The sequence below is a fragment of the Plantactinospora siamensis genome, from assembly GCF_042434095.1.
Taxonomy (GTDB): Bacteria; Actinomycetota; Actinomycetes; order Mycobacteriales; family Micromonosporaceae; genus KBS50.
In genome coordinates this window covers 168557-396683 of record NZ_JBHLUE010000026.1, presented here as the reverse complement: position 1 = coordinate 396683, position 228127 = coordinate 168557, and the positions used below count along the sequence as shown (strand labels likewise).

Below are 228127 nucleotides of genomic sequence, written 5' to 3'. Positions count from 1 at the left end.
AGCACGCCGACCGCCACGGGTCTCAGCGCCGCCGAGCTCATGGCCGCGGATCTCATCGCCGGTCTCCGCGCCGCGCCGCGCACTCGTCGAACAGTTCCCGGACCCGGTCGGCCCGGCGGGACCAGGTGTTGCGCTCGGCCGCTGCCCGACGCGCAGCGGCAGCGTCGGCGTTCTCCTCCCGCAGCGCCTCGTCGATGGCTGCCGCGAAGGCGGCGGCCCCCGCGGCGAGGTGGATCGGCTCGTCGAGGTGCCGAAGCGCCGGCAGCGGGGTGGCCACCACGGGCTTGCCGAGCGCCAGATACTCGTAGAGCTTCTTTGGTTGGACGTAGTCGATCAATTCCCCGACGCGGTACGGGATCAGCAGGACGTCGCAGGCGCGCAGGATCGCGGGGACGTCGGCGAACTCCACCATGCCCCGCAGCACGACATTGGGCAGCCCGGTGAGCGCGGCCCGACCGGCGGCGGTCTGCGGACCCACCAGCAGGAAGGTCCAGTCGGGGCGGAGCCGCGCCACGGTCGCCACCAGCCCCGCGTCGAAGGCCCGGGTGTCGACCGCGCCGGCATAGCCGAGCAGCGGACGGGGCAGCTCGGCCGTCCACTCCGCGACCGGACCGGACCGGCTGAAGCGCTCCGGGTCGCAGGCGTTCGGCACCAGGACGACCGGGGCGGTCGCGGAGGGCAGCCGGTCGAGCAGCGCGGGAGACGAGGCCAGCACCAGGTCGGCCGCCCGGACCGCCCGCCGGGCGCCGCGCCGCAGGTGCCAGCGGTTCCAGGGTCGGGCGAAGGTCCAGGACAGGTCGGTGCAGTCATAGACGATCGAATCGGCCCGCAGCCGGCGGGCCGCGGCGAGCGACAGGTCGTCGTCGATCCAGGCCAACCGCTGCCCGGCATGCCGGTCGAGCCAACGACGGATCAACCTGGCGGCGAGCCAGCGGTTGACCCAGTTCGCCGGCGGCAACTGCCGGCCGCCCGGCAGGACGGCCGGCGGCGTCACCCGCCACAGCGACGGTTCGATCGGGGTGACCCGGAAACGCCAGCGAGGACGGTTGCCGGGCGGCTCGACGAACAGGACCCGCCGATCGGCTGCCAGTTCCCGGGCCAGGGCGTGCTGCCGGTGCGCCTCGGTCCGCCAGGCGACGCCACTGAACATCACCAGCCAGGGCCGCAGATCGTCGGGGAGCGCGCCGCAGTCGCCGCGCACCGCCGCGAGCAGATCCCGCGGACCGAGCCGGCCGGGCGCCCGGACCACCGCGCGCAGCGGCCGGCTGAGCAGGACCAGCAGTCGCAGCAGCCACAACCGGCGCCGGGGCTGGGTCTGGGAGACGAAGCGCACCAGACCGCCGAGGTGGTGCCGGCTGCGGGTCGCGGCGGGCAGCATCCGCCCGGACGTACCGGGGTTGTGCACCACCACGGCGTCCGGCGTCGACCACAGGGGCCGGCCCGCGGTGGACAGCTGCTGGGCCAGCCGTACGTCGTTGAAGTACAGCGGGTAGCCCTCGTCGAAGATGTGATCCGGGGGGAGGACACCCCGGCGGAGCAGCAGGCAGCTCGCCGGCGGCTGCGGCACCGGCCGGGCCGCGCCGAAATCGACATCGCGCAGCTGGTACCTGCGCCATGCGCCGCGCAGGCCGGGCATCGATCGCAGACCGACCGCCAGCCCGACGGCGGCCCGGAACCCCAGCATGCCGAGATACTGGTTGTCCGGCTCGCCGTCCTCGTCGACATAGTGTGGCGCGACGCCGGCCACCTCCGGCCGGTCGGCGAGAAAGTCGACGAGCGCGGTGAGCGCGCCGGGGCGGCATTCCACGTCGCTGTTCAGCAGGAGGATCAGGTCGCCCTGCGCCTCCCGGTACGCCTGGTTCACGGCCGCCGCGAAGCCCCGGTTCCCGGGGTTGCGCAGCAACCGCACGTCGGCGCGCTCGGCGAGCAGCTGCGCGGAGCCGTCGGTCGAGCCATTGTCGACGACGATCAGCTCGTACCGGGTCGCGCCGGTGGCGGCGGCGGCCAGCGATTCCAGGCAGCGCCGGGTCTTCTCCCGGGTGTTCCAGCTGACCAGCAGGACGGAGACGAGCGGCGTCGCCGGGCCGGCAGGTTCGACGGTGCCGACTCCGCCACCCCGGGGCCGGCGGCTGGTCAGTGGTGGGCCGCTCATGAGTGGCGCGCCCCCTCGGTCCGCCGGGCCACCAGCCGGAGATAGTCGCCGAGTCGAGGGTGGCTGGAGCGGAACGAGCCGGTGGCCCGGAACACCCGCCAGGAACCGGCGGCTCCCCACCGGGTGAGCAGCCTGCGCGGGCGGAGGTATCCGGTCGCGAAGAGGGTGTCCACCCTCGTCACGGCGAACCCGCAGCCGGCGACCAGCCGGGTCAGCGAGTCCGCGTCGAAGTGCCAGTGGTGGTAACGCGGCGCGAGGTCGACCCACGACGCGCCGGCACGCCGGGCCGCGACCGAGCCGAGATTCGGCACCTCCAGCGCCAGCCAGCCGCCGGTGACGAGCCGGTCCCGGGCAGCGTGCAGGAACGTGGCCGGGTCCTCCACGTGTTCCAGCACATGGAAGGCGCAGACGGCGTCCACCGGGGCGGGCAGCACGACCTCCTCGAAGACTCCCTGCTGGACCGGCACCCCCAACTGCTCGCGGGCGTACCGGCCGGCCACCTCGGAGACCTCGACGCCGGTGGCGTCGATGCCGGCTTGCCGGGCCGCCTCCAGGAAGAACCCGCCGGCCGGGCCGGCCTCCACCAGCGACCTCGGCCTGACCGCGCTCAGCAGCCACCGCAGCCGCCGGGTCGCCTCGTACCGCCACTGCTCGGCCCGGTCGAAGTACTGGCGGTACGACTCGGTCTCGTAGTACGACTCGTCGTACAGCGTGTCGATCCTGCCCGGCCGATCGGCGGTCCAGTGGAACGCGCACGCGGCGCAGCGCCGGAGCAGGCCGTCGAGTGCCGGCTCGTGCCGGTCGCTCCCGCAGACGATGCACTGGCAGGTGTCGATCAGACTGGTCATGCGAAGTCCCTCTCGATCTCGGATTGGCGGGCCGCCGCCGGCACGCCGGGTACGGGTCCGACGGCCGGGCGCCGAGCGCGCAGCGGACGTGGCCACGCGTGCGGCCGTACGGCCGGGTCCAGCAGCTGCGTCGCCGCCAGGACGGCCCCGCCCACCACCAGGACGACGGTGCCGCGGCAGGCGGTGGTGACACCGGCGCCCCAGCGGCCGGCGAGGTCCGGCAGGTGCGGCGCGGCCAGCCAGCCGGCAGTGGCCGCCAGTACGCTCGCCAGCGTGCCCGGCGCGGCCGCTCGCAGCAGCGGCAGCACCGGTCGGTGGGTGGCCCGGTGGAACTGGAGGAAGAAGCCGACGGTGCTGATGACGATCGCCACGAGGGTGGAGGTGGCCGCCCCGAGGGGCCCGCACAGCCGCATCATGGGATAGATCAGGGCGACGTTCACCACGAGCGCGACGATCAGCGATGCGGTCTCCCGGCCGGGCTTGCCCTCGGTCCGGGTGACCAGCGTGGCCACGCCGATGACGAGCCCCAGCGCGTACCCGGGCGCCAGGATCGCGATGGACCCGGCCGCCCAGGGCACGTCGTGCCCCATCCAGAACCTGACCAGCGGTTCGGCACAGACCACCATGGCGGCGGCAGACGGCGCCGCGAACGCCGTGACGTACCCCGTGAAGCGGTGGTAGAACTCGTCGATCCACTGCCGGCCGTGCCGGGCGAACTGAGCGACGGTCACCGGAAACAGCACGGTGAAGAGCAGGTCGGCTGGCAGTCGCAGCAGGCTGAGCAGCCGACCGGCGAGGTCGAAACCGCCGACGGCGGCCGGACCGAAGACGCCGCCGACGACGAGCGGGCTGAGCGCCACGGTGCCGGTGCCGGCGACCTTGGTCAGCTGGACGGGCAACCCGTACCCGAGGACGCTGCGGACGTCGGACCGGCGGATCCGGCGGAGGCTGGGCGTCAGGCTCCGGACCTTCCGCTGCGCGACGGCGATCAGCAGGATGGTGCGGATCGCGTTGGTGGCCGCCGTGGTGGCGCCCAGCGCGGCGAGCCCGCCGCCCAGCCGGATCACCAGCACCGCAAGCACGGCGGTCAGCACGGCGCACAGGCCGGTGACGACGGCAACCGCGGTGTAGCGCTGGGTGCCGGCGAGCATCGCCCGCCAGGGCACCGACACCTGGTCCGCGAGCACTCCGACCATCAGCCACAGCGCCGCCTCCCGCGCCTGCTGCGCAGGACCGATGATGTGGAAGAGCCGGGCCAGCAGCGGCCAGCCGGCCAGGGTGACGACGATCGCGGCTACGCCGAGGGCGACCCCGCAGAGCAGGCCCAGGCCGAGCGAGGCCCGGGCATAGCGTCGGCCAGCGGCATCGTGCGCCCGGGCCACCTCCCGGATCTGCGCCGGGCCGAGGCCCAGATCGATCAGCGTGAACAGGGTGGCCAGCACGCCGAGCAGCGCCCAGACGCCGAACTCGTGCGCGCCGAGCCCGTCGTAGACGATCGGCAGCGAGACGAGGGTGGCGACCGCCACCACCGCCCGGGAGGCCAACAGGCTTCCGGTGCTGCGGGCGACCTGCCAGCCGATGCCGACCCGGAGGCTAGCCACGGGGAAACCCGCGCAGCATGTCGAGGGCGGTCAGGACGAGCAGGTTCAGATCCAACCGCAGCGAGCGGTAGCTGAGATACAGCAGATCGAACCGGAGTTTCTCCTCCGCGCTGGCCGCGTAGCCGCCGGTGAGCTGCGCGATGCCGGTCAACCCCGGCCGGATGAGATGGCGCAGCTCGTAGTGCTGCAGCCGCTGGAATTCCGCGACGAACGCCGGCCGTTCGGGCCGGGGACCGACCAGGCTCATCTCTCCGCGCAGGACGTTCCAGACCTGGGGCAGTTCATCCAGCCGCGTCCGCCGGAGGAGGGCGCCGATCCTGGTCACCCGGAGGTCTCCCGGTACGGCGAAGCGCGGGCCGGTGTCGCGCTCGGCGTCCACCCGCATGGTCCGGAACTTCACGATCCGGAACAGCCGCCCACGTTCCCCCATCCGCTGCTGGAAATACAGCGGTGGGCCGTCCCAGCAGGTCAGTGCCGCGATGACGAGCATCACCGGCAGCAGCACCGGCAGGGCGAGCAGGACGATCCCGAGGTCAAGGGCGCGCTTGAGCCGGCCGCACGCCGGCGGCCCCGCCGGCCAGCGCACCGGGACCCACACCAGGCCACCGAGTCGGCGCAGCCGGGCCGGTCGGAGCAGACCGTAGGTCGGGCGGGCCAGCACCAACAGGTTGACCCGGGCGGCCAGACAGGACGCCAGCAGCCGGGGGTCCACATCGTCCAGTGGCAGCTTGACCAGCATCAGCTTGGGCTGACACAACCGGAGGACCGTGTCGATCCGCTCGACGGCCTGCGGCACCGAAAGCCGCATCACCACCTCGAACTCGTGGTCGAGCCGGTCCGGTGTGTGCCGCTCCGGCGAGTCGACCACCACCACCCGCGCCCGTCGGCGGGCCGGTGCGGTGGCAACCGGGTCGCGGGGGTCCCCGGTGGTCGCCGGGGACAGCGCTTCGCCGGGCGCGGCCGGGGACAGCGCCTCGCCGGGCGCGGCCGGGGACAGCGCCTCGCCGGGCGCGGCCGGGGACAGCGCCTCGCCGGGCGCGGCCGGCGGTCGCCAGGGGTCCGTGCGGGCGGGCCGGCACGGACCGCTCGCGACGGGCGGCGCCAGCGCCGCGGCGTCGGCCGGAGCCGAGCCGACCGCCCCGGCCGCCAACCGGGTCGTGCCCTCACCCGGGACGGCGGCGATCGGCAGAATACGATCGGTCGATCCACGAGTACGCAATGAGATCACCTGGGTTTCGGGGCGTCGGAACGCGTCGGTGCGGCCGTGGCGGGCCTGGGGCGCCTCAGCGGGCCGGTCCGCGCCCACGACCAGCGTCGGGGGTCGGATCCGGCGATGCCGAGCGGGCGGTTGCGGTCTCCGCTGGCGCCGTACCGTTCCGCGCCACCGGGCCGGCCTGCGGCACCGTGGCCGCGGACAGCTGGAGTGGAACGACCGCCGCGGCGGGCGGTCCGGAGCGGTAGCCGGCGTGCCGACCGGCCGCGACGTCCCACCGGCGTACGTCGTTGAGAACGCATCCGAGCACCCGGGCGCCCACGTCGCGCAGCATCTCGGCGGCGGCTCGAACCTGCTCGTCGGTGACGCGACCGGCCCGGGTCACCAACACCACGCCGTCGGCGTGGCCCGCCAGCACCGTGGCGTCGGCGACGGGCAGCACGGGTGGCGTGTCGATCAGGATCACGTCGTACCCGTTCCGCTCGCGGCGCAGCAGCTCAGCCATGGCCGGCGAGTCGAGCAGCTCGCTGGGATTGTTCGGGCTGGTCCCGGCGGCCAGCACCCACAGCGTCGAGTTCCCGAGCCGGCGTACGGCACCGGCGCTGTCGAGCCGCCCGTCGAGCACATCCGACAGGCCGGCGCCCGGTTCCAGCCCCAGATAGCGGCCGACGCGCGGGGTCCGCCAGTCGGCCTCGACCAGCAGCACCCGCTTGCCGGTCGCCGCGAAGGCCAGGGCCAGGTTGGCCGCCGTGCTGGATCGCCCGTCCCGGGGTACCGGGCTGGTGATCACGACAACCTGGTGCGGGATCGAGCCGTCGCGGTGGCTCAGTCGGGTCCGGAGCTGACGGAACGGCTCCGCCGCCGGCTGATAGCCGGCGTCGACCACCACCGGCCGGCGCGACGGCCAGCCGCGGTGCGGCACCACGGCGACCACCGGGGCCATCGCCGCCTCGACGAGCTGGTCGGGGCCCCGGACCGTGCGGTCGAAGGTTTCCCGTGCCGCCGCGGCGAGCACGCCCACCACCAGACCCAGCAACAGTCCGATGCCGAGGTTGCGCAGCGGCCGCGGAAAGACGGGGTTCGGGTTGAGCGTCGGCCCGGCCACCGGTTCCGCGCGCAGCAGCGCCGACTTGTGGCCGGCCGGCGTCTCGAGCTTCGCCACCAGCTTGCCGAACTCCTCGCTGACCGCTTCCGCCAGGCGTTCGGTACGACCCCGGTCGGTGTCGGTGACGGCCACCCGGATCAGCGCCGTGTCCTCCGTCCGCTGGGCGCTGAGCCGACCCTGGACCTGCGGACCGGTCAGGCCGATGCCGTCCCGAGCGGCGACCATGGCGGCGAGGCGCTCACCGTGGGCCAGGTCGGCGTACAGGTCGGCGCGGTCCCGCGCGTAGGCGCCACCTTGAAAGACGTCGCTCGGACCGGTCCCGGTCGACGAGAGCAGGAAGACCGTGTCGGCCTCGTACCGCGGGGGGACGGCGGCGGTCACGCCCCAGGCGACCCCGGATCCGACGACCAGTGCCACCAACACCAACCACCAACTACGGCGTACGGCGCGCATGGTCCGCCAGCCAGCCATGACATCTCCCACCAAACCTAGACAGCGAGGCGGGAACCAGTCTGGCCGGTAAATGGACATCAGGGGGCTAAACGGCCGAAAACGGAAAGACCGCGCCCCGGTCAATCACGAGGATCGACCGGGGCGCGGTATGGGTGCAGCGGGATCAGGCGACGTCGAAGCGGTCCAGCTCCATGACCTTGGTCCAGGCCCGCACGAAGTCGGCCACGAACTTCTCCCGGGCGTCCTCGCTGGCGTAGACCTCGGCGAGGGCCCGCAGCTGGGAGTTCGAGCCGAAGATGAGGTCGACCGCGGTGGCGGTGAACTTCACCTCGTCGGTGGCCAGGTCGCGGATCTCGTACACGTGCTCGTCGGACTCCGACGCCTTCCACCGGGTGCCCGGGGAGAGCAGGTTGACGAAGAAGTCGTTGCTGAGCACGCCCGGCCGGTCGGTGAGGACGCCGTGCGTCGTGCCGCCGACGTTGTTCCCGAGCGCGCGCAGGCCGCCCACCAACACGGTCATCTCGGGCGCGCTCAGGCTGAGCATGTACGCGCGGTCGACCAGCAGCACCTCCGGCTGGGTCTTTTCGCCCGGCCGCAGGTAGTTGCGGAACCCGTCGGCGCGCGGCTCCAGGACCGCGAACGACTCGACGTCGGTCTGCTCCTGGGTGGCGTCCGTACGCCCCGGGCGGAACGGCACGGTCACCTCGACTCCGGCGTCCCGGGCCGCCTTCTCGACGGCGGCCGAGCCGGCCAGCACGATCAGGTCGGCGAGCGAGATCGTGGCGCCGCCGGCGGCGTTGAACTCCCGCTGGATCCCCTCCAGCGTCTGCAGGACCGTCGCGAGCTGCTCGGGCTGGTTGGCCTCCCAGCCGCGCTGCGGCTCCAGCCGGATCCGGGCGCCGTTGGCGCCGCCGCGCTTGTCCGTCGAGCGGAAGCTGGCGGCCGACGCCCAGGCGGTGGAGACCAGTTGGGCGACGCTGAGGCCGGAGTCCAGCACCTTGGCCTTGAGGGCGGCCACGTCGGCGTCGCCGACCAGCTCGTGGTCGACCGCCGGCAGCGGGTCCTGCCACAGCTGGGCCTCCGGCACCCACGGGCCGAGGAAGCGGCTGACCGGACCCATGTCGCGGTGCAGCAGCTTGAACCAGGCCTTGGCGAAGGCCAGCGCGAACTCGTCCGGGTTCTGCAGGAAGCGGCGCGAGATCTTCTCGTACGTCGGGTCCACCCGCAGCGCCAGGTCGGTGGTGAGCATCGTCGGCCGGTGCTTCTTCGCCGGGTCGTGCGCGTCCGGGATGATCTCGTCGGCGTCCTTCGCGACCCACTGCTTGGCGCCGCCGGGGCTCGTGGTGAGTTCCCACTCGAAGCCGAAGAGGATCTCGAAGAAGCGGTTGCTCCACTGGGTCGGCCGGTCGGTCCAGGTCACCTCGAGGCCGCTGGTGATCGTGTCACCGCCCTTGCCGCTGCCGTACGTGCTCAGCCAGCCCAGGCCCTGGTTCTCCAGCGGCGCGCCCTCGGGCTCGGGGCCGACGTGGTCGTCGGCCGGGCCGGCGCCGTGGGTCTTGCCGAAGGTGTGACCGCCGGCGATGAGGGCCACGGTCTCCTCGTCGTTCATGGCCATCCGGCGGAAGGTCTCCCGGATGAAGTGCGCGGCCGCGGCCGGGTCGGCGTTGCCGCGCGGCCCCTCCGGGTTGACGTAGATGAGTCCCATCTCGGTGGCCCCGACACCCGCGGCCATCTCCGTGTCCGAGGAGTAGCGCTCGTCGCCGAGCCAGGTGTCCTCCGGACCCCAGAAGATCTCCTCGGGCTCCCAGACGTCCTCGCGGCCGAAGCCGAAGCCGAAGGTCTTGAAACCCATCGACTCCAGGGCCACGTTGCCGGCGAGCACGAGCAGATCGGCCCAGGAGACCTTCTGGCCGTACTTCTGCTTGACCGGCCACAGCAGCCGGCGGGCCTTGTCCAGGTTGGCGTTGTCGGGCCAGCTGTTGAGCGGGGCAAACCGCTGGCCGCCGTCGCCGGCGCCGCCGCGGCCATCCTCGATCCGGTAGGTGCCGGCCGCGTGCCAGCTCAGCCGGATCATCAGGCCGCCGTAGTGGCCGAAGTCGGCCGGCCACCAGTCCTGCGAGGTGGTGAGGACCTGAGTGATGTCCCGCTTCAGCGCCTCGACGTCGAGCTTGGCGAACTCCCTCGGGTAGCTGAAGTCCGCGCCCAGCGGGTTGCCCTTGGCGGAGTGGGCGTGCAGCACCGACAGGTCCAGCTGGTTGGGCCACCAGTCCCGGTTGCTCCGCGGGCGACCGCCGGTCTTCGTGGTCGGCGAGTCGATCGCCGGGTTCTCGCTCTCGCTGCCCTGCGCGGTCACGGAGTCGTGCGCGACCGGGCAGCCGGCCGCCTCCATCCGGTCCACGCCCTGCGCGCTGGCCGGTGCGTTGTCCTGGGTGTCGCTCATCTGCTTCCTTCCGAACTGGCGGATCGCTGGGACGTGCGCTCGGTCGCGCAGTCGGGGCAGCTGCCCCAGTAGACGACCTCCGCCTCGTCGACCACGTACCCGTGATCGTTGGAGGCGGTCAGACAGGGAGAGTCGCCGACGGCGCAGTCGACGTCGGCGATGGCGCCGCAGGAGCGGCACACCACGTGGTGGTGGTTGTCCCCCACCCGCAACTCGTACCGTGCCGTGGCGCGGGCCGGCTGGATGCGCCGGACCAGACCGGCGTCAGTGAGCACCCGCAGCACGTCATAGACGGCCTGGTGGGAGACCGTGGGATGATCGGCCCGGACGAGGTCGAGCACCGTGTCGGTGTCGACGTGCGGGTGGTCGCGGAGCGCCGCGAGGACGGCCAGCCGGGGCCGGGTCACCCGCAACGAGGCCGCCCGCAGCCGAGCCTCGGAGTCGGACGCCATGCCACGAACATAGTCCACTCTTTTGGAACGAATCAAGTTTGGCGCGGACGGGCCGGGCGTCGCGGGGGAAGCAGCCACCCGATCAGGTGACGACCGACACCGATCGTACCGATTCGGGGTATTTGTCCTAGTCTCAGGTAATTCGCGCCTGGCCTTCGCATTCTGACCGGCGCGGGCGAACAGCCGGCTGGGGCGTCCCGGTCCCGGAACTCAGGAGGGTGTCGATGAGCGGCAGCAGGGCGGACGGGAAGATGCGCCGGCGTAACTTCGTGAAGCTCTCCGGGGTGGCCGGCGCCACGGGAATTCTCGGCATGCTGGGCGCCGACCGGGTGCTGGCCGACGCCGGGCCGGGCGGCGGCGCACCCGCCGTCGACGCACCACCGCACGGTGGACCGCCCAACGGGTGGCCGTCGGGCGACTGGCCCTCGGACGGTTGGCCGCCGGACGACGGATGCCGGCCACCCACGCCCGAGCCCACTCCCCCACCTCCACCGGGCGGCGCGAACTGCCCGGCGGAATCGTTCGACTGCGGCTATGTCAACGACACCGGACCCAGGGTCTACCTGTGGGAGGCCGTCCAGGTCTGCGAGGGACAGAAACCAGGGCCACCGTTCCCCAGCTGCCTCTCCACGACCCTCGACTACGTGATCTTCAACGGGGGCTCCGGTTCGGACCACGACTACCTGACCGTTCCCAGTTGCCGCGTCAAGGGCATCGAGTGCCCGTGGATCGCCACGCCCGCCGCACCGAACTACTGGCTGGCCGCGTGGAACAACGCCCAGCAGGGAGCGCCCGGCTATGTGCACTATCCCCAGATCGGCCTGGGCATCAACTCGATCGGGGACCGGATGCAGGACCAGTTGCACATCCACATGGCCGGGATCCTCTCCGGGATCCAGGGTCAGCTCAACAGCGTCGACAGCACCATCACCAACAATCCGGCCAGGTGGCGCAACCAGTTCGTCCGGGTCGTCGGGCGCAATGCCGCCGGGGCCACCGATCGGCGTACGTACCGGGCGTTGCGCGTAGCGGACCTGAACACGAACCTCTTCACGCTGCTACGCGACTACATCGTGCGACCGAACAACACCACGATGGGTGAGCAGATGCTGGTGGTGACCCCCCGCCTCACGGGCAGCGGCGGGTTCTACGTCCTGAACAGCCAGGCGTTGATGCCGATCAGGCCGCCGGGTTATCCCGGCGGCACGGGCACCAGCGACCTCCTGCTCGTGTACGCGTAGCCCGAGCGCTCGCCGGGCCCGATGACCGCTCGGCCGGACGGCCCCGGGCCGTGCAGGTCCTTCTTCGACCATCGAATCGATTGACTTCACCGCGCTCGCCACCGGAGGATGAAGGCGCCGAGCGATCGAGTGCCGTGAGTCAGCCGGAGTCGGCTCGTCCGGACGGGATGGGCGCCGTCCGCGAGCCAGCGCGACCTGTCCGAGCGCCAGAAGGTGTCCCAGTGTCGGCGACGCCCCGGGTTCTGCGCGAGATGGACGTCACCAGATCCTCGTTCAGATGGAGTGCTCCATGCCTCATGAACCCCTCCGCCGCCGCCTGCGACTCGCCTTCGCGGTGGCGTCGATCGCCGCGCTCGGTCTGGCCGGCCTCGTCGCAGCGAGCCCGGACGCCTCGGCCGCGCTCCGGCCCACCGACCGTGGCTCCTTGACCGCCGCGCTGACGGCCGCCGCCGACTCCCGGGTGGCCGCCGGTTACGGCCACACCTGCGCCATCCGCGCCGACGGCGCGCTCTGGTGCTGGGGCAGCAACGGCAGCGGCCAGGTCGGCGACGGCACCACCACGGCCCGGACCACGCCGGTACGCGTCGGCACGGCCACCAACTGGGCCCGGATCGAGGCCGGCACCAGCTTCACCTGTGGAATCCGCACCGACGGAACCCGGTGGTGCTGGGGCAGCAACAGCCGGGGCCAGCTCGGCGATGGCACGTACACCAGCCGGAACACGCCGGTGCAGGTCGGTGCCGCCACCACCTGGGCCAGCGTCAGCGCCGGAGACAGCCACACCTGCGCCACCCGGACCGACGGCACCCTGTGGTGCTGGGGCTTCAACCGCCTGGCTCAGCTGGGTCAGGGCGGCACCTCCCCCTACACCGCGACCAGCCCGATCCAGGTGGGCACGGCCACCACCTGGTCGAGCGTCACGACCGGCTTCGGGCACACCTGCGCCACCCGCACCGACGGCTCGCTGTGGTGCTGGGGCGACAACTCGAGCGGGCAGCTGGGCCTCGGCACGCTTCTGCCGGCGACGACGCCGACCCGGGTGGGCACCGCCGCCACCTGGACCGGGGTGACCGCCGGCTACGCGCACACCTGCGCCGTCCGCGGCGACGGCACGCTGTGGTGCTGGGGTGAGAACGGGTACGGGCAGCTGGGCATGAGCGGCAGCTACCAGACCGCGCCGGTCCAGGTCGGCACAGCAACCAGTTGGACCCGGGTCGAGGCGACGTTCGACACCACCTGCGCGGCGCGCACCGACGGCACCCTCTGGTGCTGGGGCAACAACATGGCCGGCCAGCTGAGCGACGGCACCACCACCAACCGGTACGCCCCGGGCCAGATCGGCGCCGTCACAACCTGGACGGGCGACTTCGTCGCCAGCTACCACGTCTGCGGGTTCCGCGCCGACGCCAGCCTGTGGTGCTGGGGCTACAACGGCACCGGTCAGCTCGGCGACGGCACCACCAACCAGCGGTCGACCCCGGCCCAGGTGACCCTGCCGAGCTGACGAACATCCGGTCGTCGTCCCGATCGGGCGGCCCGGAGAGCGGTGCCGGCAGCCCGGCTGGCCGTTCTCCGGGTCGGTCGATCAAGTGGGACCGAGCGGGCATCCACTCGTCGCCCTGGGCGTCTGGTCAGCGCGACCGGACGACGGCCGCGGCGACCGTCAGGGCCCAGGATTGCGCGACCGTCCGCAGACCCGACGGGCTTCCCCCGGGACGGCGATGGCGTGGCGGACGGTGACGGCGGCTGGCACCGGCCGTCGGTCACCGAGGTTCGCGGGAAGGTCGGCCCCGCGTCGAGCAGCTGAACGGAGACGGTCACCGCGAGGCAGACCGGATGATCGCCGCCGTGGTTGGTGATCTCGAAGTAGCGGGTGTCGCCGGACCGCCCGACGTCCGTCACGGTCAGGTACGCGGCCACATTGCCCGATCGCCCGCCGCGGTTGCCCTGGTATAGGGCCTCGGTGACGTCGTACGAGCCCAGCCCGGTGACGGGCGTCCGCTCCAACTGGTAGGCGGCGTTGTCGACGGCCGTGCGGACCTGTCCCGCGTCGGGCGTGGTGGACCGGTGGTACGCGAGGCCGCCGATGACCAGGACGGCCGCGATGGCAACGGCCACCGCCCACCAGGTCGCTGGCTGGCGCCGGCTGGTCGGCATCCCTTCCGCCCTCCTCTTCCCGGACAGCCGCCGCCGTCCTTCACTACCGAGCGATGCCCCGATGGCCGGGGCCCGGGGACCGCACGACGACACAATGTACCGAGTGGTACATGTACCGCATGGCATAGCTGTTGGCAACCGCGCGACGCCCGCCCGCGACGGGACGCATTCCGGGCCGGCGGCGGCGTCGGCGCCGCCGCCCGGCCGGGGCGGATACGTTGATTTGCGTAGGACCATGGTTGCTTTCCGACGGACGACCCGGCCACGCCGCCGCGACATCATGGCGCCAGGCGATGGGAGGACCGGGTCATGCGCAGACCGACGGCGTGGCTGCTGTTGATCGTGGCAATCATTTTCGGACTGGTGCTCGCGTACCCGTATCTCAGCCTCGACATCGACCACAGCCGGATCGACGTGCGCGGCGGCCTGCGCTACGCCGTCCTCGTGACGCACATCTTCACCGCCACGGTGGCCCTGATGCTCGGCCCGCTGCAGTTCATGCCGCGAGTCCGGGCGCGCCGGCGAATCCACCGGGCCATCGGGCGGGTCTATCTGCTGGCCGGGGTGCTGCCGTCGGCGCTGGCCACCATTCCGGTCGCCATCTGGTCCGACCGGCTCCTCACGCAGGTCGGACTGAGCACGGCGGCCGTGCTGTGGCTGATCACCGGCGGCCTCGCATACCGGGCCGCCCGGCGGCGTGACTTCGCCGATCACCGAGCCTGGATGATGCGCAACTACGCGCTCACCTTCCTCGCCGTGACGGCCCGCATCCTGGTCCCGGTGCTGCTGCTGGTCCAGATCCCGTTCGGCGGGGCCGACGCCGGGTCCATCGGAGCACGCGCGCCGTCGATGATCCCGATCGGCCAGACCCTGGGCTGGATCATCAACCTGATCGTGGTCGAACGCCTCATCAGGCGCCGTCCCCGCACACCGGAGCCCCTCCGGACACGGGCCGTGGCCATGCCGGAGACCCGGTGACCGGCCGGCCGGCGTCGTCCGGGCGACCGGTCACTAGGCTGCCGGGATGCGCCTGCGCGTGCTGACCTGGAACGTCTACCACGACGCGGGGGATCCTCGGCGGACCGACCTGCTGAACCGGACGGTGCGCGCGCTCGAGCCGGATCTGGTCTGCCTCCAGGAGGTCTGCGATCCCCGGCGCGGCGGGCAACTGGTCGCGCTTCTGGCGGGCACCGGGCTGCGGCACACCACCCACCAGACCGGGGTGCTCGGTGATCCGCCGCCGGGCACCGAGCGGTACGGCGGGACCGCTGTGGCCACCCGCTGGCCGCACCGGGTGGTCGAGGTACGCGAGGAGCACCCGGCCGGCGCTCACTGGTGGACCCTCGCCGTGGCGGTCGACGTTCCGGCGGGCCGTCTGCTTCTCGTGGCGCCCACCACCCCCTGGCAGCCGGAGGCGGCAGCGGCCCGGGAGCGGCAGGCCGAGCAGATCACCGAGATCGACCAGCGGCACCGGGGCAGGTTGCCGACCATCGTGGCCGGGGACCTCAACGCCCGGCCCGGGGAGGCCGGCATCCGTCGTCTGTGCGGCTCGCCGGCGCTCGCCGGATCCGGCGCCGGCTTCCAGGACGCGTGGGCAGTGGCCGGTCGCGGCCCGGGTCACACCTGGTCGGCGAGGAACCCGACCGCGGCGGCCGAGATGCGGCAGACCATCGGGCGGCCCGTCCGGTGGCGCATCGACTATGTGCTGGTCGGTCGCCTCCCGGCCCCCCGACCGGACGGCGGGCCGCGGATCGTCGCCGCCCGCCTCGTCGGTGACCGGGCGGTCGAGGGCGTGTGGCTCAGCGACCACTTCGGGCTCCTGGCCGACCTGGACCTGACCGCCGACCCGGGCGGGTAGGCCGCCCGGCCGGGGGTCGCGTGCCCCGATCGGGGGCCTCCCGCCAGCCGGGAGTCCGGCCGCGAGGACCGGGCCCGCGGCCGGCCCACCGAGTGGTGCCGGTGACGGTCATCGCGCAGAATCGGCCCGATGGCCCCCGCGACGAGTCCCGCCACCCCCGCCACCACGCCGCGGTCCAGCACGTGGGCCGTGGTGGCCGCGCTGTGCCTGGTGCAGTTCGTCGACGTCATGGCGGTCACCGTGGTGGTGACCACGCTGCCCCGGATGCTGGCCGACGTCGGTGGCACGCCGGCCGACAGCACGCTGGTGGCGACCGGGTACGCGATGGTCTTCGGCGGCCTGCTGATGTTCGGCGCCCGGCTGGGCGACCGGCTGGGCCACCGCCGGTGCATCCTCGGCAGCCTCGCCGTGTTCGCCGCCGGCTCACTGCTGGCCGCGACGGCCACCTCGACGCTGATGTTGACCGCGGCGCGCTGTGTGCAGGGCGCCGGCGCCGCGGCGGCGGTGCCCTCGGCGCTCACCATCCTGGTCACGGTGACGGGCGCCGGCCGGGCCCGGGCGCGCGCGGTGGCGGCCTGGAGCGCCGCCGGCGCGGCGGCCGGCGCGAGCGGTTTCCTCGTCGGTGGGCTCGTCTCGGCGGTCGGCAGCTGGCGTACCGTCTTCTGGGCCCTGCTCGCCGTCAGCGCCGTGCTGGCCGCGTTGGTCGGCGCCCTGGTGCCGGCCGGCGCCACGGCGCGGGCGGCCGGCGGGTTGAACCTGGTCGGCTCGGCCCTGCTCACCGCCTCGGTCATGCTCGTGGTGGTCGGCGCCACCCTGCTCACCGAGGCGACGCACCGGTTCGCCGCGGTCCTGGTCCTGTGTACGGCGGCCCTGACCGGCGTGCTCTTCGCCCTGACCGACCGCCGATCGGCCGCGCCGCTGCTGCCCCCGCCGCTGCTGCGGCGGCCGCAGGTCCGGCACGGCACCGTCGGCGCCTTCCTGAACACCGCCACGACCAGCGGCGTCGCGGCCCTCATCACGCTCTACCTGCAGAACACCCTCGGCTACCCCCCGATCCGGGCCGCCGTGACCTTCCTGCCGCTGAGCGTGCTGGTGATCGCCGGCTCGGCCGCGGCCGCACGGCTCATGACGCGGCTGCCGCCGCAGCGGGTCACCGCCGCGGGCCTGGGTCTGATCGGTGTGGGCGTCGCCGCCCCGCTGCTGCGCCCGGCCTGGACGCCGCTGGTCGCCGCCGGCATGGGGGTGGCCGGGCTCGGCCTGGGGCTGTCCTCGGTGGCGGCCACGTCGATGGGTACGGCGGTGGCCGAGCGGTGGCGCGCCACGGCGTCCGGGGTGAACAACACCAGCGCCCAGATCGGTACGGCGATCGGCACCGCCCTCATCCTGCTGGCCGCGGCCGCCACCACCGGCATCCCCGGCCCGGCCACCGGCACCCCGTACCCGGCCTGGGCCGCCCCGGCCGCGGTGGCCGCCCTCGCCGCGGTCGCCTTCGCGCTGGTCCGCGCGCGTCCGCCGGTGGACGAGGCCGACCCGGCGGCCGGCGCCGAGACCGCCGCCGACCGCCTCGCCGACCGGCGGGCCTGATGCCGGTCCGGGTCGGACAGGGCGTGCCGGGCATCGGTCCGGCGCTACGATCCGGGGGTGGAACTGGCCCTGTTCACCGGAGCCCGGCCCGGACCGTCGTGACCCCGCGGCGGCCGTCGTTCGTCCTGCACGAGCACCGGCGACCCACGCACCACTTCGACCTCCGGCTGGAGGAGGACGGGGTGCTCCGTTCCTGGGCGCTGCCCCGGGGGCTGCCCGACGACCCGGCCCGCAACCGGCTGGCCGTCGAGGTGGCCGACCACGCCCTCGACCATCTCACCTACACCGACGCGGACAAGTCGATCGCGGACATCGGCTGGTGGGAGGAGCACGACCGCACCGAGCGCCGGCTGCTGTTCACCCTGCACGGCCAGGAGGCGCCGGGGCGGTACGCGCTGATCCGTACCGACCGTGACTGGCTGCTGCACCGCACCAAGGACCAGCCCTCCCCGGAGGGCGCTGGCGGCCAGAGACCTTGACCGGCTAGGTGGCGTCGGCCGATGCCGCGCTGAGGTCCTGCCCGGCGGCCGCGGCAAGCCGGGCACGGACGTGCGCGGCGTCCGAGTGCTCCAGCTCGGTGAGGATGACCAGCGCCCGTTGCCAGGCCCCTTGGGCCGCGTCGGTCTCGCCGGCGGCCTGGTGGGACTCGGCCAGCCGGCTCAGGGTGTCGGCCTCCCGGTAGCGGTGCCCGAGGTCCCGGCACAGCCGGACGGCATGCAGATAGTGTTCGACCGCCGCTTCGTAATGGCCGAGGTGGTGGTGGATCTGCCCGAGGCTGTCCCACGCGTCGGCCTGGCCGGGTCGGTCGTCCAGGGTCCGCAGCAGCACCAGCGCCTGACCGCAGGCCGTGAGCGCCGCGGCGTGGTCCCCGAGGCGGGTCTGGCACCAGCCCACGCCGTTGAGCGCGAGTGCCTGACCCCGCTGGTCGCCCGCCCTCCGGTACAGCTCGAGGGCCCGGCCGACGTGATGGAGGGCCTGGGAGGGCTGGCCCTGCGCGTCCCACAGCATGGCCAGGTTGTGCTGGGTCCTGGCCAGCAGGGCCAGGTCGCCGCCGCGGGTGGCGAGGTCGAGGGCGCGCCGCAGGTGCAACAGGGCCTGGTCGAAGCGCCCCATCCGGTGGTAGGCGCGGGCGAGCAGCCGTACGGCTTCCGCCTCGGCGGGCAGGTCGCCGAGGCGGTTCGCGGCTGTCGCCGCGGTGGTCTGCACCCGGACCAGCTCGGGCCAGTGTCCGAGCCGGTCGAGATAGTCCGCGACCGTCGCGCCGAGCCGGGCGGCGTGGGCATCGAGCCCGAGGGCCGCCGCGTGCCGCACGGCGGCCACCAGGATGGCACGGTGGGTGTCCAGGAAGGCCAGCGCCGCACGCTGGTCGGTGGGTGGGGAGAGCGTGACACCGGCCTCGGCCCGACCGATCGGCAGCGGTGCCCGGGCCGGGTAGAGCAGCCGGTCGGCGGCGTGCGCGGTATGCAGATAGTGGTCCAGCATCCGGCTGGTGGTCGCCGCACGGGACGACGCGTCGTCCGTCTCGACGGCCAGGTCGCCGGCGTACGCGTGCAGCAGGTCGTGCAGCGCGTACCAGCCCGGTACGGGTTCGGTCAGCAGGTTGGCACCCACGAGACGGTCCAGCAGCATCCGCACCGACGCGGCGGGCGCTCCGGCGATGCTGGCGGCGGCCGCGAGCGAGAACTCGGGACCGAGATGCAAGCCCAGCAGCCGGAACAGCCGGGCGGCCGGCGGGGTGAGGGCCCGGTACGACCAGGAGAACCGGCCCTGACGTCGAGGCTCGGGTCGGCCACGTCGGTCAGCGCGTCCAGCCGGGTGCCCCCGTCGCGCAGCGATCCCACCACCTCGGCCAGAGGCCGGTCGGGCCGGGTGGCCGCGCGCGCCGCCACGATCGCGAGCGCGAGCGGCAGCCGGCCGCAGCCGGCGACGAGTTCACGTACCGCTCGGGGCTCGGCGGCGACGCGTTGCGCGCCGAGTCGACGGCCGAGCAGTTCGGTGGCCTCGTCCGGTGGCAGCGGGTCGAGCGTGATCAAGTGACCGCCGTCCCGGGCGAGCAGGCCGGTGAGCTGGTTCCGGCTCGTGACCAGCACAAGGCTGCCCGGTGCGCCCGGCAACAGTGGCCGGACCTGCTCGGCCTCGCCGGCGTTGTCGAGCACGACGAGCATCCGCCGGCCCGCCATCGCGCTCCGGTACACGGCCGACTGCGCGTCCAGGTCACCGCCGGGTATCCGGTCCGGTGGCACGCCGAGGGCGTCGAGGAACCGGCGGATGGCCTCGGTCGGTTCCACTCCGTGCGGTTCGGGACCGAAGGCTCGCAGGTTCACGAACAGTTGGCCGTCCGGGAAGCGCTCCGCGACCCGGTGCGCCCACCGTACGGCGAGGGCGGACTTGCCGATGCCGGCGGTGCCGGACAGCACCACCAGCGCCGTCTCAGCAGATGCGGTCGGCAGCCGGCGGTCCAGCGCAGCGATCTCGCGGGTACGTCCGGCGAAAACGCCCAGGTTCAGCGGCAGCTGCGCCGGCACTGGACCGGGCCGCGCGACCGCGTCGACGTCGCGCACCGGGTTGACCTCTACGGTTGCGGCGGCGGCGGTCGCCGGCGGGCTGGTGTCTACCCCGCGGCCGACCTCGCCCCGCAGCACGGCTTGGTGGGCGTCCCGCAACTCGGTCCCGGGGTCGACACCGAGCTCGTCGGCGAGCCGGTGCCGGACCTCCTGGAACGTCCGCAGGGCCTCCGCGGTCCGGCCCAACCGGCCCAGGATCCTGATGAGCACGGCGAGCAGCGGCTCGCACCAGGGGTTTTCGCTGGCTAGGTCGGTAACCGCGCCCAGCACGGCCCGCGGATCGCCGGCCGTCAGTTCGGCCTCGGCCCAGGCCACCACGGCGGTGATCTGCTCCTGCCGCCATGCATGGCGGGTGCGCTCCACCCAGCCGCCGGACAGGCCGGCGAGCGGTTGGCCCCGCCAGAGCCCGGTCGCCTCGCGGAGCAGCTCGATCCTTCTCGGCGGAGGGCAGGACACCTCCCGTGCCATGACGACGAGGTGCCGGAACCGGTGCAGGTCGATCCGGTCCGGCTCGGCCTGAAGCTGGTATCCGCCGGCACGGCGTTCGATCCGCGCGAAGCTTCCGGGCGCCACCGGCGTGCCGGCGAGATGGCGCCGACAGCGGGCTATGTACGCCTGGAGCGTGCGGTGCGCCTCCGGCGGCGGCTCGGTGCCCCACACGCGATCCACGAGGTGCGCCACCGGCACCGGACGGCCGGCGTCGACGGCCAGCGCCGCGAGGACCAGACGCTGCCGCGGCGACCAGGCCGGCGGGTCCACCGCACCCGCCAGCTCCACCGGCCCGAGCAATTGCAGCACGCCAACCCCTCAACTGGCCGCCGCGACGCACTCCGTCAACAACGATGCAACGTATCCGTCCACAGGGTCGGCACACGCTGTCACCGTCCAGCACCCGACAGAACTGGGGGACCGAAAATGAATTCGAACCTGTCACTCGTGCTCGCCTCGCGGCTACGACGGGCCATCCGTAGCCGCCCCGGTCGCCTGATCGCCGCGACGCTGCTGGCGGGCGTGGCGGTGGCCGGCCTGGCCGTGCCGGCCGGCGCGCAGCCCGCGTCGACCGCGGCGGCGGGCGCGCGGTCGGCGGCGGCCGCACCGGTGGTGTACCTCGGCGGTTCGTTCCACGAGATCAAGAACAGCGGCAATGGGCTGTGTCTGGAGCCCTCGGGCCAGTCCACCGCGCCCGGCGTGCAGATCGTGCAGGCGCCGTGCGCGTTCACCGGCAACGAGAGCCTGGCCCAGGGGTGGCAGTTCACCAGGGTCGGCACCAACCACTACACGTTCCTCAACCAACTCAGCGGCCTCTGCCTCAACGCCACCGACCTGGTCAACGGCGGCGCAGTGATCCAGTGGCCCTGCTCCCGGATCAGCAACCAGGAGTTCAACATCGGTACCTCGTTGCCTGCCGTTGCCAAGATCGAGTCGCGGATCCACTTCAGCGACAGCGGGTTCTGCGTCGACGTGCCCGGCGCCTCCGGGCAGGCCGGCCTGGCGGTCCAGCTCTTCCGGTGCAACGGCACACCGGCGCAGATCTGGGTGAACGGCTTCTGACCCACGACGGCCGGATCCGTCCGGCGGCGCGCCCGGCGGCTCAGCACCGCCGGGCGTTCCGCCGTACCCGCCCGGTGCCTACCGGCGGCGCTGATCGGGGCGGTGCTCGGTTTCACGATCGGATCCCTTGTCCCGCCTCGTCGCCGCGCCCACGGCAACCGACAGACGGTCAGCCGGTGAGCCGCTCGACCACCTTGACCAGCGCGTCCACCCGGTCGAAGTCGCCCAGCCGGCGGGTGACGTAGCCGAAGGTGAAGGCACGGCGCGGGTCGGCGTACCCGACGTTGCCGCCGAGACCGCCCATCCCCCAGGTGCCGTCGTCCTCCACCTGCATCCCGAGCGTCCATTGGACGCGGCGGCCCAGCAGCAGGTCCGGGCCGTCGTACCGGACCCGGACGGCCTCGGCCACCGTCTCCGGCCGCAGCAGCCGCACGCCGTCCAGGACGCCGCCGGCGAGCAGGCCGGCGTAGAACCGCGCCAGCCCGGTGGCCGTGGTGTGCAGGTTCACCGCCGGGACCTCGGCACCGCGCCAGAGCGACCCGTTGAGGACGTCCAGCGCGAGGTAACCGGCCGGGTTGCCGACCATCCGCCGGCGGGGTGAGCCGGGAGCGCCGATCATCCGGCGGGGCCAGTCCGGGTCGCCGTACTCCAGCTCGGCGCAGCGCCGCTGGTCCTCGGCGTCGAGCCCGAAGCCGAGGTCCAGCCGCCACGGCCCGGCGATCTCCTCGGCCAGGAACCGGCCGACCGACCGGCCGTCCACCCGGCGGACCAGTTCGCCGACCAGGTGCCCGTACGTCAGCGCGTGCTCGGCGGCGGCCGTGCCGGGCGGCCACTCCGGGGCGGTGGCGGCCAGGTCGGCGCAGAGCACGTCCCAGTCGGCGAACGCCTCGGCGGGCCGGGGCACCGGGAAGGCGGGCAGCCCGGCGGTGTGCGACAGCAGGTGCCGGACCAGCACGTCGGCGCCGGAGAACTCCGGCCAGTGCTGCCGGACCGGGTCTTCCAGGTCGAGCCGGCCCCGGTCCACCAGCACCAGCACGCACAGCGCGGCCACCGGCTTGCCCACGGAGAAGGCGTTCACCACGGTGTCCGCGGCCCAGCCGCGGGCGCCGGCCGCGTCGGCCGAGCCGCCGTACAGCTCGACCACCGGCCGGCCGTGGTGGATGACCGACAGCGCGGCGCCGGTCTCGGCGCCGCTGGCGCACAGCTCGGCGAAGACCTCGCGGACCGGCGCGAAGGGGGGCTCGACCATTCCGGTGACGGTGGCGTTCACCCGGCCATCCTGCCGCACGCCGCCACGGCCGCCGCCGCAGGACCGACGGCAACCACCCGTAACGCCGGCGGCCGGCCGCTCGGGCGAGCGGCCGGCCGCCGGTGCGGGCGCGCGGTTCCCGATCAGAGCCGCGCGGTCAGCCGCGGATCCACTGCTGGTTGCTGCCGCCGTTGCAGGTCCAGATCTGCACGGCGCTGCCGTTGGCGGTCCCCGCGCCGTTGACGTCCAGGCAGAGCCCCGACCCGACCCCGACGATCGTGCCGTCGGAGTTGATCCGCCACTGCTGGTTGCTGCCGCCGTTGCAGCTCATGATCCGGGCGCGGCTGCCATTCGAGGTGCCGGGCACGTCCAGACACTTGTTGCCGTACACCGTGAGCTGGTTGCTGGAGGTGGCCGTCCACTGCTGGTTGGCCCCGCCGTTGCAGTCCCAGATCTGCACGACCGCGCCGTCGGCCTGGCTGGCGCCGTTGACGTCGAGGCACCGGTTGGAGCCCGCGCCCCGGATCGGGCCGGTCGGGCCCGGATCCCCGCCGGTGCCCACCGGGGTGACGGTGAGGTTGTCGAACTGGGCGGTCACGCCCTGGCCGGTCCCGTACCCGATCTGGCCGGCGACCCAGGTGGAGTCGGACGCCGAACCCACGGTGCTGCCGTCGATGGCCGCGGTGAGGGTGCTGTTGTTGAGCGTGAGGGACAGGTTGTGCCAGCGTCCGGTGCCCAGCGCCGCGACGTTGCCGCTGGCCAGGGTGCGCCAGTTGCCGCTGGTGTTGTTGCTCAGGATGGACCAGGCGCCGCCGTCGGTGACCCGGAGGTAGTAGGCGTTCTCGTTCTGCGGTCCCTGGTGGTTGTACGTGTTGCCCCGCCCGATCAGCTGCGCGTACCCGGCCTTTTCCAGCATGACGTCGGAGGAGACCGTGTAGTTGCGCCAGCTCAGGTCGCCGAGCAGCGTGTACGGGTCGGCGTGGCCGGAGGTCCAGTAGATCGGCGCCTGCTCCGACATCTGGCGTACGCAGTTGCCGGTGTGCCCGCCGCCGCAGCCGACGACCTCGAACGAGCCCTGCTGGTCCATCAGGTACTTCGCCTCGCGGCCCACGGCGTAGCCGTCGAAGTTGTCGGCGTACGGCAGCTTCAGCGTGCTCTGGGCGGGGCTGACCGCCGTGCCCTTGCCCTGCCCGGTCGTGGTGGTGATGCTGTAGACGTAGCCGGGTTGGACGGTCAGCGAGAAGCGGCCGCCGTTCGGGGTGATGTCGCTGTTGCGGACGAAGAAGTCGGCGCTGTTGTTGGAGCGGACGTTCGTCGACCAGACGTGCACGGCGCCGGTGGACAGCCCGCCGGTGACGGTGAAGTCCAGTTGTTGCGCCCCGCTGGCGTCCTGCGTCTCGATGATGGTGCTGTAGTCGCTGTTGTTCGGCGACTTGAGCGAGACGTAGCTGCCGTTGTTGCGGTTCCCGCCGATGTAGCCGCTGGAGGAGTCCAGGTAGCGCCACCCCGGCGCGGTGAACTGGGTGGTCTGGCCCATCACCCAGGCGTTCTTGCCGATGGAGTAGTTGCCGGACCACGGTTGCTGCGCCACCGCCACCCCCGTGGTGGCCCACGGGATGTTGGGGGTGATGGCGGCGATGACGGGCCAGTTGATATAGCCGGTCATCTTGCCGTCGATGTAGTCGCGGTTGATGCCCCGAGCCAGCGCCGGCGCCCCACCGTTGTAGTCGTCGGACCCGTTTTCGCTGGCCCACAGCGGCTTACCGGTCGAGATCGCGTTGCTGGAGCTGGGGCAGCTGCTCTGGGCGCTGCGGTAGCCGCAGACGTAGTGGCTGCCGAAGACCTGCACGGCGTTGGCGAACGCCGGGTCCCGCAGGGTGTCGTCCGCGGCGCCCCAGCCGAAGTCGTCGGAGGCGACGATCTTGATGGCGTTGTAGCCGTGGGAGTCCAGGGCGGACCGCAGGTTCTTGTACCAGCCGGTGTTGTAGCCCTTCTCGTTCCAGCCGCCCAGGTAGTTGATGGTCAGGTTGTGGGTGCCGGCGCAGTTCAACCAGGCCAGCAGATAGTCGATCGAGTCCTGGGACCAGAAGTTGCCGTTGCCGATCCAGCCCGGCGCGCCCCAGGCCAGGCCCACCAGGTTGATGTTGGGGTTACGCGCCTTGGCCTGCTCCATCAGCCACCACTCGTACCCGCGGTTGCAGTTGACGCTGCCCCGGACGTGCTCGTGGCTGGGCTCGGCGCCGGAGGTCGAGTTGGTGTCCCCGCCGATCTCCACCTTGAGCAGTTGCATCGCGGCGCCATAGCCCGGCTTGAACAGATAGTCCAGGATGTCGCTACGCTGCGGCTCCGGATAGTCGATCAGCAGCCGGCTGTTGCCGCCGCCCCCACTGACCGCGCCGATGCCGTCGAGCGCCCGCCCGCCGGACGTGCCGTTGATCGTGATGGCGGTCGCCGCCTGGGCCGGCGAGGCCGACACGGTGAGCACGCTCGCCGCCGCCACCGCCGAGCAGGCCGCCGCCACCGCGAGACGGTGCGGAAGCGGCGCGGTCCGCCGCCACAGCCGTCGGCGTACGCGACCGACGCCGCCGCCGCCTGGGTTTCTCCGGATGCCGAACATCTGATCTGTCCTCCCAGCCATCGCCAGCGCGAGGCGACGCCAGACGGGACCCGACGGCACTGTCCAGCGGGCGGCCCGCGAGGTCGACACCTCGTCGATGATCGTCTATGTGGGGACGTCATATGTTAGGCAGAGCCGACCTTGGCGGTCAATGTCCGGCGGGATCGGCGGAGCCGCGTGTGCCGCGCATCATGTTGCCCTCAGTGCAACGATGCACCTAGTGTCAGTTTGTGATGATCGACGCCGTGCCGCCGGACCGCCGGACGGCGCTCAAGGCACGCCACCGGCGGGCGATCCTCGACGCGGCCCGGGCGCTGATCTCCGACGGCGGCACGGCGCGGTTCAGCGTGGACGAGTTGGCGGATCGGGCGGACGTGGCCCGGCGCACGGTGTTCAACCACTTCGCCTCGGTCGACGACGTCGTGACGACCGTGTGCACCGAGGTCCTCGGCGTGGTCATCGACCGCCTGCGGGATCAGATCACCGCCGGAGCGGCCGGCTCGGGCAGCCGCTCCTCGATGTTCGAGTCGGTCGCGGCCGCCCTGCGCGCCACCGACGTACCGGGGACGATCGCGTTCCTGTGGCGGGCGCTCGGCGGCTTCAGCGCGGCCGACCCGCGCCCGAAGCAGATCTTCCAGGCGACCTTCTCGCGCACCACGGCCGCGCTGGCGCGCGAGGTGGCGGAGCGAAATCCCAACCTCGACCCGCTCGAGGCGGAGCTGCTGGTCAGCTCCCTCATGCACGGCACCGAGGTGATCGCGGAACTCTGGCTCACCGAGACCGGAGCCGCCACGGACGAGGCCGCCAGGGCCCGCTGGCACGACCTGCTCGACCGGCTCATCGACAGCACCCGCAAGGGCTACTAGCAGAAAAGAGCGACCACACCGTGGCCGAATTGCTGTACTCTGCTGGGCACCCGGATCCTCAGCCGCCGGGCCCGCGCGCGGATCGGCCACGCCGACGCCGCCAGGGTGCCGACCCGGCCGATGGGTACGGCCCGGGCGGCGCTCACCGCCGTCGCCGGACTCGCCGCGCTGACCGTCATCGCCATCCCGGCCCTGTCCATGCGACTGGGACTGCCCGACGGGTCTTCCGAGGCACAGGACTCGACCCAGTACCAGGCGTACAAGCTCGTCGAGGACAAGTTCGGCGCCGGCCTCAACGGTCCGCTGCTGGTCACCGCGCAGCTGCCCGGCGCGGTCGACGGCAACGACCTGCTCGCCGCGCAGGCCCGGGTCGGCAACGTCCTGCTCGACCAGCGCGACGTGGCGGCCGTGGCGCCCATCGGCCAGTCGGCGGACAAGACCCTGCTCGCCTACCAGGTCGTCCCCGAGGGCGGACCGAACAGCGAATCCACCGCGCAGCTCGTCCGCGACCTGCGCGGCCTCTCGCCGTTGACCGGCGGCGTGCAGCTGGGCGTGGCGGGCAGCGCCAGCGGCAACATCGACATCTCCAAGCAGCTGGCCGACGCGCTGCCCCGCTACCTGGCCGTCGTGCTGGGTCTCTCGCTGCTCATCCTGATCTTCGTGTTCCGGTCCATCCTCGTGCCGCTCACCGCGACGCTCGGCTTCGTGCTGTCGCTGTTCGCCACGTTTGGCGGCATCACCGCCATCTTCCAGTGGGGCTGGCTCGGCGCGGTCTTCGGCGTACACGATCCGGGGCCGGTCCTCAGCTTCCTGCCCACCATCCTGATCGGCATCCTGTTCGGGCTGGCGATGGACTACCAGCTGTTCCTGGTCTCCGGCATGCGGGAGGCGTACGCGCATGGCGCCCCGGCGCGGCTCGCCGTGCGGCAGGGCGTACACGCCGGCCGGATCGTGGTGGTGGCCGCGGCCATCATCATGATCTCCGTCTTCGGCGGCTTCATCTTCTCGCAGACCACGATGATCCGGTCGCTCGGCTTCGGCCTGGCCTTCGGCGTGCTGGCCGACGCGTTCCTGATCCGGATGCTGCTCATCCCGGCCGTCATGCACCTGCTCGGCCGGTCGGCTTGGTGGATCCCGCGCTGGCTGGACCGGATCCTGCCCAATGTGGACGTCGAGGGCGCCGCCCTGGAGCGCAGCCACCCGGTGCCGCACGCTTCCGCGGACCCGGCCGACCGCTCCCCCGTGACCACCGCTCCCTGACGACCACCCGGAGGCCCCGGGCGGCCGCGACCGCCGTCCGGGGTCCCGGGCGTGGCGGCGTGCCGGCGTCCGGGGTCCCCGGCGTGCCGGCGTGCCGGCGTGCCGGCTCAGTGGAGCTGCGGGCGGCTCACCGGACCGGCCGGGGAACCACTCAACTCCCGGTCGAGGGTCTGTTGGGCCTCCCGCATCGCCGCGGCGTACGCCGGCTCGGCGAGGCGCCGCATCCCCACCTCGGGGGCGACGTCCTCCACCACCGCGCTGATCCACCAGATGTTGCCGAACGGGTCGCGGACCCGGCCGCCCCGCTGGCCGAAGGCGTGGGTGGCCGGCGCGGTGACCACCCGGGCCCCGGCGGCCACCGCCCGGTCCAGCGCGGCGTCGGCATCGGGCACGAAGACCCGCAGCAGCGACGGCATGGCGGGCCAGCCCGGCCGGCGGTCGAAGGCCAGCAGTACGGTGTCGCCGACCCGGATCTCGGCGTGGCCGATGGTCCCGTCCTCCAGGGGAACCAGTCCGGCCTCGGCCCCCTCGAACACCGTGGTGATGAAGTCCAGCATCCGCCGGGTGTCCGGCGTGACGATCCACGGCGCCACGGTGGTGTATCCGTCCGGTGCGACGCTGCTCATGACCAAGCTCCCCTCGTGCGGTAGTCGAGCCGTGCCGACCATAGCGCCGGCATGCGTCAGTTCCTGACCTGATCGCGCGGCACAATGCGGAGCATGTCCGACGCCCGCGGAACCCCCGTCACGCATACCGCCTACGGGCTTGCGGCGGCGTTTCCCGACGTGCTGGCCGCCGATGTCGCCGCCGCGCTGGCTACGATGCCGGCCACACCCCGTCCATGCGCGGAGTCGTGCGTCGTCACGGTCGGGAGCGAAGACCTTCGGATCCCGTACCGGATCTACGCCGACGAACCGGCAGCCGACGCGATCCGGCGGCTGACCCCGAACCAGCGGACCGTATTGCACTGCCTGTACACCCGGCATCCTGACGGGCATGTGCGGCAGCGACACGTCCAGGCGATCCTGCCACTTGCCCTGGAATGGATCGCGCCGTTCGTCGTCCATCTCATCGGCGAGTACGTGCTGGAAATCGTGGCAGACATCCACAACGGGCTTGCCGATGTTGCGGTGTCGGGCAACGACATGAGCGCCGTGTATGGCCGCTTCGCTGCGGCCAACCCCGACTTCCTCGTCAGGACCCGTCAGCGGGCGGCCAGTTACTGGAACTGGTACCACCGCGCTCGCTACCCGCGACTGGCCGATTACCCGGCCACGCCGCTGCTCACCGCCATCCGCAACGCTGCCCATCCCGTTGGCGTCCGCCGGACGATCCGCCCCACCCGCGCCGGCGGCCCAAAGTGGGCTGCTGGTCGCCTGCCGCGTGGCTAGGGTCGCGCAGGTGACAGCAGAGCCGGAGCCGACCGGACCGTTTCGCTGGGACCTGGTCCGCCCGGACCAACTCGGCGGCCTCCTGGAATCCGTGCCCGAGCCGGACCTGTGGTTCCTACCCGACCTCGTCCGATGCGCCGGTCAGTGCCTCGCGCGCAGCGCCAACGGAGACCTGTACTTTGTGGGTCGCTCCCCCGACAGCATCTTTGACCTCCTGAGCGGCGCCCTGGCAGCCACGAGTTGGCGCGACCGCTGTCATCGGCTTCCGCTGTCCCTGTGGAGCGACCCCGATGCCCTGACCCCCGCGCAGGTCGCGCAGTTGCGCACCAACCTTGGGCAGCTGGGCATCACCCCGCACCGACTCGCCCGCCGCCGACGGCCCGTTATGTTCGTTGACCTCGTGTACGGCGGCCGCACCTATGAGAATCTCTTCCGACTGCTGCACAGCTGGGTTACCGAGGAGCGGGCGGCCTGGTCGGTGATCCGCACCAAACTCCGCTTCATCGGCATCACCCGCCAGACGAAGACCAGCCCCAACACGTGGCGTTGGCACCAAGCCGCCCCTTGGGCCGCACTGCTGCCCCGCAGCGCCCTGATCGGCGTCTCGCTGGACCGGATGGTGTGGAGTCACCTCGGCGACCACCAGCACAAGGTCACCCGCTCGTTCCCCGTCGCCTCCTGGCTGGATGAGGACACCCGGCAGCCCGCCCGGGACCCGAAGGCGTTGGCCGCCCTGGCCGAAGCACTGGCTCTGGTCGCCTATGGCCGCTCACTCGACGGCCGTTTCGCGCTGGCCGCGACGATCATCGGTGAACCCACCATGCGCGAGTCCTGGCTGCGCTCCCTGGTCGCCGAGCTGCGCCGCCCCTGACGGCACGGCCGCGCTGCGGGCGATGGCGCGAAGGTCCTTCGACGTGGCCGTCGGACCCGGCAGGCGTGGCGAAACCGGCGGTGGCGGAGCCGCCGTTCGGGGCCGCCGTCATCGGCGGTGGTGGAGTCGCCGTTCGGGGGCGGCGTGACCGGCGCCGGGCCTGCGCGCTACTCCCAGGCGGCCGTGTCCGGGTCGATGCCGTGGGCCCGCGCGCTGGCGTCGACGATCCGGCGGAACCAGCCGGCGAGGCCGACGCGGATGCCGTCGTAGTGGGCGGCGAACCCCGGGTCGGCCTCGAAGCGGCGGCCGAGGCAGACCTGCATCTGCCGGCTCAGCGGAAAGTACGCCGCGAAGACCTCACGGTGCCGCTCGACCAGGCGGTTCGCCTCGGCACTGCCGGGGGCGACGCCGGCGTCCATCGCGGCGCCGAGGGCCCGCTCGTGCTCGGCCACGGCGTCGGCCACCGCCTGCCACTCCTGCGGGCCGCGCGCGGCCGCGCGTTCGGCGTACTGCTGCCACTGGATGGTGTGGCCGTAGCGCTGCCGGGCCTGCCCGGCCCAGTCCGGGTCCCAGCCGGGGCCGAAGATCGCGGCCTGCTGCTCGGTCGTCAGCAGCGGGCCCCGCTCGTGGGCCTCGATCATCCGGTCGAGCCCGTCGCCGAGTTGCCGGAGCCGGTCGATCCGCTCGGTGACCTGGCCGCGCTGCGCGCGCAGCGCGGCGACAGCGTCGGCGGTCGGGTCGTCCAGGATGGCCCGGATCCGGTCCAGGCCAACACCGATCTCCCGGTAGACGACGATGCGGTGCAGGCGTTCCAGGTCAGCAGCCGTGTAGAGCCGGTATCCGGCGGCCGTCCGCAGGGACGGTCGGGCCAGGCCGATGTCGTCCCAGTGGTGCAGCGCGCGGACCGTCACGCCCAGCCGCGCCGAGACCTGACCCAGGGTCAGGCCATCGGCGTCGACGGGATCAGGCATGCGCCCCATTGTGGCCGGGGCCGGCGTCCGGTGGGGTGATCCCGATCGCTGCAAGGTTCCGCGCCTCCCGGCTGTCCGGATCGAGGGGCTTGCCCGCGGTGATGATCACCCGCGCGTTCTCGGGGGTGACCACGTGCACGTCACGGGTGTTCCAGGGCGTGTCCTCGGGGCCGGTGACCGAGTCCGGGCGCACCGCCCGGCAGGCCTCGGCGATGGCGTCGACCTGGCCCAGCACGCACGCGAAGCTGAGGCTCAGCGCGGGCGGCTGCTCCGGTACGCTCTCCGCCGGAACCAGCAGCACGTCCTGGAACGCCCACCGGCGCAGGTGCACGAGCCGGCCGGGGATGCTGAACAGCTCGAAGAACCCCAGCCCGCGTACCCAGAAGTCCACCGATCCGGCCAGGTCGGCCGTGGGGATCGTCGCGAACGCGGGCATCCCGTAGATGCCCCGGAACGGCTCCGGCGCGACCGCGTCAGGGCCGGGCACGGGTACGGGGCTCATCTCGAACGCGTTGTAATGGTCGCTCATGCGCCTCACCTTCCGGCCTCACGCACCGTCAGGGTCAAGCCCGCGGGCCTCCGAAGCTCCGCGAGGGCCGGCGGCCTACGACGCCTGCCGGACCGGGCAGCCTACGACGCCTGCCGGACCGGGCGGCCTACGACGCCTGCCGGACCGGCAGGTCGGCCAGCCAGACGTCGGCCAGGTCGCCGAGCGGGACGTCGAGGGCCCGGCTCAGGCATACGACGGTGCCGAACGCCGGCGCGGGAAGGCGGCCCGCCTCGATCTTGCGCAGCGTCTCCGGGGAGATGCCGGCGGCCAGCGCGACCTCGACGAGCCCCCGGCCGCCTCGCGCGGCCCGGAGGGCGGTCCCGAGGCGCTGGCCCGCGGCGATCTGTGCGGCGGTCAGTGGTTGGCGAACCATGCCGGCAGGATATCCCGTGCCGGGCGGTCCCGGGCCGGCATGGTATAAAAATACCGTCCAGCCAGAGGGAGGCCGCCGTGATCGAGCTCAAGTCCGCCGCCGAGATCGACCGGATGGCCGTGACCGGCCGGTTCGTCGGGGAGCTGCTCGCCGAACTGAGCGGCGTGGCCGCGGTCGGCGTCAACCTCATGGACCTCGAACACCACGCCCGGCGCCGGATCGCCGAACGCGGCGCCGAGTCCTGCTACTGGGACTACGCCCCGTCGTTCGGCCGCGGACCGTTCCGCAACGTGCTGTGCCTGTCGGTGAACGACGCGGTGCTGCACGGCCTGCCGCACGACTACGTCCTGCGGGACGGCGACCTGCTCAGCATCGACATGGCGGTCGGCATCGACGGCTGGGTCGCCGACTCCGCGCTGTCCGTCGTCGTCGGCACCCCCGACCCCGCCGACCTGAGACTGATCGAGGCCACCGAGGTCGCCCTGGCGGCCGGCGTCGCCGCCGCGCGGCCCGGCGGTCGTCTCGGCGACGTCTCGGCCGCGATCGGCGAGGTCGCCCACTCCTACGGATACGGCGTCAACGGCGAGTTCGGCGGGCACGGCATCGGCCGCACCATGCACGAGGCCCCACACGTGTCCAACAAGGGTCGCCCGAACCGCGGCCTCACGCTGCAACCCGGCCTCACCATCGCCATCGAGCCCTGGTTCTGCCGCTCCACCGACCGGATCCGGGTGGACGCGGACGGTTGGACGATCCGCTCCGCCGACGGCTCCCGGACGGCGCACTCCGAACACACCGTGGCCGTCACGACGGACGGCCCCCGGGTGCTGACCGGTCGCCCGGGCCACGGCACCGCCTCGGCGGGCACCGTCCAGAAGCCCGGGGCGGCCTCCTGACCGCCGTCAATCGATTTGGATTCACGGTCTTCATTGCGAGCAAGATCCGCTCTAGGCTTCATGGCGACATCCCCCACCCCCCATGGAGCGTCCATGTTCCGACGAATCGCCAGCACCCTTGGCGCACTCGTGCTCGGCGCGGCCGTGATCAGCGGTCCCGCCTCCCCCGCCACCGCCGCCGACACCCTCCAGGCGGCCAGCCTCAACGCCACCATCGCGCTGAGCAACTGCTCGGCCGCGCTGGTCCGGTATCCCACCTCAGTGGACACCGACCGAGCTCTCATGCTCACCAACGGCCACTGCTACGAGGGCGGCATGCCCGGCGCCGGCGTGGTGCTGCAGAACAAGTCCAGCACCCGGTCGGGCACCCTGCTCAACGCCTCCGGCGGCTCGCTCGGCACGGTACGCGCCGACACGCTGCTGTACGCCACGATGACCAACACCGACGTCTCGCTCTACCGCCTCACCAGCACCTTCGGGGCGATCAGGTCCAGCTACGGCGTGGACGCGCTGACCATCTCCAACACCCACCCGGTGGATGGCAGCAGCATGTTCATCCCGTCGAGCTACTGGAAGCAGATCTGGAACTGCTCCATCAACGGCTTCGTGCCCACCCTGCGCGAGGACGCCTGGACGTTCCACGACTCGATCCGGTACAGCAGCGGCTGCAACACCACGCACGGCACCTCGGGCTCGCCGATCATCGACACGAACAGCGGCAAGGTCGTCGGGATCAACAACACCGGCAACGACGACGGCGCCATGTGCACGCTGAACAACCCGTGCGAGGTCGACGCGGACGGCACCACCCACGCGTACAAGGGCCAGAGCTACGGGCAGCAGGTCTACTGGTTCACCACCTGCCTCAACTCGAGCAACACGATCGACCTGTCGATCGCCGGCTGCCTGCTGACCAAGCCCCCGGGCAGCGGCAACACGGTGACGGTGACCAACCCGGGCAACCAGAGCTCGACCACCGGGACGCCGGTCAGCCTGCAGATCCGGGCCAGCTCCTCCGGCAGCGGCCAGACCCTGACCTACAGCGCCACCGGCCTGCCCGCCGGCCTGTCGATCAACGCCAGCACCGGCCTGATCAGCGGTACGCCGACGACGGCGCAGACCACCACCACGACCGTCACCGCCCGGGACACCACCGGCGCCACCGGTACGACCAGCTTCAGCTGGACGATCGGCTCGCCCGGCGGCAGCTGCTCGGGCCAGCAGTTGGCCAACCCCGGCTTCGAGTCCGGCGCCACCTCCTGGACGGCGAGTTCCGGCGTGATCACCAACTCGTCCAGCCAGCCGGCGCACGGCGGGTCCTACAAGGCCTGGCTGGACGGGTACGGCAGCTCGCACACCGACACGCTGTCGCAGTCGGTCACCATCCCGGCCGGTTGCCGCGCCACGCTCAGCTACTGGCTGCACATCGACACCGCGGAGACCACCACCAGCACGGCGTACGACAAGCTGACCGTCCAGGCCGGCTCGACGACGGTGGCCTCCTACTCCAACCTCAACAAGGCCAGCGGCTACACCCAACGGACCGTTGACCTGTCGTCCTTCGCCGGGTCGACGGTGACCCTGAAGTTCACCGGCGTCGAGGACTCCTCGGCGCAGACCTCGTTCGTCATCGACGACACCGCCGTCACGCTGTCGTAGCAACCGTTCCGCCCCGGTGCTGTGGGTGCCGGCGTCCAGCCGCACCCACAGCACTGGTCACCTCCCCCGCGCCGCGAAGCCGGGACGCCGCCGGCGCCCGGCAGGCAGACCGGGCGGCGGCGGTCGGGCCCGGCGCCGGGCCGGCCTCTCCACCGGGTCGCCTCCGCCTCCGCCTCCGACTGCGTCGGCACGGCCCGTCAGCCGGCCGGGGTGGCCAGGGGGATCCAGATCCGCATCGGCTCGGCCGCGCGGTTGGCCCAGAGGAAGTACGGGATGGCCGCGACGGTCGCCGTCGGCGTGCTCCCTGGGCGCGCCGGCTGCGCCCCCGGGCGGCCCTGCCCGGGTTGGTGGCAGCTGGAATACAGCCCGTCCGGCGGCGCGGCGCGGGCCCGCAGCGGCACGCCGATCGTGACCGGCGCGAGTCCGTCGCTGGTCACCAGGCGCAGCGGTTCCGTGGCGTCCAGTTCGAGGTCCTCGAAGAGCGCGCCGGCCAGGGCGGCGGGCAGGTCCGCGTGTTCGACGCAGTAGACGACCGGGCCGCGGGCGAGCGCCACGCTGCCGCGTACCGCGTCCACCCGGGGATGCGCGGCGACCATCCGGGGCGGCATGGCCAGCACGAGCTCGACCTGGTCGCCGGCCTGCCAGGTGCGCGACAACCGCAGGTAGCCCTCCTCGGCGGCGACCCGGACCGGCCAGCCGTTGAGGGTGACCCGAGCGTCCCGGCACCATCCGGGCACCCGCAGCGCCAGCGTCCACGGACCGTCCGCCGCCTCGGTCAGGACGATCGCGATTCGCTCGTTCCAGGGGTAGTCGGTGCGCACCTCCACGACCCTGCCGTGGCCGGCGATCCGGCCGGCCGCGTACAGGTGCAGCTGCAGCCCGCCGGCGTCGCCGGTGGCCGCGTAGGCGTGCAGCGAGGCCATCAGCCGGGCCAGGTTCGGCGGGCAGCACGCGCAGGAGTACCAGCTCAGCCGCTGCGAGGGGGTGTCCTCGTGCGAGCCGTCGTGCCCGGTGCGCAGTTGCAGTGGGTTGGTGTAGAAGAACGCCCGGCCGTCGACCGCGGTGCTGGCGGCGATGCCGTTGTAGAGCACCCGTTCCAGCTCGTCGGCGTAGTGCGCCTTGCCGGTGGCCAGCAGCAGCCGCCAGGCGGTGTGGAAGCTGCCGATGGCCGCGCAGGTCTCGGCGTACGCCCGGTCCGGTGGCAGCTCGTACGCGTCGCCGAAGCCCTCGTCCTTGTGCCGGGAGCCCTGCCCGCCGGTCAGGTAGGTCCGGGTGGTCAGCGCCGAGCGCCACAGCCGCTCGACGGCCGCGAGCAGGTCGTTGTCCCCGGTCTCGACCGCCACGTCCACCGCGCCGGCCAGCAGGTACTGCTGCCGTACCGCGTGCCCGGTGACCTCGGTCTGGTCCCGGATCGGCGTGTCGTCCTGCCAGTAGCGCGGACCGAACCGGCCCGGGCCGAGCCGACCATACCCGCGCAGGTCGACCAGGCGCCGGGCCTGATCGAGGTACGGCCGGTGGCCGGTGAGCCGGTACAGCTCCACGAGGGCGGTCTCCACCTCCGGGTGCCCGTCGACCGCCTCCGTCCCCTCCGGACCGAACCGGCGGACGAGCAGGTCGGCGAAGCGACGCGCCACCGCCACCACCTGCTGGGACGCCAGGACCTGCGGGGCCGCCCGCGCCGCGGCGACGGCCGCCTGGATGAGGTGGCCGGCCGCGTACATCTCGTGGCTGAAGCCGAGATCGGTCCACTGCCGGTCGCGGTGGTCCACCTGGTAGTAGGAGTTGAGGTAGCCGTCCGGGTCCTGCGCCTTCTCCAGCAGGGCCGCGACGTCGGTGAGGAACTCCGCCGACCCGCCGGACCGGCCGAGCTCCCAGGCCGCCGCCTCCAGCGTCTTGTAGACGTCCGTGTCGGCGAACCACATCCCGGCGTACGGGGCGTCCGCGTCGCCGGTGACCCGGCGCAGGTTGTCCAGGTTGCCGTACGCGGCCAACTGGTCGACGCAGTGCGGCAGGGTGGCCGCGGCGTTGCGCGCCTGCCAGCCGCCGAGCAGGCCGTCCGGGTGCAGCCGGACGGCGGTCAGCGGCAGCGGGCGCAGGGCGGCGAGCGCGGACGGGGTGGGCGCGGCGGGGCCGGTCATCGGGCTCCTCAATCCTTGACGGCGCCGGCCGTGACGCCGGCGGCCACGTAGCGCTGCGCCAGGACCAGCAGCAGCGTGGCGGGCACGGAGGCGACGACGGCGGTCGCCATGATCGCGTTCCACTGCTGGTTGTTGTTGCCGATGTAGCGGTAGATGCCGAGCGTGACGGGCTGCGCGCCGCCCCCGCCGTCGAGCGTGGTGGCGAAGACGAAGTCGGACCACGCCCAGAGGAAGGCGAACAGCGACACCGTGACGATGGCGTTGCGGCTGACCGGCAGGACCACCGACCAGAACGTCCGGACCGGGCCGGCGCCGTCGACGGCCGCGGCGGCGGTGAGCTCGGCCGGGATGCCGGACATGAACGCCGTGCAGATCAGTACGCCGAACGGCACCGCGATGGTCGAGTCGGCCAGGACCAGCCCGGCCGCGCTGTTCAGCACGCCGAGGCGCAGGTAGATCGCGTAGAAGCCCATGGCCATCAGGATCCCGGGGATCATCTGAGCCATGAGCAGGACGAACGACAGCGCCGGGCCGCCGCGCGGCCGCAGCCTCGCCAGCGAGTAGCCGGCCGGCGCCGACAGCGCCACGGTGAGCAGCACCGTGCCGAGGCCGACGAGCAGACTGGTCCCCAGGTAGGGCAGCTGCTGGTCGAGCAGGGCCCGGTAGCCCTCGACCGTGCCGTGGACGGGGAACAGGTACGGCGGATCGTGCCGCAGGTCGTTGTCCCGGGTGAAGGAGACGTTGACCATCCAGTAGACCGGGAACAGCATGATCGCGGTCAGCAGCAGGCCGACCAGGGTTTTGAGCGGCCGGGTCATGACGGTTGCCTCCGCTGCATCCGGATGTGCAGCAGGCCGAAGACCATCGCCATGATGATCAGCAGGTTGCCCACCGCGGCGCCCGGGCCGAACTGCGGCAGCAGGTTGCCGAAGCTGAGCCGGTAGGACCAGGTGGCGAACGTGGTCGACGAGTCGGTCGGGCCGCCCCTGGTCATGATCCAGATGATGTCGAAGACCTTGAGCGTGTAGACCAGCCCGAGCAGCAGCACGATGGCCGAGACCGGGCGCAGCAACGGGAAGGTCACCCGCCAGAACCGCTGCCAGCCGGAGGCGCCGTCCAGCGCCGCGGCCTCGTGGATGTCGGCCGGGATGGCCTGCAGGCCGCTGTAGAGCACGGCCAGGTTGAACGGGATGCCGATCCAGATGTTCGCGATGGTCACGCTGGTCAGCGCCCAGGCCGGCGAGGTCAACCAGTTCACCCCGCCGAACCCGACCGCCCGCAGCGCGGCGTTGACCAGGCCGGATTCGCTGTTCAGCAGCCACGACCAGGTCGAGGCGCTGACGATCAACGGCAACAGCCACGGTACGAGGAACAGCGCGCGAAGCGTCGCCGCCAGCTTGAAGTGCCCGGTGAAGAAGACCGCGAGGGCCAGCCCGATGCTGAACTGGAAGATCAGCGACACGCCGGTGAAGATCACCGTGTGCAGCAGCGCCGGCCCGAAGGTCGGGTCCGACAGCACCCGCTGGTAGTTGTCCACGCCGCTGAACGGGGCTCCGCCCTGCACGAACGAGCGGACCGTGTAGTGCCGCAGGCTCAGGTCGAGGTTGCGATAGAGCGGGTAGGCGTAGCAGGCGACGAGGTAGACCACCACCGGGGCCAGGAAGGCCCAGGCCGTCCACTGCCCGGACCGTGGGCGGCGGGGCGGGCGGCGGCCGAGGTCCGCGGTCGGCGCCGGCGCGCGGTCCAGCACGTTCTGGGCCATGGTCACCTGGTGGCCGCGGCGGCCGTGGTCTGGGCGGCGGCCAGCGCGTCGTGCGGGGACTTGCTCCCGGACAGCGCCGCCTGGAAGGCCGTCCACATCGGCTCGGAGATCTTCGGGTACCGGGTGCCCAGGTTGTCGCTGGTGCGGCCCTTGGCCGCCTGGACCGCCTCGGCCCACACCCGCAGATCCGGGTTCGCCGCCACCTGCTGCTGCCGCACCGCCTGCGCGGCGGCCACGTAGGACAACGTGGTGTCCGTCGCGAGGGCGTTGTCGGCGCTGGTCAGGCAGCCGATCAGCTTCTCTGCCGTGGCGTACCGGCCGGTGTCGGACTGCACGGGAGCGGTGACGAACTCGCCGCCGGTCGGCGCCGGCGCGGTGCCGCCACCCTGCGCGGGAATCGGGAGGATCCCGTACTCGAAGCCGGCCTTCTTGGCGTTGGCCAGTTGCCAGGTGCCGTTCTCGGCGAACCCGAACGTGCCGCTGGCGAACTCCTGCCAGCTCGTGGTCTGGGTGTTGTTGAGCACCGAGTTGGGCGCGTAGCCCTGCTTGAGCCAGTCGGTCCACAGGGTCAGCGCGGCGACGCCCTGCGCGGAGTCGAGCTGGGTGAGGTTGGCGCCGGCGCCCCAGAACCAGGGCAGGAACTGGAACGAGCCCTCCTCGGTGCCGATGGCCGAGAAGGTGATCCCCTTCCTGCCGGCGGCCTTCACCTTCGCCAGCGCGGCGGTGAGCGACGCCCAGTCCTTGACCGTCGCCGGGTCGACCTTCGCCGCGGCCAGCACCCGCTTGTTGTAGTAGAGCGCGAGCGTGTTGGCGCCGATCGGGATGCCGTATGTCTTGCCGTCCAGTTGGCCGGCGGCGAGCAGGTTGGGCGCCACGGCCGAGGTGTCGATCTTCGTGTCCGCCGTGCTGGTGAGCACGCCGGCCTCGGCCAGGGTGGAGACCACCGGGTTGTCCACGATCAGCACGTCCGGAGAGTTGCCCTGCTGGGCGGCCAGCAACGTCTTGTTGGTGAGGTCCGTGGTGTCGAAGGAGGTCCGCTTGACGGTGACGCCGGCGTCGGCGCCGCACTTGCGCAGCAGCGTCACCCAGGCGGAGGAGTCGTCGAACTGCGGGTACGGGTCCCAGATCTGGTATGCCCGGCCGGCGGTGCCGGACGAGGAACCGGGATGGTCGTCGTGCGAGCAGGCGGCGGTCAGGCAGACGGCGACGGAGAGGGCGGCCACCGCGCTCAGAGTGCGGCGAGTGACGGTCATGTCGGTACCCCTTGCCAGGCGGAGGGATGGCGAACGCCGGATCAGGCAAACGATTGCCGAAGACGCTAGGTCCGCTTTTGCGGGACTGTCAAGCGGGAGTTATAGTCGGCTCTCTGGGCTCGGAAAACGGGGAGGAAACGCTGGGCACCACCGTCAGGGGCAGCGCCGGCAAGGGCGGCACGACCGGCAGGGTGGCCACCATCGTGGAGGTCGCGGCCCTCGCCGGGGTCTCCCCCGGCACCGCCTCCAAGGCGCTGAACGGCCGCGGCACGCTGCGCCCGGAGACGCGGCAGCGCGTCCGGGAGGCGGCCGAGCACCTGGGCTTCGTGGCCAATGCGGCGGCTCGCAGCCTCCAGTCGGGCCGCACCTACACGGTGGGCATGATCACCACGGACAGCATCGGCCGGTTCAGCATCCCGCTGCTGCTCGGCGCCGAGGACGCGCTGGGCGCCGGGCAGGTGTCGGTGTTCCTCTGCGACGCCCGGGACGACCCGATCCGCGAGCAGTACTACCTTCGTACGCTGCTGAGCCGGAAGGTGGACGGCATCATCGTGACCGGCCGCCGCACCCAGTCCCGGCCGCCGATCGACGCCGGCCTTCCGGTGCCGGTGGTGTACGCCTTCATCAGCTCCACCGACCCGCGCGACTGCTCGGTGGTCCCGGACGAGGCAGATGGCGCCCGGCGCGCCGTGGAACACCTGCTGACCATCGGCCGGCGCCGGATCGCCCACGTCACCGGTCCCGAGCACCATCACTCGGCGACCGTCCGGGCCGACGCCGCCGTTCGGACGCTGGCCGCGGCCGGGCTGGATCTGGCCGTGCCGGTCCAGTTCGGCGAGTGGAGCGAGGCGTGGGGCCGGCAGGCCGCCGGCATCCTCCTCTCCACCGGCGCCGAGGTGGACGCGGTGTTCTGCGGCAGCGACCAGATCGCCCGCGGCATGGCCGAGGCGCTGCAGGGCGCCGGCCGGCGCGTTCCGACCGATGTGGCGCTGGTCGGCTTCGACAACTGGGACGTCATGGTCGACGGCTGCCGGCCCGCCCTGACCAGCATCGACATGAACCTCGACGGCATCGGCCGCACCGCCGCCGAGTTGCTGCTGGCCGCCATCAACGGCGAGCCCGCGCACGGCCGGCGCGCCCTGCCCGGCCGGCTCGTGCCCCGGGCCTCCACGGCGGTCTGACCGCCCGGGCGGGACCGCCGAAAGCCTTTTCGGGCCGACCCCCGGGCCCGACGCGGCGCCACGGCGATCGACCAAGACATCGACGGTCGCCACTTGACACGCCGAAAACGCCGTCACTAAGGTCCAGGCAAACGATTTCCGGCCATTTCCTGATGGGCGTGGCCGGACGGTCACGGGGGCTGACGCAGCGGCAGGGAGGACCGGCACCATGATGCGAACCGTCCAGGCAGGCGGGCACCGAAGAGCCCGGCGTACGACCATGCTGGCCTCGATCGCGGCGCTCGCGGTCGGGCTGACGTCGGCGGCGTTCGCCCTCACCCCCGCGTCGGCGGCGGCCGCCAGCAACACCCTGGTGGTGAACGCCAACCAGACGCTGCGCCCGGTGACGCACGTGGCGACCGGCAGCCTCTACGGGCTGGCGAACGCCACCCAGCCGTCGGTGTCGCTGGCGCAGGCGATCCGGCCGAACACGTTCGTCCAGATGCCGCAGGGTGGCCGGCAGCAGCCCACCGGGGACATCTCCCAGGTCGCGCCGACCGCCGTCAGCGTCGGCGCCAAGCTGGTCAACCGGCTCTCCGACTACTACGCCGGCTGGCCCTACCAGTTCAGCTGGAGCACCTGGACACCCTTCATCAACTCGCAGATCAACGCGATGAAGTCCGCGTCCTACTACAACAGCATCGCCTCGTACGAGCTGTGGAACGAGTCGGACAATACCTGGCAGTCGGCCAACGGCACGTACGAGAACTTCTGGACCACGACGTTCCGCCAGGTCCGCTCGATCGACGCGACCAAGCCCATCCAGGGGCCAAGCTTCTCGGACAACATCAGCGACATGCGGAACTTCCTGCAGAACGCGGTCAACACGAACACCGTGCCGGACATCCTCGCCTGGCACGAGCTGTCGAGCTCCGCGAAGATCGCCGGTGACGTGGCCACCGTCCAGTCGATCGAGGACCAACTGGGCATCTCCCGCCGACCGATCGCGATCGAGGAGTACGCCGCGCCGAGCGAGGTCGGGCTGCCCGGGCCGCTCGTGGGCTACATCGCCAAGTTCGAGCGGCTCGGCATCCACGACGCCGAGCTGGCGTTCTGGAACCAGTCCGGCGCCCTCGGTGACCTGCTGACCGGGCGCGGCGGCAGCCCGAACGCGGCGTACTGGCTCTACACCTGGTACGCCGCCATGACCGGCAACATGGTCGTCACGAACCCGCCGGCGCAGACCGGCATCGACGGCTTCGCCGCGGTGCCGTCCGGCAACAACCAGGTCAGCATCGTCGCCGGACACTGCTCGGGAGCCTGCGCGGTCACGGTGAACGGGCTCACCTCGTTGAGCCTCGGCGGCACCGTGAACGTCAAGGTCGAGCAGACGGTGTCGCTGGGCCGCACGGTCGCGTCCGGCGGCCCGAGCACGATCTCGAATTCGACGTACACCCCGGCCAACGGCACCATCTCGGTGCCGATCACCATGGCCAGCAACGACGCGTACCGGATCACCATCACGCCGGGTTCCGGGACGCCGCCGCCGTCCTCGCCGCCCCCGTCGTCCCCGCCCCCGTCCGATCTGAGCGGCACGTACCGGATCGCGAACGTCAACAGCGGGCTGCGGCTGGACACCCAGAACTCCGGCACCGCCTGGGGAACCGCCGCGGTCCAGGCCACCGCCAGCGGCAGCTCATCGCAGGTCTGGTCGCTGGTCTCCGCCGGCAACGGGCAGTACAAGGTGGTCAACCAGCTCAGCAACCTGGTCCTCGGCATCCAGAACGCCTCGACCAGCCAGGGCGCCACGGGTCTGGTCTGGGGCGACACCGGCACGGCCGACCACCTCTGGACACCCGTGTCGGACGGCGCGGGCCACTACAAGCTGCGGAACGTCAACAGCGGGCTGCTGCTCGGCGTGGCCAACATGAGCACCGCCTCCGGCGCGCAGACGCTCCAATGGGGTGACAACGGCACGGCCGATCACCTGTGGATCCTTACGAAGCTGTGACCGGGCAGGGCTGATCATGGGGCTGGCGGGTGATTCGATCTCTGGATCGCCCGCCAGCCCCATGATCGACGCGGGTGACGGCGGGCCGCCCCCACCCGGCGGCCGGGCCGGCGCGGGCGGGCCTCGGTCTCGAGGATGACGGTCCTCCGTCGCGCGGCCGAGCCGGACTTCCGATCCGCGGACCGATCCGCCGCCCCACCCCGGCTCCATAGTGTCCCTCCAGGAAAGGGGGACTCCCGATGATCCGTAAGCTACTGGCCGTCCTGGCCGCCGTCCCGCTGCTGCTGGGCGGTGCGGCGAGCGCGGCCCAGCGCGGGCCCGCGCCGCGGGACTGCGCCGGGCTCGCCGGCGCGCGCGTGCCGCAGGGCACGGTCGGCTCGGCCGCCGTCGTGGACGGCTACTGCGAGGTGCACGGCGTGCTGGCGCCGGCCACCAGGTTCACCGTCAAGCTCCCGGTCTCCGGCTGGACCGGGCAGTATGTCCAGCAGGGCTGCAGCGGCCTGTGCGGCGCCACGCCGGACCTCACGTACCCGCTGTTCGGGTTCCGCTGCCCGGCCGCGCAGGCCCGGACGCTGGTGGTGGCGGGCGACGACACCGGGCACACCGGTGACCCGGAGGGCGCGCAGCCGGCCACCTGGGGGGCGGATCCGCGGGCGCGTGTCGAGTTCGGGCTGACCTCCGAGCACCGGCTGCGGCTCGCCTCCGACGCGCTGACGACCGCGTACTACGGGCACGGCCCGGCGTTCCGGTACTTCGATGGCTGCTCGACCGGCGGCCGGCAGGGGCTCAACCTGGCCCAACGGTTCCCGGCCGACTTCGACGGGATTCTCGCCGGCGCTCCGGCCAGCAACGAGGCGCCGCTGGCGCTGCTCGAGGCGTGGGTGGCCACCCGCAACACCGACGCGCACGGCCGGCAGATTCTCGGCCCGGAGAAGATCCCGGCCCTGCACGAGGCCGTCGTCGACGCATGCGGCGAGGTCATCGAGGACCCGCGGCGGTGCGGCTTCCAGCCCTCGTCGCTGCGCTGCCCGCCCGGGGTGGACCGGCCCACGTGCCTGACCCCGCAGCAGGTGGCCGCGGTGGTGTCGTTCTACCGGGGACCGCACGGCCTCTACAACGGCGGGATGCCGTACGGGTCCGAGCTGGGTTGGATCGACTTGTTCGTGGTCCGCTCCGGATCGCCGCTGGACGGCAACGCCGGGAGGATCGCGCTCAACTACCTGAGGTACCTGGGCTACCCGACGGTGCTGCCGGACCGGTTCCGGCTCACCGACGTACGGTTCGACCGGGCCACCTTCGAGCGGCTCAACCTGCTGGGCGACGCCCTGTACAACGCGAACAACCCGGACCTGTCGGCGTTCCGGGCGCACGGCGGCAAGCTGATCATGTATCACGGCTGGGCCGACCCGTTCATCCCGCCGTTCTCCACACTGGACTACTACCGCGCGGTGCAGCGGCGGGGCGGCGCCGACGCGTACACCCGGCTCTATCTGATCCCGGCGGGCTACCACTGCCTGTTCGGGCCGGAGCCGGGCGCCACGCCCTCGGAGATCGGGGTGCCGGAGTTGCTCCAGCCGCTGATGGACTGGGTGGAGCGCGGCACCGCCCCGGGAGTGATCAATGTGCCGACGGTCAACGGCGACCTCACCGAGGTGATCCGGGACCTGGACGTGGCGCCGTTCGACGCGCTCGCCCCGGTCGACGCCGCGCCGGGCAGCCTGAACGCCAACTACCACTACCTCGGGCGTTACTAGCGCAACCGAGCGACCCGGGCGGTCCCACCCGCCCGGGTCGGTCGGCCGCGCACAGCCGGGTCCGGGGATGCCGAGGGGTGCCGGCCAGCACGACGACGAGGACGCCGGGCCCGGGTCAGCCGAGCTCGGCGATCAGGCGACGGAGCGTGTGGAAGGCCGGCTTCGGCGAGTAGTCGCTGCGCAGCACGCCGAACCGGTGGAACAGGTCGTCCTTCGAGCTGTCCGCGTCGCGGAGGGTGAACAGCTGCCAGTGCGTCACGTTCAGCTCCCCGCGCAGCCGGTGCGCCGTACGGATGATGGTTTCCAGGACGGCAGCCTGCTGCTCCTCCGACCGGTCCGGACCGGTCGGCCACCCGTTCTCGCAGATCCGGATGGGCACCGTGGCCGGTATGCCGGCGGCTGCCAGGTCCCGCTCCCGGAAGTCGCGCAGCAACCGTTCCACGACGGCCGGCAGCGCGTCGATGGCCACCCGCGGCCCGAACACATCCGGGTAGATGTCGATGCCGGCATAGTCCAGCGCCGCCGCGAACGACGGCCCGCCGTGCTGCCGTACCGCCGTCCAGAACCCGCCGGCCGGGTCCCGCTCCGGCACCACCGCGAAGCCGATCGCGGCCGTCGCGCCCGTCGCGCGCTTGGCCTCGGCGGCCGCCCGCACGCCCCGGATCATCGCCTCGCGCGCGCCCGGAAAGGCGCCGTCGGCGGCGGCGCCGACCCCGGTCAGGTTCGGCTCGCCGGTGACCTGCACGGCGGCCAAGCTCCGTCCATGCCGCTCGACGACCTGGCCCACGAACGCCGCCCAGCCCGCCACGTCGCCGCCGGGATCGCGGTAGCAGAGCACCAGATCCCACGGCAGCCCACCGGCGGTGAGCGTCGCGATCTGCCCGAGCACCGCGGCGGTGGAGTCGGCGCCGGACCAGAGCACGTACATCCGCGGCAGCAGGGCTTTCCCGTCGCCCTGCAGCTCCTGTACGGCCCGCCCGATCGCCGCGAAGTCGTCCGGCGGCCCCGCGGCGACCCCGTCCGGTCCACCGGCGACGCCGAGCGGGAAGACTCCGAAGACGAGCGGTTCGGTCACGGCGCCCACCGTAGGCTCCGCGCGCAACGCGGGGATTGCCGGCGGCGGCGTTCGGCCGGCCGGGCGATGTGCCGTCCCCTCGTGCCGTGGCAGGCTCGACCGCACGGCACTCGCGCTCGACACCGCGGTCATGCCGGCCCCGGATCCGGCCGGGGTCGCCCGCGCCGCCGATCACGACCGCCGGCGCCGCCGGCAGACCCTCCCGCGACCCGAGGAGTTCCCGTGTCAGAAACGCCGCACCTCGCCGCCCCGGTCGACCAGCAGATCGAGGCGGCGAACGCCTCCGGCAAGCGGCCCGTGGTCTTCATCCACGGGCTGTGGCTGCTGCCCAGCAGCTGGGACCGGTGGGCCCAGGTGTTCGCCGAGAACGGGTATGCCCCGGTCTCCCCCGGCTGGCCCGACGACCCGGAGACCGTCGAGGAGGCCAACGCGCATCCCGAGGTCTTCGCCGGCAAGAGCGTCGGTGATGTGGCGGACCATTACGCCCAGGTCATCGGCCGGCTCGATCGCAAGCCCGCGGTGATCGGCCACTCGTTCGGCGGCCTGCTCACCATGATCGTCGCCGGTCGCGGCCTGGCGGCCGCCTCGGTGGCGATCGACTCGGCGCCCTTCCGCGGGGTGCTGCCGCTGCCGTTCTCGGCCCTCCGGGCCTCGGCGCCGGTCCTCGGCAACCCGTTGAACCGGCACCGGGCCATTCCGCTGACCTTCGACCAGTTCCGGTACGCCTTCGCCAGCGCCGTCGGCGAGGAGGAGGCGCGGCAGCTCTACGCGGAATTCGCCGTGCCGGCCCCCGGCGAGCCGCTCTTCCAGGCGGCGGCGGCCAACCTCAACCCCTGGACCGAGGCCAAGGCCAACTTCACCAACCCGGACCGTGGGCCGCTGCTGGTGATCGAGGGCGTCGGTGACAACACCTCGCCGCCGGCGATCAACCGGGCCATCTTCAAGCGTCAGTCGGAGAATCCGGGCGTCACGGAGATCGCCTCGATCGCGAACCGCGGCCACTCCCTCACCATCGACAGCGGCTGGCGCGAGGTCTGCGACGCCGCCCTCGCGTTCATCCGGAGGTTTGCCTGACCCGACCGGCCAGCGCTGGCCGCGACCCCGGTCGCGGCGGACCGGGGGCTGGCGGACCGCGCTCGGTCGACCGCGGCTGGGCGGACCGCGCCATGCGGTCCTGGCCGCCGATCCGACTGGTGAGAAATGGTGCGGTCCTGGCGACGGCACGGCCTACGCTGTCCGCCATGCTCAGCAGCAGGTCCGTCGCGCTCGCGCTCGCCGTCGCCGTGGTCGCCGCCGCCGCCGGCTGCGCACCTCAGGACGATCCGACCACCTCCGCCGCGCCGAGCGGCACCGCGAACGCCTGCACCAAGCAGTCGCTGTCGACGCGAACGGCCGGCAAGCTCACCATCGCCACCGACCAGCCGGCCTACGAGCCGTGGTTCCGGCAGGACAAGCCCGAGAACGGCGAGGGTTTCGAGTCCGCCGTCGCGTACGCGGTCGCGCGGCAGCTCGGGTACGCCCCCGAGGACGTCACCTGGGCCCGGGTCAAGTTCGACACCGCCATCGCGCCCGGTCCGAAGACCTTCGACTTTGACGTCAACCAGTTCTCCATCACCGACGAGCGCAAGAAGGCCGTCGACTTCTCCGCGCCGTATTATCTCGTGCGCCAGACGGTCATCGCACTGAAGTCGTCGAAGATCGCCGGCAAGAAGAACCTGGCCGACCTGCGCGGCGCCACCCTCGGCGCCCAGGTGGGGACCACCAGCTACCAGGCGATCACCGACGTGATCAAGCCGGGCCCCAAGCCGCGGGTCTTCAACAGCAACGACGACGCCAAGAAGGCGCTGCAGAACGGCCAGCTCGACGGCCTCGTGGTGGACCTGCCCACCGCCTTCTATATCACCAACGCCGAGCTGAAGGACGCCACGATCGTCGGCCAGGTCCCCCAGGTCGGCGTGCCCGAGGCGTTCGGGCTGCTGCTGGACAAGGGCTCGCCGCTCACCGGTTGCGTCAGCTCCGCCGTCGGCCAGCTGACCGAGGCCGGCACGCTCAAGCAGCTCGAGCAGAAGTGGCTGGCCCAGGTCGCCGGGGCGCCCGAGCTGACGTGACGCTGCTGGACCACGTTCCGTCGGCGGCGCAGCAGCGGCGGGTCGCGCACCGGCGGCGGCAGACCGTTCGCAGCGTGCTGGTCGCCGCCGCCTCCACCGCCACGCTGGGCACCCTGCTGGTCGTCGCCGTCACCGGGGCGCCCGGCTGGGAACGGGTCCGGGCGTCGTTCCTCGATCCCGCCGTCGCCCGCGACGCCCTACCGGCGGTCCTCACCGGACTGTGGCTGAACGTCCGGCTGCTGGTCTGCTGCGCCGCGGGGGCCCTGCTGCTCGGGCTGGCCGTGGCGCTGCTGCGGACCCTCCGCGGCCCGGTGTTCTTTCCGGCCCGGGCGCTCGCGACCGGCTACACGTACGCGTTCCGCGGCGTGCCGCTGATCATCGTGATCTACGCGCTCACCCTGGGCGTGCCCGGCCTGCGGCTGCGCGGCACGCCGTCGGTGCTGGTGCTCGGCGGCGCCGCGCTGGTGCTCACCTACGGCGGCTATCTGGCGGAGGTGTTCCGGGCCGGCATCGAGTCGGTCCACCCGAGCCAGCGGGCCGCCGCCCGGTCGCTCGGGCTGACCTACCGACAGACCATGCGGCACGTGGTGCTGCCCCAGGCGGTGCGGCGGGTCGCGCCGCCGCTGCTGAACGACGTGGTGGCGCTGCAGAAGGATGTCGGGCTGGTCTCGCTGGCCGGGCCGATCGACGCCGTACGGGCGGCGCAGATCGAGGTCGCGCACACCTTCAACTACACCCCGTACATCCTGGCCGGCGCGCTGTTCGTGCTGCTGGCCGCGCCGCTGATCGCGGTGACCGACTGGGTGACGCTGCGCGCGGCCCGCCGCCAGTCAGGAGCCTGAGGTGCCCGATCCGGTGCCGGTGCTGGCCTGCCGCGGGCTGCGCAAGGAGTTCGGCGGCCAGGTGGTGCTCGACGGGCTCGACCTGACCGTCGCCGAACATCAGGTGGTGGCGCTGATCGGCGCGTCCGGCTCGGGCAAGTCCACGCTGCTGCGCTGCGTCAACCTGCTGGAGGAACTGGACGACGGGGTGATCGAGCTGGACGGCACGGACGTCTCCGCGCCCGGGGTGGACCCGGACCTGGTCCGCCGCCGGATCGGGATCGTCTTCCAGTCGTACAACCTCTTCCCGCACCTCAGCGTGCTGGACAACATCACCCTCGCGCCCCGCCGGGTGCACCGGCGGCCCCGCGCCGAGGCGGAGGTCCAGGCCCGGGAACTGCTGGACCGGGTCGGGCTGGCGGCGCGGGCGGACGCCTACCCCGACCGGCTCTCGGGCGGCCAGCAGCAGCGGGTGGCGATCGTCCGGGCGCTGGCCAACTCGCCCCGGCTCATGCTGCTGGACGAGGTGACGTCCGCCCTCGACCCGGAACTGGTGGGCGAGGTGCTCACGATGATCCGCGAGCTGAAGGCCGACGGAATGACCATGGTGCTGGCCACCCACGAGATGGGCTTCGCCCGGGAGGTTGCCGACCAGGTCTGCTTCCTCGACGGCGGCCGGGTGGTGGAGGCCGGACCGCCTGCGCGGGTGTTCGGCGAGCCGACCGAAGCCCGCACCCGGCAGTTCCTGCGGCGGATCATCGACGCCGGCCGGCTCTGACCTTTCCACCCAGCCGCGGGAGGAACGAGCCGTTGCGGAAGCTGTTGGGCGACATCCCCGGCGGGCGGCCGTGGCGCCCGGCCCGGGATCCGCGGCCGGCCAGAGGAGGCAGCCCCGCTACCCGGCTGCCGGCCCGTTTCGGCGGCGCCACCACACCAGGGCGCCCGCGGCCAGAACCACCAGGACGGCCAGCGCGATCCACCAGCCGGCGTGGGAACCACCGGAGCCGGAGCCTTCCGCGGCGGCGGTCGGGGCACCTGATGCCGTGCTGTTCGGCGGCGTGGGCTCCTGCTGCGTCGGTGTCGCGGCGACGCTCGGGCTGGCGGTGGCCACCGTGGCGGCGGGCTTGAGCGTGAGGGTGGGCGCCGGGTTGTCGGGTTCCGGCTGCCCCGCCTGCGGGACCTCGATCCACCGGGAGACCGTGCCGTCGCCGTAGGTCTCCAGCGTCTTGAACGACAGTGTTTTCGCGTCGGTCGGCAGTTGCGCCACCCTGACCGAGAACTCGGCGTCCTGCCCGGTCTTCAGCGGCCGGCCGGCCACGGTGAACCCGTCGGAGCCGGCGGTGAAGATCCAGCCCCCGGGCGCCTTGACCAGACGTACGTCGGCCGGCTTGATCCCGGCCGGCAGCACCACGCGCTCGGCCTTGATGCCCGCGCTGGTGGACTCGGCCTCGCCATGGAAGGTCAGGGTGACGTCGCGGGCCCCGGCCTGGGCGTTGTCGGCTTCCACCTCGACATGCGCGGCGGCGGGGCCGCCGAGCAGAACGGCGGCCAGCAGCCCGACCGACCCGGCCACCACCGCGCGAGCCCGCAACGTCGTTGGCATGAGACCTCCTGCACGAATTCGGACGGTACGACCGGTGGCCCGTTCCCGGCCACCCGTGAGAAGTCGTCATTCGGGGCGCCGAAGTTCCCGCCCAGCCGACGAGGAACACGCCGAGCAGTCGGTTCAACGGTTCCCGCGAGGGTCGTCGCCGGTGCCGGCCGCCTCGTCGCCGCCCGGGCGCGCCGGTGCGTCCGCGAGGCCCCGGTCGAGGTGGTCGGCGTGGAAGAGCGCCTGCGCGAGGAGCCGGCCGACGTGCTCGTCGGCGGTGGAGTAGTACACGAAGGTGCCCTCGCGGCGTCCCTTCACCAGGCCGGCGAGCCGCAGCTTCGCCAGGTGCTGACTGACCGCCGTGGGGGTGGCGCCGGCGAGTTCGGCGAGGCAGGCGACGGACGATTCGCCCTGCAGCAGTGCCCACAGGACCTTGATCCTGGTCGGGTCGGCCAGCATCCGGAACGACTCGGCCGCCAGGTGCACCTGCTCCTCGTTCGGCATCTCGAAGTCCGGTAGCGAGGTGTGCATGCCCCGCAGCATAGCGCTGCTCGGCTGCTTGCGTATCTGCGTGAATGCGCATGTACGCTGGCGGCGTGACGACGAGCCTTGACGATCCGGTACGCACCGCCCGACCCGCGTCGCGCGGCCCGCGCCGGACCAGCGTCTGGTCGCTGCCGGAGGTGCGGTGGGCCGCCGTCGCCACCGGACTGTTCGCCCTCGGCCTGCTGACCCAACTCGTCGGTGGCCCCGGCTGGTTGCTGTGGGGGCTCTACCTGGCCTGCTACGCGGCCGGCGGCTGGGAACCGGGCTGGGCCGGCCTGCAGGCGCTGCGCGCCCGGCGCCTGGACGTCGACCTGCTCATGGTGGTGGCGGCCATCGGCGCCGCGTCGATCGGGCAGGTCCTGGACGGCGCCCTGCTCATCGTCATCTTCGCCACGTCGGGCGCGCTGGAGGCGGTCGCCACCAAACGCACGGAGGACTCGGTCAGCGGCCTGCTGCGGCTGGCGCCGGAGACCGCCACCCGGCTGACCGACCACGGCGAGGAGACCGTCGAGCCCGCGGACCTGCGAGTGGATGACGTCGTGCTGGTCCGCCCCGGCGAGCGGATCGGCGCCGACGGCACGGTCATCGACGGCGAGAGCGAGGTCGACCAGGCCACCATCACCGGCGAACCGCTGCCGGCGCCGACGGCGCCCGGTCACGAGGTCTTCGCCGGCACCGTCAACGGCACCGGCGCGCTGCGGGTCCGGGTCACCCGGCCGGCCGGTGACACCGTGCTGGCCCGGATCGTCGCGATGGTCGCCGAGGCCAGCGCCACCAAGGCCCGGGTCCAACTGTTCATCGAGAAGATCGAACAGCGGTACTCCATCGGCATGGTGGCCGCCACGATCGCGCTGTTCGCCATCCCGCTGGCCCTCGGCGCCGCGGTGACCCCCACGCTGCTGCGGGCGATGACCTTCATGATCGTCGCCTCGCCGTGCGCGGTGGTGCTGGCCACCATGCCGCCGCTGCTGTCCGCCATCGCCAACGCCGGCCGGCACGGTGTCCTGGTCAAGTCGGCCGTCGTGCTTGAGCACCTCGGCACCGCCACCCGGGTCGCCTTCGACAAGACCGGCACCCTCACCACCGGTACACCGCAGCTGGCCGACCTGCGCCCGCTGCCCGACGCCGCACTCAGCGAGCGCGAACTGCTGGCCCTGGCCGCCGCCGCGGAGAACCCGTCCGAGCACCCCCTGGCCCGGGCCGTGGTCACCGCGGCCCGCCGGGCCGGCATCCCGATCCGGGCCGCGGAGGGGTTCGCCTCCGCCCCCGGACGCGGCGTCACCGCCCGGGTCGACGGGCGAACCGTCGAGGTCGGCCGGCCCGCCGAGGGCACCCTGGACGGTGGGCTCCGCGGCGCCGTCCAGGAGCTCGAGGCGGCCGGACGTACCGCCGTGCTGGTCCGGGTCGACGGCGAGCCCGCCGCCGTGCTCGGCCTGGCCGACCGGCCGCGGCCGGACGCGGCCCGCGCGGTGGCCCGGCTCGCCGCCCTCACCGGGTCGGCGCCGCACCTGCTGACCGGCGACAATCCGCACGCGGCCCGGCGGCTCGCCGACGACGTCGGCATCGCCGAGGTGCACGCCGGCCTGCTGCCGTCGGACAAGGTCGATCGGGTACGCGAGCTACAGTCCCGCGGCGAGCGGGTGGCGCTGGTCGGCGACGGGGTCAACGACGCCCCGGCACTGGCCACCGCGCACGTCGGGATCGCCATGGGCCGCTCGGGTTCCGACCTGGCCCTGGACACCGCCGACGCGGTCGTCACCCGGGATGAGCTCGCCACCCTGCCCGCGGTTCTCGGCCTCGCCCGGCGGGCCCGCCGCCTGGTCATCGGAAATCTCGCCATCGCCGGCTCGTTCATCGCCATGCTGGTCGTCTGGGACCTGATCGGCACCCTGCCGCTGCCGCTGGGCGTGGCCGGCCATGAGGGCTCGACCGTCATCGTCGGACTGAACGGCCTACGCCTGCTCCGCCGCGCCGCCTGGCACCGAGCGGCGGCCGGCCGTGCTGGCGAGGTCGCCGCCGCACCGGATGTCGCGGCCCCGGGGACCGCGGTGAGGTGAGGTGGCCGGTACCGTGCGGAAGTTCCGGTGGTCCGCGGCGAGGGGCGGTGCGACATGGACGAGCGCGAACCGGCGGTGGGCGGGCTGACCCGGCCGACGCTGACCGGTCACCGGATGGCCAGCCAGGCGAGGCTGGCGAGGCCGGCGGCGGAACAGTAGATGGCGAACGGAGTCAGGGTGCGGGTCTCGAAGTAGCGGGTCAGGAAGCGGACGGCCAGATAGGCGGCGACGCCGGAGGCGAGGCTCCCGGCCAGCACCTGACCGCCGATGCCGGCGCCCAGCGGCCCGAACAGGTCCGGCAGCTTCAACAGCCCGGCGGCGAGGATGACCGGGGTGGCCAGCAGGAACGAGAAGCGGGCGGCGTCCTCGTGGGACAGCCCGTTGCGCAGCCCGGCCGCCATCGTCACCCCGGATCGGCTGATCCCGGGCAGCAGGGCGAGGATCTGCGCCGCGCCGATCAGGACCGCCCGGCCCATGCTCTGGGTCGCGATGCGACGGTCGGAGGCGACCGGGTCGGTGTGCGGCCCGGCGCCGCCGGGTCCGTCCGGCAACGAACCGCCCCGGTCCGCCGCCGGTCCGGCAACGGCCGCCCCCGCCGGTCCGGTGCGGGCGGGCTGTCCCGCCGACGCGGTACGGACGGACTGCGTCCCCGGCTCGGCGGCGGCCCGGCGGCGCAGCCGTTCGGCGGCGTAGAGCAGCACGCCGTTGAGGGTCAAGAAGATCGCGGCCGGGACCGGCCGGCCGAGCACGGTCCGGAAGGTGTGTTCCAGCAGCAGGCCGGCGATGCCGACCGGGATGGTCGCCAAAATGATCATCCAGGCGAGGCGCTCGTCGGGAGTGGCGATCCGCCGGTGCCGCAGCGACGTGCCGAAGCCGGTGAGGATGCGTACCCAGTCGCGCCAGAAGAACAGCAGCAGGGCCAGCGCGGTGGCCACGTGCAGGCCGACGATGAAGGCCAGATAGGGCGACTCGGGCGCGGAGACGTCGAGATCGCGCGCCCAGCGGCCGCCCAGCAGCGCCGGCAGCAGGACGCTGTGCCCGAGGCTGGAGACGGGGAACAGCTCGGTGATCCCCTGCAGGGCGCCGATGGTGACGGCCTCGACGTAGGTGATGTGGCTCATCTGGTGGTCTGCTCCTCAGGCGCGCGGTTGCGGCGGGCACGAAGTACCTCGACCCCGATCGGGATCAACGAGAGCAGGACGATCACCGCTACGACCGGCAGGAGGTACTTGTCGATGTTCGTGGCGCCGATCGTGTCGCGCAGCTTGCGGGCGGGGAGATAGCCGGCGAGCAGGATGGCCTCGGTCCAGGCCACTCCCCCGATCACGTTCCACAGCAGGAAGCGGCGGGCGGACATGTGCAGCATGCCGGCCACCGGGTTGAGGAACGTCCGCACGATCGGCACGAACCGGGCCAGCACGGTGGCCTTGCCCGGCCCGTACCGGGTGAAGTAGTGCTCGGCGCGCTCGACGTACTCGGCCCGGAACAGCCGGGAGTTCGGTCGGTTGAACAGCCGCCGCCCGTAGCGGGCGCCCAGCAGGTGCCCGAGCTGCGCGCCGGCGATCGCGGCCACCGGGGCGCCGATCATCAGGACCGGCAGCGAGAGCTGAACGCCGACGAGTTCGGCGGCCACCGGGGAGGCGGCGATGCCGGCGAGGAACAGCAGCGAGTCGCCGGGCAGGAAGAAGCCGATCAGCAGTCCGGTCTCGGCGAAGAGGATCACCAGCACACCGAGCAGCCCGAAGGTCTGCAACAGGGAACGGGCATCGAGGGGATTCAGGCTGAGGACGGCGTGGGACAGGGGCACGGCGGGGACTCCTACACGGTTGATGAGGGCCGGGACGGGCGGGCAGCGGGGCCGGGGCGGGCCGGAGAATGGGCCGGGCCGGGGCGGGCCGCGGGGCCGGGGCGGGCGACCACCCGGGTACGTGGTTGGCGGCCGGCACCGTGCCGTTCGGCCGGCGCCGCGGCGCCGGCCGGCCGCCGGAGTTGAGCGGCGTCGAAGATCGCGTCGGTCTGCCGCTGGACCCCGGCCGCGGCCAGCAGCGCGGCCAGCGACAGCGCCGCGAGGGCCGCGACCAGCAGCGGACGCGGGCGGGGCGCCGGGGCCAGCAGCGCCGCCACCCTGGCCGGGACGGCGCCCGAACCGGCGCCCACCGCGCCGACGGGTCCGGCGGACCGGGTCAGCAGGGCCGCCCGGGCGACCGTACGGGCGACCAGCCGCCGGTCCCCGACCTGCCGGGCCGCCTCCTCGTCCGCCCACCGCTCGACGCTCTGCGCCACGGCCGGGGCGAGCGGCGACAGCAGCGGGTTCGCGGCCACGCAGAGGTCGACCGCGAGCAGCCACCAGGTGTGCCCCCGGCGCAGGTGCGCCGTCTCGTGAGCGATGATCACCTGGCGTTCCGGCTGCGACAGGCGGCGCCACAGTCCGGTGCTGACCACGATCCGTCCGTCCGGTGGCGGCGTGCTGAATGCCACCGGACGTTCGACGTCCAGCACGAGCAGCCGGTCGGCCTCCGCCGGACCGGCGGCGTTCTCGGCCCGCACCGCCCGGACGGCTCGAAGCCGCCGAAGCGCCACGGCGGCGACGCGTCCGGTTCGCCACACCACCCAGGCCGCGCAGGCCAGCGCGCCGACCAGCGGGACGGGGGTGCCGGCCCGGAGCGCCGCGGCCGACCACGGCCCGATATCGATCACCGTGGGCAGCCGCGCGAGCCACAGGAATGCGATCATGCCGGGCACCAGGAGGCTGCAGGTCGCCACGCTGGCCGCGGCGGACACCAGCAGCGCGGTCGCGTTGCCCGGGGGCAGCCGGCGGCCGAGGCGCGGCGCGCCGAACGCCACCGCGCACCAGGCCAGCAGGCCGCATCCGACGGTCACGATCATGGACTGTCCTCGCCGCCGCCGGCATGGCGGAGCAGCTGGGTCAGCAGCTGTTCGTCGTCGGCGGACAGGGTGTCGACGAACTGCCGGAGCACCGCCGCCCGGTTCGGTCCCGCCGTCAGCAGGCGGTGCATCCGGTGCGCGGCCACCTGGGCGTCGCCGTCCAACCGCCGGTAGAGATAGGCGCGCCCGTCCCGGTGCCGGGTCAGCAGGCCCTTGCCGAACAGCCGGGCCAGCACGGTCATCACGGTGGTGTAGGCAAGGTCGTCGCCCAGTCGGGCACGCACCTCGGCCGGGCTCAACGCGCCGTCCGCCGCCGTCAAAACCGCCATCACCTGCCGCTCCAGGGCGCCCCGAGGACGGCGCGAGTCGTCCATTCCGCCTCCATCCGACCCTTTCTACTACCCCGACAGTAGTAGCACTAACATCGGAGCCTGGCGGCGGGCGGCCGGCGGCGTCCGGGCGCCGTCCGCCGACCCGGACAAGCAGCGGGCGCCACGATCGGAGTGAGATGGAGTTCCTCGCCTACCACCGGGACCGGCCTGGCTCGGCCGCCCTGCGCGACGAGCTGGTCGAGGCGCACTGGTCGTACATGGATCGCTATTCCGACCGGATGATTGCCCGTGGCCCCACCCTCACCGACGACGGCGAAACGGCCACCGGCAGCGTGCACATCGTCGATCTTCCCGACGCCGCGGCCGCGCGGGCGTTCGCCTTCGACGAGCCCAACTACCAGGCCGGGGTGTACCGCGACGTGCTGTTGCGGCGGTGGCGGAACCTGCTCGCACGGACCATGTGGCAGTTTCCCGGCGGCCGGACGGGCGGCAACCGCTACCTCGTGCTGGGCCTCGGCGCCGGGCCGGCAGCTGACCTCGAGCCGCCCGCGGACCGGGCCGGGCTCATCGCGTACGGGCCGCTGCTGGCCGACGACGGCCACACCTGGTTGGGTACGGCCGTCCTGATCCAGGCGCCGGACGCGGACGCGGCGCGGGGGGTCCTCACGCCGCACCGGTACGCGGACATCGAGGTGCATCCCTGGCAGTTCGGCGGCCGGCCGTCGGCGGAGGACCAGCAGTAGGCATGATCCACCTGGCGACTGTGGGCATTGCGCGAGAGTGGCTCGGATCACGCTCATGCCGAGCAGCGCGCCCGTCCCGTCGCGTCGGCTCCGGTCCTTAAGATCGGGTGCCCGGGACGGGCCGGCGGCAGGGCAGGGGTGTCGAGGTGCGGATTGCGAGCGTGAACGCCTGGGGTGGCGCGCTGTGCGACGAGCTTGTCGCCTGGCTGCCCGGCAGCGAGGCGCAGATCGTCTGCCTGCAGGAGGTGACGCGGACCCCGGGGCTGACCGGATGGACACGCTTCGACGACGGCGAGCGAACGCTGCCGCAACGCGCCGATCTGTTGGCCGACGTCCGGGTCGCGCTGCCGCGCCACCAGGCGTTCTTCGTGACCAGCGACTCCGGCCCGGTGTACGACGGCGCCGGCGACCGCCATCGGCAGGACTTCGGGTTGGCGACCCTGGTCGGCGAGCACCTGACCGTCTGCGGTGTCGAATCCGCGTTCGTGCACGGGCGGTTCGTCGACCACGATGAGTGGACGATCGCGGACCGACCTCGCATCGCCCTGGCCGTGCGCACCGTTGACCAGGCCACCGGCCGGTCGGTGTGGGTGGTGCAGGTGCACGGGCTGCGCGATCCGGCGGGCAAGGGCGACACCCCGGCACGGCGCCGGCAGGCCGAGCGGCTTGCGGAGCTCGTACGCCGCATCCGCGGCCCCCACGACCTGGTGGTGGTCTGCGGGGACCTCAACCTGCTGCCCGACAGCGAGACGTTCGGCGTGCTGGCCGAGGTCGGTCTCACCGACCTGGTCGGCACGGCCGACACCCGGTCCTCCCAATACCGTAAGCCGGTACGCCACGCGAGCTACCTGCTGGTCTCCGACGTGGCGGCCGTCAAGCGGTTCGAGATCCTCGCCGAGCCGGAGGTCTCGGACCACCGGGCGCTGGTTCTCGACATCTAGCGCAGACCACGGCGGGTCGGGCGCCGCCGAGCCGCCCGGACACAAGATCGCCCAGGACGGCCTTCCAAGATCCTCGGCCCCTGGACCGGACGCCCGCCACGGCCACCGGACCGACAGGCAGCGGCCGGAAGCGTCGGCGCCTCGCCGATCACCGGCGCTGGGCGACGACCGTCCCGACGAGCAGCGCCGCGAGCAGCGCGAGCGCCGCCTCGGCGGGCACCAGGCTGCCCACCGGCAGCGCCGCCAACGGCGCCACCACCGCGACGAGTTGGCCGGCCGGCGCCGTGCCGGTGGACAGCCGGACGAACAGCAGGCGGCCGGTCAGGAACAGCACGGCCCCGGCATACAGGCTGGTCGCGGTCGGCCAGCCCAGCCAGTATCCGGAGAGGCCGTCGGCGGCCGCGCGCTCCAGGGCCCGCTCGACGCCCAGGGCGAGGGAGATGATTCCGACGATCATCGGCAGGTGGGCCAGGCTGTAGGCGTCGCTCGCGATCCGGTCCCGGCGCTCGCCCGTGGCACGCAGCAGCGCCGCCCGCGCCGCGGGCGCGGCCGACTCGAAGTACAGCCACCACAGGCAGACCGTCACGGCCAGCGCGGTCAGCGCCGTGACCAGCACCGCCGGCCGCGCCACGCCGGCGCCGGCGCCGACGCCCGCGGCGATCAGCGACTCCCCCAGCGTGATGATCACGACGAGCCCGTGCCGCTCCGCGAAGTGCCCGGGGCTGTGCAGCGGCCAGCCGCCCCGGCTCGAGGAGACGAACCGCTGCCCACCCACCTCGATCACGAACGCCGCCGCCCACAACCCGGTCTGCGCCGCGCCGCCCAACAGGGCGCCCAACAGCAGCGGCAGCCAGCTGAGCGCGCTGGCGAGGCCGAAGCGTCCGATCCGGGCCCGCAGGTCCGGGTCGCCGCTCACCGACCAGACGTACAGCAGCAGGTGCACCACCCGCACGACGATGTAGGTCAGTGCCAGGATCAGCGGACCGTCGACGCCCGGCGCGGAGTGCCAGGCGTCCGGCATGACGAGCGCGGCGACGAAGAGCGCCGCCATCTCCACCAGGGCGCCCACCCGCACCCAGCCGATGTCCGTGCGGGTGCGGTTGCCCAGCCACGCGTACCCGGACCAGGAGAACCAGAGCAGCATCAGCAACAGCAGCCCCTGGCCCATCCGCACCGGGGAGGGCGCGTGGCCCAGGAACGCGATGATCCTGGTCAGCGCGAACACGAAGACCAGGTCGAAGAAGATCTCGAACGGCGTGGCGGGGTGCTCCCCGGTCACCGGCCTCGGCCCGCCCCGCCGGCTGCGTCGCACCCCGTTCCTCCACCACCGCCCGCGCCGCCGTCGGCGTACCCGCCACTTAGACCGGGTGACGGTCAGCCTAGCCAGCACCAGCGCCGTCGCGGCGGCGTTCTGGACATCCTTGCCACGTCGCGCCGGGGACGGGCGGCGACGACGCGCCGGGGCGGGCGTCCCGGCGGTACGCCGGATCGCGCGCGGGCCCGCGTCAGCGACGGGCGGGCGCCAGGCGGAGCAGCAGCACGACCGCCATCACCACGATGCCGAAGACGCCGACCGCGCGGAAGCCGGCGGTGAAGGCGGCCTGCACCTGGTGCAGCAGGGTCGGATCGGCCGCCGAGCCGGCCTGGCGGAAGCCGTCCACCCAGGAGCCCCGGGCGTGTCCGGCGCTGGACGCCAACCGGGCGCGGTAGACGACGGTGCCGATGCTGCCCAGCACGACGAGCCCGGTCGCGATGCCGATCTCGTTGGCGGTCTGCGCCAGCGAGGCCGCGGAGCCGGCACGTTCCGGCGGCGAATGCGTGATGACGTCGTTCATCAGGAACGGGAACGCCGCGCCGATGCCGGCCGTGGCCAGCACCGCGCCGCAGATGACAACGGCAATCCCCGAACGGCCCGGCGGGATCAGGGCGTACGCGACGAAGCCGGCGGCCATCACGGTCAGGCTGCCCAGGATGACGCGGGACGGGCTGATCCGGCGGCCGAGCCACGGGCCGAGGTTCGCCGCCACGATCATCGCGAGCATCGACGGCAGCAGGCACACGGCAGCCCGCAGCGGCGACAGCCCCTGCGCGGACTGCAGGTAGAAGGCGGTGAAGAGGGAGGTGCCCCCCATCACCAGCGCGGTCAGGAACAGCACCCCCATGACCCGACCGACGCCCGGCCGACGCAGCAGGGACAGGTCCACCAGCGGGTCGGTGCGGGTGTGCTGACGCCGTACGAAGAGCACGCCGAGGCCGATCCCGACAGCGGCGGTCACGGCCGGCCGCCACGACCACCCGCCGTTCACCAGCATCTTGAGCGCGGCCACGACCAGCAGGATCGAGGCGAGGCACAGCGCGGCGCCGCGCAGGTCGAGGCGCCCGGTGGCCGGCGCCCGGAACTCGGGCAGCAGCCGCGGCCCGGCGACCAGGGTCACCAGCATCACCGGCACGCCGAGCAGGAACACCGATCCCCACCACCAGTATTCGATCATCACGCCGCCGACCAGCGGCGCGATCGCCATCCCGGTCAGGAAGCAGGTCATGTAGGCGCCCATCGCGGACACGCTGCGCCGGGGGTCGGGGAACAGCCGGCCGATCAGCGCCATCGAGGCCGGCATGATCGCCGCGCCGGCCACGCCCATGACGGCCCGGGTCAGGATGATCATCCAGGGCGCGACCGAGAACGCCGCCACGGCGGATGCGACCGCGAACACGGCCGCGCAGATGATGATCAATCGCCGGCGGCCGATCCGGTCACCGATCGCGCCCATCGTGATCATCGTGCCGCCGACCATGAAGCCGTAGATGTCGTTCATCCACAGCAGTTCCGTCGGCGACGGGTGCAGGTCGGCGGCCATTCTGGGCAGCGCCACGGCGAGCACGCTGATGTCGATGGCGATCAGCAGCGACGGCAGGGACAGCAGCGCCAGCGCGAGGCGCGGATCGCGGGTCCGGCTCGGGGCCGGCCCCGTCGCCGTGGTGGCGGTGGTCATGCTCTTCTCCGTCGTGGTCGGTCTGCGGTTCAGGACGTCGGCATCCGGCGCGGTCATCGCGCGGCGGGCTGGTAGTGCGAGACCACGACCCCGTCATCGAGCGTGACCGAGTCGACCAGCCGCAGGTGGTGGCGCCGTTCCGGGGCGCCGAACAGCCGCCGGCCGCCGCCGAGCACCACCGGGTGCACGGCGATGTGGTATTCGTCGACGAGCCCCAGTTCGGTCAACGCGGCGGCCAGGGCAGCGCCGCCGGTGAGCAGCAGGTTGCCGTCCGATCGAGACTTGAGCGCCGGCACCTCCTCGGCGAGGTTGCCGCTGATGACCCGGCTGGTCCAGTCGTCACCGGCGTAATCGCGCGAGAAGACGATCTTCGGGGTGGCCCGCCAGAACGGCGCGAAGGCGGCCACGTGCGGGTCGTCCGTCATCGACTCGGCCGTCGGCCAGAAGCCGACCATCATCTGCCAGACCGGCCGTCCGAACAGCAGCGTGTCGACGTTCTTGTCCAGGCCCTCCGAGTACGCGGACAGCTGCGGCCCCATCGCCGGCCAGTCGAACTCCCCGTTGGGCCCGTCGATGAACCCGTCGGCCGACGCGTGCACCCAGTAGACGATCTTTCCCATGAGTTGTCTCCTCCTTCGGAACGCTCACCTACACGTCGGCGCCGCCCGTCGGTTCTTGACACTCCGGCCGGAAAAACTTCGTCGAGAATCCTCGGGCCGGCGATGGGACCGGGCGCGGCCCGGCGAACAGCCCGCCGGGCCGCGCCGATGACTGCCGGGCTGGGTCGCGCCGACGGCCACCAGGCCGGGTCTACGGCGGGCGGGTCGCGCGCGACGGCCGCCGGGCCGGCCCGATGGCACGGGGTCGCGCGGCCCTGCCGCCGGGCCGGGCCGTGGCCGCGGGGCCGCGCGCGGACGGCCGCCGGGCCGGCCCGATGGCACGAGGTTGCGCGGCCCGGCCGCCGGACCAGGCCGATGGCCGCGCGGGGCCGCGCGTGGATGGCCGCCGGGCCGCTGCGGGCCGGTCAGTCGCTCAACGGGTACGGCACGAAGGTGCTGCGGTTCTCGTCCAGGTCGAGCCGGCCGCTGATCGGCGGCGCGGCCCGCTGCGGGCAGGTCATCCGCTCGCAGGTCCGGCAGCCCGGGCCGATGGGGGTGGCCGCCTCCCCCGCGTGCAGGTCCACCCCGGCGGAGTAGACCAGCCGGTCGGCGTGCCGGATCTCGCAGCCGAGCCCGATGGCGTACACCTTGCCGGGCTGGTTGTAGCCGCCGTGGTGCCGGGTGATGGTGCGGGCGATCCACAGGTAGCGCTGCCCGTCCGGCATGGCGGCCACCTGGACGACCACCCGGCCGGGCGAGCTGAACGCCTCGTACACGTTCCACAGCGGGCAGGTGCCGCCGGTGTGCGAGAACGGGAAGCCGGTGGCGGACTGCCGCTTGGACATGTTGCCGGCCCGGTCGACCCGGACGAACGAGAACGGCACCCCGCGCGCCCGGGGGCGTTGCAGGGTGCTGAGCCGGTGGCACACCGTCTCCCAGCCCATCGCGAAGTGCTGGGTGAGCAGGTCGATGTCGTACCGGAAGCGTTCGGCGGCGGCCAGGAACCGCCCGTACGGCAGGATCAGCGCGGCGGCGAAGTAGTTGGCCAGGCCCACCCGGGTGAGGATCTGGGTCTGCGTGTCGTCGAACCGCTCCTGCTCGACGATCTCGTCGATCACGTCGGCGTACTCCAGCAGCGCCACCTGCGCCGCCATCCGCATGGCCTCCTGCCCGGGCCGCAGCGACGTCGAGAGGTGCAGGGTGCGGTCCTGCGGGCGGTAGCGGTGCAGCTCGGCCCCGAGCGCGCCGGCGTCGTCGCGGTGCACCCGGACGCCGTGCCGGTCGGCCAGCCGGTCCTGCAGCACCGCCCGGACCTCGCCCCGGCTCAGCCCGATGCTCGCGGCGAGCCCCTCCGCGGCCTCGTCCAGGTCCGGTACGTAGTTCTGCCGGCGGTAGAAGAACTGGGTGACCCGGTCGTGCGGGCTGCGGCCGACCGTCTCCCGATCCCCCAGCAGCTCGGCGAGCTGCTCGTCGGCCTGCCGGTAGCGCCGGTGCAGGTCGATGACGGCCTCCGCGACCTCGGGCAGCCGGGCGGCGAGCTCGGTGAGCTCGGCCACGCCCAGCCGGCCGGGAAGCGCCTCGCGCAGCCCGGCCACCAGCCTCGGGGTGTCCCGCGGGGCGAAGACGGTGGGGTCTACGGCGAACACCTCGGTGATGCGCATCAGCACCGGGACGGTGAGCGGCCGGGAGTCGTGCTCGATCTGGTTCAGGTAGCTGGGCGAGATGTTGAGCAGCCGGGCCAGGTGCGCCTGGCTGAGCGCCCGGTCCTCGCGCATCCGGCGCAGCCGGGCGCCAGCAAAGGTCTTGGCCATCGCCGCCACCTCCCCGCTCGCCGTGGGCGTCCGGGGACGCCATTCGCAGGCTGCAAATATAACCCTTAACAACTTCGCAAATTAGCGCGGGAAATTCTCAGAACTTCGCTCATTCCGTCCCTCGACCCGCCCTGGGCAGCCATGTGACCGTTGGCAACACGCCGCCCGGCACCGCATTCGCGGCGCGCGGCGGCCCACCCGCAAGGCCGGCCTCAACGAACATTCGAGGGGACCACATCATGCAGAACGCTGTTGAGCAGTTGCGCGCCGAATGGCAGACCAACCCCCGCTGGCAGGGGGTACGGCGCAGCTACGGGCCCGAGGACGTGGTCCGGCTGCGCGGCGCGATCCAGGAGGAACACACCCTCGCCCGGCACGGCGCCGAGCGGCTCTGGCAGCTGCTGCACAGCGAGGACTACATCCACGCCCTCGGCGCGCTCACCGGCAACCAGGCCGTGCAGATGGTCCGGGCCGGCCTCAAGGCGATCTACCTCTCCGGGTGGCAGGTGGCCGCGGACGCCAACCTTGCCGGGCACACCTACCCGGACCAGAGCCTCTACCCGGCCAACTCGGTGCCCGCGGTGGTCCGCCGGATCAACAACGCCCTGCTGCGCGCCGCCCAGATCACCACGGCCGAGGGCGACACCGACGGAACCCGCTGGCTCGCGCCGATCGTCGCCGACGCGGAGGCCGGGTTCGGCGGCCCGCTCAACGCGTACGAGCTGATGAGCGCGATGATCGCGGCCGGCGCGGCCGGCGTGCACTGGGAGGACCAGCTCGCGTCCGAGAAGAAGTGCGGCCACCTCGGCGGCAAGGTCCTGATCCCGACCGGCCACCACATCCGTACCCTGGAGGCGGCCCGGCTGGCCAGCGACGTGGCCGGCGTGCCCACGGTGGTGGTGGCCCGCACCGACGCGCAGGCCGCCACGCTGCTCACCACCGACGTGGACGAGCGCGACCGGCCATTTGTCACCGGCGAGCGCACCGCCGAGGGCTTCTACCGAGTGCGTAACGGCGTCGAGCCGTGCATCGCCCGGGGGCTGGCCTACGCGCCGCACGCCGACCTGTTGTGGATGGAGACCTCCAAGCCCGACCTGGAGGTCGCCCGCCGGTTCGCGGAGGCGATCAAGGACAGGTACCCGGACCAGATGCTGGCCTACAACTGCTCGCCGTCGTTCAACTGGCGCAAGCACCTCGACGAGGCCACCATCACCAAGTTCCAGCGGGAGCTGGGCCACATGGGCTACAAGTTCCAGTTCATCACGCTGGCCGGCTTCCACGCCCTCAACTACTCGATGTTCGACCTGGCCCGCGGGTACGCCGCCGACGGCATGCCCGCGTACGTGCAGCTGCAGGAGCGGGAGTTCGCGGCCGAGGCCGATGGCTACACCGCGGTCAAGCACCAGCGCGAGGTCGGCACCGGCTACTTCGACCTGATCAGCACCGTGCTCAACCCGGCCGCCGAGACCACGGCGCTACGCGGCTCCACCGAGGAGGAGCAGTTCGCATGAGGTATGAGATCATCGGCCCGCTGGCCGACCGCTTCGACGAGGTGCTCACCGCCGAGGCGCTGGAGTTCCTGGTCGCGCTGGACAGCGAGTTCGCCGCCCGCCGGGTCGCGCTGCTCGACACCCGGCGCGCCCGCCGGGACCGGTACGCCACCGGCCAGCTGCCCGACTTCCTGCCCGAGACCGCCGCCATCCGCGCCGACCCGAGCTGGCGGGTCGCCCCGCCGGCGCCGGGCCTGATGGACCGGCGGGTCGAGATCACCGGGCCCACCGACCGCAAGATGACGGTCAACGCCCTCAACTCCGGGGCCCGGGTCTGGCTGGCCGACTTCGAGGACGCCACCTCCCCCACCTGGCACAACGTCATCTCCGGGCAGCTCAACCTGATCGACGCGCTGGACCGGCGGATCGACTTCACCGACGCGCGCGGCAAGCGCTACGCGCTGGGCGAGGAGTTGGCCACCATCGTGGTGCGGCCGCGCGGTTGGCACCTGGTGGAAAAGGGCATCGTGGTGGACGGGCGGCCGATCTCGGCCAGCCTGGTCGACTTCGGCCTCTACCTGTTCCACTGCGCGCGCCGGCAGCTGGACGCCGGCGCCGGGCCCTACTTCTACCTGCCCAAGCTGGAGGGCCACCGCGAGGCGCGGCTGTGGAACGAGATCTTCGTCTTCGCCCAGCGGTACCTGGGCCTGCCGCAGGGCACCATCCGGGCCACCACGCTGATCGAGACCATCACCGCCGCCTTCGAGATGGAGGAGATCCTGTACGAGCTGCGCGAGCACTCGGCGGGCCTGAACGCCGGGCGGTGGGACTACATCTTCAGCATCATCAAGAACTTCGGCCAGTGGCCGGACTTCGTCCTGCCGGACCGGTCCGAGGTCACCATGACCGTGCCGTTCATGCGGGCGTACACCGAACTGCTGGTGGCCACCTGCCACCGGCGCGGCGCGCACGCGATCGGCGGGATGGCCGCGTTCATCCCGAGCCGGGACCCCGAGGTCAACGAGATGGCCCTGGGCCGGGTCCGCGAGGACAAGCGGCGGGAGGCCGGTGACGGGTTCGACGGCTCCTGGGTGGCCCACCCGGGGCTGGTGGCCACCTGCCGGCAGGAGTTCGACGCGGTGCTGGGCGACCGGCCCAACCAGCTCGACCGGCGCCGCGACGACGTGGCCGTCACCGCCACCGACCTGCTCGCCGTGGACAAGACCCCCGGCCAGGTCACCGCCGCGGGACTGCGGTCCAACATCGCGGTGGCGCTGCGCTACATCGACGCCTGGCTCGGCGGCACCGGCGCGGTGGCGCTGTGGAACCTCATGGAGGACGCCGCCACCGCGGAGATCGCCCGGTGCCAGGTCTGGCAGTGGCTGCGCCACGAGACGCCGGTGGCCGGCGGCGGCTGCGTCACCGAGGGACTGGTCCGGCTGATCCTCGCCGAGGAACTGGCCAAGCTGCTCGACGAGGGCGGCGACCCGGAACGGGCCGCGCGGGCGGCGCGGATCGTCGAGGACACGGCGTTGGGCGAGGACCTGCCCGCCTTCTTCACCACCGCCGCGTACGCCCGGCACCTCGGGCCCGACCGCGCGGCCGCCCCGGTGGGCTGACCCACCGAGCCCGCCGGCGGGGCCGGGAAGGTCCATCGGGCCTCCCCGGCCCCGCCTGCGGGCCTCAGGACTGGACGAAGCCCAGCTCGTTGCCATCGGGGTCGCGGATGGTGAATTTGCGGGTGCCGTAGGGCGTGTCGAAGAGCGGTTCCACCACGCTGGCGTCCGGACCGATGCGCGCCCACCACGCATCGACGTCATCCACCTCGAAGTTGAACCGCGCGCCCGCCGCGGGCACGGGCTCGTACCGCCCCAGAGCGAACTGCGCCGGCCCGAGCGTGAAGTGGACGTACGTCGGCGCGTCGGGAGGCCAGTGGCCCTCCGCCGGCACACCGAGCAGTCGCTCGTACCAGTCGATCGCCTGCCTGAGATTGCGGACGTTGACCCTGACGTGCGTGAGGCGGGGAGTGTCCATCGACCAACGGTAGAAGCTGATCCCGCGGGCCGCCGGTCGAGCGGCGCCGGCCACGGCGGTCACCACACCGCCAACCGGGCGCGGCCGGGCGCGGACCGGACCAGCGGCGCGGTTACCCGCGACCGAGCCAGGTGGCGACGCACGCCTCGTTGCCCTCGGCGTCGGCCAGGGTCCACCACTTTGGCGCGTGGGCATCGGAGACCAGCCGGCCGCCCGCGGCCAGCGCGGCGGCGATCCGCGCCTCGGCCTGGTCGTGCGGCACGGCCACATCCAGATGCAGGCGGTTGCGCTGCGGACGCGCCGCCGTCATGTGCTGCAGCCCGAAACCCGGACCGCGGCGTCGTGGGTCGAACAGGTAGTCGTCGCCGATCTGGCGGTAACCCAGCACGGCCCGCCAGAACGGCAGCACGTCCGCGCCCACGAGCGCGTCGAGCGTGAGGTTGATGACCTGTACGGCGGTCGGGTCGGCGGGGATGCCCAGCGTCCGGGCGGCGGCCGAGATCCGCCGGGCCAGCGCCACATCGCGCCGGCTCAGGCTGACGGTCACGCCCGCGCGGCGCAGGTCGACGGCCAGGTGTTCCTGCTCGGCCTCGTCGACGAGCCGGTCGATCGCGCCGACGAGCGCGGCGCCCTCGCTCAGCGAGGCGGTCCGGAAGTGGGCCGACACCAGGTGGTAGAGCGAGCGCCAGTCCTCGACGCCCTCGGCCGCGTGGAACTGCCCGGCCGTGATCTGCGCAGTCATGACGGCGAGGTTATTCGGCCCCGTCCCCTGCCGGCGGGCCCGGGCGCGCCGGTCGGCCCTCGTCGAGGGCCCGCATGGTGTGGGTAAAGCCCACCCGCTCGTGTCCGACCACCTCGACGACGGCCGACAACGCGACCAGGGCGATGGCGCCGACCAGGATCGCCAGGCTTGCGGGACGGGCCGGATCGACCGGCTCGGTGGAGTGCAGCAGCAGCGGAAGCCCGACCGCCGCGACGAGCGGAACGAGGTTGAGGACCAGCAGCGGCACGTGCGTCAGATCGTAGGAACGCATGAGCACGGTCCAGGTCGCGAAGATCGTGAGGACCAGGACCGCGACCGGGATGGCGAGCGCGAGCACCACCTCCAGCGCGGAGAGTTCCTTCTCCTCCACCGCGGTCGTGGCGACCCGGAGTCCGGCGCCCACCGCGGCGATGGCGCCGAAGATCGGCAGATGGGCGTACCGCCACCCGAAGGTCCGTTCCGGCCACCGTTCGAGGATGGGCCGGGACGGGATGAGGAAGTAGGCCCACCACATCGCCCCGGCGAGCACCAGCCCGGACGCGGCGATCGCGATCGCGGCGATGGTCCACCCCTGGGCCCTGATCAGCGCCCCCACCGCGCTGGTCGTGGCCGCCACCACCTCGCCGATGGTGATCAGCGTGAGCAGGCTGAACCGTTCGGCGATGTGTCCGGCGTTCCAGGGCGGCGCGCCCAGGTTCCGTTCCAGCACCACCGGGGCGGCCATCTCGGCCACCGCCAGCAGGACGAGGACGCCTACCGTCACGGCCACCGGCAGCGGCAGGATCGCGGACAACAGCCACCCGGTCTGCGCCACCGCGATCGCGACCGCGTACGCGACCGCGATCCGGCGATGAGCCCGGTCCTGCCGGGCGGCGCGCAACCACAGCCCGATCAGCGGTACGCGCATGATGATGTAGCCGACGACCATCAGGAGGTTGTTGGGGCTGTGCCCGTGCGCGGCGGCGTCGAAGCTGACCGGGAGCCCGAAGGTCAGAACGATGACGCCGATCATCTGGACCAGCGTGGCGATCCGGAACAGCGCGTCGTCGTTGTCGTACGACGAGGCGAACCAGGTGAAGTTCATCCACGCCCAGGTCACCGAGAAGATCGCGAACGCGTACGCGCCGAGGGCGGGCCCGACATGGCCCTCGCTGATCTGGTGCGCGAGCTGGTCGGCGGCCGCGCCGAAGGCGATGACGTAGGTGAGGTCGTACAGCAGCTCGATCGGGGTGGTCGATCGGCCCCGCTCCCGCGGGTCGCGGCCGGTCATCGGCCGCAACCGGTGGTGCAGCTGGTGCTTCAGGCTGGCGGGCAGGTCGGCCTGTTTCTCAGCCATCCGACCTCCACGGGACGGTGAACGACCGGCTGATCATACGGCAGGGGACGTGCGCTGACCGGGTGTCGTGCGGACGCCGCCGGATCGCACGGCACTCCTCAGGCCGGCTCCAGGTCATGGCGGATCCGGTAGCCGGCGCCGGCGACCGTGACGATGACGTCGGGCGGGCCGAGCCGGCGGCGCAGCCGCCCGATCGTGACCGCGACCGTCTTGGTGAACGGGTCGGCGTTCTCGTCCCAGACCTTCTCCAGGAGCTGTTCGGCGCTCAGCGGGGCGGGGGCCGCCGCCAGCAGCTCCGCCAGCACCTCGAATTCCTTGCGGGAGAGCCGGAGCGGCCGCCCGAGCCGGGTGGCGGTGCGCAGCACCGGGTCCAACTCGATGCCCGCGCCGGTGAGCACCCGCGGCCGCGCCGAGGGCCGGCGCCGGGCCAGGGACCTGATGCGCAGCACCAGCTCGGAGAAGTGGAACGGCTTGCCCAGATAGTCGTCGGCACCCAGGCGCAGGCCCGCGACACGGTCCCCCGGCGACCCCGCGGCGGTGAGCATGATGACCATCGCTGGGTCGGTCGCCCGGGTGATCTGCCGGCAGAGCACGTCGCCGTGCAGCCCGGGCAGGTCGCGGTCGAGGACCACGACGTCGTACGCGGTGACCGCCACCTTCTCGGCCGCCGTGAGCCCGTCGTACGCGACGTCCACGGCCATGCCCTGGTCCCGGAGCCCCTCGGCGATGTCGTCGGCGAGCCGGCGAACGTCCTCCACGACCAGCACCCTCACAGCTCCACCTGCGCCCACAGGCCGCCGTCGGGTCGCGCCCGCAGCACGAGCGTCCCGCCGTGCGCCGTCGCCACCGCGGCCACGATCGACAGTCCCAGCCCGGTGCCGGACCGCGAGGTCCGCGCCGCACCGATCCGCTGGAACGGTTGACCGAGCAGGTCGACGTCGGCCTGGTCGAGCACCGGGCCGCCGTTCTCGACGGTGACCCGGGTCCGGTAGCCCCGCGTACCGGTCATGACCCGCAGCCAGCCGCCCGGCGCGTTGTGCCGGACCGCGTTGTCCACCAGGTTGTCGACGAGGCTGCGCAGCAGCGAGGCGTTGCCCGGCACGACCACCGGGGCGGTCCGGCGGTCCACGGTGAGTCGCCGCTCGGCCACCGCGTCGGCGCGGGCGCCGAGCGCGGCGTCGACCAGGTCGGCCAGCCGCACCGGCTCGGTCCGCGGGGCCGGGTCGTTCTGGGCGCGCGCCAGCAGCAGCAGCCCCTCCAGCAGCCGATCCGCCGCGTCGAGGCCCTCGTTCAGCTTGCCCGCCAGCACCGTGACCTCCCTGGGCACCGGCGCCGGCTTGCTGGCCGCCACGTCCACGGAGGTCCGCATCATCGCCAGCGGCGTACGCAGTTCGTGGGAGGCGTTCGCGACGAACCGGCGCTGCGCCTCGAAGGCCCGCTCCAGCCGGGCGAGCAGTTCGTCGACGGTGTCCGCGAGCTCGGTCAGCTCGTCGCGCGGGCCGGGGACGGCCAGCCGCTGGTGCAGGGTGCGCTCGGAGATGCGGCGGGTCGTGACCGTCATGGTCCGCAGCGGGCGCAGGGCCCGGCCCGCGACCACCCAGCCCAGCGCGGTCGACACGACGGCCATCACGGCCAGCGCGATCGCCGACATGAGCAGCACCGACTGGACCGTCTGCCAGGTGGGGACGACGGCCAGGTCGGCCGGCGGCGGTGGCCGGGGCAGGTCGGGGTCGCGGAAGGGCGGCGCCGGCGCGACGGTGACCAGGACCGGTTGGCGGAACACCAGGAACGCCACGAGCGCCAGCAGCGCGACGCCGGAGGCGAGGAACAGCGAGGCGTACAGCAGCGTCAGTCGCATGCGGATCGAATACGGTGGCCAGCGGATCGACAATTTCGGCGCCCTCCGGTCGAGACCATGCCCGGCGCGGCCGAGTATCACCCTGCGGCGGTAACACGACGATAACGAGCCGTGTGGGTCCGCTGTTGCCCGTCGATGCGTAGACAGGCGGGGACACGGCATCCGGCCGTGCGGAGGAGGGTCCAGAGTGGCAACAGACGTACCCGATTGTCGGCCGCGGCGTGCGGGATCGGCCTGGCCCTCGCCGGCCTCGGCCCCGGCGCCGCCGCGGGGCCGCGCCACCGGCGTCACAGCGGGTCGCCGCGGCACCGGCGTCACAGCGGGTCGCGGCGGCGCCGGAGACGGTCACCTGGCGGGAGTGCCCGCGGTATTCCGACGCGGTCCTCGACTACCTGAGCATCCGCCCGGAGGACCGGGGGCGGTTCCGGGAGCTGTGGGCGCGCACCGACTGCGGCACGGTGAGTGTGCCGCTGAACTACCGGGAGCCCGGTGGGCGGCGCATCACCATCGCCCTCACCCGGCTGCGCGCCGTTGACCCCGCACACCGGCTGGGCAGCCTGGCGATGAACCCCGGCGGTCCGGGCGGCAGCGGCTACCTGATGCCCAGCCACCTGGTGCTGACCAGCGAGACGGACGCCCGGCTCAACGAGCGGTACGACCTCATCGGCTTCGACCCGCGGGGCGTCGGCTACAGCACCTCGTACGACTGCCCGGCCACCGGCCGCGACGAGCCGCCGGTGGGCCGGTGGACCAGGGCGGCGCTGAAGCAGGCGTACGACGCGTTCGCGAAGCAGGCGGCGGAGTGTTCGGCCGGCAACCCCGCCTTCCTGTCCCAGTTGACGACGGCGAACGCGGCCCGGGACCTGGATCGGATCCGTCGGGCGCTGGGCGAGCCGCGGATGAGCTACTTCGGCGCGTCCTGGGGCACCCAGCTCGGGGCGGTGTACCGGAGCATGTTCCCGGACACGATCGACCGGATGTGGCTGGACAGCGTGGTCTCCCCGCGCGCGTACGACCTGGCCTACCGGTTCGACGCGTCGGCGCGGGCCACCGAGCAGGTCTTCACGCTGTTCTCCGGGTGGCTCGCCGCGCGCGACGGGGCGTACGGCCTCGGGGACACTCCGGCGAAGGTCCGGGCGACCGTGCTGGCGCTGCGGGAGGGCGCGGACGCGCACCCGTGGCGGTTCTCCGACGTTCCGATCCCGCTCGACGGCAGCTTCATCTCGTACGTGGCCTCCGCCCCGAACGTGGACTGGGAACTGGCCGCGCGGATCCTCGTGGCCATGCGGACCGCGGTCGACGGCGGTCCGGCGCCACAGCCGGTCCGCGATGTCGTGGGCGGGCCGGACGGTCCGCCGCCGGCGCCGCCAGCGGGCGCCCCCGAGCGGGGCAACGACACGGCCGGCCAGGCGTACCTGTGCAACGAGGACACCAGCTCGCGGAACTTCGAGCCGCTGTGGCGGGAGTACCGGCGCAACCTCGACCGCAACCCGGTCACCGGCGACGTCACGGCGCTGCGCCCGACCTGTGCCGGGTGGACGCTGCCCGTGCAGTCGTTCCAGCTGCGCCGCGGCGGCGGTTCGCTGCAGCTGTCGGGGCACCGGTACGAGACGTCGACGCCGTACCCCTGGGTGTGGCAGATGCGGGACACCATCGGCGGACAGGTGTTCACCGTCGACGACTTCATCCACGGATCCCTGCCGTTCGTGCCGGACTGCGCGCGGCATCTGGCCGACTATTTCGACACCGGTAACCGGGACGGTGGGTCCTGCGCGGGGCTGCAACCCGAGGACCCGGCCGTCCGCGCCGGCGCCGCCGGCCAACCCGACGCCCGCGCCGGCGGTCGCGGCTTGGGGAGCCCTGACGGCCCCGGCTTCGGTGGCGCCTACCGGCTCCAGCCGGAACCGTGGGTCAGCCCGCCGCTCGGTCGATGATGCGACGGGCCCGCCCTCCCGCCCCTGGGCCGGCGGGCGGGCCTGTCCCGGCTCACCCGCCGTCGACCGTGATGGTGACCCTGGCGCGGGAGTGCTGAACGCTCCCGCACACGTACCGGCCCGGCTCGTCGATGGCGAGGAGCTGGGTCTCGCCCCTGTCCAGCCGGGAGTTGTCCCGGTTGCCGCCGGGGTCGGGCGTGCAGGTCACCGTGTGGGCGGTGCCGGACTCGTTGACCACGGCGAAGTTCTCGGCGGCGCGGATCGACAGCGTCTTCGGGGTGAAGGCGTACCCGTCGGTGATCGTCACCCTGGGCTTCGGCGCGCCGCACCCGCTCTCGCCGGCGACGGCCACCCGCAGGGTCGCCCGGTGTGTCGCGTCCGCGCTGCGCACGGTGAACGTACCCGACCTGGGGAACTGGATCACCTGCCGTTCCTTGCGATCGAGGACGCTGCTGACGATCCCGGCATCCGGGGTAGTGGTCAGCGCGTGGACCTCATCGGACCGGTTGGTGATGGCCAGGAAGCCGCCCCGCTGGATCCGCAGGCTCGGCGGGCTGAACGCGTACCGGTGTCCCTCGGCCGACGCCGTCTGGACGATGGTCGCCTTGGTGGCCCTGGTGCAGTCCGGCCCGGAGCCGGCGGCACCGGCGGGGTCACCGGCTTGGGCGCTCGCTCCGGCTCCGGCGGGCCGGGGCGCGGTGGTGCTCGGCGTTGTGGCCGGCGCGCAGGAGGTCAGGGCGAGCAGCGACGCCCCCGCCACCGCGCGGCAAGCCGCCCACCATCGACCCGTACCGGTTCGCCGCATCGGCTCTCCCCTCCCTCTCCGACGCCGCCCGGACGGTGCGCCCGGCGGCACGCGGGCGCGCGAAGGTCGGACCGCGCGAAGATCCCCGCTACGGAGAGCTACGGGCACGCCCGCGCGAAGGTTCAATCCGGGGCGTCGGTGGCGGGCAGCCGGACCTCGACGCGCAGGCCGTCCCGGCCGGTCGACGCCGCGGCGATGGTGCCGTCGTGCGCCCGGGTGATGGAACGGGCGATCGAGAGCCCGAGGCCGGCGCCGCCGCTGTGGTCGATGCGGGCGCCGGAGCGGCGGCGGAACGGTTCGAACAGTGCGGGCACGGATTCCGGCGGGATGTCCTCGCCGGTGTTCGTGACGACCAGGGCCGGCTCGTCCCCGACCCGGACGTCGATGGTGCCGTCCGGCCGGTTGTACTTCACGGCGTTCTGCACCAGGTTGGTGACCAGGCGTTCCAGCAGCACCTGCTCGCCCAGGGCGACGCGCGGGCGCAGCGTGGCGGTGATCGTGAGACCGGCGTCGGCGGCCCGGGCCCGGTGGGCGTCGAGCACCGCCGCGGTGATGAGATCGAGCCGCAACGGTGTCCGGGCCAGCAGGCCGCGGTCGCTCTCGCTGAGCACGAGCAGCCCCTCGATGAGGCGTTCGTTGCGTTCGTTGGTCTCCAGCAGTTGCGTGCTGATCAGGGCGAGTTGGTCCTCGCTGAGGGACCTTGCCAGGCCGACCTCGATCAGGGTGCGCTGGACGGCCAGCGGCGTCCGCAGCTCGTGCGACGCGTCCGCGGCGAACCGGCGCTGCGCCTCGTAGCCCACGGTGATCCGGTCCATCATCTCGTCGATCGCCCGGCCCAGCAGCGCGAGCGCGTCGCGACCCGGTCCCGGCCGCAGGCGGTGGCCGAGGTTCTGCGGGCCGACGTTCGCGATGAGCGGGGCGAGGTCCCGCACAGGTCGCACGCACCAGCGCACCGCCGGGACGCAGCCGGCCAGGACGGCCGCGAGCAGCAGCGCCCGGACCACCGCGCCGGGGAGGCTGGGTCGGCGGTAGAGCTGGACGCAGACGGCCGAGGCGTCCGGGCCCGGCGGCCCCAGGTGCGGGCCGCCACACCAGGACGGGCCGAACTCATGCCACAGCGCCAGGATCTGGTCGCTCACCCACGGTACGGCCTGGGTCGCGACGAGGAGTCCCGCGCAGAGCAGAAGCATCCGCCGCGCCGGCGAGCCCGGCGTCACGAGCCGAGGCGGTAGCCGGCCCGGGGCACGGTGTGCAGCACCGGCGGATCGCCCAGCTTGCGCCGCAGGGTCATCACGGTGGTGCGGACGGTGTTGGTGAACGGGTCCGCGTGCTCGTCCCACGCCTGCTCCAGCAGGTCCTCGGCGCTGACCACCCGGCCGCCGGCGCGCAGCAGCACGTGCAGCACCGCGAACTCCTTCGGCGACAGGGCCAGCGCCAGCCCGTCCCTGGTGACGGTGTGGCGCCCGACGTCCAGCACGATGCCGTCGCGCTCGAGCACCGGCGGCAGCGCCGGTGCCGACCGCCGGGCCAGCGCCTGCAGCCGGGCCACCAGCTCGGCGAAGGCGAACGGCTTGGTCAGGTAGTCGTCGGCGCCGAGGCCGAGGCCCTCGACCCGGTCGCGGATCCCGACGGCGGCGGTCAGCATCAGGACCCGGGTCCCGGCGCCCGAGCCGGCGATCCACCGGCACACCTCGTCGCCGGTGCTGCCCGGCATGTCCCGGTCCAGGACGGCCACGTCGTACCGGTTCACGCCAAGCCGGTCCAGGGCACTCACGCCGTCGTAGACCACGTCGACGGCCATGGACAGCCGCCGCAGACCCTCGGCCACCATGTCGGCCAGCATCCGCTCGTCGTCCGCGACCAGCACTCGCACCACCGCGCCTCCTCTTTGGGCCACCCGCCAGGCTTGCAGGGCCGCGATAAAAGTTCCGTAAGGGCGCCGCTGACGGCCGCCGGACGGCCGGTTCGGCAGCCTGGTGGGGTTCGCTCGATCGTACGGGGTGTGATTTGCGGATATTTCATCGATTCGCCGTCCTGCTGTTCGTGGCCGCCGTCCCGGGACCAGCGACCGCCCGTCCGGCGCACGCGATCGCCCACGGCCAGAACGCCGGCGACGGCGCGTACCGGTTCTCGGCGCTGCTGACCATGACCGGCCTGCCCACGGCCGAGGGCGGGAGCCGGGACAGCTCCTGCTCCGGCGCCCTCGTCGCGCCGCGCTGGGTGATCACCGCGGGCCACTGCTTCCGGGACGCGGCCGGCCGCCGGGTCAGCCGGCCGGTGGCCGACCGCACCGTGGCCACGATCGGCCGCGCCGACCTCACCGGCTCGGGTGGCCACCGGGTGGAGGTCGTCGCCGTACGCCAGGCCGGCATCGCCGACGTGGCCCTCGCCGAACTGGCGTCCGCGATCACCGACATCGAGCCGCTGCGGGTGGCCGCCGCACCGCCCGCGGTCGGCGAGGTCGTCCGGCTCACCGGGTACGGCCTGACCCTGGACGGCACCCCCGCGGACCGGCTTCAGACCGGGCAGTTCGTCGTCGAGGCCGTCGGGGACACCGTCGTGGAGACCTCCGGCCGGGCACCGCGGCGGGACACCAGCCCGTGCCCCCACGACTCCGGCGGGCCGTACTTCCGGCAGCGGTCGAACGCCGCGCCCGTGCTGGTGGCCGTGGTCAGCACCGGGCCGGGGTGCCCGCACCCCGGCCCGGAGTCGAGTGCCCGGACGGACAACCTGCACGGCTGGATCACCCGCACGGTGGCCGACGAGGGCGCCGGTCGGGGTCGCCGTGCTCTGCTGGTGGCCGGCCTGGCCGGTCTGCCGGCCCTCGCGGCCCTGCTGGCGACGCTCCTGCTCGCCCGGCGCCGCCGGGCGGCCATGCCGCGCCGGGGCGTGCGCCGCGACCTCAGCCGACGCCCGCCGGTGCGGCCGTCTCGGTGAGCTGGCCGTCGGCCAGCCGCAGCCACCGGTCCACCCCGATGGCGGCGAGGAACCGGTCGTCGTGGCTGACCACCAGCAGCGCACCCCGGTACGCGGTCAGCGCGGCCTCCAGCTGGGCGACGCTGTCCAGGTCGAGGTTGTTCGTGGGCTCGTCGAGCAGCAGCAGTTGCGGGGCCGGGTCGGCGAACAGCACGCAGGCGAGGGTGGCCCGCAGCAGTTCCCCGCCGGACAGCACCGCGACGGGCAGGTGCGCGCGGTCGCCCCGGAACAGGAACCGGGCCAGCAGGTTCATCCGCGCGGCGTCGGCCAGCGCCGGGGCGAAGGCGGCGAGGTTCTCCGCGACCGTACGGGCCGGGTCGAGCAGGTCGAGCCGCTGGGACAGGTATGCCACCCGACCGTCGGCGCGGGTGGCCGTCCCGGACACCGGCCGCTGGTCGCCGCCCACCAGGCGCAGCAGCGTGGACTTGCCGGCCCCGTTCGGCCCGGTGAGCGCGATCCGCTCCGGGCCGCGGATGCTCAGGTCGACGCCGGCGCCGGCGAACACCGGCCGGCCGTCGTACTCGGCCCGCAGGTGCTCGCCGGTGAACACGGTGCGGCCGGCCGGGACGGTGGTGTCGGGCAGGTCGATGACGATCCGGTCGTCCTGCCGGGCGGCGCGGCTGGCCTGGTCGAGCCGGGCCTGCGCGTCACCGACCCGGGCCGCGTGGGTCTCGTTGGCCTTGCCGGCGGACACCTGGGCGTCCCGCTTCAGCCCGCCGGCCACGATCCGGGCCAGGCCGGCGTCGTTCAGGTTGCGCGCGGCCGTGGAGGCGCGCCGGGCGGCGCGCTCCCGGGCCTGCTGCATTTCCCGCTTCTGCCGCTTGAGGTCCTGCTCCGCGGTGCGGACCTGCCGCTGCGCCACCTCCTGCTCGGCGCGTACGGCCTGCTCGTAGTCGGTGTAGCTGCCGCCGTACCAGCGGATCCCGCCGTGGTCGAGGGCGGCGATGCGGTCCATCTCGTCCAGCAGCGCCCGGTCGTGGCTGACCACCAGCAGGCAGCCGGGAAATCCGCGCAGCACCGCGGTGAGCCGGTCCCGCGCGTCCCGGTCGAGGTTGTTGGTCGGCTCGTCCAGCAGCAGCACGTCGGGGCGCCTGAGCAGCTGCGCGGCCAGGCCGAGGGAGACGATCTGGCCGCCGCTGAGGGTGCCCAGCCGGCGGTCCAGCGCGACGTCACCCAGCCCCAGCCGGTCCAGCTCGGCGCGGCTGCGTTCCTCCACGTCCCAGTCGTCGCCGACCGCGGTGAAGTGCTGCTCGGCGGCGTCGCCGGACTCGATGGCGTGCAGCGCGGCGATCGCCCGGTCGACGCCGAGCACCTGCGCCACGGTCTCGTCGACGGCGAACGGCAGGTGCTGGGGAAGGTAACCGAGCACGCCCTGCACCGTGACCGATCCGCCGGTCGGGCGCAGCTCGCCGGCGATCAGCCGCAGCAGCGTGGTCTTGCCGGCGCCGTTGGGCGCCACCAGCCCGGTCCGGCCGCCGGGCACGGAGAGGGACAGCTCGTCGAAGACCGGAGTCTGGTCCGGCCAGGAGAAGGACAGGGCGGAACTGACGATGTACGTGTCGGACACGATCGACCTCGAAAATGTGCGAGACCGAGCACGCGCGTCGGCATTGCTCGGCGCGGAAAGGGGACGACGAAGGGGGCCGCGGCGACGGCGCGATCACGCGCGCGTCGGCGGCCGGTCCGGGCTCTCACCCGGAGATGTCGTCGTCACCTGCCACGAGCACTCCCATCCCGAAGGAACTCGACCCACCATAGCGCGGCGATGGGCCGCCCGGGGCGAGGCCGGGCGGGCCAGGGTCCGGTCTGGTACGTCAGGACCTGCCACGGGACAGCGCGTCCACCCGGCGCAGCGCGTCGGGCAACCGGTACGGGCCGGCCATCGCCCGCACCAGCGCGGCGGCCCGCTCGACGGGCAGGCCGGCGGCGGTGACATACAGGGGCCGGGTCGCCGCGCCACGACGGACCTCGACGGCATGGGTGGCATCCCGGAACGCCGTCTTGGCCACCCCGATCACCGGCACCGCGAACTCGGCGTGCGCGTGGGCGCCCAGCCCCGGCCGCCCGTGCGGATCCAGATCCACGTACCCGTCGATGACCAGCAGGTGCAGCGGCCCGGCGGCCGCCAGCACGGCCCGCATGGCCGGCAGTTCCCGGGCGAAGAAGGCGCCGGGCCGGTACGCGGCCACCTCGGCGACGGTGGCAACGTGTTCGGCGCGGATGGCCGCGAAGGCCGGGTCGGCGGCGATCACCAACGCGGCGACGGCCCCGCCGGCCTCCGGATAGTGGACGTCGACGGCGCCGTACGCCGGCTCACGCTGCACGTCGGGCAGGCTAGCCGCCGGCCCGCGTCGCGGGCAGCCCCGCTGCCGGGTCGCCGGACGGCCGGTCGGTGCGGCCGCCAAGGCTCCGTACCAGGACGGGGATCATCACCGTCGCCGCGACGAGGTGCAGGCCGATGAGGGTCGCGCTGATGGCTGCGTCGGCCCCGACCAGGAGGGGCGGGATCAACGAGATCGCGGTCAGGGACACCGCCGTCCATCCGAACCGCTCGGTCGCACGAGCGCTCCACCGCAGCAGCGCCAGGGCGATGGCGACGCCGACGACCGAGAACAGGCCGGTCACCACGGCGAACCCGGGCAACGGGATCGCCTCGCCGCCCTCGGGGATCTGGAAGTCGACGCCGGCGGCCCGGGCCAGCGCGGCCACCCCGGTGGTGGCGGCCATCGCGGCGAGCGTGGCGAGCAGACCGGTGCCGGCGAGTCCGCGGAGCCGGCGGGTGCGGCCGCGCCGGCCCGAGACCGGGGCCGCGACGACGCCCGTGTCGTTCGCGCCGGTCATTTCGCTCCTCCGGACCGCCGCGGCCCGGCAGCCGGCAGCCGCTCCGGCAGCCCGAGCCGCGGGAACCGGTCGGCGTGGAAGGTGAAGATCTCGGTGATCGACCCGCCGGCGACGCGCAGCACGTCGATCGTCAGTGGAAGGTACGCGCCCTCCCGGTCGTGCCACTGGTAGAAGGCGGCGGCGGGCTGCCGGTTCACCGCGGTGGGCACCGCACGCAGTCCCGTCATGCCCTCGAAGCCGTCCTCGACCCAGTTGTTCACCACCGCGTCGCGGCCGACGTACAGGCCCGGCGTGGGCGGCATCGAGCACCGGACGTCGTCCCGCAGCATCGCGGCGAGCGCTGGGATATCGGTGGCCACGCTGGCGTCGGTGAAGCGGCGTACCAGCTCGCGCGTCGCGGCGTCCTCCTCGCCACCGGTCCAGTCCTGCCGCTCGGCGGGCAGGTGCTCCCGCATGCCGGCGCGGGCCCGCTGCAACGCGCTGTTCACCGAGTTGACGGAGTCCCCGAGCAGCTCCGCGACGTCCCGCGCCGGCCAGCCGAGGACGTCCCGCAGGATCAGCACGGCCCGCGGGCGCGGCGCGAGGTGCTGGACCGCCACCACGTACGCCAGCTCGATGGTCTCCCGCGCCACGGCCACGGCCTCCGGCTCGTCCGCGCCGACCCCGGGCAGTTCGTCGAGCAGCCGGTCCGGGTAGGGCTGCAACCACGGCACCTCCCCGGCGGTCGCGGGCTCCGGACGGCGCCTGGCGAGCAGGTCGAGGCAGGCGTTGGTGGCGATCCGGTACAGCCAGGCCCGGAGCGTCGACCGGCCCTGGAAGGTCTCCCGGCGCCGCCAGGCCCGCAGGAAGGTCTCCTGCACGGTGTCCTCGGCGTCCTCGAACGACCCGAGCATCCGGTAGCAGTGCACGTGCAACTCCCGCCGGTGCCGCTCCACCACCCCCGCGAACGCCGGCTCGTCGACCTCGGCCAGCCCGCCCCCGCCCGGCTCCCCCAGCCGTGTATCCGCACTCATCACGTCATCCTTCCGCCTCGGCACGTCCCGTCCTAGGTATGACGGCCGCGGGCGGAACAACTCATCACGCCGGTTGGCCCGCCCGGCGCGAGCCTTCGAGGGTAAGGAACGTCTCATGCGCGTGTGGCGGCCGGCGGATCGGGTGAAGGTCATGGGACACGACTTCGCACCCCTGGCCGCCTTTCGGTGGGGTGAAAAGCGACATTTGTGAAGGAGATACCGCATGTCCCGCTCCGCAGCCCTGTCCGCGTCCTCGGCCGGCGCTCCCCTGCAGCCCACCACGATCGAGCGCCGCGAGCTGCGCGACGACGACGTGTTGATCGACGTCAAGTTCGCCGGCATCTGCCACAGCGACATCCACCAGGTACGCGAGGAGTGGGGGGCGGCAACCTTCCCGATGGTTCCGGGGCACGAGATCGCCGGCGTCGTCTCGGCCGTCGGGGGCAAGGTCACCAGGTACCAGGTCGGCGACCGGGTCGGGGTCGGCTGCATGGTCGATTCCTGTGGTGAGTGCGAGTACTGCAAGGACGGCGAGGAGCAGTACTGCGCCAAGGGCGCCGTCATGACGTACAACGGCGAGGGCTACGACGGCGAGAAGACCATGGGCGGCTACTCCCAGCAGCTCGTGGTGTCCGAGCGGTTCGCCGTGCGCATCCCCGAGGGCATCGAGCTGGACGAGGCCGCCCCGCTGCTGTGCGCGGGCATCACCACGTACAGCCCGCTGAAGCGCTGGGGCGCCGGGCCCGGCAAGCGGGTCGCGGTGATCGGCCTGGGTGGCCTGGGTCACATGGCCGTCAAGCTGGCCGTCGCGCTCGGGGCCGAGGTGTCGGTGCTCAGCCGCACCCTGGCCAAGCAGGAGGACGGCAAGCGCCTCGGCGCCGGGCACTACTACGCCACCGGCGACGAGGGCACGATGGCCGCGCTGCGCAGCAGCTTCGACCTCATCATCAACACCGTGAGCGCGGACCTGCCGATGGACGACTACCTGGCCCTGCTGCGCCCGCTCGGCGCCCTGGTCAACGTCGGCCTGCCGACCAAGCCGTACAGCGTGCAGCCGGGCTCGGTGGTGGGTGGCAGCCGGACGCTCGCCGGGTCCACCATCGGCGGCATCCCGCAGACCCAGGAGATGCTCGACTTCTGCGCCCAGCACGGCATCGGCGCCGAGATCGAGAAGATCGGCGCCGACCAGGTCAACGAGGCGTACGACCGGGTCGTGGCCGGCGACGTCCGCTACCGCTTCGTCATCGACACGGCCACCATCAACGCCTGAGCAACCCGCGTCGGCACAGCCGAGGCCCGCGTCCCCGCAACCGGGGGACGCGGGCCTCGCGCCCTTTCCACCGGGACGCGGCAGCCCTCTCGGCGAGAGGGCCGGCGATGCGGGCGACGGCCCTCTCGCCGGAAGGCCGGCGATGCGCCGCGATGGTCGCGGAAGTGTCGGTGCCGCTGCGTAGCGTCTGCCGCATGGTGGATGACACGGCTGACACGAGGACGGTCGCTCTGGCGTACGTCGACGGCCTCGAGCACCGCGACTGGTCCCGGCTCACCGGTCTGCTCGCCGCGGACGTGGTCTACGAGATGCCCCAGACCCGCGAGCGCATCAGCGGCAGGTCCGCGTTTCTCCGGTTCAATCAGGAGTACCCCGGCGACTGGCACCTGCGGGCCCGGCGCGTCGTGGCCGACGGCCGCCATGCCGCGCTGTGGCTGGACGTTCGGGTGGGCGCCGAGCAGCAGGACGCGTGCGTCTGGCTCGATGTGGGCGAGCAGGGCCTGATCGAGCGGATCACCGACTACTGGCCCGAGCCGTACGAGCCGCCGGCCGGGCGGGAGCACCTCGCGCAGCGCTGGTGAGCGGACCCGGCGTGCGGAAAAGGCGTTGCCGCCGGCCGGGCGAGCCGGTCATGATCATTGACATGACGTACTGAGGACAGCACCCACGTTGCTCATCCGGCCCGCCACCCTGTGCGGCCGCGCCTCCGTCATGCCCGTCCGTCCCGAAGAGAGCACCCCCTTGCCTCAGCAGCTCCCCACCCAGGAGTCCGCCCCCGTCACCGTCTTCGCCTCGCCCGGCAGCTGGATCGAGTCCGACGCCGTCGTCCAGTGCCACCAGGTGGCCGCCCTCGACGGCATGAGCCGGGTGGCCGGCATGCCCGACCTGCACCCCGGCAAGGCCGCCCCGATCGGCGCGGCCATGCTCTCGAGTGTGCTCTACCCGCACCTGGTCGGCTCGGACATCGGCTGCGGCATCGCCGTGTTTCCCTTCCCGCTCAAGCGCGCCGTTCCGGAGCGGCTCGCCGGCCGGTTCCCGGACCTGGACCGGGCGCTGGACCCGGTGCGGGACGCCGACGACCCGGCGTGGGCCGTGCTGGACGGCGACATCCCGGCCGGCCACCTCGACGGGGTGGGCACGGTCGGCCGCGGCAACCACTTCGTCGAGCTGGCCCGGGTCGGGACCGTCCTCGCACCGGACCACGCCGACCGGCTCGGCCTCGCCGAGGGCGACCTCGTGCTCATCGTCCACAGCGGTTCGCGGGGGCTCGGCGAGCGGATCCTGCGCGCGCACACCGAGCGGCACGGCGCCGGCCCGGCCCCCGACCCCGCCGGCTACCTGGCCGCGCACGATGCCGCCGTCCGGTGGGGCGCGCTGAACCGGCGCCTGCTGGCGGCGCGGGTGGCGCACGCCCTCGGGTCGGCGCCGGCGGCCCCGATCGTGGACCAGTGCCACAACCTTGTCGAGGTACGCGCCGGCCGCTACCTGCACCGCAAGGGCGCCGCGCCGGGCGATGGGCGGGATGTGCTGGTGGCCGGCACCCGCGGCACCGCGTCCTACCTGGTTCACGGGCACGCCGGCGCGGCCGCCAACCATTCGGTGGCGCACGGCGCGGGCCGCAAGATGTCCCGGGCGGACGCCCTGCGCCGGGGCCGCGCCAAGCACACCGTCGAACAGCTGCGCCGCACACCGGTCGGGTCCATCGTGGTCTGCGGCGACCGTCAACTGCTCTTCGAGGAGGCGCCGGGCGCCTACAAGCGGATCGAGCAGGTGATCGCCGATCTGGTGGCGCACGGCCTGGCCACGCCGGTGGCCACCACGGTTCCGCTGGTGACGTACAAGACGCTCGACGCCGCGGCCCGGCCGGCGCGGGACCGCCGACGGGCCCGGGGTCGGCGATGAGCATCCACCGGGAGCCGGACCGGATCAGCCGCCGGGCCCGGGGCTGGTTGGCGGGGCGACGACCAGCTCTGCCTCCGGGTCGTGGTCGAGGTGCGCCGGTCCGGCGACGATCATGGTGGCCCGGGCCCACGGCTGCTCGCGCAGCAGGAACGGCAGCTCCTCCAGCATCCACCTTGCCAGGTGCTCCAGGTGCTCAGCGGAGTCACCGTCGCGGGCCAACAGCCGACGGTCCTGCTCGTCCAGGTCCCCCTGCATCCACACCGAGGCGTCCAACCACGGGGCCAGCTCGGTACGGATGATGCCGGTGCCCTCGACCCAGAGGACCGCCAAACCGGCCGGAATGCTGATCGAGCCGGGCCGGTCGTGCGCGATCCAGGCGGGCGGCCGGAAATCCACCGCCGCTCCGCGGTGGAGGGGTCGCAGGATGTGCTCGGCGAGCATGGCGCCCCAGTCGAAGCAGGCGTGGTTCCAGGCGATGTCGTCGGTGTGCAGGACCGCGGAGTCGGGCACCGCCGCCCGCAGCCGCTCGGCCAGCGTCGTCTTGCCGGCGCCACCCCGGCCGTCGATGGCGATCACCCGCGGCCGGCCGGTGACCTCGGGGGACGCCTCGCACAGCTGCCGGACGGCGGCGGGCACGTCAACCACCCGCCAGCCGACGGCCTCGGGCTCACCGGGATGTAGCCGCATCGGCCTGCCTACTGTCGCGACGAGGGACGGCTCCGGCCTGCCTCGACCGAGCCACCGGAGCGCCAACCCTACAGCGGATGGACCTCCACCGCCGTGCGGCCGCCGCGGGCGCTCATGGCGGGCGCCGGAACCCCTATCATTGAGCGATGGCGCTGCGGTCCCTTCGGTTTCGGCTCGTGGACTCCCCCGACTCGTACGGCGGCCGGCGGCGAGCCGCCCGGGCGGTCTGGTTGTCGCAGACCTTTCCGGATCTGGCCGACATGCGCGTGCTCGATCTCGGCGGTCGGGTGGAGAGCTGGGCCACGGTGCCGGTGCGACCGGCACACGTGCACCTGGTGAATCTCGAGCCGGTCCCCACGGACCTGCCGGAGTGGGCGGAGGCCGATCACGCCGACGCCTGTGACCTGCCGGCGTCGATCCGGTCGCGACGCTACGACCTGGTCTTCAGCAACAGCGTCCTGGAGCATGTGGGCGGCCACGAGCAGCGACGCAGGATGGCCGAGGCGGTCCGGGAGATGGCGCCGCGGTACTGGATCCAGACGCCCTACCGGTACTTCCCGATCGAGCCGCACTGGGTGGCGCCCGGGATGCAGTTCCTGCCGGTGGCGGCCCGGGTGGCGGTGGCCCGCAAGTGGCCGCTGGCCTACACCCCCGGCAAGTCCTGGGAACGGGCGATGCGGCAGGTCCTCACCACCGAGCTGGTCGGTCGGGCCGAGATGCGCTATCTCTTCCCCGACGCGACGATCCGGGCGGAGCGGCTGCTGGGCATGACCAAGTCGCTCATCGCCGTCCGGACCGCCGACGGCGACGCGTCGTCGTAGCCCCGCGGCGGGGCGGCAGCATGCCGGCCGAGCGGCCGGGCCGGTACTACGGCGGCCGCCGGGGCGCCACCGGCCACCCGGCCGGGGCCTGACGCCGTCCGCCGCCGACGCCGCCGGGGCGGCGGCGTCGGCCGGGCCGGACCGACGGGCGACACTCGTCCGGACCGCCGTCTTTCGCCACGGTCCCGGTCCGGTACGCGACTGTCCACGATGTACGGGCGGCACGCGCCGTTATGGTCTGCTCACCGCCACGCGGCGGCCCCTCGACACGGAGCGTGGACCATGCCCACGACTGAGCTGTCCGCCCTGGGCGGCGTCGATCCGGCCACATTGGGGATCGCGCACGAGATCAGCGTCGACCCGCGCAGCGGACGGGCCGCCGTCCGGGTGCCGCTTGACGTGGCGACCGGCCGCACCGGCTTCGGGCCGCGGCTGGCCCTGCGGTACGACTCGTCCGGCGCGGCGGGCGTGTGGGGAACCGGTTGGTCGCTGGACGGCCTGCTGTCGATCACGGTCAGCACCCGGCTGCGGGACCCCGGCTACGACTCCCGGGACGCGTACGTCGGCACGGCGACCGGCGACCTGGTGCCGGCCCTGGTCCGCGACGGCGACCGGTGGGTGCCGCGGGTGGCCCGGATCGGCGGCTGGACGGTCCGGTACTGGCGGGCGCGGCGGGAGTCCACCCGGATCCGGGTCGAGCAGTGGACGGCCGACGACACCGGCCGGGTGCACTGGCGCACCCGGGACGCGGCCGGGGTGCTCACCGTGTACGGCCTCGACGGAACGGCCCGGATCGCCGACCCGGCCGATCCGGACCGGGTGTTCTGCTGGCTGGCCGAGGCGCAGTACGACCCCGCCGGCAACGCCATCCGGTTCGAGTACGCGGCCGAGACGCTGGACGGGGTCGACCCGGGCAGCACGTACGAGCGCAGCCGGCGCGCCGCTCCGGCGCTGGCCCAGCGCTACCTGACCCGGGTCCGGTACGGCAACTCGACGCCGCTCGCGGCCGACGCGCCGGACCCGGCGGGCCTGCGCTGGCACTTCCAGCTCGCGGTCGACTACGGCGACCACCCGGCCGACCGCCCGGACCCGGACCGGCCCTGGCCGGCCCGGTCGGATCCGACCTCCAGCTACCGGCCGGGTTTCGAGGTCCGCACCTACCGGTTGGCCCGGCGGGTGCTGTCGTTCCACCACTTCGATCCGCTGGGTGCGGACCCGGTGCTGGTCGGGGCGTACCGGCTGCGCCACGACGAGCGGCCGGGCGGGGCGGTGCTGCGCGGCATCGGCTACACCGGGTACGGCGCCGGCGGTGCCAGCCGGGACCTGCCGGAGCTGCGGATGACGTACCCCGATCCGGCGCCGGACGCTGATTTCACCGCGGCGCCGGAGGAGGCCGTGGTGAACACGCCGGGCGGCCTCGGCCTCGGGCACCGGTGGATCGACCTGTACGGCGAGGGCCTGGCCGGGATTCTCACCGAGACTCCGACGGCCTGGTACTACAAGTCCAACCTCGGCGGCGGCCGGTTCGCGCCGCAGGCGCTGGTCGCCGAGCGGCCCGGGTACCGGCTGGCCGAGGTGGCGCTGGCCGACTTCGACGCCGACGGCAACCCGAACCTGGCGGTGCTGCACGGCCGGACCGGCGGCTACTACACGTTCGACCGGGACGCCGAACAATGGCGGTCCTTCCGGCCGTTCCCGGCGCTGCCGCACCTGGAGGCGGCCGGCCGGCACGCGCAGTGGCTGGACGTGAACGGCGACGGCCTCGCCGAGTTGGTGGTGGCGGACGCCGAGCGGCTGCTCTGGTATCCGTCGCTGGGCGCCGAGGGCTTCGGGGCGCCGCTGTCCGCGCGGCTGCCGGGCCCGACCGACAGCGGGAGCGCGGCCGGGTCGGCCGGACCGGACCGGCCGACCGGCACGGTCGGCGAGGACCCGGGGCTGGACCTGTTCCTGGCCGACATGACCGGGGACGGCGCCGCCGACCAGGTACGGCTGCGCAACGGCCGGGTAGAGTACTGGCCGCAGCTGGGCAACGGCCGGTTCGGCCCGCCGGTGCTGATGCAGGACTCCCCCGTGTTCGCCCCCGAGCCCGAGTTCGACGCGAGCCGGCTGCTGCTGACCGACCTGGACGGCGACGGCCGCGCCGACCTGGTCTACCTCGGCACGGACGGCATCCGCTGGTGGCGCAACCTGTCCGGCAACGGTTTCGAAGACGGCGGCGTGCTGGCCCCGGGCGTCGTGGTGGACAACCTCGGCTCGGTGTCGGTGCTGGACTTTCTCGGCGACGGCACGCCGTGCCTGGTCTGGTCGTCGCCGCTGCCGGGCGCCGCCGACGAGCTGCGGTACGCGCGGCTCACCGGCGGGGTACGGCCGCACCTGCTGGTACGGCTGGACACCGGCGCCGGGGTGGCGCACGAGCTGACGTACGCCAGTTCGGCCGCCGGCTACCTGGCGGACCGGGCCGCCGGCCGGCCGTGGCGGACCCGGCTGCCGGCGCACCACACCGTGGTGGTCCGGCACCTGACCACCGACCTGATCGGCGGCACCAGCAGCGGCGTCCGGTACGCCTACCACGACGGGCGGTACGACGCGGCGGAACGGTTGACCCTGTTCGGCGCCGTGGACACCTACGACGCGGACCTGTCCGGGCCGGCCGATCCGGTGGCCGAGACCGCGGCCGGCTGCCTGCGCACCTGGTACCACACCGGGGTGGACCGGCCGTCGCTGTCCGGGGCGTACGACCGGGACCCGGACGCCCCGGACGTGCCGGCGCACGCGGTGGCCGACCTGGCCGCGCTCGGGCCCGGCGACTACGAGCAGGCCGTCGCCGCGCCGGCCGGCAGCGTGCTGCGGGAGGAGTTCTTCGCGGTCGCCGCCGACGGCGCCCTCGCGGCCGACCCGGTCCGGGTGGTCCGCTACGGCTACCTGGTGAGCCGGCTGCAACCGGCCGCCGACGGCCGCGACCCGGCGTTCCAGGTGGCCCTGCGGGAGCGGCTGACCTGCCACTACGAGCAGGACCCGGCCGATCCCCGGCTGGAGCACGACCTGATCGTCGACTTCGACGCGGCCGGGTTGCCCAGCCGGAGCGTCGCGGTGGCGTATCCGCGCCGGCCGGGCCGGCCGGGCGCGGTGCCCGAACAGCTCGGGCTGCTGGCCGACCTCACCGTGGCCACCCACGCCCACGTCGATGAGACCGACCGGTACGAGCTGTCCATCCCGGTGGAGCGCCGCGACTACGAGCTCCTCGGCGTCGCCCCGGCCGCCGGGGTGTTCACCGTGGCGGAACTGGCGGCCCTGGCGTCCACCGCGCTGGCCGCGGCCACGCCGCCCGGCGTGGACCCGCCGGCCGGACCGGCCGCCCGGCTCACCGCGTGGCGGCGGCAGCGGTACTGGAACGCCGATCGGACCGCCGCGCTGCCGGTGGGCGAGGTGGGACCGCACACCCTGCTGCACCACGAGGAGTCGGCGGTGTTCACCCCGGCCATGCTGGCGGCGGCCTTCGGCGAGGATCCCGCCGGGCCAGGCGGGCCGGGCGCTCCGGGGGCGCCCGGTGACGCGGCGCTGGCCGACGCCGGTTACGTGGCCGGGGACGGCCTCTGGTGGCAACCGGACCCGGTCTGCTTCTACCGCGACGCGGCCGGGTTCCACCTGCCGGACCGCACCGAGCGCGGCGACGGCGCCACCGTGCGGCTGGGCTACGACCCGGCCGACCTGGCGCCGGTCCGGGTGACCGACGCGATCGGCGCGGTCACGGTGTCCGAACTGGACTACCGGCACCTGCAACCGTTCCGGGTCACCGATCCCAACGGCGCGGTCGAGGAGGCGCTGCTGGACCCGCTCGGGGTGGCGGTGCTGACCACCGCGTACGGCAGCGTGGCCGGCCAACCCTACGGGCAGGAGCCGCTGGCCGGGTACGCCCCGACGCCCGGCTCGGTGGACGACGTGCTGGCCGATCCGGCCCGGTACGTGCAGCGGGCCGCCGCGTTCGTGGGCTACGAGCTGGGCTGGGCGCCCGGCGCGGCGCCGCCCCGGACGGTGCAGGTGGACCGGGAGGAGCTGATGCACGACGGCACCGGCGCGGTGCGGGCCGCCTCCCGCTGCGGGGTGCGGGTGACCCACCGGGACGGCTTCGGCCGGCCGTTGCAGGTGGCCGAGCTGACCGAGCCGGGACCGGCGATCGCCCGCGACGCCGCCGGCGCCCTCGTGCTGGGTCCGGACGGCGTCCCGACCGAGGCGCCCGCCGACCCGCGCTGGCGGGTGGCCGGGCACGTGCGGTTCAACCGCAAGCAGCAGCCGGTCCGCGAGTACGAGCCGTTCTACAGCCCGGGCCCGGCCTACCAGCCGGAGCCGGAGCTGGCCGAGTTCGGCGCGGTGCTCGTCACCCGCTACGACGCGTCCGGCCGGATCGTCCGGCGGGAATATCCGGACGGCACCCACGAGGCCGCCGGGTACGGGGCGTGGCAGACCACCGCGGCCGACCGCAACGACACGGTGCTCGACTCGGGCTACCGGCTGCTGCGCGAGGGGCTGCCGGCCGGCGACCCGGAGCGCCGGGCGTACGAGCTGGCCGCCCGGCACGCGAACACGCCGATCGTGTCCCTGCTCGGCCCGGACGGCCGGCCGGTCCGGGAGGTCCACGTGGCGGCCGCGGGCGGCGCCGACCAGGTCATCCGGGTACGCCGGGATCCGCGCGGCGAGGAGCTGGAGCTGGTCGACGCGCGCGGGGTGCCCACCCACCGGTTCCTCCGGGACCTCACCGGGCGGCCGCTGCGGGACGAGTCGGCCGACGCGGGCGTCAGCTGGTCGCTGCCGGACGCGTACGACCGGCTGGTCGAGGGCTGGAACCAGCGCGGCGTACACATCCGGCAGCGGTACGACCGGGCGGACCGGCTGGTCGCGGTGGACGTGACCGGGCCCGGCCCGGGGCCGGAGCGCCGGGTGGAGGAGATCGTCTACGGTGACGATCCGTCGGCGCCGGACGGCGCGGCCCGCAACGCGATCGGCCGGCCGGTGCTGCACCGGGACCAGGCCGGGACGCTGGCGGTCGAGCGGTACACCCCGGCCGGGGTGGCGCTGCGTACCGTGCGGCGGGTGTGCGCCGGGGACGAGCCGGACTGGTCCCAGCCGGTCCCGCTGGACCCGGACTCGTGGGTGAGCGAGCACGAGGTGGACGCGCACGGCCGGATCCGGGTGCAGCGGCTGCCGGACGGCAGCGTGCGGACCTCGTCCTACCTGACCGGCGGCGCGCTGGCGGCCGTGACGATCTCCACGACGGACGGCAAGGTCACCGACCGCACAGTGTTCGACGGCGTCGACCTCACCGCCCGCGGCCAGCGCCGCCGGATCCGGCTGGGCAACGGCGTGGAGCTGGTCCACACGTTCGCCGCGGACACCGCCCGCACCTCGGCGATCACCGCGACCCGCGGCGGCGTGGCGGTGCAGGACCTGCGCTACACGTACGACCCGGTGGGCAACGTCGTGCGGGCCGAGGACCTCGCGCAGCGCCCCGGCGGCCCGGTGCTGCCCGGCGTGACGGTCGGCCCGGAGCAGCTGTACGAGTACGACGAGTTCTACCGGCTCACCGGCGCGAGCGGGCGGGTGCACCAGGCGCTGCTGGAGCACGACTACCGGCCCGGCACGGCGGGACCGGACGCGCTCAAGGGCACCCGGCACCTGTCCATCAACAACGCGGCCGCCGTCGAGCGGTACCAGCGCAGCTTCCGGTACGACGCCTCGGGGAACCTGCTGTCCATCAAGCACACCGGCACGAGTCGGCAGTGGACCACCGAGCTGTGGGTGGCGGCCGACAGCAACCGCGGCGGCCCGGCCACCGACCCGGCCGGCAACCCGGTGCCGAACCCGGCCGGAGACTTCGACGCGGCCGGCAACTGCGTGTCGCTCGCGCACCTGCGGGCCATCGAGTGGACGTACCGCAACGCGATCTCCCGGGCCGTGGTGATCGACCGGTCCGGCGTCGGGCAGCCCGACGACGACGAACGCTACCTGTACGACTTCGCCGGTCAGCGGGTCCGCAAGCTGGCCCGGCGGCTGGTCAGCGGGGCGGTCGAGGAGACCGAGAAGCTCTACCTGGACGGCTGCGAGATCGTCCGGGTCCGGGCGGCCGGCACGCTGGTGCTGGAACGGATCACCTCACACGTCTCCGACGAGACGGCCGTGCTGGCGTACCTGCACCGGTGGGGCACCGACACGACCGGCCGGGAGACCGACGACACGGGCCTGGCCCGGCTGCTGTTCCCGCTGGCCGACCACCTGGGCAGCGCCCGGTTGGAACTCGACGAGACCGCCGCGCTGGTCTCGTACGAGGAGTACTTCCCGTACGGCGGCACGGCGTTCCTGGCCGGCGACACGGTCCGGGAGGTGCGGATCCGCGACTACCGGTTCGCCGGCAAGGAGCGCGACGACGCGACCGGGCTGTACGCGTTCGGCCACCGCTACTACGCGCCCTGGCTGGGCCGGTGGCTGTCGCCCGACCCGGCCGGCCCGGACGAGGACCTGAACCGCTACCGGTACGTGCGCGGCAACCCGGTCAACCTGGTGGACCCGGACGGGTTGCAGGCCAGCGGCACCGTGCACAACTACGTGACGCCGACCTTCCCGCCCGGCTGGGACGTGACCCTGACCCCGGCGGAGATCGCCCGGTTCAACCGCGGCGACCTGATCCTGGTGCGCCCGCGCGGCGGTGGCCCGATCCTGAAGCTGAGCCGGCGGGAGGCGGAGGCGATGATGCGCCGCGAGACCCAGTCCGGTCACGACGTGACGTTCGGCCACGTCGGCGGGCGGCGGCGGGCGCCCCGGCCGAATCCGCCGGCCCCGCCGGCGGCGCCGCCGCCGGTCGCGGTGGGCGGCGAGGACGGCGACAATCCGGCCGGCGGGGGCGGCGGCGACGACCCCGGGGCCGGCGACGGCGGGCTCGGCGGCCCGGGCACGGTCGGTACGCCGGGCGGCGCGGAGAACGGCGCGGACGGCACCGGCACCGGTGCGACGGGGCCGGGTGGCACCGGGACCGGCGAGGGCGGGACCTCCGACGCGCACGACAACGGCGGCACCGGCGCGCAGGCCGGGGACGGCGGTTCGGGACCGGCGGGTTCGCCGACCGGCGCGGGCGGCGGCAACGCCGGCCCGGGCACCGGAACGGGAACCGGAACGGGAACCGGAACGGGAACCGGGACCGGGACCGGCACCGGCACCGGCGGCAACGGGGTGGCCGGCGCGGGCCCCGGTGCCGGGACGACCGGCAACGGCGCGGGCACGGGAACCGGAGCCGGAACGGGAACCGGAGCCGGAACGGGGACCGGAGCCGGTACGGGGACCGGAGCCGGTACGGGGACCGGAGCCGGAACGGGGACCGGCAGCGGAACCGGCGGCCGGCCCGGTGGCACCGGCAGCGGGACCGGCGCCGGCGGCCGGCCGGGCGGCACCGGCACCTCGCCGGATCCGAGCGACGGCAACGGCTCGCCGCAGGGCACCCCGGACGGGGTGGCCGGCGGCGAGGTCGGGGGCGTGACCGGCGGCATCGTCGGCGGTTCGGTCGGCGGCGATCCGCGCGGCAACCTCGCCGGCTCGCCCGACGGGACGCTCACCGGGCGGGCCACCGGCGGCAACGGCGCTCCCGGCGACCACGCCGTCGCCCCGCCGCCCGGGCAGACCGGCAACGCCCCCCGCCGGCCCGGCGGGACCGGCAGTGCCAGCGGCGAGTCGCCGAACCCGGGCGACGGGCACGGCCGGGGCGCCGGTCAGCATCCCGGCGGCGGCCAGGGCCAGCGGGGCGAGCACCCGGGGGCCACCGGCGCGGGCACCTCGACCGGCGGCGCACCCGGCCAGTCCGGCGCGGCCGGCGCCCCGTCCGGCGGCGACGCGGCCGGCGGGTCCGCCGGCAGCGGCTCCGGCCGCGGCGGCGGCACCCCGCCGACCGCCTGGGACCGGGCCGCCAGGATCGCCGGCTATCTCGACCTCAACTTCGGCGACGACGAGGGCGGCGCCTCCGGCGGGATTCCCGGCGGCGCGGGCTGGCTCAAGGGCCGGTTCTGGCAGGCCCTCTACATCGCCACCGTGGTGGTCGGGCTGATCGCCGGTGCGGTCAAGGCGTTCGCCAAGGCCGGCGTGCAGGGCGTGCTGGCCGGCGCCCGCCGGCTGGCCTCGATGGTGGCCGCGCCGTTCACCCGGCGGTTCTGGGTACGGCTGGCCGAGCACGAGGCGTTCATCTTCACCCGCCAGTTCTGGCGTACCTTCCCGACCCGGCTGCGCCGGTTCTTCTGGGATCCGCGCAGCTTCAACACCATCAGCCGCGAATACTGGGCGGCCCGCGGCGGCGCCACCCGGTACGGCCAGCAGCTGCACCACTGGCTGCTGCCGAACAAGTGGCAGTGGGTGCCGCAGGGGCTGCGCAACGCCGGCTTCAACCTGTTCGCCACCTCCCGCTGGCTCAACAACTACGTCGACCGGCGGTTCGCCCGCTGGTCCGCGTCCTGGTTCGCCGCCCGCACCACGAAGTACGTGCTCATCCCCCGGTTCCTCGTCGGCGCCGGCCAACTGTCCTGGGGCGTCGGCACCCGGATCGGCCGGTGGATCACCGGCCAGCCGTCCAGCGCGCCGCCCAACCCGCGCACCCCGCAGAGCCAACCCACCAACCCGTAGCCGACCGATCCTGCGTCCACCACCGTTCCGCGGCCGTCACGGCGGCCGCGGAACCTCCCGCAGCCGCATGCCCGAAAGCACCGTCCGTGACCCGGAGGCCGCGATGCCCGCGTTGGAACCCACCGATCTGCTCACCCTGCACCGGCTGTCCGGCGCCACCCTGCCCGAGATCCAGCGCCAGGACGAGCGGCTGTACGGCCAGCTCGCCGAGGCCGCCGGGCAGGAGCGGCGGTCGACGGTGCTCACCCAGTTCAGCGGCGCCTCCGAGGGGCTGCGGGACCGGCTGGGCCGGCTCGACTACACCCCGCAGGGCGACGGCGGTGACCTGGCCGAACTGGTGCTGCGCGGCCTGCGGGACCAGCAGGCCGACCGGGACGCCGGCCGGGAGGCGGCCGAGCGGCTGGTCGAGCTGAACCGCTCCGGCACCCTCGACGACCCGGCCGCGCTGGACACCCCGATCAGCGACCACCCGCTGTTCCAGGCCGAACTGGGCCAGGCCACCGTGGTCCGGCTGGCGGTCAGCGCGCGGGTGCCGGTGGAGTCGGCCGGCCGGGTGCTCGGGGTGGCCAACACGGCCGGCGAGCTGAACGACGCGGCCGTGCGGACGCTGGTGGACAAGCAGGTGTTGCCGGCCGACCAGGCCGACTCGCTGGGTCGGGTGGTCACCCTGTACCACCTGACCGGCGACACCGACCGGGCCGAGGCGCTGCATCGCGGCCTGGCCGCGGACGTCCTGCCGGACAAGGCGGGCCCGGCCGCCATGGCGGGGCTCGGCCCGGAGGGCTGGTCGGCGGTCATCGCCCGCGGCAAGGTCGCGGTGCCGGAGGGGCTGACCGAGCGCGAGTACGCCGACCACCTCGACCACGCGATCAGCGGCCTGTTCCCCACCGACGCGCTGCTGTCCCGGGCCACCGCCGAGCAGGGTCCGCTGCGCGGCACCCCGGCCGAGACGGTGTACCGGCGCAACCCGGGCGTCGAGCTGCTCACCCTCGACTACGGGCCGGACAGCGCCGACCTGGACCGGCTGGACTTCGGGGACCTGGACCCCGACCGGCGCGGCGAGGCGGTGGCCGATCTCAAGGCGTACCAGCGGATGTTCGCGCTGACCGACCGGACGGATCACGCGTACACGCTGCTGCGCGGCGACTTCCGGGACGCCACCTCGATCGCCGCCCTGCGGCCGGAGAAGTTCGCCGCGATCAGCGGGCTGGCCGAGAAGGTGGCGCTGGACTACCACGCCGCCGCCCGGGGCACGCTGGCGAACGTCACCACGGCGGTCGCCTCGATCATCGACGTCATCCGCGGCGGCTTCGACGACCTGAAGGTCAGCAACCTGCTGCCGTCGGTGCAGGACTACCTGAAGCGGCTCGACGGCTACTCCGACCTGTTCGGCAGCCAGGACTTCTGCGACTGCAGCCACTGCCAGTCGATCCTCGGCCCGGCGGCGTACTTCGTGGACCTGATGACGTTCGTCTCGGAGCACGTGTCCGAGCCGTACTTCTCGGGGGCGAAGGCGAACGACCCGCTGCACCTGCGGGTGCGCCGGCCGGACCTGTGGACGCTGCCGCTGACCTGCGAGAACACCAACACGTTGGTGCCCTGGCTGGACATCATCAACACGATCTGTGAGAACTTCCTGGCCAACCGGACCGGCTTCGGCGGCGACCTGACCGACCGCGGCGCCGTCGAGGAGCACGTCTACCACCAGCGGCTGGCCGTGGCCACCGGCTCGTTCCAGCAGCCGTTCACGCTGCCGCTGGCGCGGCTGTCGGCGTACCTCGGGCACTTCGAGCTGAGCCGGGTGGCGGTGGCCCGGGCGTACGGCGCACCCGCCCGCGCCGTCGCGGCGGCAGCGCTGGGCGTCTCGTCGACCGAGTACGACCTGCTGGTCACGCCGCACGCCGACACGGCGTTCCTGTCCCGGGTGTACGGGGTGGCCTTCAGCGTCGACGGCGCCGGCGCGGTGGCCCCGCTGGACGTGCAGCCGCTGCTGGCCGCCACCGGCCTGGACCGGGACACCTTCGGCGCGCTGGTCGGCACCGCGTTCGTGACCGCCGGCGGGACCGAGCCGGTCCAGCTGGTCACCGCGAAGAGCACCCCGGACGCCGTGCAGAACGACGTGGAGCGGGCGCAGGGGCTGCGACTGACCTCGCTGGACCGGCTGCACCGGCTGGCCCGGCTGGTGCGCCGGCTGCCGTGGAGCGTGGCCGAGACCGACCTGCTGCTGGCGCAGCTGCGCCCGGGCGATCCGGGCCGGCTCGACGCGGCCGTGCTGACCGACCTGCTGGACGTGCTGGACGTGCACGCCCGGTTCGCGCTGCCGGCCGAGCAGAACAGCGCGCTGTGGGCCCCGGTGCCCACGGTGGCGCTGCCCGGCGCGTCCGGCTCGCTGTTCGACCGGCTGTTCAACCTGCCCACCTACGTACGCCTGGACGGCACGCTGCCCAAGCCGGGGGTCAGCTTCGTGCACCCGTCGCTGCGCTCCGAGGGCGTTCCCAACCCGGCCGACAACACCCTGCACCGGCTGCTGGCCGCGGTCGGGTTGCCGGACGACCAGTTCGCCGCGCTGATCCTGGCGCTGTCCCCCGCGCTGGGCGCCGACCCGGCGGCGGCCGACGAGGACGACCGCGGCTTCGCGCTCACCGCCGCCAACCTCACGCTGCTCTACCGGCACGCCCGGCTGGCGAAGCTGCTGCGGGTCGACGCCGCCGACCTGGCCGCGCTGATCGGGGTGGCCGGCCTGGCCGGCGGGGCGGTCACCGACCGGGCCGACCTGGGCGCCCTGCTGGCGGCCGTCGACTGGTGGCGGGCCAGCGGCTACCGGCTGGACGACCTGGCGGTGGCCACCGGCGGCACCCCGCGGCAGCCGGCCCGCTACCCGGCGCCGGCCGAGGTGGCCACGGCCGTGGCCACCTCGATCGCGGCCGACAACGCGCTGCGGTTCGCCGACACGGTCTTCGCGTTCGTGCCGGGGGTCACCGAGGACCAGTCCCGAGCCATCATCGCGGCCAACGCGGCGGCCGTGCGGCCCAGCGCCGACGGCGCCGCGCTGCGGCTGGCCGCCGACTTCGACCCGGCCGCGCCGCTGACCGTGCCGGCCGGGGTGACCGCGGCCGAGCCGGATCTGCGGGCCGCGCTGCTGGCCCACCACGCCGGCCGGGTGCTGCCGCCCCGGCTGGCCACCGCGCTGCACCTGGCCGCCGACCGGGTGAGCGCGCTCGCCGCGCTGGCCGGTGCCGACCTGGGCGCCGCCGCGCTGGTCGAGGCCGTGCAGGGTGGCCCGATCGGGCCGCTGGTGGACCTGGTGGCGACCCTGGTGCCGCTGTCCGTGGCGTTCGCCGGCCCCGCGTACGACCCGGCCGCGCTGGCGTTCCTGGCCGCCCACCCGGACGTCTTCGGGGTGAGCGACTACACCGCGCTGACCGTGCCGGCGCTGCGCCGGCTCGGCGCGTACGCCCGGTTCGACGCCGCCATCCGGGCCGCGGTGGCGGTCACCGGCGCGACCGACGACGCCGCCGCGGCGGCCGTCGAGGCCGGCCGGGTGGCGCTGCGGCAGGTGCTCGGCGGCTTCGTCCCGGGCACCGGCTTCCCGGCGAACGCCACCGGACCGCTCGGCGTGGTGCTGGGCGCCCAGCCGGCGCTGGTGGCCACCGTCCTGCCGCACCTGAGCCTGCCCGCCGCGGCGCCGGCGGCGCTGGAGGTGCTGGCCCGGGCCGTGGATCTGGCGTCCCGGCTCGGCGTCGGCGGGGACGTGCTGGCGCTGATCGTCTCGGACGACTACGGCCAGCAGACCCGGGCCGGCGAGGCGCTGCTGTCGGCCGCCCGGGCGCGCTATCCCGACGAGCGGGAGTTCGCCGACCGGCTCGCCCCGGCCGAGAACCAGCTCCGCGGGCAGCGCCGGGACGCGCTGTGCGACTACCTCGTCCGGTCGCTGTCCGGGGAGTTCGGCACGGTCGACGACATCTACGAGTACCTGCTCGTGGACGTCCGGCTGGAGGGCTGCGCCCAGACGTCGTGGCTGGTGGCGGCCATCTCCAGCGTCCAGCTCTACCTGCACCGCGTGCTGGCCGGGCTCGAACAGGACCGCCGGGACCCGGGCGACCCGGCCCGCACCGCCGTGCCGGCCGACGCGGTGCCGGCCGACGAGTGGCAGTGGCGGAAGAACTACCGGGTCTGGGAGGCCAACCGGAAGGTGTTCCTGTGGCCGGAGAACTACCTGGAGCCGGAACTGCGGGACGACAAGACGCCGCTGTTCGCCGATCTGGAGTCGGCGCTCATGCAGCAGCAGATCACCCCGCAGAACGTGCTCGACGCGTACGCCGGCTATCTCGACGGCTTCGACGAGCTGGCCGGGCTGCGGGTGGCCGGCGTCTACCACGACAAGGACGCGGCGGCCCGCACCGACGTGCTGCACCTGTTCGGGGTCACCCCGGCCGATCCGCCGGTCTACTACTACCGCACGGTGGAGAACGCGTACTACGGCGAGCTGTCCGCCGACCGGCAGGTCAGCTACGGCCCGTGGCGCAAGATCAGCGTGCAGATCCCGGTCCGGCACGTGTCCCCGATCGTCTACCTCAACCGGTTGTTCGTGTTCTGGACCGAGGTCACCACCACGACGAAGAACGAAGTGAAGGACGGGGCGTCCACGTTCGTCGGATATCGGCACCGGTTGACGCTGAAGTACACGACGCTGCGCCTGGACGGCCGGTGGAGCCCGCCGCAGGGCATCGCGCTGATCGGCGCCGGGTTCCCCAACGGCGACGGCGTGGTCGACGACCCGCTGGGCGAGCGGATCGAGTACGACCGGCTGGCCCAGGCCGTCTCCTCGCTCGACTTCGTCGGCATCTACCAGCAGACGCTGGCGCTGGCCACCCCGCGCTACGACACGAAGGTGCACTCGGAGCCGATCGACGGCTACACCCTCAAGGGCCTGCAGTGGGACCGGGTCTACCCGATCGTCGACCCGTACGGCCGGTTGAAGCTGACGATGCGCAACTTCACCCTGTCCACCGGGGTCGACTTCTACACCCGGCGGATCGCGACGCTGCCGCCGGCGCTGTTCGGGATCGACCTGGCGTCGCTGTTCTTCGGCGCACCGGACCGGACCGCCGTGAGCACCCGGCCCGAGGGCACCGGCTGGGGGTTGTACCTCAGCCATCCGGCGTACCGGCTGCTCGACGCGTACCCCCAGGCCAGCGTGGTGGCCGACGCCCGCTACCTGGACGCGCTCGCGGCCGTGTACGAGACCGCCGGGCTGGCCGGGCAGCTCGCCGCCGGGCTGTACACCACCCGGCTCGGCACCCTCACCGCCACGCCCGAGGTGACGGCGGTGAACGGCTCCCCCACGGACGCGATCGTCGACCTGACCGCCGACCAGCTGTACGTGCAGACCACCACCCGGCCCGGCCCGCTGGCCGTGGTCAAGCGGCTGTCCACCACGCTCGGGCCGCGAATGTCCCGCACCCTGTTCGCGGGCGGCGTGTCCAGCCTGCTGGCCACCCCCAACCAGCTCGCCCTCGGCGAGGCCAACCCGCCGCTGTCGGCCGCGCCGGGCCTGGCCGACGAGGTGGTGCGCGGCCGGATCGACTGGACCGGCCCGTACGGCACGTACTACCGGGAGATCTTCTTCCACATCCCGTTCCTGCTGGCCAACCACCTCAACGGCCAGGGCGACTTCCAGGCCGCGCAGGGCTGGTACCGGTACATCTTCGACCCGGCCGCCGCCGAGACCATCGCCGTGCCGCCCGGCACGCCGCCCGCCGAGGCCGCCCGCCGGCAGCGGGACCGGGTCTGGCGGTACGCGGAGTTCCGCGGGTTGGACGCGCCCACGCTACGCGAGGTGCTCACCGACCCGGCCGCCATCGAGGCGTACCGCAAGGACCCGTTCAACCCGCACGCCATCGCCCGGCAGCGGCTGTCGGCGTACCAGAAATCCATCGTGATGAAGTACGTCGACAACCTGCTGGACTGGGGCGACAGCCTGTTCACGGCGTTCACCACCGAGTCGGTGAACGAGGCCACGATGCTGTACGTGGAGGCCGCCGACATCCTGGGCCGGCGGCCGGCCCGGCTGGGCAGCTGCGGCGAGGGCGCGGTGCAGCCCCGCACCTACGAGAAGATCGCCCCGCTGGTGAAGGCCGGCTCGCCGTTCCTGGTGGAGCTGGAGCACGTGCTGTGGTTCGGCACCCGGGTGCCGGCGGTGTACGGCACGCGCAAGCGGTCGGTGCAGCGCGTGATCGACCCCGACGAGCTGCGCTTCTTTACCGAGCGGGCCACCCCGGCGCTCCGGCTGAAGCAGGCGACCGTGGCCGTGGCCGCGGGCGTGCGGGACCGGCTGGACGCCGGGGCGGCGGGGCTGGCCGAGGCGCCGGAGCTGCGCCGGGTGGTGGGCCGGGCCGCCGTGCGGGCCGGAGCCACCGCCGGCGCCGGCGCGGCCGAGGCGGGGGCCCGGGCGGACGTACCGGCCGAGGGGCCGCGCCGGCCCGTGGAGCTGGCCGGCGCGGGGCTGCTGGCCGCGGCCGGCGCGGTCGCGGCGGCCCGGCAGGACGCCGCGCAGGCCGTGCTGACCGCGCAGACGCCCGGGCTGTCCCGGTTCACCGACTGGCGGGAGGCGGGCATCGGGTCCTGGGCGATCGACCAGCGCCGGGCCGGCGGCGAGCGGACCGTGGTGGCCCCCACCGTCGACGGCGGCCGGTGGCGGACCCTGCTGCCCCCGCTGCCGTTCGGCTGGCACATCGTGCGCCAGTTCACCCCGGTATTCTGCGTGCCGGCCAACGCCGACCTGCTGGCCTACTGGGACCGGGTGGACGACCGGCTCTACAAGCTGCGGCACTGCCTCGACATCACCGGCACGCCCCGGCAGCTCGCGCTGTTCGCCCCGGAGATCGACCCGCGGCTGCTGGTCCGGGCCCGGGCCGCGGGGCTGTCCATCGACGAGGCGCTGGGCGCGGGCACCGGAGACCTGCCGCCGTACCGGTTCAGCTATCTCATCGAGCGGGCCCGCCAGCACGCGGCCGTCGTGCAGGGCTTCGGCGCGGCCCTGCAGTCGGCGCTGGAACGCAAGGACGCCGAGGAGCTCAACCGGCTGTACGCGACCAACCAGCAGAACCTGCTGGCCATGAGCACCCGGCTGCGCGAGTGGGAGATCGAGCTGGCCACCTCGGCGGTGGACACGTTGAACAGCCAGATCGACTCGGTGAGCTTCCGCCGCAACTACTACGCGAGCCTGCTCGACGACGACCTCAACGCTGGCGAGACGATCCAGTCGGTGGCCAAGAACGTGGCCGCGGTCTCGTTCGTGGCCGGTTCCCTGTTGCAGGGCACGGCCGGCGTGCTGAGCCTGATCCCCGAGCTGGGCTCGCCGTTCGCGATGAAGTACGGCGGCGTGGCGCTGGGCAGCAGCCTGAAGGGGTGGGGCGCGATGGCGTCGGACACCGCCAAGCTCGCCGAGGTGGTGTCGGCCGCGGCGGGCCTGGCCGGCGGCTTCGCGCGGCGACGCGAGGGGTGGCAGTTCCAGCGCGACCTGGCCGACAACGAGCTCAAGCAGCTGGCCAAGCAGGCGCAGGCCGCGGCCGTCCGGCAGAAGGTGGCCAACCGGTCGCTGGAGGTGCACAACCGGCAGGTCGAGCAGCAGCAGGAGGTGCTGGACCTGATGGGGTCCCGGTTCACCGGGCTGGGCCTCTACACCTGGCTGGCGAGCACCCTGCAACGGCTGTTCCGGGAGGCGTTCAACAACGCGTACGCCACCGCCCGGCTCGCCGAGCAGGCGTACCGGTTCGAGCGGGGCGACGAGACCACCCCGCTGCTGCGCGGCGGCTACTTCGACCCGACCCGGGCCGGCCTGCTGGCCGGGGAGCAGCTGATGATGGATCTGGAGGCGATGGAACGCCGGTTCATCGAGACCAACTACCGCACCCCGGAGGTCGACCAGGCGTTCTCGCTGGCCCAGATCGACCCGGCCGCGCTGGTGCGGCTGCGGCAGACCGGCGAGTGCGCCTTCGACCTGCCGGAGGTCTTCTTCGACCTGTTCTACCCCGGCCAGTACCGGCGCCGGACCAAGGCCGTCCGGCTCACCATCCCGAGCGTCACCGGCCCGTACACCAACGTGGGCGCCACCCTCGAGCTGACCGGCAGCAAGATCCGGAAGGATCCGGTGCCGGGCGCGGCCGGGCTGCAGGTGGTGCCGCTGCGGCGCAGCGTCGCCATCGCCACCAGCACGGCCCAGCACGACACCGGGGTGTTCGAGTTCAGCTTCCGGGACGAGCGGTACATGCCGTTCGAGGGCGCCGGGGCGGTCAGCTCCTGGCGGCTCACCCTGCCCAAGACGTTCCGGCCGTTCGACTACGAGACCATCACCGACGTGATCATCCACCTGTCGTACACGGCCGAACAGGACGGGGTGCTGCGCGGGACCGTCGAGCAGGCCAACGCGGCGCTGGACGGCACGATCATGAACCACCTCGCCACCGAGGGCCTGGCCCGGGTGTACGGCCTGCGCCAGGACTTCTCCACGGCGTTCAACCGGCTGCTGCACAGCCCGGCCAACACCCCGGTCCGGATCGCGCTGACCGACCGGCACCTGCCGATCTTCCTGCGCGGCCGCGAGTTGACCGTGACGACGGCGAAGCTGGTGCTGCGGACGCCGCCCGGTCAGACCGTATCCGGCGTGAGCGTCGGGATCGACGCCACCGTGGCCGGTGGCTTCACCCGGGACCCTGCGCTGGCGGACCTCTACACCGCCGACGTGACGGCCGCCTTCGCCGCCGGCCTGCTCGGCGAGCGGACCCTGACGGTACGCGCCGCCGGCGACCTGGCGCCCAGCCCGCAGCCGCCCGGCGACCCGTCCGCGGTGGACGACGGCAAGCTGCTCGACGTGCTGCTCTACCTGGAGGTGACGCTGGCCTGAGCGATCCGCCTCCGCCACGGCGGGCGGGCCGCCACGGCGGGCGGCCGGCGGCCGCTATGGTGTGCCGATGGCGTCGGTAAGGCAGGTCCAGGTCACCTTCGACTGCGCGGATCCCGAGCGCGTCGCCCGGTTCTGGTGTGAGGTGCTGGGCTACGTCGTACCGCCGCCACCGGAGGGGTACGCGTCCTGGGCCGATCACGACCGCTCCCTGCCGGCCGAGCGCCAAGGCGCGTCGTTCGCCTGCGTCGATCCGACCGGCGTGGGACCGCGGCTGTACTTCCAGCGGGTCCCGGAGGGCAAGGTCGTCAAGAATCGCGTCCATCTCGACGTACGGGTCGGCACCGGGCTGGTGGGTGCGGAGCGGTTGGCCGCGCTGGAGGCCGAGTGCGCCCGGCTGGAGGCGCTCGGCGCGGTCCGCGGCCGACTGCTGCGGGCCGACGGCGTCGACGAGTCCTGCCAGCCGATGCAGGACGTCGAGGGCAACGAGTTCTGCCTCGACTGACCGGACGCGACCAGCCCGGGCGGGCCACTATCGTTCTGGCGTGCACATCCGTTTTGAGGTCCCGGCCGATCCCGCCTACCCGGGCCGGGTGGCCGCGGTGCTCAGCAGCGTCCGGCTGCGCCGGTTCGGCTACATCGGCGCGGCGCTGGCGGCGGCCGGAGCGGCGGGTCTGGCCGCTTCCCGGGGGTTGGCCCGGGGCGACCGGATCGCGCCGCTGTTCACGGCCATGGTCGTGGGCGGCGTGCTGTCGATGCTGTACCCGCCCTGGGTGCGGTGGCGCGCCCGCCGCCGCTCCGGCCGGTACGCGGTGGAGGGCGGCTACGACATCACCGAGGACAACATCATGATGCGCAGCGGCTCGGAGTCCGGCGGCATCGCCTGGGACGGAGTCGCCCGGGTGCAGGACACCCCGGACTTCTGGATCGTGTACGTCGGCAAGATGCCGGCCACCGTGATCCCGCGCTGGTTGATGTCACCTCAGGACGCCGAGACCCTCCGCTCCTTCATGACCGACCGCGGCCTGCTCCGCCCCCGCTGACCGCGAACCCGCTCCCCTGACCGCCCCGCCCTGTCCCGTCCCGTCCCGTCCCGTCCCGTTGACGATCATGGGATTCACTGCGAGATTTCGCCGCGTCCGAACCAATGGGTCAGGGCGGAGTTGAGAATCTGCTGGTCGGCGCCGACCCAGGCGACGTGCCCGTCCGGCCGCAGCAGCGCCGCGGGCACGTCCAGCTCGTCGCCGGGGTCGGTGACGTGGTCGACCCGACCGGCCCAGCCGGCGACGGACAGCCCGCCCGTCCGATCGAGCAGCAGCCCGGCGCCGGTGCGCATCCGTTCGAACAGGCGCCCCCGGCCGAGCCGGATGTCGCGCAGCCGCCGCCCGAGCAGGGAGTGGCCCGGGCCGAAGTCGTACCGGACGCCGATCGCGGTGATCTTCTCGATCAGCAACCGGTTGACGGCGTCGAGGTCCATCAGCTCCGACAGCAACCGCCGGACCGCCCGCGGGCCGGGCTCGTCGGTGGTCAGCAGCATCTGGGCCCGGGTGTTGGTCAGCACGTCGGCGGCCACCGGGCGCCGCTCGGCCTGGTAGCTGTCCAGCAGGTGGTCCGGCGCCCAGCCGCCGACGGCCGCCGCCAGCTTCCACCCCAGGTTGAACGAGTCCTGGATGCCGAGGTTGAGCCCCTGCCCGCCCATCGGCGGGTGGACGTGCGCGGCGTCCCCGGCCAGGAACACCCGCCCGACCCGGTAGCGCTCGGCCAGCCGGGTCGCGTCTCCGAAGCGCGAAAGCCAGCGCGGCGAGTGCACGCCGAAGTCGGTGCCGGCGTACCGGCGCAGCTGCCGGGCGAACTCCTCGAGCGTCGGCGGCGTCGAGCGGTCCTCGGCCACGCCCTCGGCCGGCACGACCACCCGGAACACGCCGGGCCGGCCCGAGGGCCCGATCCCGAACCGCTTCTCGGTCCGGCGTACCTCGGTCATCGCCTCGGTGATCACCTCCGGGGGTGCCGTCACCGCCATCTCCCCCAGCAGCGTGTCGACGGTCGACGGCTCGCCGGGGAAGCCGACCCCGAGCAGGTTGCGTACCGTGCTGCGGCCACCGTCGCAGCCGACCACGAACCGCGCCCGCGGCGGCGCGGTGTCGTCGCCGAGCCGGACGGTCACGCCCTCGTCGTCCGGTTCCAGCGCCACCACCGGACAACCGCGCCGGATTTCCGCGCCGACCTCGGCCGCATGCTCGGCGAGCAGCCGGTCGGTGCGGGTCTGCGGAATGCCGAGCACATATCCGTGCGCGGTGTCCAGCCCGGCGGGAGCGGGCTTTTCGATGCCCGCGAAGAATCCCCGCACGGCGCCCGGCTCGATCGGGTGCGCCTTGCCGTTCTCGAGAAACCGCTCCAACAGTCCTCGTTGGTCCAGCACCTCGATGCTGCGTACGTGCAGGCCGAGCGACCGTACGAATGGCGGCGGCTCGGTATCCCTTTCCAGCACGAGCACACCGACGCCACGCAGTCGCAATTCGATCGCCAGCATCATGCCGGTCGGCCCGCCACCGACGATGATCACATCGAACACGCACATCCCCCACCGTTAGCCGATTCCTGCGCCCGGCCGACGATTCTGCGCCACGAGAGGGGTCTTGCCGCAAGCCCTGGGGTGCGGTATACGTTAATAGTGGCAAGGAGTTCTCCTCCTTGCCCTTGGTGTTTCCGGTGACGAGTTGTTTCCGGGAACGAGCCTTTGTCGTTTTCCGGGAACGGGCCTCTCACCCGCCACCGGGCCGGATTATCGAACCGGTTGCGCGGCGGCGCCGAGAAGCACCTCGTACCGCTGGTTGTCGCCGTTGCCGGCCACCCGCCGGAACCCGGCACGTTCGAGGGTGCGCCGGGAGGCGACGTTGTCCGCGGTGGTGTCGGCCACGACCCGGGCGAGCCCGTGCGCGGCCGCGAGCGTCAGCAGCGCCGCGAGGGCCTCGGCCGCATAGCCGTGACCGCGGGCCGACGGGGAGAGGCCGTAGCCGACCTCCACGCACCCGCCGTCCGGCCGACCCTTGAAGCCGATCCCACCGATGGCCCTCCCGTCGGCGGTCCGGGTGATCCGGTAGTGCCCGAAGGGTCGCTGGTCACCGTGGGCGACCGTGGCTTCGAGAAAGGCCGTGACGCCGATGACGTCGCCGTCGAAGGGAAAGTCCTCGGCCCAGACATCCCCGGCGCCGGCGCGCCGCCGCACGATGCGCTCGCCCTCCGCCGGGTCGATCGCGTGCAGGCGCAGGCGGGGCGTGCGAAGATCCGTCACGGACCACAGCCAAGCAGCCCGTGTGGCCGCGCACAAGGCGATTAGCCGCGACCGGAGGCATCGTGAAACTCTTGCTCACATCCGGCGGCGTCACGAATCCGAGCATCTACTCGGCGCTCGTACAGCTGCTCGGCAAGCCGGTGTCCGAGTGCCACGCCCTCCTCGTCCCCACGGCACAGTGGGGCCATCCGATGTGCGGTCCGGAATCGGTACGGGGCCTCGTGGCCGCCGAGCCGCGCTTCCGGCACCTGTCCGGCCTGGGCTGGGCATCGCTCGGCGTCCTCGAACTCACCGCCCTGCCCACCATCGGCATGCAGCGATGGGTCCCCTGGGTCCGGCAGGCCGACGTGCTTCTGGTCGACGGCGGGGACGCGACGTACCTGGGCCACTGGATGCGCGAGTCGGGGCTGGCCGAGCTGCTGCCGTCGCTGCCCGACACGGTCTGGGTGGGAGTGAGCGCCGGGAGCATGGTGATGACGCCCCGGATCGGAACCGACTTCGTCGAGTGGCCGTCCGCGCCGGACGACCGAACTCTGGGCCTCGTCGATTTCTCGATCTTCCCGCATCTGGACGCCTTTCCCGACAACACCCTGGCCCACGCGCAGCGGTGGGCCGCCGATATCGGCGGCCCGGCCTACGCCATCGACGAGCAGACGGCGATCACGGTTGTCGACGGATCCGTCGAGGTGGTCTCCGAGGGACAGTGGAAGAAGTTCGAGTAATAGCCGCCTGATCCTCCGGGCCGACCGTCCGACCTGCACGCTCCAATGTGGCATCCGATGACCGGACTGGCGTTGGCCTGATCGAAGTGCCACAATCCGGGATCTGTGATCGTCGACACACCGGGTGTTGCGGGACTACCGGGAGGTGTGCAGGTGTCCGATGACGGGGTGGCCGGGGAACCGGCCGATGACGTACCCCCACGGCCCGGGCCGGCGTGGTCGGAGCTGACGCCGGGCCGGTGGCCGAGCGAGCCGCAACCCTGGCAGTTCAAGGTGCTCGCGAGCGTGCTCGGCATGGTGCTCATGGTCATCATCGGGATGGCGATCGGCCAGTGGCGGGGCGCCGCGCCCTTCGCCGGAGCGCCGTCGCCGGCCGCCACCGGCGAGCCACCCGCGCCGGTCGGGGTGAGCGACGTCCGGGCCGGGCTCGGCAGCTCCCCGTCCACGGACCCGACCGTCCCGGCCCGGCTGGCCGGGCGCCCCCAGCCGCGGCAGCCCGGCGTCGTCGAACCCACCCGGTCCTCGCGGGGCGAGACCGGCGGCCGGGGCGAGCCCGCCCGGCCCGCGCCGCCCGTGGAAACCCGGCTGACCGCGGGCGCCCGGATCGGCCTGTCACCGGCGGCTCGGCTCGGCGACCGGGTGCGGCAGCGCGACTTCGTGGCCCGGGCCGATCCCATCGGCCCGTCCAGCGGCGCTGTCGACCGGGCCGACTCGACCTTCACCGCCCGGCCCGGCCTGGCCGACTCCCGGTGCGTGTCCTTCGAGGCGGTCAACCTTCCCGGCTTCTTCCTGCGGCACCAGTATTTCCGGCTGTTCCTGCAGCAGCGCCGGGAGGGCTCGTGGTTGTTCGACGCGGACGCGACGTTCTGTCCCGTGCCGGGGCTGGCCGGTGCGCACACCTCCCTGCAGTCGATCAACTTTCCCGACCGCTACCTGCGGCTGCGCGACGACGGCGTCTTCCTCGACCCCTGCGACGGCTCACCCGCCACCCGGTCGGCCATGACCTTCGTGGTGCGGCCCGGCCTCGGCTGAGTGCGGCCCGGTCTCGGCTGGGGCCGGGAATGGGCCGGATCAGCGTGGCGGCTGGAGGTAGCCGTGCTCGGCGAGGGCGCCGGCGTGCCGCTCGTAGTCGCCCGAATCCTGCGGCGTGAGCGTGTTCAGCCCGTCGACGTAACGGTTGAACATGCTGAACGCCGCGGCGATCAGCACGGTGTCGTGAATGGCGCGGTCGTCGGCGCCGGCCGCGCGCGCCCGGTCGATGTCCTCGGTGGTCACCGAGCGGCCGTCCAGCCGGACCTTCTCGGCGATGGCCAGCAGGGCGCCCATCAGCCGGTCCGCGTCGGCCGGCCCGGCCGTGGACCGGTCATCGTGGCCCAGCTTCCGGGCCACCGCTCCGTGCGTCTCGGCACAGAAGGCGCACTCGTTGCGCCGGGACACGTACGCGGCGATGCTCTCCCGCTGGGCCGGGGTGAGCGGGGACGGCCCCCGCAGCAGGGCCTCGGCGAGGCTGTTGAGCGGGCCGGCGGTCAGGGGGTAGCCGGCCAGCAGCCCGGCGATCCCGGGCAGCGGCGGCAGGTCGATGTGCGGCACACCCCACATGATCACGTCCCACAGCCGGTGTCCACAGCCGATCGGCCGACCCCTGGCCTCGGACCGGCAACGATTTCGGGCCGCAGCTAGCATGCACCGGATGGGCCCCGCGGGGCCGGACCGCACGGGGTCCGCCGCCGCACGCCACGGACGACAGGAGAGTCGCGGTGAGTACCGACAGCTCGGACCTCTCGGCGCGGATCGACACGACCAGGCCGCACTCGGCGCGCCGGTACGACTACTGGCTCGGCGGCAAGGACAACTTCCAGGCCGACCGGGAGGCGGCCGAGGCGATCGCCGCGGTCTTCCCGCACATCCGGACGGCCGCCCGGGAGAACCGGGCGTTCATGCAGCGGGCGGTGCGGCACCTCGCCGCCGAGGCGGGTGTCCGGCAGTTCCTGGACATCGGCACCGGGCTGCCAACCGCCGACAACGTGCACGAGGTGGCGCAGCGGATCGCCCCCGAGTCGCGGATCGTGTACGTGGACAACGACCCGCTGGTCCTCGCGCACGCCCGAGCTTTGCTGACCAGTTCCCCGCAGGGCGCCACCGCCTACATCGACGCCGACGCCCGGCGCCCGCAGACGATCCTCGCCGACCCGGTGCTACGGTCCACCCTGGACTTCTCCCGGCCGGTGGCGCTGCTGCTGGTGGCGCTGCTGCACTTCGTCGAGGACCAGGAGGACCCGTACGAGATCGTGCGGCAGCTGGTCGCGGCCCTGCCGGCCGGCAGTTACCTGGTCCTGTCGCACGCCACGTTCGACCCGCTGGACGCCGAGACCATCGCCGCGATGAACGCGATCAACGAGGGCATCAAGCCGACCTTCACGCCCCGCCCGCTGGCGGAGGTCTCCCGCTTCTTCGCCGGCCTGGACCTGCTGGAGCCGGGAATCGTCTCGGTCTCCGACTGGCGGCCGGGGCCGGGGCCACGCCCCGGCGCCGGCGAGGCCACCGGCTACGGAGCGGTCGCCCGGATCCCGGACCGGTGACCCGGGCGCGGCCGCGCTGCCACGTGCCGTGTGCCTATGCTCGGGCATGCCGCATCCCATCAGGTTCGACGACGCGGACCCGGTCCTGGGCCGCGTGCGGGCGCTCGCCCTGGCCTTCCCCGACGCGGCGGAGAAGATCTCGCACGGTCATCCCGCCTTTTACACCACCAAGGTCTTCGCCTACTACGGCGGATCGGTGAAGGTCGACGGCGTCTACCGGCAGCACGAGCATTCGGTGCTCGTGCTGGTCGACCCCGACGAGCGGGCGGCGCTGCTGGCGGAGCAGCGCTGCTACGTGCCGGCCTACCTGGGGGCGTCCGGGTGGGTCGGGGTGGACCTGACCGGCGACACCGACTGGGACGAGGTCCGCGAGCTGCTCGACGCCAGCTACCGGCGTACCGCCGGGCCTCGCCGGGTCGCCCGGCTGGACTCCCGGCGGCCCTGAGCCGACGGTCCTGAGCCGATGGCCCTGAGCCGGCAAGCGGACCGGCGGGGTAACCGGATCGACAGGCCCGGCCACCGTCTGACACGCTCCCCTCATGATCGGTGACGTGGCAGCGGCAACCCGGTCCCTACGGGGCGTGGCCCTGGGCGACGCATTCGGCGAGACCTGGTTCTTCCGGCCCGCCGAGCAGCTGCGGTGGCAGCTCGACGAGCGGCTGGTGCCGCAGGGGCCGTGGCAGTGGACCGACGACACCGCCATGGCCGTCTCGCTCTACCGGGCGCTGCGCGAGCACGGGCGGGTGGTCCAGGACGACCTGGCCGACCGGTTCGCCGCCGCCTACACCGCCGACCCGTACCGCAACTACGGCCCGTCGATGCACGGCGTCCTGAAGGCCATCGGCGAGGGCGAGCCGTGGGAGTCCGTCACCGCCGCCCAGTTCGACGGCCAGGGTTCGTGGGGAAACGGCGCCGCCATGCGGGTCGCCCCGCTTGGCGCCTGGTTCGCCGCGGACCTCGATCGGGTCGTCACGGAGGCGTCCCGGTCCGCGGTGGTCACGCACGCCCACCCCGAGGCGACCGCCGGCGCCGTCGCCGTCGCGGTGGCGGCCGCGCTGGCGGTACGGGGTGCGCCCGCCGAGGAGCTGCTGCCGCAGGTGGCCGCTCGTACGCCGGACGGCGAGGTGGCAGCCCGGCTGCGCCTGCTCACCCAGCGGCCGTTCGCCCGAGATCCGCGATGGATCGCCGGCGAGGTCGGATCCGGGGCGCTGATCTCCGCCCCCGACACCGTCCCGTACGCGGTCTGGTGCGCCGCCCGGCACCTGGACGATCTCACCGAGGCGCTGTGGGCGACGGTGAGCGCCGGCGGCGACATGGACACCACCTGCGCCATCGCCGGCGGCATCGTCGCGGCCCGCACCGGCCTGGACGCCGTACCCGACGAGTGGCTCAAGGCCTGCGAGCCGCTTCCGGCGTTGTAGGCCGGCGGCCAGCGCCGGCGGCCAGCGCCGGCGGCCAGCGCCGGCGGCCAGCGCCCGACGGCCGGCGGCTCGGTCCGCCCATCGAGTTGCCGCCCCCGAGCGGCCGCGCACCGACGACGCGGAGCGGGAGCGGACTCGCCGTACGATGTGGCCATGCCGATGATCACTGTGCAGATGATGCCGGGACGGACCCACGCGCAGAAGGCCGAACTGGTGTCGCGGCTCACCGACGTGTTCCTGGAGACCTGCGGGAGCCCGGGACAGCGCCGGGAGGGCGTGTGGGTCGTCATCGACGAGGTGCCCGGCGAGCACTGGGCCATCGGCGGCGAGCTGCTCGGGACGCCGGCGGGCACGGACTGATCCATCCGCCGGTCAGAACCGATGGCGCAACAGTCAGCAGCTGTTCTTCCAGCCCGGCACCAGACCGATCACGGCCAGCAGCCGGTACGACGGCGGCGCGTGCCGCAGCAGGGTGGGATCGGGACCGGCCGGCCTGCGACGGGCGCTCAGCGGTATCCCGGAACGGTCCGGAGGTCCCGCTCGTACCAGGTGCCCGGCTTGCCGCCGAGGTGTGCCGGGTCGGCCGGGCCGACCGGCACGAATTCGGCCCTCGTCAGCACCTTCTGGGAGGCGACGTTGCGGTGGGACGTCGCCGCCCGCAGGGTTCGCAGCCCGTGCCGGCTCGCCGCCACCTGGCACAGCCGGCGGACGGTCGCGGTCGCCACGCCGCGGCCGGCCGCCTGCTGCGCGACTCGGTAGCCGAGTTCGGCGGCGTGGTCGGCGATGTCGACCAGGTTGAACCGGCCGAGCACCGCGCCGTCGTCGGCCAACAGCAGGTAGAAGGCGCACGTGCCGGTCTCCTGCTCGGCCAGCAGGGCGGCGTGCCGGTCGGCGAACCGGGCGAAGTAGTCGTCGCCGCGGTCGGAGATCGAGGCCGCGAAGTAGGCCCGGTTCGTCAGCTCGAAGGCCAGCACCGCCGGGGCGTGGTCGGCGCTCAACCGCGTCAGCTCGGGCATCGCCCGACCCTATCCAGGAGATAGGTCACGGCCACCTGCATTTCTGCCGGGGTGGCCCGGGCGCCGGCGGTCCCCGGCGTACCGGATCAGTCGGCCGTGCGGGCCCGGGCCCGGTGGGCGCGGACCCGGGCGCGGACGCCGCAGCGTTCGTCCGAGCACCAGCGCCGGCGGCCCGTGTGGTCGACGAAGATCCCGGAGCAGGTGTCGTCACCGCAGGCGTGCAGCCGCTCCCGGGTCGGGCCCGCGAGGTCGACGGCGGCCTGGCGGGCCAGCCAGGCCAGCGCGACGGACGCGTCGGCGGGCCGGGTCAGCTGGAGCGTCGTGCCGGCGCGGCGGATCCCCGGCGGCCGGTCCGCGGCCAGCGCGCCCTGGATCGCCCGTACGTCCTCGCGGGCGGGTGGCTGGCCGTGCACCGTGGCGGCGGCCGCGCGGTGCAGCGCCTCCCGCAACAGCCGCGCCGCGTCGACGTCGGCGCTCGTCACGGCCGAGACCGGCGCCATCCCGTGCTCGCCAAGCCAGCCGCGCAGCGCGGCCGGGTCGGCCAGCATCTCGACCTGCGCGGGCCGGTAACGGCCCAGCAGCGTCGCCAGAAAGTCCAGCCAGTCCGCGCCGTTCCCGGTCCGGAACTCACTCATGTGACCAGTGTAACGACTTGACGCGTTACCTGCGAACAGTAGGGTGTAACGCATGAAGTCGTTACATGTGGATCGGGACGGCATCCTCTTCATCGGGGTGTGGAGCAGCGGCTATCTCGGCGGATCGATCGCGACGTCATCGATCTCCCCCCTGGCCGCCAACCTCTGGCGGTTCGTCATCGGCGGCCTCCTGCTGGCCGGGATCGCCGTCCACCGCCGCGAGGCCTGGCCGCGGGGGCGCGGCCTGCTCGCCGCCGCGGCGGTCGGAGTGCTGCTGTTCACCGTGCAGTTCGGCGGCCTCTACATCGGCATGGCCAGCGGCACGCCGGCCGCCACCACCGCGCTGATCGCCTGCTCCTCCCCGCTGCTCGTCGCCGCCGCGGGCGCCGCGCTGGGCTGGGACCGGCTGTCGGGGCGGCACTGGCTCGGCGTGGCGCTGGGCGTCCTCGGGGTCGTCATCACCCTGGCCGACCGGCTCGGCCGGCCCCCGACGCTGGCGGCCCTCGGATGGACGCTGTTCGGACTGGCCGGGCTCGCCGCCGGAACCCTGCTGCAGGGCCGGCTGCGGACCGGCGCGGGACCGGCCGCCCTCGCCGCCACCGAGATCGCCGCCGCCACGGTGGTGATGGCCGTGTGGGCGCCCCTGGACGGCTCCCTCGCGGTTCCCGGGACGGTCCGCGCGGTCGGAGCCCTGCTGTGGATCGCCCTGATCCCCGGCGTGGTCGGCCCGCTGCTCTTCTTCGCCCTCATCCGGCAGCGCGGCGCCGCCCGGGCCAGCAGCCTGCTGTTCGTCGTCCCCGCCGTCACCGCCATCGCCGCCTGGCCGATCCTCGGCGCGCCGCTCGCGGCCACGACCGTGCTGGGCCTGGCCGTCGCCGCGGCGGGGCTCCGGCTGACCCTCAACCGGTCGACGCGTCGGCACGGCGCGGTCGAGCCGGTCCGCGAGGCGTCCTCCTACCCGGGCGCGGACGCCGGCGACCACATGCCGAACCACTGCTCGGCATCCCACTTCTCGAACCGCTCCACCTCGACGAATCCCAGCTTGGCCGCCAGGCGCATCGAACGGTCGTTGGCGGTCTGCGTGCAGAGCACCACCGGCTCACCGGGAAACGCGCCGGCGAACCAGTCGAGCGCGGCCGCGCACGCCTCGGCGGCGTACCCGGATCCCCAGGCACTGGGCAGGAAGAGGTAGCCCAGATCGACCACGCCGGCGGCCGGACGGATCCAGCCCGGCGGCCCCAGGTTGCGCCGCTCCAGCATGACCGTGCCGATCATCGCTCCGCCGAGTTCGACGACGAAGAGCCCGGGACGCCGCCCCGGAACCTCCGGCAGGCGGTCGAGCTCGGCGGGCGGCTGAGGACCGCCGACGTAGGCGCCGACCTCCGGCGAGGCGTACAGCTCGATGAACGCCGGACGATCCCGGGCCTCGGACTCCCGCAGCACCAGCCGCCCGGTCCTGATCGGAGCCGGCGGCCACGCTGCGGTTCCCGGGTCTGCCATCCGCGCAGATTAGCTCACGGCCGGTTGACCGACGGCCGGCTCGCCCCGGGCGACGGTGGCCAGCGGTCGGCCGGTTCAGGGGGCGGCCGGCACGCGGGGAGCGGCGACGACCTCCCGGGTGAGCTCCCCGAGCAGGGCCAGCCCGGCCCGAAGATCCGCCTCGGGCGAGGTGACGGTCAGCCGGAGCAGCAACTCCTCCTGGGGGTAGCCGAACGCGGATCCGGGCACCAGCGCCACCCCCCGATCGTGCAGGTCGGCCGCGATCTGGGCATCGCTGTGGTAGGCCGTCGCGGCGTCCGGCCCGGTCCGGCCCCGGAACCCGGTCAACCGGAGCAGCGCGAAGGAGCCGGCGGCCGAGGGGACCACCTGCACGGCTTCGACGCCGACGGCCCGGTTGATCCGGTCCACCTCGGCCCGTACCAGCCGGAACAGCCGCCGATACGCGCGCACGGTGCTCCGGTGGTAGGACTCCGGCGTTCGGTCGAGCACGGCGGCCGCGACCAGCTGGTCGATCTCGCTGGGAGCGGCCGTGTTGAACCAGACGAAGCTGCGCAGCGAGAACCGGTCCAGCAGTTCCTCGGCGGCGGCGGCCACACCGATGCGCAGCTTCGCCAGCCCGTAACACTTGGCCAGCCCGCGCAGGGTGATCGTCCGGGCGTACATGGCGCGGCCCGCGTCCGACACCGCCGCGGCGGCCGTGAACGGGGAGCCGTCCAGGATCATCTCGCGGTAGATCTCGTCCGCGATCACCACGAGATCCGGATGGTCGAGCACCAGCCGGGCGAGGCCGCGCAGGAACTCGGCGCTGAGCACCTCGCCGCTCGGGTTGCCCGGGTTCACCAGGAAGATCGCCCCGATGTCCGGCCAGGTCTCGACCGCCCGCCGGATCCGTTCCAGATCCCACCGGTGCCCCGCGTGGGCGCCGGTGGGGCGCAGCAGCCGGACCGGGTGCCCCGCCTGCGGCGCCGCCAGCAGCGGGTAGGTGTAGGTGGGCAGCGGAAACAGCACGGTCCGCCCGGCCCGCGCGAACTCGTGCAGCAGGGCCACCGTCAGCTGGGTCACCCCGACCCCGACGATCACCTCCCGGGTCTCGTTGACCACCGGTATCCCGTCCCGGCGCAGCCAGCCGGCGGTCGCGGTGGCCAACGCCGGCGCCACCAGGTGCGGCGAGCGGTAGCGGTGCAGCTCCAGGTCGTCGGGGCCGCCGCGGCCGGGCGCGGCCGCCCGGTCGGCCAGCTCGCGGAGGGCCGCGGCCGCCGCGGGCGGCGGCGGCACCAGCACGTCGCCGTGGAACAGGTCGATGCGCGGGCGTTGATCGGCGTACAGGGCCACCCACCGCTCGTGCAGCAGGCGCTGCATCGCATCGGGGGCGATCAGCAGGTCATCGGGCATTCGCGGGCACCTCCACCGGGCCGAAGTTGAGCTGGGCGGTCCGTGGCGGCGGTGGACACCCGGGCGGGGCGTCCGGTCCCGGCGGGCCGACCGGCGCCGGTCCGGGCGGGCCGGCTGCCACAGCGTCCAATCCGGACCGTTCGCTCGGCGAGGCGCCCAGCTCGGGCGACCCGGCGGTCGGACGGCCCAGCGCCCGGTCGGCCGCGGCCAAGCCGCGCCGGTCGAGCGTCACCCGCCAGTCACCCGGCCCGAACATCCGCTCGTCGAGGTCGCGCGCCCGCTCCAGCAGTTTGCGGGCCCGCGCCGGGCGGCCGGACCGGAGGTCACCGGCGGCCAGTTCCCGCAGCACCTCCGAGAACTGCACGCGGCCGGTTCCGCCACCGGCCTCCAGCGTGGCCAGCGCCGCCTCCGCGTACCGGCGGCCGCGTCGAGGTCGGCCACTGAGCCGGTACGCACGGGCCAGCTCGCACCGCACGTCCGCCACCCGCCAGTCCTGGTCGCCGAGGGTGTCCCGCAACTCGGCGAGCGCCGCCCTCAGCTCGCGCCGGGCCGCCCACCGCCGCCCCTGGGCGAAGCCGACCTGCGCCAGCTCGGCACGCAGCCAGGCCCGGATCCACCGGTTGTCGTGCACCCCGTCGAGCAGCTCCGCCGCGCGCCGCAGGTGCCGCTCGGCGGCCGCCAGGTCGAGCGCCTCCAACCCGACCCGGCCCAGCTCGTGATGGATCACCGCGAGGCCCCAGTGGTCGGCGCCGAAGCTCCGCTCGTCGGCGGCCAGCGCCGTCGTGAGCTCATCCCGAGCCGCGTCGAGGGCGCCCTGTTTCCGCAGTACGCGGCCGAGCTCCCGCCGGGTCCACGCCACCCGCCAGTCGGCCGCCCCGAAGGCCGCCACCCGCAGCTGCAGCGCCTGCCGGTACCGCGCGTCCGCCTCGGCCAGGTCACCGCGCTCGACCAGCGCGGTGGCCAGCTCGTGCAGGTTGGCGGCCACCTGCGGGTCCCGCGGTCCGTGCGCACGGATGCCGATGACCAACGCCTCCCGCAGATCCGCGACGGCCCGGTCCAGATCGCCGAGGTCGACCCGCACCCGCGCGCGAGCCCGCAGCAGCACCGCGGCGTCCGCGCCGTCCGGGAGCGCCGCGCCGGCCTCATCCAGCAGCGCCGCGGCCTCGGGCAGCCGGGCCATGTTCCGCAGGTACGTGGTGGTCCGCTCCACCAGCCGGGCGCGCGGACCGCTCGGGGTACCGGCGCGCGCGGCGTGCCCGACGGCCTCCAGCACGTGCGGCAGCAGCTGCCGGCAGCGCGGCCAGTCCGCGGACCGGTGCGGTGAGGCCGGGAAGGCGCGGTCCAGCGCCTCGACCGCGACGGCGCACCAGTGCCGCCGCTGCGTTGCGGTCAGCCCGTCGCGGACCAGCGCCTGGGTGAGCCGGTGCACGGCCAGCTCTGAGCCGTCCGGCTGGCCGGGGATCGGCCGGACCGACACCAGCGCGGCTCGGGCCAGCACGGCGACCGCGTCGCCGTGCCGCAGCTCCGGCGGATCCGCCGGGTCGGCGGCGACCGACGCGGGCTCCGAAGAACCGGCGGGGTCCGCCGGCCCGGAGATGTCGGTGGGCACGGTGAGGTCCAGCGGGATGGCGTCGGGGGCCAGAAAGGCGGACATCCGCAGCAGGTCCAGCGCGGCCGGCTGGTCGCGGGCCATCCGCTCCACGGCCAGGTCGTGCACCGCGACAAGGCTGCGCGGGTAGAAGCCCGGGCTGCCCCGGTCGAGCGTGGCCCGCGGCCGGTCCCGAAGCAGGCGCAGGTAGCTGTCCAGGGCCAACCCGCTGCTGCGCAGGTAGGCCGTGCCCTGCTCCAGCGCCAGCGGCAGATCGCCCACCTCCGCCGCGAGGTCCGCCGCCAGCTGCCGGTCCCGGCTACCGGTACGGGCGCAGACCAGCTCGACCGCGTCCGGCCGGGCCAGCCCGCCCAGCGTGCTGACCGCGTTGGCCCGCTGCGTCCACGCCGGGTCCCGGGTGGTGACCAGGATGTGCCCGGCGCCGCCGGCGGGCAGCAGGGCGCCCAGCACGGCCGGGTCGGGCGGATCATCGAAGATGAGCAGCCAGCGGTCGAAGCCGCGCAGCGCCGCGGCGGCGGCGGCCACCGCTCCCCGGTCGGCGGCCGAGGCGACGGCCCCAAGCCGAACCGCGAGGGCGCTCATCCGGTCCGCGACCACCGGCAGCCGCTCGGCCGGTATCCACCACAGCACGTCGTAGCGGCGGCGGTAGGTGTGGGCGTACTCCAGAGCCAGCTGGGTCTTGCCGGCGCCACCCGGACCCTGGACCACCACCAGCGTCGGCTCCCGCCGCCGGCCGGCCGCGGTGAGCTGGGCGCGGAGCCGCGCCAGCTCGGCGCGCCGGCCGACGAACCCGGGATGGCGCAGCGGCACGTTGGACACCTGCCCCTCGCGTGCCGACACCATCCGGCGCCACCACAGCAGGCCGCTGCCCAGCAACACCAGCGCGCCGGCCACCCCCACCACCACTCGCAGCGCGGTGTTCCCGGCCAGCGCGACCTCGACGTTGAAGATGGTGACCGGCTGGCCGGCGATCGCCGCGCCGACCAGCAACAGGCCGAGCGCCGCCGCGGAGGCCAGCGCGGTGGCATCCATCGGCGGTGTGCCGCGGCGGCGACGTCGATCCACGCGATGGATTGTTGCGCCTCGATGCCACATTCGGCACCGGTGATCCGGAGGGGACGAAGCGGGGGCGCCGATCCGCCGGACGCCCGTTCGCCTCAGCGTTGCCGCGCGCGCAGCGTGAGCACGTACGTCGCGGTCAGCGCGACGGCACGGTCGTCGTCCCGGCTCAACTCGGTGAGGGCGCGCGCCGCCGTGTCCCCCGGGATGTCGGCGAGCGCCTGGGTCAGCCGCTGTCGCGCCGCCGGGCCGGTGGTGTCGCGGGCCAGCTGGTCGACGAGGCCGGCGGCGATCAGCTCCGCCATCGGGGGGTCGTCCGCCAGCGCGCTCAGCGCGTCGGCCGCGTCGGCGTCGCTCGTCTCCCGGACGATCATGTCGATGAGCGTCGGCACGGCCTCGGCCACGCCGCGCGGCGCGAGGGCCAGCGCCGCGTACCTGCGCAGCACCTCGTCGGGATCGGTGAGGGCGCCGCGCAGCAGTACGGTTGCCTCGGCGGTCCTGATCTCGGCGAGGGCCTGGACGGCACGTTTCCGCACCTCGGCGGCCGGAGCGCGGAGCCCCTCGGCCAGCAGCGCCACTCCCCCGTCGCCCGCCTGCGCCAGGGCCCACCGCAGGGTTCCGGCCACGACCGGGTCCGTCTCGGTCAACGCGGCCTCGACGAGCGCCTCCACCGGCGCCGGACCGGCCCGGACCGCGGACAGCGCCGCGCGCTGGCGTTTCCCGGCGCTATCCGACCCCAGCGCCTGCAGCAGCGCGACGGCCTGCAGCACGTCCGTCCAGTCGAGGGGCTCGGCGGCGTCGATGCGCCGCAGCTGCGTGAGCAACTCCGTCTCCCGGGCGATGCGCGCTCGGGTCTGCTCGATGAGGTCCGCGACGAGGTCGGCCGGGGTGAAGGCCGGATCGTCCAGCGCCCGCTTGACGTCGCGCAACGACAGCCCCAGGGAGCGCAGGCTCTCGATGTGAAAGATCCGCCGGATGTCCTCGCCGGAGTATTCCCGGTAGCCGCCCACGGTGCGGCCCGTCGGCCGGACCAGGCCGAGCGAGTCGTAGTGCCGGAGCATGCGGGCGCTGACCCCGGACCGCCGAGCCACCTCGCCGATCAACACCGCACGTTCACCCCTCCGCGGTCATCGTACCCAGGGCCACCGCGCGCTTCGCCTGCTCGATCGCGTACTCGAAGCCGGCGTCCGGATCTCGCCGCAGCCGTTCCGTGGCGATGGCGTGCTGACGCCGCCCGAGGTCGCGAGCCGACCCGGCGGCCGTCAGGACCGGCGTGCTCGCCTCGTCGAGCGCGATCAACGCCCGGCTCAGGCTCAACTGCGTCTCCCGGCCGCCGCGCCCGAGCTGCGTCGCCAGCACCGCGGCCAGTTCCGGCTTCTGATCTTCGGGTACGAGGACGACGGCCGCTCGCCACGCGCTGCGGGCCACCTCGTCGTCGGCGTCGGTGAGCAGCGCCGGGCCGATCGCCGGCCACGCCCGCCGATCCCCGATCTTCGACAGCGTGTGCAACGCCTGGCTGCGGGCCTGCGCCCGCGTCGAGCGCAGCTGCTCGACGAGCCGCGGGACCGTCACCGCCGGGGGAAGTCGGGTGAGCGCCCAGGTGAGCATGTCGCGTACGTAGCCGTCGGGCTCCACCGCGCACCGCTCGACGAGGCTGTCCACCAGCCCCGCGTCCGGGCTCGTGCCGACCGCCAGTGCCGCCCGTAGCCGCACAGACGCATTGCCGCTCTCCAGCCCGCGGCGGACCGCGGTCGTCGTCGGATCCTCTGCTCCCATGGCCACAGCCAAAACCTTGGCACCGTGTGAAGGTCAAGCCCGGCCGGCGAGATCGCTGATCATCGCCACTCGCCGTACGGCATCCTAGGATCCTGGCTTTCATGGGGCGGCCTGTGCGGGGCGGCCGTGACGATGGTGATGGGTTATGACCATGGAGTGGCTGTCGGCGGGGACCTGGAGGGAGGTCAGTTCAGCTGACCGGCGATCATGGCGACCGCGACGAACAGCCCGAATCCGACGCCTGCCAGGAGCAGACTGCGACGCCAGAGCCGACTCTGACGGGCCGGATCCGACGTCCGGTGCAGCTGGATCGCGGCGACAACCGCGGGTGCGAACGCGACGCTGGGCAGCGGCACCAGCACCCACTCCAGCAATGGCAGGGTCTCGTGCGTGCCGACGGCGACCGCCAGCGCCACGAACATCAGGCAGTAGATGCCGGCGAGGAGCAGCGCCACCTTCCCGGCCAGGAGCCGCATCTCGACCCTCGGGTTGATCACGGTCCCACCTCCCGACTCATTCGAGCGTCCACCGGGTGGTCGTGGTCGTGCGCGAGTCGGTGGTCGACGGAGTACCCGGCTCCGCCCGTACAGTATGGACGTCGGCGGCACTGCCGGTGATGGCCGAACGCCCGAGCGGCGCCGAGCCGGTCGGGACGGCTGACCGGCGTCAGCTCGCCGCCGCGATGCGGTCGCCCTGTTCGGTACGCCCGTAGCGCACGACCGCCCCGTCGCGGGCCCGGGCGATCAGGCCGGTCTTGCGCAGGATGCCGAGATGGTGGGAAACCGTCGACTTGGCCACGGTGTGCCGCCGGCTGAGCTCGGTGGTGGTCCGGGGCACGTCGAGGTCGCGCAGGATCGCGGCCCGGGTGGATCCGACCAGATCGGGCAGCCCGCGGACGGGCCGCCGATCCTGCGCGGCGTTGAGGCCGCGGGCGGGGTAGGCGATGTACACCCGTCCGGAGTCGTCGAGTTGCACCGCGATGTCGCGATGCAGGATCGACGGCACCAGCACCAGGTCCGCGCCGGCGAGGTCGGCGTCCACGTCGTAGGGCAGCGCGAGGTGCAGCTCGGCGCCCGTCCAACGCAGGCCGGGGTGCAGGGTGCCCAGCACGTGTTCGAGGCCGTGGCCGGCGAAGACCTGGCCACGGTAGGCGAGGTCGGCCGCGGTGACCCCGCTGAGATACTCGTGCCGCGGCGAGATGACCATGTCGTAGAACCGGCGGAGCCCGTCGGCCGCCCGGCGGCCGAAGCTCCCCTCGTCGACGGTGCGGCGCAGGTCGGTCGGCATCGGTGTGCCGGCGGCCCGGTGGCCGGCGAGGTGCCAGGCGGCAAGCTCGGCGCCCGCCTGGCCGACCTGTTCGAGCTGCTCGGCCCAGGCCCGGGTCCAGGCGGCCCCGGTTGGCGCGGGAGTCAGCAGGTCCGGGATGTAGCCGGCGCCGCCGATCGCGCGCGCGACCAGGGCCACGTCCCGGTCCCGCAGGGCGAATCGTGCGGCGGCGCCGAGGTCGCCGAAGAAGGGGTGCCGACCGCCGCGGGCCGTCTGCCGGATCCACCACGCCACCTCGTACGCCGGGGACGGCGCCAGCCGCATCCGGCCCAGCGTGCCCGCGTCCGGCCGCAGGACAATCACGGATCAACCCTAGCAACGCCGTCGTTCGACGGACATCGAATTCGTTGCCGCCGCCGGACCGACCCGGTGGACTGGTCATAGCAGCGCCCGCGCCGGATTGCCACAGGCATCCGCTGCGGGCGGCCTCACCCAGGTCGACGGGTGCGGGGCGCCACCGGCAGGGCGGCGGCGCGGACCGGGCCGGGGCCACGGGGGTGGTGAGGCCGCCGAGTGGGCAGGTGGCGGTGGCCCCGAGGCGGCACCCGCCACCCGCCCACTCGGGCGTCGTCGGCCGGGGAGAGCGGACGGCTTACGTACCCTTGTTGTTACGTACCCGATCGGTTACGCTCTTGGCCATCATGGACGCGGTACTCCAGGCGCTGGCCGACCCGAGCCGGCGCACGATGCTCGAGATGCTTCGCGGCCGGCCGGCGACGGCGGGCGAGCTGGCGGAGGCCCTTCCGATCGCCCGTCCCGGGGTGTCCCGACACCTGCGCGTGCTGCGGGAGGTCGGTCTGGTGGAGGTCCGCCAGGACGCGCAGCGCCGCATCTACTCCCTCCGGCCGGAGGCGCTCGTCGAGGTCGACGAGTGGCTGGCGCCGTACCGCGCGCTCTGGCGGAACCGGCTCGATGCCCTGCACACGGAGATCGCCCGAGGAAAGAAGGCCCGCAAGTGAAGATCATCGGAACCATGCGGTCGCTCGACCAGGACCGCGGCGCGGTACGGGTCGAGGACGTCTACGCCACCGGCATCGACGACCTGTGGGACGCCTGCACGAATCCCGACCGGCTCGCCCGCTGGATCGCCAAGGTGTCCGGCGATCTGCGGCCCGGTGGCACATTCCATGCCGTCTTCACCAGCACCTGGTCGGGTCCCGGGCGCGTCGACGTGTGCGAGCGGCCCCACCACCTGTTGCTCACCACGCAGCCGGGCACCGACGAGGAGGCCCAGCTCGAGGCGTGGCTGACCGAGGAGGGCGCCGGGACGCGCCTCGTCGTCGAGGAGCGCGGGCTGCCGCTGAAGAGCCTGCACTTCTACGGCGCCGGCTGGCAGGCCCACCTCGAGGACCTGGGGCGGTCGCTCGGGGCCACGGCCGGTCCGGGGACCTGGACCGCGGAGTCGCCGGAGCCGAGCTGGCGCGAGCGCTGGACCGCGCTGACCCCGGCGTACGAGGAGAGGGGGGTCGCCTGATGTCCGACACGATCAGGCTCAGCGGCGTGACAGTCAACGCGGCCGACGCGATCGCCCTGGCCCGGTTCTACGCCCAAATCACCGGTGGCACGCCGAAGGGTGACGCGCGGTGGGCGACCGTCACCGGGCCCAACGGGGACATCGGCTTTCAGCAGGTGGCGGACTTTCGCCCACCGGCGTGGCCGACCGGCGCCGTGCCGATGCAGATGCACCTCGACTTCTTCGTCGACGACCTCGCGGCCACCGAGGCGCGGGTCCTCACCGCCGGAGCGACCCGCTTCGACCACCAGCCGAACTCCGACCACTGCTTCGTGTACGCCGATCCGGCCGGCCATCCCTTCTGCCTGTCCACCTGGGACATCCCGCAGCTGATGTGATCCGGTGCGGCGGGGCGCGCCGTGGTCTGCCAGGACGGCCGGGATGGAGTCGTACGTCGAGCGTCCGCCGGTGCCGGCGCTGGCGCGCGAGGCCCGCAACCTGCCTCGCGAGCCTCGGCTGGCGCTGTCGGTCGCGCCCGCCGACAACCCGTTCACGCCGGTCGTCGTCCCCGGCCGGGTCGTGGAATGGATCGGCGGCGACCCGGCGTGGGAGATCATCGACCGGCTGGTCGCCAAGTTGGCAGCCGCCCACCGGCGGCGACGAGACGCTGGGGCTGGTCGACTTCTCGATCTTCCCGCACGTGGACCATCCGGACCTGACGGAGAACACCATGGCCGAGGCGGAGAGGTGGGCGGCCGGCATGCCGTCGCCGGCGTACGCGATCGATGACGACACCGCCATCAAGGTGACCGACGGCAACGTCGAGGTCGTCACCGAGGGACACTGGCGGCTGCTGCACCCCGAACGTCAGCCGGTCCGCTCCTGAGCCCTCTCCCCCGCAGCGCCGAGGCATTCCGCGGCGCCGGCGAACTCGTCGGCGAACTGGAGAACAGATCGCCACCGCTCCGGGATGGCGCTGGCGCCGTCCCGGACCCCCAGCAGGCCGCCGGCGATGGCCGCGTTGGTGTCGGTGTCGTTGCCGATTCGCACGATGTCGACCAGGACGTCGGGCAATGGCCGCGGGTCCAGCACGGCGGCAACGGCCAGGGTCAGCGAGTCCAGCACGTACCCTGCCGCGTCGTCCGCCAGGCCCGCCGGCCCGGTCAGCGCCAGCGCCCGGGGACGCAACCGCCGGCCGTGCGCGACGGCCCCGGCCACATCGACGCCGTCCAGGTGCCGGGCCAGGAGGTGTCCCCGGTCGACGGCCCGGTCCGGAGGCTCGCCCGCCAGGAGCGCCGCGGCGATCTCGTTGTACGCCGCACAGGCGACGGTGCAGCGCGGGTCGTCGTGGGTGATCGCGGATATCCGCATCGACTCCTCGGCGCGACGCTGCGGGTCGGTGACCGCCAGCGCGGTGGGTAGGGCACGCATCAGCGATCCGTTGCCGGCGTGGCCCTGCCCGGCACCGGACCCGCGGGGATCGCCGGTCTGCTGGTAGCGGCGCAGCCCGGCGCCGGTGGCGCCGCCCATGTCCCGGGGCGGCGTGCCGGGCGTCCGGCCGGGCCAGTCGCCCAGCATCCAGGCCAGCATGTGGTCGGCGGCCGACCGCACCACGTCGACACCGGGGTGCAGGTGGGCAAGCAGAACGGCGCGGGTCAGATCCGTGTCGTCGGTGGCGTGCCCGGGCGGCCAGTCGAAGGGTCCGCCGCCGATGATCTCGGTCAACCCCTCCGGATAGCGCTGCCGGATGGTCGCCCACGGCGAGAACTCCACGGCCGCGCCGAGGGCGTCGCCGGCGTGAACGCCCAAGAGCCCACCGAGAACCCGGTCCAGGCGCCCGAGGCGCTCCGCATCCGCATTCACCCCACCAGCATCCCGCACTCCCGGACAGCGGCGGACACCGCCCGCCGACCCGCGCGTTGCCAGCCAGGGCCGGACTTGGGCTAGATCGGGAAGCGGCCGCGGTGCCAGCGCCAGTGCCGACCCGCCGCCAGGTGGTCGACGACCGCGCGCTGCAACGCGGTACGGCGGGGCAGCCGGTCCAGGGGCGTGGTCAGGCTCCGGAACACGAACCGTCGCACCTCGACGTCGGCGTCGATCCCCTCCGGCTCCTCGTCGGGCTCCAGCTCGAACCGGCGCTGGAACCGGATGATGTTGGAGTCCTCGGGCAGATACTCCCGCAGCTGCGGGTCGAGCAGCCACGAGCCGCACGAGAACGCCGAGTAGCGCTCGTCGGGGAAGTGGCGCGGGAAGAACGCGCGCGCCCGGTCCAGCGACGCGTCGATCGCGGCCGGGGTCAGCGGGCCCGACTCGGGGATGTGCAGCCCGATGTCGCCGTCACCGCGCTGGTGCTGCAGCCGACCCAGCTCGTAGAGGCCGCCGCGCGCGTGCAGCGTCAGCCAGCTCTGCATCACCGGCCAGCCCTCGCCGTCCATCCGCCGGTCGACCGCCAGGTTGCGGCCCAGGTCCGCGAGGGTCACCCACGAGTCGGCGTCGGCGACGCCGTGCTCGCGGTGGTATCCCCGGACGATGTCGACCATGGCCAGGTACGCGTAGACGTACAGATGCCGCCAGGCGGGTCCCCGGTCGCGCGGCAGCGCCGGACCGGGCGGCAGCCAGTCATGGCCGCCGAGGTCGGCGCGGACCAGCGCGATCGAGCGGTCGAGCAGCCAGCGCAGCTCCGGGGTCCACAGTGGGGAGTCCGCCTCGGGCCAGCCGGCCATGATCTCGGCGGCGTCGTCCGCCCGCACCGCGAGCAGGTCGAGCAGCGCCGGCGCGTCGGCCCGGGCGGGCAGCGGCGCCGACGGCCCGTCGCCGGCCAGCCGGCGCACCCGGTCGACCTCCTCGACGGCCACCCCGAGCCGGTCCGCGGTGTCGTGCAGATCCACGCGGAGCACCCTACCGATGTCGTGCCACGCGGTCGCGCCCGTGTCGGGTCAGCCGGCGATGTGCGCGGCCACCACCTCCAGCACGGGGGCGAGGTCGGCGGCCTCGATCGCCACGTCGGGCCGGAACGGCAGCCGGGCGAGCCGTTCCACGCCGCCGGCCCAGATGGTGCGCTCGGCGGGGGCGGGCGCGTGGAGGTCGGTCTCGACGCCGCAGCAGGGACAGCGGAAGTACGCCATGTTCTCCACGCCGCCCAGCACCGGCGTCCGGACCTCGCGCAGCGTGCCGAGCGCGCGGCCGGTGTCCAGGTGGGAGACCTCGGCCGGGGTCACCACCAGGATCGTTCCCACCCTTCCGGCGCCAGCCAGCACCCCCTGCTGGGTGAAGTTGACGCCCGGCGGAAGGTCCACGACGAGGGCCTCGATGTCGCCCCAGTCCGTATCCTTGATCAGCCGGCCGAGCATGAGATCGGCCAGATCCGAGCCGAGCGCGAGCCCCTGGGCGCCGGCCAGGAGGAAACCCGCGGATGCGACCTTGAGCCCGGCCACGTCCATCGCCTCCAGCCCGGAATCGCCCCGGCCGCCGCGCCCCCACCGGGCCAGGGTCACCGTCCTGGCCGGCGCGTCGCGCCGCAGGCCAAGCATCCGCGGTACGTCGGGACCGGCGATGTCGGCGTCGACCAATCCGACCCGGCGACCGGCCCGGGCCAGCTCGCGACCGATCGCGACGGCGACGCTGGTCTTGCCCACCCCGCCCTTGCCGCTGGCCACGGCGACGATCGGCAGGTGCGCCGCCGACCGCCGGGCGGCCCCGGGGATGCCCATGCAGCCGACCGTACTGGACACTCGGCACACTGGCCACGACCAACGCCGCGGCAGCGCCGCCACGGTCGCCCCGACCTGGCGGAACGCGTGCTGTCGGCCGGACCGGGGAAAAATGGCGGAGCCGGTCGGGCGACCGTTCGGTAGCGTGCCGGCCGTGATCGAGCTTGTCCAGCGGCATACCGCCCTGGCCGTGGTGGTCGGTTCGCGGGCGTACGGGCTGCACGGCCCGGCTTCCGACCACGACCGGCGCGGCGTGTACGTGGCGCCGACGCGCGCCTTCTGGCGGCTGGACAAGCCGCCCACCCACCTCGACGGTCCGGCCGCCGAGCAGTTTTCCTGGGAGTTCGAGCGGTTCTGCGCGCTGGCCCTGCAGGGCAACCCCACGGTCCTGGAGGTGCTCTGGTCGCCCCTGGTCGAGTCAATCACCGCGGACGGGGAGCTGCTGCTGTCCGCGCGGCATGCGTTCCTGTCCCGGCGGGTGGCCGGCACGTACGGCAACTACGCCCGGGATCAGCTGGACCGGGTGGCCGCCCGCCGCGCCCGGACCGGCGAGACAAACCACAAGCAGGCCATGCACATGATCCGGCTGCTCATCGCCGGGGTGCATGTGCTGCGCACCGGCGAGGTGCTGGTGCAGGTCGGCCGGCAGCGCGACCGGTTGCTCGCCGTGCGGCAGGGCGAGCTGCCCTGGGAGGCGGTCGCCGCCTGGGCCGCGGATCTGCTGGGCCAACTGAACGAGGCAGCCGCCACCACCGCACTGCCGGAACGTCCCGATCGCGACGCCGTGGACGGGCTGCTGACCGCCGTACGGGAAAGGAATCTGCGGTGACCGTCGAGGTGCCGGAGTGGGCCGCGGAGGCCGCCCGCGCTCTCCCCCACCCGCTGCTGTTCGCCACCGTCAGCGGCGCGCACCTGTACGGGTTCGCGTCCGTCGACTCCGACCTGGACCTGCGGGCCGCGCACCTGCTGCCGGCGGTCGAGGTGGTGGGCCTGCGCACCGGCCCGGAGACGTTGCAGCACATGGGCGTGCGGGACGGCGTCGAACTGGACGTGGTCAGCCATGACCTGTTGAAGTTCGCCAGGCTGCTGAGCAGCCGCAACGGCTACGTCCTGGAGCAGCTGTTGTCGCCGCTGGTGGTGGTGACCACGCCGGTGCACGCCGATCTCATCGCGCTGGCCCCGCGGCTGATCACCCGGCACCACGCACACCACTACCTCGGCTTCGCGGCCACCCAGGAACGGCTGGCCGCCCGGACCGGGCAGCTCAAGCCCGTGCTGTACACGCTGCGGGTGCTGCTCACCGGAATCCACCTGATGCGCACGGGTCGGCTGGAGACCGACCTCGGCGTGCTCGGCGCGGACCTGCCGTACGTACCGGATCTCATCGCCGCCAAGCGGGAGGCCGAGCACGGCCCGCTGCCCGCCGGTACCGCCGAGCGACTGGGCATCGACGTGCCGCGGTTGCGGGCCGAGCTGGAAGACTCGCGGGACTCGTCCGCGCTGCCCGACCGGCCGGATCCGGCGGCCATGGACGCCCTGCACGACCTGGTCGTGCGTACCCGCCTGGGCTGAGCGGGCCGGTCGCGGACGGCGACCGGCCCGCGGCCGGGCGGGGTGCGGCGTTTCTGGTCCGTCGCACGCCCGCCCGGGATCGGTCAGGGCAGGTCGACCGGGCGCAGGACGCGGTCGATGCCGTGGGCGATCTGCCGGTTGCCCTTGTTGATGTCGAACCTGATCACCCGCGGGTCGCGGTCGTTGCGGTCGGCGTCGATCAGCCGGACGCCCCGGAAGCACCACCAGCCGTACACGTCGACCGTGATCGACGATCCGGCGGCGGTCGTCAGGCTGGCGCCGTCGGCCCGCAGCGCCGCCTTGCGGTCGATGGTGGCGCCCGGAACCACGTGGTAGAGCAGCACCGTCTCGACGGTGTCGATGCCGAGGCCGGCCACCGCGGTGAAGGCCTGGCTCTCGCCCGGGAGCCGCCTGGTGTGCTGGATGTCGGCGACCAGCGTCTCGAACGCGCGGTCGTTGGGCAGGAAGGCCGTGAGCGCCGTGGTGCCGTCGGTGAGCACACCGACGGGGCTGGCGGGCTTGGCCTTCAGCACGGCCAGCACGGCCGCGGTCAGGATGTCGTAGTCGTTGCCGTTGCGGTCGAAGCCGCTCTTGTCGGCGGTGAGGACCGCGGCGAGCGACCTGGTGCCCAGGGAGTTGCTCTTGCCGCTCGCGGTGGCGGGCACGGCGGTCAGGGCGGAGGCGACGAGGGCGGCGGTCGCCACGGCGGCGGCTCGCTGACCCAGGCGGGTGAACCTCATCTTCGGGCGTCCTTTCCGGTACGAAGTGGTGGCTGACCAGCCACCACCTGAACTTCGCCGACGGACGCCCCGGCGGATGCAGGCGGTTGTCGATCCGCCGGCTTCTTGTCATGCCGGTCTACTGGTGTTCTACTTAACCAACACAATCACCACGGACGGCGAGGTCTCATTGATCAACTTTCATGTCGACCGGTCCAGCAGCGTTCCCGCGTACGCCCAACTGGTCCGGCAGGTGCGCGAGGGGCTGCGGATCGGGACGTTGCGGCCCGGGGACCAGCTCCCCACCGTGCGCAGCGTGGTGACCTCCTGCACGGTCAACCCGACCACGGTGCTGAAGGCATACCGCGAGCTGGAACTCTCCGGGTTGGTGGAGGCGCGCCAGGGGGCCGGCACCTTCGTCAGCGGAACGCTCGGTCACGCGGATCCGCACGTCATGGCGCGCCTGCGGGGCGGCCTGGCCCGGTGGCTCGGGCAGGCCCGCGAGGCCGGCCTGGAGGACGAGGACGTCCAGGCGCTGCTCGCCTCGGTGATCGTGGACAGCTCGGCGCGTACGACTCGGTCGGACGGTGAGCGGCCGCGGTCGGGACCGGCGGCGGGCGCCCTGCGACGGAAGGACGGTGCGGCATGAGCGAGCAATCCATCGCCGTGGAGGCCCGCGATCTGAGCCGGCGGTACGGCGCCGTGTGGGCGCTGCGGAATTGCAGCTTCGAACTGCCCGCCAACCGCATCATCGCGCTGGTCGGCGCGAACGGCGCGGGCAAGTCGACGCTGCTGAGCATCATCGCCGGCATGCTCCCGGCCACCAGCGGCGCGCTGCTGGTCCGCGGCCGACCGGTGCCCGGGGGCGGATCCACCGCCCGGGGTGATTCGGCCGGGAGCCGGGTCGCCATCCTGGCTCAGGACAAGCCGCTGTACCGCGACTTCAGCGTGGCCGACATGCTCCGGTTCGGCCGGTCCATGAACCGGGTCTGGGACCAGCGGCGGGCGCTGTCCTGGCTTCAGCGCTTCGACATCCCGCTGGACCGCCGCTGCGCCAAGCTGTCCGGCGGGCAGCGGGCCCAGGTCGCGCTCGCGGTCGCCCTGGGCTCCCGCCCGGCGGTGCTGCTGCTGGACGAGCCCCTCGCGAACCTGGACCCGGTGGCCCGGACCGAGGTGACCGGCGAGCTCATGGCCGAGGCGGCCGACGGCGAGATGACCGTCATGCTGTCCACCCACATCATCGCCGAGCTCAGCGGCGTAGGCGACCACCTGCTGCTGCTGGACGCCGGCCGGCCGGTCCTCACCGGGGACGTCGAGGACCTGCTCGACAGCCATGTCCGGCTCACCGGCCCCCGCGCGGACCAGCCCCCCGGCCCGGGCGCGATCGTCCAGGCCCAGCACACCGACCGGCAGTCCACATTCATCCTCCGGCAGCCGGTCCCGCCGGCGACTTACGCCGTCGTCGCGCCCGGCTGGACCGCTCAACCCGTCACGCTGGACGAGCTGATCCTCACCTACCTCAAGGCAGCGGCCAGGCCCTTCCGCGACATGGAGACAGCAGCATGAGCACGGTCACCGAAGCGCCCGCCACCACCAACCGCCAGGACGGTCCCGAGCCTTCCGGGGGCGTCCGCGGTCTGCTGTGGGTGACCTGGCGCCAGCACCGCTGGGCCCTGGTCAGCACGCTCGTCCTGGCCGCGGTGCTGGTGGGCTGGATGGCGTACCTGTCGATGGAGCTGACCGACCTGTGGCACCAGTGCCACGAGACCTTCTGCCCCGACGACTCCCCGCAGAGCGCGCGACTGGCCGGGACCTCGCCGCTGGTCCTCACCTTCGGCGTCCTGTCCCGACTGGTGCAGTACATGCCGCTGCTGATCGGCGTGTTCCTCGGCGTGCCGGTGCTGGCCCGGGAACACGAGCAGCGGACCCTGCTGCTGGCCTGGAGCCAGGACGTCTCCCCGACCCGCTGGCTGTGGACCAGGCTCGGGGCCCTCGGCCTGTTCGTGGCCGCGGTGACCGGAGCCGTCGCCGGCGTCAGCGACCACCTGCAGCACGCGGCGAACCTGCCCGCCCCGGGAAATCTGTTCGACTACCTGCCGTTCCTCACCACCGCAGGGCTGCCGGCCGTGATCAGCGTCTGCTGGTTCGCGATCGGTGTGGCGCTCGGCGCCGCCGTCAGACGCACGCTGCCCGCCGTGTTCGGCGTGATAGCCGGCTTCATCGGCCTGACCTACCTCGTGCAGTGGCGCTATCCCACCCTCGTGACGCCGCTGTCCGCCTGGCGGCAGGTCGGCCGGCCGGACGGCGGCCTGCTCGGCAACAACACCCTGGTCGTCAAGGGCGGCATGATCCAGTACGGCTTCGACGGGCCGTCCGCCGCGTTCGACGCCTCGGGGCGCGAGCTCAGCGGCGTCGAGCTGCAACAGCTCTGCCCGCCGACCAACAACCCCGACGGCACGCTTTCCTGCTTCGTCGACAACCACCTGCAGCAGCACCTGCAGTACCAGCCGGGCACCCGGATCCCCGAGTTCCACCTGATCGTCGCGGGCGGCTACCTCGCCCTCACCGCGGTGGCCCTGGCCACCGTCTGGTGGATCGTCCGCCGCACCAGCCTCAGCGCGGGCTGACGGCGGCGTCGGGCTAGGACTCGTCACGGTGGGCGGCGAACTCAGCCAGCGCCGCTCGCCCTCGTCGGCTTCGGCGTCCCATCGCCGGTACGCCTCCAGTGCCGCAGCCTCCAGGTACTCGGCCAGCGCGGCATTGACAGTCCCGGACGTCGTGGCCCCGGGCGTGCGCCGGACATGAGCGGTGAGCATTCGATCTATCTCAGGGCGCATGGACAGGGTGCGTTTGATCGCCTGCGTCATACCACCGGGGACTACCACCTAGAGGTGGTAGTCCCCCTGCGGCGCGCCGACGAGGATCCGGCTGCGGCGGGCAACCGGCCCGAAGCCCGGTTGCCCGCCGCCGGGTCAGTTCCGGTAGCGGAAGATGATCCGACCGCGGTTCAGGTCGTACGGGCTCAGTTCGACCAGCACCCGGTCGAACGGGAGGATCTTGATGTAGTTCTTGCGCACCTTTCCGCTGATGTGCGCCAGCATCTTGTGGCCGTTGTTCAGTTCCACCCGGAAAGTGGCGTTACGCAGGCACTCGAGGACGGTGCCCTCGAGCTCGATGCCCTTCGGTGTTCTTGCCATGATCAGTGCCTTCTCTCGTGGGTGGTCAGCGGAGGATCAGTTCGAGGTTGCTCCCGGCACGCCGGGCACCGATGCCGTCGAACAGCGCCGTGGCTGCAACGTTCGACTCGGTCACCTCGGCCGCGGCGGTGTCCTTGCCGATGCGGTGCAGCGCGCCCAGCGTGTGCGCCAGCAGCGCTCGGCCGATGCCGCGGCGCTGGTGTTCGGCCCGGACGGCGACCAGCCCGATCCGGGGTTGCCGGGTCACCATCGCCACCCGCAGCAGCCCCACGTACCGGCCGGACAGCGCCGCCACGGCGTATTTCGCCGGGTCCAGCTGCGGCCGCGCCAGGACCTCGGCCGGCATGTCCGCCCAGCCCGGGCCGGCCTCGACCTCCGCGCGGATCTGGCGGTCCAGGGCGCGCAGCGGCGCCTCCTCGGCGGCGCCGACGGGCAGGATCATGACGCCGGGCGGCGGCGCCGAGTCGAGGCCGGTGACGCGGGGATCCGTGGGTACGGCGTACTCCCACTCGCGGCGCCGGACCGCGAAGCCGGCCCGTTGCCAGCGGGCGGTGAGTTCGAGGTCGGCCTCGTCGACCACCGTGTACAGCGGCCTCGGCAGGGCCGCCAGCATGGCCTCGGCCAGCCGGTCGAAGGTCGCGTCGTGCCAGGCGTCGACGCTGACGAACGTCCGTCCGTCGGGGCGACGCGACGTCTCGGCGCGGCCGGCCACGAGGTCGTCCTCCAGCGCGTGCCACTGACCGGCCGCGACGCGCGAAATCAGCACGGCATGGCCGAATTCCACAGGGTTCATAGGTTGGTCCTTCCGGAAGTGCCTTGGGGGGCGCTCCCGGCGACACCTAGGTCAGCGGCCGGTCCGTGACGACGGGGGGAGCACCCACATCGATACAACGTTCACGGGTCTCACCTCCTCGGACAGTGTCACGGCGGGCAGGACGCTACCAGCGGGTGGTCGTGCCGTCCAACCGGTTTTGCGGCCGCCTACTCGGGGATCAGCTCACCGAGCCGATCCAACGGGTACGTCTCCGACCCCTCGGGCAGCCCGTCGGGCGCCTCGATGCCGATGAACGTGACCGGCTCGTCCGGCAGCCGGCCGGTCCAGGTCCGCACCTCGGCCCGGTCGCGCCACCGGTCGATGAGGTACGACATGGTCAGGTATCGCCGCTGCGCCAACGCCCGTGCCTGGTCGGCGATGGTGGGGGTGTGCTCCTCCACCCGGTTGAAGGACGGCCACCCCCGCAGGTGCAGATGCAGCCACAGGGCCCGCCACCCGCCCTCGTCCCTGGCGAACACCATCGGCAGCGCGACCCGGCCCCGGCCGCGCAGCTGCGAGCGCGCCCGGACCGTCCGAGCGTCGAACGGGGCGCCGCGCTGCTCCCGCGTCCGGGTCTGGTATCCGAACATGGACTCGGCGACCTCGTCGAACGACTCCCCCGCATAGATGTGCACCTGCGGGACCACGTAGTGCGCCCGGACCGTCAGCGGTACGTCGATGAACTCCGTGGCGCCGTTCGGCGCGTCGGTGATGTCGCCGGAGTGCACCACGCCGTCGTGGCGGTAGTTGGTGTAGGACACCTGGCCAGCCGGGTGGAAGTGCTCGTCGAGCAGCAGCACCGACAGGTCGTAGTCGGTGCGCCGCTCGCGCTGGCGCCAGTACATGAAGAAGCGCAGCAGCTCGCCCGGCGCCGACGCCCGCGACCCGCGCGGGAGCACCGCGAAGCCGGCCCCGGCCGCCTTGCCGGACAGCGGCAGCGCGACGTCGAGCACCTCCGGGTCCACCAGCAGCGGCCGGGACGGCTCCGGCAGCCGGGCGCCGATCTCCGCGTCGAGCAGCGCGGTCAGCTCGGCCACCAGCTCGGCCGGCAGCGGGGGCCGCTCGTCCCGCCCGATCCACGCGCGCCCGGAACGGCCCACGTACACGCGGGCGGGCGCCGGGGTCCGCCGGTTGTCGACGTGCTCGCGCAGCGAGCAGAGCACCCGGCCCGACGCCGAATCCAGCGCGCCACCGACCGCCTCGACCACGGCGGCCCGGTCCGCCGCCGGCGCCAGCCGCAGCAGCCGGTCCGCGGACCGCACCAGCAGGCCCGGCGCGGCCGACAGCACGGACGCGGCCCGACCAACGGCGCCGGCACGGATCGCCGCCTCCGCCCGCCCGGCCAGACCGGGTACGCGGCGCTCGCCCCGGGCCACCGCGAACACCTCCCGGGCGTGCGGCCACTGGGCGTACTCGTGCGGGTGCAGCCGCTCGCCCAGCCGCTTCCACCGCTCCGCGTACCGGGCGACGTCACCGAGCTTGCTCGGGCTGGCCGCGACGACCTCGTCCAACGCGCCCAGCAGGATCCGCCGCTCCCGGCGCGGGAAGGCGCGCAACCGGGTGGTCGTCACGAGCGTGGCGTCCCCGCCGGAGACGTGGCACGCCAGCCGCAGCACGTCGGTCGTGGTGTCCACGGCGACCAGCGGGCGACCGAGGACGAGCCGGATGCCGTTGAGCACCGCGCGGTTCTCCCGCACCGGGATCCGGTCCGGCTGCGCGCCATCCAGGCAGGCGACGGCCAGCTCGCCGAGGATCGCCAGGTCCGCCTCGCCGTGCGGCGTCGGGCTGCCCGCCATGGTCAGGTAGAGCCGCTCCGCCTCGACCTCGACCCGGTCGCCCAGCCGGAGCAGGGTCAGCCGGTCGCCGGCCGCCGCGATCAGCGCGTCGTGCGCGGCCAGCAGTTCGGCGTACGTGTGCTGGTAGCTGCCGTAGCCGGGCAGGTCGAGCAGGTTCACCCCGCCCGCGAGGAGCGCGTCCCGCAGCTGCGCGTCGGTGGCGGTGTCGCCACCGGCGAGCACGGCGGCCCGCAGCCGCTGCACCCAGAACTCGACGGTGTCCGGCACGTTGTCGGGGAACCCGATGAAGTAGGCGTTGTGCTGGACGTGGTCGCCGACCAGCTCGCGGACCGCGGACACGACCGTGGCGGCGAGGTCCAGCGCCGGCCCGGGGGCCAGGGCGCCGACGTGCTCCAGCAACGCCCGCGACGCCGAGAACCCGACGTCGAGCAGCGCCGCGTCCAACTGCCGGGCCACCAGCGTGCCGTCACCGGCCTCGCCAGTGCTGGCCGGGACCCGCAGGGTCTTCTGAACGATCAGCTTCTCGAGCATGCGACCCTCCCGCCGCTCGTTGTGGTCTGGACAGCAGGGCAGGCCGCGACTCGTCTCGCCAGCCGGCGGTGACGGTCGCGGATTGCCATCGGATGCGCAGTGGGTCGCCGAGGAGTCGAACCCCGAACCGCCGGGTCCGTCAAAAGGAGGAGAAGGAAGCATTTCCATGACCGCACAGGCGGAGGGCGGAGGCGCTACTTTAGCCCGGTGCTCTGCCGTTGAGCTAACGACCCGGAACGATCATCCCACGAGCCGGTCACGAGGGCCATCGAGATACGACGGCGGTCCGGGGACGCTCAGGCGCGGGCACTAGGGTGACCGCGTGACGACGGAACGGTACGGGCAGGAGCGGCGGGACGCCGACGGACAACCGCCGGACGCGCGGTTCCGGTCCGGCGTCGCCGCCGGGGCGTTCGACCTGCCGCTGCCCGGCGCCGGCAACACGGCCGAGCGGTTTGCCGCGCTGGCCCGGCTCGGCGAGGCGGACCCGGTGCTCGCCCGGCTCGCCGAGGGCCACGCCGACGCGCTGGCGATCCTCGCCGAACTCGACGGGCCACCCGCCGGGGACGGCCGGTGGGGCGTCTGGGCGGCCGTGCCGCGGTCGCTGACGGCCCGCCGCGACGGCGCGATCTGGCTGATCGACGGCGACCGGCCGTGGTGCTCCGGCGCCGGCGTCTGCACCCGGGCCCTGGTCACCGCCGCCGCCCCGGACGGGATCCGGCTGTTCGCGGTGGACAACCCGGGCACCGCGCTCGAGGGCACCTGGCCGGCCGTCGGGATGGCGGCCAGCGACAGCCGCACCGTGCGGTTCACCGGGGTGCCGGCCGTGCCGGTGGGCGGCCCCGGCGACTACACCGCGCGGCCGGGCTTCTGGCACGGCGGCATCGGCGTGGCCGCCTGCTGGTACGGCGGGGCCGTGGGGGTCGCCCGGCCGCTGCTGGCCGCCGCCCGGGCCCAGCGGGAGAAGCACCGCGCGGCGACCGGCGGCGACCGGCCGGAGGCGGCCGGCGTGGCCCCGCCCGACCCGCACCTGCTCGCCCACCTCGGCGCGGTGGACGCCCGGCTGGCCGCCGCCGGGGCGCTGCTGCGGGCCGCGGCCGCCACCGTCGACGCCGACCCGAAGGCGGACCTGCGGCGCCTCACCGGGCAGGTCCGGGCCACTGTCGAGGCCACCGCCACGGAGGTGCTGGACCGGGTCGGCCGGGCGTTGGGCGCGGGCCCGCTCTGCCGGGACGGCCGGCACGCGCGGCGGGTCGCCGATCTCACCGTCTACCTGCGGCAGAGCCACGCCGAGGCCGACCTGGCCGGGCTGGGTGAGCAGGTCGCGGCCGAGGAGGACCCGCGGTGGTGACCGAGATCGCCGGGCTCGGCACCAGCGAGGAGGCCTGGTCGGGCTGGGCCGGTCCGGCGGGCTGGCCGACGCTGGCCCCGCCGGCGCGGCCGCTGATCGTGGCGCCGCACCCGGACGACGAGGTGCTCGGCGCCGGGGGGCTGCTGTGCCTGGCCGGCGGCGGCGAGGTGGTGGCGGTGACCGACGGCGAGGCGTCCCATGCGGGCTCGACGGTGTACGCGCCGGACGAGCTGGTCGCGTTGCGCCGGGCCGAGACCGCCGCGGCGCTGTCCGTGCTCGGCCAGCCCGCCACCCCGGTACGCCACCTCGGGCACCCGGATGGCGACATCGACGAGGCCGCCCTCACCGCGACGTTGACCGGGCTGCTCTCGCCGGGGCGGTGGTGCGTGGCCACCTGGCGCGGCGACGGCCATCCCGACCACGAGACGGTCGGGCGGGCCGCGGCGGCCGCCTGCGCCGCCACCGGCGCCATCCTGGCGGAATACCCGATCTGGATGTGGCACTGGGCCGACCCGGGCGACCCGCGGGTGCCCTGGCATCGGGCTCGCCGGCTGGACCTGCCCGCGGCGGTGTGCCGGGGCAAGGCCGCGGCCGTGGCCGAGTTCCGCAGCCAGACCGAGCCGCTCGGCCCCGCGCCGGCGGACGCGCCGATCCTGCCGCCGCACGTGGTGGCCCGCTTCCTGCGCCCGTACGAGGTGTTCCTCACGTGACCCTGCCGGTCGGCTACTTCGACGCCATGTACGCCGCCAGCCCGGACCCGTGGGGCTTCACCAGCCGCTGGTACGAGCGGCGCAAGTACGCGCTCACCCTGGCCGCCCTGCCCCGCCCCCGGTACGCGGCCGCGTTCGAGCCCGGCTGCTCGATCGGGGTGCTCACCGAACAGCTCGCCGCCCGCTGCGACCGGCTGCTCAGCGTCGACCTAGCCGAGCAGGCCGTGGCCACGGCCGCGGAGCGGGTGGCCGGGTGCCCGCACGTGCGGGTGCGGCCGGGCCGGATGCCGCAGGACTGGCCCGACGAGGACTTCGACCTCATCGTGCTCTCCGAGGTGGGCTACTACCTCGGCGACGCCGACCTGGACACGCTGCTGGACCGGGCCGTGGCGTCGCTGCGGCCCGGCGGCGACCTGGTGGCCGTGCACTGGCGGCACCCGGTGGCCGACTATCCGCAGCGCGGTGACGAGGTGCACGAGCGGCTCGACCGGGTGCCCGGGCTCGCCCGGTTGGTCCGGCACGAGGAGGCGGACTTCCGGCTCGACGTGCACACCCGGACCCCTCCGCCGGCCCGCTCGGTGGCCGAGCGCGAGGGCCTGTGCTGACCGGGCCGACGCGGGTGGCGGTGGTGGTCCCCGCGCACGACGAGGAGGAGCTGCTGCCGGGCTGCCTCGCCGCGCTGTCCGTGGCGGCGGCCGCGCTGCCGGACGTACCCGTCGAGATCGTGGTGGTGCTCGATGCCTGCACCGACGGCACGGCCGCGATCTGCGCGGCCGCCGGGGTCCGCGCGGTCACGTTGCGGGCCCGCAACGTCGGGGTGGCCCGGGCCGCCGGCGCGGCGGCGGCGATCGGCGACGACCCGGCCGGGCTGTGGCTGGCCACCACCGACGCCGACTCCCGCGTCCCGGCCGACTGGCTCGTCCACCAGGCGCGGCTGGCCGCGGCCGGCGCGGACCTGGTGGCCGGGACGGTCCGGGTGGCGGACTGGGCGCCGTGGCCGGCGGAGCTGAAGCTGGCCTACGAGGCGGGGTACGCGGCCGGCGACCGGCACGTGCACGGCGCCAACCTCGGCATCTCCGCGGTCGCCTACCGGCGGGTCGGCGGCTTCCCGGCGCTCGCCCTGGCCGAGGACCGGGAGCTGGTACGGATCGCCACCGAGGCCGGCCTGCGGGTGGTGTACAGCGTGGACACGCCGACGCTCACCAGCGCCCGTGGGACGGCCCGGGCGGCGGGCGGGTTCAGCGCCCACCTGACCCGGCTGGCCGCGAACCTCTGACAGGACGGGGTCGCATCGGGGATGTGCATGGCAGCGAACCACTCTTCGGTGAACGGACCGGCCTTCAACGCCCGTCGGCCAGGATGAGGGACACCCGGTGGGCGAACCGGATCGCTCGGCACCCGGCCAGGCCGTTCACGACGTCGTCCACACCGAGCTTCGGCCGTCCTCCCCTTCCGGTGGCCTCTGCCTGTTGCACGATGATGTTCGCAACCCGCTCCGGGGCATCGGCCAACAACATGCAGAGAAAGTCATCCGGATGCACCGCTTCGATGGCGAACGGCGCGAGCGCACGCTCCGGGAAGTCACGGAGATTGGCCGTGACGATCACCTCCGCGTCGGCGGCGACGGCGGCGGCGAGTACGTGCCGATCTTTGGGATCGTTGGTCAGCCCGGGGATGAACTGCTCGTAACCCGAAGCCATCGCTTCCGGGAAGAAGTCCCGCATCACCTCGACCCTGCGCTCAGCCTTGGCTCCGAGGGCGGACGGCGGCAGATTCCGGCGAACCTCCTCGAGGATCGCAACGGTCCATATCGGTCGGTAGAGGTCTTGCTCGGCGCAACGCAGCAGCGTGTCCGCGAGCACACTTGGCACCAGGACGCAGGCGTCCAACACGGCGACGATCATCAGCGAGCGGTCACTCGGCGGGCTGACCGTCTGATGACTGGCGGCCACGGCGAATCGCTTCGTCGTAAACGCCCATGTCGACTGCGTCAGCCGTCAACTCATCCAACGCCTCGCGGCGCGCCCTCGATCGGCGTTCCTTGTAGGCCAGCACATCGTGCAACGCCACCCGGCGGCTGGAGTTGGGGCGGGTGTAGGGAAGCACGCCGTCATTCATCAACTTGACCACCGTCGGTCGGGTCACCCCCAAGATCGTGGCGGCCTCTCCGGTCGACAGCTCGACGCTTTCGGCCATCACCCGGACGGGCCGCCCCCGCCCCAGGATCGACACGACTTCCGCGAGGGCTTCGCCCACTACGGGCGGCACGTCGACCGGTTCTCCGTCATCAACGATCAGCTTCAGCCGTCGCCCGCTGAGCGACCGGCGGGCGAATCGCCTCAACTCGTCGCCGTTGGGCGTCGACCCGCCTGCGGGCACCACAGTCACAAGATCCTCCGCGCTCCTTGGCTCTATTACCACCATACCTGTAAAAACGAAAAAAACGATAGTTACAACACGGAAGATGCCCCCAAATCGGGGCTGACCCGGCAGGGCGGCCGGACCGGTGATCCAGACCTGGCGCCGGCGAGCGGTCAGCTGGCGGGACGGCCGGCTCGCGAGCCGTTGTCGTCCAGCCAGAGCTGGATGAGGCCGCGGAAGTGCGCGAGGAACTGGTCGTGCTCGTGCGGCGGGTAGGTCGCGGCCACCGTCTCCCGGAGGATGCGGTCGAAGGCGTCCGAACCGACCCATTCGTACACCTGCTCCTCGAGGTGGCCGAGGTGGGTGCCGCACCACTCCCAGTAGCGGTCGCTCTCGAAGTATTCGTCGGCCAGCCCGAGATAGGCGGCCAGCTTGTCCTCGTACGACATGTCGGGGTTGTCGGCGATGGCGAAGTACCGGTTGGTCCGCAGGTCCAGGTTGGGCCGGCGGCCGGTGACGAGACAGTACGTCGACCAGCGGACCAGCGCGGTGATCGCCCAGGGGAAGTAGTAGTGCAGCGACGTGATCGCCACGTCGGGGCAGGCGTTGGCGTAGTCGATCGGATAGACCTCGTCGCCGCTGACCAGCATCTCGGCCGAGTTGAACTCCCAGGAGAAGAAGGCGTTCACCACCCGGCTGATCGCCACGGCCTGCCAGCCGGCGGAGGCGGACAGGAAGTCGTGCGACACGGCGTACCGGTTGTGCATCGGCTGGTCCGGGCGGAAGTCCATGACCATGGTCTCCGGGCCGATGGACAGCGCCCGGGCGAAGTGCTCGTAGTCGATGGTCGCCTGCAGGTGCATGAGCATCTCGCCGGACTCGTCGTACGCCCGGTGCAGGTCGGCCGGGTCGTTGACCCGGGAGACGCCGCGCCAGCCGCCGCCGTCGAACGGCTTCATGTACAGCGGGTAGCCCAGGTCGGCGGCGAGCCGGTCCAGGTCGAACGGCTGGTTGTAGCGCTCGGCCGTGTAGGCCCAGCGGACGTTGTCGACGGGATTCTTGTACGGCACGAGGGTGGTCTCCGGCACCTTGAGCCCGAGCCGCACCATCGCGCAGTAGGCGCTGTGCTTCTCCATCGACTGGAAGGTGAACGGGCTGTTCAGCAGGTACGTCCCGTTGACCAGGGCGGCCTTCTTGAGCCACTCCCGCGGGTGGTAGTACCAGTACGCGAGCCGGTCGATCACCAGCGGTGTCCGGACCGGGTCGGTGAGCCGGAACGGCTCGATGGTCAGCCGCTCGCTGGTCAGGCGATGGACCTCACCGCCGTGGTGGATCGGCCCCACCATGCGTAGGGTCGCCTCGAAAGCCTGGGGCCAGTCCTCCTCGGCGCCGAGGAGGAGCCCGATCAGATGATCCGTCACGGGTATGAATCTAGGAGACAATGCCGCAGTCGGCATGATCAAGATTGGCGGCGATGACGGTGGAGGGTGTCGGTGTGAAGGCCAGCGAGCAGTGGTTCTCCGAGCACATGCAGCAGCCGCTCAGCATGACGCGGTGGGGCCACTACGGCACGCCGGTGCTGGTCTTCCCGACGGCCGGCGGTGACGCCGAGGAGATCGAGCGGCACCACCTCGTGGACGCCTGCGGGCACCTCCTGGCGGCCGGGCGGGTCAAGATCTACTCCTGCGACAGCGTCGCCGGCCGGGCCCTCGCCGCCAGGGACGGCACCCCGGAGCACCGCATGTGGCTGCTCAACCGGTACCAGCAGGCGGTCGCGCACGAGGTCGTACCGGCCATCCACGCCGACCTCGGCGGCCCGCAGCCGATCGTGGTAGCCGGGGCCTCGATCGGCGCGTTCAACGCCGTGTCGATGGTCTGCCGCTACCCGGAGCTGTTCGCGGCGGCCCTGGGGATGAGCGGCACGTACCGGTTGCAGCCGCTGCTGGAGGACCACTTCGGCGACGACCTGTACTTCGCCTCGGCCGTGCACTTCGTCGCCGGCCTCGACGGCCCGCAGCTGGACCTGCTGCGGCAGCGCCGGGTCATCCTGGCCTCCGGGGAGGGCGCCTGGGAAAACATCGGCGAGTCCCGGGCGGTCGCAGACGTGCTCGGCGCGAAGGGCGTGCCGAACCGGGTGGACTCGTGGGGCCCGGACGTCGAGCACGACTGGCCGACCTGGCGGCGGATGCTGCCGCAGTATCTCGAGGAGCTGTGCTAGGGCAACCGCCGGGCGTCTCAGCTGCCGAGCAGCACGTTGACGTACGTCTATTAGTGGCGGCATCGTCGACGCATGGGGGAAGATAATCAGACACCGTTGTTCCGTCGCACCTGGCTGGCGCTCGTGGCCGTCGTCACGCTACCGCTCGGGGTCCTGGGTGTGGGCCTCACCATCACTCCCGCAGCCGGCGCCGACCCCGCGTCGACGCCACCCATCGTCGACAGCCCATCGGCGTCGCCGCTGCCACCGAGACCGCCAACGAACCTCACCGTCACCTGGGTCACCGCTACCTCCGTCACCGTGACCTGGACGGCCTCCACCTCCCCCAACATCCAGGCTTACATCGTCAAGTACACCCAACCCTTCACCAACGTGGACGTGGACACGAGGACATCCGGCGAATCGGCCAGCATCCGCCTCTCGCCGGCGAGCGAATACCGCCTCAGCGTGGCCGCCATGGACTCGACGGGCAACTATTCAAACCTGTCGAACCAGGTCACCGTGATGACCCCGATCCTGGACGGCAGCGACACCGTGCCGCCAACCGCTCCGGGGAACCTCAGCGTCCGGAACGGGCGACTGTCCTGGACTTCGTCCACCGACAATGTCGGGGTGGTCGGCTATGACGTCTATCGCTACAACGGCGGGTACTTCTCCAGGCTGGCCGGCGCAACCACGACGCCCAGTTACCCGGTGACGCCACCGTCCACCCCGGCGTGGGGCGGGTCCTACTACGTACGCGCGAGGGACGCGGCGGGCAACCTGTCGATCGCGTCCAACGTGGTCACGCCACCGACCCGCGCGGGCGGCTAGTACGAGCTGTCCTGCAAGCGTCACTCCTGGCCGAGGCGGTGCAGCAGCAGCGCCTCGGCAAGACAGGCACGTTCGAAGTCGGCCAGGTGCAGGCTCTCGTTGGGCCCGTGCGCCCGGGTGTCGGGGTCCTCGACCCCCGTGATCAGCACCTCGGCCGCGGGGAACGTCTGGACGAACGGGGCCAGGAAGGCGATCGAGCCGCCGACCCCGATCTCGACCGGCGGCACGTCCCAGGCCTGACCGAAGGCCGCCCGCGCGGCGGCGTAGCCGGGACCGTCGGTACGCGCCGCGAACGGCGCCACCGGGCGGCCGGGCGTCACCCGTAACCGCACCCCCCACGGCGCGTGGGACTCCAGGTGCCGGACCAGCGCGTCGCGGGCGGCCCCGGCGTCGTCGCCCGGTCCGATCCGCAGCGCCAGCCGGGCCCGGGCGGTCGGCACCAGCACCATGCCGGCCGCGTCCACCGGCGGCGCGTCGATGCCGATCACCGACAGGGCCGGCGCCCGCCACAGCCGCGAGGTGAGCGACCCGGAGCCGATCAGCCGTACGCCGTCCAGCACCCCGGCGTCGGCGCGCAGCCGGTCCTCGGTCAGGTCGAGGGGGTCGGCAACCTGCCGGGAGAGCCCGGCCACCGCCACGTCGCCGCGCTCGTCGTGCAGCGAGGCCAGCAGCCGGGTCAGCGCGGTGAGCGCGTCCGGCACCGGACCGCCGTACACCCCGTTGTGGACGGCCTGCCGCAGCGTGGCCACCTCCACCACCACGCTCACGCCGCCGCGCAACGAGGTGGTCAGCGCCGGTACGCCCACCCGCCAGTTGGTGGAGTCGGCCAGCACCAGCACATCGGCGGCCAGCCGGTCGCGGTGTTCGGCCAGCAGGGCCGGGAGGGTGGGCGAGCCGATCTCCTCCTCGCCCTCGATGAGCACGGCCACGCCGACGCCCGGATCGTCGCCGAGGGCCCGCAGCGCGGCGCAGTGCACCGCGACGCCGGCCTTGTCGTCCGCCGCTCCCCGGCCGAACAACCGGCCGTCGCGCTCCCGTGGCTCGAACGGGTCGCCGCCCCACGCGGCCCGGTCGCCCGCCGGCTGCACGTCGTGGTGGGCGTAGAGCAGCACCGTGGGGGCGCCCGGCGGACCCGGTCGACGGCCAAGTACCGCGGGCAGGCCGTCCGGTGCCCGTACCACCTCCACCGTCGGCAGGCCGGCCGCGCCGAGCTGGCGCGCGACCTCGGCCGCCGACGCCTCGACGGCGTCGCGCGCTTGCGGGTCGGCCGACACGGACGGGATCCGGACCAGCCGTTCGAGCCCCTCCCGCACCGCGGGCAGGACGGCCCGCACGGCCGCCCGCAGGTCTCGGTCGGGCGCGCCGCCGGCGTCGGCTTCGCCGGGGCCGGCGCCGCCGTCACCGGCAGCGCCGGAGGCGGAACCGCGCGGGTATGCCCGGGCGCCGTCGGCCCGGCCGGCGTCTGCGGCCGTCATTCGGCGTACAGGTTCAGGTCCGCGGCGAAGCGCTCGGTCATCTCGATCACCCGCTGCAACTCGTGGTGCCGGACGATCACGATGCCGTCACCGATGGTGGTGGCCCGCCAGTCCCGGCGGTGCGCCCCGATCGGAAGCAGGTCGACCAGGACGATGTCCGGCCCGAACTCCGCCCGCAGCTCGTCCAGGCCGCGCACCGCGGTGATCCGCCCGGCGCCGTGGGCCCGCTTGCAGATGCTGCCCACGTTGTGCTGGCGGCGCAGCTGGCGCATCCGCCCGTGCAGCACCGCCTCGGCCCAGCCCGCGTACAGGTCGCCGTCGGTGTTGAAGTTCATCAGATCGACCACCCGCACGCCCGGCGGGCGGGCGGCGATCTCGCCGAACACCACCTCGCCGTCGGCCTTGCGGTACCACTCCAGGTGGGTGAACCCGGTCTCGAAGCCCAGCGCCGCCAGCACCTGCTCGCCCATCCGCCGGCCGCCCGCCAGGTGCGGGGCGTCGAGGTCGCGCAGCGAGATCGCCACCGGGCTGACCCACTCGTGCATGCGCATCTGCAGGGGTCGGGGCCGGTACCACAGCACGTGCTCGAAGAGGATCCGGCCGCCGGCGCACACCGTGTCATGGGTGAACTCCTCGGCCTCGATGAACTCCTCCACGCTGACCTCGGGCACGTGCCGCAGCAGCGGCAGCACCTCGGCCAACTCGGTGGCCGTCTCCACCCGGTAGGTGTCGGCCGAGCCGGCGCCGGCGATGGGCTTCACGATCAGCGGATAGCCGACCTTCTCGGCCGCCTCCCAGACCCCGGCCACCGTGCTGGCGCTGGCGTGCCACGGGGTGCGGATGCCGGCCGCGTCGAGCGTCCGCTTCATCAGCTCCTTGTCGCGGAACGGCAGCGTCTGCGCCACGGTCATCCCGGGCAGCCCGAACGCCTCCCGCACCCGCGCGGCCAGCAGCATGTACGGCTCCCACAGGCACTCGACCTGGTCGATCCGTACGTGCCGGGACAGGCCGCGCAGCGCCGCGAGGACGGCGTCCTCGTCCGCCAACGACACGTGCTCGTAGTGCGCCAACGCCTCCCGGGCCGGGGCCGGCAGCGCCTCGCGGGGCTGGTCGCCCACGCCGATCACGGTGGCGCCCACGGCGGCCAGGCCCCGGGTGAACCACGCCATCTCCTGCGGATAACCCGGGGAAATCATGACCACGTTCGTCACAACGCCTCCACCAGCTCGACCCGGATCCCGGTGATGATCCGGCGCAGCGCCTCGCGTACCGCCTCGGTCCGCTGATCGCGCACGATCACGTACCCCTGGCCGGTGTAGTCCGACCCGGCGTCCTGGCCGGGCCGGGGCAGCCGGGACTCCACCACCAGGTGGCCCACGTCCCGGTTCACCTCGGCCACCCCGTGCACGGCCCCGACCCGGCCGCGGCCCACGCCGCGCAGGTACGCCGTTCCGGCGGCGAACCGGCGCTCGGGCACGTCGAAGTCGCCCAGCACCACCAGCCGGGCCCAGGCGGCGAACAGGTCGAAGTCGTGCGCGTACCCGTGCATCGAGGTGAGCTGCGCGCCCGGTGGCCGGGCGGCCACCTCCGACACCGCCACCGACCCGTCGGGCCGGCGGAACCACTCCATGTGGGTGAGCGCGTCCGTCACCCCCAGCGCGCGCAGCGCGGCCGGCCCGACCGCGTGGATGCCGGCGTACTCGGGGCCGCCGATGTCCCGGGGCAGCACCACCGTCCACTGGATCCAGGGGTTGCGCAGCACGTCCAGCGGCGGCGGGTAGTAGTCGGCGATCGACGACCACACCGTGGCGCCGCCGAGCGTCACGCTGTCGAACGTGTGCTCCTGCCCCACCAGGAACTCCTCCAGCAGCGCCGGCGCGTCCCCGCTCGGCGGCACCGCGCCCAGCCAGGCGTCCAGCGCCGCGCCGTCGTCCAGCCGGTAGGTGGCCTGGGAGCCGGCCCCGGCCGGCGGCTTGGCGACGAGCGGGAAGCCGACCTCGCGGGCGAACGCCCGCGCCTGCGCCGGGTCGTGCACGAGGGCGTGCCGGGCGCACGGAACGCCGGCGGCCCGCAGCGTCTCCTTCATCCGGGCCTTGTCCCGGACGTTCATCGCCGTGGCCACGTCCATCCCGGCGATGCCCATCCCCTCGCGCACCTGGGCGAGCGGGACCTGAAGCTGCTCGAGCGCGCCGACGAGCCGCTCGACCCGCCCGATCTGGCCGGCGAGCCCTGCCACGCCGGCGGCGATCTGCCGCGGATCCAAGGCGTCGTCGACCCGCCAGTGCCCGGCCAGCAGGTCGCGCAGCTCGGGGGCGATCCGCTCCAGCGGATCGCTGGTCACCAGGCCGAGCCGGACGCCGGGCAGCGCGGCCACGCACCGGACGAAACGGGCCGTGGCGTCGAGCAGGTACGGGGCGACGAAGGCGACGGCGACCATGGCCGGACGGTACCCGGCACGGCGGGTTCGCACATCTCGTCGCGGGCCGCGGGCGTCCCGTCGGGGAGGGCGGCCGCTCCGGTGGCCCCCGGCGCCGGCTGGCCGTAGCATGGCAATCGATGCGGGTGATCTTCATTGAGCCGAGCTTTCCAAGCAACCAGCGCCAGTTCGTCCGGGGGCTGGCGCAGGTCGGTGCCGAGGTCATCGGCATCGGCGAGTCGCCTGCGGAGTTCCTCGACGAGGAGCTGCGCGGCTGGCTGGTCCACTACCACCAGGTGCCCAACGTGACCGACGTCGGCGTGCTGACCGACGCCGTGCGCTGGGTACAGGACCGGATGTGGGTGGACCGGCTGGAGGCCACCATCGAGTCGCACACCCTCGGGGCCGCCGAGGTGCGGGAGCGGTGCACCATCCCGGGCACCTCGCGGCGGACGGCGTGGCTGTGCCGCGACAAGCCGTCGATGAAGGAGGCGCTGCGCGCCGCCGGGGTGCCGACCGCGGCCTCCACGGCGGCGGACGACGCCGACCAGGTGTGGGCGTTCGCCGGCGAGGTCGGCTACCCACTCATCCTCAAGCCGCGCGCCGGCGCCGGCGCCCTGGACACGGTACGGATCGACGACCGGCAGCAGCTGGAGACGGCGCTGGGGTCGTTCGGCGGCAAGGGCGTCACGTCCATCGCCGTCGAGGAGTTCGTGGAGGGCCACGAGGGCTTCTACGACACCCTCTCGGTCGACGGGCAGCCGGCGCTGGACTTCGTCACGCACTACTTCCCCAACGTCCTGGAGGCGATGCGGACCCGCTGGATCTCGCCGCAGTTCGTCGCCACCAACCGGGTGGATCAGGTCGCCGACTACGGCCAGCTGCGCGAGCTCGGGCAGCGGGTGGTCGAGGCGCTCGGCATCGGCACCAGCGCCACGCACATGGAGTGGTTCTTCGGGCCCAAGGGGCTGCGGTTCTCCGAGATCGGCTGCCGGCCGCCCGGGGTGGGCGCGTGGGACCTGTACGCGGCCGGCAACGACCTCGACCTCTACCGCGAATGGGCCAACGCCATCGTCAACGGGCAGGTGGACGCCCGGCCGTCGCGCCGGTTGGCCGCCGGGATCATCGCGCTGCGGCCGGAGCGCGACGGCCACATCTCCGGCTATTCGGGCGTCGAGCAGGTGCAGGCAAAGTACGGTCAGTGGGTGCTGGACGCGCACCTGCCCGAGCCGGGCACGCCGACGCAGCCGGTCGAGGCCGGCTACATGGCGAACGCGTACGTGCGGATGCAGCATCCGGACTACGACGTGCTCCGCTCGATGCTGGACGAGGTCGGGCGGACCGTCCACGTGCACGCGGCGTGAACCGCACCGTCTGGCTCCTGGGCCCGCAGCGCCGACCGACCGTCCAGCACGTCGTCCGGGACCTCGATCCGCAGTCCCGGATCGCCTTTGTGACGGCGGGCTGGCAGGAGCGCGAGTCCGACGACGCCGAGCTGCGGGACCTGCTCGGCGGGCGCGGGGTGAACCTGACCCTGCACGCGCGCTGGCTCGACGTCCACGAGCAGGACCGGGAGTACGGCAACGCCGAGCGGGAGCACCACGCCGCCATGGCGGAGCTGCGCCAGCTCTATCTCACCCAGCTCGACCATGTCCTGCAGGCGGCCTACGCGGTGGCGCGCGGTAAGGAGGGCCGGCCGCGGTTCCGGGACGCCGCCCTGGACGACGCGCTGGAGGCCGTCCGGCTGGTGGACCGGCAACACCTGGTCCGGGTCCGCGCCGCCCACGACGCGTTCTACGCCGCGTGGCGCCCGCAGGAACGGCCGGCGGTGGCCCGGCACCGCGACGAGGTGCGAGGGCTGATGGCGGACGTCGAGGCGGTGGTCATCGCCGGCGGGCACGTCGGCGACCTGCTCACCGTGCTGCACCTGTTCCACCTCGAGCCGTACCTGCCGTCGGTGGTGCTGGCCTGGTCGGCCGGCGCCATGGCGCTGGTCGACCGGGTGGTGCTCTTCCACGATCACGTCCCGCACGGGGTGGCGCAGACCGAGGTGCTCGGCGACGGCCTCGGGGTGGTGCACGGCCTGGTGCCGTTGCCGCACGCCCGACGCCGGCTGCGGACCGACGACCCCATCCGGATGTCGGCGCTGGCCCGGCGCTTCGCGCCGGCCCGGTGCCTGGTGCTGGACGACGGGGTGCGGATCCGGCTGGAGGCCGACGGCTCGCTCCCCACCGGCGCCCGGGTGGTCACCGCGGATGGCCAGGTCACCCCCGGGGAGACCGCATGACCATGCCGAAGTTCGCCGCTCCGACCGCCAAACTGGCGATCAACCGGCTCAAGGACCGCAGGCCGCTCGACGCCGCGGCGGTCGACCGCTTCCTCGCCCGGCACGAGGTGCCGATCGTCGAGGGCCTGCGTTGCACGTTCCTCTATCGCGGCGAGGCCGACGAGGTGTTCCTGGCTCAGCGGATCGTCGGCCTCCCCGAGCTGCTGCCGCTGCGCCGCCTGTGGGGCACCGACCTGTGGTATCTGGTCCTCGAGCTGCCCACCGGTTCGCGGGTCAACTACCAGCTCGAGGTGCGCCGAGGCGGGCACAGCGAGCGGATCAACGACCCGCTGAACGAGAAGCTGTCCTACAGCCCGGTCGGCACCTCCTCGGTCTGCTTCGGCCACGGCTACTCCTCGCCGGAGTGGACCGAGCCGGATCCGGACGCCCGGCCCGGCGACCTGGTCGAGCTGACGGTGCGCAGCCGGGCCCTGCGCCGGGACTACCCGGTCACCCTCTACCTGCCCGCCCGGTTCCGGCGCACGGCCTCGTACCCGCTGCTGGTCGTGCACGACGGCCCGGACTTCCTGCAGTACGCCGCGGCGAAGACGGTGCTCGACAACCTGATCCACCGGCTCGACGTGGCGGAGACCGTCGTGGCCTTCCTGCGTCCGCAGGACCGGCTCAACGAGTACGCCGACTCCACCGCGCACTCGCGCTTCCTCGCGGCCGAGCTGCTGCCGCGGCTGGAGACCGAGCTGCCGCTGGTCGGCAGGCCGTCCGGCCGCTGCCTGCTCGGGTCGAGCTTCGGGGCGGTGGCGTCGCTGTCGGCGGCCGTCAGGTCACCGGACACCTACGGCTCGCTCATCCTGATGTCGGGGTCGTTCGTGTTCACCGACATCGGCGCCGACCACGGTGGCGGTGAGGTGTTCGACCCGGTCGTGCGGTTCGTGAACCGGTACCGCGCCCGGCCGACCCACGTGGCCGACCGGCTCTTCGTCAGCTGCGGAGTCTACGAGCCGCTGATCGTCCAGAACCGCTCGATGGTGCCGACGTTCGAGGCCGCCGGCATGACCGTCCGGTACGTCGAGGCCCGGGACGGACACAACTGGGAGAACTGGCGGGACCGGCTCCGCGACGCGCTGTCGTGGGTCTATCCCGGCCCGCAGAAGTTCTACTACGAGTGACCCCGGCCGACGAGGCCCGGCAGATCACCTCAGCTGCTGGGCCAGCCCGACGATGATCCCGCTCGGCCCGCGCAGGTAGCACAGCAGGAAGATGTCCTCGAAGCGCGACACCTCGCCGAGGACCTCGCCGCCGTGCGGCCGGAGCCGGGCCACGGTGTCCTCGATGTCGTCCACGGCGAACATGACCCGGTGCAGTCCCAGCGTGTTGGGCGGGGCGACCTTCGGCTCCGGCCTGATCAGCTCGGGGCTGTGGTACGTCGTCAGTTCGAGCTTTCCCGGGGCGTCCGGGATCCGCATCATGGCGATCTCGCTGCGCATGTCCGTGAGCCCGACGACCCGCTCCGCCCAGCTGCCCTCGATCGACATCCGACCCTCCAGCTCCATGCCGAGCTCGGTGAAGAAGGCCACGGCGGCGTCGAGGTCGTCGACCACGATGGCGACGTTGTCCATGCGCTGAATCGTCATGCCGCCGAGCATATGGGCCGGGTCGGACACGACCCGCCAAACCGGCTCCCTCTCACAGCCGTGGATCGGTCGGTTCGGACTCCAGGGCCAGGATGGCGAAGACCAGTTCGTGCACCCGCCACAGCGGTTCGCCGGCGGCCACCGCGGCCAGCGCGGCCAGCCCGAGGATGTTTTCCCGGTGGGCCAGCCCGCGCTTGCGGCCGAGCTTGCGGTCGCGCAGTCGCTCCAGGTGCGCCGGCTCGGTGTAGTCGGGGCCGTAGATGATCCGCAGGTACTCCCGGCCGCGGCACTTGATGCCCGGCTGGACCAGCTTGCCGGCCGGCCGGTGCAGCGGCCCCGCGTACGGCTTGACCACCATGCCCTCCCCGCCGGCGCCGGTCAGCTCCAGCCACCAGTCGGTGGCGGCCGCCACCGACGCCTCGTCGCCGGTGTCCACCACGATCCGCCGGGTGTTCCGGAACAGCTCCGGGTCGGCGGCGACCAGCTGATCACACCGGCCGAGGTGCCAGCCGTGGTCCCGGCCGGCGTGGCTGGCGCCCTCCGAGGCCAGCAGCATGAACGGCGCGTACCGGATCCCGGCAAGCCCGTCCACCGGCCAGCAGTACCGCCGGTACGCCGCGGTGAACGCCGCGGCGTTGTCGGCCCGGGCCGCGGTCCGGTCCCGCAGGGCGGTCAGGTCCAGGCCGCGGGCCAGCCCGGCGTCCAGGGCATCGAGTGCGTCCGGCAGCGCGGCGCGGGCCGCCGCGCCGACCCCGGCGTACTGCTCGCGGATCAGCGCGCCCGCCTTGGCCGACCAGGGCAGCAGCTCACCGTCCAGCAGCAGCCAGTCGGTGGCCAGCTCCTCGAACAGCGGCGCCGCGGCGGCGCGTACCCGGGACAGCAGCGCCGCGGTCAGGTCCGGCCGGGCGAAGAACGGCCGGCCGGTACGGGTGTACACCGTGCCGGACGACCCGTCGGAGACCCCGAACCGGGCGGCCGCGGTGGCGGCGTCCCGGCAGACCAGGACGACGGCCCGGGAGCCCATGTGCTTCTCCTGGCAGATCACCCGCTCGACACCCGCCCTGCGGTAGTCGGCGAACGCCTCCGTCGGGTACTCCAGGTAGCCCTCGCGGGTGCTGGTCGACGACGGTGACATGGTCGGCGGCAGCCACAGCAGGCGCCGCGGGTCGACCGCGAACCGGCTCATCACCTCCAGCGCGGCGGCGGCGTTCTCCGCCTCCACGGTCACCGGCCCGTAGCCGGTATCCACGTGCCGGCGGCCGGTCACGTCGGTCAGGTTCAGCGTGCTGCCGTCCCGGCTGGGCAGGATCGGGCCCAGCGGCCGGACCGGCTCGTAGTGGGTGCGTTCCGCCGGGACCGACACCAGCGCCCGCTCCGGGTAGCGCAGCGCGGTCAAATTGCCGCCGAACACGCAGCCGGTGTCCACGCAGATGGTGTTGTTGATCCACTCCGGGGTGGAGTTGGCCACGTGGCCGTAGACCACCGTGGCCGCGCCCCGGTAGTCGACCGCCCAGGGGTAGCGCACCGGCAGGCCGTACTCGTCGGTCTCGCCGGTGGTCTCCCCGTACAGGCAGAAGGAGCGCACCCGGCCGGAGGCGCGGCCGTGGTATTCCTCCTTGAGCCCGGCGTGCGCCACGACCAGCCGGCCGCCGTCCAACCGCAGGTGGCTGACCAGGCCGTCGATCCAGTCGGCCGCGGCCGCCACGAACTCCGGCGGCTCGACGGCGAGCTGGTCGAGAGTCTCGGCCAGCCCGTGGCTCACGGTCACCTTGCGGCCGCGCAGCCTGCGCAGCAGCTTCTGCTCGTGGTTGCCCGGTACGCACAGCGCGGTCCCGTCGGCGGTCATCCCCATCACCAGCCGCAGCACGCCCGGGGAGTCCGGGCCGCGGTCGACCAGGTCACCGACGAAGACGGCCTGCCGCCCGGCCGGGTGGTGCGCGCCCACGGGTCGACCACTGGCGTCCCGGCGCAGTTCCCAGCCGAGGCCGGTCAGCAGCGTCTCCAGCTCGGCGCGGCAACCGTGCACGTCGCCGATGATGTCGAACGGTCCGGTCAGCTCCCGCCGATCGTTCCAGGCCCGCTCGTTGACGATGGTGACGTCGTCCGGCTCGGTGACCACGTGCACCTTCCGGAAACCCTCCCGGCTCAGCTCGCGCAGCGCCCGGCGCAGGTTCTGCTGCTGGCCGCGCAGCACCGCCCGGCCGAACTGCCGGTCCGGCCGCGCCTCGGTACGCTGCCACGCCACCGACTCCGGGGTGTCCAGCACGATGGCCACCGGCAGCACGTCGTGCGCCCGGGCCAGTGCCACCAGCGCCTCCCGAGCGTGCTTACGCACGTTGGTGGCGTCCACGACCACGCGGCGACCGGCCCGCAACCGGATCCCGGCCACGTGGTGCAGCGCGTCGAACGCGTCCGCGGAGGCGGACTGGTCGTTCTCGTCGTCGGCGACCATGGCCCGGAACGCGTCCGAGGACAGCACCTCGGTCGGCGTGAAGTGCCGGCGGGCGAACGTCGACTTGCCGGAACCGGAGATTCCGACCAGGGCGACGAGCGACAGGTCGGGGATGTCGAGCCTCATCCGACGTCCTTTCCGGTCGCGGTGGCGGTGGCGTGCCCGGTCGCCCGGCCGGCGGCGATCGAGGGGCCCGAGCCGGCGGCGGTTGCGGGGCGCGAGCCGGCGGCGGCGATCCCGGAGCCGGGGCCGGCGGCGGCGCCGTCCGGGGCGGCGACCGACCGGAACAGGGCCAGCTGGGTCGGCGGGCCGACCTGCGGGTCCGGCTCGCCCACCGGCCGGAACTCGACCGTGTAGCCGTACGTGGCCGCCGTGCGCTCGGCCCACCCGGCGAACTGCGCCCGGGTCCACTCGAAGCGGTGGTCGGGGTGCCGCAGCCGGCCGCCGGTCAGCCCCTCGTACCGGACGTTGTACTCGACGTTCGGGGTGGTCACCACCACCGCGCCCGGCTTGGCGTGGCCGAACACGGCCCGTTCCAGGGCCGGCAGCCGCACCTCGTCGAGGTGTTCGATCACCTCCATCAGCACGGCGGCGTCGTAGCCGCGCAGCCGGTCGTCGTGGTAGGTCAGGGCCGACTGGACCAGGGTGATCCGGCCGACCTGCCGGTCCGGCAGCCGGTCCAGCCGCAGCCGCCGCTCCGCGACCCGCAGGCTGGCGGCCGAGACGTCCGCGCCGACGATCTCGGTGAAGCGACGGTCGGCCAGCAGCTCGCGCAGCAACGACCCGGGTCCGCAACCGAGGTCGAGCACCCGGGTGGCCCCGGCGGCACCCAGCGCGGCCAGCACGGCCTCGATGCGCAGCCGCACCAGCGGCCGGCGGCGCTCGGCCCGCTCGAGCGCGCCGACCACGTCGTCATCGCTCCAGTCCCCGGCCGCCGCGCCGCCCTCCTCGCCGGGCCGCGCGTGGTCCGCCGCCGCGGGCGCTGACGCCGGCACGGTGGCGGCCGGGTCGCCGTCCGCGGACCGATCCTGCTGCCCGGAAGCCGATGCCGACGGTGGCCCGGAGGCGACGTCGGTGCCGAGCGGGTCGGCGGTGGCGAACGGGTCGCCGCCGGCCACCGGCACGGCTTCGCGGTCGGCCGGCTCGGGATCCAGCGTCACGCTGTCCGGTTCGTCGGACGCGGCGCGCAGCCGGTCCAGGGCGCTGTGTGCCAGGCCGCGCTGGTTGGCCAGGTACCGCCGGGCGATCATCGTCCGGTCCGGATGCCCGGCGAGCCAGCCCGAACCGGCGAGCAGCAGCTTGTCCACCTCGTCCTCGGTGACCCAGTAGTGCTTGGCGTCGTCGAGCACGGGCAGCAGCACGTACAGGTGGTTCAACGCGTCGGCCAGCCGCTGCTCGCCCGCCAGGCGCAGCTGGACGTACCAGGAATCGCCCCAGTCCGCGAAGGCGGGGTCCAGCGGCACCGGCGTCGCGGCGACCGTCCAACCCAGCGGGACGAACAGCCGCTCCGCCACCGCCGGACCGCCCCGGCAGGGCAGCGCCGAGACGGTGATCTCCAGCGGCAGCGGCATGCCGGCCAGCTCCGCGCGATCCCGGCTGGCGCCCTTCAGGGCCGACCGGAACACCCGACCCAGGGCAACCGTCAGGAGGCTCGACGACGCGTAGGGCCGGTCGTTGACGTACCGGCCGAGGGTGATACCATCCGGGGCACGCTGTCCCTTGGCCGGCCGACCCAGCCCGAGCGGGTCCACCTCCAGCAGCAGCGCCGCGGTGCAGCGCTCCGGATCGGCCCGCGGGTACCACACGTGCGCCGTCCCGCCGGTGGTGTCGAACGACTGGACCCGGTCCGGGTGCTTGACCAGCAGATAGCCCAGGTCGGTGGCGGGCCGGTGGGTGGTGGAGATGGTCAGCAGCACAGGTAGATCATCCCAGCCACCGCGAGCGAATTTCGCCCCGTCGCGGGGCCATCCGCCGGGACGCGGCGTCGCCGCACAACGCGGCCGCGCCGGCCGGGCGAACGCCCGGCCGGCGCGGACATCGTCAGGCGGTCGTCCGGGTGCGGACCTCCCGCGACTCCGCCAGCAACGCCGAGGGGCTTCCGTCGGTACGGATGTCCACGGCGCTGCCGTCCGGCTCCTCGTCGGTCGGGCGCCGCGCCGCGGTGACGGCCGGATCGTCGCCGGCCGTGACCCGCGTGCCCTCCGGCGTCACGATCTCCTCCACCGAGTCCTCCAACGCCGGCAGCGAAGAGGCCAGTGCCGCCTCCGCCACGTCAACCGTGGCGGAACGCCCGTTCCTGGCGGCGGTGCCGGCGGTGGCGCCGCTGCCGTTGATCGGGCCGCTGCCGTTGGTCGGGCCGCTGCCGTTGGTCGCGGTGGTGCCGCTGGTCGCGCCGCTGCCGTTCATCGTGGCGGTTTCGTTGGTCCGGCCGCTGCCGTTGATCGCGGGCTCGGGCGCCGGCGGAAGTGCGCGGTCCGGACGGCCGGACGGCGCCGGCGGCAGCGCGGCCACGGCCGGCGCCCTGTCCCGAGTTGTCGGGCTGGCCTTGCGGGCGCCGCTGGCGGTCCGGGAGGTCGGCCCGGCGCTGGCACCGGCGGTGCGCCGGCTCGGCGTACCGCTGCTGCGGCCTGCGGCCTGCGGCTTGGCGGCGGCGGTGCTCGCCGGCGGTCGCTTCGCCGCGGTGGCCTTGGTCGCGGTCCGCGGCTTGGCGGCGGCCTTGTCCGCGGTCCGCGGCTTGGCGGCGGCCTTGTCCGCGGTCCGCGGCTTGGCGGCGGCCTTGGCCGCGGTCCGCGGCTTGGCGGCGGCCTTGACCGGCGCGGCGTTTCGGCCGCCCGCGGTGGCCTTGGTGGCGGTGGCCTTCCGGGCGGCGGTCCCGCTCCCGGTCGTCCTGCGGCCGTCGCGCATCGCCTTGATGAGGGCCTCGGCCAGCTCACCCTTGCGCATGCCCGCCGTGTCGGTCACACCCCGACGCCGGAGACGGTCCCGCAACTGATCCACCTTCAGGGCCCGGATCTCCGTCTCCGGAATGTCCGGCGTGTTCGGCGTCTGATTCCCGGCCCGGCTCGCCGGGGCGGCGGCGGAACGACCGCCCCGCGACCCGGAGCCGGACCGGGCCGCACCGGTCGACCGACCGGTGTCACCCGCCTTCCGACCGCCGGTCGCCCTCCGGCCCTCGGTCTTCGCGCGGCCGCCGGTCGCCTTCCGGCCCGCGGCCGTCGTGCGGCTGCCGGTCGTCCTGCGGCCGTCGCGCAGGGCCTTGATGAGGGCCTCCGCCAGCTCACCCTTGCGCATCGCCGCGGTGCCGGTCACACCGCGACGCCGCAGCCGGTCCCGCAACTGATCCACCTTCAGAGCCCGGATCTCGGTCTCGGGGATGTCCGGCGTGTTCGGCGTCTGATTCCCGCCGGCCGCTGCCGACCGGCCAAGCCGCGAGTCAGTACCGGAGCGACCACGGGCCGCACCGGTCGTGCGGCCGGTGTCACCCGTCTTCCGAACGCCGGTCGCCTTCCGGCCCTCGGTCGTCGTGCGGCTCCCGGTCGTCTTGCGGCCGTCGCGCAGGGCCTCGATGAGGGCCTCCGCCAGCTCACCCTTGCGCATCCCCGTGGTGCCGCTCACACCGCGACGCCGCAGCCGGTCGCGCAACTGATCGACCTTCAGGGCCCGGATCTCGGTCTCGGGGATGTCTGGCGTGTTCGGGGTCTGGTTACCGGTGCGGGCGGCGGAACGACCACCCCGGGAGCGGGACGTGGCCGTACCGGAGCGGGAGGTGGCGCCGCCGGAGCGGGCGCTCCGGCCCGTCGCCGGAGCGCTGCTGTCCCGCCGGTTGCGGCTGCCGGTGCCGGCGCCCTTCCGGTCGTCGCCCATGGCCTTCACGAGAGCCTTCACCAGATCGTCCTTGCGCATCTCCGCGGTGCCGGTGACCCCGCGGCGGCGAAGCCGGCCGCGGATCTGGTCGACCTTCAACGCGCGGATCTTGCTCTCGGAAATGGCGGGCGTGTTGGGAGTCTGGTTGCCCGGCCTGTTCTTTGTCGTCGTCGAGCCGCTGCCGCGTCCCGAGTCGCTTCGGGGAGCCATCAAAACACGTCCTTCCTCAAGGCTTTCCGCGTCGTGGGGGGAAACGCGTCCCTCCTCGTCACCTGCAATACCCTCAACGATCAACCGAAACCACCCGCGCCTTGAGGAATGAGGGGTTGGCCACGGTCGAATGCCGTGCGGGGCACGGGCCGGGCGCCATGACGGCCGCCCGGCCCGAGATCCCGCAACGCCGGCTCAGTGCGTCCGCGGGTCCTCGTCCGGCGTCCGGACGCCCACCTTCGACAGGCCACGACTGACCAGGTAACCGATGGTCAGCAGGGTGATGAACCACCACGCCTTATCGGCGGTGAACACGTCACCGCCGCTGCCGCCGCTGCTGCCGACGGCGTTGGACGCGATCAACACGGCCACGACGGCGGCGAGGTAGACGTACAGTTCGGTCGTCTTCCACGCCGGCTTGGTCTCTTCGCCGCGCGAGAGCCCGCGCCGGCCCGTCGTGCGCGTGTCGGCCGGGCGCATACCGGTCATTCCATCGTTCGAGGGCGTGGTAGCGGTGGTCATGTTTCCTCCCTGGGGCATGAATCGCATCCCGGTTCGTCCCGCGAGCCGGAAACCCGCCGGTCGATTATGGACAGACTCGACGAGAACATAGACGAGCTTACGAACCGGGAATGGCATCTTCACGATGCGCGCGGTGTCGACCCCATTCTTGAGTCCATTCCGCCGAGGCGGAACCGCGCCTTCGCCCCCTTTCATGCCCACCGGGTGGGTGCCAAAACCCTTCCGCACCGAATGCGCTGCGGCGGCGATATGTGAGGGTGCCGCTGCGCGGCGGAATCGACATCGGCGGCCGCAGGGGTCGAGGTGATCGAGCGGGATCTCCGGCTGGGTGACGGCTTCACCCGCGCAAAGTCCGGCCCGGAGTGGCTGCGCGGCGGGTCTGGCCCGGGCGTCCGCGCCCCGATGGGACGTGCCGCCCGACCGGGCGTCGACCGTGCTCGCCGCGACGGTCAGCGGTTGAGGTAGGCCGCCAGGCCGCCGAGTTCCTCGTTGGCGATGAACACCGATCGCACGTTGATGATGGCCTCCTCGACGTGGCTGGGGCACCCCCATGCCGCGTCGCCCCACGAGTCGGCGATCTTGATTTCGGCGGCTTCGGCGCACCCCTGGGCGCCACCGAGTTGGCAGTGCTCCGGGTGCGGGGTGGCGGACTGCGCGGCCGCGGCCGCGGCCGCGCGCATCCGGGTGGCGAGTTCCGCGGCCGTGGCGGCGCGCTGCTCGGCTTCGGCGCGCAGCTGCTGCTCCGCGCGGATCGCCGTGGTCAGCTCCTCGTGGGCCGCCCTGGCGCGCTCCTCGGCGGCCGCCTTCGCTTGTTCGATGTGGTGCCGCTCGATGGCCAGGGCCGCGGTGCCGGTGAAGACCCGGGTGAGGGCGAGGTCGTTGTCCTGCGGGACGCGCGGCGTGCGGTGGTACATGGCGAAGGTGCCCAGCAGGCTGCCGTCGCGGGCCAGGATCGGCGTCGACCAGCAGGCGGCCAGCCCGGCCCGGCCGGCCAGGTCGCGGAAGTCGGCCCAGAACGGGTCGGTGGCGATGTCGGTGACGATGACCGGTTCCCGCCGGTGGGCGGCCGTGCCGCAGGAGCCGACCCCCTCGCCGGTGGCGATCCCGTCGATGGCCCGGTTGTAGAAGTCGGGCAGGCTGGGCGCGGCGCCGTGCCGCAGGTGTCGACCGTCGGGATCGGCGAGCAGGACGGAGACGAGGACCTCCTGCGGTGCCAGCCGCTCGATCCACCGGGCCATCCCGTCGAGCACCTCGGTCAGCGGCGCCTGCCGGGCGATCTGTTCCAGCAGGGCCCGGTGCTCGGCCATCAGTCGCTGGGCGTGCTTGACCTGGGTGGTCTCCACGCCGATCAGCCGGATCCCGGCCACCGTCCCGCCGGCATCCCGGCGCGGGTCGTAGCTGAAGTCGAAGAACACGTCCCGCGCGTGCGGCCCGGTCCCGAGGGTGATCCGGACGTCACGGGTGGTCCCGGGCTCGCCCGTGCGGTAGGCCCGATCGAGGTGGTCGATCAGGTCCGAACCGACCAGCGCGGGCAGCGCCTCGGCGAGGGCGACCCCGACGGACGCCCGGTCCTGGCCCAGGACGGTGCGGAACGCCCGGTTGGCCGTCTCAACCAGGTGCGCCGGCCCGGTCAGGGACGCGAAAACCACCACGGACTCCCCGAACAGGGTCTGGAGATCCTCGTCCGCCCCCGGTCCGGCAACCGCCGGCTCCGCGGTCGCCGGCCGCTGGCCCGATACCGCCGTCATGTGCTGGTCCGCCTCTCGTCCCGCCAGCCGGCCACCCTACTCGTCAATCAGGTCGGCTTCGTGATCGGCGGGGTACCGCTCGGCGCGGCGGTCGTCGCGCTCGCCGGCATCACCGGCGGGCTGTGGCTCACCGCGGGCTGCTACCTGGCGGCCATCCTGCTGCCCGCCTTCCGTCCCGAGTGGGCGCGGCTGGCCGAAACGCAGCACGGCCGGCAGCCCCGCCCCGAGCCCACCCGGACCTGAGCGCCGCCGGCCGGCAGGGCTGCCGTTGGCCGGCGGCTCGGTGGCCGGCTTCGCAGGGCGGCTCACGGCCGGCCTCGCGATGCGGTTCGCGGCCGGGTCGGTTTCCGGGAGTGGCGCGGCCTTGTCCATCGTGGAGCGGCGGCGCAGCGCCAGCAGCGTGGCCAGGCCGGCGAGCAGGCCCCAGAACGCGGCGCCGATGCCCAGCACCGCCACGCCCGACGCGGTCACGACGAACGTCACCACCGCGGGCAGCAGGGTGGCCGGGTCGGAGACGGCGTTGCCCAGCGCCGAGCCGAGGGCGGGCAGCAGGGCCAGGCCGGCCACGGCGATCACCAGCACCGGCGGGGAGAGCAGCACCAGCGCGGTCGCCACGCCCGCGCCGAGCCCGAGCAGCACCTGCCCGCCCGCCAGGGCCACCGTGGCGATCCAGCGCCGCCGCGGGTCGGGGTGCGCCTCGGGTCCGGCGGTCAGCGCGGCGGTGATGGCCGCGAGGTTGACCTGGTGGCCGCCGAACGGCGCGCCGGCGGCGCTGACCAGGCCGGTCGTCACCAGCGCGGGCCGCAGCGGCGGCGCGTACCCGTAGCTGGACAGGACCGCGGCGCCCGGCACGTTCTGGCCGGCCATGGTGACCAGGAACAGCGGAAGCGAGATGGCCACGATGGCGCGGGGGTCGAAGGTCGGGGCGGTCCAGGCCACCGACGGGCACAGCGCGGCGCCGGCGAGGTCCGAGCCCCGGCCGGTCAGGGCGATCGCCGCCACGGCCGCGACCAGCGCGCCCGGCACCGCCCAGCCGCGGGCGAGGCGCAACAGCACGACCCAGGTCGCGATCACCGGCACGGCCAGCGCCGGGATGTCCACCAGCGCCCGGACCGGCGCCGTGCACAGCGGCACGAGGATCCCCGCGAGCATCGCCCCGGCCAGCGAGCGCGGAATGGCCGCGATGGCCCGCGCCAGCCACGGCACCACCCCGGCGACCACGGTCAGCGCCGCGCAGACCAGAAAGGCCCCGACGGCTGCGGGGAAGCCGCCCGGCACCGCGCCGGCGCCGACCAGCAGGGCCGCGCCCGGCGTGGACCAGGCGACGGCCACGGGCATCCGGTGGCGCAGGCTTAGCGTCGCGCCCGCAACCCCGATGCCGAGGCAGGTGGCGAGCAGCCCCGAGGCGGCCTGGGCCGGGCTGGCGCCCACGGCCCGCAGGCCGGCGAGCACGAGCGTGAAGGAGCTCGCATAGCCCACCACCGCGCTCAGCAGGCCGGCGACGACCGGTCGGATCCGATCCATCGGCGCTCCCCCGTCGCTTCGCGCACGCGCGCCCCTCATCGTTCCGTATACGGAACGGCCGTCGGGTGGCACCATACGCAGATGACGGGACGCGGGACAAGCCCGCCGGGCCATGGTTCGACGGTCGGGCGGCGGCTGCGCGAGCTGCGGGAGGCGCGCGCCCTGACCCTGTCCGAGCTGGCCCGCCAGGCCGGCGTCGGGAAGGCGACGCTGTCGGGGCTGGAAAACGGCACCCGCGATCCCCGACTGGAGACCCTCTACGCCATCGCCGCCGCGCTCGACGTGCCGATGAGCGCGCTGACGCTGGACCGCGGGGCGCCGGCCTCGGCCGCCGCGCCGGTACGGGGCGATGCGGTGCTCTCGACGCTGCTGGAGGTCTTCGAGGAGCCGGCCGCCACGTACGAGCTGTTCGCCCTGCGCATCGTCGGCGGTGTCGAACAGGTCTCCCCCGCCCACCCGGCCGGCGTGACCGAACACCTCACCGTCTTTCGCGGCCGGGCCCGGGTCGGTCCCGTCGGCGCGCCCCGGTCCGCCGGCCCCGGCGACCACGTCTGCTGGCCGGCCGACACCCCGCACCTGTACGCCACGGTCGGCCCGGACGACGTCGAGGCGAGCCTGCTGATCCGCACTCCCCGCGCCGGCCGGACCTGAGCCGCCGGCCCCAAGCCACACCGGGGTGATTCCTCGGTACGCGTGCCGGGCGGGCCCGGCTTGCCGCCGAGCCCGCCCGTTCCCGGCCCTGCGACGGGCCGGATCATGCTTCTAGCGTTGCAGGGTGAGCACACCCGGTCGCCACGGCAGCAGGTTGTAGTCGCCGCCGGCGTTGGGCGCCTTGCCCTGGTAGAGCAGTTGCAGGTTGCACGGGTCGATGGTCATGGTCTGGTCGGGGTTGTTGCGGACCAGGTCACCGTGGCTGATGTCGTTGGTCCAGGTGGCGCCGCTGTTGGCCTTGCCGGCGAACGGGTTGCTCTCGCTCGCCGCGTTCGGCGTCCAGGAACCGCCCAGGCTGGAGGCCGTGTACGACCGGAAGTAGCGGCCGTTCGAGCCGATCGCCTCGACGATCATGAGGTACTGGTTCTGGTTGGCCACCTTGTAGACCTGCACGGCCTCGAACAGGTTGTACTGCGAGTCGCTCATGATCGTGGTGTAGTTCGAGCCGAAGCTGCCGGGGAAGTTGCCGATCGGCATGCTGGCCCGGTAGATGTTGCCGTTGTCGCCGGCGAAGAACAGGTACATGTTCTGTCCGTCCCCGATCAGCGTCTGGTCGATCGGGCCGGTCCCGGAGCCGGAGATGCTGCCGGTGAACAGCGGCTGCGCGGCCGACCAGCCGTTGGGGTTGGTCGGGTCGCTGGAGGTCTTGTACATGAACGGGTACTGACCCCACTGGTAGGCCAGCACCCAGATGTTCTTCGGGGCGAAGTAGAACAGCGTCGGCGCCACCGTGCCCTGAGACATGCCGGTCTGCCCGGCCGAGGCCATGTCCGACCAGTTGGTGAACGGGCTGAACGCCATCGACCCGTACGAGCCGGACGAGTTGACGTTCGAGGCGTACACCAGGTGCTTGCCGTTGTAGACCACGTTGGTGAAGTCCTTCACCGACACCCACCCGTTCGCCGGGTTGGCCAGCGACCCGGTCGAGGTCCACCGGTACGACGACGGCAGCGAGCAGTTGCCGCTGGGCGGCGGGCTGGTCGGCGGCGGCGACGACGGCGGCGTGGTGGAGCCACCCCCGGTGAACTGGAACTGCTGGTTGGCCTGTCCGCTGCAGTCGTAGATCTGGACCTGCTGGCCGTTGCCGGTGCCCCAGACGTCGAGGCAGCGGCCGGACTGCACGCCGGTGATGGTGCCGTTGGAGTTGACGTTCCACTGCTGGTTGGCGCCGCCGTTGCAGTCCCAGATGATGACGGCGGTGCCGTTGGCGGTGTTCGCGCCGTTGGCGTCGAGGCACTTGTTGCCGTACACCGTGAACTGCTTGCTGGAGGTGTAGGTCCACTGCTGGTTGGACTGGCCGTTGCAGTCGTACAGCTGGACCCGGGTGCCGTTGGTCTGGGTTGCGTTGGGCACGTCGATGCACCGACCCGACTGGACGCCCTTGATCTGGCCGGCGCCGCCACTGGGCGGCGGCGTGGTCGGCCCACCGGTCGGCCCGCCGGTCGGCGAGGTCGTGGGTGAGCCGGTCGGGCCGGGGCCGGCGGCGTTGAGGGCGTTGAGCACCGAGGTGTACGCCGGCTTCTTGTTGCCACCGCCGTCGAACAGCAGCGGGCTCTCACTGGAGCGCCAGGAGTCGCTGTCGCGCACCCCCCACACGGTGATGCCGATGCAGCGCTGCACGTTCATGCACGCCTGGGTCAGCCCGGCGTACTGCGTGGTGGAGGCGTTCGTGACGTCCGCCTCGGTCAGCGCCACGTCCACGCCCAGCGCGGCGAAGCTGGACAGCGTGGTCTGGAAGTTGCTCGGCAGCGAGCTGCCGCCGGTGAAGTGCGTCTGCAGACCCACACAGTCGATCGGCACACCCCGGGACTTGAAGTCCTGGATCATCCGGTAGACGCCCTGCGTCTTGGCGTAGCTCCAGTTTTCGATGTTGTAGTCGTTGTAGCACAGCTTCACGCCCGGGTCGGCCGCCCGCGCCGTGCGGAAGGCCACCTCGATCCAGTCGTTGCCCGTGGCCTGCAGGTTGGACTGCCGGCGGCTGCCGTCCTCGTTGAACGCCTCGTTCACCACATCCCACGCGGCCAACTTGCCCTTGTAGTGGGCCATCACCCCGTTGATGTGATTGATCATCGCGTTACGCAGCGCGCTGCCGCTCAACTGCTGCATCCAGCCCGGCTGCTGCGAATGCCAGGCCAGGGTGTGACCCCGTACCCGCATCCCGTGGCTGGTGGCCCAGTTGTAGATCTGATCACCGGCGGAGAAGTTGAACTGATTCTGGTTCGGCTCCGTGGCGTCCGGCTTCATCTCGTTCTCCGGCGTCACCATGTTGAACTCGCGCGCCGCGATCGTGGTGTAGTTCGAGTCACCCAACCGACCCGCCGCGATCGCCGTACCGAAATACCGGCCGGACTGCGCCGCCGCGGCGCCCAGGGTGCTGGCCGCCTGGGCCGTACCGGGCACCACCAGCGCCGCACCGGCCACGGCCAGGGCACTGGCGGCGGCCGCCATCACCAACCGGTAGCGGCCGGGTCTGCGTGGACGTTTCATGACACTCCTCTGCGGATGCGGACGGTGACGGGGGAGTCGCGGGCGCATCCGCATGCCCGGCGGCGGATGCCACGGGGGCGGCGGTACGCGACGTCGGTGGCCCTCTCCCCGCCGTGCCTGCCCCGCCCGACCCGGAGCCGACGGGGCGCGACCGTCCGGCGCGCGGCCCGCAGGCTTCGAAATGTTTGAGAAACTTATCGGTAACCAGATCGGACGATACCTACGACTCACCGATCGGTCAATGTCGATAGCCATCCCGGGTACGCGCCCTCGGCCGCCGGCCACGGACGGGTACCGGTTTTCGAAACTTCCAGCGCGCAGCTAGGGAACATCCGCCTTCCAGGTGCAGAGCCACGCCGATTCGTCGGATCCGCAACCGATCAACATCGCGGATCGACCGGAGACCAGCAGGTCGATGAGGTTCCACGCCCGGTCGAAGCCGTTGCCGCGGGTGGGCATCCGGGTCCAGGCAGAACCGTCGACGGAGTACCAGACCAGACCGGATCTTTCCTGGCCCTCGTTGCCGAACGTGTTTCCGACGGCGATGAAGCCGGTGCCCCAGTTGTGCACCGCGACGACCCGTAGTTGCTCGGCGGGAACCACGCCGGCGTCGGGCAGGCGCCCCGGGTCCAGCGACGCTCGCCGCCACTGGCCGCCCCGGCGGTACCACGGCGCAGGCTCCTCGGGTCCCGGCCGATGGGCGAACATCACCGTGGTGTCGGCATTGCTGGCCAGGTGGTCCACGGCACCGTCGTCCACGAACCCCGCGCCGATGTTCTGCCAGTGGACGCCGTCCGCGGAGGAGAGCAGCCTGGTCTCCTTCTCCGCGGCCATGGCCAGCAGGAAGCCCTGCGGGGTCGCCGCCAACGTGGCGGTCACCGGCGCCGTGTCGACCGGGCCGGGCACCCTGGTCACGGCCGTGAAGGTGCGGCCGTCGGGTGAGGACCACACGTAGACGCCATGATGCCGAGGAGGAGCGACGCTGTCCCGGCCAACAATCATGACCCCATGGGGACCGGCCGCGATGGTCAGCTCGAGATCGCGTCTGGACAGCCGCAGATCGGCCAGCTCCAGCGGAATCGCCTCCCAGCGACTGCCGTCCTCGGTCCGCCAGACCACCAGCTCGTTTCGAGTGTTCCAGCCGAGGAGATAGGCCGCCGCACCGTTGGCAGCCACGATGCGGTCGCAGCAGCTGGACGGCTGGATACCAGCTTCGGGTGTCGCCACCCGGAAGGTATGACCGTCCTTCGAGGCGTAGACCACCTCGTCGCGACCCTCGGCGCCGCCCTCGCCGTTGACCAGCAGGAAGCCGCCGTCCCATCCGACGGCCTGTGGATCGTTTCCGATTTGTTTCGACGGGATGGGTGGCGCGGAGGTCCATCCAGGAGGCTGGAAGGACGCCCGCTCCGAACGCGCGGCGCTCGTCCTTCCCGGCTCCGAGACGCGCTGCGGGTGGTTCGTGCACCCCGATGCGAGGAGCAGCATCAGCACCGTTGCGAGCCGGATCAACACGACGGCCTCCACAGCGACTTGTCCAGATCCAGGCAGAACTGCTGGGCCGCGGTGGCAGCGGTCACCCGAAAGGGTGGCTGAGCCCGCTCCGGAAGCACCAGCTCCCCTTCGTCGGCGCCGGACGTCCACCTGATGACCAGCCGGAACTCGATGTCCTGGTCCCGTACGGTCGGAGTTATCACGAACTGTTCGGGCTCGGTCTCGGCAACCTTGTACGGGAACGAGATCGAGCCCTTCTCGGCCACGACCCTGGGATTGGCCGCGTCGAGATCCAGCAGGAACTTCCTCGGCGTCACTCCACCCTGGCAGCCCATCGGAAGGTAGGTCCCGGCCACCGCCGGTCCCCGCCGCTCAACCTGCGCCTTCATCGACTGGAGCACGACCGACCGATCCTGCAGCCCCTGGACGGTTACGGTCACCTCGCCGTCGCTGGCCAGGACCGCTTCGGCTGCGGGGCGGTCCGGAGAATAGGGGATGGCGGCCGTGCCGCGGCTCGGGACCACCCATCCGGACGATCGGCAGCTCACCGCGTGGAACGAGGAGACGGCCGCCAGCGGCGGCCCAGGTGGTCGCTCCGGAGAGGGCGATCCGCCGGTCGGCGGATTCCGAGCCGACGGCAGCCGCGGGCCCACCAGGTATGCCAGCGAGGCGATCAGGGTGATCGCGACCGCGCCGCCGACCAGCTTCGGCACCGGTGACCTCGTCGGAGCGCGCCCTGCCTCCGCCTGGAAGGCGGCCTGAAGCTCGGTCAGCCGGTTCTCAATGTTCGTGATCGACTCGCGCAGCGGGGCGGCCTCGGCCGGTGGGCGGGGGGTGAATGAATGAGCGACCTCCCGGCCGGTCTGCTCCCGGTACCACCAGGCGCCCAGGACGAAGCACGCGGCGACCATCGAAGCCGCCTTCTGCCGATCGCGGGAGCCCTCGTGCACCGCCTGGTTACCGGCCCGACGAATGACATGAAAAGTGCTCCGGATATGTTCCGGGATGACGCCAGCCCTGGCCAGCTCCTCGATTCGGCCATTTTGATCCCTGATCCTTCTGCCGTCCAGTCCCGCCCTCCTCGCCAGCATCTTTGCCAAGGTCTCGGCGAACCTGCGCGATTTCGCCATGGCGGCGTCCGGATCGGAGTCCACATACAGTTCCGCCGCCACGGCGTCCGCGGCCAGCACGAACGCGGGCTCGGCAAGGAACCGGAAGTTGTCCGAAGACTCCACGAGCAGTGTCAATTGCTCATCCATGGCTCTCCTTGGTCAGGAAATACCGAACACGACAGGATAGCGGCAGCCGTGGATAGGCAGAAGGGTTTGGTTTCAGCGTCTCGCGGCGGGTCCGGTGACGCGGACGGCCGCGCGGACGCGGCGCAGGTGCGGCGCCACCTCCTCGTCGGGCCGCTGATCGAGCACCAGATGGCCGTCGGCCGCCCAGTGGATCCGCCGCAGGGCCGCGCACCGCCCTCGGGCGGTGATGCTCGGATGGGCATGGAAGACGACGAGTTCGAGGCCGTCCTCGTCGCGGCTGAACGTGTTGTGCCCGGGCCCCCAGTGGGTGAAGGCGCTGCCGGTGCCGAGGACCGGCGCGGCCGCCTTGGTCCAGACGCCCGGGTCGAGCAGGTCGGCGCCGCTGCGTGCCTCGATCATCCCGACCGCGTAGGTCGGCCCGACCTGCGAGCCGGAGTAGGTCACCGCGAGGCGGTCGCCGTGCCGCAGCGCGAACGGCCCCTCGGCGACCGGGTGGTCCCACCCGTACTCGGCGGTGACGATGCGGACCGGGTCGCAGCTCAGCCGCCAGGGGGCGGCGGGGTCGATGGTGGCGATCCACAGCTCGGCGTCGCCGATGTGGTCGGTGACGTACCGCTGGGACCAGATGACGTAGCTGCGACCACCGTCCCGCAGATAGGTCATGTCGAGGCTGAGCCCCGGGTGCTCGGCGTCACGCTGTAGCGGCGCGCCGTCCGCCCGGAGCACCAGGCGGGGCGCCTCCCAGTCCGCGGCGACCACCGGGTCGCCGCCGGCGCGCAACCGCAGCACGTGGCAGCGCACCCGGGTCCAGTCCGCGGCGCCGACGCTGGGGGCGAAGAGGCAGCACAGGCGACCGCCGATCACGTGCAGTTCGGGCGCCCAGAAGCAGCCGGCGATGTCTGTGCCGGCTGGCGCCGTCGTGGCGGCGTTGCCCGGGCCGACCGAAAGGATGGCGTGGTCCGGCGCGGTGGCGAGTCCTGCGATGCTGTCGGCCACCCGGATCAGCAGCTGTTTCGGGGACACGCAGTCGCCGTCGGTGTCGTCCGTGGCGATGAAGTAGTACCGGCCCCGGTAGGCCAGCACGGTGGGATCGGCCCGATCGACGACGAAGGGAAACGGGTAGACCCGTTGCCGTACGGTGCCGGTCAGCACGTACTCGCCCGGCCGGTCCCAGCCGACCCCGGCGAGGCTGGCGGGGTCCCAGTCGACGGGCCGCCGCGCGGTGGAGCCGTCGTCATAGGTCAGCAGCGCCCATGGCAGCTCGCCGGGCGCCGCCCCGGCCGGGGCCTCGATCGGGGGCACCCGGACGGCGACGTTGCGGACCCGCCCGTACCGGCGCCGCAGCCGGAGGGCGGCGGGCTCGTCGAGCGGCAGGGCGCAGGTCAGGACGTGCCCGGGGCCGCCGTCCGGCACGGGCGCTCCGGGCACCATCGGCGCGCCGGCGGCCGCCGGCGCCCACGGCCCGCCCGGCGTGGTCGCCCGGGAGGACCACGCCCGGCCCTCGTCGTCGGTCCACCACAGCACGAGTGCGGCGCGGGCCCCGTCGTACACCCCGCGCGGGCGCCGCACGCCGCCGCCGGCCGCCACCCGGACGAGCCCGATCTCCCGGTACGTGACGAGGTCGGGCGAGGTGAACAGCAGCACCGCCGATGCGGCCGGCGGCTCGGGCGAACCGTCCGACAGGGCGGGCGAGGCGACCACGACGTACCCGCCGGGGACCGCGAACACCCACGGGTCGGTGAGGGTACGCACCCGGTAGGTATCGAGGCGCCCGGCGGGAACGGCCCGGGGAAACAGCACCCCGCGGTCGTCGTTGAGCCGGGTCACCGCGCCGTCCGGGGTCGCGAGCGCCAGGTGCAGGCTGAACGCGATGCGCGGCGCGTAGCTGGCCGGATCGGGGTCCGGGCGCCGGGTGCCGGCCAGCAGCACCGGCGCGCCCGCCGGCAGCACCGTGACCTCGAACGTGTCGGTCACCTCGGGCGCGGCCGGCGCCGCGGACCGGGCCGACAACGCGGGCGCCGGCGCCGCGGGCCGGGTCGACGCCCCGGGCGCGGCCGGGGCCGCGACGCGGGCCACGACCGGGGTCGTCACGCGGCTGGTGAGGACGCCGGCGGCGACCTCCACGTCGGGGTGGTCGATGCTGAGCGGGAAACCATCCGGAACGGGGGTGCCCGAGCGGAGGACCGGCGGCAGGATGAGGCGGGCCCGGGGGCCGGGATCGGCGGCCGTCACCCCTTGAACGCGCCTTCCATGATCCCCTGCACCAACCGGCGGCCCACGAAGACGAACAACACCAGCAGCGGCAGCGTGGCCAGGAAGGAGCCGGACATGGCCAGGCCGAGATCGATGGCCCGGTTGCTCTGCAGGGCCTTGATGGCGATCTGGACGGTATACCGCTCCGGGGACTTCAACACGATGAACGGCCACAGGAAATCGTTCCAGGTGTAGACGAAGCCGAACAGCCCCAGGACGAACGCCGCCGGGCGGACCAGCGGGAAGGCGATGCGCCAGAAGATCTGCCAGGTCGTCGCGCCGTCCACCCGAGCGGCGTGCATCAGCTCGTCGCCGATGGTGTTGGCGATGTGCTGGCGCATCCAGAAGATGCCGAACGCGCTCACCACTCCCGGCACGGTCACCGCCTGGAGGGTGTCCACCCAGCCGAGTTTGGACATGATCAGGTACTGCGGGATGACGGCCAGCTGGGCCGGCACGGTCATGGTCAGCACGACGATGAGGAACAGCGTGTTGCGGCCGGCGAAGGACAGCTTGGCGAAGGCGAACCCGGCCAGCGCGCAGAGCAGCGCCTGGCCCAACCCGACCGTACCGGCGACGACGAGGCTGTTGAGCAGCGCCTGCACGAAGGGCACGGTGTCGAAGACCAGGCCCGCCAGGTGCGGGAAGTTACCGCCGGGCACCAGGTGCGGCGGCAGGGTCGTTGCGGTGGCCGAGTCGGACGTGGACACCACGAACATCCAGTAGAGCGGGAACACGCTGACCAGCACCATGAGGCTGAGCAGCACGTACGCCAGGAACGGGACCCGGTTGGCGCTCCGCCTTCGTGCCGGCGCGGGGGTGGCGGTGGCGGACGTGGGGCTCATGGGCGCTCCGAGCGGATCCGGGTGACCAGCAGGTAGTTGATGGCAGCGATGATGACGACCATGACGAAGAGCGCCACGCCGATGGCGGCGCCGTAGCCGAAGTGGAACCGGCCGAAGCCCTGCTCGTAGAGGAAGAGGGTGAGGGTCTGGCACTGCCGGGCCGCCCCGCAGGTGAGCGGGGCCGACGGGTTGACCAACAGCGGCTCGGTGAAGATCTGCAGCCCCCCGATCGTCGAGGTGACGACCGTGAACACGATGATCGGCCGGAGCATGGGGATGGTGATGTGGCGGAACTGCTGCCAACCGCCCGCGCCATCCGCCGCGGCGGCCTCGAACAGCTCGCGGGGCACCGCCTGGAGTGAGGCGAGATAGAGCAGGGTGTTGTATCCGGTCCACCGCCAGGCGACCATCGCGGCGAGCATGAGGTGACTGCTCCACACGGATGCGGTGAAGTCGATGTGCTGGAAACCCAGCAGCTGCAGGAGCCAGTTGAGGATGCCGTAGTCACGGTCGAACAGCTGCGCGAAGACGATGGTCGTCGCCGCCACCGAGGTGATGTAGGGGACGAGCACCGACATCCGGAAGAAGCCGGCGGCCCGTAGGCGCGGGTGGTTGAGCAGGTGCGCGAGGCCGAGCGCCAGCAGCAGTTGTGGCACGGTCGACAACAGCCAGATGCTGAACGTGTTGCGCAGCGCGCCCCAGAACCGCGGATCGTGGAGCAGCTGGGCGAAGTTGGCCAGCCCCACGTACCGGTGCTCGCCGATCGGGTTCCAGTCGAACAGGGCGACATAGAAGGTGAACAGCAGCGGGAAGAGTCCGAAGATGACGAAGAGCACGAAGAACGGCGCCACGTACGCGTAGGGCGCCAGCCGCTCGCGCACCCCCTGCTGGATGCGGCGCGGCCGGGTGGTCCGGGCGACGGTCGCCTCGGCGCCCGGCGCCGGGCTGAGCATGATGGTCACATCGGTCACCTTCCCGACGCGTGGCGGTCGGGTCGAACCGACCGCCACGCGCCCCGTCGTCCGATCAGCCGCCGATGGCGTTCTTGACGTTGGTCAGCGCGGTGTTCCACGCGTTGGCCGGGGCGACCTTGCCCTGCTCGACGCTGGTGAGCGTGTTGAGCAGCTCGGTGCCGATGGTGCCGTCCTCCGGGCCGATGTAGAACGGCTTGAGGCCCACCACGGACTGGGTGTAGATCTTGCCGATCGGCGCGTTGGAGAAGAACGGGTCGGTCCTGCCGACGAGCTTCGGGTCGGAGTAGACCGATGGCGTCGTCGGCAGCGACCCCTGCGACAGGAAGTGCGCGAGCTCGCCTGCCGGCGACTGCATCTCGGCGATGTAGTTCCACGCCGCCTGCGGGTTCTTCGCGCGCTTGGGGATGGCCAGGAAGCTGCCACCCCAGTTCCCCGAGCCGCCGGGGATGGTGGCGATGTCCCACTTGCCGGCGGTGCCGGGGGCGTTGGTCTTCATCTGGTTGAGCATCCAGGACGGCGACGACACCACCGCGAAGTCACCCTTGGCCAGACCCGCCGTCCAGCCGGCGGCGAACGAGGACTGCTTGGCGGAGATGCCCGCCGCGAACGCCTTCAACGTCAGGTCGAACGCGGCCTTGACCTGCGGGTTCTTGTCGTACGACAGCTTGTGGTCGGCGTCGTAGTAGCGCTCGGTCCCCTGGTTGACCGCCTGGAAGAAGACGCTCGTCGGGGTGTTGTCCAGGAACGGCTTGCCGGTGGCCTGGACGTACCGCTTGCCGGTCTCGATGAACGCGTCCCAGTTCGGCCACAGCCTGGACACCGCCTCCCGGTCCGTGGGCAGACCGGCGGCCTTGAACAGGTCGGTTCGGTACGCGACCGCCAGGCCGCCGACGTCCGTCGGTATCCCGATGATCTTGCCGTCCCCGGTCGTCGGCTGCTTGATCACCCAGTCGAGGTAGTCCCCCTTGATCTTGTCGGCGCCCAGCGTGTTCAGGTCGACGAAGTTGTCCGGAGCCTGCATGAACTTCGGCAGGTCGTCGCCCTGGATCAGCACGAGGTCGGGCACCTTTCCGCCGGCCAGCGCGGTGGTGAGCGCCTGGGCCGTCTCGCTCGTGCTGCCCACCTCGGTGAGCTTGATGTGCACGTCCGGGTGGGCCTTCGTGTAGACGTCCACGTCGGCCTTCTGGTTGATCGCGGTGAACGACCAGAACTCGAACGTCTTCGGGTCCGACGAGGCGGAATTGCCGCCCGAACCCGGCGAGCAGCCCGAGGCCAGCAGTACGGCCGTGGCGAGGACAGCTACGGTGGTGATGACACGCTTCACGCGGCCCTCCATGCGGTGATGGTGCGCTGCGGCGGCTTCGGCGATCCGGATGAATGTGGCCTGGACCGGATGCGGCCGGATCAAAAGCGGTGGCGATGCGACCGCCCCAGCCGCGGCCCGGACGTGCCCGACGGCACCGGCGAGTTCGTCCCTGAGCCGCGGGACTCAAATCTGAAACATCGATCTACATCGACCGTACTCAATGCCCGGGGGTTCGTCAACGACCTGCGGCGCGGGTGATCGCCACCCACCGGGGAGACGCGACGGCGCCCGGAGCGCAGCCCGGCGGAGGGCACGGTGCCCCCGGGCGTCAGCACAGAGTCTGACTCTGTCGGCGTCGGTCGGCGCCGATGAGTGCTGCTTACTCCGCGCGCCACCGACGTGCTGGCCAAGTGTATGCGATCCGCATACACTTTGCCCGTGCAGTCGGAACTGGAAGACGCCATCCACGAATGGCATGCCAGCGTCAACGCCGGTGACCCCGCCCGCTCGGCCGCGGCGGTCGGTGACCCGGTCGTCGTCCTCGGCCCGAGGGGCGCGGGTCCGATCACACCGGATCAGTTCGCGGGTTGGGTGGATCGGTCGGGAATCCGGCTCGTGCCGCGCTCCTGGCACCCGATCAGTGAGCGGCTCATGGTGGTCGAGGAGGACGCGACCTGGCCCGGCGCCGATACTCCCACCCGGGTGGCGACGGTGTTCCGCGTCGCGGGCGCGAGGGTCACGGCCGCGCTGCGGCTACCCGATCTGACCTCGGCCCTCGAGTTGGCCTACATCTGCCGCGAGATGGCCGCCACCGAATGAGCGCGGCGGGGCCGGGGCAGCTCCTGTTCGCCTTCGTGCGGCACTGGTCCCGTCGCGCGGGCGTGGGGGACGCCGCGCTGGCCGAGCAGGGCAGGCTGGTGCTGGTGACCGAGGCGGTCGCCGCCCTGAATGGCCGGGCCGAGCCCGCCACGGTGAACGCCGTCGCCGACGAGATCGGCATCGACCAGAGCGGCGCATCCCGTCTGATCAGGAGCGCGGTCGACGCCGGCCACCTGACGATCACGACGGCGCCGTCGGACGGCCGCCGGCGCGAGGTGTCCGTCACACCGGCCGGCCGCACCGCGCTACGGCACGCTCACGCATGGCAGGAGAGGATTTTCGCCGAGTTGACCGCGGGATGGGACCAGCAACAACGGGATGATTTCCGCAACGCGATGGCCGACCTCATCACCCGGTCCGCCGCGATCGGCGGCTCGGTCGCACCAGCGCGTCGTTGACACCGGCGTGCCGCTAGCGGTGGGCGGCGACGGCGTCCACCCCGGTGAGGTCGGCGGACAGCCGCCAGAGCCGCTCGGCCTGCGCCGGATCGACGGCCCAGTCGCGGACGCCGCGGATGCTGTTGGGGTCGGTGCCGGCCGGCTCGGCGATGTCGCAGTCCTCGCAGTAGACCCCGCCCATGCCGGCCAGCCGCTCGGCGGTGGCCGCCCACACCTGGGTGGCGGCGCCCTGCTCCGGAGACTTGAAGCCGGGGTTCAACGGCCTGCCGTCCTCGTCGATCCAGCCCAGCTCGACCATCTCCTCCCGCGGCAGGTGGCGCTGGAGCGGGGTGAGGATGCCGCCCGGATTCACCGCGAACGCCCGTACCCCGACGTCCCGGCCGAGCTCGTCGAGCCGTACGGCGAAGAGCGCGTTCGCGGTCTTGGACTGCCCGTACGCGGCCCACTTGTCGTACCCGCGCTCGAACTGCACGTCGTCCCAGCGGATGCCGCTGCGCCGGTGTCCCGCGGAGGAGAGCGCGACGACCCGGGCCCCGCCCGGGGCGATCGCCGGCCACAGCCGGTTGACCAGCGCGTAGTGCCCCAGGTGGTTGGTGGCGAACTGGGCCTCCCAGCCCGGCCCAACCCGGGTCTCCGGGCAGGCCATGATGCCGGCATTGTTGATCACGATGTCGATCGCGCGGTCCGCGGCAAGGAACCGGTCGGCGAAGCCGCGGACGCTGTCCAGGTCGCCGAGGTCGAGCTCGTCCACCTCGACCCGGGGCAGGTCGCCGAGCGCCTCGCGGGCCGCCTCCGGCCGCCGGGCCGGCACCACGACCTGCGCCCCGGCGCCGGACAGCGCGCGGGTGGTCTCCAGGCCGATTCCCGAGTAGCCGCCGGTGACCACCGCGACCTTCCCGGCCAGGTCGACACCGCGCAGCACCTCGGCCGCCGTGCTGTGCTCGTCGAAGCCGGATCCGATCTTGTGTTGAGGCGTCGTCATACCGCCGACCGTACGACTTCGCGTGCGCTCGAGGTCAAGGTTCACCCGAGCCCCAGCCCGAGCCCGAGCGTGCGGTCACTCCTGTCCGGGAGGCTGTTCCAGGCGCCGCGCGATCCGTTCCAGGGCGGCGAGGTCCGCCGGGGTGAGCCGGTCGAGCAGGTGGTGGCGCACGGACTCGACGTGGGTCGGCGCGGCATCCTCCAGGGCCCGCAGGCCCTGCGCGGTCAGCACCAGCAGGCAGCCCCGGCCGTCGGTGGGATCCGGGGCGCGGCGCAGCAGGCCCCGCGCCTGCATCCGGGTCGCGTGCCGGGACAGCCGGCTGCGTGACCAGCCCATCTTGTCGGCCTGCCGGCCCAGCGTGCTGGTGTGGTCGGGGCGCTCCGACAGGGTGCTCAGCACCTCGTAGTCGGCCCAGGAGAGGCCGAGGTCGGCCAGGTCCCGTGCGGTGCCGGCGCGGACCGCGACCATGATCCGCAGGAAGGCCCGCCAGGCGCGTTCCTCCGCGGGGCTGAGCCAGCGTACGGGCGTCTTCGTTGACATGTAAACAACCTACCAGCTACCTTCGTTTCCATGTCAACGAAACGGCTCCGCGTCCTCGTCCTGACCTGCAGCACCCGACCGAAGGCCCTCGGCCCCGCCGTGGCGCGGTGGCTGCTCGACGCGGTCACCGACCGCGCTGCGGAGCTGGACGTCGACCTCGTACCGGTGGGTCTCGGGGAGCTGAACCTGCCGTTCCTCGACGAGGAGGACCATCCCTCATCCGGGCGCTACCGGCACGAACACACCCGCCGCTGGAGCGAGCTCGTCGGCGGCGCGGACGGGTTCGTCGCGGTCACGCCGGAATACAACTACGGGATGCCGGCCGCGTTGAAGAACGCGCTCGACTACCTCGGCCGGGAGTGGGCCTGGAAACCGATCGGCTTCGTCAGCTACGGCAACACCTCGGCCGGCACCCGATCGGTCCAGCACGCCAAGCAGGTGGTCACGACGCTGCGCCTGGTGCCCCTGGGCGCCACGGTGGCGATCCGGATCGGCGACGCGGCCCGGGACGGGCGGCTCCGGCCGGACCCGGTACGGGACGCCGCCGGCACCGCCCTACTGGACGAGCTGGTCCGGCTCGCCCACGCCCTGCGCCCGATGCGGGACAGCGCCGGCGCGCCGCCCGGCCCGCTGCCGGGCTCCTACCTGCGGCGACTGACCCCGGACGACGCCGCACAGGTCACGGTGCTGCAACGCTGCTGCTGGGTGGAGGAGGCCGTGGCCAACGACACGATGGCGATACCGCCGCTGCACGAGTCCGTCCCGGAGGTACGCGACTGGCTGGCCAGCTGGGACGCCACCGGCCTCTGGCTGGACGGGCGGCTGCTGGGCATGGTCCGCACCCGCCCCGACGGCGCCGACTGGCACATCGGCCGGCTCGCCGTCGTGCCCGACCAGCGCGGCCGGGGACTGGGCCGCCGGCTGCTGCGGGTCGCCGAGGAGGCCGCCGGGCCGGACGTACGCCGGATGGTGCTGTTCACCGGCGCCAAGAGCCTGCGCAACATCGAGCTGTACCGTGGCCAGGGTTACCGGCCGGTCTCCCCCGCCGGCCCGGACGGAATTCTCAGCCTGGCCAAGGACGTCGGAGTTCGGCCGGCTAGTCGAAGGTGAGTTGCTCGCTGCGCCGCGGCATCAGCGCCAGCGCGCCCAGCCCGAGCACCGCGAGCACGGCCAGCGCGATGAAGACGTGGTGGGTGGCGAGGTACAGCGACCGGCGGACGTACTCCGCCACCGCCGGCTCGGTGGACCCCCCGCGCCCGCCCAGCACCGCGCTGCTGGCGTCGGCGTGCCGGGGCAGCTGCCCGCGGACGCCGGCCGGCGGGTGGGCGAACCGGTGGGCGAGGGTGGCGTTGGCGATCGCTCCGAAGACGGCGGCGCCGACCGCGCTGCCCAGCGACCGGCTGAACATGTTGGCCCCGGTCACCACGCCCCGACGGTCCCAGCCGACCACCGACTGCACGGCCACCAGGGTCGGGCTGGCGGTCAGGCCGAGCCCCACGCCCAGCACGAACGCCGCCCCGGCGGCCGCCCACACCGTCGAGTCCGGCCCGAGCAGCGTGGTCAGCACCGCGCCGGTGATCACGAACACCCCGCCGATGAGGGCCGTGTTGCGGAAGCCGATCCGCAGGTAGATGCGCCCGGCGAGGCTGGCCGCCAGCGGCCAGCCCACCGTCATGGCCGCGAGGGCGAAGCCGGCCACCAGCGCGCTGGCGCCGAGCACCCCCTCGGCGTACGTGGGCAGGTAGGAGCTGAGGCCGATGGTGAGGGCGCCGACGCACAGCGCGGTGAGGCTGCCCCCGATCAGAACGCGGCGGCCGAACACCCACAGCGGCATGACCGGCTCGGCGGCGCGACGCTCCACCAGGAGGAACGCGGCCAGCGCCAGGACGCCGACCGCCAGGATGAGCACGCTGGGGGCGGACAGCCAGCGCCAGGCCACGCCGCCCTCCAGCAGCCCCAGGATGAGCAGCCCGAACCCGGTGGTGAGCAGGGCAGCGCCGGCGTAGTCCAGCCGATGCCGGGTACGGGTGACCCGTTCGGTGAAGTGCCGCGCGAGCGCCCACGCTGCCACCGCGCCGAGCGGCAGGTTGAGGTAGAAGATCCACCGCCAGGACAGGTATTCGGAGAAGACGCCGCCGAGCGTGGGGCCGATGACCGCGGAGATGCCCCACACGCTGGCCAGGTAGCCCTGCACCCGGGCCCGCTCCTGCACCGTGTAGAGGTCGCCGACGATCGTCATGCTCATCGGCTGCACCGCCCCGGCCCCCATGCCCTGGACGGCACGCGCGACGATCAGCGCCGGCATGCTCCAGGCGACGCCGCAGAGGATCGAGCCGACGAGGAACAACCCGATGCCGAGGAACATCAGCGGCTTGCGGCCCAGCGAGTCGGCCAGCTTCCCGTAGATCGGCACCGTCACGGCCTGGGTGAGCAGGTAGATCGAGAACAGCCAGGGGAACTGCGCGAAGCCGCCGAAGTCACCGACGATCGACGGTACGGCGGTGGCGATGATCGTGGAGTCCAGCGCGACCAGGCCCGTGCTCAGCATGACCGCCGCAAGCACCGGGCCGCGGTCGGACCGGAACCCGACCCGCCGGCCGGTGTCCCCGGTGCCCGCCGGGCCCGGACCGCCGCCGGCCGCCGATGTCGCCACCATGCACGCACTCCTCCGCTGGGCGGTTGGCCCTCGAGGTCAACTATTCGCCGGCAGGACCATTCCCGCATCGGGCCCGTCCACCCATGAGACCTGTGCCACTCGGCGGCCGGACCGGCTCAGTCCAGGAACGTCACGGTCTCCGCCAACGGCGCGCGAGGCACCCGCGGATGCGCCGCCGCCGGGTCGGCGAAGCCGATCGACATGCCGCAGAACAGCATCCGCCGCGCGGGTGGGGCGATGACCTCGCCGACGCTGCGGTGGTACTCCGCCCAGGCCTCCTGGGCGCAGCTGTGCAGACCCTCGGCCCGCAGCAGGAGCATGACGGTCTGCAGGTACATGCCGGCGTCGGACCAGCGCGGCGCCGGCATGTCCCGGTCCAGATAGCAGAACAACGCCGTGCCGGCCCCGAAGCAGTTCCAGTTCTCCGCCCGGACCCGGGCCCGCGCCCGGACATCGTCGCGGGCGATGCCGAGCGAGCCGTACCGGGCCTCCCCCAGCGCGGCCAGCCGTTCCGGGTACGGCGGGCGCAGCTCGGGCGGGTAGACGGGGAACTCGCGATCGTCGCCGGAATCGCCGACGGCGATCCGTTCGGCCACCCGGCGCTTCAGGTCGGCCAGCGGCGCTCCGGACAGCACATAGACGTGCCACGGTTGCAGGTTGCTGCCCGACGGCGCGTTGGCGGCCGCCGCCAGCACCCGGCGCAGGACCGTCCGCGGCACGGGCCGATCGGTGAACCGCCGGATCGACTGCCTCGTCCGCACGGCCTCGTAGACATCCCTCGCGACCTCATCGCGCGACATGCTGCACCTGGATCTCCGGGTGGTCCGCGCCCGGGTCGGTCAGCTGCGGCTCGTCCCGGCCGTGCAGAGTGTGGTCGAGGAAGGCCGTCAGGTAGCTGCCGACCAGGGCCAGTCCACGCCCGCCGTCGATGCTGCCGAGAGCGAGCTGGCTGCGCAGCGGCGCGGCGAGGTAGTAGGTCGCGTAGTCGGTGAAGTTGAAGTGCCGGGCGCCGGTGATCCGGTAGCACCAGGCGGGACCGGCGCCCGCGGCCAGCAACGCGCGGGCGGTGGTCTGATCAGACCGGTCGGCCGCGCTGGTGGCTCGGCAGGTGCCGGTGACGCACGAGTCGCCGCTGGCGATGGTGAGGCTCGGCCGGTCCAGTCCGGTCCGCACGACCGGCCCGTACTGGGTTCCGTCGAGGTTGGCGGCGGCGCCGCAGCGCGGGTCGTCGTGGCAGGCCTGCACGGCGGCGGCCCCACCGAACGAGTGCCCCAGGTAGCCGAGGCGATCGGGGTCGACGTGCCCGGCGAACGGGCCGGCCCGGTCGAGGGCGGCCACCCGGGCCGCGGTGAACCGGGCGTCGGCGGCCCAGACCCGCACCAGCCGGTCGCCGTCCTGTTGCGCGGCGCCCGTGTGCAGGTCCGCCGCGTCGAACGATGCCGGATTGCCGGCCGGGCTGGCCGGCACCCGCCGTCCGTGCAGGATCGTCAGGTTCGCGCTGTAGGTCGGGGTGAGGCCGGCGACCAGGTAGCCGTGGCTGGCGAGGTCCTCCGCCAGCGCGGTGTACTGCGGCGCCGCGAACCCGAGCCCCGGCGCCAGCACCGCGATCGGGAACCGCCCGGCGGCGACCGGCACGCCGTCGAAGGCGTGGTCGCGTACGGCGTCGAAGCTGGTCTCGGCCAGACCGGGCAGGCCCGGCAGGTGCAGGCCGCGCCACGGCCCGGGCGTGTACGCCGCCGGCCGGTCGGCGGCGTGCGCCGCCGGGTACCACAGCCACACCGACAGCTCGCGTGGCGTTCCGGGGTGCGGGGCCAGCGGGTCGACGCGCGCGTCGTCGGTCCAGTCCTCGAGGACCCTGCCGACCGGGTACGGACCGGTCGGCGCGGGCAGCGTGACGGGCCGGGCGTGCCGCACCGACACGTAGCCCACGTACCCGCCGATCGCGACGAACGCGGCCGACGCCAGCACGAGCAGGGCGGTCAGGATCCGGCGTGGCCGACCACGCCGGGCCCGGTCAGCACGCACCCGCGGCGCCCGCGGGCGGTCGGAACGCTTCGGCGGCCACCCGCGGGAACGACCGGACGTGCCGCTCCTGCGCCACGGCCACGAAGGAGCGGAGCAACGGCAGATCCACGCCCGGACGATACCCCGCGGGTCTGCGCCGGTCGCAGCAGGTCTTGGACGCCGGGACCCGCATCGGGTGAGGCTGGCGGCATTGGCCTCGGTCTGCGTATCGCCACCGGAGACCACGACACCACCCGGGCCCCGTCCTCACCCCCGACCTGCTCGACATGTGAAGCGCCGCGCACCCTGCCCGGCCCGGTGCCGGTCGAGCCCACGGGGACGGGTCGGGCCCGACACGGGGTAATCAGCTGTCGAGGTCCTGGACGGTCGAGCACGGATTGGATGGCCATGAGCGAGTCTGGCAGCACCGCCCGGTTGGGCGAATTCCTCCGGGCTCGGCGCGCACTCGTGCGGCCGGAGTCACATGGCATCCCGACCGGCACTCGCCGGACGCCGGGGCTGCGCCGGGAGGAGGTGGCGATGCTGGCAGGCGTCAGCATCGACTACTACGTCCGGCTGGAACAGGGCCGCGAGCGACACCCGTCTGATCACGTCCTGAACGCGCTCGCCCGAACCTTGCGGCTGGCGGACGAGGCCACCGCGTACCTGCACGGCTTGGCGGCCGCCGGGGCGTCAGGACGGCGCCGGAGTGACGGCGCCGATACGGCCGCCGATGGGCTGATCAGCCTCATGAACGCGTGGCCCGACACACCCGCGTTGCTGTACGGCAGGCGCTTGGACCTGCTCGCCGCCAACGCGCTCGGCGCGGCCCTGTTCTCCTGGATCGGAGCGGAGACCAACCTGCTCCGCGCGATCTTCCTCAGGCCGGAGGCGCGGGTGTTCTATCGAGAGTGGGCGGTGATCGCCGAAGGATGTGTGGCGGCGCTACGCGCAGAGAACCCGGACCCCGGCGACCCGCGGCTGGTCGAGCTCGTGGAGACACTCGCACCGCGGAGTCCCGACTTTGCTCGGTTGTGGGCACGTCAGGAGGTCCGCGCGAAGCGGGCAACGGTGAAGCACCTCGAGCACGCGGAGGTCGGCCGGCTGTCGATGCGGTTCGAGAACCTCACCGTCGCCGACGCTCCGGGCCAGCACCTTGTCGTCTACCACGCCGAGCGGGGCAGCCCGGAGGATCGGGCGATCGACCGGCTCCGCGCCCGACCGTAGGAAGCGGTTGGGTGGGTGTGGCACGGCCACCCAGTCCGATGCGACGGTCGCTAGCGTCGGATCCGGAAATTCCGCCACGGATCCTGGAGGCGACATGTCTGTCTGGTTCATCACCGGCGCGGCGCGCGGCTTTGGTCGTGAGCTGGTCGCGTCGGCGCTGGCCGCCGGCGATCAGGTGATCGCGACGGCCCGCAATCCGCAACACGTCATGGACGCTTTTCCCGACGCCGGTGACGCCCTGCTGGCGGTGCGGCTGGACGTCACGGCCGCGGAGCAGGCCGCCGCGGCCGTCGCGGCTGGCCTGGACCGATTCGACCGCATAGACGTGCTGGTAAACAACGCAGGTTACGGGCTGTTCGGCGCGATCGAGGAGATCACCGACGTCGAGGCGCGCGAACTGTTCGACACCAACGTGTTCGGGCTGCTCAATGTGCTTCGCGCGGCCCTTCCAGCGCTTCGCGCCCAGGGTCGCAGCCGGATCGTCAACATTTCGTCCAGCGCAGGATTCGCGTCTAGCGCCGGACGCGGCCTGTACAGCGCGTCGAAGTTCGCCGTCGAGGCGATCAGCGAGGCGCTGCGCAGCGAACTCGCCCCGCTCGGCATTCGGGTGACCGTCGTCGAACCGGGCTCGTTCCGCACCGGGTTCCTCGCTGCAGGCAGCCGACGCCGGCCCGCGGCCAGGATTCCCGCGTACGGCGACACGGTCGGTGCGCTGCAGCAGGCGGTTGAGGCCGGCGATGGGAAACAGCCCGGCGACCCAACCCGGGCGGCCATCGCGATCAGGGACGTCGTGGCCACCGCCGAACCGCCGGTACGTCTGCAGCTGGGCAGCGATTGTGTCCGCCTCGTCGAGGACAAACTGACCTCGGTCGCCAAGGAACTCGACCAGTGGCGTGAGCTGGCCCTGTCCACCGATTACTGATTCGTGCGGCGCGGTGTATCGGCGGCGTATCGGAAAACGCGTACGCCGTCGCAACAGCCCGGCGTGTTCAGTGGGGACAACCGCGGCGCCGCACCCGTGCGCGCCGGGCCGTCGAGCGGGGAAGGACGAGATCATGGATGCGGATTCGGGGCGCGGCATCGGCCGGCGTCGGCTGATCAAGGGGGCCGGGCTGGCCACCGCGGGGGTGGTCGGGGCCGGCACGTCGCTGCTGACCGCCGGGACCGGCAACGCCGATCCGGCCAGAACGGACCGGATCCCGCCGGACACCCGGCCCGGCGGGGCGTACGACCGGTACGTGGCGGGGCTGGCCGCCGCCGGCACGTTCTCCGGCGTGGTGCTGCTGGCGCACCGCGGCCGGACGGTGCTGTCCCGCAGCTACGGCATGGCCGACCGGGAGCGGGGGATCCGCAACCACGAAAGCACCGCCTTCACCCTCAGCTCGGCGGGCAAGCCGTTCCACGCCATCGCCATCCTGCAACTGGCCCAGCAGGGCCGGCTCTGGCTGAACGACCCGGTGGGCCGCCACCTGACGGGCTTCGCCCCGGACGTCGCCGAGCGGGTGACCATTCACCACCTGCTCTCCGGCGCCTCCGGGCTGAACAGCCCGGACGAGGACGTGCGACGCGTCTTCACCAGCCGGGAGGAGGTGCGCGACTACTACGGGCGGTGGGCCCGGCAGGCGACGCTGGCGGGCACCCCGGGGATTCCCGACACCGACCACGTGGGCCCCATCGTCCCGATCCTCGCGATGATCGTGGAGGCCGTGAGCGGCCGGACCTACTGGGAGTACGTCGAGGAGAACATCTTCCGGCGCGCTGGGATGACCGGCTCGGGGTTCTACACCCGACCCCGGTGGCTCGCCGACCCGCGCATCGCGCACCCCTACATGACGCTGGCCGACGGCAGTCAGGTCGACGCCCTGCGCAACCTGGACAAGGGCAGCCCGTACCCGTACGTCCTGGACCGGAACCCGGGCCGCGCCTTCATCGACGCCCCCGGGGACGGCGGCTTCGCCACCGCCGCGGACCTGGTCCGGTTCGCCCGCGCGCTGGGCGACGGCACGCTGCTGGACCGGCACTGGGCCCAGGTGTTCACCGCGGCCAAGTTCCCGCACAGTCCCGGCTCGTTCTCCACGTACGGGCCGTCGGCGCAGATCATCGGCGGACAGTGGATGTTCGAGCGCGCCGGCGGCAATCCCGGGGTGGGCGCCAACTGGAGCATCTACCCGGACACCGGCTGGGTCGGCGTGATCCTCGGCAACAGCGACGGCGTGTCGCTGGTCGACGTGATCGGGCAGGAGATTCAGGCCGTCACGGGAGTCGCGCCCGACGACGGGTCGGGGGGCTGATGTCCGCGCCGCTTGCGCGTACCCGCAGGACCGTGCTCGTCGGCCTGGTGATCCTGGGCCTGGCGGGCGCGGCCTTCGTGGTACGGCGACCGCTGCTGATGGCCGCTCCGGCATGCCGGGCCGGCCGGTGGCACGGCTGCTACGACACGGAGAACGGCCTGCTGCTCATGATGCTGGTGTGGCTGCCGGTGGCCGCACTGGTGGTGGCCGCCCTGGCGCTGTGCCGCCGGGCCACCGGTGGCGCCGGCGCGTGGCGGCGGTCGCTGGCCGAGGTGGGCATGGTGTACGGGACGGCGCCGTTCCTGTGGATGACCCTGATGCCCGGACCCGGGGCCGGCGTGGTGCCGGGCCGGGTCAGCCTGGTCCCGCTGCGCGATCTGATGGCCATGGGGCCGCTCGGGATCGGCGGCAACCTGCTGATCTTCGCGGCGCTGGGGTTCTTCGCCCCGCTGCGGTTCGCGGCCCTGGCGTCCCTGCCGCGCGTCCTGGCCCTCGGGGCGGGCTGCTCCGTCCTGGTCGAGACGGCCCAGTACGTCTGCCGGCTGGACCGGGTGTCGTCGGTGGATGACGTGCTGGTCAACGCGGCCGGCGCCGCGCTGTTCGGGCTGGCGTCGCGCCGCTGGTGGCGTACCCCGGCACGGGCGCCGAGGCCGACGGACCGGGCCCGATCCGTGCCGGCGCCGGCGGCGGAGCCGGCCGGACCGGCGGCGGAGCCGGCCGGACCGGCGGCGACAGCGGCGCCCGCGGCGGGCCCGGCGGCGAGACCGGGCTCGGCGTCGGGGCCGGGGGCGGGACCGGCGCCGGCGGCGGCAGACTGAGTGCCATGCGTGTGCTGATCGTGGAGGACGAGCCGCACCTGGCCGAGGCCGTCCGGGACGGTCTGCGGCTGGCGGCGATCGCCGCCGACATCGCCGGCGACGGCGACGCTGCGCTGGAACTGCTCGACGTCAACTCCTACGACCTCGCCGTCCTGGACCGCGACATCCCGGGTCCGTCCGGTGACGAGGTGGCCCGGCGCATCGTCGCCGCCGGCAGCGGCATCCCGATCCTCATGCTCACCGCCGCCGACCGGATCGACGACAAGGCCTCCGGGTTCGAGCTGGGCGCCGACGACTACCTCACCAAGCCGTTCGAGCTGCGGGAACTCGTGCTGCGGCTGCGCGCGCTGGATCGCCGCCGCGGGCACGCCCGGCCGCCGGTCCGCGAGTTGGCCGGGCTGCGGCTCGACCCGTTCCGCCGGGAGGTCTTCCGGGACGGGCGCTACGTGGCGCTCACCCGCAAGCAGTTCGCGGTGCTGGAGGTCCTGGTGGCGGCCGAGGGCGGCGTGGTGAGCGCGGAGGACCTGCTGGAACGCGCCTGGGACGGCAACGCCGACCCGCTCACCAACGCCGTCCGGATCACCGTCTCGGCGCTGCGCAAGCGGCTCGGCGAACCGTGGCTGATCGCCACCGTGCCGGGGGTCGGCTACCGCATCGAGGCGCCGCCGGAGGCTGACGGCGAGACCGGCGGCGAGGCCGGCGCCGGGGCGGGCGGGCGTGGATAGGGCGCCGGGGTTGAGCGTTCGGGTCAGGCTCACCCTCAGCTACGCCGGCTTCCTCATGGTCGCCGGCATTCTGCTGCTCGCGACGGTGTGGGTGTTCCTGCTGCGGTACGTCCCCGACCGGGCGCTGCTGATCCCCGCGGCCGGCGACACGCCCCTGCCCACCCCCGGGGTCTTCCCGGTCCGGTCGGCCCTGCTCCAGGTCTTCGCCCCGCGGGCCGGCGCGGTGCTGGTGTTCCTGCTGGCGTTCGGACTCGGCGGCGGCTGGATCCTCGCCGGCCGGATGCTCGCGCCGCTGGCCAGGATCACCGACGCGGCCCGGTTGGCCGGGACCGGGTCGCTGGCGCACCGGATCCGGCTGCGGGGCCGCCGCGACGAGTTCCGGGAACTGGCCGACGCGTTCGACTCGATGCTCGACCGGCTCGAGTCGCACGTGGCCGAGCAGCGGCGGTTCGCCGCGAACGCCTCGCACGAGCTGCGTACCCCGCTGGCGATCTCGCGGGCGCTGCTCGACGTCGCTAGGCAGGATCCCGGGCTGGATCGGGCCGAGCTGGTCGAACGCCTGCATGACGCCAACACCCGGGCGATCGAGCTCACCGAGGCCCTGCTGCTGCTCAGCCGCGGCGAGCGCGGCGGCTTCACGCGGGAGATCGTCGACCTGTCGCTGCTGGCCGAGGAGGCCGCCGAGACGCTGCTCCCGGTCGCCGAACACCGCCGGATCACCCTGGAGGTCACCGGCGGACCGGCCCGGACCAGCGGCTCCGCCGAGCTGCTGCTGCGGATGGTGACCAACCTCGTGCAGAACGCGGTGGTGCACAACCTGCCCGCCGACGGCACGGTGACGATCCACACCGAGGCGCGCGGCGGCGCCGGCGTGCTGCGGGTGGCCAACACGGGCCGCCGGCTTCCGCCGGACCTGGTGCCGACCCTCACCGAGCCGTTCCGGCGCGGGACCGACCGGGTACGCGTCGACGGGCACGCCGGGGTCGGCCTCGGTCTGGCCATCGTGCAGAGCATCGTGCGGGCCCACGACGGAAGCCTGGAGCTGGCGCCCGGCGCCGCCGGAGGTCTGCTGGTGACGGTCCGGCTTCCCGGTGCGCCGTAGGCGGTGCGTCACAAGGACTCGCCGGACCGCGGCGGGCCAGGACGCCGGTCCGGCGAGGCGCGGTTCTGAAACTCGGACTCGGCACCGCGGTCAGGTCGCCAGCAGCCGGTCGAGGGCGGCCTGACCGGCCGGCCCCCAGGTCCGCTTGCCGCCGGGCGCCCCCTGCTCCCACTGCTGCCCGATCTTGATCAGGACCAGGGCGCGCAGCATGGCCCAGCCGCGGGCGCGGCGGACCATCGCGTCGTCCGCCCGGCCGTAGGCGTCGAGGAACCGTACGGCCGTATCGGCCGGCAGCAGCACCCAGGCCGCCGCCAGGTCCGCGGCCGGATCCCCCGCGCACAGCTCGCCGAAGTCGATCACCCCGGTGAGCATCCCGTCCGTGCCGAGGACGTTGGCCGGATGAAGGTCGCCGTGAATCCACGTCGGCGTCCGATCCCATTCCGGCGCCGAAACGGCGTCCGCCCACACCCGCCGCGCCGCGGCGGCGCGGCCGTCGGCGGCGAGCACGGACAGCCAGTGCTCGATGCCGTCCGCGTGTGTCTTCAGGGCGCCGCCGTGAGTTGGGTTGGTCGGGGCCTCGTCCGGCGCCGGGCCGTGCAGGGCCCGCAGGAACTCCGCGAAGACCTCCGCGGCGGCCGGCCGGCCGATCGGCTCCAGATCGGCCGGTACGCCGGCCACCCACCTGGTCACCGTCCAGGTCCGCGCGAACAGCGGGGACGGCTCGCCGACCCGTACCGGGGTGGGCACCGGCAGCGGCAGCCGCTTCGCCAGGGCGGGCAGCCAGCGCTGCTCGGCCCGCAGCCCGTCCCCGGAGTCCGCCTGTCGGGGCAGCCGCACCGCGAGCTCGTCGCCGAGGCGCCACATCACGTTGCCCCAGCCGCCGTCCACCGGGCGCAGCTCCAGCCCGGCGAGGTCGGGATGCTGATCGGCCAGCAGCGACCGCACCAGCTCCCGGTCGATCGTGACCTCGTCCATCGGCGGCCAATCTATCGAGGAACGGACGGGGCCGCCCCGGCGGTCACGCCGGCGGGGTGTACGTGTGGGCCGCCCCGGGCGCGCGGGCCAGTTGCCGGGACTGGGCGACGAGGCGGCCCGCCTCGTCCCAGATCTCGGCGTCCTCCTCCAGGAACCCGCCGGCGAGGTTGCGGGTGGTGTGGCTGACCCGCAGCCAGCCGGCCACCGGTCGCGCCCGCACGTGCACGGTCAGCTCGACCGTCGGGACCCAGCCGAAGATGCCCAGGTCGAAGGGGGTCGGCGGCAGGGCGTCGGCGGCGAAGACCAGCAGCAGCGGATCGGGCTCGCGGCGGTCGGGCAGCCGGAACCACCCGCGGATCGTGCCGACCCCCGACGGCTGCCCGACGGCCCAGCCCACGGTGGCCGGGTCCAGCCGCAGGTCCAGCCGCCGGATGACGGGGGCGCGGTCGAGGAACGTGGCCGGCGCCTGGTCCGCCGGCACGCATTCGTCCGGGCCGGGCATCGGCGGCGGGGTGGCGGTGGTCCGGACCTCGTCGGTCAGCGCGCCCAGGTCCCCGTAGCTGGCCAGCACCCGCAGCCGCTCCACCGCCGCGCCGTCCTCGCCCGGTTGGCTGAGCACCGCCGCGCCGGTGGACAGGCCGCGGCCGGCGCGCACCGTTTCGGTGCGTACGGTCGCGGGGCCGGGCCGGCAGGGGGACAGGAAGTAGGCGCTCAGCGCGAGCGGGTCGCGGTGGCCCGACCGGCCGAGCTCGGCGGACAGCGCCCGGGCCACCACCGCGGCGACCAGGCCGCCGTTGATGCCCGCGCCGACCGCCCACCCGCCGTCCAGGACGGCGTCGAAGACCGATTCCTCGGTACGCCGCGGCGCGACCGCGGTGGCGTCGTCGAAGCTCGTGCCCTGGGCGCCCGGGCGGGGCAGCACACCGGGTTCTCGCGTCATCTCGCTCCTTCCGAGGCGGCCGGCCGAGCGCCGGAGCGCCGGATGCCGCCGGATGCCGCCGGCGCTGGGACGAAGCGCCGGCCGGCGACGTGACATAGACACTGTCTACCGGACTTCGTAGACAGTGTCTATGTCACCGGACGACGGTCCAACCCGGAACCCCGCCCAGCGCGCCGGCTAGCCGCGGTAGGCGGACCTGTTCCGCCGCGCCTGACCGGATCCGCCGGCCCAGCCGGTAGGTTGATCGGTCATGGCCCCGGGTCTGCTGTTCGCGCTGCTCTCCGCGGTCTGCTACGGCGTCGCGTCGGTGCTGCAGGCCCGGGCGGCCGGCGCCGAGTCCGCGTCCACCGGCGTGGACGCCGGCCTGCTGTTCCGGCTGATGCGCCGGCCGTGGTTCCTCGGCGGTCTGCTGCTGGACGGCGGCGGCTTCGCGGCCCAGTTCGCCGCGCTGCGGATCGCGCCCGTGTTCCTGGTCCAGGCCGCCCTGGCGGCCAGCCTCGCGGTCACCGCGCTGGTCGCCGTACCACTGCTCGGGTTGCGGCTGCGCGGCCGGGAGTGGGCCGCGATCGCGGCCGTGACCGCCGGCCTGGCCGCGCTCGGTCTGTCGGCCGGCCCGGAGGGCGCGGTCGCCGCCGGCACCGCCTTCCGGTGGGTGCTGCTCGCCGCGGTGGCCGTGCTCGGCGCCCTCGGGATGGCCGCCGGCCGGTTGCCCGGATCGGCCGGCTCGGCGCTGCTCGGTCTCTGCGGCGGCCTGGGTTTCGGGGTGGTGGCCCTGGCCGCGCGGGTGCTCACCGACCTGTCCCCCGGCCATCTGGTCCGCGACCCGGCCGGGTACGCGCTGCTGGCCGGCGGGGTGTTGGCGTTCGTGTTCTACGCCAACGGACTGCACCGCGGCGCCGTCACCGTGGTGACGGCCGGCCTGGTGATCGGCGAGACGCTGATCCCATCCGCGGTCGGGGTCCTCGTGCTCGGCGACCACACCCGCGCCGGACTGGCCCCGCTGGCCGTCGCCGGCTTCGCGGTCGCCCTGCTCGGCGCGTTCGGGCTGACCCGGTTCGGCGAGCCGGCCACGGACTGACGTCGATCGGGACCGTACGGCACGACCGTTGTCGCGCGGGTCGCGCTGCCGTACGCTTCCTGGCGGCCCGCCCTCACGGTCTGCAGTGAGGAGCAGTCATGCCCTTGAACCGCCTGGTGACCCTGGCGGTCAGCGCGGGGGTCGCCATCGCGCTCGCCGCGCCAACCCTCCCCGCATCCGCATCCGCATCCGCATCCGACCATCGGCGCCCCGGCGGCAGCCTGGTGCTGGTCGGCGGCGCGCTGGCCGACGACAACGCGGCCGTCTACGACGACATCGTCCGGCTCGCCGGTGGTCGGGGGGCGGCCCGGATCGGGATCTTCACGGCCGGCGCCCCGGTCCCGGCCGAAGACCCGGACGCGGACAACCCGAACTGCAACAACAGCGTGTGCAACGGCGCGTTCTACACGAAGCTGTTCCGGTCGTACGGCGTGGCCGCCGCCGAGTGGATCCCGATCGACCTGGACCGCCCGTCGGCCGCCGACGACCCGGCCGTGGTCCGGCAGATCAACTCGATGACCGGCTTCTTCTTCGGCGGCGGCGACCAGTACCGGTACGTCCAGACCATGACCCGGGGACCGGCGCAGCGGGACTCGGCCGCGCTGGCCGCCGTCCGGCGCCGGCTGCGCGGCGGGGCGGTGGTGGCCGGCACCAGCGCCGGCGCCCAGATCATGGCCGGCCGGGACATGATCACCGGTGGCTCGACCGAGCCGGGGCTGCGGGACGGGGCGAAGCCGGGCTACTTCGACGACCCGGACGTGCTGGGCTACCTGCCCAGGGGCGGCTTCGGCTTCTTCACCGACGGCCTGCTCGACACCCACTTCTCCCGGCGGGGCCGGGAGGCGCGGTCCATCCGGCTGGCCGCGGACACCGGGCACGACCGGGTCTTCGGGCTGGACGAGAACACCGCGCTGGAGGTCACCGGCGTGGGCGCCGGGCACCGGCAGCTGCGGGTGCTCGGGCAGCGTGGGGTGAGCGTGCTCGACCTGCGCCGGGCGCGGGTCACCAGCACCGGCGGGGTGTGGGGTATCGAGGGCGTGCGGTGGAGCCGACTCACCGCGGGCGACAGTTACCGTCCGCAGCGCTGGCAGCCGGTGATCGCGGGTGGGAAGCGGCGGGTCGTTCCGGTCGCCGGCCCGTGCACGGTGCCGCCGTCGGACGACGTGTTCTACAACTACGCGCTGGTCACCCTCGCCGAGGGCCTGGTCGAGCAGGCGGGGTGCGCGGCCGTGACGGGCACGTCGTACGAGAAGGAGCCGCGGTTCGCCGCCGAGCTGACCCGGGGGCACGGGTTCGCCGGCTTCCGCTCGGGCGACTCGACCTCGTTCGTCGAGGCGGTGCTGGCCATCCGGCCGGCCTGAGAGGCAGACCGTTCCGCGCCCGGACCGGCCGCTCCGGCCCGGGCGCGGCGGTCCCGCCCGGGCGCGGTCCGGAGCGGCCGGGCCGGGTCGGGGTGCCCGACCGCCATCGATGTAACAGAAGTTACGTATTGAACGATGGCGATGTCGGATGTAACTTCTGTTTCAGCGATTCTCGCGGCTCGGAGACAGGAGGCGCACCATGCATCCGTTCCGGAAGACCGGCCGACCGTTCCTGGTGGCGGCCGTGGCGGCCCTCAGCACCATCGCCCCGATCGGGGTGACCGCGGCGCACGCCCAGGTCACCCGGGTCCGGCAGGGCAGCAGCACCGACGTCAGCCGGACCACCTGGTCCGGACCGGCGTACACGATGAACGGCTCGGGCGGGATCGTCGCCGCGACCATGACCAGGGCCATCGACGCGATCCGCGGCGGCGCCGGCAGCATCGACGTGGTGGTCCTCGCTGGTTCCGCCGCCGGCACTCCGGAGTGCGACGCGATCGTCGCGCTGGCCGGCGTGAACTCCTGCACCACGCTGACCCTGACCGCCGCCGCCGACGGCAACGACAGCCAGGTCAACGCCGACATCCGCAACGCCGAGTTCGTCTATTTCGCCGGCGGCGACCAGTGCCGGTACGTGGCGTGGAAGGGCACCGCGCTGGAGGCGTCCGTCGAGTCGGTGGTGGCCAAGGGCGGCGGCGTCGGCGGCGGCAGCGCCGGGCTGCACGTCAACAGCGACATCGTGTACGACGCCTGCACCGCCAGCGCCACCTCCGCGACCGCGCTGAGCAACCCGTACGACCGGTCACTGACCTTCACCACCGGGATGTTCCGCTGGCCGAACTACGCCAACACCATCAACGACTCCCACTTCGTCACCCGGGACCGGATGGGCCGCACCTTCGCCTTCGTCGCGCGGGCGCTCAAGGACGGCCTGGTCGCCGGCGGCAAGGCGTACGGCGTCGGGATCGAGGAGGGCGCCTCGCTGTACCTCGACCGGTCCGGGCTGGCCACCCTGAGCGGACCCAGCGCGTACGTCGTGCTCGGGGACCACCAGCCCGAGGTGGCGGCCCCGGGGCAGCCGCTGAGCTACTCGAACTTCAAGGTCTGGAAGCTCACCGACGGGCAGACCTACGACTTCGCCAACCGGCCCGGCTGCGGCTACTACCTGCGCAGCGTGACCGCCGGCGTCGTCAGCGCCGACCCCTACAGCGGCGCCCCGGCGACCGACTGCCCCGCCCCGCCGCCACCGACCGGCGGGTCGAGCCACGCCGAGGCCGAGCCCAACGACTCGCGCGGCACGGCCAACGACCTCTCCGCCGCGACGTACCCGCTCACCATCACCGGTGACCTGCGCAGCACGACCGACCGGGACTACTTCGCGCTCACCCTCGGCAGCGGGCAGACGCTGACCGCGAACTGCGCCGTGCCGGCCGCGTACGACGCCGACCTCTACCTGCTCAGCTCGACCGGCAGCACGCTCACCCGTTCGGTCAACGACGGCGCCGGCGCCGACGAGTCGGTCACGATCACCCGCACCGCGGCCGGATCGGCCACCTACTACCTGGACCTGGAGGCGTACGCGGGTAGCGGCGCCGACGACTACAGCTGCCTGGTCGCCAGGTCCTGACGTTCGCCGGGAAGCCGGGCGCGGCGCGCGGGATCGCGTTTCGCGCCCGGCCAGCGGGTGTGCCGACGGGCCTGCCTCTACGCTCGGCACGTGTCGACATCCGAGGTGGAGGAACCGCACGCGGTGGGCGTCGCCGCGCTGATCCGGCGGCGGCTCGGCGAGTGCAGCCCGGCCGAGCGGCGGGTGGCCCGGGCACTGCTCGCCGCGTACCCGGCCGCCGGGCTGGCCACGGTCGCCGCGCTCGCGGAGCGGGCCGAGGTGAGCGGGCCCACCGTGTTGCGGTTCCTGGCCCGGCTGGGCTTCGGCGGTTATCCGGAGTTCCAGCAGGCCCTGCGGGACGAGTTGGCGGAGCGGGAGACCTCGCCCCTGTCGGCGTACCGGGCGGCCGAGCGCACCGGGTCGGCGCTGGCCGGCGCCCTCCCCCGGGCCGCGGCGACGCTGCCGGAGGCGGTCGCCGGGACCCTGGCCGAACTGCCGCAGGGCGAGCTGGACGCGGCCGTACGGCTCCTGGCCGATCAGCAGCTGCGGGTCACCGCGGCCGGCGGCCGGTTCTCCGACCTGCTCGCGCACTATCTGGTGCTGCACCTGATGCAGGTCCGCGGCGGCAGCCGGCTGCTGCCGCCCACCCCGGTGGAGCGCACCGACATGCTGGTCGACGTCGGCCGGCGCGACCTGTTCGCGCTGTTCGACTTCCGCCGGTACGAGGAGCCGACCCTGGCCCTGGCCCGGGAGGTGACCTCCCGCGGGGCCCGGGTGGTGCTGTTCACCGACCGCTGGCTCTCCCCGGTCGCGGGGCTGGCCGAGGTGGTGCTGCCCAGCCGGGTCGAGTCGCCCTCGGCGTACGACAGCTTCGTGCCGGCGCTGGCCCTGGTGGAGACGGTGGTGGCCGCGCTGATCGACCGCCTCGGACCCGCCGCCGGCGCTCGGCTGAAGGCCATGGAGGCGGCTCAGCAGACCTTCGGGGGCACCTGAGTTCACGTTACAGAAATTTGTAATACCGCTGGAATAGTAACGTGCGTTACAGTCCGGGGGCTGGTTCGTTCTGGCCACCGGAAGGACACCCCCATGCGCATCTCCCACCTCGCCCTGGTCGGCGCGGCCACCGCCCTGCTCGCCGCGAGCGCCGCCTGCGGCGGCAGCACCGCGGCAGGCGGCGCCGGCAACGAGGCTCCGCAGGTCACGGTCACCGTCGACGGGGCCGGGGCGGTCAACACCGACGCCGCGCTGGCCGGCAAGGTCCCGGCCGACGTGCGCGGCCGCGGCACGCTGACCGTCGCCACCAACGCCCCCTACCAGCCGTTCATCGACTTCAAGACCGAGGGCCACAACGACGAGTTCAAGGGCCTGGACTACGACCTGTTCCAGGCCGCCTCCGCCCGGCTCGGGCTCAAGGCCCGCTTCACCCAGCAGCCCTTCGACGGCCTCGTACCGGGTCTGCAGGCCGGCAAGTACGAGGCCATCGCCGGCGGCATCACCGACAAGAAGGAACGCCAGCAGGTCGCCACCTTCGTCGACTACTCCGCCTCCGGCACCGGATTCCTGGTCCGCACCGGCAATCCGCTGGGCGTCAAGACCGTCGCCGACCTCTGCGGGCACAAGGTGGCCGTCCAGAAGGCCAGCAACCAGGCCAAGAACCTGGCCGCCTACTCCACGGACCACTGCGCCGGCCGGGCCATCGAGGTCAAGGAGTACCCGGAGAACCCGCAGGCGGTGCAGGCCATGCTCGCCGGCAACGTCGAGGTCGTGGCCGCCACCCGGGTGAACCTGGTCGACACCGCCGGCTCGCTCGCCGGCAAGGCCCAGCTGGTGGACGACCCCGCCGCCCCGAACGGCTGGCTCGCCAGCCCCAACGGCTTCGGCTTCCTCAAGGCCAACACGGAGCTGGCGCAGGCGTACCAGAAGGCCGTGCAGTCCCTGATCGACGACGGGACCTACGGCAAGATCCTCGCGCACTGGAAGCAGAACCCCATCGCGGTCAAGCAGGCCACGATCGACCAGGCCATCGACTGAGCCGCGGAACACCACTCCCCTAGACCGCGGTCGCCGGGCGCCCTGTCGATTCCGTGAGGGCGGGTCCGCACGACGCCCGGCGACCGCCGCAGGAGGTCCCATCATGACGAGCGACACCGAGACCGTACGGGTGGTTCCGGTCCGCCACTACGGACGCTGGCTGACCGCGCTGATCGTGCTCGGCCTGGCGGTCCTCTTCCTCCGGGCGCTGTTCGCCAGCCCCAACCTCGAGCCGCACACCGTCGGCGGCTACCTGTTCAAGGACTACGTGCTGCGCGGCGTGGTCACCACCCTGTGGCTCACGCTGCTGGCGATGGTGCTCGGCACCGTCGGCGGCATCCTGCTGGCCGTGATGCGGCTGTCGGAGAATCCGGTGCTGCGCGGCGTGTCCTGGGCGTTCGTCTGGGTGTTCCGCGGCACGCCGCTGCTGGTGCAGATCATCTTCTTCGGCTTCCTCGGCGCGCTCTTCCCGCGGATCTCGCTGACCGTGCCGTTCACCGGCACCGTACTGTTCGACCGGCCGACCAGCGTGGTGGTGACCGGCACCGTGGCGGCCGTGCTGGCGCTGTCGCTGAACGAGATGGCGTACGCGGCCGAGGTGATCCGGGGCGGCATCCTCGCCGTCGACCCCGGGCAGACCGAGGCCGCCGCCGCCGTCGGGATGGGTCCCGCGCTCACCCTGCGCCGGGTGGTGCTGCCGCAGGCGATGCGCGTGATCATCCCGCCGATGGGCAACGAGACCATCACCATGCTCAAGTCGACGGCCCTGGTGTCGGTGATCGCCGGGCGCGACCTGATGACCGCCGTGCAGACGGTCTACCAGAACAACTACAAGGTGATCCCGCTGCTGCTGGTCGCCGCGATCTGGTATCTCGCCCTGGTCAGCGTGCTGTCGGCCGGCCAGTGGCTGATCGAGCGGCGGTTCGGCCGCGGCTTCTCCCGGGGAGGCGTCCGATGATCCTGACCGACGACACGACGGCGACGGAGACCCGGCCGATGGTGCGGGCCGCCGACGTGCGCAAGCGGTTCGGCCCGGTCGAGGTGCTCAAGGGCATCGACCTGACCGTGGCGCCCGGCGAGGTGAGCTGCCTGCTCGGCCCCTCCGGCTCCGGCAAGTCCACCTTCCTGCGCTGCATCAACCACCTGGAACGGATCGACGGCGGCCAGCTCTGGGTGGACGGCGACCTGGTCGGCTACCGCCGGCAGGCCCGGCGGCTGCACGAGCTCAGGGCCGCCGAGGTGGCCCGCCGGCGCCGGGACATCGGCATGGTGTTCCAGCGGTTCAACCTCTTCCCGCACCTCACCGCGCTCGGCAACATCATCGAGGCCCCGGTGCGGGTGCTCGGCACCTCCCGCGAGCAGGCCCGGGCCGAGGCCGCGCGCCTGCTGGAGCGGGTCGGGCTGGCCGACAAGGCCCGCAGCTATCCGGGTCAGCTCTCCGGTGGGCAGCAGCAGCGGGTGGCGATCGCCCGGGCGCTGGCCATGCGGCCCAAGCTGATGCTCTTCGACGAGCCCACCTCGGCGCTGGACCCGGAGCTGGTCGGGGACGTGCTGGCGGTGATGAAGGGGCTGGCCGCGGACGGCATGACGATGGTGGTGGTGACGCACGAGATGGGCTTCGCCCGCGAGGTCGCCGACAGCGTCGCGTTCCTCGACGACGGCGTGGTGGTGGAGTCCGGACCCCCGGCCGAGGTGCTCGGCGCGCCGCGGCACGAGCGCACCCGCGCCTTCCTGGACAAGGTGCTCTGATGGATCCGCTGCTCACGGCGGCCGGGGACCGCCTCTCGGCCTACCACGACCGGCTCGCCCGGCTGGTGGCGGTCGATTCCGGCTCGGGCCAGCTGGACGGGCTGCGCCGGGCCGCCGACCTGGTGCACGAATGGTGCGGCGCGGCCGGGTTGGCGGTCGAGCGGGAGCCGGTGCGCGGCCCGGCTGGCGTACCGCTCGGCGACGTGCTGATCGCCCGTCGCCGGGGGCGGGGGCGGGGCCGCATTCTGCTGGCGGGCCACCTCGACACGGTGTTCCCGGCCGGCACGGCGGCCACCCGCCCGTTTCAGGTCGCGGACGGGCGCGCCTACGGCCCGGGCGTCAGCGACGACAAGGGCGGCCTGCTCGCCGGGCTCGCGGCCGTCGAGACGCTGGCGGCGCTGGGCCGGGAGGAGTACGGCGAGCTGGTGCTGGTCTGCACCCCGGACGAGGAGATCGGTTCGCCGGGCAGCCGCCCGGTGCTGCGTACCCTCGCAGGGGCCACCGACGTGGCCCTCTGCCTGGAGTGTGCCCGCGACAACGGTGACCTGGTGTCGGCCCGCAAGGGCGTCGCCGACCTGGAGATCCTGCTGCGGGGCCGCGCCGCGCACGCCGGCATCGAGCCGGAGCGGGGCGCCAACGCGCTGCTGGCGGCGGCCCGGCTGACCGTCGCGCTGGACGCGCTGAACGGCCGGTGGCCCGGGGTCACGGTCAACGTCGGGGTGCTGGAATCCGGCGCCCGACCCAACGTGGTGGCCGACCGCGCCCGGATGCTGGTCGATCTGCGGGCCTGGCGGCCCGCCGAGTACGACGCGGCGCTCGCCGCGATCCGCCGGCTGGTCGCGGCGCCGGCCGTCTCCGGGGTACGCGCCGAGCTGACCGTGCACTCCCCCACCCCGCCGTGGGAGCCCGGCCCGGAGCAGCGCTGGCTGGCCGAGCTGGCCACCAAGGTCGGCGCGGAGCTCGGCCTCACCGTCTCGCACACCGCCACCGGCGGCTGCGCGGACGCGAACCTGCTGGCGCAGGCCGGCGCGACGGTGCTCGACGGGCTCGGCCCGATCGGCGGCGACGACCATAGCCCGGGCGAGTGGCTCGATCTGGACTCGGTCGTGCCCCGGGTCGCGCTGCTGGCGGGTCTGATCGACGAGATCGCCCGGCGCTGAGGAGAAAAAATCCGCGCCGCGGTGTCGGATCGGGGCGATGGTGTTCGTGGCAGGGATGAGGCCGGCCACGAGACACCCGTGGTGGGACCGACCCGATGGTCCGGCCGCCATGCCGGCTTGACACCGAGGAGATGATCTTCCTATGCGGTATCTGGTTTCCGTGATCGACGACAAGGCCAATCCCGGCAGCACCGACCGGCAGCCGGTCATCAGCGCGTTCAACGAACGGCTGATCGCCGAGGGCCACTGGGTATTCGCCGGTGGGCTCGCGGACACCGACACGGCCACGGTCGTGGACAACCGGGGTGAGCAGGCGGTGCTCACCGATGGGCCGTTCGTGGAGTCCAAGGAATACCTCGCCGGCCTCTGGATCTGGGAGGCGCCCGACCTGGACGTGGCGCTCCGGCTCGCCACCGAGGCGTCGAAGGTCTGTGACCGGAAGATCGAGGTACGGCCGTTCCACTGATCGACGTCGAGCAGGAGATCATCCGGGCCCACCGGGCGGAGTGGGCCCGGGTGGTGGCCGCGCTGACCAGGCGGTTCGGCGACCTCGACATCGCCGAGGAGGCGGCCGCCGAGGCGTTCGCCACCGCGGTGCAGCGGTGGCGGGCCGACGGCGTGCCGCCGAACCCCGGCGCCTGGCTCACCACCACCGCCAGCCGCAAGGCCATCGACCGGATCCGGCGGGAGAACAAGCGGGACGACCGGCACCGGGAGGCGCAGATGTTGCACGACAGCAGCCCGCCGGCGCCGGCCGGCGCCGTGGACGACGACCGGCTCCGGCTGATCTTCACCTGCTGCCACCCGGCGCTCGCGCCGCAGACCCGGGTGGCGCTGACGCTGCGCATGGTCGGCGGCCTGACCGTGCCCGAGATCGCCCGCGCCTTCCTGGTGGCCGAGGGCGCCATGGAGCAGCGGATCACCCGCGCAAAGGCCAAGATCAGGGCGGCTCGCATCCCCTACCGGGTGCCGTCGGCCGAGGACCTTCCGGTACGCCTCCCCGGCGTGCTCGCCGTGCTCTACCTGGTGTTCAACGAGGGCTACCTGGCCACCGGGCCCGGCACCGATCCGGTGCGCCACGAGCTGACCGCCGAGGCGATCCGGCTCACCCGCCTGGTCCGTGCGCTGCTGCCGGCGGACGGCGAGGTGGCCGGGCTGCTGGCGCTGATGCTGCTCATCGAGGCCCGCCGGGCCGCCCGGGTGTCGGCCGGCGGCGAACTGGTGGCCCTCGACGAGCAGGACCGGGGGGCCTGGGACACGGGGCTGATCGCCGAGGGCCACCGGCTGGTACGCGAGCGGCTGGCCGCCGGGGTGGCCCCGGGCCGATACCAGATCCTCGCGGCCATCAACGCCGTGCACACCTCCGCCCCCGACATCCGGTACACCGACTGGTCGCAGATCCTCGCCCTCTACGACCAGTTCATCCGCCTCGACCCCTCCCCGATCGTCGCCCTCAACCGGGCCATCGCGGTGGCCGAGCTGGACGGACCGCAGGTGGCGCTCGCAACCGTCGACCGGCTCGAGCCCCGGCTGGCCGGCTACCACGCCTACCACGCCACCCGGGCCGACCTGTTGCGCCGGCTCGGTCGGGGCCATGAGGCCCGCGCGGCCTACGACCGGGCGATCGAGCTGGCCGGCAACACGGCCGAGACCGCCTACCTGATCCGCCGCCGCGACCAGCTGCGCTGAATACCGGGTCACTGCGCCCGCAGCCGCGCTGGTCGAACAGGACGACCCGGTACGCGGGCGGGTCGTAGGCACGACGGTGGTCCGGCACGAAGCCGCCCCAGGTCCGCCGCGCACCACCAGCACCGGTGTGCCGTCGGGGTTGCCGCACTCCTCCCACCACACCCTGCTGGCCGGCGCCGATGTCCAGCAGCCCGCTGCGGTCCCCCATAGGGTTGCCGGCGTGGCCGGGCTGGAGTTCTTCGTCGATGTGGTGGTGACCGGCGCGGTGCTCGGCGTCGGCTTGGCCGACTCACCGGAGCAGGTCACCCGGGTCCTCGGGGAGGACTTCGTGGACGACGCCGCCGGTACGCGGCTGCGGCGCGACTATGGGCTGGTCGAGTTCTTCTGGTCCCGTCCAAAAGGGACGCCGGAGTGGCGGGCCGCCGGGTTCACCGTGGCGGCGCACCGCCTGCCATGGGTGGGCATCGCCGGTCCCCTGCTCGACCGGTACGGCCAGTTCGGTGACCGGTTGCCGTTCGACCGGTTGCGGGAGCGGCTGTCCCGGTACGGCTACCGGCTGCGGGACATCACCACGGCGGCCGACGGTGGCGACCACCGCCGGTTCTGGTTGGCCGACTCGCAGACGGCGGTAACCGTCGCGACCTCGGGCTGGGAGGGTCGCCTGGCCGCCGGCGACGTGTGGTCGATCGAGGCGCCCTGGCCGCCGGAGCAGGTGGCGGCCGGCCAGTTGAGCGGGCGACGGCGGGCGGTCACGGACGGGCTGGCCCACCTGGTGCGGCTCGGCGATGCTGACCGGGTCGCCTGGCTGGACCGGCGACGCCCCGACACCCGTGACCCGAACTGGTGGCTGTTCCTGCTGCTGGTCGTCGACGGCAGGCTCGGCGACCGTCCCGGCGAGCGGCCGGAGTGGGTGACGCTGAAGCTGTGGCTGCTGCGCCAGGCGTACGCCCGCGGGGCCTTCACCCGCTCGGAGAGTGCGCTGCGGATCGCCTACCTCGTGGCCGGCATCCGGACCACGGCGCCGTACCTGGTCGGGCTGTTGCCCTCGGCCGACGAGGTGGTGGCGGACTGCCTGGCCGCCATCCCAGTCGGCCCCGACCGGGTGGCGCTGCTGGACGACCAGCGTGACCTGCGCCGGCTCGGCCGAGAGCAGCTCCTGCAGTCCCGGCAGGCCAGGAACCTCGTCACCGGCGCCGAATCGCACCTGGACCACGTGCACGATCAGGAGCTGGCCGAGCGGTTGCGGCGGTGGCTCGCCGTCAAGCCCCGGCTGGTTTGACCACCGGGGGTGCCAACCCGTTGCGGACGACGGAATCCGGCGCCGGCACGACCCGCCGGCAACCCGCGCGGTGGCGATCGGCCGTCATCACGGCGCTGTTGTCATCGCGGCGCTATCCGTCGACCGCGACGCCCGCGTAGGCCGGCATCAGCTCCTCCATCCGGGCGTCGGAGTCGCAGCGCTCACCGCCGTCGATGTGGGCGGCGAGGTCCTCGACATGGATCTGGAGGCCCGCGGCGAAGGCCGCGAGCCAGTCCAGGCGAAGGCCGCGCTGCTCGACCACGAGGACCGTCCCGGCGCCATCGGCGGTCAGGGTGACCTCGAGTGTCTGCTCGTTGGCCGCATGCTCGCCCTTGGTCCGCACCCTGAGATGGCGGGGCGCCTCGCATGCTTCCACCCGCCCGGTCGCCGCTGCCCCACTGGAAAAGAAGCGCGACTGGTAGGTCCCGCCGAGGCGGAGGTCGCCGTCGAACTCGCCCAGCCAGCGGGCCAGCCGCTCCGGGTCGGTGAGCGCCGACCAGAGATCGTCGACGGTCGTGCCGAAGCGGTGTTCGATCCGCACGATGCCCATGCCGTCCGCTGAGCGCAGGCTGCCCAGGGCGCGGGGGTGGGCCTGTTCGTTGGCAGTCATCCGTTTGCTCCCTGTCTCCGGCACGCGTCGACGTTCTGGTTCATCATCGCAATGAGGACCGACATGATCCGACCCGCTGCGCCGCCAACCCCGCCGTATCCGACAGGGCGTCCATGGAATGGACCGCGCCACCGACCGTGCGCGAGGGTCGGCGACGGGCGATCGGGGACGGACAGCCCCGCGTGCTACCCGGGCGCGTTCTCCGCGTAGCGGGCCAGGCTGGCGGCCAGATCGCGGACGGCGTCCCGCAGCGCGGCCGGGTGGCGGATGGTGAACGGCACACCCAGACCGGCCAGCATCCGGGCCATGCCGTCCAGCCGCTCAGCGCTGGTGCTCATCAGCACGCCATCGGCCGTGCCGGTCAGCGTGGCCACACTGGCCGGGATGCGCCCGCGCGCCTCGTCGAGGGAGCAGTGTAGCTCGACCGCCACCGGATGCGCGTACGGCACCGAGGCCAGCGCCCGGACGACATGCCGGGCCGGTTCGTGCCCCTCCGGCGGCTCGAAGGTGTCCACCGCGGCGGTCACCTCCAAGACCCGGTCGACGCGGAAGGTGCGCACCTGACCGCTGCGGTGGTCGAGCCCGGTCAGGTACCAGCGGCCGGCATGCAACACCAGCCCGTACGGGTCGAGTTCCCGTTCGGTGTCGGCGCCGCGCCACGAGCGGTACGCCAGCCGTACCCGGCGGCGGTCGCGGGCCGCCGCGGCGAGGGTGAGCACGACGTCGGCGGCCGGTGCGGCGCCGTGCCGCGCCGACGCGGTGAACTCCAGCGTCTCCTGCAGGGCCTCCACCCGGTCCCGCAGCGCCGCCGGCAGGACGCGGCGCACCTTGGCCAGCGCGCTCTCGGCCGCGCTGGCCGGTACGCCCAGGCGGTGCCCGACCTGCAGCCCCAGCAGCACGGCGACCGCCTCGTCGTCGGTGAACATCAGCGGCGGCAGCTTGTATCCGGGCATCAGCCGGTACGCGCCGTAGCGGCCGCGTTCGGCGACGACCGGGATGCCCAGGTCGGCCAGCCGGGTCGCGTAGCGGCGGACCGTGCGGATGTCCACGCCCAGGTGTTGGGCGAGCGCGGCCCCGCCGAGCCGCTGGTTGGCCTGGAGCAGCTCCAGCATGGCCAGGACCCTCGTGGTCGGGTGCGTCACGTTCCCACCTCGTCCGCTCGCCGCCGTGCCCGTGCCTGCCCGCTCGCCGCCGTGCCCGGCGAGCCGTACCGAATCGCGCCCGCCCGGCCGGCCGGCCGGACCGGCGGGCGGGGCCGGGGCCGGTCGGATCCGGCGTCGAATCAGGGCGGGTTCGGTCCGGTATTACCCGTACGGTAGCAGCGTCGGCCGGCGCTCCGCCGGCCGGAGGACGACGAGGGGAATTGTCATGGCGGATCTGGTGCTGGTCCCGGGATTCTGGCTCGGCGCGTGGGCCTGGGCGGAGGTGGCCGGCCGGCTGCGCGCGGCCGGCCACCGGGTGTTTCCGGTGACCCTCACCGGCCTCGCGGAGCGGGCCGGCGAGGCGACGCCCGAGGTCGACGTGGACACGCACGTCGGGGATGTCATCCGGGTGATCGAGGACAACGCGCTGCGGAACGTGGTGCTCGTCGCGCACAGCGGCGCCAACGTGCCGGTCACCATGGCCACCGACCGGATCCCGGACCGGCTGGCCCGGGTGGTCTACGTCGAGGGCGGCCCAATGCCGGACGGCATGGCCCAGATCGACTTCGATCCGGGCGCCCGCGACGAGGTCGAGCGGCTGGTCCGGGCGGACGGGGACGGTTGGCGCATCCCGGTGCCGCCCTTCGACGACCCGGACGACCCCAACCTGGCCGGTCTGAGCGAGGCGCAGCGCGCCCTGTTGCGCGAGCGGGGAACCCCGCAGCCGTTCGGCACCGCCACCCAACCGGTACGCCGGCCCGCGGACCTGCCCGAGGTGCCGGTCTCGGTGGTCGCGTGCACGTTCCGGCCCGACGTGGTGCGGCAGCTGGCCGACGGCGGCCACCCGGTGTTCGCCCTGATGGCCGGGGCGCCGGTGCACCACCTGCCGACGGGCCACTGGCCGATGCTCTCCCGCCCGGCCGACCTGGCGGATCTGCTGTCCACGGTGGCCGACGGCGCGCCCTCGCCGGCCGGCATCTGATCGACCCTCCGCACACCCGGCGCGGTGGGCCGGGTCGTCAGCCGTGCTGGAGCGCCTGCACGGCCTGTTCCGAGACCTCGATGACGACCGTGTGATAGCTCTCGATCCGCGACAGGATCGCCGATCGGGGGCCGTCCCGCCAGGCGTCGCTGCCGTAGAACCTGTCCTCCTGCTCCCGGTGCGCCGCGAGGGACGGGAACGCGCGGATCAGGTAGGCCTCCTCGTTCCCGTCCTCGGCGACCAGCGAGGCGCCGCAGTCCACCACCCGGATTCCGGCCGCAGCCAGCAGCGGCAGGGACTCCTCCCGCATGACCCGGACGAACTCGTCGCGGGTGCCGGGCTTCAGCCGGTACGTGCGGATCTCCAGAATCACCGGGGTAACCACCTTCCTGCCGGTGCTGCGTGCCGGGCGGTACCGCGGCCTCCGGCGGCACAGCGTAGTGCCCGGCTCCCGGCGGTGGCGGCCCGTGCGGACGGTCAGCCACCTTGACCCCCTCGCTGCCACCCTCGCCTGCTTATCGCATTGGTGCCGGTGTCATACCGTGGTGTCGATCCCGACAGCGCTGGGAGGTCCGGATGACGGAGGAGCCGACCCGGCCGGACTTCTTCATCAGCTACACGCAGTCGGACCGGGAGTGGGCCGAGTGGATCGCGGTGGAGCTGGAACGGGCCGGCTACACGACGGTGATTCAGGCGTGGGACATCCGCCCCGGCACGGACTTCGTACATGAGATGCAGCGCGCGTCGATGAACGCCCGCCGCACGGTCGCCGTCCTGTCGCCGGCGTACTTCGCCTCCGGATTCGCCGAGGCCGAGTGGCGGGCGGCGTTCGTCAAGGATCCCACCGGCGAGCGCCGGCTGCTGTTGCCCGTGCGGGTCCGGGAGTGCGCGCCGCCGGGAATGCTCGCGTCGTTGGTGTACGTGGATCTGACCGATGTGGACGAGACCGAGGCGCGAGCGCGCTTGCTGGCCGCAGCTGGGCCCGATCCGGTCCGTCCCACAACCTCGATCTTCCCGGGCAGGTCGTCGGCCTGGTTCCCCGGCGCCGGTCACACCGTGACCAACCTGCCGGCGCGGGACCGCATCTTCACCGGCCGAGACGACGTCGTACGACGGATTCACGATGCGCTGCACAGCGTGGCCGGCTTGTCCACCGTCATGGTGCACGGCCTTGGCGGAGTAGGCAAAACGGCGGTCGCCGTGGAGTACGCGCACCGGTTCGCCCAGAACTACGATGTGATTTGGTGGATCACCGCCGACCAGCCGGCGGCGGTGGCGAGCCAACTCGAGAAGCTCGCCGGCCGGCTGGGCATCGCCCGCACCGACGACGGGATCGTCGACCCGCTGCTGGACCACCTGCGAGACCGCGACCGCTGGCTGTTGATCTACGACAACGTCGAGGATCTCGACCAGTTGCGCAAACTGCTGCCCGCCGGCGGAGCCGGGCACCTACTCCTGACCTCGCGACAGGCGGCCGGCGCGGGGCGGGTGAGCACGCTGGCGATGGCCGCCTGGTCTCGGACGGAGTCGGTGCGGTTCCTGATCCGACGGACCGGTCATACCGATGCCACCTCGCTCGGTGAGCTCGCGGAGTTGCTCGGTGATCTTCCGCTGGCGCTCGACGAGGCCGGCGCGTTTCTGCAGGAGACCAGCGAGGACCTGAACGACTACCTGCGGCTGGTCCGCGAGCACGGCAGGCGACTGTTCCACCTGGCCGACGCCGAAACCGACACCGACACCGTGCCGGACCGGCGCAGCGTGGCCACGGTCTGGACGCTGTCGCTGCAGCGGGTACGCAGCCACGCGCCGGCCGCCGTCCCGCTGCTGACCATGCTGGCGTTCCTGGCGCCGGAGGTGCCACGCGGCCTGTTGGGCGAGCGGACCGACGCGCTTCCACCAGCGCTCAGGTCGGTGGTCGAGGACCGCGTTGAGTACGTCCGCCTGCTCGGGGTGATCGGCCGGTACTCGCTGGTCACGCTGACGACGGACGCGGTGGCGATGCACCGGCTGGTGCAGGCGGTCGTTCAGGCCCGGCTACCGCCGGCGGACGAGCGGTGGTGGGCCGCGGCGGCCGTCGAATTCGTCCGGGCGGCATTCCCGGAGGAGAGCTGGGAGGTGCGGAGCTGGCCAGAATGCGAGCGGCTGCTCCCACACCTGCTCACGGTCACCGCGCACGCCGAACGGCTCGGCGTCTGCGCCGCGACCACCGGCTGGCTCCTGGATCGCGCCTCGACCTACCTGCGGAAGCGCGGGCAGTACCGGGCGGCCATCCCGATCGCACAACGGGCGCTCACCGTCACGTCGACGGAAGCCGGCGCGGCGAGTTCCGATACCGCCTGGTGCCACAACAACCTTGGTCTGGCGCTGCACGCGCTGGGAGACTCGGACGCGGCACGGCGACAGTTCGAGCAGGCGCTGTCGATCAGCGAGTCGACGCTTGGGCCGGGCCATCCCGACGTCGGCATCTGGCGCAGCAACCTCGGCCGGGTGCTGCGGGACAGCGGCGACCTGACCGGGGCGCGCACCCAGCTGGAACTGGCACTGCGGATCAGCGAGCGGGCGCTCGGGCCGGACGATCCCACCATCGGCGTCCGGCGCGGCACGCTGGCCCGGGTGCTGCGGATGTTGGGGGACCTTGCCGGGGCGAAGGAGCAGATCGAGCAGGGTTTGCGGATCAGCGAAGTCGCGCTCGGGCCGGACCACCCCTCCCTCGGAGTCCGGCGTAGTGGTCTCGGGGCGGTGTTGCACGAGATGGGCGATCTGGCCGGGGCGCGGGCGCAGTTCGAGGAGGCGCTGCGGATCAGCGCGAAGGCCCTCGGTCCGGACCACCCGCGGCTCGCCGCCCGGCACAGCGGTCTGGGCGGCGTGCTGCGGGATCTCGGCGACCAGGCGGGCGCGCGAAGGCACTTCGAGGAGGCCGTCCGCATCGGCGAGGCGGCCTATGGCGTGGACGATGCCCGGGTCCGCGCCTGGCGTCGGTCCCTCGGACCCGTGGCGCAAGCCCCGCCGTACAATGATCCGCTGATGGCGGGGCGATCCGACCCGGTGGGATAGGTTCGGTGAACTCGCCTTTGGAGGTCGACGCCGTCCCATGCCGCCCGGGAATCCCGCTCACGTCTTCGGCGCAACCGCGGGCCGGGCGGCGACCGCGGACATCGATGCGAACCTGCTGCGCATCGAGGACGAGTACCGCGTCCATGAGTACGCGCAGCGATCGGCCAACCCGGACGAGATCCTGATCGCGCAGCCGACGCGGACCGCCCGGATCACCGTCCTGGCCCAGCACGCGATCAACCACTTCGACGCGTACGGCCGGGAGAAGCTGGCCGACCGGGGCACCGGCGCCCTGGTTGAGCTGGTGGCGCCTCGCGCCGACATTCTGGGGATCATCAGCACCGGACGGCTGCGCGGCCCGGAGCACCAGCGCCAGCGACACTCGGCGATGGTGGCCAGAGCGATCGCCGATGGCCGGCCCAGCATCGACCTGCACGGCATGTCGTGCGACGGCGTCTCGGCCGTCGACATCGGCACCGGGCGGGAGCCCTCGGCGGCGTCCCGTCTCATCGCCGACGCCGCGATCGAGTGCGGCGACCGCCTCGGCCTCCCGGTGACCCGGAACCGGCGCTTCGGGGCACGCGGACCGGAACGCCTGACCAACGTGCTGCTCGACCACGGCGTCCCCGCGATCCAGGCCGAACTCTGCTCCTGCCTGCGCCAGCCGCACAGCGGCCCGGCGGAAACCGCGCTCGTCGTCGCCTGGTTCGACAGCCTGACCTCGACCATCTCGCGGGCCCTCGCCGGCTGAGTTCTCCGGCACGGTCGGCCCCTCGTCGACGCCATACGGAGATCGGGCGAGCGGCCCCTCCCAGGCGGTGGTGCTTGTCGATATTTTTGACTACCATCCGCAGTCGTGGCATGACCGGTGGTCGATTCCCGGTCGGTCCGGCCGGATCGCGCCGTGCCACGAGCGCAGGATCATGCTGTTCCGACGGAGGGAATCCGTAATGACGGGAAGCGCACAGGTCACCCAGGGTCGAACCGTCCCACCCGCCCGGTCGTACCCGTTCAGCACAGCGGATCGGCTCAATGTCGATCCCACGTACGCCGAGCTGCGCGAGAAGGAGCCGATGACCCGGGTGCAGCTCCCGTACGGCGAGGAGGCCTGGCTCGCCACCCGGTACGAGGACGTGCGTACCGTCCTCGGCGACGCGCGATTCGGCCGCGCCCCGGCGGTGCACCGCGACGAGCCGCGGCTGACCCCGCGTCAGCAGGACAGCGGCATGCTGATCATGGACCCGCCCGACCACACCCGGCTGCGCCGGCTGGTGGCGAAGGCGTTCACGGCCCGCCGGGTGGAGGACCTGCGGCCCCGCGCCCAGGAGATCGCCGACGGGCTGGTCGACGACATGGTCAGGCTCGGGCCGCCGGCCGACCTGGTGGAGCACTTCGCCACCCCGCTGCCGATCCAGGTCATCTGCGAGCTGCTCGGCGTCCCGTTCGCCGACCGCGACCGGTTCCACGTCTGGTCGGAGGCGATCGTCTCGACCACCTCGCTGCCGCCGGAGACGATCCAGGAGTACCTGAACAGCCTGTGGGGCTACATCGGCGCGCTGGTCGCCGAGCGCCGCCGGGAACCGCGGATCGACGACCTGCTCGGCGCGCTGGTCCAGGCCCGGGACGACAACCAGGACCGGCTCAGCGAGACCGAGCTGGTGGAGCTGGCCGCCGGCCTGCTCGCGGCCGGGCACGAGACCACGGTGACCCAGATCCCCAACTTCGTGTACGTGCTGCTGCAGAACCCGGACCAGCTGGCCGCGCTGCGGGCCGACCCGGCGCTGGTGCCGGCCGCCGTGGAGGAGCTGCTGCGGTACGTGCCGCTCGGCGTCGGCTCGTCCTTCGCCCGGTACGCCAAGGAGGACGTCGAGGTCGGCGGGGTGCTCGTCCGGGCCGGTGAGCCGGTCGTCGGCTCGCTCTCCTCGGCCAACCGGGACGGCACGGTCTTCCCCGACCCGGACCGCGTCGACCTGCGCCGGGAGCAGAAGCCGCACCTGGGGTTCGGGCACGGCGTGCACCACTGCGTGGGCGCGCAGCTGGCCCGGATGGAGTTGCAGGTCGCCGTCGGCACCCTGGTCACCCGGCTGCCCGGGCTGCGGCTCGCCGTACCGGAACCGGAGCTGGAGTGGAAGCGGGGAATGCTGGTACGCGGCCTGCTCGCCATGCCGGTGGCCTGGTGAGCGCGGCCTGGCGGGTCAGCGTCGACCCGCACCGCTGCATCGGTTCGGGCATCTGCGCCGGCACCGCGCCGGAGCATTTCCGGCTGGTCGACGGGCTCTCCACGCCGCTGGCCGAGGTCGTCGACCCGACCGAGCCGGTCATCGACGCCGCCGAGTCGTGTCCGGTGGAGGCCATCACCGTGCGGGACTCGGCCGACGACCGGCTCATCGCGCCGGAGGGTTAGCCGCGACGCGCGGCGCGCGGGCGCGAAAGCAGCGGGGCCGGGCGCCCGTGGCGCCCGGCCCCGCTAGCCCGGCCGGTGCGGCCGGGCGCGGCTCAGCTGGCCGCGCAGGACACCGACGGCGTGCCGTTGGTGCCGGTCGACGATGCCAGGAAGCCGAAGGTCGTGCTGCCGCCGGCGGCGATCGTCCCGTTGTAGCTGACGTTGCGGGCGGTCACGGCCGAGCCGCTGGAGGTGACCGTGGCGTTCCACGCCTGCGTCACCTGCTGGCCGTTGGCGTACGTCCAGCTCACCGTCCAGCCGGTGATCGCGGCGCTGCCGGCTGTCACCCGTACCTCGGCCTGGAAGCCGCCCTGCCACTGGTTGGTCACGGTGTACGCCGCTGTGCAGCCCCGGCCGCCCGGCGGCGGGGTGGTCGTCGGCGGGGTGGTGGACGGCCCGGTGGTCGGCGGCGTGCTGCTCGGCGGGGTGGTGGTCGGGGACGCGGTGGCCGTGGGCGGCGCGCCGCCGCCGATGGCGGCCATGATGGCGTCGATGATGCCCTGCTGGGTGACCGTGAGGGAGCTGCGGTCGAACAGCCCGAGCCCGTACGCCCCGTTGTAGCCGTTGTCCCAGTAGGCGGTGGCGATTCCGTACTTCTTGGCGTCGGTCACCAGGGTGCGCGCGAAGTCGGCGCGGTACGTGTTGTTCGTCGGGTCGGCCGAGGTCTTGTCGACCGATCCGTACTCGCCGACGATCGCCGGGTATCCGCGCGCCACGAAGGTGTCGCGCACCTTCTTCAGCTGCCCGTCCATGTAGTCCTCCTGGCCCCAGGTGGATTTCCTGGCCGGGTTGGTCGCCTTGGGCCCCCACTGGGTGATGGTGCCGCTCTCATCGCCCGCGAAGTCCCACGGGTCGTAGTAGTGGACGGAGATCATCAGCCGTTGTTCGTTGCTGGGGATGGCGGAGGACCGGTACTGGTCGGTCGGGAGCACGAAGCCGTAGTTGCCGACGGTGTAGTCGATGTTCGTGTTCCAGCCGGGGATGAGCAGCCAGCGCGAGGCGTTGTTCCCACCGGTCTGGCGCACGGTGTTCACGAAGAGCTGGTTGTAGGCGTTGATGTTCTGGTAGCACGGCTGCGTCGGGGTGCCGTACTGCCCGTCGAACTCCTCGTTCATGGACTCGAGGATCAGGTGGTCGTTGTAGCTGGAGAACTTGCTGGCCACCTGCTGCCAGACCTTCTGGTACTTGTTCCTGATGGTGGTCTGGTCGGACGAGTCGCAGATCAGCCAGGAGCCGGATACGGTCTTGTATCCGTCACCGTGCATGTTGATCAGCACGTACATGCCCTGGTTGTAGGCGTAGTTGACCACCTCGGAGATCCGGTTGAGCCAGGCGGCGTCGACCGTGTAGCTCGGGCCGGGCCCGATCTTTCCCAGGTAGGACACCGGGATGCGGATGGTCTTGAATCCCGCCGCCTTCACCTTGTTGATGAGGGCCTGCGTGATGACCGGGTTTCCCCAGGCCGTCTCGCTGGGGACGCCGTTGGAGTTGGCCTCCAGCTGGTTGCCCAGGTTCCAGCCCGCCCCCATGTCGGTGACCAGCTGCGAGGCGTTCAGTTGGACCGTGGCGTCGGCCGAGGCCGTGTGCATGACGCCGGCAACGACTCCGGCGGACGCCAGCACGACAGCGAGAACTGCCGACCCCAACCTTCCTGCTCTTGAACCCACGGGTTCTTCCTCTCTTCGAGTCTCACGGCGTTGCCGCAGCGGGTCCCCGCCGTCGAACCGGCCGGTACGGGCGCCAGCCTTCGGGTGAACCGACCTGCGGTGGCAGCCGGGCTGCGCCCATGCGAACGGAACGGTCGACCGATTGGTCGATCGTCAGCTATAAGTGTCGCAGCGCTTCGATAGTCCGTCGCACGCCCGGCCCGGGCGGATTCGAAGTGCCTAAAGTATAGACATCGATGCATGCGCCAACAAGGCCCGGAGACAGTTCGCAGGAAGACTCCGGCGGCAGTGTCCGCGGGCCGGACGGTGGTCCCGCCGCGGCGGGACGAAGAAGGCCCGGCGGCCGAGCCTAGCCGCCGTCGCCGAGCGGTGGCTGCGGCCGTACCGGAGTCTTGGCGGCCAGCCGTGCCGTCATCCGCTCGTCGAGGTACGCGGTCACCTGGGCGTCCTGCTCCGGGGTAAGCGTCGACCGGCACAGGTACCGCGGTTCGCGCCGGTCGACACAGTCGAGGCGGAACGCGGAGGGCGAACGGCTGACGTGTCTGATCGTCGTCCACGGCAGCCGCAGCGAGGCGTAGGCGGTGTGCCACTCGATGGCGTCCGCGGCGAAGACGTACCGCACGGGTGCCCGTACCTCGCGGTTGCGGCGCAGATGCAGCGGGCCGTTCACCAGGCCCACCAGGCACCACACCACCCCGAGCGGGAGCCCGAACAGCCCGGCGACAAACCAGGCGCCCTCCCCCAGAAAGGTGCCGAGACTGGTGATCGACAGCAACAGACCGGTGAAGATGAACATCCGACCGAGCCGCCGCGCATCATGGCGCAGCAGCCGCATGAACCGGGCATCGGGAGTGACGACCAGGTCGAACCCGTGCTGTGGCCGCCGGGCGTCCATCGATGTCTCGCCCAACCCTGTGCACCCCTCGCTGTCCAGGACGATCTCGCCGCCGGAACCTAGCGGATCCGAGGGCCGGGCGCCGACCCCGGCCCTCGTCGGCCGTCCCGATCCGGCGTCGGTCAGCTGCCCAGTGACCTCCGGGTGGCCTGCAATCGCGGTGGTCGAGCAGGCACGGGAAGCCGGCGCGGTCCGAGTGACGCTAACCTTCGCCGGGCACCTGACGTACCGACGTTGGTTCATGTCCTGACAAGACGCCGCGGAGCAGCTACGCCGGGCGGTACGGACGCAGGGTGCGGCGCAGATCGTCGGTCCACTCCGCGGGGATCTCCCACGGGATGAAGTGCCCGCCGTGGTCGTGGGCCGTGACGTTGACGTGGTGGTACCAGGCGGCCCGGTCGCCGTCGAGGAAGCTGCGGAGCCGCTGCTCGGTGGTCGTCACCCCGGCCGGGTTCTCGTAGCCCACGAACGTGATGCCGGTCGGCGCCTCGACCACCGGCCAGCGCTCGTGTACGGGGGTCCAGGGGTAGCGGTTGTTGTTGGCGTAGGTGCGGACCGAGGTGTCGATGGCGTTGCCGGCCCAGTAGATCGTGGCGTGCGTGAGCAGGTCGTCCCTGCTGAACACCGACTCGACGTCGCCGTGGTTGTCCGACCAGCTGTCCCAGCGCCCGAGCAGCCAGGCGAGCATGCCCACCGGTGAGTCGGCCAGCCCGTAGGCCAGCGTGCTGGGCTCCAGCATCTGCGCGGCCAGATGGACGGCGAACCGCTTCTGCAGGGCGATCGCCCGGGCGCGGATCTCTTTTGGCAGGTCGCCCGGGAGGGACTGGCCGCCGGAGATGTTCCAGCCCAGGTCGCCGTTGAAGAGGGTGAGCTTCAGGGCCGACCCGATGTGGATGGCGTACAGCTCGTCGGCGTACTTGTGCCCGAGCTGCCCGGTGACCAACGCCCCCACGTCACAGCCGGCGGCGGCATACCGGCGGTGGCCGAGCACGCCGGTCATCAGCTCGTGCCAGACGTCGGCCATCTTCCAGAAGTTCATGTCGGGGTGCGCGGTCAGTGGCGTGGAGAATCCGAACCCGGGCAGGGACGGCACGATCACCTCGAACGCGTCCGCGGGGTCGCCACCGAAGGCGGCCGGATCGGCCAGCCGGTCGATGACCTTGGACCAGTGCCAGAACGTCCACGGCCAGCCGTGGCTGAGGATCAACGGCACCGGGTTCGGGCCGACGCCCGGCCGGCGCAGGAAATGCACCGGCACCCCGGCGACGTCGACCCGGTAGTTCTGGTAGCCGTTGATCGCCCGCTCCGCGGCGCGCCAGTCGAAGCCGTCCGCCCAGTACGCGACAAGCTCCTCCAGATAGCTGCGCCGCACGCCGTAGTAGCCGTCCTGATTGCCGGCGTCCAGCGGCCATTTCGTGGCCAGCAGCCGGCGACGCAGATCGGCCAGCACCTCGTCGGGTACGTGGATCGGTGTCGGTTCGATGGCGGACCGGGTCGGCTGGCTCTGCTCCATAGGCCCGTTGTACTCCGGCCGTAGGCTCGCTGTCGGGCCCGCCTGGTGTGACCGCCGCCACCGATGGTGATCGCAAATGCGGTCGATCGCATATCGAGATGTCGGCCCGCCGGGACGATGATGGAAAGGTGAGACGGGCGAGCGGATGGGCGGCGGCGCTCATCCTCACGCTCACCGCGCTGGCGCTCGGGCACGCCGACGACGCGTGGATCCCCGGCGGCGGGTTGCCGGCGCTGGACCGGATCCCGCTGGTCGCCATGCTGTTGCTGCTCGCGCACGGGCTGGTCGGACGCCGGCGGCTCGCGTTGCGGACGACCCTCGGCCTCGCCGCCGTCGCGGCGCTGCTCCCCCCGGTGCACTGGCAGCGGCTGGTGCTGCCGGTCGCCGCCGCGGTGATCCTGATGGCCGACCGCGACAGCTACGTCGTGCGGGCGCAGACACGGCGGTTACGCGCCGCGTCCACAATCGCCGTTCTCGCGTACGTGGTCGTGCTCCTCGCCGGCGTCTGGGCCTCGGTGCGGCGCGGCGAGTCGCTGGGCCGGGCCGCCTCGGCGGCCCTTCCCATCCCGCCGGTGGGTGCGGAAGGGCCGGGACGGGTGCTGGTCCCGCTGGCCCTCGTCGCGCTGCTGGCCGCGCTCGCGCTATCGCTGGCGGCGGCCCCGGCGCCACCGCCGTCCGACGAGGCCGACCGGGCCCGGGTCCGCGACCTGGTCCAGAACCCGGTCGCCGGGAGCCTCGCCCCGTTCGTCACCCGCGCGGACCGCACCTACGTGTTCAACCCCCGGGGCGACACCGCGATCGGCTACCGGGTCCGCTTCGGCGTCGCCCTGGCCGGCGGCGACCCGGTCGGCCCCGCGCCGGCCGAGGCGATCGCCGCGTTCGTCCGGCTCTGTGAGCGGTACGGCTGGCGACCCGCCGTGCTCGGCGCCGACACGGCGGCCATCGGGGAGCTCTGGCGCCGGGCGGGCGTGCGCCGGGCCGTCGACATCGGGGACGAGGCGGTCCTGGACCTGTCCACCTTTTCGCTGGCCAGCCGGCGGATGCGCAACGTGCGCCAAGCCGCCCGGCGGGCCGACAACGCCGGCGTACGCGTCGAGGTCGGCGCCCTGGATCCGGCGCTGGTGCCCGCGCTGCGGGAGGTGCTGCGGGACTGGCTGCACGGCCGGCGCGAGCGCGGGTTCGCGATGAACCTCGACGCGATGCTCACGCCACGCGCCGACACGGTCTATGCGGTGGCCCGGGACGCGGCGGGCCGGCCGGTGGCGTTCGCCCGCTTCCCGGTCGCCGCGGGCGGCCGGATCCTCAGCCTCGACGTGGCGCCCCGCCGGCACGACGCCCCGAACGGGGTGGTCGAGCGCATGGTGATCGCGGTGGTCGAGCACGCGCGGGAAGCCGGCGCGGTCGAGGTGACGCTGAACTTCGCCGGAATGCGCCGGGTCTACAGCGGGGAGCTTCGTGGGGCGCGGCTCCTCCAACTGCCCCTGCGCGCTCTGGACCGGTGGATCGAGCTGCGGTCGCTGTATCTGTTCACCAGCAAGTTCCACCCTGGCTGGCGCCCCCGCCAACTGCGCCTGCGCTCCTGGTGGGAGCTGATCCCGGTCGCCGTCGCCGCGCTGACCGCCGAGTTCGGCGCCGAGCCCGGCCGGGACGACCGTACCGAGTTCCACCCCCTCCGGATCAGGACACGCTGAGGGTCCCGTACGCGAATGAGTCGCCGGTCGTGTACGTGATCCGCGCGTACGACCGGAAGTCGAACGCGCCGGTGGTTGCCGGCGTGATGGTCAGGGTGATGGTGGCGCTCGATCCGGGCGCCAACGACTGGACTCCGCAGTAGACCAGGTGGGTCAGGTTGCGCGGAGTGCAACCGGGGCTGCCGGCGACCGAGGTGATGTGCAGGCTCGCGTAGTTGTCGATGCCCAGGGATGCCTGGACGGGGTTCGCCGTCGTGTTGGTCGCCGTACCGACGATCCGGACGGTCGTGCCGACCGTGGTGATCGACGGCGTGATGGCGAGCCCGGCGACGACCGGCGCGCTCACCGGCGCCGTGCCGGCGGCGGCCGCCGGCACGGCGGCGGCTGTCGCCGCCAGGGCCGACGCCAGCACACCGATCCCGATGGCGGCATGCCGCACAGTGATGACCATAGCTGTCCTCCAACGACAGGCATCGATACGATTTTCCCTCGGATCGTAGCCCCCCGCCCCGGTTGGCGGACGCCGTGACACTGGATGTCGCGGCCGCATCCCGCGCCACGTCCTGCTGAGGAGAACGTCATGACGCCGACCGACCGAACGACACCCCCGGACCGGGCCCCGTCGAGCCCGCTGCGCCGGACCGCCCTGACGGCGGGCGCCCTCTACGTGCTCACCTTCGTCTCCATCCCGACCCTGACCCTGTACGGCCCGGTGCATGACGCGGACTACCTCACCAGCACCGGCAGCGACCGGCCGGTCGTGCTGGGCGGCGTCCTCGAGATGATCGTGGCTCTGGCGTGCATCGGCACCGCCGTTGTGCTCTATCCGGTGGTCAGACGGCAGGGCGAGAGCCGCGCCCTGGGCTTCGTCGCCTCCCGGGTGCTGGAGGCCGCCGGAATTCTCGTCGGCGTGGCGAGCCTGCTGACGCTGGTGACGCTACGGCGGTCCGCGGTCGGCGCCGAGGGGACCGACATCGGCCGGGCACTGGTCGGCTTCTACGATTCCGTCTTCCTGCTCAGCCAGAGCCTCCTGCCCGCCGTGAATGCCCTGTTGCTGGGCAGCCTGCTGTACCAGTCACGGCTCGTGCCGCGGTTCCTTCCGGTGCTGGGGCTGATCGGCGCGCCGCTCCTGGTCGTCTCCGTCGCCGGGATCGCGTTCGGGCTCTGGGACCGCCTGTCCCCCGTGGCGGCGCTCGCGGCCGTGCCCATCGCCGGCTGGGAACTGTCGCTGGGGCTCTACCTGATCGTCAAGGGCTTCCGGCCCTCGCCCATCACGGCCGACCTGGTCCATGCCGGTGCCGGGGATCCCCGGACCGCCGCCGTCTGATCGTCGGTGCGCCCGCGGCGGGCGAAGATCTGGATCGCCACGCTCACCGCTCACTCGGTCGCGGTGACGGGCTGACGGCGGCGCCGGAGCATCGGTGCGGCGCGCAGGGCAGGGCCGCCGCGCCCACCCCGCCGGTACAGGCGTTCGGTAGCGGCATCGACGTCGGTCCTCCGCGCCTTCTCGGCGAACCTTTCGTAGGAATTGAGGAAGGAGCTGTCCGATCCGCGGTTCTTCCGCTCCGCGTTGACGTACGGCCTGATGCAATCCCAGGTCCGCAGCATCCGGTACGTGACCTGCACCGCGATGAAGTCCCAGTCGGCAACTCCGTACTCCGCGAGACAGGCCAGATGCTGGTAGTAGCAACCCACCTCGAAGGCGTGCCCGCGAAGGGGCTCGGGCAGCTTCGCGAAGCCCAGTGGAACGTCCTGCCTGGGCAGCTCCGCCCAGAGTTCCGCCTCCATGCGCGTGAACTCCGCGGTCCGCTGAGCCTTCAACGCGTCGAGCACGATGGGCAGATGGTTGGCGTTGTCATTCAGGCGCAGCGCTCGCCACGTCAGCAGGGATGAGGTGACAACGGCGGCCAGAGCAACCAGCAGAGCCAACAGGTTGATCGCTTGTGACATGTCCATCACGAGCTCCTTGAGATAACCCTGCCCGCAGGGTAGGCGCGCTCGGCAAGCGTTTCGACAGGGCCGGATCAGTCGGCCGCGAGCTGGCTCTTCTGCACCTTGCCCAGCGCGTTGCGGGGCAGTGAGTCGACCAGCCGCACCCGCCGGGGACGCTTGTGCGCCGACAGGTGCCGGGCCACGAAGTCGATCAGCTCCGCCTCGTCGACCCCGTCGCCCACCACGTACGCCGTCACCTGCTGGCCGAGGTCGGGGTGCGCGGTGCCGACCACCGCCGCCTCGCGGACGCCGGGATGGGCCAGCAACGCGTCCTCCACCTCCCCCGCGCCGATCCGGTAGCCGCCGCTCTTGATGATGTCCACGGCCGTCCGGCCGACGATGCGATGCCAGCCGTCCGGGCCGATCGTGGCCGCGTCCCCGGTGCGGAACCAGCCGTCCGCGGTCCGCGTCGCAGCGTCGGCGTCGGGCCGGTTCAGGTACCCGTCGAACAGGGTCGGACCGGACACCTCCAGCCCGCCGATCGTCGTCCCGTCCGCGGGCGCCGGCTGCCCGCGCTCGTCGACCAGCCGGGTCCGCACCCCCGGCAACGGCAGCCCGACCGAACCGGGCCGGCGAGGTCCGGCCGCCCGGGCGCTCACCGTGATCAACGTTTCGGTCATCCCGTACCGCTCGATGATCCGGTGCCCGGTGAGCCCTTCCAGGTCGGCGAAGACCGTCGCCGGCAGCGCCGCGCTGCCCGAGACCAGCAGCCGCGCCGCCCGCAGCGGCCGGGCCGCGGCGGGATCGGCCGCGATCCGCGACCAGATCGTGGGTACGCCGAAATACAGCGAGCCGCCGGCAGCGGCGTACCGCCGCGGGAGCGGCCGACCCACGTGGTGCAGGCGGCTGCCCACCCGCAGCGGCCCGAGCACACCGAGCACCAGACCGTGTACGTGAAACAGCGGCAGGCCGTGCACGACCAGGTCGTCCGGTGTCCACTCCCACGCCTCGGCGAGCCCGTCCAGGCAGGCCGCGACGGCCCGGCGGGACAGCACCGCTCCCTTCGGCGCGCCGGTGGTGCCGCTGGTGTAGAGGATCAGGGCCGTGCCGTCCGGGTCGGGCTCCGGAGGGTTGGCGTCGGAGCGTCGCGTCAGGTCGACCGGAATGACGGGCAGCCCGGCCGGGGTGGCGCCGCGCGCCAACGCGGAGGGCGCCAGCACCGCGCCCGCCGCCGAGTCGCGCAGGATGTGCGTACGCTCGGCCGTTCCGGCGTCCGGCGGCACCGGTACGACCGCGGTCCCGGCCAGCAGCGCGCCCACCACCGCGACGACGGTCTCCAGGCTGGGCGTCGCCTCCACCGCGACCCGGTCCAGCCCGCGCACGTCCTCGGCCGCCGCGGCCGCGAGCGCGCGCAGTTCCGCCCGGGACACGGCCCGATCGTCGATCCTGATCGCGTCGGGACGCTCCGGCGACCCGGACCGCCAATCCAGCAGCCCCATCAGCGGTTCACGGGCTCGTCGGGCGCCTCGCCGCGGCGGAGGGCAGGACGATGGTTCCCTGCGCCGCCGCGCACAGCACCTCGCCCCCATCGCCCACGACGGTGAGATCGCACCGGCAGACCGCCTGCCGGGGACCGGCCTGCAGCACGGTCGCATGCGCCCGCAAGAGCCGGCCGTCGGCCGGGCGCATGTACGTGATGGTGAAGCCACCGGTGAGAACGGCGGCGCCGAGGGCCGAGGCCCCGGCGAAGGTCAGCGCATTGTCGGCGGCGTACGCCAGCACACCGCCGTGAACGTGTCCGTTCTGCTGCCTGAGATCGTCACGGATCGGCACCTCCAGGACGGCCTGTCCGCTACCGAAGCTGACCAGACGCGCGCCCAGCAGCACGCTGAACGGCTGTTCCGCCAGTGCCCGTCGCGCGAGGTCGACGGTGACTCCTGGCGGCAGCGGTCGGTCGTCGGTGGGTTCCGCCGACGGCAGGTTCGGCGCCGGTGTGTGCACTGGCATTGCCTCCCTCACAGCGATGCCCGACCTCGCGCAGGTCGTTGTCGTCCAGTTCCTACCCTTCGTCGGCTTCGCGGTCAACACGGCGCCGGCCCGGCGTCCACGTCGGCGGCTGACCCGAACGCGGGAGGCGCGACCTTCAGCATTCGGATAACAGGTGGAGGTCGTCCCAGGGGTCGGGCAGCATCGGGCGGATGATGCTCCTCATTCCCGGCGACCCGCTGCGGCCACGCCGTCCAGACGAGCACTTCGCGCCGGAGGCGTCGGCGGCCCGAGAGGCCGGCCTCACCGTCGCCGTGGTCGATCACGACGCGCTGGCTCGGTCCGACGGCGCGGACCGGGCGGTGGCGGCCGTACCCGCCGGCGACACGGCCGTCTACCGCGGGTGGATGCTGCGCAGTGAACAGTACGGCGGTTTCGTCGACGCGCTCGCCCGGCGCGGCGTAACGCTCCGTACGACTGTCGGGAACTATCAGCGGGCGCACGAGTTCCCCGGCTGGTATCCCGCGCTGACCGCCGTCACCCCGCGCTCGGCATGGACCACGGGCACGGACCGGACGGACTTCGACCGGGCCCGGCGCGCCCTGGACGCGGGCCCGGCGGTCCTGCGCGACCACGTCAAGTCGATGAAGCACCATTGGGACGAGGCGGCGTTCATCCCGGACCTGGGCGACGCGGACGCCGCCTGGAAGGTCGCCAACCGCTTCCGGCAGTTGCGCGAGGATGACTTCGTGGGCGGATTCGTGCTGCGCGAATTCGAGGATTTCACCTCGGCCGAGGTGCGGACCTGGTGGGTGGCTGGCCGGTGCGCCCTGGTGGGGCCACACCCGGACACCCCACACGACCGGCCGCCGCAGCGACTCGACCTGGACTGGCTCACCCCGCTGGTCGGCGCGCTGAACCTGCCGTTCGTGACGGTGGACCTGGCGCTGCGCGCCGACGGCGCGTGGCGGGTCGTGGAGGTCGGGGACGGGCAGGTCAGCGATCGCCCCAACAGCGTCGCGCCATCCGCGCTCATCGCGGCGCTGGTGGGGGAACCTGGCTGATCCGGGCCGGTCCGGTGGTCGCGCTGCGGGCCGGCCGCCGATCGGGCAGAGTGGCGGCACGACCGGGCGTGGGACGAGAGGGGTGGCCGTGGCGGAGCCGAGCGGGGTGGTCTTTCCGCTGACCGAGGGCGGGCGGAGCACGTCGGCGCTGGGCCGCGCGGTGTTGGCCGACGCCCTGCGGTCGGCGGATCCGGTCGGCGCGCGGTCGGCCGAGCACGAGACGAACTGGCGGCACGGCTACCTGCCGCACTTCCGGCGGTTGGTGGAGGCCGGACTGCCGTCCCGGGAGTCGGCCCTGACGATCGCCCGGGACGGGCTGGCCGCGCTGCACTCGCGGATGCGGGTGGTCCGGGCCGACGGCGCCGAGGTCGGCCTGGCCGAGGCCTTCGCCGGGGACCCCGCCGGCGAGCCGCTGGCCACCGCGACCCTGGACGGCGGCGGGGTGCCCGAGCGCGAGCTGTCGCTGCCGTACCGCGGGCAGCGGCTGCGCGGCGCCGAGCTGAGCCGCCGGCTGGACGCGTGGGTCGACGCCGGGGTGATCGAGCCGTCCTGCGCCGAGGCGGTACGGGCGGTGCAGGCGAACCCGGACTGGCTGGACCTGCGCGACCAGCGGATCGTGGTGCTCGGCGCCGGCGCCGAGATGGGTCCGCTGCCGTCGATCCTGCGCTGGGGCGGCGAGGTGACCGCGGTGGACCTGCCCCGTCCGGACCTCTGGCGCCGCCTGATCCGCACCACCGAGCGGTACGCCGGCCGGCTAAGCCTGCCCGTGCCACCGGGCACCCGGGCCGACGATCCCCAGCTCGCCGGCCGGGCCGGCGCGGACCTGCTGCACGGGCTGCCGCAGGTGGCGGACTGGCTGCTCGGCATGGACGGCCGGCTGGTGCTGGGCAACTACGTCTACGCCGACGGCGCCACCAACGTGCGGGTCGCCACCGCGGTGGACGCGCTCACCCGACAACTGCGGGAGCGCCGCGAGGACGTGGCGCTGGCCTTCCTGGCCACCCCGACCGACGTGTTCGCCGTACCCGCAGCGGCGGTGCGGCACGCCGAACGCGGTTACGCGGCCCGCGGGTGGGGCCGCCGGACCCTGCGCACGCTGTCCGGCGGGCGGCTGCTGCACCGCAACTACCCGCCCGGCGCCGACCCCGGCATCAACGACAGCCTCGTGCCGCAGCAGGGCCCCAACTACGCGCTGGCCAAGCGGCTGCAGCGGTGGCGCGCGGCGGTCGACCGGGCCGACGGGGCACGGGTGTCGTTCACCGTGGCGCCGCCCACCCGTACCCGATCGGTGCTGCGCAACCGGGCCCTGGCCGCCGCCTACGCCGGGGCGCACCGGTTCGGCATCGAGGTGTTCGAGCCGGCCACCAGCAACACCCTGATGGCCGCGCTGCTGGTCCACGACCTGCGAGCCGACCGGCCGGCGATGGACCATCCGTGGCAGGACGAGGCGTACGCGGCGGCACACGGTGGCCTGTGGCGCGTCCCGTACGCCCCGCGCAGCGCGCTCGGGCTCGCCGTCCTGCTCGGCCTCGGCGGCGCCCGCGGCTGACCGGCGCCGTGCGCCGCGAGGGACCACCCGGCTCGCGGGCCGTGATCTTGGCAGGTGACTGCGGTCGTTAGGGTGTGGTCATGGCTGCCGCGGTCCTTGCCGTGTCGTTGGCGTTCGTCGGATACCTCGCCACCTACCTGAACGGCCTCCGCCTGGCCCAACGGCAGGAGCGACTGTCCCGGGTCAACCGCCAGCTGGCCGAGTTCTATGGGCCGCTCCTGGCGCTCACCCAGTCCAACCGGCGCATCTTCGAGGAGTTCTCCCGGCGCCACCAGCGACCCGACGGACGGTCTCCGTTCCGGGGCGAGGCGGAGCTCACGGCCGAGGAGAGCGCCGAGTGGCGGCTCTGGTTCACCGCCGTCTTCATGCCGAACATCCGCGCCGTACGGGATGTGGTGGTCGGCAAGGCCGATCTGCTGATCGAGGCCAGCATGCCTCCCGTCCTGCTGGACCTGTGCGCTCACGTGTCCGGATACGAGATCGCGGTCGAACAGTGGCGGCAGGGCGACCACACCCGCAACGGCTCGGTGATCGCCTATCCGGCCGCCGAACTCCACCGCTATGCCGAGGCGTCCTTCGCCCGCCTGAAACTCCAGCAGACCGTGCTGCTCGGCGCCGGACGCCGGGAGCGGCGGACCGCTGGAACGGTCTGACGCGGCCGTAACCGCGCACCGTCGTGGCGCTGACGGCGACGGCCTGGACGGCGGCTGGCGCACGACGTGCGCCGGTTGGTGCGGCGGCCGGTCGACGGCCGCCGCACCCGTCAGACGGCGATGGCGGCCAGGCGGTCGTGCAGGGCGGGATTGGTCACGTTCCACGCCAGTGAGCGCGCGACGCCGACGCCGGAGCTGTCGCCGGCCTGCGCCTGGTAGACCAGCGCCCAGGCGAGGAACTCCGGCAGGTCGTAGCGGATCGCGTCGGCGCGAAGCCGGGTCGCCAGGGTGCCGACAAGGTCCGGGCGGCACCGGGCAGCGATCTCCAGCTGGGCCAGGCCCACGTAGGAGGAGACCCACACGTACCGGTCCGGCACCCGGTCGCAGCGCCGCCGGGCGTCCAGGATCCACGCCTGCGCGGCGTCGGTGTCGCCGTCGCGCAGCGCGCTGAGCGCCAGCGTCCGGGCGGCCATCCCCTCCCAGCAGGGGTCGCCGAGCTCGCAGGCGAGCGCGAATGCCTCCTCCGCGTCCTGCTGCGCCGCATCGATGTTCCCCTCGCCGGCGAGGCACTCGGCGCGCAGCGCCTGCGGCCATGGCCGGAAGGCGTTCCAACGCTCGCGGTCGCAGGCGGCGATGCTGCGTTCGACCGCGGCCCGGGCCTCGCCGGTCCGCCCGGCCAGCAGGAGCGACCGGCCGAGCACCCCGTGCGACCAGGCCGCCTGCCGGGTGCTGCCGACCGCGCCCGCCAGCTCCGCCGAGGCGGCCAACAGGCCGGCGGCGTCCGCGTGCCGGCCCTGATCGGCCCGGTTCATCCCACGCGCGCCCAGGATGCCGGCGCTCAGCGCCCGGTCGGCCGCCTGCTCGGCCAGCCCCGCCGCTTCCGTCAGCGCCCGTTCGGCCAGCGCGTGCCGACCGGCCTGCAGATCGACGAACGCCAGCTCCCGGAGAACGTCACCGACGAGAGCCGGCAACCCGGCCCGGCGGGCCGCGGCCATCGCGCGGTGCAACACGACCGCGCCCTCGCCGTCGAACCCCCGGACCGCGTGCACCAGCGCGCTGCCCAGGGTACGCAGCACGTCCGCCTGCAGTTCGAGATCGCCGGACCGTTCGGCCTCCTCGGCGGCGCGGCGCAGCGTCTCGACGCCAGCGTCGACCGATCCGGCGTCCAGCGCCGCCCGACCGGCCCGGAGCAGCGCGGCGGCGACCCGGCCGGCCCGGACACCGATCCGCGGCAACGGCGCGGGGAGCGTCACCGCGGCGCGCAACGCCGGCGAGGGCCGGATGCCCTCCCGTACCAGGGTGGCCTCGCACAACGCGAGCCGCGCGGCGGCCGTGCTCAGCTCGCCCGCGGCGACGAGGACGTGCAGGAAGAGTTCCTGCGCGTCCTCGTCCAGCGGATCCAACCCGGCCGCCCGCCCGGCGGGCTCCGCCGCGGCCCTGGCGTCCCCGGCCGCCAGCAGTCGCAGCGCCGCCTGGCGCAGCTCGGCCGCGCCGCGTGCGGCGCACTCCCCCCGCGCCACGATCAACCAGGCGTCGAACCTCGGGCAGTTCCGCGGTTCGACGCCGGCCAGCAGCACGCCCCCGATCTCGGGCACCGGCAGTACGCCATCCCACAACGCCCACACGTCCAGCCAAATCGCCTCGCGCGGCACCACCAGCGGGTCGCCGCGGAACAGCTCCGGCCGGTCGAGGCAGCGGCGGAGATCGGCCAGGCACCAGCGCACGGCGCCCAGCGGGTCGTCAGCAGCGTCGAACAGCTCCTCGGACAACTCCACCCGGCCCACCGGGCGTTCCGACAGCGCGACGCGGGCCAGCACCGCCCACGACTTCTGCCCCCGGGGCCGCCCCTCGGCGCCCGGGCCGGGCTCGGCCGCCCCTCCCGCCGGGCCCGCCGAGCCAGCCGAGCCCGCCGGGCCAGCCGAGCCCGCCGAGCCCGCCGAGCCCGCCGAGCCAGCCGAGCCCGCCGGTCCGCGAAGGATGCGGGGCGGCCCCAGCAGCCGGACCCGGGGCGTCAGCACGGCCGAACCTCAGCCGGCGACCGGGGCGGACTGGCGTTGCAGGGCGTGCACATCCTCGGTGGTGAGCCCCTTGCCCCCGATGCCCCAGTCGCCACTGCGCACCTCCTCGACGAGCACCCAGGTGACCGGCCGCAGGCTCTCGCCCTCGATGGCCACCATCGTGTCGGTGATCGCCCTGACCATTTCCTGCTTCTGTTCCGGCGTGAACACACCCTCGATCACGCGGACGTTGACCAACGGCATCGCTGCTCTCCCTACGATCGCACCAACGGAACACCACCGTCGCGCGTCGCCGTGTGAGGCCGCGTGTGAGGTCGGGTCGGGTCACGACGCGTCGTCGCCCGGGGCGCTCAACTCCTGCGCGACGGCCAGGAACCTGGCCAGGGTCGGCGACGGGTTGCCCGCCGACCAGGCCAGCGCCATGTCCCAGAGCGGAAGGTCGTCCCGGATCGGGCGGTAGACGACCTGGCTCGGATCGTGCGGCGGCGTTGGCGAGATGAGCAGGGAGATGCCCAGGCCGGCGGCGACGAGCGCGGGAATGGTCTGCAGCTGGGCCTCCTGCACGATCCGTGGGCTGAAGCCCGCGGCCAGGCAGCACCCGATGATCGTGTCGTGGACGATCGGCCCCGAATCCCGGAAGTAGAGCAGGAACGGCTCGTCGGCCAGGGCGGCGAGCGGAACCTGTTCTTGCCCCGCGAGCCGGTGGGTCGCCGGAAGGGCCACCACCAGCGGGTCGCGGGAGATCACCCTCGTGGTCAGCCCGGGCAGCGCCGCGACCGGCCGGAGAAGGCCGGCGTCGAGGTGACCGGTGCGCAGCGCCTCGGTCTGTTCGAGGGTCGTCATGGCGCGCGCGTTGACGACGACGTCCGGGTGGGCGGCGCGGAAGGCGCTGACCAGTCGCGGGATCACCTCGTAGGTCGCCGACTGGACGAACCCCAGCCGAAGGGAGCCGACCTCCCCGGCATGGGCGCGACTGGCCTCGCGGATCACTTCGTCGCCTCGGCGAAGCAATTCGCGGGCTCCGGCCACCACGATCTCACCGGCCGGGGTGAGGGCGAACCGCCGTCGTACCCGGGAGAAGAGCGGCATCCCGAGGTCCTTCTCGATGGCGGCGATCTGCCGGCTGAGCGCGGGTTGGGTGACGCCGAGCCGCTCGGCCGCCCGACCCACGTGCAGCTCGTCCGCCACCATGAGCAGTGCGCGAAGCTGCCGTTGTGCGATCGACATCATGCGTAAGACGGTATGAGACAACAACGAATTGCGCATTGGACGCATCAATAGGCGGGCTTCTAGCCTTTCCGGCATGACAACGGAGCACCAAGCGTCCTTGTTGGACACCCGGAACCTCGGCCCGCTGCGGGTGACCCGGCTCGGTCTCGGGACGATGTTCATGGGCGGTCGGACCCCACGCGACGAGTCGTACCGGATGCTCGACCGCTACCTGGAGGCCGGCGGCAACTTCCTGGACACGGCGGACGTGTACGGCGACGGGGAGTCCGAGCGCACGCTCGCGCCGTGGCTGGCCGCGCACCGGGACGAGGTCGTGGTGGCCACGAAGGTCGGCCGGCCGGTCTCCGACCTACCCGGAAGGGGCCTCGCGCCCGACCGCGTGCGCGCGGCCTGCGACGCGAGCCTGCGGCGGCTGGGCGTCGACGTGATCGACCTCTACCAGGTCCACCTGCCGGACCCCGACACGCCGCTCGCGGACACGCTGGAGGCGCTGGACGGCCTGGTACGGGCGGGCAAGGTACGGGCGCTCGGCGCCTCGAACTTCCCGGCGTGGCTGCTGGCCTGGGCGGTCGGGCTGCAGGACCGCAACGGCTGGGCCCCGTTCGTCGCGTTGCAGCCGCAGTACTCGCTCGTGGAGCGCTCGATCGAGGTGGAGGTCCTGCCGTTCTGCCGCGCCGCCGGCATCGGCCTGATCCCGTGGGGACCGCTCGGGGCCGGCTTCCTGACCGGCAGGTACTCACGCGACGCCGAACCACCGGCGGGCTCGCGGATGGCCGGCGCAGCGGACATCCTCGAGGAGGCGCGCCACCGCCGCGCTGTCGAGCGCAACTTCCGCGCGGTCAACGAGGCGGCAGCGATCGCCCGCCACAGGGGCGCGACGATCGCGCAGATCGCGCTCGCCTGGCTGCTCGGGGTCGAGGGCGTGGTCGCGCCGATCGTCGGCCCCCGCACCCTCGCCCAGCTCGACGGCCTGCTCACGGCGGCGGACGTCGCGCTGACGGCGGCCGAGCACGCCCGGCTGGCCGCCCACACGTCGCCGCCGGAGCTGTACCCGTACCGGATGCTGGCGCAACAGATGGGTCTGGGGACGCTCGCGCGGCTGGACCGCGGCCGCTCCTGACCGCGTCGCGGGCCACCTGACCGGATCAGGACAGCGGCAGGAGGGCGTGGCAGGCTTCGATGTTGTGCAGCCGGATGTCGTCCCTGCGTCGCGTTTCCCACGCGTCCCGGGTGAGGCGCCACCGGTTGAGCAGGCCGGGCTCCCCGCGACGGGTGCCCCAGTCGTACCCGTTGGGCTCGTAGCCCAGGCGTCGGGAGATCGCGTTGGAGCCCGGGTTGTCCACGAACGCGTCGCTGCTGGCCTCCCTGGCCCCCAGGCCGTCGAACGCGAGGTGCAGGATCGCCTCCCGCATCTCCCGCCCGACTCCCCTCGCACGCAGGTCGACCGACAGCCAGGAGAAGGTCGCGACCGTGCCGAGGGTGGCGAAGTGCATCCCGCTCAGGGTCTGCTCCCCCACCGGACGGCCGTCGACCATGACCACGAAGTAGAGCCGCCAGGCGTCCGGCTCGACGGCGCCCCGGCGCCGCCAGATGGCCCGCAGCCATTTGGCCACCCGCAGGTCGGGGTCGGTCTCGTAGAACGACATCGGATCGTCGTACGGGGCCGGTTCCGCGTGGGTCTTGCCGGCGCGCACCACCTCGGCGAGCTGGTCCAGCAGCTCGTCCGTGGCGCCCCGCAGCTCCAGGGTCGGCGTGCTGACGCGCACGTCCAGGAGCGGGTAGTTCTTCATGGTCAGCCAGCCAACCCCACGGACGGCGAGGACGCATCCGGTTTTGCGGGCCAAGGGCGCCGGCCCGGTTCGGACCCGACCGGCGGGTGCCCGGAGGCCGTGCCGGCGCCGACTAGAATCAACAGATGTTCGCCTATCCCGGCCGTCTGGACCGGGTCCGTCAGGCCCGCCGGCTGGATCCCGCCCGCGACTACGAGACGATCTACCGCAACATGGCCCTGTGGGACTTTCCCGCGGACCTGCGGATGGGCCTGCTGCTGGCCTTCTGGCGTACCTTCACGATCCCCCGCCTGGCCGGGATCCTGCTGGCCACCGGGACGATGACCGGCCACACCCGGCGCCGGGCCGACGACACCGGCATCCTCATGTACGAGCTGGTCCTGCACGGCCTCGACGATCCGCGCGGGCGGCGGGCCACCCGCCGCCTCAACCGCATCCACCGCGGCCTGCCGGTCGGCAACGAGGACCACCTGTACGTGCTGGCCACGCTGATCGTCATCCCGACCCGCTGGCTCGACCGGTACGGATGGCGGCCCGTCTGCTGCCACGAACGCGCGGCGACGCACGCCTTCTACCGCGAGCTGGGGCGCCGGCTGAACATCCGCGACATCCCCGACAGCTATGCCGACACCGAGCGGCGGCTGCGGGCGTACGAGCGGCGGAACCTGCGCTACAGCCCGGCCGGGGCGGAGTTGATGGCCGCCACCAAGCAGCTGCTGGCCGACCTGCCGGCCTGGCTCACCCCGGCCGCCGCGCGGGTGGCCGACGCGTTGCTCGACCCACAGCTGCGGTCCGCGACCGGCGTCGGCGCCCCGCCCCGGACGGTGGGTGCCGCGGTGTCGGCGGCGCTGACGGTGCGCCAGCGCCTCGGCCGCCTGCTACCGCCCCGGCGTCGACCGTGGCTGGCCGACGGCATCGTCACCGCCACCCACCCGGACGGGTACGACCTGGACCGCGTCGGGCGCGCCTACCTGCCGGCCGATTAACAGCGTCAGCGGACGGGCCCGGGAGTGGGATCCAGGACCGGCTCCTCGGGGCTGATCAGCGAGGGTGGCCCGACCGCGACGTCCGGCTCGGGCTCGCTGGACGCGCGGGCGTCGGCCAGCACGTCGGCGGGAACGTGCCGCTCGAGGAACCGCCGGGCCAGCCGGGTCGACGGGTGCACCGCGACGGTGGCCACCACGATGATGCCGGCGATCAGCAGCCACCCGCTCGCGCCCCAGTTCATGGCCAGGAAGGTGTACACCGCCGGCGCCCACACCCTGCCCAGGGTGCTGCTCAGCTCGGCGGCCCCCTGGTAGGCGCCCCGCCGCCGCGGGTCCATCAGCTCGGCCTCGAACGACCAGTTGGCGGCCGACAGGTACAGCTCCGCCCCGGTCACGGTCACGTGCCCCAGCCAGACCAGGGCAATGGTGACCCAGCCGATGGTGTCGTGGGTGGCCAGGGTGATCAGGCAGGACACCACGAAGAACACCGACGAGATCCGGACCGCCCGCAGCGCGGTCGGCACGTCCTTGACGCCGCGGGAAGTCACCATCGGCAGGAAGATGCACATCACGGTGTTGGTGCCGAACAGGAAGGCCAGCAGCACCCGCGGCGCGTCGGTCTTCTCCACCAGCCAGAGCGGGATCACGACGTTGAGCAGCACCTGGTTGGTCCAGAAGACCCCGCCGAAGAAGTTGGTGAGCAGCCAGCCGGGGTTGCGCAGCGGACCGGGCCCGGCGACCTTCGCCTTGCGGTCCTCGGCGGTGCGCTCGTCGTGGGAGGCGCGCGGCAGCCGGGTGATCGCGGCGGCGTTGACCAGGAACGCCGCGGCGGTGAACCAGGGCAGGGCGTGCAGGACGTCGTTGGAGTGGAAGGCCAGCGCGATGCCGCCGGCCAGGGAGCCGAGGGTGAAGCCGACGTTGAGCGCCGAGTACATGTAGGCCCGCGACCTCACCCGCTGGTCGGGGGGCAGGACATCGATCGTGTACGCCCCGTGCGCGGCGTTGCCGAGCGCGCCGATGACCTCCATGCCGATGGCCATGACGAGGTAGCCGCGGAAGTCGGTGATCAGGGGCCACAGCGCGAACATGGCCGCCTGGCCGACGGCGCTGACGGCCCACATCTTCTTCGGCCCGTACCGGTCGACCAACTTGCCCATCGGCAGCGCCGCCAGGAAGGCGGCGATGCCGGCGCAGGTCAGGCCGAGGCCGACCTGGGCGGCGGACAGCCCGACGATCTGGGTGAAGAACACCGCCGACCCGGTGAGGAAGGTGCCCTCGCCGAGGGCGAACAGCAGGGACTGGCCGGCGAGCCGCCCGGCCAACGGCGACGGCGGACGGACCTGGCGCAGGAGGGCGGCTAACACCACAGCGATTCTTCGGCTTCCGGACATGGTTGTCGTCCGATTTTCCGGTGACGCGGCACACAGCAAGCACCGAGTCGGCCCGGCCGGCGCGAGCGCGGCGGGCCAGGAGCCGCACCTTGAAGGGGCCATCGGCGTCCGGCGGCGATAGCATCAGTCAGTGATCCACATCGACGTGGCGACCCCGGCCGACACCGGTGCGTTCCTGGCCTCGGCGGTCGCCCTGGTGGCCACCGACGCCGCCCGCTACGACCCCGACGCCACCGACGTCACCTGGAGCGAGCGCACCGGCCAGGCGTACGCGGCCGGGGCGCTCAGCGGTGACAACGTCGTGTTGCTGGCCCGTGAGGACGACCGGGTCGTCGGGCACCTGGTCGGGCGGCTGTCCGGTCCGGGCAGCGTGCATCCGGTCCGCGTGGCCGAGCTGGAGAGCCTCTACGTCGAACCGGGCAGTCGAGCCGCCGGAACGGGATCCCGCCTGGTTGAGGCGTTCCTGGCCTGGGCCGCCGAGCACGGCGCCGACCGGGCCACCGTCACCGCCTACGCGGCCAACGAGCGGGCGTTGGCCTTCTACGCCCGGCACGGCTTCGCCGTCCGGTCGGTGACGCTGGACCGGGCCGTCGGTCCGCCGCGGGCCTGAGTCGGGCTGTCGGCAGTCTGGCGGCGCGGACATCACCGGCCTGGCCAGCGCGGTCGGCTCGGGCCACAATGAGCGCGGTGCCGGATGGTCTCGGAGAGGGGGCGGGGTCGGTGGACCAGTTCGCGGTGGTGGTCGGCGCCGGCTCGTACCGGTCGAACAGGGCCGAAGCGGCGCAGTTCCCGCATCGATGGACCACCGAGGGCGTGACGGTGGAAGCGGACTTCACCGGCGCCCACCTGCTGCACCTGGCCACGGCCGGCTGCGTCCTCAACGACATCTACCGGGAAGCCGGCAGCCTGGGCATCCCCATCCACGGGGTGCGGGTGGCGGCCTCGGGCGGCTTCGACCCGGACACCTGGGCCTCCACCGGCATCACCTACCGCGTCGACCTCGACTCCCCCGCGGCTGCCGAGGACCTTCGCCGGCTGCTCGATCGGGTCGACGAGGTGGCCGAGATCCCCCGGGCGGTCCGCGCCGGTGCCCCGGTCCGGCGCGGCTGACCGGCCCGCGCGGCGCCCGCGGTGCGCGGCGCGGCCGGACGCCGGTGTCGCAGGGCAATGGCGGTGCGCCGGTGGGCGGCGAGCCCTAGGGTCGGA

General features: G+C 73.3%; 200 protein-coding genes, 1 tRNA gene and 2 pseudogenes (1 of these 203 only partly in view). 95 read left to right on the top strand and 108 right to left on the bottom strand.

Annotated features, from left to right (window positions below):
• The 8 genes from ACFFHU_RS27125 to ACFFHU_RS27090 form a co-directional block, all read right to left on the bottom strand.
• On the bottom strand, positions 1-56 hold the beginning of the coding sequence (locus ACFFHU_RS27125; RefSeq protein WP_377343143.1) for an O-antigen ligase family protein. 1408 nt of this gene lie to the left of the window's left edge; only the first 56 of its 1464 coding nucleotides appear in the window; the start codon lies at positions 54-56; its stop codon lies off the left edge, out of view.
• Positions 53-2152 carry a glycosyltransferase gene (locus tag ACFFHU_RS27120; RefSeq protein WP_377343142.1) on the bottom strand — a complete coding sequence of 700 codons (2100 nt, stop codon included), beginning with the start codon at positions 2150-2152 and terminating at the stop codon, positions 53-55. Before ACFFHU_RS27120 ends, ACFFHU_RS27125 begins: the two co-directional genes overlap by 4 nt.
• Positions 2149-3000, bottom strand: coding sequence for a class I SAM-dependent methyltransferase (locus ACFFHU_RS27115; protein ID WP_377343141.1), 852 nt, complete (start codon positions 2998-3000; stop codon positions 2149-2151). Before ACFFHU_RS27115 ends, ACFFHU_RS27120 begins: the two co-directional genes overlap by 4 nt.
• Entirely contained in the window at positions 2997-4601 is a 1605-nt protein-coding gene (locus ACFFHU_RS27110) for an oligosaccharide flippase family protein (RefSeq protein ID WP_377343139.1), read from the bottom strand. Before ACFFHU_RS27110 ends, ACFFHU_RS27115 begins: the two co-directional genes overlap by 4 nt.
• Complete coding sequence (locus ACFFHU_RS27105; RefSeq protein ID WP_377343138.1) at positions 4594-5820, bottom strand: sugar transferase; 1227 nt, start codon at positions 5818-5820, stop codon at positions 4594-4596. The genes ACFFHU_RS27110 and ACFFHU_RS27105 overlap by 8 nt, the downstream gene beginning before the upstream one ends.
• Positions 5821-5884: 64 nt before the next feature.
• The gene (locus tag ACFFHU_RS27100) at positions 5885-7390 is read right to left on the bottom strand and encodes a tyrosine-protein kinase domain-containing protein (RefSeq protein ID WP_377343137.1); all 1506 of its coding nucleotides are present in this window, start codon (positions 7388-7390) and stop codon (positions 5885-5887) included.
• A 145-nt stretch (positions 7391-7535) separates the two neighbouring features.
• Positions 7536-9812, bottom strand: a complete 2277-nt coding sequence (gene katG, locus ACFFHU_RS27095) for a catalase/peroxidase HPI (RefSeq protein WP_377343136.1) — start codon at positions 9810-9812, stop codon at positions 7536-7538.
• Positions 9809-10264 (bottom strand): Fur family transcriptional regulator, encoded by a 456-nt coding sequence (locus tag ACFFHU_RS27090; RefSeq protein WP_377343135.1) that lies wholly within the window; start codon positions 10262-10264, stop codon positions 9809-9811. The genes katG and ACFFHU_RS27090 overlap by 4 nt, the downstream gene beginning before the upstream one ends.
• A gap of 224 nt (positions 10265-10488) precedes the next feature.
• On the opposite strand from ACFFHU_RS27090, the gene ACFFHU_RS27085 reads away from it, so the two are divergent.
• Together ACFFHU_RS27085 and ACFFHU_RS27080 are read left to right on the top strand one after the other, a co-directional pair.
• Positions 10489-11505 (top strand): CDP-diacylglycerol diphosphatase, encoded by a 1017-nt coding sequence (locus tag ACFFHU_RS27085; RefSeq protein ID WP_377343134.1) that lies wholly within the window; start codon positions 10489-10491, stop codon positions 11503-11505.
• A 289-nt stretch (positions 11506-11794) separates the two neighbouring features.
• A complete protein-coding gene (locus ACFFHU_RS27080; protein WP_377343133.1) occupies positions 11795-13009 on the top strand; it encodes an RCC1 domain-containing protein in 1215 nt (404 codons plus the stop codon).
• Here ACFFHU_RS27080 and ACFFHU_RS27075 read toward each other — a convergent pair.
• On the bottom strand, positions 12946-13662 hold the full coding sequence (locus tag ACFFHU_RS27075) for a hypothetical protein (RefSeq protein WP_377343132.1): 717 nt from the start codon (positions 13660-13662) through the stop codon (positions 12946-12948). The two genes, ACFFHU_RS27080 and ACFFHU_RS27075, sit on opposite strands and share 64 nt — an antisense overlap.
• 309 nt (positions 13663-13971) lie before the next feature.
• On the opposite strand from ACFFHU_RS27075, the gene ACFFHU_RS27070 reads away from it, so the two are divergent.
• The 4 genes from ACFFHU_RS27070 to ACFFHU_RS27055 all read left to right on the top strand — a co-directional run bounded on the left by ACFFHU_RS27070 (position 13972) and on the right by ACFFHU_RS27055 (position 17583).
• Positions 13972-14640 carry a DUF2306 domain-containing protein gene (locus ACFFHU_RS27070; RefSeq protein ID WP_377343131.1) on the top strand — a complete coding sequence of 223 codons (669 nt, stop codon included), beginning with the start codon at positions 13972-13974 and terminating at the stop codon, positions 14638-14640.
• Between the two features lie 46 nt (positions 14641-14686).
• Positions 14687-15520 carry an endonuclease/exonuclease/phosphatase family protein gene (locus tag ACFFHU_RS27065; protein ID WP_377343130.1) on the top strand — a complete coding sequence of 278 codons (834 nt, stop codon included), beginning with the start codon at positions 14687-14689 and terminating at the stop codon, positions 15518-15520.
• A 129-nt stretch (positions 15521-15649) separates the two neighbouring features.
• The gene (locus tag ACFFHU_RS27060; RefSeq protein WP_377343129.1) at positions 15650-17104 is read left to right on the top strand and encodes an MFS transporter; all 1455 of its coding nucleotides are present in this window, start codon (positions 15650-15652) and stop codon (positions 17102-17104) included.
• 98 nt (positions 17105-17202) lie between these two features.
• Positions 17203-17583 (top strand): DNA polymerase ligase N-terminal domain-containing protein, encoded by a 381-nt coding sequence (locus ACFFHU_RS27055; RefSeq protein ID WP_377343128.1) that lies wholly within the window; start codon positions 17203-17205, stop codon positions 17581-17583.
• A gap of 4 nt (positions 17584-17587) precedes the next feature.
• On the opposite strand, the gene ACFFHU_RS27050 is transcribed toward ACFFHU_RS27055, so the two are convergent.
• Both ACFFHU_RS27050 and ACFFHU_RS27045 read right to left on the bottom strand, forming a co-directional pair.
• Positions 17588-18733 (bottom strand): tetratricopeptide repeat protein, encoded by a 1146-nt coding sequence (locus ACFFHU_RS27050; protein WP_377343127.1) that lies wholly within the window; start codon positions 18731-18733, stop codon positions 17588-17590.
• The gene (locus ACFFHU_RS27045) at positions 18697-20466 is read right to left on the bottom strand and encodes an AfsR/SARP family transcriptional regulator (RefSeq protein WP_377343126.1); all 1770 of its coding nucleotides are present in this window, start codon (positions 20464-20466) and stop codon (positions 18697-18699) included. Before ACFFHU_RS27045 ends, ACFFHU_RS27050 begins: the two co-directional genes overlap by 37 nt.
• A gap of 117 nt (positions 20467-20583) precedes the next feature.
• Here ACFFHU_RS27045 and ACFFHU_RS27040 point away from each other — a divergent pair, with 117 nt between their 5' ends.
• Positions 20584-21219 (top strand): RICIN domain-containing protein, encoded by a 636-nt coding sequence (locus ACFFHU_RS27040; protein WP_377343125.1) that lies wholly within the window; start codon positions 20584-20586, stop codon positions 21217-21219.
• A 169-nt stretch (positions 21220-21388) separates the two neighbouring features.
• On the opposite strand, the gene ACFFHU_RS27035 is transcribed toward ACFFHU_RS27040, so the two are convergent.
• Entirely contained in the window at positions 21389-22489 is a 1101-nt protein-coding gene (locus tag ACFFHU_RS27035) for a serine hydrolase domain-containing protein (protein ID WP_377343124.1), read from the bottom strand.
• 136 nt (positions 22490-22625) lie between these two features.
• Positions 22626-25085 (bottom strand): ricin-type beta-trefoil lectin domain protein, encoded by a 2460-nt coding sequence (locus ACFFHU_RS27030; RefSeq protein WP_377343123.1) that lies wholly within the window; start codon positions 25083-25085, stop codon positions 22626-22628.
• A gap of 233 nt (positions 25086-25318) precedes the next feature.
• Between ACFFHU_RS27030 and ACFFHU_RS27025 the strand changes: the two genes are divergently transcribed.
• A complete protein-coding gene (locus ACFFHU_RS27025; protein ID WP_377343122.1) occupies positions 25319-25951 on the top strand; it encodes a TetR/AcrR family transcriptional regulator in 633 nt (210 codons plus the stop codon).
• Positions 25952-26071: 120 nt separating this feature from the next.
• Positions 26072-27211, top strand: coding sequence for an MMPL family transporter (locus tag ACFFHU_RS27020; RefSeq protein WP_377343121.1), 1140 nt, complete (start codon positions 26072-26074; stop codon positions 27209-27211).
• Positions 27212-27318: 107 nt separating this feature from the next.
• Here the strand turns inward: ACFFHU_RS27020 and ACFFHU_RS27015 are convergent, their stop codons facing one another.
• On the bottom strand, positions 27319-27837 hold the full coding sequence (locus ACFFHU_RS27015) for a VOC family protein (RefSeq protein WP_377343120.1): 519 nt from the start codon (positions 27835-27837) through the stop codon (positions 27319-27321).
• A 93-nt stretch (positions 27838-27930) separates the two neighbouring features.
• Between ACFFHU_RS27015 and ACFFHU_RS27010 the strand changes: the two genes are divergently transcribed.
• The gene (locus ACFFHU_RS27010; protein ID WP_377343119.1) at positions 27931-28602 is read left to right on the top strand and encodes a hypothetical protein; all 672 of its coding nucleotides are present in this window, start codon (positions 27931-27933) and stop codon (positions 28600-28602) included.
• A gap of 10 nt (positions 28603-28612) precedes the next feature.
• Positions 28613-29473 carry a hypothetical protein gene (locus tag ACFFHU_RS27005; protein WP_377343117.1) on the top strand — a complete coding sequence of 287 codons (861 nt, stop codon included), beginning with the start codon at positions 28613-28615 and terminating at the stop codon, positions 29471-29473.
• Positions 29474-29640: 167 nt separating this feature from the next.
• Here the strand turns inward: ACFFHU_RS27005 and ACFFHU_RS27000 are convergent, their stop codons facing one another.
• From ACFFHU_RS27000 to ACFFHU_RS26990, 3 genes are all read right to left on the bottom strand, one after another.
• Positions 29641-30444 (bottom strand): MerR family transcriptional regulator, encoded by an 804-nt coding sequence (locus tag ACFFHU_RS27000; protein ID WP_377343116.1) that lies wholly within the window; start codon positions 30442-30444, stop codon positions 29641-29643.
• Positions 30437-30973, bottom strand: coding sequence for a VOC family protein (locus ACFFHU_RS26995; RefSeq protein ID WP_377343115.1), 537 nt, complete (start codon positions 30971-30973; stop codon positions 30437-30439). Before ACFFHU_RS26995 ends, ACFFHU_RS27000 begins: the two co-directional genes overlap by 8 nt.
• 127 nt (positions 30974-31100) lie before the next feature.
• On the bottom strand, positions 31101-31367 hold the full coding sequence (locus ACFFHU_RS26990) for a helix-turn-helix domain-containing protein (RefSeq protein ID WP_377343114.1): 267 nt from the start codon (positions 31365-31367) through the stop codon (positions 31101-31103).
• 77 nt (positions 31368-31444) lie between these two features.
• Here ACFFHU_RS26990 and map point away from each other — a divergent pair, with 77 nt between their 5' ends.
• Complete coding sequence (gene map / locus ACFFHU_RS26985; RefSeq protein ID WP_377343113.1) at positions 31445-32263, top strand: type I methionyl aminopeptidase; 819 nt, start codon at positions 31445-31447, stop codon at positions 32261-32263.
• Positions 32264-32356: 93 nt separating this feature from the next.
• Positions 32357-33922 carry a putative Ig domain-containing protein gene (locus ACFFHU_RS26980; RefSeq protein WP_377343112.1) on the top strand — a complete coding sequence of 522 codons (1566 nt, stop codon included), beginning with the start codon at positions 32357-32359 and terminating at the stop codon, positions 33920-33922.
• A gap of 197 nt (positions 33923-34119) precedes the next feature.
• Here ACFFHU_RS26980 and ACFFHU_RS26975 read toward each other — a convergent pair whose 3' ends face one another.
• Genes ACFFHU_RS26975 through ACFFHU_RS26960 form a run of 4 tightly spaced genes read right to left on the bottom strand, consistent with a single transcriptional unit; the run spans position 34120 to position 39075 of the window.
• Positions 34120-36060: a glycoside hydrolase family 127 protein gene (locus tag ACFFHU_RS26975; RefSeq protein ID WP_377343110.1), complete on the bottom strand. Its 1941-nt coding sequence runs from the start codon at positions 36058-36060 to the stop codon at positions 34120-34122.
• An 8-nt stretch (positions 36061-36068) separates the two neighbouring features.
• Complete coding sequence (locus tag ACFFHU_RS26970) at positions 36069-36878, bottom strand: carbohydrate ABC transporter permease (protein ID WP_377343109.1); 810 nt, start codon at positions 36876-36878, stop codon at positions 36069-36071.
• Positions 36875-37822: a carbohydrate ABC transporter permease gene (locus ACFFHU_RS26965; protein ID WP_377343107.1), complete on the bottom strand. Its 948-nt coding sequence runs from the start codon at positions 37820-37822 to the stop codon at positions 36875-36877. Before ACFFHU_RS26965 ends, ACFFHU_RS26970 begins: the two co-directional genes overlap by 4 nt.
• Positions 37823-37824: 2 nt before the next feature.
• Positions 37825-39075 (bottom strand): sugar ABC transporter substrate-binding protein, encoded by a 1251-nt coding sequence (locus ACFFHU_RS26960; RefSeq protein ID WP_377343105.1) that lies wholly within the window; start codon positions 39073-39075, stop codon positions 37825-37827.
• 191 nt (positions 39076-39266) lie between these two features.
• Here ACFFHU_RS26960 and ACFFHU_RS26955 point away from each other — a divergent pair, with 191 nt between their 5' ends.
• The 3 genes from ACFFHU_RS26955 to ACFFHU_RS26945 all read left to right on the top strand — a co-directional run bounded on the left by ACFFHU_RS26955 (position 39267) and on the right by ACFFHU_RS26945 (position 44000).
• On the top strand, positions 39267-40256 hold the full coding sequence (locus ACFFHU_RS26955) for a LacI family DNA-binding transcriptional regulator (protein ID WP_377343104.1): 990 nt from the start codon (positions 39267-39269) through the stop codon (positions 40254-40256).
• Positions 40257-40464: 208 nt separating this feature from the next.
• Entirely contained in the window at positions 40465-42246 is a 1782-nt protein-coding gene (locus tag ACFFHU_RS26950) for an RICIN domain-containing protein (protein WP_377343103.1), read from the top strand.
• Positions 42247-42485: 239 nt separating this feature from the next.
• Complete coding sequence (locus tag ACFFHU_RS26945) at positions 42486-44000, top strand: tannase/feruloyl esterase family alpha/beta hydrolase (protein WP_377343102.1); 1515 nt, start codon at positions 42486-42488, stop codon at positions 43998-44000.
• Between the two features lie 115 nt (positions 44001-44115).
• Here the strand turns inward: ACFFHU_RS26945 and ACFFHU_RS26940 are convergent, their stop codons facing one another.
• Positions 44116-45075: a glycoside hydrolase 5 family protein gene (locus tag ACFFHU_RS26940; RefSeq protein WP_377343101.1), complete on the bottom strand. Its 960-nt coding sequence runs from the start codon at positions 45073-45075 to the stop codon at positions 44116-44118.
• 222 nt (positions 45076-45297) lie between these two features.
• On the opposite strand from ACFFHU_RS26940, the gene ACFFHU_RS26935 reads away from it, so the two are divergent.
• From ACFFHU_RS26935 to ACFFHU_RS26920, 4 genes are all read left to right on the top strand, one after another.
• Positions 45298-46149 carry an alpha/beta hydrolase gene (locus tag ACFFHU_RS26935; RefSeq protein WP_377343100.1) on the top strand — a complete coding sequence of 284 codons (852 nt, stop codon included), beginning with the start codon at positions 45298-45300 and terminating at the stop codon, positions 46147-46149.
• A gap of 167 nt (positions 46150-46316) precedes the next feature.
• Positions 46317-47183: an ABC transporter substrate-binding protein gene (locus ACFFHU_RS26930; protein WP_377343099.1), complete on the top strand. Its 867-nt coding sequence runs from the start codon at positions 46317-46319 to the stop codon at positions 47181-47183.
• Complete coding sequence (locus ACFFHU_RS26925; protein ID WP_377343098.1) at positions 47180-48025, top strand: amino acid ABC transporter permease; 846 nt, start codon at positions 47180-47182, stop codon at positions 48023-48025. Before ACFFHU_RS26930 ends, ACFFHU_RS26925 begins: the two co-directional genes overlap by 4 nt.
• A 13-nt stretch (positions 48026-48038) precedes the next feature.
• Complete coding sequence (locus ACFFHU_RS26920) at positions 48039-48782, top strand: amino acid ABC transporter ATP-binding protein (protein WP_377343498.1); 744 nt, start codon at positions 48039-48041, stop codon at positions 48780-48782.
• 117 nt (positions 48783-48899) lie between these two features.
• Here ACFFHU_RS26920 and ACFFHU_RS26915 read toward each other — a convergent pair whose 3' ends face one another.
• Entirely contained in the window at positions 48900-49607 is a 708-nt protein-coding gene (locus ACFFHU_RS26915; protein ID WP_377343097.1) for a DUF1775 domain-containing protein, read from the bottom strand.
• 123 nt (positions 49608-49730) lie between these two features.
• A complete protein-coding gene (locus tag ACFFHU_RS26910) occupies positions 49731-50126 on the bottom strand; it encodes an ArsR/SmtB family transcription factor (protein ID WP_377343096.1) in 396 nt (131 codons plus the stop codon).
• Positions 50127-50191: 65 nt separating this feature from the next.
• Between ACFFHU_RS26910 and ACFFHU_RS26905 the strand changes: the two genes are divergently transcribed.
• The gene (locus ACFFHU_RS26905) at positions 50192-52198 is read left to right on the top strand and encodes a heavy metal translocating P-type ATPase (RefSeq protein ID WP_377343095.1); all 2007 of its coding nucleotides are present in this window, start codon (positions 50192-50194) and stop codon (positions 52196-52198) included.
• A gap of 107 nt (positions 52199-52305) precedes the next feature.
• On the opposite strand, the gene ACFFHU_RS26900 is transcribed toward ACFFHU_RS26905, so the two are convergent.
• Genes ACFFHU_RS26900 through ACFFHU_RS26885 form a run of 4 tightly spaced genes read right to left on the bottom strand, consistent with a single transcriptional unit; the run spans position 52306 to position 55458 of the window.
• Positions 52306-53319: an undecaprenyl-diphosphate phosphatase gene (locus ACFFHU_RS26900; RefSeq protein ID WP_377343094.1), complete on the bottom strand. Its 1014-nt coding sequence runs from the start codon at positions 53317-53319 to the stop codon at positions 52306-52308.
• On the bottom strand, positions 53316-54005 hold the full coding sequence (locus tag ACFFHU_RS26895) for a DedA family protein (protein WP_377343093.1): 690 nt from the start codon (positions 54003-54005) through the stop codon (positions 53316-53318). Before ACFFHU_RS26895 ends, ACFFHU_RS26900 begins: the two co-directional genes overlap by 4 nt.
• A gap of 11 nt (positions 54006-54016) precedes the next feature.
• Entirely contained in the window at positions 54017-55084 is a 1068-nt protein-coding gene (locus ACFFHU_RS26890) for a M56 family metallopeptidase (RefSeq protein ID WP_377343092.1), read from the bottom strand.
• Positions 55081-55458 (bottom strand): BlaI/MecI/CopY family transcriptional regulator, encoded by a 378-nt coding sequence (locus ACFFHU_RS26885; protein ID WP_377343091.1) that lies wholly within the window; start codon positions 55456-55458, stop codon positions 55081-55083. The genes ACFFHU_RS26890 and ACFFHU_RS26885 overlap by 4 nt, the downstream gene beginning before the upstream one ends.
• 134 nt (positions 55459-55592) lie before the next feature.
• Between ACFFHU_RS26885 and ACFFHU_RS26880 the strand changes: the two genes are divergently transcribed.
• Positions 55593-56159 carry a YciI family protein gene (locus ACFFHU_RS26880; protein ID WP_377343090.1) on the top strand — a complete coding sequence of 189 codons (567 nt, stop codon included), beginning with the start codon at positions 55593-55595 and terminating at the stop codon, positions 56157-56159.
• Positions 56160-56305: 146 nt separating this feature from the next.
• Positions 56306-57100: an endonuclease/exonuclease/phosphatase family protein gene (locus ACFFHU_RS26875; protein WP_377343089.1), complete on the top strand. Its 795-nt coding sequence runs from the start codon at positions 56306-56308 to the stop codon at positions 57098-57100.
• A gap of 148 nt (positions 57101-57248) precedes the next feature.
• Here the strand turns inward: ACFFHU_RS26875 and ACFFHU_RS26870 are convergent, their stop codons facing one another.
• From ACFFHU_RS26870 to ACFFHU_RS26855, 4 genes are all read right to left on the bottom strand, one after another.
• The gene (locus tag ACFFHU_RS26870) at positions 57249-58412 is read right to left on the bottom strand and encodes a low temperature requirement protein A (protein ID WP_377343088.1); all 1164 of its coding nucleotides are present in this window, start codon (positions 58410-58412) and stop codon (positions 57249-57251) included.
• A gap of 193 nt (positions 58413-58605) precedes the next feature.
• The gene (locus ACFFHU_RS26865) at positions 58606-60093 is read right to left on the bottom strand and encodes an MFS transporter (RefSeq protein WP_377343086.1); all 1488 of its coding nucleotides are present in this window, start codon (positions 60091-60093) and stop codon (positions 58606-58608) included.
• A 53-nt stretch (positions 60094-60146) separates the two neighbouring features.
• The gene (locus ACFFHU_RS26860; protein ID WP_377343085.1) at positions 60147-60713 is read right to left on the bottom strand and encodes a dihydrofolate reductase family protein; all 567 of its coding nucleotides are present in this window, start codon (positions 60711-60713) and stop codon (positions 60147-60149) included.
• 404 nt (positions 60714-61117) lie between these two features.
• On the bottom strand, positions 61118-62503 hold the full coding sequence (locus tag ACFFHU_RS26855; protein WP_377343084.1) for a short-chain fatty acyl-CoA regulator family protein: 1386 nt from the start codon (positions 62501-62503) through the stop codon (positions 61118-61120).
• Positions 62504-62742: 239 nt separating this feature from the next.
• Between ACFFHU_RS26855 and aceA the strand changes: the two genes are divergently transcribed.
• Positions 62743-64014, top strand: coding sequence for an isocitrate lyase (aceA, locus tag ACFFHU_RS26850; protein WP_377343083.1), 1272 nt, complete (start codon positions 62743-62745; stop codon positions 64012-64014).
• Positions 64011-65612 carry a malate synthase A gene (gene aceB, locus ACFFHU_RS26845; RefSeq protein WP_377343082.1) on the top strand — a complete coding sequence of 534 codons (1602 nt, stop codon included), beginning with the start codon at positions 64011-64013 and terminating at the stop codon, positions 65610-65612. The genes aceA and aceB overlap by 4 nt, the downstream gene beginning before the upstream one ends.
• A gap of 64 nt (positions 65613-65676) precedes the next feature.
• Here the strand turns inward: aceB and ACFFHU_RS26840 are convergent, their stop codons facing one another.
• From ACFFHU_RS26840 to ACFFHU_RS26820, 5 genes are all read right to left on the bottom strand, one after another.
• Entirely contained in the window at positions 65677-66027 is a 351-nt protein-coding gene (locus ACFFHU_RS26840; protein ID WP_377343080.1) for a VOC family protein, read from the bottom strand.
• Between the two features lie 112 nt (positions 66028-66139).
• Positions 66140-66769: a 4a-hydroxytetrahydrobiopterin dehydratase family protein gene (locus ACFFHU_RS26835; RefSeq protein ID WP_377343079.1), complete on the bottom strand. Its 630-nt coding sequence runs from the start codon at positions 66767-66769 to the stop codon at positions 66140-66142.
• Positions 66770-66779: 10 nt separating this feature from the next.
• The gene (locus ACFFHU_RS26830) at positions 66780-68126 is read right to left on the bottom strand and encodes a low temperature requirement protein A (protein WP_377343077.1); all 1347 of its coding nucleotides are present in this window, start codon (positions 68124-68126) and stop codon (positions 66780-66782) included.
• Between the two features lie 98 nt (positions 68127-68224).
• Positions 68225-68899, bottom strand: coding sequence for a response regulator transcription factor (locus ACFFHU_RS26825; RefSeq protein WP_377343075.1), 675 nt, complete (start codon positions 68897-68899; stop codon positions 68225-68227).
• The gene (locus ACFFHU_RS26820; RefSeq protein ID WP_377343074.1) at positions 68896-69984 is read right to left on the bottom strand and encodes a sensor histidine kinase; all 1089 of its coding nucleotides are present in this window, start codon (positions 69982-69984) and stop codon (positions 68896-68898) included. Before ACFFHU_RS26820 ends, ACFFHU_RS26825 begins: the two co-directional genes overlap by 4 nt.
• Before the next feature lie 458 nt (positions 69985-70442).
• Here ACFFHU_RS26820 and ACFFHU_RS26815 point away from each other — a divergent pair, with 458 nt between their 5' ends.
• A complete protein-coding gene (locus tag ACFFHU_RS26815) occupies positions 70443-71918 on the top strand; it encodes an alpha/beta fold hydrolase (protein ID WP_377343073.1) in 1476 nt (491 codons plus the stop codon).
• Positions 71919-71970: 52 nt separating this feature from the next.
• Here ACFFHU_RS26815 and ACFFHU_RS26810 read toward each other — a convergent pair whose 3' ends face one another.
• From ACFFHU_RS26810 to ACFFHU_RS26800, 3 genes are all read right to left on the bottom strand, one after another.
• Positions 71971-72723, bottom strand: a complete 753-nt coding sequence (locus ACFFHU_RS26810; RefSeq protein WP_377343072.1) for a cupredoxin domain-containing protein — start codon at positions 72721-72723, stop codon at positions 71971-71973.
• Positions 72724-72845: 122 nt separating this feature from the next.
• The gene (locus tag ACFFHU_RS26805; protein ID WP_377343071.1) at positions 72846-73913 is read right to left on the bottom strand and encodes a sensor histidine kinase; all 1068 of its coding nucleotides are present in this window, start codon (positions 73911-73913) and stop codon (positions 72846-72848) included.
• 23 nt (positions 73914-73936) lie between these two features.
• Positions 73937-74596: a response regulator transcription factor gene (locus ACFFHU_RS26800; protein WP_377343497.1), complete on the bottom strand. Its 660-nt coding sequence runs from the start codon at positions 74594-74596 to the stop codon at positions 73937-73939.
• A 134-nt stretch (positions 74597-74730) separates the two neighbouring features.
• Between ACFFHU_RS26800 and ACFFHU_RS26795 the strand changes: the two genes are divergently transcribed.
• Entirely contained in the window at positions 74731-75660 is a 930-nt protein-coding gene (locus ACFFHU_RS26795; protein WP_377343070.1) for a S1 family peptidase, read from the top strand.
• On the opposite strand, the gene ACFFHU_RS26790 is transcribed toward ACFFHU_RS26795, so the two are convergent.
• From ACFFHU_RS26790 to ACFFHU_RS26775, 4 genes are all read right to left on the bottom strand, one after another.
• Positions 75626-77266, bottom strand: coding sequence for an ABC-F family ATP-binding cassette domain-containing protein (locus ACFFHU_RS26790; RefSeq protein ID WP_377343069.1), 1641 nt, complete (start codon positions 77264-77266; stop codon positions 75626-75628). The genes ACFFHU_RS26795 and ACFFHU_RS26790 overlap by 35 nt on opposite strands.
• A gap of 247 nt (positions 77267-77513) precedes the next feature.
• On the bottom strand, positions 77514-78023 hold the full coding sequence (locus tag ACFFHU_RS26785) for an endonuclease V (protein WP_377343068.1): 510 nt from the start codon (positions 78021-78023) through the stop codon (positions 77514-77516).
• A 10-nt stretch (positions 78024-78033) separates the two neighbouring features.
• Positions 78034-78540 carry a DUF6069 family protein gene (locus ACFFHU_RS26780; RefSeq protein ID WP_377343067.1) on the bottom strand — a complete coding sequence of 169 codons (507 nt, stop codon included), beginning with the start codon at positions 78538-78540 and terminating at the stop codon, positions 78034-78036.
• Positions 78537-79553, bottom strand: coding sequence for an RNA polymerase subunit sigma-70 (locus ACFFHU_RS26775; protein WP_377343066.1), 1017 nt, complete (start codon positions 79551-79553; stop codon positions 78537-78539). Before ACFFHU_RS26775 ends, ACFFHU_RS26780 begins: the two co-directional genes overlap by 4 nt.
• Positions 79554-79776: 223 nt before the next feature.
• Here ACFFHU_RS26775 and ACFFHU_RS26770 point away from each other — a divergent pair, with 223 nt between their 5' ends.
• From ACFFHU_RS26770 to ACFFHU_RS26760, 3 genes are all read left to right on the top strand, one after another.
• Positions 79777-80823: an NAD(P)-dependent alcohol dehydrogenase gene (locus ACFFHU_RS26770; RefSeq protein ID WP_377343065.1), complete on the top strand. Its 1047-nt coding sequence runs from the start codon at positions 79777-79779 to the stop codon at positions 80821-80823.
• 194 nt (positions 80824-81017) lie between these two features.
• Positions 81018-81404, top strand: a complete 387-nt coding sequence (locus ACFFHU_RS26765; protein WP_377343064.1) for a nuclear transport factor 2 family protein — start codon at positions 81018-81020, stop codon at positions 81402-81404.
• A 130-nt stretch (positions 81405-81534) separates the two neighbouring features.
• A complete protein-coding gene (locus ACFFHU_RS26760) occupies positions 81535-82725 on the top strand; it encodes an RNA ligase RtcB family protein (RefSeq protein ID WP_377343063.1) in 1191 nt (396 codons plus the stop codon).
• A 24-nt stretch (positions 82726-82749) separates the two neighbouring features.
• Here the strand turns inward: ACFFHU_RS26760 and ACFFHU_RS26755 are convergent, their stop codons facing one another.
• Positions 82750-83412 carry a uridine kinase family protein gene (locus ACFFHU_RS26755; protein WP_377343062.1) on the bottom strand — a complete coding sequence of 221 codons (663 nt, stop codon included), beginning with the start codon at positions 83410-83412 and terminating at the stop codon, positions 82750-82752.
• A gap of 146 nt (positions 83413-83558) precedes the next feature.
• Between ACFFHU_RS26755 and ACFFHU_RS26750 the strand changes: the two genes are divergently transcribed.
• The 5 genes from ACFFHU_RS26750 (at position 83559) to ACFFHU_RS26730 (ending at position 102830) form a co-directional block, all read left to right on the top strand.
• The gene (locus tag ACFFHU_RS26750) at positions 83559-84233 is read left to right on the top strand and encodes a class I SAM-dependent methyltransferase (RefSeq protein WP_377343060.1); all 675 of its coding nucleotides are present in this window, start codon (positions 83559-83561) and stop codon (positions 84231-84233) included.
• A 282-nt stretch (positions 84234-84515) separates the two neighbouring features.
• Positions 84516-92885 carry a SpvB/TcaC N-terminal domain-containing protein gene (locus ACFFHU_RS26745; RefSeq protein WP_377343059.1) on the top strand — a complete coding sequence of 2790 codons (8370 nt, stop codon included), beginning with the start codon at positions 84516-84518 and terminating at the stop codon, positions 92883-92885.
• Between the two features lie 103 nt (positions 92886-92988).
• Positions 92989-101790, top strand: a complete 8802-nt coding sequence (locus ACFFHU_RS26740) for a Tc toxin subunit A-related protein (RefSeq protein WP_377343058.1) — start codon at positions 92989-92991, stop codon at positions 101788-101790.
• Between the two features lie 67 nt (positions 101791-101857).
• Positions 101858-102292, top strand: a complete 435-nt coding sequence (locus ACFFHU_RS26735; protein ID WP_377343056.1) for a VOC family protein — start codon at positions 101858-101860, stop codon at positions 102290-102292.
• Positions 102293-102332: 40 nt separating this feature from the next.
• Positions 102333-102830, top strand: coding sequence for a YcxB family protein (locus tag ACFFHU_RS26730; protein ID WP_377343055.1), 498 nt, complete (start codon positions 102333-102335; stop codon positions 102828-102830).
• A 74-nt stretch (positions 102831-102904) separates the two neighbouring features.
• Here ACFFHU_RS26730 and rox read toward each other — a convergent pair whose 3' ends face one another.
• Together rox and ACFFHU_RS26720 are read right to left on the bottom strand one after the other, a co-directional pair.
• Entirely contained in the window at positions 102905-104359 is a 1455-nt protein-coding gene (gene rox / locus ACFFHU_RS26725) for a rifampin monooxygenase (protein ID WP_377343054.1), read from the bottom strand.
• Positions 104360-104569: 210 nt separating this feature from the next.
• Positions 104570-105079 (bottom strand): GNAT family N-acetyltransferase, encoded by a 510-nt coding sequence (locus tag ACFFHU_RS26720; RefSeq protein WP_377343052.1) that lies wholly within the window; start codon positions 105077-105079, stop codon positions 104570-104572.
• A gap of 62 nt (positions 105080-105141) precedes the next feature.
• Here ACFFHU_RS26720 and ACFFHU_RS26715 point away from each other — a divergent pair, with 62 nt between their 5' ends.
• Entirely contained in the window at positions 105142-105801 is a 660-nt protein-coding gene (locus ACFFHU_RS26715) for a Type 1 glutamine amidotransferase-like domain-containing protein (protein WP_377343050.1), read from the top strand.
• Between the two features lie 153 nt (positions 105802-105954).
• Positions 105955-106833, top strand: a complete 879-nt coding sequence (locus ACFFHU_RS26710; RefSeq protein ID WP_377343049.1) for an AbfB domain-containing protein — start codon at positions 105955-105957, stop codon at positions 106831-106833.
• 39 nt (positions 106834-106872) lie between these two features.
• Here ACFFHU_RS26710 and ACFFHU_RS26705 read toward each other — a convergent pair whose 3' ends face one another.
• The gene (locus tag ACFFHU_RS26705; protein WP_377343047.1) at positions 106873-107391 is read right to left on the bottom strand and encodes a carboxymuconolactone decarboxylase family protein; all 519 of its coding nucleotides are present in this window, start codon (positions 107389-107391) and stop codon (positions 106873-106875) included.
• 167 nt (positions 107392-107558) lie between these two features.
• Here ACFFHU_RS26705 and ACFFHU_RS26700 point away from each other — a divergent pair, with 167 nt between their 5' ends.
• The 4 genes from ACFFHU_RS26700 (at position 107559) to ACFFHU_RS26685 (ending at position 110161) form a co-directional block, all read left to right on the top strand.
• Positions 107559-108380, top strand: a complete 822-nt coding sequence (locus ACFFHU_RS26700; protein WP_377343045.1) for an SAM-dependent methyltransferase — start codon at positions 107559-107561, stop codon at positions 108378-108380.
• A 46-nt stretch (positions 108381-108426) separates the two neighbouring features.
• Positions 108427-108825 carry an MmcQ/YjbR family DNA-binding protein gene (locus tag ACFFHU_RS26695; RefSeq protein ID WP_377343044.1) on the top strand — a complete coding sequence of 133 codons (399 nt, stop codon included), beginning with the start codon at positions 108427-108429 and terminating at the stop codon, positions 108823-108825.
• A gap of 106 nt (positions 108826-108931) precedes the next feature.
• A complete protein-coding gene (locus ACFFHU_RS26690) occupies positions 108932-109801 on the top strand; it encodes an ADP-ribosylglycohydrolase family protein (protein ID WP_377343043.1) in 870 nt (289 codons plus the stop codon).
• Positions 109802-109954: 153 nt separating this feature from the next.
• A complete protein-coding gene (locus tag ACFFHU_RS26685) occupies positions 109955-110161 on the top strand; it encodes a tautomerase family protein (RefSeq protein ID WP_377343042.1) in 207 nt (68 codons plus the stop codon).
• A 146-nt stretch (positions 110162-110307) separates the two neighbouring features.
• On the opposite strand, the gene ACFFHU_RS26680 is transcribed toward ACFFHU_RS26685, so the two are convergent.
• Together ACFFHU_RS26680 and ACFFHU_RS26675 are read right to left on the bottom strand one after the other, a co-directional pair.
• The gene (locus ACFFHU_RS26680; protein ID WP_377343041.1) at positions 110308-110817 is read right to left on the bottom strand and encodes a GNAT family N-acetyltransferase; all 510 of its coding nucleotides are present in this window, start codon (positions 110815-110817) and stop codon (positions 110308-110310) included.
• 86 nt (positions 110818-110903) lie between these two features.
• The gene (locus tag ACFFHU_RS26675) at positions 110904-111452 is read right to left on the bottom strand and encodes a CGNR zinc finger domain-containing protein (RefSeq protein WP_377343040.1); all 549 of its coding nucleotides are present in this window, start codon (positions 111450-111452) and stop codon (positions 110904-110906) included.
• 52 nt (positions 111453-111504) lie between these two features.
• Here ACFFHU_RS26675 and ACFFHU_RS26670 point away from each other — a divergent pair.
• Positions 111505-112338: pseudogene (locus ACFFHU_RS26670) on the top strand (DMT family transporter); the annotation flags it as partial.
• Positions 112339-112406: 68 nt separating this feature from the next.
• On the opposite strand, the gene ACFFHU_RS26665 reads toward ACFFHU_RS26670, so the two are convergent.
• From ACFFHU_RS26665 to ACFFHU_RS26635, 7 genes are all read right to left on the bottom strand, one after another.
• Positions 112407-112952, bottom strand: coding sequence for a GNAT family N-acetyltransferase (locus ACFFHU_RS26665; RefSeq protein WP_377343039.1), 546 nt, complete (start codon positions 112950-112952; stop codon positions 112407-112409).
• 75 nt (positions 112953-113027) lie between these two features.
• Complete coding sequence (locus tag ACFFHU_RS26660; protein WP_377343038.1) at positions 113028-114344, bottom strand: pyridoxal phosphate-dependent aminotransferase; 1317 nt, start codon at positions 114342-114344, stop codon at positions 113028-113030.
• The gene (gene fxsT / locus ACFFHU_RS26655) at positions 114334-117018 is read right to left on the bottom strand and encodes an FxSxx-COOH system tetratricopeptide repeat protein (protein WP_377343036.1); all 2685 of its coding nucleotides are present in this window, start codon (positions 117016-117018) and stop codon (positions 114334-114336) included. Before fxsT (ACFFHU_RS26655) ends, ACFFHU_RS26660 begins: the two co-directional genes overlap by 11 nt.
• 92 nt (positions 117019-117110) lie before the next feature.
• Entirely contained in the window at positions 117111-118118 is a 1008-nt protein-coding gene (locus tag ACFFHU_RS26650) for a MerR family transcriptional regulator (RefSeq protein ID WP_377343034.1), read from the bottom strand.
• 7 nt (positions 118119-118125) lie between these two features.
• Positions 118126-118788, bottom strand: a complete 663-nt coding sequence (locus tag ACFFHU_RS26645) for a HEAT repeat domain-containing protein (protein ID WP_377343495.1) — start codon at positions 118786-118788, stop codon at positions 118126-118128.
• Between the two features lie 185 nt (positions 118789-118973).
• Positions 118974-119285 carry a hypothetical protein gene (locus tag ACFFHU_RS26640; RefSeq protein WP_377343033.1) on the bottom strand — a complete coding sequence of 104 codons (312 nt, stop codon included), beginning with the start codon at positions 119283-119285 and terminating at the stop codon, positions 118974-118976.
• Between the two features lie 169 nt (positions 119286-119454).
• Positions 119455-120417 carry a winged helix-turn-helix domain-containing protein gene (locus ACFFHU_RS26635; protein WP_377343031.1) on the bottom strand — a complete coding sequence of 321 codons (963 nt, stop codon included), beginning with the start codon at positions 120415-120417 and terminating at the stop codon, positions 119455-119457.
• Between the two features lie 338 nt (positions 120418-120755).
• Between ACFFHU_RS26635 and ACFFHU_RS26630 the strand changes: the two genes are divergently transcribed.
• The 4 genes from ACFFHU_RS26630 (at position 120756) to ACFFHU_RS26615 (ending at position 122453) form a co-directional block, all read left to right on the top strand.
• Entirely contained in the window at positions 120756-121073 is a 318-nt protein-coding gene (locus ACFFHU_RS26630) for an ArsR/SmtB family transcription factor (protein WP_377343030.1), read from the top strand.
• Entirely contained in the window at positions 121070-121588 is a 519-nt protein-coding gene (locus ACFFHU_RS26625) for an SRPBCC domain-containing protein (RefSeq protein WP_377343029.1), read from the top strand. Before ACFFHU_RS26630 ends, ACFFHU_RS26625 begins: the two co-directional genes overlap by 4 nt.
• 26 nt (positions 121589-121614) lie before the next feature.
• Entirely contained in the window at positions 121615-121965 is a 351-nt protein-coding gene (locus tag ACFFHU_RS26620; RefSeq protein ID WP_377343028.1) for a VOC family protein, read from the top strand.
• A gap of 302 nt (positions 121966-122267) precedes the next feature.
• Positions 122268-122453 carry a hypothetical protein gene (locus ACFFHU_RS26615; protein ID WP_377343027.1) on the top strand — a complete coding sequence of 62 codons (186 nt, stop codon included), beginning with the start codon at positions 122268-122270 and terminating at the stop codon, positions 122451-122453.
• Here ACFFHU_RS26615 and ACFFHU_RS26610 read toward each other — a convergent pair.
• From ACFFHU_RS26610 to ACFFHU_RS26600, 3 genes are all read right to left on the bottom strand, one after another.
• Positions 122435-123430 (bottom strand): ADP-ribosylglycohydrolase family protein, encoded by a 996-nt coding sequence (locus ACFFHU_RS26610; RefSeq protein ID WP_512699501.1) that lies wholly within the window; start codon positions 123428-123430, stop codon positions 122435-122437. The genes ACFFHU_RS26615 and ACFFHU_RS26610 overlap by 19 nt on opposite strands.
• An 80-nt stretch (positions 123431-123510) precedes the next feature.
• Complete coding sequence (locus ACFFHU_RS26605) at positions 123511-124455, bottom strand: acyltransferase domain-containing protein (protein WP_377343025.1); 945 nt, start codon at positions 124453-124455, stop codon at positions 123511-123513.
• Positions 124456-124503: 48 nt separating this feature from the next.
• The gene (locus ACFFHU_RS26600) at positions 124504-125277 is read right to left on the bottom strand and encodes a P-loop NTPase (protein WP_377343024.1); all 774 of its coding nucleotides are present in this window, start codon (positions 125275-125277) and stop codon (positions 124504-124506) included.
• 154 nt (positions 125278-125431) lie between these two features.
• On the opposite strand from ACFFHU_RS26600, the gene ACFFHU_RS26595 reads away from it, so the two are divergent.
• The gene (locus ACFFHU_RS26595; protein ID WP_377343022.1) at positions 125432-126106 is read left to right on the top strand and encodes a nucleotidyltransferase domain-containing protein; all 675 of its coding nucleotides are present in this window, start codon (positions 125432-125434) and stop codon (positions 126104-126106) included.
• Positions 126103-126849 carry a nucleotidyltransferase domain-containing protein gene (locus ACFFHU_RS26590; RefSeq protein WP_377343020.1) on the top strand — a complete coding sequence of 249 codons (747 nt, stop codon included), beginning with the start codon at positions 126103-126105 and terminating at the stop codon, positions 126847-126849. The genes ACFFHU_RS26595 and ACFFHU_RS26590 overlap by 4 nt, the downstream gene beginning before the upstream one ends.
• Positions 126850-126932: 83 nt before the next feature.
• Here the strand turns inward: ACFFHU_RS26590 and ACFFHU_RS26585 are convergent, their stop codons facing one another.
• Positions 126933-127589 carry a fasciclin domain-containing protein gene (locus tag ACFFHU_RS26585; RefSeq protein WP_377343018.1) on the bottom strand — a complete coding sequence of 219 codons (657 nt, stop codon included), beginning with the start codon at positions 127587-127589 and terminating at the stop codon, positions 126933-126935.
• Between the two features lie 124 nt (positions 127590-127713).
• Here ACFFHU_RS26585 and ACFFHU_RS26580 point away from each other — a divergent pair, with 124 nt between their 5' ends.
• From ACFFHU_RS26580 to ACFFHU_RS26570, 3 genes are read left to right on the top strand one after another with little or no spacing between them, the layout of a single operon-like run.
• Positions 127714-128217 (top strand): GntR family transcriptional regulator, encoded by a 504-nt coding sequence (locus ACFFHU_RS26580; RefSeq protein WP_377343017.1) that lies wholly within the window; start codon positions 127714-127716, stop codon positions 128215-128217.
• The gene (locus ACFFHU_RS26575; RefSeq protein WP_377343016.1) at positions 128214-129134 is read left to right on the top strand and encodes an ABC transporter ATP-binding protein; all 921 of its coding nucleotides are present in this window, start codon (positions 128214-128216) and stop codon (positions 129132-129134) included. Before ACFFHU_RS26580 ends, ACFFHU_RS26575 begins: the two co-directional genes overlap by 4 nt.
• The gene (locus tag ACFFHU_RS26570; protein WP_377343014.1) at positions 129131-130195 is read left to right on the top strand and encodes an ABC-2 membrane transporter-related protein; all 1065 of its coding nucleotides are present in this window, start codon (positions 129131-129133) and stop codon (positions 130193-130195) included. Before ACFFHU_RS26575 ends, ACFFHU_RS26570 begins: the two co-directional genes overlap by 4 nt.
• Before the next feature lie 345 nt (positions 130196-130540).
• Here ACFFHU_RS26570 and infA read toward each other — a convergent pair whose 3' ends face one another.
• The 4 genes from infA to ACFFHU_RS26550 form a co-directional block, all read right to left on the bottom strand.
• A complete protein-coding gene (gene infA / locus ACFFHU_RS26565) occupies positions 130541-130765 on the bottom strand; it encodes a translation initiation factor IF-1 (RefSeq protein WP_377343013.1) in 225 nt (74 codons plus the stop codon).
• A gap of 25 nt (positions 130766-130790) precedes the next feature.
• Positions 130791-131558 (bottom strand): GNAT family N-acetyltransferase, encoded by a 768-nt coding sequence (locus ACFFHU_RS26560; RefSeq protein ID WP_377343011.1) that lies wholly within the window; start codon positions 131556-131558, stop codon positions 130791-130793.
• Positions 131559-131746: 188 nt separating this feature from the next.
• Complete coding sequence (locus ACFFHU_RS26555) at positions 131747-133906, bottom strand: hypothetical protein (RefSeq protein WP_377343010.1); 2160 nt, start codon at positions 133904-133906, stop codon at positions 131747-131749.
• 100 nt (positions 133907-134006) lie between these two features.
• A tRNA-OTHER gene (locus ACFFHU_RS26550) sits at positions 134007-134139 on the bottom strand.
• 89 nt (positions 134140-134228) lie between these two features.
• Between ACFFHU_RS26550 and ACFFHU_RS26545 the strand changes: the two genes are divergently transcribed.
• From ACFFHU_RS26545 to ACFFHU_RS26530, 4 genes are read left to right on the top strand one after another with little or no spacing between them, the layout of a single operon-like run.
• Positions 134229-135257, top strand: a complete 1029-nt coding sequence (locus ACFFHU_RS26545; RefSeq protein ID WP_377343009.1) for an acyl-CoA dehydrogenase family protein — start codon at positions 134229-134231, stop codon at positions 135255-135257.
• Positions 135251-135967 carry a PIG-L deacetylase family protein gene (locus tag ACFFHU_RS26540; protein WP_377343008.1) on the top strand — a complete coding sequence of 239 codons (717 nt, stop codon included), beginning with the start codon at positions 135251-135253 and terminating at the stop codon, positions 135965-135967. The genes ACFFHU_RS26545 and ACFFHU_RS26540 overlap by 7 nt, the downstream gene beginning before the upstream one ends.
• Positions 135964-136572 (top strand): class I SAM-dependent DNA methyltransferase, encoded by a 609-nt coding sequence (locus ACFFHU_RS26535; protein WP_377343007.1) that lies wholly within the window; start codon positions 135964-135966, stop codon positions 136570-136572. The genes ACFFHU_RS26540 and ACFFHU_RS26535 overlap by 4 nt, the downstream gene beginning before the upstream one ends.
• A complete protein-coding gene (locus ACFFHU_RS26530; RefSeq protein WP_377343006.1) occupies positions 136566-137243 on the top strand; it encodes a glycosyltransferase family 2 protein in 678 nt (225 codons plus the stop codon). Before ACFFHU_RS26535 ends, ACFFHU_RS26530 begins: the two co-directional genes overlap by 7 nt.
• 64 nt (positions 137244-137307) lie before the next feature.
• Here the strand turns inward: ACFFHU_RS26530 and ACFFHU_RS26525 are convergent, their stop codons facing one another.
• The 3 genes from ACFFHU_RS26525 to ACFFHU_RS26515 form a co-directional block, all read right to left on the bottom strand.
• Positions 137308-137919 carry a PIN domain-containing protein gene (locus ACFFHU_RS26525; RefSeq protein WP_377343005.1) on the bottom strand — a complete coding sequence of 204 codons (612 nt, stop codon included), beginning with the start codon at positions 137917-137919 and terminating at the stop codon, positions 137308-137310.
• Positions 137882-138355, bottom strand: a complete 474-nt coding sequence (locus ACFFHU_RS26520; protein WP_377343004.1) for a helix-turn-helix domain-containing protein — start codon at positions 138353-138355, stop codon at positions 137882-137884. Before ACFFHU_RS26520 ends, ACFFHU_RS26525 begins: the two co-directional genes overlap by 38 nt.
• A gap of 146 nt (positions 138356-138501) precedes the next feature.
• Positions 138502-139749 (bottom strand): ATP-grasp domain-containing protein, encoded by a 1248-nt coding sequence (locus ACFFHU_RS26515; protein WP_377343003.1) that lies wholly within the window; start codon positions 139747-139749, stop codon positions 138502-138504.
• Between the two features lie 53 nt (positions 139750-139802).
• Between ACFFHU_RS26515 and ACFFHU_RS26510 the strand changes: the two genes are divergently transcribed.
• Positions 139803-140546, top strand: coding sequence for an esterase family protein (locus ACFFHU_RS26510; protein WP_377343002.1), 744 nt, complete (start codon positions 139803-139805; stop codon positions 140544-140546).
• A 96-nt stretch (positions 140547-140642) separates the two neighbouring features.
• Complete coding sequence (locus ACFFHU_RS26505; RefSeq protein ID WP_377343001.1) at positions 140643-141359, top strand: fibronectin type III domain-containing protein; 717 nt, start codon at positions 140643-140645, stop codon at positions 141357-141359.
• A 20-nt stretch (positions 141360-141379) separates the two neighbouring features.
• On the opposite strand, the gene ACFFHU_RS26500 is transcribed toward ACFFHU_RS26505, so the two are convergent.
• Genes ACFFHU_RS26500 through ACFFHU_RS26490 form a run of 3 tightly spaced genes read right to left on the bottom strand, consistent with a single transcriptional unit; the run spans position 141380 to position 145271 of the window.
• Positions 141380-142834 carry a dipeptidase gene (locus ACFFHU_RS26500; RefSeq protein ID WP_377343000.1) on the bottom strand — a complete coding sequence of 485 codons (1455 nt, stop codon included), beginning with the start codon at positions 142832-142834 and terminating at the stop codon, positions 141380-141382.
• Positions 142831-144045 carry an ATP-grasp domain-containing protein gene (locus tag ACFFHU_RS26495; RefSeq protein WP_377342999.1) on the bottom strand — a complete coding sequence of 405 codons (1215 nt, stop codon included), beginning with the start codon at positions 144043-144045 and terminating at the stop codon, positions 142831-142833. The genes ACFFHU_RS26500 and ACFFHU_RS26495 overlap by 4 nt, the downstream gene beginning before the upstream one ends.
• Positions 144042-145271, bottom strand: a complete 1230-nt coding sequence (locus ACFFHU_RS26490; RefSeq protein ID WP_377342997.1) for an ATP-grasp domain-containing protein — start codon at positions 145269-145271, stop codon at positions 144042-144044. Before ACFFHU_RS26490 ends, ACFFHU_RS26495 begins: the two co-directional genes overlap by 4 nt.
• 119 nt (positions 145272-145390) lie before the next feature.
• Between ACFFHU_RS26490 and ACFFHU_RS26485 the strand changes: the two genes are divergently transcribed.
• From ACFFHU_RS26485 to ACFFHU_RS26475, 3 genes are read left to right on the top strand one after another with little or no spacing between them, the layout of a single operon-like run.
• Positions 145391-146614, top strand: coding sequence for an ATP-grasp domain-containing protein (locus ACFFHU_RS26485; protein WP_377342996.1), 1224 nt, complete (start codon positions 145391-145393; stop codon positions 146612-146614).
• Positions 146611-147537, top strand: coding sequence for a hypothetical protein (locus ACFFHU_RS26480; RefSeq protein ID WP_377342995.1), 927 nt, complete (start codon positions 146611-146613; stop codon positions 147535-147537). Before ACFFHU_RS26485 ends, ACFFHU_RS26480 begins: the two co-directional genes overlap by 4 nt.
• Entirely contained in the window at positions 147534-148703 is a 1170-nt protein-coding gene (locus ACFFHU_RS26475) for an alpha/beta hydrolase (RefSeq protein ID WP_377342994.1), read from the top strand. Before ACFFHU_RS26480 ends, ACFFHU_RS26475 begins: the two co-directional genes overlap by 4 nt.
• A gap of 24 nt (positions 148704-148727) precedes the next feature.
• Here ACFFHU_RS26475 and ACFFHU_RS26470 read toward each other — a convergent pair whose 3' ends face one another.
• The 7 genes from ACFFHU_RS26470 to ACFFHU_RS26440 form a co-directional block, all read right to left on the bottom strand.
• Positions 148728-149168 (bottom strand): VOC family protein, encoded by a 441-nt coding sequence (locus tag ACFFHU_RS26470; RefSeq protein WP_377342993.1) that lies wholly within the window; start codon positions 149166-149168, stop codon positions 148728-148730.
• Positions 149169-149220: 52 nt separating this feature from the next.
• Entirely contained in the window at positions 149221-151746 is a 2526-nt protein-coding gene (locus ACFFHU_RS26465) for a polynucleotide kinase-phosphatase (protein ID WP_377342992.1), read from the bottom strand.
• Positions 151743-153536, bottom strand: a complete 1794-nt coding sequence (locus ACFFHU_RS26460; protein ID WP_377342991.1) for a 3' terminal RNA ribose 2'-O-methyltransferase Hen1 — start codon at positions 153534-153536, stop codon at positions 151743-151745. The genes ACFFHU_RS26465 and ACFFHU_RS26460 overlap by 4 nt, the downstream gene beginning before the upstream one ends.
• Positions 153537-153660: 124 nt before the next feature.
• Positions 153661-155694: a hypothetical protein gene (locus tag ACFFHU_RS26455; RefSeq protein WP_377342990.1), complete on the bottom strand. Its 2034-nt coding sequence runs from the start codon at positions 155692-155694 to the stop codon at positions 153661-153663.
• Positions 155695-155889: 195 nt separating this feature from the next.
• Positions 155890-156216, bottom strand: coding sequence for a hypothetical protein (locus ACFFHU_RS26450; protein ID WP_377342989.1), 327 nt, complete (start codon positions 156214-156216; stop codon positions 155890-155892).
• 449 nt (positions 156217-156665) lie between these two features.
• Positions 156666-157964, bottom strand: coding sequence for a GAF domain-containing protein (locus tag ACFFHU_RS26445; RefSeq protein WP_377342988.1), 1299 nt, complete (start codon positions 157962-157964; stop codon positions 156666-156668).
• Positions 157965-158000: 36 nt separating this feature from the next.
• A complete protein-coding gene (locus ACFFHU_RS26440) occupies positions 158001-159488 on the bottom strand; it encodes a benzoate/H(+) symporter BenE family transporter (protein ID WP_377342986.1) in 1488 nt (495 codons plus the stop codon).
• 81 nt (positions 159489-159569) lie between these two features.
• On the opposite strand from ACFFHU_RS26440, the gene ACFFHU_RS26435 reads away from it, so the two are divergent.
• Complete coding sequence (locus tag ACFFHU_RS26435; protein WP_377342985.1) at positions 159570-160139, top strand: helix-turn-helix domain-containing protein; 570 nt, start codon at positions 159570-159572, stop codon at positions 160137-160139.
• 111 nt (positions 160140-160250) lie between these two features.
• On the opposite strand, the gene ACFFHU_RS26430 is transcribed toward ACFFHU_RS26435, so the two are convergent.
• From ACFFHU_RS26430 to ACFFHU_RS26400, 7 genes are all read right to left on the bottom strand, one after another.
• Positions 160251-162686, bottom strand: a complete 2436-nt coding sequence (locus ACFFHU_RS26430) for a non-reducing end alpha-L-arabinofuranosidase family hydrolase (RefSeq protein ID WP_377342984.1) — start codon at positions 162684-162686, stop codon at positions 160251-160253.
• Positions 162687-163007: 321 nt separating this feature from the next.
• Positions 163008-164210: a hypothetical protein gene (locus ACFFHU_RS26425; protein ID WP_377342983.1), complete on the bottom strand. Its 1203-nt coding sequence runs from the start codon at positions 164208-164210 to the stop codon at positions 163008-163010.
• Positions 164192-165436, bottom strand: a complete 1245-nt coding sequence (locus tag ACFFHU_RS26420; protein WP_377342982.1) for a DUF4145 domain-containing protein — start codon at positions 165434-165436, stop codon at positions 164192-164194. The genes ACFFHU_RS26425 and ACFFHU_RS26420 overlap by 19 nt, the downstream gene beginning before the upstream one ends.
• Before the next feature lie 72 nt (positions 165437-165508).
• On the bottom strand, positions 165509-167668 hold the full coding sequence (locus tag ACFFHU_RS26415) for a family 43 glycosylhydrolase (RefSeq protein WP_377342981.1): 2160 nt from the start codon (positions 167666-167668) through the stop codon (positions 165509-165511).
• Complete coding sequence (locus ACFFHU_RS26410; protein WP_377342980.1) at positions 167665-168534, bottom strand: carbohydrate ABC transporter permease; 870 nt, start codon at positions 168532-168534, stop codon at positions 167665-167667. The genes ACFFHU_RS26415 and ACFFHU_RS26410 overlap by 4 nt, the downstream gene beginning before the upstream one ends.
• A complete protein-coding gene (locus ACFFHU_RS26405; protein WP_377343494.1) occupies positions 168531-169487 on the bottom strand; it encodes a carbohydrate ABC transporter permease in 957 nt (318 codons plus the stop codon). Before ACFFHU_RS26405 ends, ACFFHU_RS26410 begins: the two co-directional genes overlap by 4 nt.
• Positions 169488-169560: 73 nt before the next feature.
• Positions 169561-170832 carry an ABC transporter substrate-binding protein gene (locus tag ACFFHU_RS26400; protein WP_377342979.1) on the bottom strand — a complete coding sequence of 424 codons (1272 nt, stop codon included), beginning with the start codon at positions 170830-170832 and terminating at the stop codon, positions 169561-169563.
• Positions 170833-171252: 420 nt separating this feature from the next.
• Here ACFFHU_RS26400 and ACFFHU_RS26395 point away from each other — a divergent pair, with 420 nt between their 5' ends.
• Positions 171253-171633 carry a hypothetical protein gene (locus ACFFHU_RS26395; RefSeq protein WP_377342978.1) on the top strand — a complete coding sequence of 127 codons (381 nt, stop codon included), beginning with the start codon at positions 171253-171255 and terminating at the stop codon, positions 171631-171633.
• Positions 171630-172091 (top strand): MarR family winged helix-turn-helix transcriptional regulator, encoded by a 462-nt coding sequence (locus ACFFHU_RS26390; RefSeq protein ID WP_377342977.1) that lies wholly within the window; start codon positions 171630-171632, stop codon positions 172089-172091. The genes ACFFHU_RS26395 and ACFFHU_RS26390 overlap by 4 nt, the downstream gene beginning before the upstream one ends.
• A gap of 13 nt (positions 172092-172104) precedes the next feature.
• Here ACFFHU_RS26390 and ACFFHU_RS26385 read toward each other — a convergent pair whose 3' ends face one another.
• Both ACFFHU_RS26385 and ACFFHU_RS26380 read right to left on the bottom strand, forming a co-directional pair.
• Complete coding sequence (locus tag ACFFHU_RS26385; protein WP_377342976.1) at positions 172105-173073, bottom strand: SDR family NAD(P)-dependent oxidoreductase; 969 nt, start codon at positions 173071-173073, stop codon at positions 172105-172107.
• A 75-nt stretch (positions 173074-173148) separates the two neighbouring features.
• Positions 173149-173613, bottom strand: coding sequence for a MarR family winged helix-turn-helix transcriptional regulator (locus ACFFHU_RS26380; protein WP_377342975.1), 465 nt, complete (start codon positions 173611-173613; stop codon positions 173149-173151).
• A gap of 30 nt (positions 173614-173643) precedes the next feature.
• Between ACFFHU_RS26380 and ACFFHU_RS26375 the strand changes: the two genes are divergently transcribed.
• On the top strand, positions 173644-174723 hold the full coding sequence (locus tag ACFFHU_RS26375) for an NADPH-dependent FMN reductase (RefSeq protein ID WP_377342973.1): 1080 nt from the start codon (positions 173644-173646) through the stop codon (positions 174721-174723).
• Here the strand turns inward: ACFFHU_RS26375 and ACFFHU_RS26370 are convergent.
• The 3 genes from ACFFHU_RS26370 to ACFFHU_RS26360 all read right to left on the bottom strand — a co-directional run bounded on the left by ACFFHU_RS26370 (position 174710) and on the right by ACFFHU_RS26360 (position 178294).
• On the bottom strand, positions 174710-176269 hold the full coding sequence (locus tag ACFFHU_RS26370; RefSeq protein ID WP_377342971.1) for an MDR family MFS transporter: 1560 nt from the start codon (positions 176267-176269) through the stop codon (positions 174710-174712). The genes ACFFHU_RS26375 and ACFFHU_RS26370 overlap by 14 nt on opposite strands.
• Before the next feature lie 116 nt (positions 176270-176385).
• Positions 176386-177069 (bottom strand): nitroreductase, encoded by a 684-nt coding sequence (locus tag ACFFHU_RS26365; RefSeq protein ID WP_377342969.1) that lies wholly within the window; start codon positions 177067-177069, stop codon positions 176386-176388.
• Positions 177056-178294 carry an alpha/beta hydrolase gene (locus tag ACFFHU_RS26360; RefSeq protein WP_377342967.1) on the bottom strand — a complete coding sequence of 413 codons (1239 nt, stop codon included), beginning with the start codon at positions 178292-178294 and terminating at the stop codon, positions 177056-177058. Before ACFFHU_RS26360 ends, ACFFHU_RS26365 begins: the two co-directional genes overlap by 14 nt.
• A gap of 381 nt (positions 178295-178675) precedes the next feature.
• Between ACFFHU_RS26360 and ACFFHU_RS26355 the strand changes: the two genes are divergently transcribed.
• From ACFFHU_RS26355 to ACFFHU_RS26330, 6 genes are all read left to right on the top strand, one after another.
• On the top strand, positions 178676-179500 hold the full coding sequence (locus ACFFHU_RS26355) for a helix-turn-helix transcriptional regulator (protein ID WP_377342965.1): 825 nt from the start codon (positions 178676-178678) through the stop codon (positions 179498-179500).
• A gap of 94 nt (positions 179501-179594) precedes the next feature.
• A complete protein-coding gene (locus tag ACFFHU_RS26350) occupies positions 179595-180422 on the top strand; it encodes an oxidoreductase (RefSeq protein WP_377342963.1) in 828 nt (275 codons plus the stop codon).
• A 133-nt stretch (positions 180423-180555) separates the two neighbouring features.
• Positions 180556-181791 carry a serine hydrolase domain-containing protein gene (locus tag ACFFHU_RS26345; RefSeq protein WP_377342961.1) on the top strand — a complete coding sequence of 412 codons (1236 nt, stop codon included), beginning with the start codon at positions 180556-180558 and terminating at the stop codon, positions 181789-181791.
• Positions 181791-182609 (top strand): VanZ family protein, encoded by an 819-nt coding sequence (locus ACFFHU_RS26340; RefSeq protein WP_377342960.1) that lies wholly within the window; start codon positions 181791-181793, stop codon positions 182607-182609. The genes ACFFHU_RS26345 and ACFFHU_RS26340 overlap by 1 nt, the downstream gene beginning before the upstream one ends.
• 5 nt (positions 182610-182614) lie before the next feature.
• Positions 182615-183334: a response regulator transcription factor gene (locus ACFFHU_RS26335; RefSeq protein WP_377342959.1), complete on the top strand. Its 720-nt coding sequence runs from the start codon at positions 182615-182617 to the stop codon at positions 183332-183334.
• A 10-nt stretch (positions 183335-183344) separates the two neighbouring features.
• Positions 183345-184436 carry a sensor histidine kinase gene (locus ACFFHU_RS26330; protein WP_377342957.1) on the top strand — a complete coding sequence of 364 codons (1092 nt, stop codon included), beginning with the start codon at positions 183345-183347 and terminating at the stop codon, positions 184434-184436.
• 90 nt (positions 184437-184526) lie between these two features.
• Here ACFFHU_RS26330 and ACFFHU_RS26325 read toward each other — a convergent pair whose 3' ends face one another.
• On the bottom strand, positions 184527-185411 hold the full coding sequence (locus ACFFHU_RS26325) for an aminoglycoside phosphotransferase family protein (RefSeq protein ID WP_377342955.1): 885 nt from the start codon (positions 185409-185411) through the stop codon (positions 184527-184529).
• 43 nt (positions 185412-185454) lie between these two features.
• On the bottom strand, positions 185455-186351 hold the full coding sequence (locus tag ACFFHU_RS26320; protein WP_377342954.1) for a thioesterase family protein: 897 nt from the start codon (positions 186349-186351) through the stop codon (positions 185455-185457).
• Between the two features lie 250 nt (positions 186352-186601).
• Between ACFFHU_RS26320 and ACFFHU_RS26315 the strand changes: the two genes are divergently transcribed.
• From ACFFHU_RS26315 to ACFFHU_RS26270, 10 genes are all read left to right on the top strand, one after another.
• The gene (locus tag ACFFHU_RS26315) at positions 186602-187429 is read left to right on the top strand and encodes a DMT family protein (RefSeq protein ID WP_377342952.1); all 828 of its coding nucleotides are present in this window, start codon (positions 186602-186604) and stop codon (positions 187427-187429) included.
• Between the two features lie 98 nt (positions 187430-187527).
• A complete protein-coding gene (locus ACFFHU_RS26310) occupies positions 187528-188790 on the top strand; it encodes a cyanophycinase (RefSeq protein ID WP_377342951.1) in 1263 nt (420 codons plus the stop codon).
• 199 nt (positions 188791-188989) lie between these two features.
• Entirely contained in the window at positions 188990-190417 is a 1428-nt protein-coding gene (locus ACFFHU_RS26305; protein ID WP_377342950.1) for a hypothetical protein, read from the top strand.
• Between the two features lie 90 nt (positions 190418-190507).
• Positions 190508-191389, top strand: coding sequence for a MurR/RpiR family transcriptional regulator (locus tag ACFFHU_RS26300; RefSeq protein WP_377342948.1), 882 nt, complete (start codon positions 190508-190510; stop codon positions 191387-191389).
• A gap of 93 nt (positions 191390-191482) precedes the next feature.
• The gene (locus tag ACFFHU_RS26295; RefSeq protein WP_377342947.1) at positions 191483-192427 is read left to right on the top strand and encodes a transporter substrate-binding domain-containing protein; all 945 of its coding nucleotides are present in this window, start codon (positions 191483-191485) and stop codon (positions 192425-192427) included.
• Between the two features lie 103 nt (positions 192428-192530).
• Positions 192531-193385: an amino acid ABC transporter permease gene (locus ACFFHU_RS26290; RefSeq protein WP_377342946.1), complete on the top strand. Its 855-nt coding sequence runs from the start codon at positions 192531-192533 to the stop codon at positions 193383-193385.
• On the top strand, positions 193382-194176 hold the full coding sequence (locus ACFFHU_RS26285) for an amino acid ABC transporter ATP-binding protein (RefSeq protein ID WP_377342945.1): 795 nt from the start codon (positions 193382-193384) through the stop codon (positions 194174-194176). The genes ACFFHU_RS26290 and ACFFHU_RS26285 overlap by 4 nt, the downstream gene beginning before the upstream one ends.
• A complete protein-coding gene (locus tag ACFFHU_RS26280; RefSeq protein ID WP_377342944.1) occupies positions 194176-195336 on the top strand; it encodes a M20 family metallopeptidase in 1161 nt (386 codons plus the stop codon). The genes ACFFHU_RS26285 and ACFFHU_RS26280 overlap by 1 nt, the downstream gene beginning before the upstream one ends.
• A gap of 142 nt (positions 195337-195478) precedes the next feature.
• The gene (locus ACFFHU_RS26275) at positions 195479-195802 is read left to right on the top strand and encodes a YciI family protein (RefSeq protein ID WP_377342943.1); all 324 of its coding nucleotides are present in this window, start codon (positions 195479-195481) and stop codon (positions 195800-195802) included.
• The gene (locus ACFFHU_RS26270; protein WP_377343493.1) at positions 195799-197025 is read left to right on the top strand and encodes an RNA polymerase sigma factor; all 1227 of its coding nucleotides are present in this window, start codon (positions 195799-195801) and stop codon (positions 197023-197025) included. The genes ACFFHU_RS26275 and ACFFHU_RS26270 overlap by 4 nt, the downstream gene beginning before the upstream one ends.
• A 4-nt stretch (positions 197026-197029) precedes the next feature.
• Here the strand turns inward: ACFFHU_RS26270 and ACFFHU_RS26265 are convergent.
• A pseudogene (locus ACFFHU_RS26265) lies at positions 197030-197233 on the bottom strand (prolyl aminopeptidase); the annotation flags it as partial.
• Between the two features lie 12 nt (positions 197234-197245).
• Here ACFFHU_RS26265 and ACFFHU_RS26260 point away from each other — a divergent pair.
• Positions 197246-198304 (top strand): hypothetical protein, encoded by a 1059-nt coding sequence (locus ACFFHU_RS26260; protein WP_377342942.1) that lies wholly within the window; start codon positions 197246-197248, stop codon positions 198302-198304.
• A 112-nt stretch (positions 198305-198416) separates the two neighbouring features.
• Here ACFFHU_RS26260 and ACFFHU_RS26255 read toward each other — a convergent pair whose 3' ends face one another.
• Positions 198417-198935 (bottom strand): SRPBCC family protein, encoded by a 519-nt coding sequence (locus ACFFHU_RS26255; protein WP_377342941.1) that lies wholly within the window; start codon positions 198933-198935, stop codon positions 198417-198419.
• Between the two features lie 185 nt (positions 198936-199120).
• A complete protein-coding gene (locus ACFFHU_RS26250; RefSeq protein ID WP_377342940.1) occupies positions 199121-200077 on the bottom strand; it encodes a helix-turn-helix transcriptional regulator in 957 nt (318 codons plus the stop codon).
• A 226-nt stretch (positions 200078-200303) separates the two neighbouring features.
• On the opposite strand from ACFFHU_RS26250, the gene ACFFHU_RS26245 reads away from it, so the two are divergent.
• Complete coding sequence (locus ACFFHU_RS26245; RefSeq protein ID WP_377342938.1) at positions 200304-201059, top strand: alpha/beta fold hydrolase; 756 nt, start codon at positions 200304-200306, stop codon at positions 201057-201059.
• Positions 201060-201096: 37 nt separating this feature from the next.
• Here ACFFHU_RS26245 and ACFFHU_RS26240 read toward each other — a convergent pair whose 3' ends face one another.
• On the bottom strand, positions 201097-201432 hold the full coding sequence (locus tag ACFFHU_RS26240; RefSeq protein WP_377342937.1) for an NIPSNAP family protein: 336 nt from the start codon (positions 201430-201432) through the stop codon (positions 201097-201099).
• A 203-nt stretch (positions 201433-201635) separates the two neighbouring features.
• Between ACFFHU_RS26240 and fxsT (ACFFHU_RS26235) the strand changes: the two genes are divergently transcribed.
• The 4 genes from fxsT (ACFFHU_RS26235) (at position 201636) to ACFFHU_RS26220 (ending at position 206517) form a co-directional block, all read left to right on the top strand.
• A complete protein-coding gene (gene fxsT / locus ACFFHU_RS26235; protein ID WP_377342936.1) occupies positions 201636-204113 on the top strand; it encodes an FxSxx-COOH system tetratricopeptide repeat protein in 2478 nt (825 codons plus the stop codon).
• Between the two features lie 37 nt (positions 204114-204150).
• On the top strand, positions 204151-204864 hold the full coding sequence (locus tag ACFFHU_RS26230) for a hypothetical protein (protein ID WP_377342935.1): 714 nt from the start codon (positions 204151-204153) through the stop codon (positions 204862-204864).
• A 199-nt stretch (positions 204865-205063) separates the two neighbouring features.
• Complete coding sequence (locus tag ACFFHU_RS26225; protein WP_377342934.1) at positions 205064-206293, top strand: cytochrome P450; 1230 nt, start codon at positions 205064-205066, stop codon at positions 206291-206293.
• Positions 206290-206517 (top strand): ferredoxin, encoded by a 228-nt coding sequence (locus ACFFHU_RS26220; RefSeq protein WP_377342933.1) that lies wholly within the window; start codon positions 206290-206292, stop codon positions 206515-206517. Before ACFFHU_RS26225 ends, ACFFHU_RS26220 begins: the two co-directional genes overlap by 4 nt.
• Positions 206518-206609: 92 nt before the next feature.
• Here ACFFHU_RS26220 and ACFFHU_RS26215 read toward each other — a convergent pair whose 3' ends face one another.
• The 3 genes from ACFFHU_RS26215 to ACFFHU_RS26205 form a co-directional block, all read right to left on the bottom strand.
• Complete coding sequence (locus ACFFHU_RS26215) at positions 206610-208145, bottom strand: cellulase family glycosylhydrolase (RefSeq protein ID WP_377342932.1); 1536 nt, start codon at positions 208143-208145, stop codon at positions 206610-206612.
• Positions 208146-208572: 427 nt separating this feature from the next.
• The gene (locus tag ACFFHU_RS26210; RefSeq protein ID WP_377342930.1) at positions 208573-209133 is read right to left on the bottom strand and encodes a hypothetical protein; all 561 of its coding nucleotides are present in this window, start codon (positions 209131-209133) and stop codon (positions 208573-208575) included.
• A gap of 253 nt (positions 209134-209386) precedes the next feature.
• Positions 209387-210631, bottom strand: a complete 1245-nt coding sequence (locus ACFFHU_RS26205) for an epoxide hydrolase family protein (RefSeq protein WP_377342929.1) — start codon at positions 210629-210631, stop codon at positions 209387-209389.
• Positions 210632-210759: 128 nt separating this feature from the next.
• Between ACFFHU_RS26205 and ACFFHU_RS26200 the strand changes: the two genes are divergently transcribed.
• Positions 210760-212322 (top strand): MprF family protein, encoded by a 1563-nt coding sequence (locus ACFFHU_RS26200; RefSeq protein ID WP_377342928.1) that lies wholly within the window; start codon positions 210760-210762, stop codon positions 212320-212322.
• Here ACFFHU_RS26200 and ACFFHU_RS26195 read toward each other — a convergent pair.
• The gene (locus ACFFHU_RS26195) at positions 212309-212773 is read right to left on the bottom strand and encodes a hypothetical protein (protein ID WP_377342926.1); all 465 of its coding nucleotides are present in this window, start codon (positions 212771-212773) and stop codon (positions 212309-212311) included. The two genes, ACFFHU_RS26200 and ACFFHU_RS26195, sit on opposite strands and share 14 nt — an antisense overlap.
• Before the next feature lie 129 nt (positions 212774-212902).
• On the opposite strand from ACFFHU_RS26195, the gene ACFFHU_RS26190 reads away from it, so the two are divergent.
• Entirely contained in the window at positions 212903-213649 is a 747-nt protein-coding gene (locus ACFFHU_RS26190; protein ID WP_377342924.1) for a DUF4386 domain-containing protein, read from the top strand.
• A 50-nt stretch (positions 213650-213699) separates the two neighbouring features.
• On the opposite strand, the gene ACFFHU_RS26185 is transcribed toward ACFFHU_RS26190, so the two are convergent.
• The 3 genes from ACFFHU_RS26185 to ACFFHU_RS26175 all read right to left on the bottom strand — a co-directional run bounded on the left by ACFFHU_RS26185 (position 213700) and on the right by ACFFHU_RS26175 (position 216255).
• The gene (locus ACFFHU_RS26185; protein ID WP_377342923.1) at positions 213700-214278 is read right to left on the bottom strand and encodes a hypothetical protein; all 579 of its coding nucleotides are present in this window, start codon (positions 214276-214278) and stop codon (positions 213700-213702) included.
• Positions 214279-214346: 68 nt separating this feature from the next.
• Positions 214347-215753 (bottom strand): acyl-CoA synthetase, encoded by a 1407-nt coding sequence (locus ACFFHU_RS26180; protein ID WP_377342922.1) that lies wholly within the window; start codon positions 215751-215753, stop codon positions 214347-214349.
• Positions 215754-215760: 7 nt separating this feature from the next.
• Positions 215761-216255, bottom strand: coding sequence for a PaaI family thioesterase (locus ACFFHU_RS26175; protein ID WP_377342921.1), 495 nt, complete (start codon positions 216253-216255; stop codon positions 215761-215763).
• Between the two features lie 197 nt (positions 216256-216452).
• Between ACFFHU_RS26175 and ACFFHU_RS26170 the strand changes: the two genes are divergently transcribed.
• From ACFFHU_RS26170 to ACFFHU_RS26160, 3 genes are all read left to right on the top strand, one after another.
• The gene (locus ACFFHU_RS26170; RefSeq protein ID WP_377342920.1) at positions 216453-217304 is read left to right on the top strand and encodes an ATP-grasp domain-containing protein; all 852 of its coding nucleotides are present in this window, start codon (positions 216453-216455) and stop codon (positions 217302-217304) included.
• An 88-nt stretch (positions 217305-217392) separates the two neighbouring features.
• Entirely contained in the window at positions 217393-218853 is a 1461-nt protein-coding gene (locus ACFFHU_RS26165) for a hypothetical protein (RefSeq protein ID WP_377342919.1), read from the top strand.
• A gap of 80 nt (positions 218854-218933) precedes the next feature.
• On the top strand, positions 218934-219506 hold the full coding sequence (locus ACFFHU_RS26160; protein ID WP_377342918.1) for a hypothetical protein: 573 nt from the start codon (positions 218934-218936) through the stop codon (positions 219504-219506).
• Between the two features lie 110 nt (positions 219507-219616).
• Here ACFFHU_RS26160 and ACFFHU_RS26155 read toward each other — a convergent pair whose 3' ends face one another.
• The 3 genes from ACFFHU_RS26155 to ACFFHU_RS26145 all read right to left on the bottom strand — a co-directional run bounded on the left by ACFFHU_RS26155 (position 219617) and on the right by ACFFHU_RS26145 (position 222754).
• Entirely contained in the window at positions 219617-221323 is a 1707-nt protein-coding gene (locus tag ACFFHU_RS26155; RefSeq protein WP_377342917.1) for a hypothetical protein, read from the bottom strand.
• Positions 221324-221533: 210 nt separating this feature from the next.
• A complete protein-coding gene (locus ACFFHU_RS26150; RefSeq protein WP_377342916.1) occupies positions 221534-221767 on the bottom strand; it encodes a tautomerase family protein in 234 nt (77 codons plus the stop codon).
• Positions 221768-221848: 81 nt separating this feature from the next.
• Entirely contained in the window at positions 221849-222754 is a 906-nt protein-coding gene (locus ACFFHU_RS26145; RefSeq protein ID WP_377342914.1) for a LysR family transcriptional regulator, read from the bottom strand.
• Between the two features lie 73 nt (positions 222755-222827).
• On the opposite strand from ACFFHU_RS26145, the gene ACFFHU_RS26140 reads away from it, so the two are divergent.
• A complete protein-coding gene (locus ACFFHU_RS26140) occupies positions 222828-223874 on the top strand; it encodes an aldo/keto reductase (RefSeq protein ID WP_377342913.1) in 1047 nt (348 codons plus the stop codon).
• A gap of 25 nt (positions 223875-223899) precedes the next feature.
• Here ACFFHU_RS26140 and ACFFHU_RS26135 read toward each other — a convergent pair whose 3' ends face one another.
• Complete coding sequence (locus tag ACFFHU_RS26135) at positions 223900-224544, bottom strand: GNAT family N-acetyltransferase (protein ID WP_377342911.1); 645 nt, start codon at positions 224542-224544, stop codon at positions 223900-223902.
• A 125-nt stretch (positions 224545-224669) separates the two neighbouring features.
• Between ACFFHU_RS26135 and ACFFHU_RS26130 the strand changes: the two genes are divergently transcribed.
• Positions 224670-225530, top strand: a complete 861-nt coding sequence (locus tag ACFFHU_RS26130) for an oxygenase MpaB family protein (protein WP_377342910.1) — start codon at positions 224670-224672, stop codon at positions 225528-225530.
• A gap of 5 nt (positions 225531-225535) precedes the next feature.
• Here ACFFHU_RS26130 and ACFFHU_RS26125 read toward each other — a convergent pair whose 3' ends face one another.
• Positions 225536-226894, bottom strand: coding sequence for an MFS transporter (locus ACFFHU_RS26125; RefSeq protein ID WP_377342909.1), 1359 nt, complete (start codon positions 226892-226894; stop codon positions 225536-225538).
• 157 nt (positions 226895-227051) lie between these two features.
• Here ACFFHU_RS26125 and ACFFHU_RS26120 point away from each other — a divergent pair, with 157 nt between their 5' ends.
• Positions 227052-227531, top strand: coding sequence for a GNAT family N-acetyltransferase (locus ACFFHU_RS26120; protein ID WP_377342908.1), 480 nt, complete (start codon positions 227052-227054; stop codon positions 227529-227531).
• A 77-nt stretch (positions 227532-227608) separates the two neighbouring features.
• Complete coding sequence (locus ACFFHU_RS26115) at positions 227609-228031, top strand: OsmC family protein (RefSeq protein ID WP_377342907.1); 423 nt, start codon at positions 227609-227611, stop codon at positions 228029-228031.
• Positions 228032-228127 lie beyond the last annotated feature (96 nt).

Bases quoted from the DNA above. Each gene is read 5' to 3' on its own strand.
- ACFFHU_RS26555 (WP_377343010.1), bottom strand. From the start codon at position 133,906: ATGCTCGAGAAGCTGATCGTTCAGAAGACCCTGCGGGTCCCGGCCAGC.
- ACFFHU_RS26465 (WP_377342992.1), bottom strand. From the start codon at position 151,746: ATGAGGCTCGACATCCCCGACCTGTCGCTCGTCGCCCTGGTCGGAATC.
- ACFFHU_RS27020 (WP_377343121.1), top strand. From the start codon at position 26,072: ATGGGTACGGCCCGGGCGGCGCTCACCGCCGTCGCCGGACTCGCCGCG.
- ACFFHU_RS26180 (WP_377342922.1), bottom strand. From the start codon at position 215,753: ATGGGGCTGCTGGATTGGCGGTCCGGGTCGCCGGAGCGTCCCGACGCG.
- ACFFHU_RS26255 (WP_377342941.1), bottom strand. From the start codon at position 198,935: ATGACTGCCAACGAACAGGCCCACCCCCGCGCCCTGGGCAGCCTGCGC.
- ACFFHU_RS26810 (WP_377343072.1), bottom strand. From the start codon at position 72,723: ATGCGGCGAACCGGTACGGGTCGATGGTGGGCGGCTTGCCGCGCGGTG.
- ACFFHU_RS26770 (WP_377343065.1), top strand. From the start codon at position 79,777: ATGTCCCGCTCCGCAGCCCTGTCCGCGTCCTCGGCCGGCGCTCCCCTG.
- ACFFHU_RS26195 (WP_377342926.1), bottom strand. From the start codon at position 212,773: ATGGTCATCACTGTGCGGCATGCCGCCATCGGGATCGGTGTGCTGGCG.
- ACFFHU_RS26890 (WP_377343092.1), bottom strand. From the start codon at position 55,084: ATGATCGTGACCGTCGGATGCGGCCTGCTGGCCTGGTGCGCGGTGGCG.
- ACFFHU_RS26575 (WP_377343016.1), top strand. From the start codon at position 128,214: ATGAGCGAGCAATCCATCGCCGTGGAGGCCCGCGATCTGAGCCGGCGG.
- ACFFHU_RS26140 (WP_377342913.1), top strand. From the start codon at position 222,828: ATGACAACGGAGCACCAAGCGTCCTTGTTGGACACCCGGAACCTCGGC.
- ACFFHU_RS26885 (WP_377343091.1), bottom strand. From the start codon at position 55,458: ATGGACGACTCGCGCCGTCCTCGGGGCGCCCTGGAGCGGCAGGTGATG.
- ACFFHU_RS26470 (WP_377342993.1), bottom strand. From the start codon at position 149,168: ATGACGATTCAGCGCATGGACAACGTCGCCATCGTGGTCGACGACCTC.
- ACFFHU_RS26430 (WP_377342984.1), bottom strand. From the start codon at position 162,686: ATGAAACGTCCACGCAGACCCGGCCGCTACCGGTTGGTGATGGCGGCC.
- ACFFHU_RS27010 (WP_377343119.1), top strand. From the start codon at position 27,931: ATGTCCGACGCCCGCGGAACCCCCGTCACGCATACCGCCTACGGGCTT.
- ACFFHU_RS27090 (WP_377343135.1), bottom strand. From the start codon at position 10,264: ATGGCGTCCGACTCCGAGGCTCGGCTGCGGGCGGCCTCGTTGCGGGTG.
- ACFFHU_RS26510 (WP_377343002.1), top strand. From the start codon at position 139,803: ATGACGGTGGAGGGTGTCGGTGTGAAGGCCAGCGAGCAGTGGTTCTCC.
- ACFFHU_RS26630 (WP_377343030.1), top strand. From the start codon at position 120,756: ATGGACGCGGTACTCCAGGCGCTGGCCGACCCGAGCCGGCGCACGATG.
- ACFFHU_RS26230 (WP_377342935.1), top strand. From the start codon at position 204,151: ATGCCGCCCGGGAATCCCGCTCACGTCTTCGGCGCAACCGCGGGCCGG.
- ACFFHU_RS26820 (WP_377343074.1), bottom strand. From the start codon at position 69,984: ATGCGACTGACGCTGCTGTACGCCTCGCTGTTCCTCGCCTCCGGCGTC.
- ACFFHU_RS27030 (WP_377343123.1), bottom strand. From the start codon at position 25,085: ATGTTCGGCATCCGGAGAAACCCAGGCGGCGGCGGCGTCGGTCGCGTA.
- ACFFHU_RS26315 (WP_377342952.1), top strand. From the start codon at position 186,602: ATGGCCCCGGGTCTGCTGTTCGCGCTGCTCTCCGCGGTCTGCTACGGC.
- ACFFHU_RS26645 (WP_377343495.1), bottom strand. From the start codon at position 118,788: ATGGGAGCAGAGGATCCGACGACGACCGCGGTCCGCCGCGGGCTGGAG.
- ACFFHU_RS26335 (WP_377342959.1), top strand. From the start codon at position 182,615: ATGCGTGTGCTGATCGTGGAGGACGAGCCGCACCTGGCCGAGGCCGTC.
- ACFFHU_RS27060 (WP_377343129.1), top strand. From the start codon at position 15,650: ATGGCCCCCGCGACGAGTCCCGCCACCCCCGCCACCACGCCGCGGTCC.
- ACFFHU_RS26440 (WP_377342986.1), bottom strand. From the start codon at position 159,488: ATGGATCGGATCCGACCGGTCGTCGCCGGCCTGCTGAGCGCGGTGGTG.
- ACFFHU_RS27100 (WP_377343137.1), bottom strand. From the start codon at position 7,390: ATGGCTGGCTGGCGGACCATGCGCGCCGTACGCCGTAGTTGGTGGTTG.
- ACFFHU_RS26990 (WP_377343114.1), bottom strand. From the start codon at position 31,367: ATGGTTCGCCAACCACTGACCGCCGCACAGATCGCCGCGGGCCAGCGC.
- ACFFHU_RS26945 (WP_377343102.1), top strand. From the start codon at position 42,486: ATGATCCGTAAGCTACTGGCCGTCCTGGCCGCCGTCCCGCTGCTGCTG.
- ACFFHU_RS26910 (WP_377343096.1), bottom strand. From the start codon at position 50,126: ATGCACACCTCGCTACCGGACTTCGAGATGCCGAACGAGGAGCAGGTG.
- ACFFHU_RS26295 (WP_377342947.1), top strand. From the start codon at position 191,483: ATGCGCATCTCCCACCTCGCCCTGGTCGGCGCGGCCACCGCCCTGCTC.
- ACFFHU_RS26760 (WP_377343063.1), top strand. From the start codon at position 81,535: ATGCCCGTCCGTCCCGAAGAGAGCACCCCCTTGCCTCAGCAGCTCCCC.
- ACFFHU_RS26880 (WP_377343090.1), top strand. From the start codon at position 55,593: ATGGAGTTCCTCGCCTACCACCGGGACCGGCCTGGCTCGGCCGCCCTG.
- ACFFHU_RS26385 (WP_377342976.1), bottom strand. From the start codon at position 173,073: ATGACGACGCCTCAACACAAGATCGGATCCGGCTTCGACGAGCACAGC.
- ACFFHU_RS26150 (WP_377342916.1), bottom strand. From the start codon at position 221,767: ATGCCGTTGGTCAACGTCCGCGTGATCGAGGGTGTGTTCACGCCGGAA.
- fxsT (WP_377342936.1), top strand. From the start codon at position 201,636: ATGACGGAGGAGCCGACCCGGCCGGACTTCTTCATCAGCTACACGCAG.
- ACFFHU_RS26805 (WP_377343071.1), bottom strand. From the start codon at position 73,913: ATGCTTCTGCTCTGCGCGGGACTCCTCGTCGCGACCCAGGCCGTACCG.
- ACFFHU_RS26860 (WP_377343085.1), bottom strand. From the start codon at position 60,713: ATGGGAAAGATCGTCTACTGGGTGCACGCGTCGGCCGACGGGTTCATC.
- infA (WP_377343013.1), bottom strand. From the start codon at position 130,765: ATGGCAAGAACACCGAAGGGCATCGAGCTCGAGGGCACCGTCCTCGAG.
- ACFFHU_RS27065 (WP_377343130.1), top strand. From the start codon at position 14,687: ATGCGCCTGCGCGTGCTGACCTGGAACGTCTACCACGACGCGGGGGAT.
- ACFFHU_RS26290 (WP_377342946.1), top strand. From the start codon at position 192,531: ATGACGAGCGACACCGAGACCGTACGGGTGGTTCCGGTCCGCCACTAC.
- ACFFHU_RS26380 (WP_377342975.1), bottom strand. From the start codon at position 173,613: ATGTCAACGAAGACGCCCGTACGCTGGCTCAGCCCCGCGGAGGAACGC.
- ACFFHU_RS26830 (WP_377343077.1), bottom strand. From the start codon at position 68,126: ATGGCTGAGAAACAGGCCGACCTGCCCGCCAGCCTGAAGCACCAGCTG.
- ACFFHU_RS26665 (WP_377343039.1), bottom strand. From the start codon at position 112,952: ATGGCAGACCCGGGAACCGCAGCGTGGCCGCCGGCTCCGATCAGGACC.
- ACFFHU_RS26865 (WP_377343086.1), bottom strand. From the start codon at position 60,093: ATGACCACCGCCACCACGGCGACGGGGCCGGCCCCGAGCCGGACCCGC.
- ACFFHU_RS26185 (WP_377342923.1), bottom strand. From the start codon at position 214,278: ATGGACATGTCACAAGCGATCAACCTGTTGGCTCTGCTGGTTGCTCTG.
- ACFFHU_RS26365 (WP_377342969.1), bottom strand. From the start codon at position 177,069: ATGTCGCGCGATGAGGTCGCGAGGGATGTCTACGAGGCCGTGCGGACG.
- ACFFHU_RS26930 (WP_377343099.1), top strand. From the start codon at position 46,317: ATGCTCAGCAGCAGGTCCGTCGCGCTCGCGCTCGCCGTCGCCGTGGTC.
- ACFFHU_RS27070 (WP_377343131.1), top strand. From the start codon at position 13,972: ATGCGCAGACCGACGGCGTGGCTGCTGTTGATCGTGGCAATCATTTTC.
- ACFFHU_RS26975 (WP_377343110.1), bottom strand. From the start codon at position 36,060: ATGACCGGCCCCGCCGCGCCCACCCCGTCCGCGCTCGCCGCCCTGCGC.
- ACFFHU_RS26765 (WP_377343064.1), top strand. From the start codon at position 81,018: ATGGTGGATGACACGGCTGACACGAGGACGGTCGCTCTGGCGTACGTC.
- ACFFHU_RS26585 (WP_377343018.1), bottom strand. From the start codon at position 127,589: ATGAGGTTCACCCGCCTGGGTCAGCGAGCCGCCGCCGTGGCGACCGCC.
- ACFFHU_RS26420 (WP_377342982.1), bottom strand. From the start codon at position 165,436: ATGGATGAGCAATTGACACTGCTCGTGGAGTCTTCGGACAACTTCCGG.
- ACFFHU_RS26675 (WP_377343040.1), bottom strand. From the start codon at position 111,452: ATGAGTGAGTTCCGGACCGGGAACGGCGCGGACTGGCTGGACTTTCTG.
- ACFFHU_RS26275 (WP_377342943.1), top strand. From the start codon at position 195,479: ATGCGGTATCTGGTTTCCGTGATCGACGACAAGGCCAATCCCGGCAGC.
- ACFFHU_RS26450 (WP_377342989.1), bottom strand. From the start codon at position 156,216: ATGACCACCGCTACCACGCCCTCGAACGATGGAATGACCGGTATGCGC.
- ACFFHU_RS26965 (WP_377343107.1), bottom strand. From the start codon at position 37,822: ATGGCCCAGAACGTGCTGGACCGCGCGCCGGCGCCGACCGCGGACCTC.
- ACFFHU_RS27115 (WP_377343141.1), bottom strand. From the start codon at position 3,000: ATGACCAGTCTGATCGACACCTGCCAGTGCATCGTCTGCGGGAGCGAC.
- ACFFHU_RS26680 (WP_377343041.1), bottom strand. From the start codon at position 110,817: ATGCCCGAGCTGACGCGGTTGAGCGCCGACCACGCCCCGGCGGTGCTG.
- ACFFHU_RS26320 (WP_377342954.1), bottom strand. From the start codon at position 186,351: ATGACGCGAGAACCCGGTGTGCTGCCCCGCCCGGGCGCCCAGGGCACG.
- ACFFHU_RS26900 (WP_377343094.1), bottom strand. From the start codon at position 53,319: ATGAGCCACATCACCTACGTCGAGGCCGTCACCATCGGCGCCCTGCAG.
- ACFFHU_RS26410 (WP_377342980.1), bottom strand. From the start codon at position 168,534: ATGAGCCCCACGTCCGCCACCGCCACCCCCGCGCCGGCACGAAGGCGG.
- ACFFHU_RS26755 (WP_377343062.1), bottom strand. From the start codon at position 83,412: ATGCGGCTACATCCCGGTGAGCCCGAGGCCGTCGGCTGGCGGGTGGTT.
- ACFFHU_RS26855 (WP_377343084.1), bottom strand. From the start codon at position 62,503: ATGGCCAAGACCTTTGCTGGCGCCCGGCTGCGCCGGATGCGCGAGGAC.
- ACFFHU_RS26950 (WP_377343103.1), top strand. From the start codon at position 40,465: ATGATGCGAACCGTCCAGGCAGGCGGGCACCGAAGAGCCCGGCGTACG.
- ACFFHU_RS26145 (WP_377342914.1), bottom strand. From the start codon at position 222,754: ATGATGTCGATCGCACAACGGCAGCTTCGCGCACTGCTCATGGTGGCG.
- ACFFHU_RS26205 (WP_377342929.1), bottom strand. From the start codon at position 210,631: ATGGAGCAGAGCCAGCCGACCCGGTCCGCCATCGAACCGACACCGATC.
- ACFFHU_RS26490 (WP_377342997.1), bottom strand. From the start codon at position 145,271: ATGGTCGCCGTCGCCTTCGTCGCCCCGTACCTGCTCGACGCCACGGCC.
- ACFFHU_RS26455 (WP_377342990.1), bottom strand. From the start codon at position 155,694: ATGGCTCCCCGAAGCGACTCGGGACGCGGCAGCGGCTCGACGACGACA.
- ACFFHU_RS26560 (WP_377343011.1), bottom strand. From the start codon at position 131,558: ATGAACCCTGTGGAATTCGGCCATGCCGTGCTGATTTCGCGCGTCGCG.
- ACFFHU_RS26600 (WP_377343024.1), bottom strand. From the start codon at position 125,277: ATGGGCATCCCCGGGGCCGCCCGGCGGTCGGCGGCGCACCTGCCGATC.
- ACFFHU_RS27015 (WP_377343120.1), bottom strand. From the start codon at position 27,837: ATGAGCAGCGTCGCACCGGACGGATACACCACCGTGGCGCCGTGGATC.
- ACFFHU_RS26780 (WP_377343067.1), bottom strand. From the start codon at position 78,540: ATGACCGGCGCGAACGACACGGGCGTCGTCGCGGCCCCGGTCTCGGGC.
- ACFFHU_RS27000 (WP_377343116.1), bottom strand. From the start codon at position 30,444: ATGCCTGATCCCGTCGACGCCGATGGCCTGACCCTGGGTCAGGTCTCG.
- ACFFHU_RS26570 (WP_377343014.1), top strand. From the start codon at position 129,131: ATGAGCACGGTCACCGAAGCGCCCGCCACCACCAACCGCCAGGACGGT.
- ACFFHU_RS26835 (WP_377343079.1), bottom strand. From the start codon at position 66,769: ATGACTGCGCAGATCACGGCCGGGCAGTTCCACGCGGCCGAGGGCGTC.
- ACFFHU_RS26500 (WP_377343000.1), bottom strand. From the start codon at position 142,834: ATGACGGCCGCAGACGCCGGCCGGGCCGACGGCGCCCGGGCATACCCG.
- ACFFHU_RS26245 (WP_377342938.1), top strand. From the start codon at position 200,304: ATGGCGGATCTGGTGCTGGTCCCGGGATTCTGGCTCGGCGCGTGGGCC.
- ACFFHU_RS26370 (WP_377342971.1), bottom strand. From the start codon at position 176,269: ATGGTGGCGACATCGGCGGCCGGCGGCGGTCCGGGCCCGGCGGGCACC.
- ACFFHU_RS26160 (WP_377342918.1), top strand. From the start codon at position 218,934: ATGGCTGCCGCGGTCCTTGCCGTGTCGTTGGCGTTCGTCGGATACCTC.
- ACFFHU_RS26745 (WP_377343059.1), top strand. From the start codon at position 84,516: ATGCCCACGACTGAGCTGTCCGCCCTGGGCGGCGTCGATCCGGCCACA.
- ACFFHU_RS26485 (WP_377342996.1), top strand. From the start codon at position 145,391: ATGCGGGTGATCTTCATTGAGCCGAGCTTTCCAAGCAACCAGCGCCAG.
- katG (WP_377343136.1), bottom strand. From the start codon at position 9,812: ATGAGCGACACCCAGGACAACGCACCGGCCAGCGCGCAGGGCGTGGAC.
- ACFFHU_RS27040 (WP_377343125.1), top strand. From the start codon at position 20,584: ATGAATTCGAACCTGTCACTCGTGCTCGCCTCGCGGCTACGACGGGCC.
- ACFFHU_RS27080 (WP_377343133.1), top strand. From the start codon at position 11,795: ATGCCTCATGAACCCCTCCGCCGCCGCCTGCGACTCGCCTTCGCGGTG.
- ACFFHU_RS26350 (WP_377342963.1), top strand. From the start codon at position 179,595: ATGTCTGTCTGGTTCATCACCGGCGCGGCGCGCGGCTTTGGTCGTGAG.
- ACFFHU_RS27050 (WP_377343127.1), bottom strand. From the start codon at position 18,733: ATGCTGCTGGACCGTCTCGTGGGTGCCAACCTGCTGACCGAACCCGTA.
- ACFFHU_RS27085 (WP_377343134.1), top strand. From the start codon at position 10,489: ATGAGCGGCAGCAGGGCGGACGGGAAGATGCGCCGGCGTAACTTCGTG.
- ACFFHU_RS26915 (WP_377343097.1), bottom strand. From the start codon at position 49,607: ATGCCAACGACGTTGCGGGCTCGCGCGGTGGTGGCCGGGTCGGTCGGG.
- aceA (WP_377343083.1), top strand. From the start codon at position 62,743: ATGCAGAACGCTGTTGAGCAGTTGCGCGCCGAATGGCAGACCAACCCC.
- aceB (WP_377343082.1), top strand. From the start codon at position 64,011: ATGAGGTATGAGATCATCGGCCCGCTGGCCGACCGCTTCGACGAGGTG.
- ACFFHU_RS26345 (WP_377342961.1), top strand. From the start codon at position 180,556: ATGGATGCGGATTCGGGGCGCGGCATCGGCCGGCGTCGGCTGATCAAG.
- ACFFHU_RS26340 (WP_377342960.1), top strand. From the start codon at position 181,791: ATGTCCGCGCCGCTTGCGCGTACCCGCAGGACCGTGCTCGTCGGCCTG.
- ACFFHU_RS26840 (WP_377343080.1), bottom strand. From the start codon at position 66,027: ATGGACACTCCCCGCCTCACGCACGTCAGGGTCAACGTCCGCAATCTC.
- ACFFHU_RS26130 (WP_377342910.1), top strand. From the start codon at position 224,670: ATGTTCGCCTATCCCGGCCGTCTGGACCGGGTCCGTCAGGCCCGCCGG.
- ACFFHU_RS26355 (WP_377342965.1), top strand. From the start codon at position 178,676: ATGGCCATGAGCGAGTCTGGCAGCACCGCCCGGTTGGGCGAATTCCTC.
- ACFFHU_RS26225 (WP_377342934.1), top strand. From the start codon at position 205,064: ATGACGGGAAGCGCACAGGTCACCCAGGGTCGAACCGTCCCACCCGCC.
- ACFFHU_RS26980 (WP_377343112.1), top strand. From the start codon at position 32,357: ATGTTCCGACGAATCGCCAGCACCCTTGGCGCACTCGTGCTCGGCGCG.
- ACFFHU_RS26695 (WP_377343044.1), top strand. From the start codon at position 108,427: ATGCCGCATCCCATCAGGTTCGACGACGCGGACCCGGTCCTGGGCCGC.
- ACFFHU_RS26445 (WP_377342988.1), bottom strand. From the start codon at position 157,964: ATGACGGCGGTATCGGGCCAGCGGCCGGCGACCGCGGAGCCGGCGGTT.
- ACFFHU_RS26970 (WP_377343109.1), bottom strand. From the start codon at position 36,878: ATGACCCGGCCGCTCAAAACCCTGGTCGGCCTGCTGCTGACCGCGATC.
- ACFFHU_RS26375 (WP_377342973.1), top strand. From the start codon at position 173,644: ATGTCAACGAAACGGCTCCGCGTCCTCGTCCTGACCTGCAGCACCCGA.
- ACFFHU_RS26390 (WP_377342977.1), top strand. From the start codon at position 171,630: ATGAGCGCGGCGGGGCCGGGGCAGCTCCTGTTCGCCTTCGTGCGGCAC.
- ACFFHU_RS26750 (WP_377343060.1), top strand. From the start codon at position 83,559: ATGGCGCTGCGGTCCCTTCGGTTTCGGCTCGTGGACTCCCCCGACTCG.
- ACFFHU_RS27025 (WP_377343122.1), top strand. From the start codon at position 25,319: ATGATCGACGCCGTGCCGCCGGACCGCCGGACGGCGCTCAAGGCACGC.
- ACFFHU_RS26305 (WP_377342950.1), top strand. From the start codon at position 188,990: ATGCATCCGTTCCGGAAGACCGGCCGACCGTTCCTGGTGGCGGCCGTG.
- ACFFHU_RS27075 (WP_377343132.1), bottom strand. From the start codon at position 13,662: ATGCCGACCAGCCGGCGCCAGCCAGCGACCTGGTGGGCGGTGGCCGTT.
- ACFFHU_RS26280 (WP_377342944.1), top strand. From the start codon at position 194,176: ATGGATCCGCTGCTCACGGCGGCCGGGGACCGCCTCTCGGCCTACCAC.
- ACFFHU_RS26735 (WP_377343056.1), top strand. From the start codon at position 101,858: ATGGCGTCGGTAAGGCAGGTCCAGGTCACCTTCGACTGCGCGGATCCC.
- ACFFHU_RS26660 (WP_377343038.1), bottom strand. From the start codon at position 114,344: ATGCCCGATGACCTGCTGATCGCCCCCGATGCGATGCAGCGCCTGCTG.
- ACFFHU_RS26740 (WP_377343058.1), top strand. From the start codon at position 92,989: ATGCCCGCGTTGGAACCCACCGATCTGCTCACCCTGCACCGGCTGTCC.
- ACFFHU_RS26310 (WP_377342951.1), top strand. From the start codon at position 187,528: ATGCCCTTGAACCGCCTGGTGACCCTGGCGGTCAGCGCGGGGGTCGCC.
- ACFFHU_RS26960 (WP_377343105.1), bottom strand. From the start codon at position 39,075: ATGACCGTCACTCGCCGCACTCTGAGCGCGGTGGCCGCCCTCTCCGTC.
- ACFFHU_RS26775 (WP_377343066.1), bottom strand. From the start codon at position 79,553: ATGAGTGCGGATACACGGCTGGGGGAGCCGGGCGGGGGCGGGCTGGCC.
- ACFFHU_RS26405 (WP_377343494.1), bottom strand. From the start codon at position 169,487: ATGCTCAGCCCGGCGCCGGGCGCCGAGGCGACCGTCGCCCGGACCACC.
- ACFFHU_RS26170 (WP_377342920.1), top strand. From the start codon at position 216,453: ATGATGCTCCTCATTCCCGGCGACCCGCTGCGGCCACGCCGTCCAGAC.
- ACFFHU_RS26135 (WP_377342911.1), bottom strand. From the start codon at position 224,544: ATGAAGAACTACCCGCTCCTGGACGTGCGCGTCAGCACGCCGACCCTG.
- ACFFHU_RS26435 (WP_377342985.1), top strand. From the start codon at position 159,570: ATGACGGGACGCGGGACAAGCCCGCCGGGCCATGGTTCGACGGTCGGG.
- ACFFHU_RS26475 (WP_377342994.1), top strand. From the start codon at position 147,534: ATGACCATGCCGAAGTTCGCCGCTCCGACCGCCAAACTGGCGATCAAC.
- ACFFHU_RS26285 (WP_377342945.1), top strand. From the start codon at position 193,382: ATGATCCTGACCGACGACACGACGGCGACGGAGACCCGGCCGATGGTG.
- ACFFHU_RS26215 (WP_377342932.1), bottom strand. From the start codon at position 208,145: ATGCACACGGCCTCGGCCGACGCCACGGTCCAACTGAACGCCTCGCAG.
- ACFFHU_RS26190 (WP_377342924.1), top strand. From the start codon at position 212,903: ATGACGCCGACCGACCGAACGACACCCCCGGACCGGGCCCCGTCGAGC.
- ACFFHU_RS26685 (WP_377343042.1), top strand. From the start codon at position 109,955: ATGCCGATGATCACTGTGCAGATGATGCCGGGACGGACCCACGCGCAG.
- ACFFHU_RS26995 (WP_377343115.1), bottom strand. From the start codon at position 30,973: ATGAGCGACCATTACAACGCGTTCGAGATGAGCCCCGTACCCGTGCCC.
- ACFFHU_RS27120 (WP_377343142.1), bottom strand. From the start codon at position 2,152: ATGAGCGGCCCACCACTGACCAGCCGCCGGCCCCGGGGTGGCGGAGTC.
- ACFFHU_RS26325 (WP_377342955.1), bottom strand. From the start codon at position 185,411: ATGGACGAGGTCACGATCGACCGGGAGCTGGTGCGGTCGCTGCTGGCC.